Origin of the sequence: Sphingomonas aerolata, from assembly GCF_003046295.1 — a bacterium.
Lineage (GTDB): Bacteria > Pseudomonadota > Alphaproteobacteria > Sphingomonadales > Sphingomonadaceae > Sphingomonas > Sphingomonas aerolata.
In genome coordinates this window covers 460,283-688,589 of record NZ_PZZN01000003.1, presented here as the reverse complement: position 1 = coordinate 688,589, position 228,307 = coordinate 460,283, and the positions used below count along the sequence as shown (strand labels likewise).

At 63.4% G+C, this 228,307-nt stretch carries 223 protein-coding genes and 3 tRNA genes (2 of these 226 cut by a window edge); 126 read left to right on the top strand and 100 right to left on the bottom strand.

Going from position 1 to position 228,307, the window contains the following annotated elements:
• The 6 genes from C8J24_RS15670 to C8J24_RS15645 all read left to right on the top strand — a co-directional run.
• Positions 1 to 169, top strand: the final stretch of a protein-coding gene (locus tag C8J24_RS15670) for a biotin-independent malonate decarboxylase subunit gamma (RefSeq protein WP_107933809.1). The gene continues 548 nt to the left of window position 1, outside the view; 169 of the gene's 717 nt are visible here — the last part of the coding sequence; its start codon lies off the left edge, out of view; its stop codon occupies positions 167 to 169.
• A complete protein-coding gene (gene mdcG / locus C8J24_RS15665) occupies positions 169 to 798 on the top strand; it encodes a malonate decarboxylase holo-[acyl-carrier-protein] synthase (protein ID WP_107933806.1) in 630 nt (209 codons plus the stop codon). Before C8J24_RS15670 ends, mdcG begins: the two co-directional genes overlap by 1 nt.
• Positions 795 to 1,631, top strand: coding sequence for a triphosphoribosyl-dephospho-CoA synthase MdcB (gene mdcB, locus C8J24_RS15660; RefSeq protein WP_107933804.1), 837 nt, complete (start codon positions 795 to 797; stop codon positions 1,629 to 1,631). Before mdcG ends, mdcB begins: the two co-directional genes overlap by 4 nt.
• A complete protein-coding gene (locus tag C8J24_RS15655; RefSeq protein ID WP_107933801.1) occupies positions 1,628 to 2,539 on the top strand; it encodes an ACP S-malonyltransferase in 912 nt (303 codons plus the stop codon). The genes mdcB and C8J24_RS15655 overlap by 4 nt, the downstream gene beginning before the upstream one ends.
• Before the next feature lie 152 nt (positions 2,540 to 2,691).
• The gene (locus C8J24_RS15650; protein WP_208620973.1) at positions 2,692 to 3,261 is read left to right on the top strand and encodes a GAF domain-containing protein; all 570 of its coding nucleotides are present in this window, start codon (positions 2,692 to 2,694) and stop codon (positions 3,259 to 3,261) included.
• 46 nt (positions 3,262 to 3,307) lie between these two features.
• Positions 3,308 to 3,652, top strand: coding sequence for a hypothetical protein (locus tag C8J24_RS15645; protein WP_107933800.1), 345 nt, complete (start codon positions 3,308 to 3,310; stop codon positions 3,650 to 3,652).
• 128 nt (positions 3,653 to 3,780) lie between these two features.
• On the opposite strand, the gene C8J24_RS17910 is transcribed toward C8J24_RS15645, so the two are convergent.
• The 4 genes from C8J24_RS17910 to C8J24_RS15620 all read right to left on the bottom strand — a co-directional run bounded on the left by C8J24_RS17910 (position 3,781) and on the right by C8J24_RS15620 (position 10,342).
• Complete coding sequence (locus tag C8J24_RS17910; RefSeq protein ID WP_244180766.1) at positions 3,781 to 4,440, bottom strand: PEPxxWA-CTERM sorting domain-containing protein; 660 nt, start codon at positions 4,438 to 4,440, stop codon at positions 3,781 to 3,783.
• Between the two features lie 2,697 nt (positions 4,441 to 7,137).
• Entirely contained in the window at positions 7,138 to 7,398 is a 261-nt protein-coding gene (locus C8J24_RS17415; RefSeq protein ID WP_146163715.1) for a hypothetical protein, read from the bottom strand.
• Positions 7,399 to 8,395: 997 nt separating this feature from the next.
• Complete coding sequence (locus C8J24_RS15630) at positions 8,396 to 8,725, bottom strand: HIRAN domain-containing protein (RefSeq protein WP_107933796.1); 330 nt, start codon at positions 8,723 to 8,725, stop codon at positions 8,396 to 8,398.
• 1,065 nt (positions 8,726 to 9,790) lie between these two features.
• Entirely contained in the window at positions 9,791 to 10,342 is a 552-nt protein-coding gene (locus tag C8J24_RS15620; protein WP_107933794.1) for an FxDxF family PEP-CTERM protein, read from the bottom strand.
• A gap of 981 nt (positions 10,343 to 11,323) precedes the next feature.
• Between C8J24_RS15620 and C8J24_RS15615 the strand changes: the two genes are divergently transcribed.
• The 5 genes from C8J24_RS15615 to C8J24_RS18030 all read left to right on the top strand — a co-directional run bounded on the left by C8J24_RS15615 (position 11,324) and on the right by C8J24_RS18030 (position 16,230).
• Positions 11,324 to 12,019, top strand: a complete 696-nt coding sequence (locus C8J24_RS15615) for a hypothetical protein (RefSeq protein WP_167396786.1) — start codon at positions 11,324 to 11,326, stop codon at positions 12,017 to 12,019.
• A gap of 5 nt (positions 12,020 to 12,024) precedes the next feature.
• Positions 12,025 to 12,168: a hypothetical protein gene (locus C8J24_RS17645; RefSeq protein ID WP_167396785.1), complete on the top strand. Its 144-nt coding sequence runs from the start codon at positions 12,025 to 12,027 to the stop codon at positions 12,166 to 12,168.
• Between the two features lie 127 nt (positions 12,169 to 12,295).
• Entirely contained in the window at positions 12,296 to 13,513 is a 1,218-nt protein-coding gene (gene wcaK, locus C8J24_RS15610; RefSeq protein ID WP_107933790.1) for a colanic acid biosynthesis pyruvyl transferase WcaK, read from the top strand.
• Entirely contained in the window at positions 13,510 to 14,847 is a 1,338-nt protein-coding gene (locus tag C8J24_RS15605; RefSeq protein WP_107933788.1) for an oligosaccharide flippase family protein, read from the top strand. Before wcaK ends, C8J24_RS15605 begins: the two co-directional genes overlap by 4 nt.
• Positions 14,848 to 15,687: 840 nt before the next feature.
• Positions 15,688 to 16,230 carry an XF1762 family protein gene (locus C8J24_RS18030; protein ID WP_338110821.1) on the top strand — a complete coding sequence of 181 codons (543 nt, stop codon included), beginning with the start codon at positions 15,688 to 15,690 and terminating at the stop codon, positions 16,228 to 16,230.
• Positions 16,231 to 16,301: 71 nt separating this feature from the next.
• Here C8J24_RS18030 and C8J24_RS15590 read toward each other — a convergent pair.
• From C8J24_RS15590 to C8J24_RS15580, 3 genes are all read right to left on the bottom strand, one after another.
• Positions 16,302 to 16,377 (bottom strand) — tRNA-Ile (locus C8J24_RS15590).
• A 123-nt stretch (positions 16,378 to 16,500) separates the two neighbouring features.
• Positions 16,501 to 16,767 (bottom strand): hypothetical protein, encoded by a 267-nt coding sequence (locus C8J24_RS15585; RefSeq protein ID WP_031393308.1) that lies wholly within the window; start codon positions 16,765 to 16,767, stop codon positions 16,501 to 16,503.
• A 154-nt stretch (positions 16,768 to 16,921) separates the two neighbouring features.
• On the bottom strand, positions 16,922 to 18,322 hold the full coding sequence (locus C8J24_RS15580; RefSeq protein ID WP_107933786.1) for a M20/M25/M40 family metallo-hydrolase: 1,401 nt from the start codon (positions 18,320 to 18,322) through the stop codon (positions 16,922 to 16,924).
• 104 nt (positions 18,323 to 18,426) lie between these two features.
• Here C8J24_RS15580 and ettA point away from each other — a divergent pair, with 104 nt between their 5' ends.
• The 3 genes from ettA (at position 18,427) to C8J24_RS15565 (ending at position 22,330) form a co-directional block, all read left to right on the top strand.
• Positions 18,427 to 20,106, top strand: coding sequence for an energy-dependent translational throttle protein EttA (gene ettA, locus C8J24_RS15575; protein ID WP_031439507.1), 1,680 nt, complete (start codon positions 18,427 to 18,429; stop codon positions 20,104 to 20,106).
• A 250-nt stretch (positions 20,107 to 20,356) separates the two neighbouring features.
• Positions 20,357 to 21,550, top strand: a complete 1,194-nt coding sequence (locus C8J24_RS15570; RefSeq protein WP_244180764.1) for a sensor histidine kinase — start codon at positions 20,357 to 20,359, stop codon at positions 21,548 to 21,550.
• 66 nt (positions 21,551 to 21,616) lie between these two features.
• Complete coding sequence (locus C8J24_RS15565) at positions 21,617 to 22,330, top strand: DUF3108 domain-containing protein (protein WP_146163714.1); 714 nt, start codon at positions 21,617 to 21,619, stop codon at positions 22,328 to 22,330.
• A 17-nt stretch (positions 22,331 to 22,347) separates the two neighbouring features.
• Here C8J24_RS15565 and C8J24_RS15560 read toward each other — a convergent pair whose 3' ends face one another.
• The 4 genes from C8J24_RS15560 to C8J24_RS15545 all read right to left on the bottom strand — a co-directional run bounded on the left by C8J24_RS15560 (position 22,348) and on the right by C8J24_RS15545 (position 26,106).
• Positions 22,348 to 23,118 (bottom strand): NYN domain-containing protein, encoded by a 771-nt coding sequence (locus C8J24_RS15560; RefSeq protein WP_031439510.1) that lies wholly within the window; start codon positions 23,116 to 23,118, stop codon positions 22,348 to 22,350.
• 10 nt (positions 23,119 to 23,128) lie between these two features.
• Positions 23,129 to 23,509 (bottom strand): DoxX family protein, encoded by a 381-nt coding sequence (locus C8J24_RS15555; protein ID WP_031394250.1) that lies wholly within the window; start codon positions 23,507 to 23,509, stop codon positions 23,129 to 23,131.
• 97 nt (positions 23,510 to 23,606) lie between these two features.
• Complete coding sequence (locus tag C8J24_RS15550) at positions 23,607 to 24,083, bottom strand: GreA/GreB family elongation factor (RefSeq protein ID WP_107933782.1); 477 nt, start codon at positions 24,081 to 24,083, stop codon at positions 23,607 to 23,609.
• A 19-nt stretch (positions 24,084 to 24,102) separates the two neighbouring features.
• Positions 24,103 to 26,106, bottom strand: coding sequence for a lytic transglycosylase domain-containing protein (locus C8J24_RS15545; RefSeq protein WP_107933780.1), 2,004 nt, complete (start codon positions 26,104 to 26,106; stop codon positions 24,103 to 24,105).
• 79 nt (positions 26,107 to 26,185) lie between these two features.
• Here C8J24_RS15545 and dapA point away from each other — a divergent pair, with 79 nt between their 5' ends.
• The 11 genes from dapA to C8J24_RS15490 all read left to right on the top strand — a co-directional run bounded on the left by dapA (position 26,186) and on the right by C8J24_RS15490 (position 40,530).
• On the top strand, positions 26,186 to 27,085 hold the full coding sequence (dapA, locus tag C8J24_RS15540) for a 4-hydroxy-tetrahydrodipicolinate synthase (RefSeq protein WP_107933778.1): 900 nt from the start codon (positions 26,186 to 26,188) through the stop codon (positions 27,083 to 27,085).
• A 115-nt stretch (positions 27,086 to 27,200) separates the two neighbouring features.
• Entirely contained in the window at positions 27,201 to 27,683 is a 483-nt protein-coding gene (gene smpB / locus C8J24_RS15535) for an SsrA-binding protein SmpB (protein WP_031395420.1), read from the top strand.
• Between the two features lie 78 nt (positions 27,684 to 27,761).
• Positions 27,762 to 28,247, top strand: coding sequence for a DUF2062 domain-containing protein (locus C8J24_RS15530; RefSeq protein ID WP_051916534.1), 486 nt, complete (start codon positions 27,762 to 27,764; stop codon positions 28,245 to 28,247).
• 92 nt (positions 28,248 to 28,339) lie between these two features.
• On the top strand, positions 28,340 to 30,427 hold the full coding sequence (locus C8J24_RS15525; RefSeq protein ID WP_107933776.1) for a M13 family metallopeptidase: 2,088 nt from the start codon (positions 28,340 to 28,342) through the stop codon (positions 30,425 to 30,427).
• Between the two features lie 286 nt (positions 30,428 to 30,713).
• The gene (locus C8J24_RS15520) at positions 30,714 to 32,765 is read left to right on the top strand and encodes a M13 family metallopeptidase (RefSeq protein WP_107933774.1); all 2,052 of its coding nucleotides are present in this window, start codon (positions 30,714 to 30,716) and stop codon (positions 32,763 to 32,765) included.
• Between the two features lie 80 nt (positions 32,766 to 32,845).
• Entirely contained in the window at positions 32,846 to 35,230 is a 2,385-nt protein-coding gene (locus C8J24_RS15515; RefSeq protein ID WP_107933772.1) for a hybrid sensor histidine kinase/response regulator, read from the top strand.
• A gap of 48 nt (positions 35,231 to 35,278) precedes the next feature.
• Positions 35,279 to 35,629, top strand: coding sequence for a response regulator (locus C8J24_RS15510; RefSeq protein ID WP_031396103.1), 351 nt, complete (start codon positions 35,279 to 35,281; stop codon positions 35,627 to 35,629).
• Between the two features lie 117 nt (positions 35,630 to 35,746).
• Positions 35,747 to 37,468, top strand: coding sequence for a dihydroxy-acid dehydratase (ilvD, locus tag C8J24_RS15505; protein ID WP_031440068.1), 1,722 nt, complete (start codon positions 35,747 to 35,749; stop codon positions 37,466 to 37,468).
• A gap of 106 nt (positions 37,469 to 37,574) precedes the next feature.
• A complete protein-coding gene (locus C8J24_RS15500; protein ID WP_107933770.1) occupies positions 37,575 to 37,850 on the top strand; it encodes a hypothetical protein in 276 nt (91 codons plus the stop codon).
• Positions 37,847 to 39,337 (top strand): NAD(P)H-hydrate dehydratase, encoded by a 1,491-nt coding sequence (locus C8J24_RS15495; protein ID WP_107933768.1) that lies wholly within the window; start codon positions 37,847 to 37,849, stop codon positions 39,335 to 39,337. Before C8J24_RS15500 ends, C8J24_RS15495 begins: the two co-directional genes overlap by 4 nt.
• Positions 39,334 to 40,530 (top strand): class I SAM-dependent RNA methyltransferase, encoded by a 1,197-nt coding sequence (locus C8J24_RS15490; RefSeq protein ID WP_107933766.1) that lies wholly within the window; start codon positions 39,334 to 39,336, stop codon positions 40,528 to 40,530. The genes C8J24_RS15495 and C8J24_RS15490 overlap by 4 nt, the downstream gene beginning before the upstream one ends.
• Before the next feature lie 12 nt (positions 40,531 to 40,542).
• On the opposite strand, the gene truA is transcribed toward C8J24_RS15490, so the two are convergent.
• A complete protein-coding gene (gene truA / locus C8J24_RS15485; protein ID WP_107933764.1) occupies positions 40,543 to 41,283 on the bottom strand; it encodes a tRNA pseudouridine(38-40) synthase TruA in 741 nt (246 codons plus the stop codon).
• Positions 41,280 to 42,206: a methionyl-tRNA formyltransferase gene (gene fmt, locus C8J24_RS15480; RefSeq protein WP_107933762.1), complete on the bottom strand. Its 927-nt coding sequence runs from the start codon at positions 42,204 to 42,206 to the stop codon at positions 41,280 to 41,282. The genes truA and fmt overlap by 4 nt, the downstream gene beginning before the upstream one ends.
• 52 nt (positions 42,207 to 42,258) lie before the next feature.
• Here fmt and recR point away from each other — a divergent pair, with 52 nt between their 5' ends.
• The 3 genes from recR (at position 42,259) to C8J24_RS15465 (ending at position 45,372) form a co-directional block, all read left to right on the top strand.
• The gene (recR, locus tag C8J24_RS15475; protein ID WP_031393413.1) at positions 42,259 to 42,855 is read left to right on the top strand and encodes a recombination mediator RecR; all 597 of its coding nucleotides are present in this window, start codon (positions 42,259 to 42,261) and stop codon (positions 42,853 to 42,855) included.
• Between the two features lie 58 nt (positions 42,856 to 42,913).
• A complete protein-coding gene (gene def, locus C8J24_RS15470) occupies positions 42,914 to 43,438 on the top strand; it encodes a peptide deformylase (RefSeq protein WP_031438987.1) in 525 nt (174 codons plus the stop codon).
• Between the two features lie 470 nt (positions 43,439 to 43,908).
• Positions 43,909 to 45,372 carry a DNA recombination protein RmuC gene (locus C8J24_RS15465; RefSeq protein ID WP_107933760.1) on the top strand — a complete coding sequence of 488 codons (1,464 nt, stop codon included), beginning with the start codon at positions 43,909 to 43,911 and terminating at the stop codon, positions 45,370 to 45,372.
• Positions 45,373 to 45,381: 9 nt separating this feature from the next.
• On the opposite strand, the gene C8J24_RS15460 is transcribed toward C8J24_RS15465, so the two are convergent.
• The 7 genes from C8J24_RS15460 to C8J24_RS15430 all read right to left on the bottom strand — a co-directional run bounded on the left by C8J24_RS15460 (position 45,382) and on the right by C8J24_RS15430 (position 50,626).
• Positions 45,382 to 46,179 (bottom strand): TrmH family RNA methyltransferase, encoded by a 798-nt coding sequence (locus C8J24_RS15460; protein WP_107933758.1) that lies wholly within the window; start codon positions 46,177 to 46,179, stop codon positions 45,382 to 45,384.
• A 99-nt stretch (positions 46,180 to 46,278) separates the two neighbouring features.
• Entirely contained in the window at positions 46,279 to 46,554 is a 276-nt protein-coding gene (locus tag C8J24_RS15455; protein WP_031393409.1) for an HPr family phosphocarrier protein, read from the bottom strand.
• Positions 46,551 to 46,958, bottom strand: coding sequence for a PTS sugar transporter subunit IIA (locus C8J24_RS15450; protein WP_107933756.1), 408 nt, complete (start codon positions 46,956 to 46,958; stop codon positions 46,551 to 46,553). The genes C8J24_RS15455 and C8J24_RS15450 overlap by 4 nt, the downstream gene beginning before the upstream one ends.
• Positions 46,959 to 46,974: 16 nt before the next feature.
• The gene (gene rapZ, locus C8J24_RS15445) at positions 46,975 to 47,892 is read right to left on the bottom strand and encodes an RNase adapter RapZ (RefSeq protein WP_107933754.1); all 918 of its coding nucleotides are present in this window, start codon (positions 47,890 to 47,892) and stop codon (positions 46,975 to 46,977) included.
• Positions 47,889 to 48,320: an HPr kinase/phosphorylase gene (locus C8J24_RS15440; protein WP_107933752.1), complete on the bottom strand. Its 432-nt coding sequence runs from the start codon at positions 48,318 to 48,320 to the stop codon at positions 47,889 to 47,891. Before C8J24_RS15440 ends, rapZ begins: the two co-directional genes overlap by 4 nt.
• Before the next feature lie 13 nt (positions 48,321 to 48,333).
• Positions 48,334 to 49,917 (bottom strand): sensor histidine kinase, encoded by a 1,584-nt coding sequence (locus tag C8J24_RS15435; RefSeq protein WP_107933749.1) that lies wholly within the window; start codon positions 49,915 to 49,917, stop codon positions 48,334 to 48,336.
• A 1-nt stretch (position 49,918) separates the two neighbouring features.
• On the bottom strand, positions 49,919 to 50,626 hold the full coding sequence (locus C8J24_RS15430; RefSeq protein ID WP_031393404.1) for a response regulator transcription factor: 708 nt from the start codon (positions 50,624 to 50,626) through the stop codon (positions 49,919 to 49,921).
• A gap of 202 nt (positions 50,627 to 50,828) precedes the next feature.
• On the opposite strand from C8J24_RS15430, the gene C8J24_RS15425 reads away from it, so the two are divergent.
• Complete coding sequence (locus tag C8J24_RS15425; RefSeq protein ID WP_107933747.1) at positions 50,829 to 52,439, top strand: phosphoenolpyruvate carboxykinase; 1,611 nt, start codon at positions 50,829 to 50,831, stop codon at positions 52,437 to 52,439.
• A 112-nt stretch (positions 52,440 to 52,551) separates the two neighbouring features.
• Here C8J24_RS15425 and C8J24_RS15420 read toward each other — a convergent pair whose 3' ends face one another.
• Both C8J24_RS15420 and C8J24_RS15415 read right to left on the bottom strand, forming a co-directional pair.
• A complete protein-coding gene (locus C8J24_RS15420; protein WP_031438994.1) occupies positions 52,552 to 52,989 on the bottom strand; it encodes an NfeD family protein in 438 nt (145 codons plus the stop codon).
• Positions 52,989 to 53,981 carry an SPFH domain-containing protein gene (locus C8J24_RS15415; protein WP_031438995.1) on the bottom strand — a complete coding sequence of 331 codons (993 nt, stop codon included), beginning with the start codon at positions 53,979 to 53,981 and terminating at the stop codon, positions 52,989 to 52,991. Before C8J24_RS15415 ends, C8J24_RS15420 begins: the two co-directional genes overlap by 1 nt.
• A 120-nt stretch (positions 53,982 to 54,101) precedes the next feature.
• Between C8J24_RS15415 and guaB the strand changes: the two genes are divergently transcribed.
• The 3 genes from guaB to C8J24_RS15400 all read left to right on the top strand — a co-directional run bounded on the left by guaB (position 54,102) and on the right by C8J24_RS15400 (position 57,453).
• Complete coding sequence (gene guaB / locus C8J24_RS15410) at positions 54,102 to 55,559, top strand: IMP dehydrogenase (RefSeq protein WP_031393400.1); 1,458 nt, start codon at positions 54,102 to 54,104, stop codon at positions 55,557 to 55,559.
• A gap of 173 nt (positions 55,560 to 55,732) precedes the next feature.
• Positions 55,733 to 56,920, top strand: a complete 1,188-nt coding sequence (locus C8J24_RS15405; RefSeq protein WP_107933745.1) for an RsmB/NOP family class I SAM-dependent RNA methyltransferase — start codon at positions 55,733 to 55,735, stop codon at positions 56,918 to 56,920.
• 32 nt (positions 56,921 to 56,952) lie between these two features.
• On the top strand, positions 56,953 to 57,453 hold the full coding sequence (locus tag C8J24_RS15400) for a tetratricopeptide repeat protein (protein WP_107933743.1): 501 nt from the start codon (positions 56,953 to 56,955) through the stop codon (positions 57,451 to 57,453).
• 11 nt (positions 57,454 to 57,464) lie between these two features.
• Here the strand turns inward: C8J24_RS15400 and rsmA are convergent, their stop codons facing one another.
• The 4 genes from rsmA to C8J24_RS15380 all read right to left on the bottom strand — a co-directional run bounded on the left by rsmA (position 57,465) and on the right by C8J24_RS15380 (position 63,050).
• Entirely contained in the window at positions 57,465 to 58,316 is an 852-nt protein-coding gene (rsmA, locus tag C8J24_RS15395; protein ID WP_107933741.1) for a 16S rRNA (adenine(1518)-N(6)/adenine(1519)-N(6))-dimethyltransferase RsmA, read from the bottom strand.
• Complete coding sequence (gene pdxA, locus C8J24_RS15390) at positions 58,313 to 59,323, bottom strand: 4-hydroxythreonine-4-phosphate dehydrogenase PdxA (RefSeq protein WP_107933738.1); 1,011 nt, start codon at positions 59,321 to 59,323, stop codon at positions 58,313 to 58,315. Before pdxA ends, rsmA begins: the two co-directional genes overlap by 4 nt.
• Before the next feature lie 7 nt (positions 59,324 to 59,330).
• Positions 59,331 to 60,734, bottom strand: coding sequence for a peptidylprolyl isomerase (locus C8J24_RS15385; RefSeq protein WP_107933736.1), 1,404 nt, complete (start codon positions 60,732 to 60,734; stop codon positions 59,331 to 59,333).
• Positions 60,735 to 60,806: 72 nt separating this feature from the next.
• Positions 60,807 to 63,050, bottom strand: coding sequence for an LPS-assembly protein LptD (locus C8J24_RS15380; protein WP_208620993.1), 2,244 nt, complete (start codon positions 63,048 to 63,050; stop codon positions 60,807 to 60,809).
• A gap of 221 nt (positions 63,051 to 63,271) precedes the next feature.
• On the opposite strand from C8J24_RS15380, the gene C8J24_RS15375 reads away from it, so the two are divergent.
• The 4 genes from C8J24_RS15375 (at position 63,272) to C8J24_RS15360 (ending at position 66,302) form a co-directional block, all read left to right on the top strand.
• On the top strand, positions 63,272 to 64,750 hold the full coding sequence (locus tag C8J24_RS15375; protein ID WP_107934282.1) for a leucyl aminopeptidase: 1,479 nt from the start codon (positions 63,272 to 63,274) through the stop codon (positions 64,748 to 64,750).
• Between the two features lie 84 nt (positions 64,751 to 64,834).
• A complete protein-coding gene (locus C8J24_RS15370) occupies positions 64,835 to 65,272 on the top strand; it encodes a DNA polymerase III subunit chi (protein ID WP_031439002.1) in 438 nt (145 codons plus the stop codon).
• 89 nt (positions 65,273 to 65,361) lie between these two features.
• The gene (gene ndk, locus C8J24_RS15365) at positions 65,362 to 65,784 is read left to right on the top strand and encodes a nucleoside-diphosphate kinase (protein ID WP_031439003.1); all 423 of its coding nucleotides are present in this window, start codon (positions 65,362 to 65,364) and stop codon (positions 65,782 to 65,784) included.
• Complete coding sequence (locus tag C8J24_RS15360) at positions 65,784 to 66,302, top strand: GNAT family N-acetyltransferase (protein ID WP_037528474.1); 519 nt, start codon at positions 65,784 to 65,786, stop codon at positions 66,300 to 66,302. Before ndk ends, C8J24_RS15360 begins: the two co-directional genes overlap by 1 nt.
• Before the next feature lie 24 nt (positions 66,303 to 66,326).
• Here C8J24_RS15360 and C8J24_RS15355 read toward each other — a convergent pair whose 3' ends face one another.
• The 3 genes from C8J24_RS15355 to purM are packed head-to-tail and all read right to left on the bottom strand — an operon-like array spanning position 66,327 to position 68,623.
• Complete coding sequence (locus C8J24_RS15355) at positions 66,327 to 66,929, bottom strand: hypothetical protein (RefSeq protein ID WP_107933732.1); 603 nt, start codon at positions 66,927 to 66,929, stop codon at positions 66,327 to 66,329.
• A gap of 25 nt (positions 66,930 to 66,954) precedes the next feature.
• Positions 66,955 to 67,527, bottom strand: a complete 573-nt coding sequence (gene purN, locus C8J24_RS15350) for a phosphoribosylglycinamide formyltransferase (RefSeq protein WP_107933729.1) — start codon at positions 67,525 to 67,527, stop codon at positions 66,955 to 66,957.
• Positions 67,520 to 68,623, bottom strand: a complete 1,104-nt coding sequence (purM, locus tag C8J24_RS15345) for a phosphoribosylformylglycinamidine cyclo-ligase (RefSeq protein WP_037528499.1) — start codon at positions 68,621 to 68,623, stop codon at positions 67,520 to 67,522. The genes purN and purM overlap by 8 nt, the downstream gene beginning before the upstream one ends.
• Positions 68,624 to 68,687: 64 nt before the next feature.
• Here purM and C8J24_RS15340 point away from each other — a divergent pair, with 64 nt between their 5' ends.
• From C8J24_RS15340 to C8J24_RS15325, 4 genes are read left to right on the top strand one after another with little or no spacing between them, the layout of a single operon-like run.
• Positions 68,688 to 69,932 carry a heavy-metal-associated domain-containing protein gene (locus C8J24_RS15340; RefSeq protein WP_107933727.1) on the top strand — a complete coding sequence of 415 codons (1,245 nt, stop codon included), beginning with the start codon at positions 68,688 to 68,690 and terminating at the stop codon, positions 69,930 to 69,932.
• Positions 69,933 to 69,943: 11 nt separating this feature from the next.
• Complete coding sequence (locus tag C8J24_RS15335) at positions 69,944 to 70,588, top strand: P-loop NTPase family protein (RefSeq protein ID WP_031439007.1); 645 nt, start codon at positions 69,944 to 69,946, stop codon at positions 70,586 to 70,588.
• 15 nt (positions 70,589 to 70,603) lie between these two features.
• Complete coding sequence (locus tag C8J24_RS15330) at positions 70,604 to 72,769, top strand: RNA degradosome polyphosphate kinase (RefSeq protein ID WP_107933725.1); 2,166 nt, start codon at positions 70,604 to 70,606, stop codon at positions 72,767 to 72,769.
• Positions 72,766 to 74,277 (top strand): Ppx/GppA family phosphatase, encoded by a 1,512-nt coding sequence (locus C8J24_RS15325; RefSeq protein WP_107933723.1) that lies wholly within the window; start codon positions 72,766 to 72,768, stop codon positions 74,275 to 74,277. The genes C8J24_RS15330 and C8J24_RS15325 overlap by 4 nt, the downstream gene beginning before the upstream one ends.
• Positions 74,278 to 74,301: 24 nt before the next feature.
• Here C8J24_RS15325 and C8J24_RS15320 read toward each other — a convergent pair whose 3' ends face one another.
• Together C8J24_RS15320 and rnd are read right to left on the bottom strand one after the other, a co-directional pair.
• Positions 74,302 to 74,607 (bottom strand): I78 family peptidase inhibitor, encoded by a 306-nt coding sequence (locus tag C8J24_RS15320; protein WP_107933721.1) that lies wholly within the window; start codon positions 74,605 to 74,607, stop codon positions 74,302 to 74,304.
• Positions 74,604 to 75,779: a ribonuclease D gene (rnd, locus tag C8J24_RS15315; protein ID WP_107933718.1), complete on the bottom strand. Its 1,176-nt coding sequence runs from the start codon at positions 75,777 to 75,779 to the stop codon at positions 74,604 to 74,606. Before rnd ends, C8J24_RS15320 begins: the two co-directional genes overlap by 4 nt.
• Before the next feature lie 187 nt (positions 75,780 to 75,966).
• Between rnd and aspS the strand changes: the two genes are divergently transcribed.
• The 5 genes from aspS to C8J24_RS15290 all read left to right on the top strand — a co-directional run bounded on the left by aspS (position 75,967) and on the right by C8J24_RS15290 (position 81,077).
• The gene (gene aspS / locus C8J24_RS15310; protein WP_107933716.1) at positions 75,967 to 77,790 is read left to right on the top strand and encodes an aspartate--tRNA ligase; all 1,824 of its coding nucleotides are present in this window, start codon (positions 75,967 to 75,969) and stop codon (positions 77,788 to 77,790) included.
• 74 nt (positions 77,791 to 77,864) lie between these two features.
• A complete protein-coding gene (locus tag C8J24_RS15305) occupies positions 77,865 to 78,638 on the top strand; it encodes a polyphosphate kinase 2 family protein (protein WP_107933713.1) in 774 nt (257 codons plus the stop codon).
• A 181-nt stretch (positions 78,639 to 78,819) separates the two neighbouring features.
• Positions 78,820 to 79,524 carry a PAS domain-containing protein gene (locus C8J24_RS15300; RefSeq protein ID WP_107933711.1) on the top strand — a complete coding sequence of 235 codons (705 nt, stop codon included), beginning with the start codon at positions 78,820 to 78,822 and terminating at the stop codon, positions 79,522 to 79,524.
• Between the two features lie 153 nt (positions 79,525 to 79,677).
• Positions 79,678 to 80,601 carry a lipoyl synthase gene (gene lipA / locus C8J24_RS15295; protein WP_107933709.1) on the top strand — a complete coding sequence of 308 codons (924 nt, stop codon included), beginning with the start codon at positions 79,678 to 79,680 and terminating at the stop codon, positions 80,599 to 80,601.
• A complete protein-coding gene (locus tag C8J24_RS15290) occupies positions 80,601 to 81,077 on the top strand; it encodes a type II toxin-antitoxin system RatA family toxin (RefSeq protein ID WP_107933707.1) in 477 nt (158 codons plus the stop codon). Before lipA ends, C8J24_RS15290 begins: the two co-directional genes overlap by 1 nt.
• Here the strand turns inward: C8J24_RS15290 and C8J24_RS15285 are convergent.
• The 3 genes from C8J24_RS15285 to C8J24_RS15275 are packed head-to-tail and all read right to left on the bottom strand — an operon-like array spanning position 81,020 to position 83,249.
• On the bottom strand, positions 81,020 to 81,538 hold the full coding sequence (locus C8J24_RS15285; RefSeq protein ID WP_107933705.1) for a CinA family protein: 519 nt from the start codon (positions 81,536 to 81,538) through the stop codon (positions 81,020 to 81,022). The genes C8J24_RS15290 and C8J24_RS15285 overlap by 58 nt on opposite strands.
• Positions 81,538 to 82,065 carry a hypothetical protein gene (locus C8J24_RS15280; protein ID WP_107933703.1) on the bottom strand — a complete coding sequence of 176 codons (528 nt, stop codon included), beginning with the start codon at positions 82,063 to 82,065 and terminating at the stop codon, positions 81,538 to 81,540. Before C8J24_RS15280 ends, C8J24_RS15285 begins: the two co-directional genes overlap by 1 nt.
• Positions 82,062 to 83,249 carry a bifunctional 2-C-methyl-D-erythritol 4-phosphate cytidylyltransferase/2-C-methyl-D-erythritol 2,4-cyclodiphosphate synthase gene (locus C8J24_RS15275; protein WP_107933701.1) on the bottom strand — a complete coding sequence of 396 codons (1,188 nt, stop codon included), beginning with the start codon at positions 83,247 to 83,249 and terminating at the stop codon, positions 82,062 to 82,064. The genes C8J24_RS15280 and C8J24_RS15275 overlap by 4 nt, the downstream gene beginning before the upstream one ends.
• A 141-nt stretch (positions 83,250 to 83,390) precedes the next feature.
• Between C8J24_RS15275 and dusB the strand changes: the two genes are divergently transcribed.
• From dusB to hflX, 7 genes are read left to right on the top strand one after another with little or no spacing between them, the layout of a single operon-like run.
• Positions 83,391 to 84,389, top strand: coding sequence for a tRNA dihydrouridine synthase DusB (gene dusB, locus C8J24_RS15270; protein ID WP_107933699.1), 999 nt, complete (start codon positions 83,391 to 83,393; stop codon positions 84,387 to 84,389).
• On the top strand, positions 84,376 to 85,440 hold the full coding sequence (locus tag C8J24_RS15265; RefSeq protein ID WP_107933697.1) for a two-component system sensor histidine kinase NtrB: 1,065 nt from the start codon (positions 84,376 to 84,378) through the stop codon (positions 85,438 to 85,440). Before dusB ends, C8J24_RS15265 begins: the two co-directional genes overlap by 14 nt.
• Entirely contained in the window at positions 85,437 to 86,882 is a 1,446-nt protein-coding gene (gene ntrC, locus C8J24_RS15260; protein WP_107933696.1) for a nitrogen regulation protein NR(I), read from the top strand. Before C8J24_RS15265 ends, ntrC begins: the two co-directional genes overlap by 4 nt.
• A 52-nt stretch (positions 86,883 to 86,934) precedes the next feature.
• Positions 86,935 to 89,184 carry a sensor histidine kinase gene (locus C8J24_RS15255; protein ID WP_107933694.1) on the top strand — a complete coding sequence of 750 codons (2,250 nt, stop codon included), beginning with the start codon at positions 86,935 to 86,937 and terminating at the stop codon, positions 89,182 to 89,184.
• Positions 89,185 to 89,188: 4 nt separating this feature from the next.
• Entirely contained in the window at positions 89,189 to 90,565 is a 1,377-nt protein-coding gene (ntrX, locus tag C8J24_RS15250; RefSeq protein WP_031393368.1) for a nitrogen assimilation response regulator NtrX, read from the top strand.
• Positions 90,566 to 90,615: 50 nt separating this feature from the next.
• On the top strand, positions 90,616 to 91,215 hold the full coding sequence (gene hfq / locus C8J24_RS15245) for an RNA chaperone Hfq (protein WP_420894122.1): 600 nt from the start codon (positions 90,616 to 90,618) through the stop codon (positions 91,213 to 91,215).
• Positions 91,216 to 91,239: 24 nt separating this feature from the next.
• Positions 91,240 to 92,532 (top strand): GTPase HflX, encoded by a 1,293-nt coding sequence (gene hflX, locus C8J24_RS15240; RefSeq protein ID WP_031439024.1) that lies wholly within the window; start codon positions 91,240 to 91,242, stop codon positions 92,530 to 92,532.
• On the opposite strand, the gene mazG is transcribed toward hflX, so the two are convergent.
• The 7 genes from mazG to C8J24_RS15205 all read right to left on the bottom strand — a co-directional run bounded on the left by mazG (position 92,513) and on the right by C8J24_RS15205 (position 99,929).
• Positions 92,513 to 93,247: a nucleoside triphosphate pyrophosphohydrolase gene (gene mazG, locus C8J24_RS15235; protein WP_107933692.1), complete on the bottom strand. Its 735-nt coding sequence runs from the start codon at positions 93,245 to 93,247 to the stop codon at positions 92,513 to 92,515. The genes hflX and mazG overlap by 20 nt on opposite strands.
• 129 nt (positions 93,248 to 93,376) lie before the next feature.
• Complete coding sequence (locus C8J24_RS15230; protein WP_037528460.1) at positions 93,377 to 94,141, bottom strand: MBL fold metallo-hydrolase; 765 nt, start codon at positions 94,139 to 94,141, stop codon at positions 93,377 to 93,379.
• On the bottom strand, positions 94,138 to 94,944 hold the full coding sequence (locus tag C8J24_RS15225) for a TatD family hydrolase (RefSeq protein ID WP_107933690.1): 807 nt from the start codon (positions 94,942 to 94,944) through the stop codon (positions 94,138 to 94,140). The genes C8J24_RS15230 and C8J24_RS15225 overlap by 4 nt, the downstream gene beginning before the upstream one ends.
• The gene (gene metG / locus C8J24_RS15220) at positions 94,944 to 96,506 is read right to left on the bottom strand and encodes a methionine--tRNA ligase (protein WP_107933687.1); all 1,563 of its coding nucleotides are present in this window, start codon (positions 96,504 to 96,506) and stop codon (positions 94,944 to 94,946) included. The genes C8J24_RS15225 and metG overlap by 1 nt, the downstream gene beginning before the upstream one ends.
• Before the next feature lie 55 nt (positions 96,507 to 96,561).
• Complete coding sequence (locus tag C8J24_RS15215; RefSeq protein WP_107933685.1) at positions 96,562 to 97,539, bottom strand: AAA family ATPase; 978 nt, start codon at positions 97,537 to 97,539, stop codon at positions 96,562 to 96,564.
• A gap of 52 nt (positions 97,540 to 97,591) precedes the next feature.
• Positions 97,592 to 98,761: a D-alanyl-D-alanine carboxypeptidase family protein gene (locus tag C8J24_RS15210; RefSeq protein WP_031393360.1), complete on the bottom strand. Its 1,170-nt coding sequence runs from the start codon at positions 98,759 to 98,761 to the stop codon at positions 97,592 to 97,594.
• Positions 98,762 to 98,927: 166 nt separating this feature from the next.
• Positions 98,928 to 99,929 (bottom strand): lytic murein transglycosylase, encoded by a 1,002-nt coding sequence (locus C8J24_RS15205; protein WP_167396784.1) that lies wholly within the window; start codon positions 99,927 to 99,929, stop codon positions 98,928 to 98,930.
• Positions 99,930 to 100,187: 258 nt separating this feature from the next.
• On the opposite strand from C8J24_RS15205, the gene C8J24_RS15200 reads away from it, so the two are divergent.
• Both C8J24_RS15200 and C8J24_RS15195 read left to right on the top strand, forming a co-directional pair.
• Positions 100,188 to 100,264: transfer RNA gene (locus tag C8J24_RS15200), tRNA-Pro, on the top strand.
• Positions 100,265 to 100,501: 237 nt separating this feature from the next.
• The gene (locus tag C8J24_RS15195) at positions 100,502 to 100,795 is read left to right on the top strand and encodes a hypothetical protein (RefSeq protein ID WP_107933680.1); all 294 of its coding nucleotides are present in this window, start codon (positions 100,502 to 100,504) and stop codon (positions 100,793 to 100,795) included.
• 176 nt (positions 100,796 to 100,971) lie between these two features.
• On the opposite strand, the gene C8J24_RS15190 is transcribed toward C8J24_RS15195, so the two are convergent.
• A complete protein-coding gene (locus C8J24_RS15190; RefSeq protein WP_107934279.1) occupies positions 100,972 to 104,127 on the bottom strand; it encodes an HD domain-containing protein in 3,156 nt (1,051 codons plus the stop codon).
• A gap of 552 nt (positions 104,128 to 104,679) precedes the next feature.
• Between C8J24_RS15190 and C8J24_RS15185 the strand changes: the two genes are divergently transcribed.
• From C8J24_RS15185 to C8J24_RS17410, 4 genes are all read left to right on the top strand, one after another.
• The gene (locus tag C8J24_RS15185; protein ID WP_107933677.1) at positions 104,680 to 105,195 is read left to right on the top strand and encodes a hypothetical protein; all 516 of its coding nucleotides are present in this window, start codon (positions 104,680 to 104,682) and stop codon (positions 105,193 to 105,195) included.
• A gap of 9 nt (positions 105,196 to 105,204) precedes the next feature.
• A complete protein-coding gene (locus C8J24_RS15180; RefSeq protein ID WP_107933675.1) occupies positions 105,205 to 105,531 on the top strand; it encodes a hypothetical protein in 327 nt (108 codons plus the stop codon).
• A 142-nt stretch (positions 105,532 to 105,673) separates the two neighbouring features.
• Positions 105,674 to 106,252 (top strand): recombinase family protein, encoded by a 579-nt coding sequence (locus C8J24_RS15175; RefSeq protein ID WP_107933673.1) that lies wholly within the window; start codon positions 105,674 to 105,676, stop codon positions 106,250 to 106,252.
• A 303-nt stretch (positions 106,253 to 106,555) separates the two neighbouring features.
• Positions 106,556 to 108,370: an NACHT domain-containing protein gene (locus C8J24_RS17410; RefSeq protein ID WP_167396783.1), complete on the top strand. Its 1,815-nt coding sequence runs from the start codon at positions 106,556 to 106,558 to the stop codon at positions 108,368 to 108,370.
• A gap of 243 nt (positions 108,371 to 108,613) precedes the next feature.
• Here the strand turns inward: C8J24_RS17410 and C8J24_RS15170 are convergent, their stop codons facing one another.
• The 5 genes from C8J24_RS15170 to C8J24_RS15155 all read right to left on the bottom strand — a co-directional run bounded on the left by C8J24_RS15170 (position 108,614) and on the right by C8J24_RS15155 (position 115,400).
• Positions 108,614 to 108,880 carry a hypothetical protein gene (locus C8J24_RS15170; protein WP_107933671.1) on the bottom strand — a complete coding sequence of 89 codons (267 nt, stop codon included), beginning with the start codon at positions 108,878 to 108,880 and terminating at the stop codon, positions 108,614 to 108,616.
• A 1,278-nt stretch (positions 108,881 to 110,158) separates the two neighbouring features.
• Entirely contained in the window at positions 110,159 to 111,403 is a 1,245-nt protein-coding gene (locus C8J24_RS17405; protein WP_167396782.1) for a hypothetical protein, read from the bottom strand.
• Positions 111,404 to 111,969: 566 nt separating this feature from the next.
• On the bottom strand, positions 111,970 to 113,733 hold the full coding sequence (locus C8J24_RS15165; RefSeq protein ID WP_338110819.1) for a tyrosine-type recombinase/integrase: 1,764 nt from the start codon (positions 113,731 to 113,733) through the stop codon (positions 111,970 to 111,972).
• Between the two features lie 180 nt (positions 113,734 to 113,913).
• On the bottom strand, positions 113,914 to 114,618 hold the full coding sequence (locus C8J24_RS15160; RefSeq protein WP_107934277.1) for a DUF4893 domain-containing protein: 705 nt from the start codon (positions 114,616 to 114,618) through the stop codon (positions 113,914 to 113,916).
• Positions 114,615 to 115,400 carry a 3-hydroxybutyrate dehydrogenase gene (locus tag C8J24_RS15155; RefSeq protein WP_031393357.1) on the bottom strand — a complete coding sequence of 262 codons (786 nt, stop codon included), beginning with the start codon at positions 115,398 to 115,400 and terminating at the stop codon, positions 114,615 to 114,617. The genes C8J24_RS15160 and C8J24_RS15155 overlap by 4 nt, the downstream gene beginning before the upstream one ends.
• A 169-nt stretch (positions 115,401 to 115,569) precedes the next feature.
• Between C8J24_RS15155 and ypfJ the strand changes: the two genes are divergently transcribed.
• Complete coding sequence (gene ypfJ, locus C8J24_RS15150; protein ID WP_107933667.1) at positions 115,570 to 116,502, top strand: KPN_02809 family neutral zinc metallopeptidase; 933 nt, start codon at positions 115,570 to 115,572, stop codon at positions 116,500 to 116,502.
• A gap of 41 nt (positions 116,503 to 116,543) precedes the next feature.
• On the opposite strand, the gene C8J24_RS15145 is transcribed toward ypfJ, so the two are convergent.
• The gene (locus C8J24_RS15145) at positions 116,544 to 117,545 is read right to left on the bottom strand and encodes an NADP-dependent oxidoreductase (RefSeq protein ID WP_107933665.1); all 1,002 of its coding nucleotides are present in this window, start codon (positions 117,543 to 117,545) and stop codon (positions 116,544 to 116,546) included.
• Positions 117,546 to 117,826: 281 nt separating this feature from the next.
• Between C8J24_RS15145 and C8J24_RS15140 the strand changes: the two genes are divergently transcribed.
• A tRNA-Ala gene (locus C8J24_RS15140) sits at positions 117,827 to 117,902 on the top strand.
• Between the two features lie 121 nt (positions 117,903 to 118,023).
• Here C8J24_RS15140 and C8J24_RS15135 read toward each other — a convergent pair.
• Entirely contained in the window at positions 118,024 to 119,307 is a 1,284-nt protein-coding gene (locus C8J24_RS15135) for a DUF4153 domain-containing protein (protein WP_146163710.1), read from the bottom strand.
• Between the two features lie 401 nt (positions 119,308 to 119,708).
• On the opposite strand from C8J24_RS15135, the gene C8J24_RS15130 reads away from it, so the two are divergent.
• The 3 genes from C8J24_RS15130 (at position 119,709) to C8J24_RS15120 (ending at position 122,716) form a co-directional block, all read left to right on the top strand.
• Complete coding sequence (locus C8J24_RS15130; protein WP_031393350.1) at positions 119,709 to 120,326, top strand: OB-fold-containig protein; 618 nt, start codon at positions 119,709 to 119,711, stop codon at positions 120,324 to 120,326.
• A 26-nt stretch (positions 120,327 to 120,352) separates the two neighbouring features.
• The gene (locus tag C8J24_RS15125; protein WP_244180761.1) at positions 120,353 to 122,089 is read left to right on the top strand and encodes a flotillin family protein; all 1,737 of its coding nucleotides are present in this window, start codon (positions 120,353 to 120,355) and stop codon (positions 122,087 to 122,089) included.
• Positions 122,090 to 122,389: 300 nt separating this feature from the next.
• Positions 122,390 to 122,716: a hypothetical protein gene (locus C8J24_RS15120; protein ID WP_107933660.1), complete on the top strand. Its 327-nt coding sequence runs from the start codon at positions 122,390 to 122,392 to the stop codon at positions 122,714 to 122,716.
• A gap of 17 nt (positions 122,717 to 122,733) precedes the next feature.
• On the opposite strand, the gene C8J24_RS15115 is transcribed toward C8J24_RS15120, so the two are convergent.
• Positions 122,734 to 122,937, bottom strand: a complete 204-nt coding sequence (locus C8J24_RS15115) for a hypothetical protein (RefSeq protein ID WP_031439040.1) — start codon at positions 122,935 to 122,937, stop codon at positions 122,734 to 122,736.
• 244 nt (positions 122,938 to 123,181) lie between these two features.
• Between C8J24_RS15115 and C8J24_RS15110 the strand changes: the two genes are divergently transcribed.
• The 3 genes from C8J24_RS15110 (at position 123,182) to C8J24_RS15100 (ending at position 124,715) form a co-directional block, all read left to right on the top strand.
• Positions 123,182 to 123,475, top strand: coding sequence for a hypothetical protein (locus C8J24_RS15110; protein WP_056675632.1), 294 nt, complete (start codon positions 123,182 to 123,184; stop codon positions 123,473 to 123,475).
• Between the two features lie 48 nt (positions 123,476 to 123,523).
• A complete protein-coding gene (locus C8J24_RS15105; RefSeq protein ID WP_107933658.1) occupies positions 123,524 to 123,940 on the top strand; it encodes a secondary thiamine-phosphate synthase enzyme YjbQ in 417 nt (138 codons plus the stop codon).
• 154 nt (positions 123,941 to 124,094) lie between these two features.
• Positions 124,095 to 124,715, top strand: a complete 621-nt coding sequence (locus tag C8J24_RS15100) for a CC0125/CC1285 family lipoprotein (RefSeq protein WP_183937588.1) — start codon at positions 124,095 to 124,097, stop codon at positions 124,713 to 124,715.
• Positions 124,716 to 124,854: 139 nt separating this feature from the next.
• Here the strand turns inward: C8J24_RS15100 and secA are convergent, their stop codons facing one another.
• Positions 124,855 to 127,593: a preprotein translocase subunit SecA gene (secA, locus tag C8J24_RS15095; protein WP_107933656.1), complete on the bottom strand. Its 2,739-nt coding sequence runs from the start codon at positions 127,591 to 127,593 to the stop codon at positions 124,855 to 124,857.
• A 97-nt stretch (positions 127,594 to 127,690) separates the two neighbouring features.
• Positions 127,691 to 127,942 (bottom strand): hypothetical protein, encoded by a 252-nt coding sequence (locus tag C8J24_RS15090; protein ID WP_107933654.1) that lies wholly within the window; start codon positions 127,940 to 127,942, stop codon positions 127,691 to 127,693.
• Between the two features lie 258 nt (positions 127,943 to 128,200).
• Between C8J24_RS15090 and argJ the strand changes: the two genes are divergently transcribed.
• The gene (gene argJ / locus C8J24_RS15085) at positions 128,201 to 129,421 is read left to right on the top strand and encodes a bifunctional glutamate N-acetyltransferase/amino-acid acetyltransferase ArgJ (RefSeq protein WP_107933652.1); all 1,221 of its coding nucleotides are present in this window, start codon (positions 128,201 to 128,203) and stop codon (positions 129,419 to 129,421) included.
• Between the two features lie 58 nt (positions 129,422 to 129,479).
• Here argJ and trxA read toward each other — a convergent pair whose 3' ends face one another.
• The 7 genes from trxA to C8J24_RS15050 form a co-directional block, all read right to left on the bottom strand.
• Positions 129,480 to 129,803: a thioredoxin TrxA gene (gene trxA / locus C8J24_RS15080; RefSeq protein WP_031393340.1), complete on the bottom strand. Its 324-nt coding sequence runs from the start codon at positions 129,801 to 129,803 to the stop codon at positions 129,480 to 129,482.
• Positions 129,804 to 129,868: 65 nt separating this feature from the next.
• Positions 129,869 to 133,297 (bottom strand): double-strand break repair helicase AddA, encoded by a 3,429-nt coding sequence (addA, locus tag C8J24_RS15075; RefSeq protein ID WP_167396780.1) that lies wholly within the window; start codon positions 133,295 to 133,297, stop codon positions 129,869 to 129,871.
• On the bottom strand, positions 133,284 to 136,226 hold the full coding sequence (gene addB, locus C8J24_RS15070; RefSeq protein ID WP_107933650.1) for a double-strand break repair protein AddB: 2,943 nt from the start codon (positions 136,224 to 136,226) through the stop codon (positions 133,284 to 133,286). The genes addA and addB overlap by 14 nt, the downstream gene beginning before the upstream one ends.
• Entirely contained in the window at positions 136,219 to 136,974 is a 756-nt protein-coding gene (locus C8J24_RS15065; RefSeq protein ID WP_107933648.1) for a nucleotidyltransferase family protein, read from the bottom strand. The genes addB and C8J24_RS15065 overlap by 8 nt, the downstream gene beginning before the upstream one ends.
• On the bottom strand, positions 136,971 to 137,939 hold the full coding sequence (locus tag C8J24_RS15060) for an aminoglycoside phosphotransferase family protein (protein ID WP_208620991.1): 969 nt from the start codon (positions 137,937 to 137,939) through the stop codon (positions 136,971 to 136,973). The genes C8J24_RS15065 and C8J24_RS15060 overlap by 4 nt, the downstream gene beginning before the upstream one ends.
• Positions 137,936 to 138,385, bottom strand: coding sequence for a tRNA (adenosine(37)-N6)-threonylcarbamoyltransferase complex ATPase subunit type 1 TsaE (tsaE, locus tag C8J24_RS15055; protein ID WP_107933643.1), 450 nt, complete (start codon positions 138,383 to 138,385; stop codon positions 137,936 to 137,938). The genes C8J24_RS15060 and tsaE overlap by 4 nt, the downstream gene beginning before the upstream one ends.
• 43 nt (positions 138,386 to 138,428) lie before the next feature.
• Positions 138,429 to 140,789, bottom strand: a complete 2,361-nt coding sequence (locus C8J24_RS15050) for a PAS domain-containing sensor histidine kinase (RefSeq protein WP_107045841.1) — start codon at positions 140,787 to 140,789, stop codon at positions 138,429 to 138,431.
• A 337-nt stretch (positions 140,790 to 141,126) separates the two neighbouring features.
• On the opposite strand from C8J24_RS15050, the gene C8J24_RS15045 reads away from it, so the two are divergent.
• Entirely contained in the window at positions 141,127 to 144,180 is a 3,054-nt protein-coding gene (locus tag C8J24_RS15045) for a TonB-dependent receptor plug domain-containing protein (RefSeq protein ID WP_107933641.1), read from the top strand.
• Positions 144,181 to 144,317: 137 nt separating this feature from the next.
• On the opposite strand, the gene C8J24_RS15040 is transcribed toward C8J24_RS15045, so the two are convergent.
• From C8J24_RS15040 to hisI, 4 genes are read right to left on the bottom strand one after another with little or no spacing between them, the layout of a single operon-like run.
• Complete coding sequence (locus tag C8J24_RS15040; protein WP_107933639.1) at positions 144,318 to 146,120, bottom strand: acyl-CoA dehydrogenase C-terminal domain-containing protein; 1,803 nt, start codon at positions 146,118 to 146,120, stop codon at positions 144,318 to 144,320.
• Between the two features lie 3 nt (positions 146,121 to 146,123).
• On the bottom strand, positions 146,124 to 146,576 hold the full coding sequence (locus tag C8J24_RS15035) for a MerR family transcriptional regulator (RefSeq protein WP_031396539.1): 453 nt from the start codon (positions 146,574 to 146,576) through the stop codon (positions 146,124 to 146,126).
• A gap of 32 nt (positions 146,577 to 146,608) precedes the next feature.
• Positions 146,609 to 147,112, bottom strand: coding sequence for a hypothetical protein (locus C8J24_RS15030; protein ID WP_236559005.1), 504 nt, complete (start codon positions 147,110 to 147,112; stop codon positions 146,609 to 146,611).
• Positions 147,109 to 147,471: a phosphoribosyl-AMP cyclohydrolase gene (gene hisI, locus C8J24_RS15025; RefSeq protein WP_031396541.1), complete on the bottom strand. Its 363-nt coding sequence runs from the start codon at positions 147,469 to 147,471 to the stop codon at positions 147,109 to 147,111. Before hisI ends, C8J24_RS15030 begins: the two co-directional genes overlap by 4 nt.
• A 133-nt stretch (positions 147,472 to 147,604) precedes the next feature.
• On the opposite strand from hisI, the gene purF reads away from it, so the two are divergent.
• Together purF and C8J24_RS15015 are read left to right on the top strand one after the other, a co-directional pair.
• Positions 147,605 to 149,062 (top strand): amidophosphoribosyltransferase, encoded by a 1,458-nt coding sequence (purF, locus tag C8J24_RS15020; RefSeq protein WP_037527979.1) that lies wholly within the window; start codon positions 147,605 to 147,607, stop codon positions 149,060 to 149,062.
• Positions 149,063 to 149,079: 17 nt separating this feature from the next.
• Positions 149,080 to 149,790: an SDR family NAD(P)-dependent oxidoreductase gene (locus C8J24_RS15015; protein ID WP_056675647.1), complete on the top strand. Its 711-nt coding sequence runs from the start codon at positions 149,080 to 149,082 to the stop codon at positions 149,788 to 149,790.
• 24 nt (positions 149,791 to 149,814) lie between these two features.
• On the opposite strand, the gene C8J24_RS15010 is transcribed toward C8J24_RS15015, so the two are convergent.
• Genes C8J24_RS15010 through C8J24_RS15000 form a run of 3 tightly spaced genes read right to left on the bottom strand, consistent with a single transcriptional unit; the run spans position 149,815 to position 153,423 of the window.
• Positions 149,815 to 151,062 carry an SAM-dependent methyltransferase gene (locus tag C8J24_RS15010; RefSeq protein WP_107933637.1) on the bottom strand — a complete coding sequence of 416 codons (1,248 nt, stop codon included), beginning with the start codon at positions 151,060 to 151,062 and terminating at the stop codon, positions 149,815 to 149,817.
• A 57-nt stretch (positions 151,063 to 151,119) separates the two neighbouring features.
• Positions 151,120 to 152,484, bottom strand: a complete 1,365-nt coding sequence (locus C8J24_RS15005; RefSeq protein ID WP_107933635.1) for a cryptochrome/photolyase family protein — start codon at positions 152,482 to 152,484, stop codon at positions 151,120 to 151,122.
• 9 nt (positions 152,485 to 152,493) lie between these two features.
• Positions 152,494 to 153,423, bottom strand: a complete 930-nt coding sequence (locus C8J24_RS15000; protein ID WP_107934273.1) for a histone deacetylase family protein — start codon at positions 153,421 to 153,423, stop codon at positions 152,494 to 152,496.
• A 215-nt stretch (positions 153,424 to 153,638) separates the two neighbouring features.
• Between C8J24_RS15000 and C8J24_RS14995 the strand changes: the two genes are divergently transcribed.
• The 5 genes from C8J24_RS14995 (at position 153,639) to C8J24_RS14975 (ending at position 158,691) form a co-directional block, all read left to right on the top strand.
• On the top strand, positions 153,639 to 154,133 hold the full coding sequence (locus tag C8J24_RS14995; protein ID WP_031396547.1) for an RNA pyrophosphohydrolase: 495 nt from the start codon (positions 153,639 to 153,641) through the stop codon (positions 154,131 to 154,133).
• Positions 154,134 to 154,216: 83 nt separating this feature from the next.
• On the top strand, positions 154,217 to 155,131 hold the full coding sequence (locus C8J24_RS14990) for a DUF481 domain-containing protein (protein WP_107933633.1): 915 nt from the start codon (positions 154,217 to 154,219) through the stop codon (positions 155,129 to 155,131).
• A 38-nt stretch (positions 155,132 to 155,169) separates the two neighbouring features.
• On the top strand, positions 155,170 to 156,375 hold the full coding sequence (locus C8J24_RS14985; protein ID WP_107933631.1) for a hydrolase: 1,206 nt from the start codon (positions 155,170 to 155,172) through the stop codon (positions 156,373 to 156,375).
• A gap of 10 nt (positions 156,376 to 156,385) precedes the next feature.
• On the top strand, positions 156,386 to 157,429 hold the full coding sequence (locus C8J24_RS14980) for an arginine N-succinyltransferase (protein WP_107933629.1): 1,044 nt from the start codon (positions 156,386 to 156,388) through the stop codon (positions 157,427 to 157,429).
• The gene (locus C8J24_RS14975) at positions 157,429 to 158,691 is read left to right on the top strand and encodes an N-succinylarginine dihydrolase (protein ID WP_107933627.1); all 1,263 of its coding nucleotides are present in this window, start codon (positions 157,429 to 157,431) and stop codon (positions 158,689 to 158,691) included. The genes C8J24_RS14980 and C8J24_RS14975 overlap by 1 nt, the downstream gene beginning before the upstream one ends.
• Before the next feature lie 55 nt (positions 158,692 to 158,746).
• Here C8J24_RS14975 and C8J24_RS17640 read toward each other — a convergent pair whose 3' ends face one another.
• The 3 genes from C8J24_RS17640 to C8J24_RS14960 form a co-directional block, all read right to left on the bottom strand.
• Positions 158,747 to 158,992 (bottom strand): GIY-YIG nuclease family protein, encoded by a 246-nt coding sequence (locus tag C8J24_RS17640; protein WP_167396779.1) that lies wholly within the window; start codon positions 158,990 to 158,992, stop codon positions 158,747 to 158,749.
• A gap of 206 nt (positions 158,993 to 159,198) precedes the next feature.
• Complete coding sequence (locus C8J24_RS14965) at positions 159,199 to 160,206, bottom strand: site-specific integrase (protein WP_146163709.1); 1,008 nt, start codon at positions 160,204 to 160,206, stop codon at positions 159,199 to 159,201.
• A complete protein-coding gene (locus C8J24_RS14960) occupies positions 160,196 to 160,426 on the bottom strand; it encodes a hypothetical protein (RefSeq protein ID WP_146163708.1) in 231 nt (76 codons plus the stop codon). Before C8J24_RS14960 ends, C8J24_RS14965 begins: the two co-directional genes overlap by 11 nt.
• 274 nt (positions 160,427 to 160,700) lie before the next feature.
• On the opposite strand from C8J24_RS14960, the gene C8J24_RS14955 reads away from it, so the two are divergent.
• Positions 160,701 to 160,943, top strand: a complete 243-nt coding sequence (locus tag C8J24_RS14955) for a hypothetical protein (RefSeq protein WP_107933619.1) — start codon at positions 160,701 to 160,703, stop codon at positions 160,941 to 160,943.
• A 332-nt stretch (positions 160,944 to 161,275) separates the two neighbouring features.
• Entirely contained in the window at positions 161,276 to 161,497 is a 222-nt protein-coding gene (locus tag C8J24_RS14950) for a hypothetical protein (protein WP_146163707.1), read from the top strand.
• Between the two features lie 235 nt (positions 161,498 to 161,732).
• Here C8J24_RS14950 and C8J24_RS17400 read toward each other — a convergent pair whose 3' ends face one another.
• The 9 genes from C8J24_RS17400 to C8J24_RS14905 form a co-directional block, all read right to left on the bottom strand.
• Complete coding sequence (locus C8J24_RS17400) at positions 161,733 to 161,924, bottom strand: hypothetical protein (protein WP_146163706.1); 192 nt, start codon at positions 161,922 to 161,924, stop codon at positions 161,733 to 161,735.
• Positions 161,925 to 161,930: 6 nt separating this feature from the next.
• Complete coding sequence (locus tag C8J24_RS14940) at positions 161,931 to 162,125, bottom strand: hypothetical protein (protein WP_146163705.1); 195 nt, start codon at positions 162,123 to 162,125, stop codon at positions 161,931 to 161,933.
• 41 nt (positions 162,126 to 162,166) lie between these two features.
• Complete coding sequence (locus C8J24_RS14935; RefSeq protein WP_107933613.1) at positions 162,167 to 162,421, bottom strand: hypothetical protein; 255 nt, start codon at positions 162,419 to 162,421, stop codon at positions 162,167 to 162,169.
• Positions 162,418 to 162,552: a hypothetical protein gene (locus C8J24_RS17990; RefSeq protein WP_277352413.1), complete on the bottom strand. Its 135-nt coding sequence runs from the start codon at positions 162,550 to 162,552 to the stop codon at positions 162,418 to 162,420. The genes C8J24_RS14935 and C8J24_RS17990 overlap by 4 nt, the downstream gene beginning before the upstream one ends.
• A complete protein-coding gene (locus C8J24_RS14930) occupies positions 162,549 to 162,893 on the bottom strand; it encodes an HU family DNA-binding protein (protein WP_037527992.1) in 345 nt (114 codons plus the stop codon). Before C8J24_RS14930 ends, C8J24_RS17990 begins: the two co-directional genes overlap by 4 nt.
• Positions 162,883 to 163,173 (bottom strand): hypothetical protein, encoded by a 291-nt coding sequence (locus C8J24_RS14925; RefSeq protein ID WP_107933611.1) that lies wholly within the window; start codon positions 163,171 to 163,173, stop codon positions 162,883 to 162,885. The genes C8J24_RS14930 and C8J24_RS14925 overlap by 11 nt, the downstream gene beginning before the upstream one ends.
• On the bottom strand, positions 163,170 to 163,631 hold the full coding sequence (locus C8J24_RS14920) for a hypothetical protein (RefSeq protein WP_107933609.1): 462 nt from the start codon (positions 163,629 to 163,631) through the stop codon (positions 163,170 to 163,172). Before C8J24_RS14920 ends, C8J24_RS14925 begins: the two co-directional genes overlap by 4 nt.
• On the bottom strand, positions 163,628 to 163,996 hold the full coding sequence (locus C8J24_RS14915) for a DUF968 domain-containing protein (protein WP_244180759.1): 369 nt from the start codon (positions 163,994 to 163,996) through the stop codon (positions 163,628 to 163,630). The genes C8J24_RS14920 and C8J24_RS14915 overlap by 4 nt, the downstream gene beginning before the upstream one ends.
• A 301-nt stretch (positions 163,997 to 164,297) precedes the next feature.
• Positions 164,298 to 165,146: a S24 family peptidase gene (locus C8J24_RS14905; protein ID WP_167396778.1), complete on the bottom strand. Its 849-nt coding sequence runs from the start codon at positions 165,144 to 165,146 to the stop codon at positions 164,298 to 164,300.
• Positions 165,147 to 165,155: 9 nt separating this feature from the next.
• Between C8J24_RS14905 and C8J24_RS14900 the strand changes: the two genes are divergently transcribed.
• Positions 165,156 to 165,383, top strand: a complete 228-nt coding sequence (locus C8J24_RS14900; protein WP_107933604.1) for a carph-isopro domain-containing protein — start codon at positions 165,156 to 165,158, stop codon at positions 165,381 to 165,383.
• A gap of 57 nt (positions 165,384 to 165,440) precedes the next feature.
• Here C8J24_RS14900 and C8J24_RS14895 read toward each other — a convergent pair whose 3' ends face one another.
• On the bottom strand, positions 165,441 to 165,707 hold the full coding sequence (locus C8J24_RS14895; protein WP_107933602.1) for a hypothetical protein: 267 nt from the start codon (positions 165,705 to 165,707) through the stop codon (positions 165,441 to 165,443).
• A 311-nt stretch (positions 165,708 to 166,018) separates the two neighbouring features.
• Between C8J24_RS14895 and C8J24_RS17635 the strand changes: the two genes are divergently transcribed.
• The 11 genes from C8J24_RS17635 to C8J24_RS14850 all read left to right on the top strand — a co-directional run bounded on the left by C8J24_RS17635 (position 166,019) and on the right by C8J24_RS14850 (position 170,488).
• Positions 166,019 to 166,180 carry a hypothetical protein gene (locus C8J24_RS17635; protein ID WP_167396777.1) on the top strand — a complete coding sequence of 54 codons (162 nt, stop codon included), beginning with the start codon at positions 166,019 to 166,021 and terminating at the stop codon, positions 166,178 to 166,180.
• Entirely contained in the window at positions 166,177 to 166,371 is a 195-nt protein-coding gene (locus C8J24_RS14890; protein WP_107933600.1) for a hypothetical protein, read from the top strand. Before C8J24_RS17635 ends, C8J24_RS14890 begins: the two co-directional genes overlap by 4 nt.
• Positions 166,368 to 166,850, top strand: coding sequence for a hypothetical protein (locus C8J24_RS14885; RefSeq protein ID WP_107933598.1), 483 nt, complete (start codon positions 166,368 to 166,370; stop codon positions 166,848 to 166,850). Before C8J24_RS14890 ends, C8J24_RS14885 begins: the two co-directional genes overlap by 4 nt.
• 43 nt (positions 166,851 to 166,893) lie before the next feature.
• The gene (locus C8J24_RS14880; protein ID WP_146163702.1) at positions 166,894 to 167,559 is read left to right on the top strand and encodes a hypothetical protein; all 666 of its coding nucleotides are present in this window, start codon (positions 166,894 to 166,896) and stop codon (positions 167,557 to 167,559) included.
• Positions 167,556 to 167,993, top strand: a complete 438-nt coding sequence (locus tag C8J24_RS14875) for a hypothetical protein (RefSeq protein WP_107933594.1) — start codon at positions 167,556 to 167,558, stop codon at positions 167,991 to 167,993. Before C8J24_RS14880 ends, C8J24_RS14875 begins: the two co-directional genes overlap by 4 nt.
• A 194-nt stretch (positions 167,994 to 168,187) precedes the next feature.
• Positions 168,188 to 168,505, top strand: coding sequence for a hypothetical protein (locus tag C8J24_RS14870; RefSeq protein ID WP_107933592.1), 318 nt, complete (start codon positions 168,188 to 168,190; stop codon positions 168,503 to 168,505).
• A gap of 43 nt (positions 168,506 to 168,548) precedes the next feature.
• Entirely contained in the window at positions 168,549 to 168,791 is a 243-nt protein-coding gene (locus C8J24_RS14865) for a GapR family DNA-binding domain-containing protein (protein ID WP_208620990.1), read from the top strand.
• Between the two features lie 3 nt (positions 168,792 to 168,794).
• Positions 168,795 to 169,028: a hypothetical protein gene (locus tag C8J24_RS14860; protein ID WP_107933590.1), complete on the top strand. Its 234-nt coding sequence runs from the start codon at positions 168,795 to 168,797 to the stop codon at positions 169,026 to 169,028.
• Between the two features lie 2 nt (positions 169,029 to 169,030).
• On the top strand, positions 169,031 to 169,171 hold the full coding sequence (locus C8J24_RS17630; protein ID WP_167396776.1) for a hypothetical protein: 141 nt from the start codon (positions 169,031 to 169,033) through the stop codon (positions 169,169 to 169,171).
• Positions 169,168 to 169,884, top strand: a complete 717-nt coding sequence (locus tag C8J24_RS14855) for a hypothetical protein (protein ID WP_107933588.1) — start codon at positions 169,168 to 169,170, stop codon at positions 169,882 to 169,884. Before C8J24_RS17630 ends, C8J24_RS14855 begins: the two co-directional genes overlap by 4 nt.
• Positions 169,885 to 170,002: 118 nt before the next feature.
• Entirely contained in the window at positions 170,003 to 170,488 is a 486-nt protein-coding gene (locus tag C8J24_RS14850; RefSeq protein WP_146163701.1) for a hypothetical protein, read from the top strand.
• A gap of 36 nt (positions 170,489 to 170,524) precedes the next feature.
• Here C8J24_RS14850 and C8J24_RS18075 read toward each other — a convergent pair whose 3' ends face one another.
• Entirely contained in the window at positions 170,525 to 170,995 is a 471-nt protein-coding gene (locus C8J24_RS18075; RefSeq protein WP_420894118.1) for a PilZ domain-containing protein, read from the bottom strand.
• Between the two features lie 130 nt (positions 170,996 to 171,125).
• Here C8J24_RS18075 and C8J24_RS14845 point away from each other — a divergent pair, with 130 nt between their 5' ends.
• Positions 171,126 to 171,698: a hypothetical protein gene (locus C8J24_RS14845; RefSeq protein ID WP_107933584.1), complete on the top strand. Its 573-nt coding sequence runs from the start codon at positions 171,126 to 171,128 to the stop codon at positions 171,696 to 171,698.
• Between the two features lie 37 nt (positions 171,699 to 171,735).
• Here the strand turns inward: C8J24_RS14845 and C8J24_RS14840 are convergent, their stop codons facing one another.
• Positions 171,736 to 172,356, bottom strand: coding sequence for a PEPxxWA-CTERM sorting domain-containing protein (locus C8J24_RS14840; protein ID WP_107933582.1), 621 nt, complete (start codon positions 172,354 to 172,356; stop codon positions 171,736 to 171,738).
• Positions 172,357 to 172,552: 196 nt separating this feature from the next.
• Here C8J24_RS14840 and C8J24_RS17625 point away from each other — a divergent pair, with 196 nt between their 5' ends.
• The 25 genes from C8J24_RS17625 (at position 172,553) to C8J24_RS14720 (ending at position 197,144) form a co-directional block, all read left to right on the top strand.
• The gene (locus C8J24_RS17625) at positions 172,553 to 172,726 is read left to right on the top strand and encodes a hypothetical protein (RefSeq protein ID WP_167396775.1); all 174 of its coding nucleotides are present in this window, start codon (positions 172,553 to 172,555) and stop codon (positions 172,724 to 172,726) included.
• Between the two features lie 126 nt (positions 172,727 to 172,852).
• A complete protein-coding gene (locus tag C8J24_RS17395; protein WP_146163700.1) occupies positions 172,853 to 173,173 on the top strand; it encodes a hypothetical protein in 321 nt (106 codons plus the stop codon).
• A gap of 742 nt (positions 173,174 to 173,915) precedes the next feature.
• Complete coding sequence (locus tag C8J24_RS17620) at positions 173,916 to 174,092, top strand: hypothetical protein (protein WP_167396774.1); 177 nt, start codon at positions 173,916 to 173,918, stop codon at positions 174,090 to 174,092.
• Positions 174,092 to 174,415, top strand: coding sequence for an HNH endonuclease (locus tag C8J24_RS14835; RefSeq protein WP_107933579.1), 324 nt, complete (start codon positions 174,092 to 174,094; stop codon positions 174,413 to 174,415). Before C8J24_RS17620 ends, C8J24_RS14835 begins: the two co-directional genes overlap by 1 nt.
• 124 nt (positions 174,416 to 174,539) lie before the next feature.
• Positions 174,540 to 174,971 (top strand): P27 family phage terminase small subunit, encoded by a 432-nt coding sequence (locus C8J24_RS14830; RefSeq protein WP_107933577.1) that lies wholly within the window; start codon positions 174,540 to 174,542, stop codon positions 174,969 to 174,971.
• A complete protein-coding gene (locus C8J24_RS14825; RefSeq protein WP_107933575.1) occupies positions 174,964 to 176,790 on the top strand; it encodes a terminase large subunit in 1,827 nt (608 codons plus the stop codon). Before C8J24_RS14830 ends, C8J24_RS14825 begins: the two co-directional genes overlap by 8 nt.
• Positions 176,791 to 176,918: 128 nt before the next feature.
• Positions 176,919 to 178,106: a phage portal protein gene (locus tag C8J24_RS14820; RefSeq protein ID WP_167396773.1), complete on the top strand. Its 1,188-nt coding sequence runs from the start codon at positions 176,919 to 176,921 to the stop codon at positions 178,104 to 178,106.
• 8 nt (positions 178,107 to 178,114) lie between these two features.
• Entirely contained in the window at positions 178,115 to 179,101 is a 987-nt protein-coding gene (locus tag C8J24_RS14815; protein ID WP_208620972.1) for a head maturation protease, ClpP-related, read from the top strand.
• A gap of 19 nt (positions 179,102 to 179,120) precedes the next feature.
• Complete coding sequence (locus C8J24_RS14810) at positions 179,121 to 180,482, top strand: phage major capsid protein (RefSeq protein ID WP_107933570.1); 1,362 nt, start codon at positions 179,121 to 179,123, stop codon at positions 180,480 to 180,482.
• 86 nt (positions 180,483 to 180,568) lie between these two features.
• Complete coding sequence (locus C8J24_RS14805) at positions 180,569 to 180,802, top strand: hypothetical protein (RefSeq protein ID WP_107933568.1); 234 nt, start codon at positions 180,569 to 180,571, stop codon at positions 180,800 to 180,802.
• 61 nt (positions 180,803 to 180,863) lie between these two features.
• A complete protein-coding gene (locus C8J24_RS14800) occupies positions 180,864 to 181,397 on the top strand; it encodes a head-tail connector protein (RefSeq protein ID WP_107933566.1) in 534 nt (177 codons plus the stop codon).
• Positions 181,394 to 181,762, top strand: coding sequence for a phage head completion protein (locus C8J24_RS14795; RefSeq protein ID WP_107933563.1), 369 nt, complete (start codon positions 181,394 to 181,396; stop codon positions 181,760 to 181,762). Before C8J24_RS14800 ends, C8J24_RS14795 begins: the two co-directional genes overlap by 4 nt.
• On the top strand, positions 181,762 to 182,292 hold the full coding sequence (locus tag C8J24_RS14790) for a hypothetical protein (protein ID WP_107933561.1): 531 nt from the start codon (positions 181,762 to 181,764) through the stop codon (positions 182,290 to 182,292). Before C8J24_RS14795 ends, C8J24_RS14790 begins: the two co-directional genes overlap by 1 nt.
• Positions 182,289 to 182,690, top strand: coding sequence for a hypothetical protein (locus C8J24_RS14785; protein WP_107933559.1), 402 nt, complete (start codon positions 182,289 to 182,291; stop codon positions 182,688 to 182,690). The genes C8J24_RS14790 and C8J24_RS14785 overlap by 4 nt, the downstream gene beginning before the upstream one ends.
• A gap of 17 nt (positions 182,691 to 182,707) precedes the next feature.
• The gene (locus C8J24_RS14780; RefSeq protein ID WP_107933557.1) at positions 182,708 to 182,899 is read left to right on the top strand and encodes a hypothetical protein; all 192 of its coding nucleotides are present in this window, start codon (positions 182,708 to 182,710) and stop codon (positions 182,897 to 182,899) included.
• A 71-nt stretch (positions 182,900 to 182,970) separates the two neighbouring features.
• On the top strand, positions 182,971 to 183,426 hold the full coding sequence (locus tag C8J24_RS14775) for a hypothetical protein (protein ID WP_037528050.1): 456 nt from the start codon (positions 182,971 to 182,973) through the stop codon (positions 183,424 to 183,426).
• Positions 183,427 to 183,535: 109 nt separating this feature from the next.
• Positions 183,536 to 183,976, top strand: coding sequence for a hypothetical protein (locus C8J24_RS14770; RefSeq protein WP_107933555.1), 441 nt, complete (start codon positions 183,536 to 183,538; stop codon positions 183,974 to 183,976).
• 116 nt (positions 183,977 to 184,092) lie between these two features.
• Positions 184,093 to 184,413: a phage tail assembly chaperone gene (locus C8J24_RS14765; RefSeq protein ID WP_244180757.1), complete on the top strand. Its 321-nt coding sequence runs from the start codon at positions 184,093 to 184,095 to the stop codon at positions 184,411 to 184,413.
• A gap of 19 nt (positions 184,414 to 184,432) precedes the next feature.
• Positions 184,433 to 189,790 (top strand): hypothetical protein, encoded by a 5,358-nt coding sequence (locus tag C8J24_RS14760; RefSeq protein ID WP_107933551.1) that lies wholly within the window; start codon positions 184,433 to 184,435, stop codon positions 189,788 to 189,790.
• A complete protein-coding gene (locus C8J24_RS14755) occupies positions 189,790 to 194,103 on the top strand; it encodes an autotransporter outer membrane beta-barrel domain-containing protein (RefSeq protein WP_107933549.1) in 4,314 nt (1,437 codons plus the stop codon). The genes C8J24_RS14760 and C8J24_RS14755 overlap by 1 nt, the downstream gene beginning before the upstream one ends.
• A gap of 15 nt (positions 194,104 to 194,118) precedes the next feature.
• A complete protein-coding gene (locus C8J24_RS14750) occupies positions 194,119 to 194,640 on the top strand; it encodes a hypothetical protein (RefSeq protein ID WP_146163699.1) in 522 nt (173 codons plus the stop codon).
• A 107-nt stretch (positions 194,641 to 194,747) separates the two neighbouring features.
• Positions 194,748 to 195,032, top strand: coding sequence for a hypothetical protein (locus tag C8J24_RS14745; protein WP_107933545.1), 285 nt, complete (start codon positions 194,748 to 194,750; stop codon positions 195,030 to 195,032).
• Between the two features lie 319 nt (positions 195,033 to 195,351).
• Positions 195,352 to 195,840, top strand: coding sequence for a hypothetical protein (locus C8J24_RS14735; RefSeq protein WP_107933540.1), 489 nt, complete (start codon positions 195,352 to 195,354; stop codon positions 195,838 to 195,840).
• Positions 195,837 to 196,121, top strand: a complete 285-nt coding sequence (locus C8J24_RS14730; RefSeq protein WP_107933537.1) for a hypothetical protein — start codon at positions 195,837 to 195,839, stop codon at positions 196,119 to 196,121. Before C8J24_RS14735 ends, C8J24_RS14730 begins: the two co-directional genes overlap by 4 nt.
• A 510-nt stretch (positions 196,122 to 196,631) precedes the next feature.
• Positions 196,632 to 197,144, top strand: a complete 513-nt coding sequence (locus C8J24_RS14720; RefSeq protein ID WP_107933533.1) for a TIGR02594 family protein — start codon at positions 196,632 to 196,634, stop codon at positions 197,142 to 197,144.
• A gap of 41 nt (positions 197,145 to 197,185) precedes the next feature.
• Here C8J24_RS14720 and C8J24_RS14715 read toward each other — a convergent pair whose 3' ends face one another.
• Complete coding sequence (locus C8J24_RS14715) at positions 197,186 to 197,386, bottom strand: hypothetical protein (RefSeq protein ID WP_107933530.1); 201 nt, start codon at positions 197,384 to 197,386, stop codon at positions 197,186 to 197,188.
• A 43-nt stretch (positions 197,387 to 197,429) separates the two neighbouring features.
• Between C8J24_RS14715 and C8J24_RS14710 the strand changes: the two genes are divergently transcribed.
• The 3 genes from C8J24_RS14710 (at position 197,430) to C8J24_RS17615 (ending at position 201,284) form a co-directional block, all read left to right on the top strand.
• Complete coding sequence (locus C8J24_RS14710; RefSeq protein WP_107933528.1) at positions 197,430 to 197,693, top strand: putative periplasmic lipoprotein; 264 nt, start codon at positions 197,430 to 197,432, stop codon at positions 197,691 to 197,693.
• A 56-nt stretch (positions 197,694 to 197,749) separates the two neighbouring features.
• Positions 197,750 to 200,779: an SGNH/GDSL hydrolase family protein gene (locus C8J24_RS17390; protein ID WP_146163698.1), complete on the top strand. Its 3,030-nt coding sequence runs from the start codon at positions 197,750 to 197,752 to the stop codon at positions 200,777 to 200,779.
• Positions 200,780 to 201,131: 352 nt separating this feature from the next.
• Positions 201,132 to 201,284 (top strand): hypothetical protein, encoded by a 153-nt coding sequence (locus C8J24_RS17615; RefSeq protein ID WP_167396772.1) that lies wholly within the window; start codon positions 201,132 to 201,134, stop codon positions 201,282 to 201,284.
• Positions 201,285 to 201,382: 98 nt separating this feature from the next.
• On the opposite strand, the gene C8J24_RS14685 is transcribed toward C8J24_RS17615, so the two are convergent.
• From C8J24_RS14685 to C8J24_RS17610, 6 genes are all read right to left on the bottom strand, one after another.
• Positions 201,383 to 201,919, bottom strand: a complete 537-nt coding sequence (locus C8J24_RS14685) for a hypothetical protein (RefSeq protein WP_146163697.1) — start codon at positions 201,917 to 201,919, stop codon at positions 201,383 to 201,385.
• A complete protein-coding gene (locus tag C8J24_RS14680; RefSeq protein WP_107933515.1) occupies positions 201,886 to 202,332 on the bottom strand; it encodes a hypothetical protein in 447 nt (148 codons plus the stop codon). The genes C8J24_RS14685 and C8J24_RS14680 overlap by 34 nt, the downstream gene beginning before the upstream one ends.
• A 1,017-nt stretch (positions 202,333 to 203,349) precedes the next feature.
• A complete protein-coding gene (locus tag C8J24_RS14675) occupies positions 203,350 to 203,802 on the bottom strand; it encodes a hypothetical protein (protein WP_107933513.1) in 453 nt (150 codons plus the stop codon).
• Between the two features lie 1,870 nt (positions 203,803 to 205,672).
• Positions 205,673 to 206,302 carry a PEPxxWA-CTERM sorting domain-containing protein gene (locus C8J24_RS14670; protein ID WP_244180835.1) on the bottom strand — a complete coding sequence of 210 codons (630 nt, stop codon included), beginning with the start codon at positions 206,300 to 206,302 and terminating at the stop codon, positions 205,673 to 205,675.
• 776 nt (positions 206,303 to 207,078) lie between these two features.
• Positions 207,079 to 207,441, bottom strand: a complete 363-nt coding sequence (locus C8J24_RS17385; protein ID WP_146163696.1) for a hypothetical protein — start codon at positions 207,439 to 207,441, stop codon at positions 207,079 to 207,081.
• A gap of 154 nt (positions 207,442 to 207,595) precedes the next feature.
• Positions 207,596 to 207,742: a hypothetical protein gene (locus C8J24_RS17610; RefSeq protein WP_167396771.1), complete on the bottom strand. Its 147-nt coding sequence runs from the start codon at positions 207,740 to 207,742 to the stop codon at positions 207,596 to 207,598.
• Between the two features lie 513 nt (positions 207,743 to 208,255).
• Here C8J24_RS17610 and C8J24_RS14665 point away from each other — a divergent pair.
• The 3 genes from C8J24_RS14665 to C8J24_RS14645 all read left to right on the top strand — a co-directional run bounded on the left by C8J24_RS14665 (position 208,256) and on the right by C8J24_RS14645 (position 212,120).
• A complete protein-coding gene (locus C8J24_RS14665) occupies positions 208,256 to 209,011 on the top strand; it encodes a Crp/Fnr family transcriptional regulator (RefSeq protein WP_146163695.1) in 756 nt (251 codons plus the stop codon).
• Positions 209,008 to 209,970, top strand: a complete 963-nt coding sequence (locus tag C8J24_RS14660) for a GGDEF domain-containing protein (RefSeq protein WP_107933506.1) — start codon at positions 209,008 to 209,010, stop codon at positions 209,968 to 209,970. Before C8J24_RS14665 ends, C8J24_RS14660 begins: the two co-directional genes overlap by 4 nt.
• Positions 209,971 to 211,679: 1,709 nt before the next feature.
• Complete coding sequence (locus C8J24_RS14645) at positions 211,680 to 212,120, top strand: HIRAN domain-containing protein (protein WP_107933502.1); 441 nt, start codon at positions 211,680 to 211,682, stop codon at positions 212,118 to 212,120.
• 337 nt (positions 212,121 to 212,457) lie between these two features.
• Here the strand turns inward: C8J24_RS14645 and C8J24_RS14635 are convergent, their stop codons facing one another.
• From C8J24_RS14635 to C8J24_RS14620, 3 genes are all read right to left on the bottom strand, one after another.
• A complete protein-coding gene (locus tag C8J24_RS14635) occupies positions 212,458 to 212,877 on the bottom strand; it encodes a BLUF domain-containing protein (protein ID WP_167396770.1) in 420 nt (139 codons plus the stop codon).
• A gap of 663 nt (positions 212,878 to 213,540) precedes the next feature.
• The gene (locus C8J24_RS17605; RefSeq protein ID WP_167396769.1) at positions 213,541 to 213,696 is read right to left on the bottom strand and encodes a hypothetical protein; all 156 of its coding nucleotides are present in this window, start codon (positions 213,694 to 213,696) and stop codon (positions 213,541 to 213,543) included.
• A gap of 50 nt (positions 213,697 to 213,746) precedes the next feature.
• Entirely contained in the window at positions 213,747 to 213,959 is a 213-nt protein-coding gene (locus C8J24_RS14620; protein WP_107933492.1) for a hypothetical protein, read from the bottom strand.
• A gap of 113 nt (positions 213,960 to 214,072) precedes the next feature.
• Between C8J24_RS14620 and C8J24_RS14615 the strand changes: the two genes are divergently transcribed.
• Entirely contained in the window at positions 214,073 to 214,513 is a 441-nt protein-coding gene (locus C8J24_RS14615; protein WP_107933490.1) for an HIRAN domain-containing protein, read from the top strand.
• A gap of 379 nt (positions 214,514 to 214,892) precedes the next feature.
• Here the strand turns inward: C8J24_RS14615 and C8J24_RS14610 are convergent, their stop codons facing one another.
• From C8J24_RS14610 to C8J24_RS14585, 5 genes are all read right to left on the bottom strand, one after another.
• Complete coding sequence (locus C8J24_RS14610) at positions 214,893 to 215,183, bottom strand: hypothetical protein (protein ID WP_146163694.1); 291 nt, start codon at positions 215,181 to 215,183, stop codon at positions 214,893 to 214,895.
• Between the two features lie 280 nt (positions 215,184 to 215,463).
• A complete protein-coding gene (locus tag C8J24_RS14605; RefSeq protein WP_107933486.1) occupies positions 215,464 to 215,670 on the bottom strand; it encodes a hypothetical protein in 207 nt (68 codons plus the stop codon).
• A gap of 903 nt (positions 215,671 to 216,573) precedes the next feature.
• Positions 216,574 to 217,287, bottom strand: a complete 714-nt coding sequence (locus C8J24_RS14595) for a hypothetical protein (protein WP_107933481.1) — start codon at positions 217,285 to 217,287, stop codon at positions 216,574 to 216,576.
• Between the two features lie 319 nt (positions 217,288 to 217,606).
• Positions 217,607 to 218,539, bottom strand: coding sequence for a phage Gp37/Gp68 family protein (locus C8J24_RS14590; protein WP_107933479.1), 933 nt, complete (start codon positions 218,537 to 218,539; stop codon positions 217,607 to 217,609).
• A 30-nt stretch (positions 218,540 to 218,569) separates the two neighbouring features.
• Positions 218,570 to 220,531 (bottom strand): DNA cytosine methyltransferase, encoded by a 1,962-nt coding sequence (locus C8J24_RS14585; RefSeq protein WP_244180754.1) that lies wholly within the window; start codon positions 220,529 to 220,531, stop codon positions 218,570 to 218,572.
• A gap of 208 nt (positions 220,532 to 220,739) precedes the next feature.
• Between C8J24_RS14585 and C8J24_RS14580 the strand changes: the two genes are divergently transcribed.
• From C8J24_RS14580 to C8J24_RS14565, 4 genes are read left to right on the top strand one after another with little or no spacing between them, the layout of a single operon-like run.
• Entirely contained in the window at positions 220,740 to 220,955 is a 216-nt protein-coding gene (locus tag C8J24_RS14580; RefSeq protein WP_031441137.1) for a hypothetical protein, read from the top strand.
• Between the two features lie 22 nt (positions 220,956 to 220,977).
• Complete coding sequence (gene cysD, locus C8J24_RS14575; protein WP_208620989.1) at positions 220,978 to 221,922, top strand: sulfate adenylyltransferase subunit CysD; 945 nt, start codon at positions 220,978 to 220,980, stop codon at positions 221,920 to 221,922.
• Positions 221,922 to 223,835, top strand: a complete 1,914-nt coding sequence (gene cysN / locus C8J24_RS14570) for a sulfate adenylyltransferase subunit CysN (RefSeq protein ID WP_107933474.1) — start codon at positions 221,922 to 221,924, stop codon at positions 223,833 to 223,835. Before cysD ends, cysN begins: the two co-directional genes overlap by 1 nt.
• Positions 223,832 to 224,581 (top strand): 3'(2'),5'-bisphosphate nucleotidase CysQ, encoded by a 750-nt coding sequence (locus C8J24_RS14565; RefSeq protein WP_244180752.1) that lies wholly within the window; start codon positions 223,832 to 223,834, stop codon positions 224,579 to 224,581. The genes cysN and C8J24_RS14565 overlap by 4 nt, the downstream gene beginning before the upstream one ends.
• Here the strand turns inward: C8J24_RS14565 and C8J24_RS14560 are convergent.
• The 4 genes from C8J24_RS14560 to C8J24_RS14545 form a co-directional block, all read right to left on the bottom strand.
• Positions 224,578 to 225,285 (bottom strand): Crp/Fnr family transcriptional regulator, encoded by a 708-nt coding sequence (locus C8J24_RS14560; RefSeq protein ID WP_107933472.1) that lies wholly within the window; start codon positions 225,283 to 225,285, stop codon positions 224,578 to 224,580. The genes C8J24_RS14565 and C8J24_RS14560 overlap by 4 nt on opposite strands.
• Before the next feature lie 204 nt (positions 225,286 to 225,489).
• Positions 225,490 to 225,876 (bottom strand): ribonuclease HI family protein, encoded by a 387-nt coding sequence (locus tag C8J24_RS14555; RefSeq protein ID WP_107934261.1) that lies wholly within the window; start codon positions 225,874 to 225,876, stop codon positions 225,490 to 225,492.
• Positions 225,857 to 227,062: a YihY/virulence factor BrkB family protein gene (locus tag C8J24_RS14550; protein WP_244180750.1), complete on the bottom strand. Its 1,206-nt coding sequence runs from the start codon at positions 227,060 to 227,062 to the stop codon at positions 225,857 to 225,859. Before C8J24_RS14550 ends, C8J24_RS14555 begins: the two co-directional genes overlap by 20 nt.
• Before the next feature lie 85 nt (positions 227,063 to 227,147).
• Positions 227,148 to 228,307, bottom strand: the final stretch of a protein-coding gene (locus C8J24_RS14545; RefSeq protein ID WP_107933470.1) for an ABC transporter permease. 1,339 nt of this gene lie beyond the right edge of the window; the window shows 1,160 of its 2,499 coding nt (coding positions 1,340-2,499); its start codon lies off the right edge, out of view — the gene reads right to left on this strand; its stop codon occupies positions 227,148 to 227,150.

The following is a 228,307-nucleotide window of genomic DNA, read 5'->3' as shown; positions in this document are numbered from 1 at the left end:
CGGGGTCGCCGAAGTCTGGGATCCGCAGCGCAGCCTGGCCGATCAGCTCGCGACGCTGCTCGCCGCGCCGCGCGATCACGATGCGCGTGCGACGCTCGGGGCCGAGCGTCAGGGCCGGCCCAAGGCGGCGGCGATTGCGGGCGAGGTGGCCGCGGCGGCGCGACGCTGATGCGCTTCGACCGACACCGGCTGGTCTGGATCGACCCGCAGCGCTGGCCCGCCATCCTCGCCGCGCACGGGCTCGCCAACGCCCCGGCGCTGCTTGCCGATTGGGCCAGGGACGACCGCCCGCTGATCGCGCGGCGGCCGGTCGTCGGCGAACTGCCGTGCCTGGTCCCGCTGGGGCTGCCCCTGCCGCCCTCGATCGGCAAGCAGCGGCTCGCCTTCGCCGTGCCCCCCGACGCGATCCGCGCCGACGCCCCGCCGCCACTGCTGCGCGATGCGGCGGCGGCGGCACCCCCCGCCTGGCAGGACAGCATCGCCGCGCTCGTCACGCTCGACCCGGACACGCGCTGTTTCGGCAGCCTCGCCTGGGCGCATCTGACAGGACTGGCCTATCTGTCGCCGGGTTCGGATCTCGACCTGCTCTGGACGGTGGCGGATCAGCGCACCGCGACCGCACGTGCTCGCGCGCTTCTGACCATCGGAGCGACCGTACCGATGCGGATCGACGGCGAATTGCTCACCCCACAAGGACATGCGGTGCAGTGGCGCGAATGGGCGTCGGACGCACCCGATCTGCTCGTCAAGGCGGCGCACGCGAACGGCGTGACCCCGCGCGCGGCGGTGTTCGCATGACCGCGCTCGTCGCGGCGACACCCGCGGTCGACACCGACGCGATCGGCCACGCCGCCGCTTCGTGCCTCAGGCGGGAGATCGCGACCTATCCCAAGCCCGGCCTCGTCAGCCCGGTGGATGCGGGTGCGCATGACGACATGGATGCGGCGATGATGAACCGCAGCGCCGACGCACTCGCCCCCTATCTTGCCGCTCTGGCCCAGGCGGGCGCCGCGGGCGCGGGGATGGACCGGCTGCGCGCGATCGGGATCGCGGCGGAGGCGGCGATGATGGTCGCGACGGGCGGCGTGAACACGCACCGCGGTGCGATCTTTGGCATGGGCCTGCTCTGCGCCGCTACGGGGTTCCGCGCGCGTTATGGCATCGCCGCACCGCTCGGGACGATCGTCGCGCAGCACTGGGGCGCGGAGATCCTGCGCGGGCCCGTCGCGCTGCACAGCCATGGCACCACCGTCGCGCGCCGCCATGCCGCGGGCGGCGCACGGGCCGAGGCCGCCGCCGGCTTCCCCGCGCTCTACGCCACCGCCTTGCCCGCGCTCGCTACCGCACGGCGCCTGCGGCCCGACAACCGGAACGCGCAGGCGGTGCAGGTCCTGATGGCGCTGATCGTCGGCGTCGCGGACACCAATCTCCTCTATCGCGGCGGCCCCGCCGGCCTGGCCTTCGCGCAAGACGAGGCCAGCGCCTTCCTCGCGACGGGAGGCATCGCCGCGGCGGACTGGCGCGCGCGCGCGATCGCGGTCCATCACCGCTTCGTCGCCCGGCGGCTCAGTCCGGGGGGCTGTGCGGACCTGCTCGCGATGACCTTCTTCGTCGCGGCGCACGACGCGTGACGCTCGTGCTGCTCTGTTCGGGGCAGGGGCGGCAGGATCGCGCGATGTTCGACCTGTTCGTCGACCAGCCCGCCGCCGCACCGATCCTCGCCGAGGCCACCGCTATCCTCGGACAGGACGTCCATCAGCTCGTCCGCACCGCCGCGGACGACCGGCTCCACGCCAATGCGACGAGCCAGATCCTGTGCGTCGCGCGCGGGCTGGCGGCGGCGGCGTGTCTCGAACCGATCGGTCCGGCGCTGGTCGCGGGCTATAGCGTTGGCGAGATGACCGCCTGGGGCATTGCCGGCCTGTGGTCGCCCGCCGCCACGCTACGGCTCACCGCGGCGCGAGCGGCGGCGATGGACGCGGCCGGCGGCGCGGAGGATGGCCTCGGCTTCGTCCGCGGCCTGCCGCGCGACGCGGTCGAGGCGCTGGTCGCGCGGTTCGACTGCAGCATCGCGATCGTCAATCCCGGCCTTCTGTTCGTGATCGGCGGCACCCGCGCGCAGGTCGCCGCCTGTTGCGACGCGGCACTGTCGCAGGGCGCAGCGACCGCTCGCCCGATCGCGGTCCGCGTCGCGTCGCACACCCGTCGCCTGTCCGCTGCGGTCGCCCCGTTCCAAGCCGCGCTGCTCGAAGCCCAGCCCGCACGGCCGGTCCGGGGTCGTACGCTGATCGGCGCAACCGATGCCGCGATCGTTCGCGGCGCCGCCGGCATCGCAGGGCTCGCGGCCCAGCTCGACACGACGATCGACTGGGCCGCCACGCTCGAGGCCCTCGTCGAACGCGGCGTTGACCGTCTGCTCGAACTCGGCCCCGGCACCGCGCTCGCCGACATGGTCCGCGCCGCCTATCCCACGCTCGACGTCCGCGCGGTCGACGACTTCCGCAGCCTTGCCGGAGTCACCGCCTGGATCGCCCGCTGAACGTCGGGGGAGACAAGGGGAGGGTGCCGTTCGATAGGGCGGGCGGTGATCCCAACCCTTTGTTAGCTATTGCTTTATATCGTCATAGGCCGGGCAAACGGACGCTTAGGCTACCTATCTGCTCGATTGGGCACATAGGGCTAGGATATGATATGTCGATCTCGTTCTACATCATGGCGGATAAGCCGGAAAATGAACGCGAGCGCGAAAGGGCCATTGCGACAAGCAATCTCATCGCCAGTCCGCATGTCGGCAGATTCCGGCCGATCTTGGATGCTGTCCGCGATACCCTGAAAGCAAAGTCCGCCGCCATCACCATCGTCTATCAGGACTCGACTTACGTATTGTCCGCAGCGGGTTTCGAGGCCGGCATCTATAAGAGGTCTACGTCCTTCTGTGCGCATGCCATTCTATCCCCCGACGAACTGACGATCGTTCCGGACGCCGGCGCAGACGAGCGTTTCGCCGGCAACCCCTTCGTCGACACGATCGAAGGCATTCAATTCTATATCGGTGCGCCGCTACGCGACGAAGACGGCACCGTACTCGGAGCCTTGTGCGTCTTCGATGAAAAACCCCGTGACTTCGTCACGGACGACGACCGGGCGCGGATCATCGCGTTGAAGAAAGAAGCAGAGGCGATTGTCCACGCCATAAGCAAGCAGGCCGACGTCGATGGCGGTAAGGCAGTCCAGTCTTCGATGCAAAGCCAGCGACCGTGATGGCCACGTGTGTGCAAGGACGCAAACTGCCGAAGCTAGCCTTCAGATGAATATGTATCGCAAAATCGCGAGCGATATCTCGCCGGCGCTGATCGAACGTCGTTGCGCATCCCGGCATCTCGTCAACCTGGGGGCGCTTCTGATCACCCCGCTGGGCGAAATGATACCCGCGACTGTGACGGGCGTCTCTACGCGTGGTTTTAGGGTGAAAGCGGATTATGGCGTGACGATCGGCCGATCCGTCGGCCTCGCCATTCCGGGCCTGCCGAGATATGTCGGGTGGGTCGCCTGGTCCTATCTTGGCGAATTCGGGCTGGAGGGTGCCCAGGAAATTACCGAGGACGCCGTCGAGCATATTGTCGCACTAGGAACCCCTTCGGCGATTATATAGTTCAGCAAGCTGCAGGATCCTCGACGCCCTCATTCTGGGGTCAGAAATCAGACGCAGATGACGCTGGACTGAAAAGCCGCCGACCATTGAAGGGCGGCGGCTCTATCTGGGATGAACTGCCATCGAGATCAGGCGTAAACAGTACCTGTGACGACTTTACCGATGCGCCGGCGGAGGCTGAAGCCAACTCCCCCGAAGCCGACGAGCATCATGAGCCACGTTGCCGGCTCTGGAACCGCGCCGATCGAAACGGTCGCATTTTCAGGTGCGAAATCTGTAATCTGGTTGACGTTACCCACACCGTTTCGGGGCCAGAGATTAAACCCATATTGCGTTGGCCCAAAGCCCGTGCTTGGCAGCAAGGCGAGCGGAACCCGCGCTGTCAGCATGTTCCCCGCGATGGAAATACCAGCTGGGTCCAAGGCGTTTGGACCGACCGATCCGGTGCCGTTCTTCTGTATCACGATGGCCTGATTGAAGATCACATCGGGTTGACCGATCGAGGCAAAAGGCCTGGCGATGCCTGTACCGGTGTTGACGCCGAAAATGTACAGACCCGCCGTCTGCGGATCGATATCCCCGGCGAAAGTGGCGCCTAGCGTGAAGAATTGCGACATACTGTCGTAATTGACCGAGAAGCCTGTGACGTCGAGATCTGCAAAACGCGGACCCGCAGTATATGACGGAATGAAGTCGTCGGTCGGATCCATGATTGATACAGCTGCAGCGGGTGTTGCACAAATTGTCGTCAATCCAAGCATTCCGACTATGATTGCCTTGTTTATCATGGGACTATCCTCGAAAGTCGGCAACCAGCGTCGCCATTCTTTCCTTATCATACTCCGAAATTCTCGACTATAATCCTAATGGCTTAAGACGCACTACTCCAATCGGATTATAGGAGACCTCCGCATATCCTTGGATTCGCCGGTTATATGATGCGAATTTCCCTGAGCAAGCGGCGGGAGTGGTCTAGGTTCCCCTACCGATCGGGAAAGGTGCAGCTGCTCCACTTCCCGACGGAAGTTTTCCGGCCCGATCGTGACGGATGCGGTGTCGCAACAGGCGGTCGCCGCGCCTCATGATCTTACCGATGGGAAGCGCCATCGGACACGCATGATCGTGATCGATGACCAGAAATGGCATCGCGTTTGGCCATGCAGTCGAAGGTGCAGTCTGAAGCTCTGAACGTCTCGGCGAAGGAGGCGAGGGTGCCGATCGACGGACCCGGCTGAGCCGTCACGCGCGACATAGAGGCGGCGTCCGTCCCTACCGATCAACTGCTCGGTAGGCGCAAGTCGGCCCGTCGTCAGTCGCTCGACGCTCTCGGTCGCCTCCCCGGTCGAGCCCGTCCTCGTCCGGATAGAACGCGTGTGGATCTTAGCCCGGTCCCTGTTTCATACGTGCTTGAGCTTGTGAGCGGCGTACCCGAGACCGAGAAACGCTGCGACGGAAGAGCCGGCCCAGCCCACCAGGATCATTACCATTGAAACATCCTCTGCTCCGCGGCGCGTTTCGCACCGTCATAGCGCGCAATAAGTCCTGTTTTTGTATGGTTAACAAGACATCAAGAGTGACCCAACAGTCATTTATTTGATGACGGGCTAGGCTGGCCACCGGGTGACGTCGAGGCTCCCCGAGCTGCTTGATTGTCCTTATCTTTCTGCACTCGCAGCTGGCGGGTAGTTGCAAACTGATTGAGAACAAAAACGGCACGATGGAGTTCAGGTGCGATCCTGATTCGCTGCCCGGATGCGTTCAATAAGAATGTAATCCCCACAAGATCGACTGCCCGAGCACGCGAAAGAGCAGGCAGGAGCCTCGCTAGCCTCCCTACGATGATAGGGCGAAACGCCGCCTAGCTGAACCAGCACGTCACTCGCGGTTCGCCGCGACGCCTGCCAGCGGAGGAACGCCGCCACCGCGCGATTGTCCTCAACGCCGACGAGCGGGCACTGGGCGCGCGCGATCGTTGGTCACCGGGAGAGCCTCCGGATCCTGTCAGATCGCGCGAGACAAGGCGTTGCCGCGCATCAGGTGCGGCAACGGCCGGAAGGTTTGGGAATCGCCAGCAGCATGTTCGGATGGCCTTGCGGGGATATTGGGCGAGGGTAATTCGAAATACCCCCTGAGCCGCCCCCGGAACGCCTAATCTGCGACGGTTATGCGCGGCCGACGTGTCGGGAATCCGCCGCTTCGTGCCAGCATGACTAAAGCGGCGTTGTGCGCGCGCAATGAGCAGCTTCTCTCGGCGCTCAATCAGATTGCGGCATCCGATTCCACTGTCAGGCGGCGGCATTGCAGGAAATCGCCGCTGCGGCCCTCGCGGCGCATGCGAGCGGCGCATGATCATCGACACCCTCAATCCTAAATGCAGGAGTGCTGGAGCTCGTGTACCTATCCTCGGATCTTGGGGGCGCGGGGAAGTGCTATGCGGGTTTTAATACTAGTCGCGATGTCGCTGGCGCTGATCGGATGTAAGGAACAGTAGATCGCGCACGATGCAACGATGGCGATCGCAGAAGACGTATCAGAAGACGCCATCTCCCCGCTCTAGGACAAAGTTACGAACCTTGAGGAGCGGCTGGCTGCCCTTGAGGTCGACCTTCGGGCGGAAGAAACCTATTCGAAAGCGGTGCATGTCGCGCTCGACGAAGAACGCGAAAACCGCGCCAAGGACGTGAACCGCTCCGGGACCACTACAACAACCACCTCAGCCGATTCCACGGTGCGCCGTGAGCGGCCGGAGCGCTGGACCCACCTCGACCAGATGGTCGGAGAGGGCGTTTCACACTGGACGAGTCTACACGCCATGACCAGGAGCCGCCTTTGGACGCGATGCATCAGAGGCATCCCGTGACCTACCCGCGAACGCTTGGATATGGGCGAGAAGGTCGGTCAGGCGTCGATATTCATCGACCAGCCCGCTCAAGGTCCAAACCCTTTCGTCATTAAGTTTTGAACGTCGCAGCTGCATCTCGCGCGGTCCTAGCCGCCGATGCCCGACTCCCAAGCCGGTTATTTCGTCAATCTCAATGGCAATGCCCCCGCCGAAGGTGACAGAACGGGCGTGAGCATATTCCGCACGTCTGTCGGCCCCCTGCCTGAGGGCGGCGACCAGAACTTTCCAGTCGGCAGCTAGCTTAGGCGTCGGGCCAGCTTCAATCGCTTTCGTAATGACTTTGCAGCGAGTGACCAAATTTCTGTTCCCGAGGGCGCTGTAGACTGCACGCATTTGTGGACGAATTGGCCCATCCCACATTGAGAGAAAAACAAATTCGATAAAGTCATCGCATTCTTGATATCGGGAAACACATCGGCCTAGGTGGCCCACGTTCGCGCCGCGTGGTGCGGGAATTGGGCATCCGCCGCTGTTATTTCCGCGTTGGTGAGCTTGGGCTTATCCCTCACCTTATCGTGTCTTAATCTACGGTACTGAGCAACCTCCAGGCTAAGCCCCGAACTCCGGCCCTTCCTCATCCAATTCAGTGCGGCACGCCGGTCGTAGGCATTCGATAGACATCCCGGGTCTGCTGCGCGCCGTCGGCAGTAATCCCATCAAATTTGCGCCACGCTGCAGCTGAATTGCAGACGCGCGTGGCCATGAAGGAGCCCGTCGGAGTCATTGACCGGCAGATCTTCTTCGCTTTGGCTGGCGCCTCTACGGCCTTGGCAGGGGCTTCTGACGTTTGCGCCTTTACGCCAATGGGAGTGAGGATCAGCGCAACTGCAACGCGATATTTCATCGTTCGACTCCTGCAATTCGACCGAAAGTATACGATCGACCTTCGTATGCAAGAGCGTCACTGGGACTGACGTTTTCTGACCTAGCTAGCGCGCTGCTCCGCTCCAAACTCAGGGCCTCCCTCAACAGGAGGCAAGCGATCTCGGTCACTGAGTATCGTCCTGCCGTGGATCAATACCCGGAACGATCTGCCGCCACTGGTCGCTGATTGGTCTACGGGAGAATTGGCATGCTGCGTTCCTTGCGTCCGGAAATTCTGAACGTCTCAGCAAACGAGGGGAGGGTGCTGATCGATGGGCCGGGCGTTGCTGTCACGCTCGACATCGAAGCGGCGTCAGTCCTATCCGATCAGCTGCTCGCTGGGTGCACCTCGGCACGCCGGCAACAGCGTGACGCGATCGGTCAGGTGCCCCATTCAGATCCTTGCTCACCAGTATAGCTGGCAGCGCGTTCAGTCAGGCTGACTTGGGTCCTTACGGAAAATAACCTAGGTTAATCTTAACCTTGTATGCCGAACGCGAGCTTGGCTCCCAAGAATTCGCTTTGTAACAAGCCGCCCCATGAACACGCCCTTTGGACACGACGCAGAAATCTTGCGTTCCGCGATCGCTTGGGCGCTTCACGTCGCCGACGTATCTAACAATCCGCTTGTGGCCTCTTTCTTAGCCGATGCACTTCACCATGCCGAGAATGACGCCTACCGCTCTTGCGCGGCCGCTGGCACTATCTTGCCAGGGTGGAACGTGTTTGCAGTGTCTGCGGACAGTTCAGCTGGATCGGAAGTTCGGTAACCAGAGTGCGATTCAGGCACCATCTCGAGCAGTGCGGCACGCATTGCTTTGAGGGCGTCCCGTTTCCCAAATCTATCTTCGCGGGCCTTAGCGATCGTGTCGCGTTCGTCAGCCCCAGCCTTTGCCCTAGGAGTCGATCATAGTACGGGACGAAATTGCTGGGCTTCATATTGAAAACATAGGTCAAACCGGGCCGCAACCCCGATGTTAAACGCCGAATTCGGGGCCTTCCTTGTCAGGGTAAAAGGCGTGGGGATCGTAGACCGGTCGCTGCGCCGGCCGAGCCTGGCGGGGAGGTGGGCGCTTTAAAGCATCGGGGACCGGGTCGGGCAGGGTAGGCACCCCGCTTCCGTGCATCGTCTGAAAGACGGCGATCGCCTCGCCTTCCTTTATCCGCTTGCCGATCAGCGGCGCGCGCTCTGCGCTGACATAGCCCAGTTGGGTGCCGCGCTCGCTAAATATGGCAACGGCGTTTCCGTCGTATGGGTTGCTCGGCTCGAAGCGCAGCTCGACCGCTACGCCAGGCGCGCATAGCATGCACTCCCTGCGGCGGTTGCTCTTGCTCGTGTCCTCGTTCGGAAAGTCGATGCGATCAACGAAGGGCCGTCGCAGTAGTTCGGCGTAACGAACGCCTTTAACTGGCTATCTGGTAGGCGGGCGGTTTAAGACTGCGCACACAGCCATGCAAAAGGCAGTGAAACCTCTTGGCCTTGCTTTTTCGCAAATGCACCGATGAGAGTCCGGCAAAGGATATGACGCGGTCGTGAACACAAAAAATGCCCGGCTCGGAAAGCCGGGCATTTTAAGCTTCAGCCGTTGTAAGGGTCACCATTGGCCTAGTAACGCATTGCTTTGCACCCTGAAGGATACGTCAATGACGCCAATAGTGATCCCCAAGCTGATGGCAAAGTTAACCCCGAATGGGCTTGCCGATTGGCCAGTAGCGCATTTGAACCCCCAGATTTGAAAGTGCTTGTCTTTCGACAAGGGGATTTATGCATTGAATCTGTTTAGTAATTGCAACTCCACGCGGTTAAAGTGGATTAACTGAAAATTCTTGATGCCAATGCTAGCCCGCGTATTGCCGACTACGGTATATGTGCCGGACCGACGCAGCTGCCGCACAGTGCCGTTGAATGAGGCCGTCACACTCTGGCACCGACCAATTTCGCTATCCTGCTGCGCGGCTTTCCAAAAGAACACGAGGGGCCGGCGCTCGGGGCAGTGATGTCAGAGACAGCGCAGGGTTAGGCGGACCGCTGGTGTGTCTACGCGACCGTTGACGGTCTCAATGAGCGCGGCTCTTATTGGATTTTCTGCATTGTCACTCCGTTGACGTTTGACCACTTAGACCCGACCCATGTGGTCCCTCGGTATCCGGACCATAGATCTGCTCCGTGGCTGTGGACGGCATAAGGAAGTCGACTTCGACCAGTTCGCGCCTGACCGTACGCTTAGGTGTCGGTCAACGGCGGTCGTCGCGCCACATCAATCCCTCCGCAGCCGCAATCGCGCTGGATTCAAATGAAAACAGCCGCCAACCTCGAAAGGTTGGCGGCTGCCTTCACACGGCCGGACACTGGGACCGGCTGTGAAATCTGCTTAGGCGAATGCGATCTTCGCCTGGCGACGACGAACGCGCATCGATGAGCCGATACCGCCGATACCGAACAGCATGATTGCCCAGGTACCGGCCTCGGGAACTGCTGCCGTCGGCTCAAAGGTTGCGGTGCCGGCATAGGAACCGTTACCACGCGAGAGGCCGTTCACGACGATCTGGTTCGTCGCACCTTTTGCGATCGCCACGTTGTTGATCTCGAAAAACTCGGCCTTGCCGACAACAGTCTTCGACGCTGCGAAGCCATTGATGAACACCGACAGGATATCAAGATCTGTCGGGCTGAAGAACCGCGTCGTGCTCGTGCTGAGCGTACCGCTAGCCAGACCGGCCTGATCGATGATGAAATTGAAAGTATCCGTGAATGCACCACGCTTGATGCCCGCCCGGCCGAAATCTGCGGAAACGGTACCATTCTTTATATCGCCGCTGACGGTGAACTCCGGGTCGTTCGGAGTGAAGTTAACTGCGTGAGCCGCTGGGGCTATCGCGAATGCAGATACGAATGCCATTGTCGAAAGAAGTAAACGCTTCATGATGATCTCCTCTACCTTATGTCGAGCAAACAAGTATCGGGGGCCATATGGTTATGCAAACGGGTATGTTGTTTCAAAACGGCCGCTACCCAGCCTTTGTGCGATTTCGGGACAGCCGCGTCTTTTCGGTAGAAGAAGGCTTGCGGCCAGCGATGATCTTTGCAGATGCTGCAAAAGGCTGACGCTATGCAATGGTTAACACAGCCTATTGGTATTGGTTAGCTCACCATCAAGTGAATGCGCGTGAAGCGAACAACTAGAACTCTAGGACGGTACGGTCAGATACCTGCGTTTACGGTGACAACTTATGTTGTTTGGAGCAGAGGTTGTATGGTCTTAAGGTTTTTTCGCCACAGGCATGCCGCCCTCCAAGCGAATAAGATCGCTGTGTCTGTGGCTAGATTGTCATATGCATGAGCAACTATGATCACCTCGCCCATGACTTGTTATTAGTAGAAACGTCCGGCTCTTTTGAGTCGAGTGCTTTCATCGCTTGTAAAGCTTATCGAAAATCCAATAACGTATTTTCGGTCCCCTTGATTGCTGGTGAACATGCATCCATCGGCACCAGCAGCGTTATAATACCGACCATAGATCTGACCTGTGACTGTAGATGATATAAGGAGGTCAACGTCGAAGCCTGCCCGGGGACCGAGGCTGTGTCGTCGATGACCCGGTTCTTCCGGTGCGGGGAGTGCGGCAAGCGCGCGACGGCGGCGCGGCCTGGGCGGCTGCATCGGGGCGCGGCAGGCTCGACGACGATCAATATTTTATCGGTAAGAAGGCGCGAAAGATGGCCGAGCGCTGAATTATGTAGCGCAGCTCGCGCGGACCAAATTCGACGCCAGATCGCTGCTAACCCGGCGCACACGTTCGGCCGCTAGCACATAAATACGTCACATTTCAGGACAGCAAACCTGCAACCTTGTCTTGCCCCCCTATAGCGAAAGGCTACAGATTTGTGACAATCTAGGGGGTAGGATGAATAGTAAGGCGGATAGGTCAGTATCGCGTACCTTAATGTGGCTGGGCTTAATATTGACGGTCGACTTGCTCTTGCTAATCGTCTTTCTAAGATGGGCCTACGTCGAGCATTATAATATCACTACAAGTTTCTTTCACGACGATTTAAAGTTTTCGTCCCTAGACGGATCGTTGATTGAGCGTTGGGGGTATGCAAAGGAAGCTTATATAGTCGGACTCGCTGCTTACGCTTTCTCAAAGTCGAAAGAGTTTTTTTATGCTGCTTATGCCGTGCTCTTCTTGGCAGTGTTAACAGACGACTCCCTTCAGCTTCACGAGCATATCGGTGCGTGGCTTTCTGATCCGGCGCTGCTCGGAGAGTGGGGTAGCCTTCCTTCGGCTGCTCTGGTCAGCGGCGCACCACTCGCACTGGCTCTGCACGGATTTCGGAAACTTCCAAGCAGACGTAAGTCGCCCGCCCTCATGCTGCTTGCGGGGTTCGGTATTATGGCGTTCTTTGGAGTAGTCTTCGATAGTATTCACACTCTACTTATTGACGCTGAGCACTTTCAAACAATTAGCTCATTCATTGAAGACGGTGGTGAGCTTATGAGTTTAACGTTAATCATCACCGTTTGGCGGCGTTATATGCCGTCAATCGTCCTTGCCTATCAGCCAATAAACCGCCAGCCGCACCTGGTTGTAGAACAGTAGGACTCGTGCCTGAGGTGCGGCAGGCGCCCGAAGGCCGCGCGTCCTGGGCGGCTGCATCGGGGAACGTCCGGGTCGACGCAAGTCGATCGCGCAACCTCACCGACGAGCGCTACATCCCCGGGGGCGAGGCGCTGCTGGACTGTTATTGACAACTCTTAAATGTCACTACAAGGGCTGCCGGTACACCGTCCTCACACCGCGGTTGCTGTACATTTCCATCGCTGGTAGCTGCCGCCGATGTCATCCGACGCGGGATGGGGAAGCTTGGGGAATGACATGCGGTTGTTATTGGTCGGAAATCACACGTGCGGCAATCGTGGGGATGCCGCTATCGCGCGCGGTTTGATTAAGGCACTCGAGAACGAGTTGCCTGGCGCCGAAATCGTGATGACCAGCCGGTATCCCGTTAGTTCAAGTTACCTGCTCAGTCGTCCAATCGAAAACGATCTTTTTCATGACTTACGGTTCCAGCCAGGTCGTGCAGGAGACCTTGCTCGGCGGGCGCTTCCCTACCTTCTACTCGCCGCAGTCGAAGAAGTCCCAGGCGCCTTTGCATTGCTTCCGGCAGTTGTTCGTGACCGTATCAAATACATTAAAAAGTTTGATGCAGTTATCCAGGTTGGAGGGTCTTTTTTCGTGGACCTATATGGGCCCCGCCAGTTTGAAACATGCTTTGCGGCTATTTTAGCAGAGACACCCCTTTTGGTGCTTGGGCACAGCATGGGACCTCTTGGGGGGAAGCGGTACCAACGATTTGTTCGGGCCTTATTAACGAACTCGCGACGTGTCACGATTCGTGAGCCTATCAGCATGGGGTTGCTCACTGATGCTGGTATGCCGCTTGAAAACGTCAGAGCCGGAAGTGACACCGCTTGGCTCGTGCATCCGCCGAAGGATGAGCCAACTGCAGACCGAACAGCGCGATCGCGTATCGGTATCACCGTTCGGCATTTGGCGCCGTTCGACAAGCGCCTCAATACTACGCAGGAAGCATATGAAATAGCAGTAGCGGCTATGTGCGATCGGCTAATCGAAGAGGGGTACGACATCGTCGCTGGTTCGACGTGTACCGGCATTGATAGTTATAACCGTGACGATAGGATGATCGCTCTGAGCATTGCCGGTCGCGTCCAAGACCCGAGCCATTTCAGAGTCGTCATGGATGAACTCAATGACCTTGAACTAGGCGCGCTTTTTTCAACCTGCGATCTTGTTGTCGGAACAAGGCTCCACAGTGCAATCATAGCCCTTGGGGCTGGCACACCCGCGATAGCACTTAATTACGAGCACAAGTCCGAGGGGATAATGGCTCAGCTTGGTCTTCCGATACTAGCCCGCCCGATATCAGCGCTCCTTGACGGTAGCCTTACGGAGCACGTTCTAAGCTTACTGCGAGATATCTATGCTGTGAAGAAGAGTTCGGCACAGGCAGTTGCGGCCGAATATCGGCGTGCTTCTGCCATGATAAGCGAAGCTGTTAGCGCAATTCGATGAAAAACAGAGACGGGGTGTGGACCGTTGCCGCAACTGGCATTGGCGCTGTATTTCAGATAGCGCAAATGGCAATTGCAGCGCGATATTTGTCCGCCATCGAATTTGGTATTTTGGCAATAGTCGCAGTCAGCGCAAATATTGTTCTGGCGTTTCAAGATATGGGACTATCCAGCTTTTGCGTTCACTTGGGAGACGCGGACAGAAGGAGTCATTCCACTCTATTCTGGACGAGTGCCGCTTTTGGATTGGTCTCGGCAATTGGGATGTTTTTACTCTCAGGGCTACTGAGTTCGCTGTATAAAATGCCGTCAGCACAGCCTCTTTTTATGCTGGTGGCTCTCAATCTTTTTCTGGTTGGAGTAAGCGGACAATATCAGGCCAACCTGATCCGCACCTTCAAGGCGAGACGGCTGGCACAGTATGAGATCGTCGGAAGAATTGTGGCCTTCGGTGCCACCACGGGTCTTCTGGCTTTACACGTGCTCGGCCCGGGCGCGATAATTGCTGGAATGGTCGTCTTCACGACATCAAAGCTAGCCCTGATGAGCGTTACCGCGCCTCGAGAGACAAGGCCGCACTACGAATTTGACCGCAGCCTCGCACCGCGCGCATTAGCTTTTGGAGCAAATCAGGCAGGATCGCAGGTTATAAGTCAAATTCGTGCGCAGGCGGATCAGCTTATAGTTTCAGGAATATTCGGTCCTCGCGCCGCGGGAACCTACTATCTCGCGAAAGAGCTGGTGTCGTATCCTATGCGGTTCATGCAGCCGCTTATAGCCCGTCTGACGCTACCGTCTTTTGCTTTGCTGCAAGGGGACCGTGGAGAGCTTCAGGCTGCATTCTTATTGTCAGTGCGTCGAACCTCAACATTAAGTGGTCTGACATTCGCAGGGGTGGCTGTTCTATCACCGTGGCTGGTCGAGATCATGTATGGCCTCCGTTTCATTCAAGCCGTCCCCATAGTTATAGCCTTGGCGACGTTTGGCGCGGTGAGGCCAATTGGATTGAGTATCGGAATGCTTGCTCAGGCCACTGGGCGAGCTGGTCATGAGTTAAGGTGGACCCTTATTTCGTCTTCGATATCTATATTACCTCTACTCGGGCTGATGCTACTCAAACCTGCGCCATTGGCATTTGCCGTTGCGGCGAGCGCGGTTCAGGTGCTCGTGACAATTGCAGCCCACCCCTTCTTTGTGCGGCCGCTCGAGCCAGTACCATTTCGCGCTTATATCCAAAGCGCTGCCCCCAGCTTAATCTTGGCTGTGGTTGGCGTCTTAGCCGCGAGCGTAATCAACCTTCCGTCACTCCACTCGATCTGGCTCAGCGTTCACTAAATATCCGGAATGGAGGCCAATCTCGGATGATTTAGGTCGCTGGTCAGACGGAAGCACGGAAATGCGTAAAGTGCTCGTGTAACCAGCTGAAGTTCGTTTTTGACTGAACACCACACATCAACCAAAGCAATGCCCCGTTCGGAAAGAGGCGGCGCTTCTACGACGGACTATTGGACGACTAATGAGGTTCGCCGAGTAAAACGCCCGGCTCTTCCGAACCGGGCGCCATAGTCACATCGCGTCGTAGTAGCCCGCGTGCAGCTTCGCCAAGTGGCGTTGAACGTGCCGCCATTGGCATCTGCATCCTTCGCACGATCGCGGCCGTACTCGGTCTTGCCCTTGGCAGAGAGCTTCTTAGACCGTGCGTTTTCGATATTGCTTATGGTTCTTCTTCCCACTTCGGTTGTCCAAATCGACAATGGTATAGAGGCCTGCGAGGCACTCGGCTCCGAGGATCCCTATAAGCCTCCCGCTGACTTGATTATCGGGGATGCGTGAAACGAGAGGGTTGGCTTGCCGCTGCGGCGCCATAGCTTCCGGAATTTCGACAAATCGCAGCGCTGCTCTCCGGCACCGGGCTGACTGATCCCCCACAGACCTTGCCGATCACCTACGGCTGGATGATGGGCTATCTACCCGGCTGGCTGGCCACCGCGTTGATATCGGCCATGGCAAACGGCAGTCTGCTGCCAGCCTCATCGTCGAGGCGTTCGGCGACGCCGTCATTCCGCAAATCCCCGAAGCCATTAGCCGAGCCATTTTGAGAACCGAGCGGGCGCTGGCGGAGATCTACGGGCGGGAAGCCGCATGATCACGCTTCGCCCGGTTTAGCGCATTGAGGTGCGGCAGTTTGTCTTGGATCATCACCGCCACCACGGATGGGTGTTGGGCTTCCTATGGCTGCATGGCTTGGCGGGGGAGGGCGGCGCGCTGGTCGGCATCGCTGTAGTCGGCCGCCCGGGCGCACGCGTCCTGCAGGACGGGCTGACCAGAGAGGTCACCCGCCTATGCACCGACGGGAAGCCGAATGGCTGCTCAATGCTCTACGGCGCGGCGCGGCGTGCCGCGATCACCAAAGGATACAGGCGCGGGCTCACCTATATCCTTACGAGCGAGACCGGCGCTTCGCTGCGTGCCGCGGGCTGGCGGTTCCTCTGGCGCGTACCTGGTCGCAGCTGGGAGACGCCCTCTCGGCCGAGCACTGACAAGTACTCAACCGAGGACAAGTCAGCCTACGGATGGGGCGATTGGCCGGCATGCGAATCGACGGAATGCCGCCGTTTACGCACCGATCTGGGGATACAGAAATTGCCATCTGGAATTATACCCCCAGATATCCCCACGAATGCGCCGCACTCTCACCCCGCCGTATGGAACGTATGAGACGAAAAGCCCCACAAACGACGCAATTCTGCGCATCCCTGACGAGGTAAGGTAGTAATAACTTTAGAAATTGGTGGGCCCGGCAGGAATCGAACCCGCAACCTAGCCGTTATGAGCGGCCAGCTCTAACCGTTGAGCTACAGGCCCCACCGCCGCCTGCGTTAGCGCAAGCGTTTCCAAAGAAAAAGGGTACCAAAGAAAAAGGGCGCTCCCGAAGGAACGCCCTTTCCGACTCCAAAACGCTGTCGAGCGCAAGCGCCCGACAAGGTCTTAGTTCATGTTGTCGGTCTTCTCGTCGGCAGCGTCGCGGACGTTGTCTGCTGCTGCGTTCATGTTGTCGGCTGCGTTCTCGAGCACGTCGGTTGCGACAGCGTTCGAGGTGTTGTCTGCCATGGCGTCCATGTTGTCAGCCTGCATTTCCATGTTGTCAGCCAGCATGTCCGCGTTGTTCTCTACTGCGGCGGCTTCTGGCGACTTGCTGCAGGCTGCGACGGACATCAGGCCGGCGGCAGCAGCGATCAGAACGATCTTCTTCATTCGAATGCTCCCAAGCATAGTTTCACTCGCGGCCGACCCGATTGCCGTCGCGAAGCCCCGTCAAATAGCGGCCCCCGACCGGCGGTCAATCCGCTAAATTCATCGACCAGCAAGCTTTGCGACAGTCCGATGACGGGCGGGTTGCCGCAACTGGTCACTTTCTTGGCACGACCGAGCCGATTTCCTCGGGCGCATTGGCCACGATCGCGAGCATCGTCGTCCAGGCCGCGACGTTCTGGCGAAGCTGCTCGGGATCGACCCGGTCGAGCGTATCGTCGGGCGTGTGATGCGTGTCGAAATAGCGCGTACCCGACTGGTTGAGGTCGATCGCCGCGACGCCCAGCGCCATGATCGGGCCGACATCGGTGCCGTCACCGCCGACCCCTGCGCCGCGCGCGATGCCGAGCGGGGCGAGCGCGGAGGCGAGGCGATCGCCGACCGGCTTCGCGCTGTCGGGCAGGTTGGTCTCGAACCGCCAGACGCGGTCCGCGCCGAAATCGGATTCGCCCGCGGTCGCGTGACGCTCGGTCTTGTGCGCCTCGGCATAGGCCTTGCCGCCAAAGCCGCCGACCTCTTCGGCGCCGAACCAGACGACGCGGATCGTGCGCCGCGGGCGCGGGCCGTCGAGGATGCGCTTGGCCGCCGCCGCGGTGATCGCCACGCCGCTCGCATCGTCGATCGCGCCCGTGCCGAGATCCCAGCTGTCGAGATGCCCGCCGACCAGCACGATTCCCGCCTTGGGATCGGTCCCCGGCACTTCGGCGATCACGTTCCCCGATTCGTGCGTGCCCGTCATCCGCGGGGTCAGGACGAGCGTCATCGTGATCGGCTTGCCGCGCGTCGCGATCCGTTCGATCAGCTCGGCATCGGGTACCGACAGCGCCGCCGACGGGATCGGCGTGACGCCCTCGGGGAAGTTGGTCGTGCCGGTATGCGGATTGCGGTGATGATCGGTACCGATCGAGCGGATCACGATCGCGGCGGCACCCTTGCTCGCCGCCATCGCCGGCCCCACGAACCGTGCAGGGCCGAACGCGCCATAGCTCGACCCGTCCTGCGTCGGCTCCATCGCATTGCCGACATAGGCGATCTTGCCGGCGAGGCTCCCCGCGGGTGCCGCCGCCAGGTCGCCATAGGTCTTGAACACCACCACCTGCGCAGTGAGGCCGCCCACGGGCGTCGCGCCCGAATTGCCGAGCGCGGTCAGCTTCAGCGCCTGCGGGAAGGGCGACAGGATCGAGCCCGTCTCGACGCCGCGCACCCAGACGGGCATCTGGTACGGCTCGATCCGCACGTTCTTGAACCCCAGCGCCTTCAGCTTCGTCACCGACCAGGCGCGCGCACGCGCCTCCGCCTCGGTCCCCGCCAGCCTGGGGCCGATCTCGGTCGTCATCCCCTCGACGATGTCATAGGCGACGTCGTCCTTGAGCGCGGCATCGCGGAGCGCTGCGACCTTCGCATCGACCGGGGCAGGGGCGGGTGGTGCGGTCCGCTGTGCCATGAGAGGAACGGACAGGGTGGAGGCGGCCAATACCGCGAGCGTGTGCTTCATCATCCGCGACAGCCTATGTCGCTGCTCCCCGTTTGCCAACGGCCCGCCGCATCGCTATCTGCGCACGTCAAATCCCGCCTCATTCAAGCATGGAGCTCGGCACCCACATGGCCGTCCAGTATACCTACGTCATGAAGGGTCTGACCAAGACCTTCCCCGGTGCCGCAAAGCCCGTCCTCAACAACATCCACCTCCAGTTCATTCCGTCCGCCAAGATCGCGATCATCGGCCCCAACGGGTCGGGCAAGTCGACGCTGATGAAGATCATGGCGGGCATGGATCCCGATTTCACCGGCGAGGCCTGGGCGGCCGAAGGCGTCAATGTCGGCTATCTCGCGCAGGAGCCGCAGCTCGATCCGACCAAGGACGTGATGGGCAACGTCAAGGACGGCGTCCGCCCCGTCGCCGACCTCGTCGACCGGTTCAACGCGATCTCGGCCGAGATGGGCGATCCGAAGGACGACACCGATTTCGACGCGCTGATGGAGGAAATGGGCGATCTCCAGGCCAAGATCGATGCGGTCGACGGCTGGGCGCTCGACAGCCAGCTTGAACAGGCGATGGAGGCCTTGCGCTGCCCGCCGGGCGATGCGTCGGTTGAAAATCTCTCGGGCGGCGAGAAGCGCCGCGTCGCGCTCTGCAAGCTGCTGCTGGAGAAGCCGCAGATCCTGCTGCTCGACGAGCCGACCAACCATCTCGACGCCGAGAGCGTGTCGTGGCTCGAGAACTACCTCAAGGAATATACCGGCAACGTCATCCTCGTGACGCATGACCGCTACTTCCTCGACAATGTCGTCAACTGGGTGCTCGAGCTCGATCGCGGCCGCTACTACACCTACGAGAGCAACTATTCGGGCTATCTGGAGAAGAAGGCCCAGCGCCTCAGCCAGGAAGAGCGCGAAGAGGCCGGCAAGCAGAAGGCGATCGCCGACGAGCTGGCGTGGATGCGCCAGACCCCCAAGGCGCGCCAGACCAAGTCGAAGGCGCGTATCCGCGCGTTCGACGAGCTGATGGAGAAGCAGGAGAATCGCGTCGCCGGCAAGGCCGCGATCCTGATCCAGCTGCCGTCGCGTCTCGGCGGCAAGGTGATCGAGGCGAAGGGCCTGACCAAGTCGTACGGCGACAAGCTGCTGTTCGACGGTCTTGACTTCACGCTGCCGCCGGGCGGCATCGTCGGCGTGATCGGCCCGAACGGCGCGGGCAAGTCGACGTTGTTCAAGCTCATCACCGGTCAGGAAACCCCGGACACGGGCACGATCGAGGTCGGCTCGACCGTCAAGCTCGGCTATGTCGACCAGAGCCGCGACGATCTCGATCCGAACAAGAACGTCTGGCAGGAAATCTCCGACGAGCTCGAGATCTTCCGCTTCGGCAAGCAGGAGATGGGCACGCGCGCCTATGTCGGTGCGTTCAACTTCCGCGGCCAGGATCAGCAGAAGAAGGTCGGCCAGCTGTCGGGCGGCGAGCGCAACCGCGTCCACATGGCCAAGATGCTCAAGGAGGGTGGCAACGTCCTCCTGCTCGACGAGCCGACCAACGATCTCGACGTCGAGACGCTGCGTGCGCTCGAGGAGGCGCTCGAGACGTTCGCAGGCTGCGCGGTGGTCATCAGCCATGACCGTTTCTTCCTCGATCGCCTCGCGACGCACATCCTCGCTTTCGAGGGCGACAGCCATGTCGAGTGGTTCGAGGGCAATTACGCGTCGTACGAGGAGGACAAGCGCCGCCGCCTCGGCGACGCCGCCGACCGCCCGACGCGTCTGGCGTACAAGAAGCTCACGCGCTGAGCGACGGCGCTCCGCCGTGGCCCGGAGCACCGGGCTGCGGCGGACGTCCACCTACCATCTAAACTCCGTCATCCTGACGAAAGTCAGGATCCAGGGTCACACGCGGCCCGCTTGATTGCTCTGGATCCTGACGTTCGTCAGGATGACGAGGGTGGTGTAGGACCGAGCTGGTGCCTGCCACGCAAGCGCCATGTTGATCCCCTAACCGGGGTCGGTACGGGAAATCTTGGTCCCCACGAACGGAGCAGGCGTGACAGTCATCGAACACTCCCCCGGTGGAGATGCCCCCCCGGGTGCCGGGGAGCTGCAATACCGGCTTCGCCAGCAATCGATACTGGCCGATTTCGGGATCGAGGCGCTGCGCGCGCGCGATCTCGAACCGATGCTCCAGCGTGCCACCGAATTGTGCGGCGAGGGGATGCGCTCGAAATACTGCAAGTTCCTCGAATATCGCCCCGAACAGGACAGCCTGTTCGTGCGCGCGGGGATCGGCTGGGCGCCGGGCGTGGTCGGATCGGCCGAGATGCGCACCGATCTCGCCTCGCCCGCGGGCTTCGCGCTCGAGACCGGCCAGCCGGTGATCTCCAACCATCTCGAGAATGAGGAGCGGTTCCGTACGCCCGCCTTCATGGCCGAGCATCATATCCGCCGCGCGATCAACGTGCTGGTCGAGACGTCGGGCAAGCGCTTCGGCGTGCTCGAGGTCGACAGCCCCGACGAGGGCAAGTTCGAACCCGCCGACCTCGCCTTCATGCAGGGGTTCGCCAACCTGATCGGCGTCGCGATCGAGCGGCAACAGGCCGAACAGCGCTTGAGCGACGCGATGGAACATCAGGAGCTGCTCACGCGCGAGGCGAGCCACCGCGTCAAGAACAGCCTCGCGCTCGTCTCGGCGATGCTCAACCTCCAGATGCAGGAGGATGACGACCCGCGCATCACGCGGCTGCTCGGCGACGCGCAGGCGCGCATCACCGCGATCGCACAGACACATGATCAGCTCTGGCGTGGCGAACAGGTCGGGATCGTCGCGCTCGACGATCTCGTCTGCGGAATCGCGACGGGGCTGGCCGAACAGGCGCCGCTGCACCGGATCGACTGCGACATCGACGCGATCCGGATCAGCGCGGATACCGCGATCCCGCTCGGCCTGCTCGTCACCGAGCTTGTCACCAACGCGATCAAATATGCGTATGGCGAGGGTGGCGGCGTCATCGCGGTGACGATTCGCAACGCCGACGGCCGGATCCTGCTGACCGTGTCCGACGACGGCGTCGGGCTGCCCGCCGATTTCGACCTCAAGGCCGCCTCGCGCAAAAGCCTCGGCATGCGGATGATCGGCAGCCTTGCCCGGCAGTTGCGCGGCACGATCGCGATCGAGAATGCCGAGCGCGGCACCTGCGCGGTCCTCGACATTCCCGATCCGAGGATCGTGCTTCCGGACTGATCGCTTGACGCGTGTATGATGTCCGTAGCACACCTCTCCCACAGTGACGGGGTGGGGATGATGGACATGCTGATGATGCTAGCGGCCGCGGCGGCTGCGGTGACCGCGCCGCAGGGCGACAGGGTCAAGCCGGTCGACCAGTGTTTCGCGATCTACCGCCCCGGCTCCCCCGCAGGCACGCAGGCCGCCGGAACATCATCCGACCAGACCGTCATCGGCGCGACTCGGCAGGTGATCCGCGCCACCCGCATTAACGGCCGGCCCGCCTGGGATATCGTCATCCATCAGCGCGTACCGATGGCGAATTTCGCGATGCGCGATCACTTCGTCCTGAACCGCGACGATCTGACGCCGATCACCTTCGACAACAGCCGGAGCGGGGTCGAGCATGTCGCGCTGCGCTACACCCCCGGCCGCATCGTCGGAACGAAGACCGACAAGGCCGTCGTCACGCCGATCGACGTCGCGGTGGCGGGACCGATCTGGGAGGGCAATCTCTGGGGCGTGACGTTCGGCGCGTTGCCGCTCGCGATGGGCAAGAGCTTCTCGCTGCCCTTCTACCAGTATGACGGCGGGATCGGCCGCTTCACGCTCACCGTCACCGGCAGCCAGAGCGTCGCGACACCGACCGGGCCCGTCGATTCCTGGACCGTCGCGGTTCTCAAGGACGGCAAGCCGAGTGCCACCACGCTGATCGCGAAACGCGACGCGCGCGAACTGGGCAGCTTCGCCGCGCGGGGCGGGACGAAGCTTGGCGGCGACTGCACCGGGCTCGACTGAGTGACCGGTGCCCCCGCTCAGCGCACCCGCTTGACGTAGATCCGACCGCCGTCACGGCGTTCGGTCTGGAAATTGGGCACCGCCTCGATCAGCTCGGACAGATGGTTGAAGCCATAGTTGCGCGCATCGAAGCTCGACCGGTTGCCCGCACGCTGTCCGAGCTCGGTCAGGCTCTGATAGCCCTTCTCGTCGCGTTTGCCCGCGTTGTACGCGTCGATCAGCAGCTTGATCAGGTCCGACCCGATCGGCTCGCCGCCGCGCGACCGGCGTGCCGCGGGCGCGGCGGGGGCAGGGGCCTTCTCGCCACCGATCGCGGGCGGCAGTGACAGCGGCATCGGCTCGGACTCGTCGTCGAGCGCGCTGACGTCGATGAAGCGCGTGCAGGCCTGGCGAAACCCCTCGGGCGTGCGGCTCGTGCCAAAGCCATAGACGGGCACGCCGTCCTGGCGGATCCGCATCGCCAGCGGCATGAAGTCGCTGTCCGACGACATGATCCCGAACCCGTCGATCCGGCCGCGGAACAGCAGGTCCATCGCGTCGATCGTCATCTTCATGTCGGTCGCGTTCTTGCCCTTGGTCAGGTCGAACTGCTGCTGCGGCTCGATGCCGTGCTTGATCGACATGTCGCGCCACCCCTTGAGCGCGGGCTTGGACCAGTTGCCATAGACGCGCCGGACGTTGACCGTCCCGAGCTCGGCAAGAACGGTCAGCACCGGGTCGAGCGTCGCCGAGGAGGCGTTGTCTGCGTCGATCAGCAGCGCGACGTTGCGGGTGGTTGTATCAGCCATGCTGCCGGGATTAGCCCCGCCCGCGCCCCGCGTCCACGCTCCACGCGCCGCCACCCGCTGCGGCGAGGTAGAGGAACACGAAACAATAGAGTACCGCCGCCTCGCCGCCATTGGCGATCGGGAAGGGCCCCTGCGGTGCGTGCGCAAGAAAATAGGCCGCCGCCGACATGCCCGACAGCAGGAACGCCACCGGCCGCGTGAACAGCCCGACGATCAGCAACGCGCCCCCCACGACCTCGATTATGCCCGCGACGTAGAGCAACGGAGTCATCGCCATCGGGAAGGGCGGCAGTCCGAAGAACTTGGAAATGCCGTGGCTGAAGAATACCAGCGCCACGACGATGCGCATCACGCTGAGCAGGCGGGGGGACCAGGTGGCGGGTATCGGCATGGGATCATCCTGAACGTCGTTGCGGTCCCGCTACGTCCTATGCGCGCGTGCCTGCGTCAACGCGCCGGATGGAAACGGACCGTTCAGCGATGGGAGATCAGGGATAGGCGATCGCGATCACCTCATATTCGCGCTCGCCCGCGGGCAGGTCGACGCGGCGGATATCACCGATCGCGGCACCCCTCAGTGCGCGGGCGAACGGCGAATTCCAGCCGATCCGCCCATTGCCCGCATCGGTCTCGTCGTCGCCGACCAGCGTGAGCACGCGTTCGACATCCTCCTCGTCCGCCACCGTCACGCACGCGCCGAACCAGACGCGGCTGCGGTCCTCTTGCACGGCGGGATCGACGACCTTGGCCGCCTTCATCCGCCGCGACAGCCAGCCGAGCCGCCGGTCGATCTCGCGCAGCCGCTTGCGCCCATAGATATAGTCGCCGTTCTCCGACCGGTCGCCATTGCCCGCCGCCCAGGAAATCACCTCGACCAGCTTGGGCCGCTCGCTGCCGAGCAACAGCTCATATTCCTCGCGCAGCACCGTATAGCCTGCCGGGGTGATGTAGTTGGGCCGATCCATGCGCGCCGTCTCGTCCGGTTCAGCCCGGCCGGGTCTTGCCGAGATACCAGGACGTCCGTGCGACGCTGCGGCTCTTGGCGCGAGCGGGGTTCATCAGGTCGTAGACGACCGCATTCTCGATCACGCGCTGCACATAGTTGCGCGTCTCCTGATACGGGATCGCCTCGATCCAGTCGATGATGTCGACCGCCCCGGTCCGCGGGTCGCCATTCGCGCGCAGCCACTTGTTCACATTGCCACCGCCAGCATTATACGCAGCAATCGCAAGCGGATAGCTGCCATAGTTCGCATAGATCCGCTGGAAGTAGCTCGACCCCAGCATGATCGACAGATTGGGATCGGTCGTCAGCGACGCCTGGTTGTAGGCGAGCCCGATCTTGCCCGACTGCTCGCGCGCGGTCGCGGGCATCAGCTGCATCAGCCCGCGCGCACCGGCATGGCTGATCGCGGCGCGATCGAACTGGCTCTCCTGCCGCGAGATCGCGTGGATGATCGTCCAGTTGTCCTCATAGCCCGCCGGCACGCTGACGGTCGGGAAGCCCGCCGCCGAATAGTCGCTGAGCCCGTTCGCCAGCGCGCTGCGCCCGACCATCACGCCCAGATCGGGGCGGTTGATGCGCGTCGACAGTTCGGCGGCGAGCGCATGGTCGGTGTCGGTCGTCGCATCCGCGGCGATCTGGCGGACGAACGCGGTCTGGTCCTGCCAGTCGGCGATCTGGCCGAGGAACTTGACCGCGCGCACCGTCTCGCGCTGCTCGAACGCGGCGCGCACCGCAGGCGCGATCGCAAGGCTGGCCATCGGCGGTGGCGGGGTCAGCGCGCGGCCCATCCGCTCGGTCGCGAGCTGTCCGTAATATTGATCGCGGTAGCCGGCCGCCTGCGTGTAGAAGGCGGTGGCATCGGTTTGCCGGCCCGCCGCCTCGGCCGCGCGACCCGCCCAGTAATAACCCCGCGCGCGCACCACCGGCGAATTCGACCCGCGCGCATAGCGGTCGAACAGCGTCATCGCGTCCGCCGGCCGGCCGAGCTGCTTCATCGCCGCCTGCCCGCCGAGCCAGGCGAGATTGGTATATTCGTCGCGCTCGGCATAGGATTTGGCCGAGATGTTCGCCCCCGCCGGATAGGCATCGTCGATCTGCCGCGCGATGTCATAGGCGACCTGCCACTGGCCGTCATTCGCCGCGCCGCGCGCATTGGTCACCAGGATCTCGTACCATTCGCCCGCATTGCCCGGCCGGGTGGTCAGCGCCCGCGGCCGCGCGAGCCAGGCGCGCGCGCTCGGGCTCGCGCCGCTGTTGCGCAACCACACCGCGCGGTCGGCGACATAGCCGGCGTCGCCGCGATACGTCTCCATCGTCGCCGCGGACAGATCGGACGCGTTCGGTGCATTGGTCCGGAAGGCGAGCCGCGCCTCGAACAGCGCGCGCTTGGCGGGACTGACCAGCAGGATCTGGCGCTGCGCTGCGCTCGTCTGCCCCGACCAGAGCAGCGCGTCCATCCGCGCATCCTGATCGTCGGGCGACAGCGCGCCGGGGAAGCCTGTTGTCACCGCGACCTGATCGATCGACGACAGACCGCCCGACCGCCAGGCGGTGCGCACCGCGGCATAGGCCCGGTCGCGCTGCCCGGTCGCCTGCAATGCGCGCGCATAGGCAAGATTGCCCGTCGCGGACTGCGGCGGATAGCGCGTGAAGAACGCGACGACGCTGCCCGCCGCACCGCTGCCGATCGCCGCCTGCCGCTCCGCCGCGCGGCGATTGGCGGTCTCGTTCGGCCAGCCGGGATGCGCCATCAGGAACCCGGCATAGCTGTCGAACGGCAGCGCATCGGTCTGTTGCAGCGCGCGCCACTGCGCGATCGTCGAGGCGATCGCGCCGTCGCTGGCCATCGGCTGCGCCTGCGGGCCGATATTCGAAAGCTGCGTTCGGTACCGGTCGAGCGTTTCCTGTCCGACCCCTGAAGATACCGCCGTGCCGGCCAAAGCCGCCAGGACGATGCTCGATTTGAACGCCAATGCTACCATGTGGACAGGATAGCAGTTCAACCCGTATCTGTCCTGAACGAAACGCCCGAATTCAGCGCGGCAGGAGCGCAATATACCGATGTTTGCAGGTTTTTCCTTTGCCGGGTCGATCCCGGCGCTCGTCACGCCGTTCGCCGCGGACGGTGCTTTCGACGAGCAGGCCTATCGCGATTTCGTCGAGTGGCAGATCGCCGAGGGCTCGTCCGCGCTGGTCGCGTGCGGCACCACGGGCGAGGCAGCGACCCTGTCCTATGACGAGCATTTCCACGTCGTCCGCGTCTGCGTCGATCAGGCGAAGGGCCGCGTGCCGGTGATCGCCGGGGCGGGGTCGAACGACACACGCGTCGCCTCGGCCAATCTGCGTGCGGCGCATGAGGCTGGCGCCGATGCCGCGCTGATGGTCCCGCCCTATTACAACCGCCCGAGCCAGGAGGGGATCTTCCGGCATTTCGAGGCGCTCGCCGCCGATGCGCCGCTGCCGATCATCCTCTACAACGTGCCCGGCCGCACCGTCACCGACATCCAGCCCGCGACGCTGGCGCGGGTCGTCACCGCCTTTCCGCAGGTGTTCGTCGGCGTGAAGGACGCCAGCGGCGTGCTCGCCCGCGTGTCGCAGCATCGCGAAGCCTGCGGGCCAGACTTCTGCCAGCTGTCGGGCAATGACGACCTCGCGCTCGCGTTCAACGTGATGGGCGGTACCGGCTGCATCTCGGTCACCGCCAACGTCGCGCCGAAGCTGTGCGCCGAGTTTCAGGCGGCGTGCCAGGCGGGCGATTTCGTCAAGGCGCTCGCCTACCAGGACCGTCTCTATCCCCTGCACGACGCGCTGTTCACCGACGCGTCGCCGGGCCCGGTCAAATACGCGATGGCGCGGGTACGGGCCGGCTTCCCCGAGACGCTGCGCCTGCCGATGACCCCCGCGGGCGATGCCTCGCGCGCCGCGGTCGACGCGGCGCTGGCGCACGCCGGCCTGGTCTGATCCCCGTCCGTCATCCTGACGCACGTCAGGATGACGGGGGGACCGACAATTAACGTCCAACGCGATACGACGCCCGCTTCCCCTTCGCCCTCCGACCTCCTACATCGCGCATCCCATGGCACGCCCCAAACCCCCGACCTTCGAAAAGACCAAGATCGTCGCCGAGAACCGGCGCGCGCGGTACGACTATTATATCGAGCAGGTGTTCGAGGCGGGGATCGCGCTGACCGGCACCGAGGTGAAGGCACTGCGCGGCGGCGAAGGCTCGATCGCGGAGGCCTATGCCGAGGTGAAGGGCAGCACGGTCCAGCTCGTCAATTCGAACATCCCCGAATTCAGCCACGGCAACCGCTTCAACCATGAGCCCAAGCGGCCGCGCAAGCTGCTGCTGCACGAGCGCGAGATCAACAAGATGTTCGGCGCGGTCGCGCGCCAGGGCATGACGCTCGTGCCGCTGATGATCTATTTCAATTCCAAGGGCCGCGCGAAGGTCGAGCTCGCGCTCGCCAAGGGCAAGCAGAACCACGACAAGCGCGATTCGGTGAAGGAACAGGACTGGAAGCGCGAGCAGGGCCGGATCATGCGGGATCGTGGATAGGCCGTGACCAGGGCGCCGGTCGGTCTTTTCGGGCGCCTCGCGGCGTGGTCGCATCGCAATCTGCCGACCCGCGATTCGATGGAGCGCAACCGCCTGTTGCGCCCCGTCGCGCACCGCGTGCTCGCGCCCGAACTGTGGCGCTTCACCCGGCGCTCGGTGCCGCGCGGCGTCGCGCTCGGCATGGTCGCGGGGATCCTCGTGCCCGTCGCGCAGACCCCCGTCGCCGCGCTGTTCGCGCTGCCGTTCCGCGCCAATGTGCCGACCGCCGCGCTGACCACCTTCATCACCAATCCGCTGACGACCCCGCCGCTCTGGATCGCCGCCTATTGGATCGGGTCGTGGATGCTGCGGATCGACGCGCATGTCCCCGGCCAGCCGGTCGCCGAAGCCGCCGCGCAGGCCGACTGGATCCCCTGGCTGATGCAGGCGGGGCCCGCCACCGCGCTGGGCCTCCTTGCCATCACCATCGTCGCCTCGATCGGCGGCTATGCACTCAGCGCGCTCGGCTGGCGGCTGTGGATTGCCCGCAAGTGGCGGCACCGCCATGATAATCGCGGATCGTAACAATCGTCACTATCTGTCGCCCGACGAATTGACGGAGCGTCTTATCGGCGTAGAACACACGGCATCCTGAAGTTCTTCCCCGAGGGTCTCTGATGCGTACGTCGATTGTCACCGCCATTCTGCTCGCCTCCGCCGCAACGGTCTCGGCCCAGACCAGTCAGACCCCGGCCCGACCGGCCGCGCCGTCGCCCGCGCTCGCAGGCGCGGCAAGCGGTCCCGTCGCGCCGAAGGATGCGAACAAGCCGCAGATCGGCGATTTCGGCTTCGACATGGCCGGGCGCGATACCACGGTGAAGCCCGGCACCGACTTTTTCGACTATGCCAATGGCGGCTGGGAGAAGGCGACGCCGATCCCCGCCGATCGCTCTTCCTACGGCATGTTCCACGTCCTCCAGGACCTGTCGCTCGAGCGCACCCGGACGATCCTCGACGCCGCGACCGCAAAGCCCGGCGACAAGGTCGGTGAATTCTACGCCAGCTTCATGGACGAGGCAGCGGTCAACGCGAAGGGTGCGGGGCCGGTGAAGCCGATGCTCGCCGCGCTCAAGACGACCACCGACAAGACCGCGCTCGTCACCCAGATTGCGAAGCTGCAGCGCCAGGGGGTCGGCGGGCTCGTCGGCGTCGGCGTCCAGCAGGACGACAAGGATCCGACCACCTATGTCGTCGGTTTCGGCCAGAGCGGCCTCGGGCTGCCCGATCGCGATTATTATCTGAAGGACGATGCCAAGCTCGCCGCGGTCCGTACCGCCTATCAGGCGTATCTCGCGCAGATGCTGACGCTCGCGGGCGAGCCCAACGCCGCCGCGCGCGCCGCGGCGGTCTTCGCGATGGAGAAGGGGCTCGCCACCGCGCACTGGACGCGGATCGAAAGCCGCGACGCGGACAAGACCTACAACAAATGGACCGCCGCCGATTTCGCGGCCAAGGCGCCCGGCTTCCCCTGGGCGCAGTACATGACCGCGATGGGCGTCACCGGCCGTCCCTTCTACCTCGTCGCGCAGCCGAGCGCGCTGACCGGCGAGGCGAAGGTCTTTGCCGACACCCCGGTGAACGTCCTTCAGGACTATGCGATGCTCAAGGTGCTGCGCGCCTATGCACCCTATCTCTCGAGCGATTTCGACAAGGCCAATTTCGGCTTCTACGGCACCACCCTGTCGGGCACACCCGAGCAGCAGGTCCGCTGGAAGCGCGGCGTCTCGACCGTGTCGGGCGCGATGGGCGAGGCGATCGGCGAGCAATATGTCGCGAAATATTTTCCGCCAGAATCGAAGGCGGCCGCCGATCAGCTCGTCAAGAACGTCATCGCGGCGATGGGCGACCGGTTGCGCAACCTCGCCTGGATGGCGCCCGAGACCAAGACCAAGGCACTCGCCAAGCTCGCCGCCTTCACCCCCAAGATCGGCTATCCTGATAAATGGCGCGACTATTCCGCGCTCCAGGTCCAGCGCGGCGACCTCGTCGGTAACGTCGCGCGCGCCAACGCGTTCGACTATGATCGCGACCTCAAGAAGCTCGGCCAGCCGATCGATCGCGGCGAATGGTTCATGACGCCGATGACGATCAACGCCTATGCCAATCCGACGATGAACGAGGTCGTCTTCCCCGCCGCGATCCTCCAGCCGCCCTTCTTCGATCCAAAGGCGGATCCGGCGATCAACTATGGCGGCATCGGCGCGGTGATCGGTCACGAGATCAGCCATCATTTCGACGATCAGGGCCGCAAATACGACGCCAGCGGCAAGCTCACCGACTGGTGGACGCCGCAGGACGTCGCGCGCTTCAAGGTCTTCACCGACGCGCTGGTCAAGCAGTACGACGCCTATGAGCCCTTGCCCGGGCTGCACGTCCAGGGCGGCCTGACGCTCGGCGAGAACATCGCCGATCTCGCCGGCCTGACCGTCGCCTATGACGCCTATCACCGCTCGCTCGGCGGCAAGCCCGCGCCGGTGATCGACGGCACTACCGGCGACCAGCGCTTCTATTATGGCTGGGCCGGCGTCTGGCGCAGCAAGTTCCGCGAACCCGCACTGCGCCAGACCTTGCTGTCCGATCCGCACTCGCCGGGTCACCAGCGCGTCCTCACCGTCCGTAACCTCGACCCCTGGTACGCGGCGTTCGGCGTGAAGCCCGGCGAGGCCAGCTACCTCGCCCCCGCAACCCGCGTCCGCATCTGGTAATCCGCTCCCGCCGACCGCCCCAGATACACCCCACCCCGGCGAAGGCCGGGGCCCAGTTGGGGAACAGACGTAAAGGCGGATTATCCCTCGTTACCAAACCCCTCCCATCCGTATCTCGCAACCTGTCTCAGCCGACCGCCCGAATTATCCACCACCCCGGCGAAGGCCGGGGCCCATTTGGGCGACAGACGTAATGGCCGACTGTCCATCGTTACCAAGACCTTCCCAACTGGGCCCCGGCCTCCGCCGGGGAGGTGTACCGCCAACGAAATTCCAGGAGTCCCCCATGAAGACCTACATCGCCGCCGGCCTGCTCGCCGCCACCGCGATCGCCGGCGTCACCGCCGCCATCTCGCAGACCGCCGAACCAACCGCCGCGCCCGCCGCGCCGGCCTCGACCGGCGCGCAATATGGCAGCTTCGGCTTCGACGAGAAGGGCATGGACAAGAGCGTCCAGCCCGGTGACGATTTCTACGCCTTCGCCAATGGCAACTGGGCGAAGACCACCCCGATCCCCGCGGACAAGTCCAATTACGGCGCGTTCAACTTCCTCTCCGACCTGTCCGAGACGCGCACCCGCGGCATTCTAGACACCGCGGCCAAGGACCCGAAGTCGAAGATCGGCCGCGCCTATGCGACCTTCCTCGACACCGGCACGATTGAGGCCAAGGGGCTGGCGCCGATCCGGCCGTGGCTCGCGAAGATCGCCGCACTGAAGGACCGGGCGGGCTATCCCGCGCTTCTCGCCGAGGCGGATCGCGCCGGCATCGGCGGCCCGTTCGGCAGCGGCGTCGGCCAAGACGACAAGATCCCCGAGCAATACGCCCTCTCGCTCGGCCAGTCGGGGCTCGGCCTGCCCGACCGCGACTATTATCTCAGCACCGACGCCAAGCTGGTCGAGGCGCGCACCGCCTACCGCGCGCACATCGCCAAGATGCTGACGCTCGCCGGCGAACCCGATGCCGAGGCGCGCGCCGCCGCCTTGCTCGCGTTCGAGACCGAGATCGCCCGGGTCAGCTGGACCCGCGTCGACAGCCGCGACGCGACCAAGACCTATAACAAGATGACCGTCGCCGATCTCGCCAGGCGTGCGCCCGGCTTCGACTTCGCGGGCTATTTCAAGGCGACCGGCACGCCCGTTCCGACCGTCATCGTCGCACAGCCCTCGGCGATCACCGGCATTGCAAAACTCGTCGCGACCGCGCCGCTCGGCGTGCTCAAGGACCAGCTGATGCTCCGCTTGCTCGACGGCTATGCGGACGTGCTGCCAAAGGCGTTCGACGCCGAACAGTTCGCCTTCTACGGCACCGTGCTCGGCGGCACCCCCGAGCAGGAGGCCCGCTGGAAGCGCGGCGTCCAGTTCACCAGCGACGCACTCGGCGACGAGGTCAGCAAGCTCTACGTCGCACAGTATTTCCCGCCCGAAACCAAGGCGGCAGCCGATGTGCTGGTGAAGAACGTGCTCGCCGCGATGGGCCGCCGGATCGACAAGCTCGACTGGATGGCGCCCGAGACCAAGCAGAAGGCGCACGCCAAGCTCGCCGCCTTCACCCCCAAGATCGGCTATCCCAGCCAGTGGAAGGACCTGTCCGCGCTGACGATCACGTCCGGCGACGCGTTCGGCAACGAATGGCGCGCCAATGAATGGCAGCATCAGGACAATATCGCCAAGCTCGGCAAGCCCCTGCAGCGCTGGGAATGGGGCATGACGCCGATGACGGTCAACGCCTATGCCAATTTCGGGATGGTCGAGATCGTCTTCCCCGCCGCGATTCTCCAGCCGCCCTTCTTCGATCCCAAGGCCGATGACGCGGTCAATTATGGCGGCATCGGCGCGGTGATCGGGCACGAGCTCAGCCATCATTTCGACGACCAGGGTTCGAAATACGACGCCAAGGGGCAGCTCACCGACTGGTGGACGCCCAAGGACATCGCCGGCTTCAACGCGCTGACCGGCAAGCTCGGCGCGCAGTACGACGCCTATGAGCCGCTGCCCGGCATGCACGTGAAGGGCCAGCTGACGATGGGCGAGAACATCGCCGATCTCGCCGGGCTCACGGTCGCCTATGACGCCTATCACACCGCGCTCGGCGGCAAGGCGGCCCCCGTGCTCGACGGCTTCACCGGCGACCAGCGCTTCTATCTCGGCTGGGCGCAGGTCTGGCGCCGCAACTACCGCGAGGCGAACCTGCGGCAGCGGCTGCTGACCGATCCGCATTCGCCGTCGCAGCAGCGCGCCTCGGTCGTCCGCAATCTCGACCCCTGGTACGCCGCCTATCAGCCCAAGCCGACGCAGCGTCTGTATCTCGCCCCCGAACAGCGCGTGCGCATCTGGTGACCGGCCGCGTCCCTGCCCGGGAAACCGGGCGGGGACATGATGCTTGACCCCAAACCCCCGAACAGCGGAAGAGGCATCGCATGGTTTCGCTTCCGCCCCAGACCGGCCTCGGGCCGAACCGCCGCGCCGCCCTCGTCGCGGCGGTGACGGGGATCGCCGCGTCGGGGCTGGTGCTCGGCATGATCGGCGACATCGTCGTCGCGGCGGCCTTTCTCGCCGCGGCGATCATCGTCATCGGCGCGGTGATCGTCTGGCGGTTGCTCGCGCGCGCCGGCAGCGCCGATCTGCGCACGATCGACTGGGACTTTACGCGGGCCGTCGCGCAGGCGAGCGGCGATGCGATCGCGGTGACCGATCGTGCGGGCCGGCTGGTCTGCGCGAACGATGCCTATGACGCGGTGTTCAGCGGCTTTCCGACCCCGCCGGGGCTGCCGCTCGACGCGAGTGGGGTCGTATTGCTCGCCGAGGCCGGACGCACCGCGTGGCGCGACGGTCATGCGCAGGCGGAGCGGCTGGTCGCCAACGGGCTGCGCATCTCGGCATCGATTACCCGCGCCGGCGACGAGGCGGACATGCTCGTCTGGCGGTTCGTCACCGCGCCCGACTATGACCTCGCGCAGACCGCCGAACGGCTGATCGACGGGCCGACCGGCGACCGGCTCGGCGGCAGCGGGATCATGGCGGCGTTGCTCAGCGCCGACGGCCGCGTCCGCGCGACCAACCGCGTGCTCCGCGTCCGCGCGATCGGCGACGAGCATGAGGCGATCGAGGGACGCGACTTCGCGCGCTTCCTGATCACCGACAATCGCGGCCTCGTCCGCTTCGCGCGCGAGGGTGGCGCGGGGACGCCGCTGCGCGTAGTGCAGGTGCCCTTTGTCGAGGGCGACGACGCCCCCGTCCTCGTCATCCTGCTCGACGACGAGGAGGATGCGCCCGCGATCGGCGCGTCCGCGTCCGCGCATGTCCGCAGCCTCGTCAGCCTGATGCCGTTCAGCATGGCGCTGGTCGATCGCGAGGGCCGCTTCATCCAGATGAACGATTCGTTCCTGCGCGCCGCCGGGGTCGTCGGTGCCGCGCCGCCGCTCTACCCCGGCGACCTCGTCGTGCGCGAGGACAAGACCGCGGTCGCCGACGCGATCCGCCGGTTCGCGGGTGGGCAGACGCATTCGACCGACATGGCGGTCCGGCTGAAGGATCATCCCGACGAGCCGGTCGCGCTGACCATCGCCGGCGCGCGCGGGCTCGGCGACGCCGCCGTGCTGCTCAGCCTCAAGGACAATAGCGAGGAATCGCGACTGAAGCGCGAGGTGGCGCAGGCAACCAAGATGCAGGCGGTCGGCCAGCTCGCCGGCGGCGTCGCGCATGATTTCAACAACATCCTGACCGCGATCATCGGGCACTGCGACCTGATGCTGATGCGCCATTCGCCCGGCGACAGCGATTATGACGACATCCAGCAGATCCGCACCAACTCGAACCGCGCCGCCGGACTGACTCGCCAGCTGCTCGCCTTCAGCCGCCAGCAGACGCTGCGCCCGCAGATCCTGCAGTTGCCCGACGTCGTGTCCGAGGTCTCGAACCTGCTCAAGCGGCTGATGGGCGAGACCGTCCGGCTCGACATGATGCACGGCCGCAACCTGGGGCCGGTCCGCGCCGATCCGGGGCAGCTCGAACAGGTCGTCGTCAATCTCGCGGTCAACGCCCGCGATGCGATCCTGTCCGCCAACCCGCGCGGCGGCGGCACGCTGACCATCACCACGCGCTCGGTCTCGGCGACCGAGGTGCGGCAGATGGCCTCCGACATCCTGCCGGTTGCGGACTATACCGCGCTGATCGTCCAGGATACCGGCACCGGGATCCCGCCCGAGGTCCTGCCGAAAATCTTTGAGCCGTTCTTCACGACCAAGGAATTCGGCAAGGGCACCGGGCTCGGCCTGTCGACCGTCTACGGCATCGTTAAGCAGTCGGGCGGCTATATCTTCGCCGAATCGCAGCCGGGGCAGGGGGCGACCTTCACCATCTTCCTCCCCGTCCACGCCGCCCCCGCCGCGCCCCGGCTCACCGCGCCCAAGCCCGCGGCCAAGCCCGCCGACCTGTGGGGCACGGGGACCATCCTGCTTGTCGAGGACGAGGACATGGTCCGCGCAGTCGCCGAACGCGCGCTCACCCGCCAGGGCTATAGCGTGCTGACCGCGGAGAATGGCGAGGTCGCGCTCGAGATCATGGCGAAGAACGGCCGCCCGGACCTGCTGATCACCGACGTGGTGATGCCGACCATGGACGGCCCGACGATGGTCCGCCACGCCCGCGAGAAATATCCCGACCTGCCGATCGTCTTCATGTCGGGCTATGCCGAGGAACAGCTGCGCAAGTCGATCGATCTCGACAATGTCGAGTTTCTTCCCAAGCCCTTCTCGGTTCAGCAGCTTGCCGAAGCCGCGCGCGACGTTCTTGCGGCACGTTAAGCAACAAGATGTTGGCGCTCGGCGAAATTGCCGCCTAAGGTACAAAATATGAACGTGCCACAGCAGATCCTCATCGTAGAGGATGAACCGTTGATCGCCATGATGCTCGAGGATTTCCTCGAGGTGCTGGACAAGGGCGTCGCAGGGTCCGTCGACACCGTCGCCGATGCCCTGCACCGCATCTCGGCCGGGGGTGTCGACGCCGCGATCCTCGACGTCAACCTGCGTGGCGGTGAGAAGAGTACTCCGATCGCCGAACGGCTTGCCGAAGGCGGAATTCCCTTCGTGTTCGCGACCGGCGGTGGCGATGACGGCCTCGATCCCCGTTTCCGCGACCGGCCCCGCCTGCAGAAGCCGTTCACGATGGACGGCGTCGCCAAGGCGCTCGAAAGCCTCTGACGGTCCGCCGCGCGGGCTCTGCGGTCCTCGTCTGGCCGCGGCCGCGGCGGATAAAACTGCAAATCCATACGCAACTGTCTTGCGTAAAGGCCCCGTCTCGCGACATAGGCGGTCGCCATGACCCGTATATTCGATAAATCGCGCCTGCCGAGCCGGCATGTCTCCGTCGGTCCAGAGCGTGCGCCGCACCGCAGCTATTACTACGCGATGGGTATCCCCGAAGAGGATATCGCGCGTCCGTTCGTTGCGCTTGCGTCCGCCGGCAACAACTCGGCCCCCTGCAACACCACGCTCGACGCGCAGGCCGATGCCGCGCAGGCGGGCGTCATCCAGGGCGGCGGGATGCCGCGCCGCTTCAACACGATCACCGTCACCGACGGCATCGCGATGGGGCATCAGGGGATGAAGGCGAGCCTCGTCAGCCGTGAAGTCATCGCCGACTCGGTCGAACTCTCGGTCCGCGGCCATTGCTACGACGCGTTGGTCGGCTTTGCCGGCTGCGACAAGTCGCTGCCCGGCATGATGATGGCGATGCTCCGCCTGAACATCCCGTCGGTGTTCGTCTATGGCGGTTCGATCCTGCCCGGCCGCTATCAGGAACGCGACGTCACCGTCGTCGACGTGTTCGAGATCGTCGGCAAATATGCCGCTGGCGCCTGCCCGCTGTCGGAGGTGCATGCGCTCGAGAAGGTCGCCTGCCCGGGCCACGGCGCATGCGGTGGGCAATATACCGCCAACACCATGGCCTGCGTTGCGGAAGCGATCGGATTGTCCATTCCGAACAGCAACATGGTGCCAGCGCCTTACACGACGCGTGAACAGATCGCGGTCGCCGCCGGCGCGCAGGTCATGGAGTGCCTGGCCGACAATATCCGTCCACGCGACATCTGTACGCGCGAGGCCTTCATCAATGCGGCGCGAGTCGTCGCCGCGACCGGCGGGTCGACCAATGCCGCGCTGCATCTGCCCGCCATGGCGTCGGAAGCGGGGATCGAGTTCGACCTGTTCGACGTCGCGGAGATCTTCAAGACAACGCCGTATATCGCCGACCTCAAACCCGGTGGTAAGTATGTCGCCAAGGACATGTACGAGGCGGGCGGCGTCTACATGCTGATGAAGACGATGCTCAGCGGCGGATTCCTCGACGGCAGCTGCATGACCGTCACCGGCAAGACGCTGGCCGAGAATATCGACCAGGTGACGTGGAACCCCGACCAGAAGGTCATCTACGATATCAGCACCCCGCTGACCCCGACGGGTGGCGTCGTCGGCCTGCGCGGCAGTCTCGCCCCCGATGGCGCGATCGTGAAGGTCGCGGGCATGCACCGGCTTCAGTTCAGCGGCCCGGCGCGCGTGTTCGACTGCGAGGAGGACACCTTCGCCGCGGTCGAGGCGCGCGCAATCAACGAGGGCGAGGTCATCGTCATCCGCTACGAAGGTCCCAAGGGTGGCCCGGGCATGCGCGAGATGCTCTCGACCACCGCCGCGCTCTATGGCCTCGGCATGGGCGAGAGCGTCGCGCTGATCACCGACGGCCGTTTCTCGGGCGGCACGCGCGGCTTCTGCATCGGCCATGTCGGCCCCGAAGCCGCCGATGGCGGCCCGATCGCGCTCGTCGAGGATGGCGACATCATCCATATCGATGCCGAGGCGGGGACGATCGATCTTGATGTTCCCGAGGACGTGATGGCGGCACGCCGCGCGGTCTGGGTCCCGCGCAAGACCGATTACGGCTCGGGCGCGCTGTGGCGCTATGCGAAGACCGTCGGTCCGGCGTACAAGGGCGCGGTCACGCACCCGGGAGCCGCAGCCGAAACGCATGTCTACGCGGATATCTAAACGATCGCAGTATCTTGTCGGGCTTGTCTCACTCCCGCTGGCAGCCTGCGGGAGCGGCAAGCCCGACGCCGGTGACACGGCGTCGCGCCGCGACGACCCACCCGTCATGCATGTCCCCTGCGCCAAGGGGGCCGCCGCCCTGGCCCCCGACTGCACGATCGAGCAGGCGCGCGGTGCAGATGGCGTGATCCTGACCCTCCGCCACGCCGATGGCGGCTTCCGAAAGTTGCGCGTCGCCCCCGACGGCCGCAGCGTCATCGCCGCCGACGGGGCCGAGCGGGCGCGCGTCACGGCATCCACGCCCGGCAGCATCGACGTCGCGCTGGGCACCGACCGCTACCGCCTCCCGGCGACAATCCAACCGGACGCGAACGGCTCATGATCCGGATCGAGGGCCAGCCCGTCCTGACCGCCGCCGAGATGCGTGCGGCCGAGGATGCGGTGATCGCAACCGGTGTCACGGTCGATACGCTGATGGACCGCGCGGGCACCGCGATCGCGCACGCGGTCCGCCGTCTGGCGGGATCGAACGCTATCCTGATCCTGTGCGGTCCCGGCAACAATGGCGGCGACGGCTATGTCGCCGCGCGCGTGCTCGCCGAACTGGGCGCAACCGTCCGCGTCGCCGCACTGTCCGAACCCCGCACCGACGCTGCCAGCGCGGCAAGGGCAGGGTGGCCCGGTCCCATCGAAGCGCTCGCCGAAGCGAAGCCCGCGCCCGTCCTGGTAGACGCCCTCTTCGGCACCGGCCTCACCCGACCCTTGAATGGTACCTCTCCCCAAACCCCAAACACCCCCCCGGCGAAGGCCGGGGCCCAGTTGGGCACCGCTATCGACGACGTGCCCGGTTCGCCCAACTGGACCCCGGCCTCCGCCGGGGAGGTATCTGTGGTGGAGCGCCTCCACACCCTAACCACCGCCGCCACCCTCGCCATAGCCATAGACCTCCCCAGCGGCCTAGCCACCGACTCCGGCCACGCGCTCACCACACCCCCGGTCTTCCACCTCACGCTCGCCCTCGGCGCACTCAAACCCGTGCACCTGCTCCAGCCCGCCGCCCGCTATTGCGGCGAGATCCGCCTCCTCGACATCGGCGTCCCCGTCACCAGCCAGATCGAAGTACTCAAAAGCCCGCACCTCGCACCCCCCGGACCCGATGCGCACAAATACACCCGCGGCATGGTCGGGGTCATCGCCGGCACGATGGCGGGCGCCGCCGACCTCGCCGCGCTCGCCGCGATGCGCGCGGGCGCGGGCTATGTGACGCTGCTCGGTGACAGCGCGGGCCCGCCGCACGCACTCGTCCGTGCGGCATTCTCCGACCACGCGCTCGCCAACGACCGGATCGGCGCGCTCGTCATCGGCCCAGGCCTCGGCCGCGACGATACCGCCCGCGTCCGACTCGACGCCGCGCTGGCGGCCAGCCACCCGCTCGTCCTCGACGGCGACGCGCTCCGCCTGCTCGATCCCGACCGGATCCGCGCGCTCACCGTCCCCGTCATCCTCACCCCGCATGCCGGCGAGTTCGACGCGCTGTTCGGGCGATCGGCCGACGACAAGATTACCCGCGCCCGCGACGCCGCCGCGCGCACCGGGGCGATCGTCGTCTTCAAGGGCGCGGACACCGTCATCGCCGCACCCGACGGCCGCGTCCGGCTCGCCCCCGGCGCGAGCGACTGGCTGTCCACCGCCGGCACCGGCGACGTCCTCGCCGGCGCGATCGGCGCGATGCTCGCCGCAGGGCTCGATCCGCTCGCCGCCGCCGCCGCGGGCGTGTGGCTTCACGGCGAGGCTGCGCGTCGCTCCGGGCCGGCATTTATCGCCGATGACTTGGCGGATGCGCTCCGGTCGGCCAGAGCGTCCTTATGACCAGTGACCCAACGACCGACACCATCGTCCGCGTCGCCGCGCGCGGCGACGGCATCACCGCCGACGGCCGCCACGCCGCCTTCACCGCGCCCGGCGACACGCTCGCGGCCGACGGCAGCGTGACCCACGGCCCGCACCACCAGACGCCGCCCTGCGTCCATTTCCCGACCTGTGGCGGCTGCCAGCTCCAGCATCTCGACGACGAGAGCTACAGCGCCTTCGTCACCGACCGGATCGCCTCCGCGCTCGACGGGCAGGGCCTGTCCGCGCCGATCCGCACCCCGCACATCTCGCCGGTCCGCAGCCGCCGCCGCGCGACGCTGCATGCCGAGGCGAAGGGCGGCAGGATCACGCTCGGCTTCACCGCCGAGAAGGCGCATCTGATCGTCGACATCAAGGAATGCTGGATCCTCGATCCGCGTCTGTTCGCGCTCGTCTCTCCCTTGCGCACCCTGCTAAAGCGCCTTAATTTCCGCCGCCGTGCGGACATCCACCTGACGCTCGCGGACCAGGGCGCCGACATCCTCATCACCGGCTTCGCGCCCGAAGGCCTCCCCGCCGCCGAAGCGCTCACCCGGTTCTGCGAGGAGCACGGCATCGCCCGCGTCGCGTTCGACGATGGTCTGGGGCCGGAGACGCGCTGGGAGCCCGATGCGGTGACGATCACGCTGGGCGGCGTCCCCGTGCCGCTGCCACCCGCCTCGTTCCTCCAGGCGACCCCCGACGGCGAGGCCGCGCTCACCGAAGCAGTGCTCGAGGCGATCGGTACGCCCGCCACCGTCGCCGACCTGTTCGCCGGGCTCGGCACCTTCACGCTCGCGATCCCGGCGAAGGTCTATGCCGCGGAGGGCGCGCGCGACGCGCTGACCGCGCTCAAGGCCGCCGCGCACCGCCTGCAGCGCCCGGTCTTCCCCGAACACCGCGACCTCTACCGCCGCCCGCTGACGGTGGCCGAGCTCGACCGGTTCGACGCGGTGGTGATCGATCCGCCCCGCTCGGGCGCGCGCGAACAGGCCGGCGCGCTCGCCGCGTCGAAGACGCCGGTGATCGTCTACGTCTCGTGCAACCCGGCGAGCTTCGCGCGCGATGCCAAGGAGCTCTGCGACGCCGGCTGGCGGATCGACTGGATCCAGCCGGTCGGCCAGTTCCTCTGGTCCACCCATGTCGAACTCGCTGCGAAGTTCGTCCGCTAAGATATTAATTTCTCAGGGATAAACCGCGGTTACGAAGAACAACCCATCGGGCGGTGCATTGAGCCCCAGCATCGCCCGATCCTTCGCCGCCAGCGCGTCCGCGACATCGCCGACCGCCCAGCGCCCCATCCCGACCAGCGCCAGGCACCCGACCATCGACCGCACCTGGTGATGCAGGAACGACCGCGCCGCCGCGTAGACGAACAGCCGCTCGCCCTCGCGCACCACGTCGAGCCGGTCCAAAGTCCGCACCGGACTGTCCGCTTGGCAATGCGCCGACCGAAACGTCGTGAAGTCGTGCCGCCCGACCAGCGCGCGCGCCGCTTCGGCCATCGCGTCCGCATCGAGCGGCTGCGGCACCTGCCACGCCAGCCCCGCCTCGAAGCTCAGCGGCGCACGCCGGTTGACGATCCGATACTCGTACGACCGCCCGATACACGAGAACCGCGCATGCCAGTCGTCGGGCACCACCTCGCACGCCAGCACCGACACCGGCGCCGGTTTGACCAGCGCGTTCAGCCCCTCCATCAAGCGGAACGCCGCGACCGGCTTCTCGATATCGACATGCGCGCGCATCGCGATCCCGTGCACCCCCGCATCGGTCCGCCCCGCCGCCTGCACCGACACGGCCTCGCCGGTCATCTTCAGCACCGCCGCCTCGAGCGCGGCCTGCACGCTCGGCCCATGCTTCTGCCGCTGCCAGCCCATGAACGGCCGGCCGTCAAACTCCACCGTCAGCGCGAACCGCGTCAAAGCTGGGTCCCCGAGGGAATCGCAAACCCGCGCAGCAGCTCCTCGGCCGATGTCACGCCGCGCCCGGCCCGCTGCACCAGGGTCGGCCGGATCGCACCGTCGCCGCACCCGATCGTCAGCTCGTCATTCACGGTCAGCCCCTCGCACCCGAGAAAGCTGAACGGCAACACGTCCGCCGCCAGCACCTTCACCCGCTCGCCGGCGACCTCGAACCACGCGCCGGGCGCCGGGTTCATCGCGCGCACCAGCCGCTCGACCTCGATCGCCGACCGCTCGAAATCGATCCGCGCCTCCGCCTTGTCGATCTTCGCCGCATAGGTGACGCCCTCTTCGGGTTGCGGCCGGGCAGGGTAGGCGTCAAGATCGCCCAGCACCTCGACCATCAACCGCGCGCCCATCACCGACAGTTCGGTGGTCAGATCGCCCGCGGTCTTGCCCGCGACCGGCGTCCGCCCCTCGAGCCGAACCGCCCCGGTATCCAGCCCGGCCTCCATCTGCATGATCCCGACCCCGGTCTCGGCATCGCCCGCGAGGATCGCGCGCTGCACCGGTGCCGCCCCGCGCCACCGCGGCAACAACGAGCCATGGACGTTGAGGCACCCGAGCCGCGGCGCCTCGAGCACCGCGCGCGGCAGGATCAGGCCATAGGCGGCCACGACCGCGACATCCGCCTCCAGCGCCGCAAACGCTTCCCGCGCGGCGAGCCCCTCGGGCAGCGACGCCTTGAACGACACCGGCGTCCGAACCGCGATGCCCAGCGCCTCCGCCCGGACCTGGACCGGCGACGGCACCAGCTCGCGCCCGCGACGCCCGCCCGGGCGTGCCGGCTGGCAATAGGCCGCCACCAAGTCATGCCCCGCCGTGACCAGGGCCTCCAGCACCGGCACCGCGAAGTCCGGCGTTCCCATGAAGATGATCCGCATGCCCCTCTCGAACACGCTGGCGGGGAGCGACGCAACCCCCTATCTGGTCGTGATGGCATCCCCCGAGATCGAGGCGCTGACGCAGGCGCTGGCCCGGCTCCCCGGCCTCGGCCCCCGGTCCGCACGCCGCGCCGTGCTGCATCTGCTCAAGAAGCGCGACGCCGCGCTGGGGCCGCTGCGCGAGGCGCTGACCGCGGTCGACGAGCGGCTGGAGAATTGCAGCGTCTGCGGCAATGTCGACACGACCAACCCGTGCGCGATCTGCGCCGACCCGCGCCGCGACCAGCGCTCGCTCTGCGTCGTCGAGGAGGTCGCCGATCTCTGGGCGCTCGATCGCTCGCGGCTGTTCCCCGGTCGCTTCCACGTGCTCGGCGGTCGCCTGTCCGCGCTCGAAGGGATCCGTCCCGAGGATCTCAGCATCGACAATCTCGTCCGCCGGATCGAGGCGGGGGGGATCGACGAGGTCGTTCTCGCGATGAACGCGACGCTCGAAGGCCAGACCACCGCGCATTACATCGCCGAACGGATCGAACGATTCCCCGTCCGCGTCACGCAGCTCGCGCACGGCCTGCCGGTGGGTGGCGAGCTCGACTATCTCGACGAGGGCACGCTCGCCCAGGCGCTGCGCGCGCGTCGCCCGATGGCCTGATCGTCGCGGGCTAACCCAAATGCTTGACGGCTCATCGCGCGGAACCTAGCTGCGCAGCATGACCGTCATGACCGTTCTCGAAGTCCCCGATCCCCGCCTGCGCCTCGTCGCGGAGCCGGTGGCGTCGGTGGACGATTCCACCCGTACGCTCGTCGCCGACATGATCGAGACGATGTACGACTTCAACGGCATCGGCCTCGCCGCGACTCAGGTCGGCGTGCAGCAGCGCGTCCTCGTCATCGACCTTCAGGAAGAGAAGGACGAAGAGGACAAGCCGATCAGGAATCCCAAGGCCTATATCAACGCCGAGATCCTATCGGTCAGCGAAGAGATGTCGACCTATAACGAGGGTTGCCTCTCGATCCCCGAGCAATATGCCGAGGTCGTCCGCCCCGCCCGCTGCCGCGTGAAGTGGCTCGACGAGACCGGCGCCGCGCATGAGGAAGAGCTCGACGGCCTGCTCTCGACCTGCATGCAGCACGAGATCGACCATCTCGACGGCGTATTGTTCATCGACCACATCAGCCGCCTCAAGCGCGACATGGTCCTCAAGAAACTCGCCAAGGCCCGCAAGCTCGGCTGATCCGGCGCCGGTGGTTAAGCCGACCGGCCAACCCAGACCAGTTCCCCGGCGAAGGCCGGGGCCCAGGCAGGGATGCCCCCCGCAATCGCGGACGGCACACGCCAAGAACACCCCGCAGCGAACACCGAAGCCCACCCGGGACCGCTCCGCAACGAGGGGCGGCGCACCCCCCACAAACACCACCCCGGCGAAGGCCGGGGCCCAGTTGGCACGTCCCCGGCGATAACTCACTACCGCCGGCAAAGCCTAACTCTGCTACAGTATCGACCAAGGCCAACGCCCGAAGGTAGGAAAATCCCTCTGTCCCACCCACGTCGTTCGTGCTATGTTCCAATGATGACCTTCCAGACCGTGCCCCCCCAGCCGCCCGCGCCCAAACCCTGCATGGCCGGTCCCGCAGCCGGAAATTGTACGAATCTCGGCGCAAAACCCGCTTATCGTCTCAACATTCACAACATTGGGACGCTAGCATGACCGAACTCGTGATCGTAGCGCTGCTCGCGGCCGCCGCCGGACTGCTGCTCGGCTGGCTGCTCGCCTCGCGTCGTGCCGGCGCACTCGCAAGCGATCTCGCGGTCGCCAGAACGCGGGCCGCCGACTATGATCTGGTCCGCACCGCGCGCGATGCGGTCGAGCAGGAGCGCAATGCCGCGCTCCAGGATCTCGCCACGCTGCGCGCGCAGAATGCCGAGCGGGCCGGGGAGGCGGACCGCCTGCGCACCGATCTCGCGACGATCCGCGCCGACCGCGACGCCGCGCGCACCGAACTTGCCACCGAGCATGCCCGCAGCGAGGCGTTCGAAGCGCGACTGGTCGAACTCCGCGACGCCAAGGACGTGATGGCCGCGCAGTTTGGCGACGTCGCCAACAAGCTGCTGAGTGACGCGCAGAAGACCTTCCTCGACCGCGCCGACGCCCGCTTCCGCCAGTCGGAGGAATCCGCCGGGCAGAACCTCAAGTCGATGCTCCAGCCCGTCAGCGACCGGCTGCAACGTTATGAAGAGGGTGTCGCCAAGGTCGAGGCGGAGCGCCGCGACGCGTTCGGCGATCTCAAGGGGCAGATCGAGCAGATGCGGCTCGGCCAGGAAAAGGTCTCGACCGAAGCCGCCAAGCTCGTCAACTCGCTCCGCAACGCCCCCAAGTCACGCGGTCGCTGGGGCGAGCAGCAGTTGAAGAACGTGCTCGAAACCTGCGGCCTGAGCGAACATACCGATTTCCAGACCGAGGTCAGCGTCGCGGTCGGCGATGCCGATGAGCGCGCCGGCGCCCGACTTCGCCCCGATGCGATCATCCGCGTCCCCGGCGGCCGCGCGCTCGTCATCGATGCCAAGGTCTCGCTCAACGCTTATCAGGATGCGTTCGGTGCGGTCGACGAGGCCGAGCGGCTGGTTGGTCTGGCGGCACACGCCGCGTCGATGCGCGCGCATGTCAACGGGCTCGGCAACAAGGCCTATTGGAGCCAGTTCGCCGACACGCCCGATTATGTGATCATGTTCGTCCCCGGCGAGCATTTCCTCTCCGCTGCGCTCGAGCATGATCCGACGCTCTGGGATTTCGCCTTTGAAAAGAGGGTGTTACTCGCCACTCCTACCAATCTGATTGCGATCGCCCGGACCGTCGCCGCGGTCTGGCGGCAGGAAAAGCTCGCCAACGAGGCGCGCAAGATCGGCGAACTCGGCAAGGAAATGCACGACCGGCTCGCCAAGGTCGCCGACGATCTGCGCAAGGTCGGGGTCGGTCTGAACAGCGCGGTGAAGAACTTCAACGGCTTCACCAACTCGTTCAACGGCCGCCTGATGGTCACCGGCCGCAAGTTCCGCGACCTCAATATCGAGACCGGCGCGCGCGATCTCGAGGACGTGTCGTCGATCGACGCGCTGGCGCTGGGCGAGGGGCCGGCACTGATCGAAAAGCCGGAGACCGCGGACGTTTAGCCCGTATGTTCAACGCTGTTGGGCAAGAACCTCATAGGCCATCACCGCGGTGGCCACCGCCGCGTTAAGGCTGTCGGCCTTGCCCAGCATCGGAATCTTGACCAGCGTGTCGCAGCCTTCGGCCATCTCCGCCGGCATGCCCTGCGCCTCGTTGCCGGTCAGCAGGAAGGTCGGGGCGCCGTACGTCGCCGCCCGGTAATCGGTCTCGGTGTCGAGGCTCAGCCCGACCAGCTGCCCGGGGCCGCTGCGCAGCCAGGCCTCGAACGGCGCCCATTCGGTCTTGACGACCGGAATGGTGAACAGCGCCCCCATGCTCGCCCGCACCGCCTCGACCGAGAACGGATCGACCGACTCGCCGATCAGGATCAGCCCGCCCGCCCCGACGGCATCGCCGGTCCGCAGGATCGTGCCGAGATTGCCCGGATCCCGCAGGCGCTCGGCGACCAGCCAGATCCCCGCACTGGTCCGGTCCAGATCCTCGAGTGCCGCGTCGAACTCATCGAACACGCCGACCACCGCCTGCGGATTGTCCTTGCCCGACAGCTTCGACAGGATGTCCGGCGTCGTCTGGATCGATTCGCCGCCCGCCTCCTCGACATCCATCGACAGCGCATGGACCAGCGGGTGGTTGGCGCTCGCCGCGGCGTAGAAAAGCGTGCGGGGCAGCCGGCCCGTTTCCCGCGCCTCGGTCAGGATCCGCAACCCCTCGGCAAGGAACTGCCGTGCAGCCTTGCGATGTCGTTTGTCGCGAAGATCACGGACATATTTGATCAACGGGTTCGAGAAGGCGGTAATTTCGCGAGGCATTTATCGGCCCTTCGGCGCGCGGAAACAGGGGAGGTTGGTCAGCACGCGCTGCTCATGCCCGCAGCAACCCGGCGCGGCAAGCGCTGCGGGGAAGGGCGCTCAATCCTCGCCGAACTTGGCTTCGACAAGCTCGACCAACCGGGCGACGGTTTCGTCCGCGCCATCGCCGGTCGCCGATATGACGATCGAGTCACCCATCGCGGCCCCGAGCATCATCAGCCCCATGATCGACGTTCCCGTCACGCTGCCCGCGCCGTCCTTCTCGACCAGCACGTCGCAAGGCTGAGAGGAGGCGAGTGTGACAAACTTTGCGCTGGCCCGGGCATGCAATCCCCGGCGGTTGGTGATCAGGACAGTGCGAGCAACCGCGGTCACGCCGCCGCCTCGCCGAGGACCTCGGATGCGACAGATATATATTTCCGGCCGGCTTCGCGGGCGGCAGCGACCGCCGCCACGACCGTCATAGCCTTACGCGCCGACCCCAGCCGGATCAGCATCGGCAGGTTCATCCCGGCAATCACCTCGACCCGGCCCCGCTCCATCAGGGAGATGGCAAGGTTGGACGGGGTACCGCCGAACAGATCGGTCAGGACGATTACGCCGCGTCCCGCATCGACTTCGGCGATCGCCGTCGCGATATCCGCGCGGCGTTCCTCCATATCGTCATCGGGGCCAATCGCGATTGCCGCGATGCGTTCCTGCGGGCCGACGACATGGACCATTGCGGTCACGAACTCGTCGGCGAGCCGCCCGTGGGTCACCAAAACTAGGCCGATCATATCAGACGCTTCATACTCATAAGCCGACCGGTGGTCCCTCAAGCGAGTCCTGCGGCGCGGCCCCCAGGTCGCGATGGTTTACCGTGGGCGAAAAACCCTCTGCGCGCAACCGTCCGGCGATCCGTTCGGCAACATGAACCGATCGATGTCTCCCTCCGGTACACCCGATCGCAACGCTGACATAGGACTTGCCCTCCGCCTTGTAGCGCGGCAGCAACAAGAGCAGCAGATCCTCGATGCGGCTGACAGCGGCCTCATAGGCCGGATCGGCCATGACATATTGCGCAACCTCGGCGTCCAGTCCGGTCCCAGGACGCAGCCGCGGATCCCAATGCGGATTTCGCAGAAACCGCATGTCGAAGACGAGGTCGGCGTTGCGGGGTAGCCCGCGAGCGAAGCCGAACGACTGGATCGACAGCGTTGGAGCACCCTGATCGTCCTGCGCGAAGCTATGGCGGATCTGTTGCGCCAGTTCGTTGGCCGCCAATGTGGTCGTGTCGATCAACCGGTTCGCCCAGTCGCGTAGCGGCCGCAGCATTTCACGCTCGCGCGCGATCCCGTCGCCCGCGGGGCGATCGGGGGCTAGCGGATGCCGCCGCCGCGTCTCGGAATAGCGTCGCTCGAGTTCTACCCCCGAACAGTCGAGGAACAGCGTCCCGATTTCCAGACCGTGCCGATCGCGCAGATCGCGGATACGCCCGATGATGCGATCGGCATCAAAATCGCGCGTTTGTGAGCCAATACCAATCGCCAAGGGGGTGGAATCATCCATTTGTCCCTGTGCGCGCGGCGTATCCAGCAGCCGATCGAGCAGCATCAGCGGCAGGTTGTCGACGATCTCCCAGCCCAGATCCTCAAGCGTCTTGAGAACGGTCGATTTGCCCGCGCCCGACATGCCGGTGATCAGCAGGATCGGCTTTGATTGGCGCGTCATGCGGCGAGAATTCCGTGTGTCAGAGCCAGTTCAACCTTCAGTGGAGCGGACGCCTGGCGTGGTTCGAGCAGGAGGACCGGGATATCGACACCAGCGATCCGCTGCGCCTCAAGTTCGGGCATCCGCGGAACCTGTCCTCCTAGCCGTACGAGCAGGGCGATGGGTATGTCGACAACATAGGGCATGGCGATAATGCCCAGACCCCGAACCTCGATCTGGCCAGCGATGGAAGCGGGCGCGTGCGCCAGCAGCCGGGTCCCCGACCGCACGACGATGGTCTGGTCGTCACTGACCAGCATTGCGCCGCGGTCGATAAGGCGAAGGGCGAGGTCGGACTTGCCGATGCCGGAAGGTCCTTCCAGCAGGACGCCCTGGCCGCCGATCGAGACGGTCGTCGCATGCAGGCGATCGGACGAGAGGACAGGCAGAACTAGAGCTCCCTCATCGTGCGTACAGCGGCAGATGGATTACAAACCGGGCACCGCCCAGCCGATCCTCGCGCGATTCTACGGTGATCGTGCCCTGATGCCCCTCGACGATGGTACGCGCAATGGCGAGTCCCAATCCGGAGTGACGCCCGAAGGCCTCGCCGTCAGGTCTGACCGAGTGAAAGCGGCGAAAGATCGCATCGCGTGCGTCTGGAGGGACGCCCGGGCCCTCATCCTCGACACGAAGGACGACCTCGTGCGCGCCGCGCATGGCGGACAGCGTGATCAGGCCACGGTCGGGCGAGAAGGACACCGCGTTATCAATCAGGTTCTCGATCACACGCTCGAGCCGGGCGCCTTCGCCGAGCACAACGAACGGGCCATCGTCGCTGCGGTCAAAGCGAAAGCGGATTTCACGTTCGACGTCGCGAGCGAGGCGCTGCGACAGCAAGCCGTCGATCAGGCTGACCATGTCGATCGGTTCGAACTTTGCCCGGCTGAGCTGTGCGTCGAGTCGCGACGCGTCGGAGATGTCGGAGATCAGCCGATCTAGTCGATGGACATCATCTCGCACGATCGCCATCAGCTGCTCCTGGAGGGCGGGATCCTGCACGCGTGACAACCCTTCCACCGCAGACCGTAGCGACGCCAGCGGGTTCTTCATTTCATGCGTAACGTCGGCGGCGAACGCTTCGGTCGCGTCGATGCGGGCCCTGAGCGCCAGGCTCATGTCCGACAGCGCCCTGGCAAGCATGCCCAGTTCATCCCGGCGCGACGGCAGTCGAGGGACCACGACTTCGCGCGCGCGCCCGAGCCGCACCCGCACCGCCGCCCGAGCGAGACGGCGCAGGGGCCGGACGATGGTGCGTGCAAGGAACAGCGACAGCAGCACGGACACGATTGAGACCAGCAACAGCACCATGCTCAGGCGGAAGCGTTCGATACGCACGGTGCGCGTGATGTCACGCGCGTTCACCGTCGTCATCACCACGCCGCCGCCCGGCACGCGGGCCGCAGCCGTTATCACTGGGGTGCGGTCGGGCGCGCGCCAGACCGTCGTGGAGATGCCATGCCGCAACCGTACGTCCTCGACGTCGGGCCAGCGTTGCCGCGGGCCGCGTTCGCGGTAAAGCGGTGCGCGGGGCGCCATCACGACCACGTCGATGACCGCGTCGAGAAAGCGCGCGGCATCCTGCCCCCAGTCTTCCTTGTCCGGGTCGTGCAGCACGAAACTGCGTAGCCCCAGTGCGCGACTGTCCTTGATGATCTGCCCGTCGCGGTCGAAGACCCGGATCTGCGAGCCCGTATCCTGCGCCAGCCGAACGATGAGCGGCTCACGCAGCGCCGGATCGACTGCGGCGATTGCCTCACCGATCAGCCGCGCCTCGCGTGCGGCCTGCGCGACGCGGCTGTCGACGATACGGCTGCGATAGGAATCGAGGTAGAAAAAGCCGCCTGCGAGCAGCAAGAGCGCGAAGATATTGACGGCGAGGATGCGCCGCGTGAGCGAGATCTGACCCGACCAGCGTAATGTCAGGTCGCGACCGTCATCCTCGTTACGATCGCCCACGTCGTCGCCCGAATCGCTCCGTCCCATGCTAATCTTCGGAGAACCGATAGCCTGCCCCATACAGCGTTTCGATCGCGTCGAAATCTGGATCGACCTGTCGGAACTTGCGACGAAGCCGCTTTATGTGGCTGTCGATCGTCCGGTCGTCGACATAGATGTCGTCCTGATAGGCTGCGTCCATCAACTGGTTGCGCGTCTTGACGATACCCGGCCGCTGCGCGAGCGTTTCGAGGATCATGAACTCCGTCACCGTCAGCGTCACGGGTTCGCCAGCCCACAGGGTCCGGTGGCGCGCCGGGTCCATGCTGAGCCGTCCCCGGTCAAGCGGCCCGGCCGCCTCGGCCTCCGTCTCCGTGCCAGGCGACCGGGTCAACTCCGCGCGCCGCAGGATCGCCCGGACCCGCGCAATCAGCAATCGCTGCGAGAACGGCTTCGCGATATAATCGTCCGCCCCCATCGCAAGGCCAAGCGCCTCGTCGAGTTCGTCATCCTTGCTGGTCAGGAAGATGACAGGTATCTGGCTCTTTTCGCGCAGCCGCCGCAACAGTTCCAGACCATCCATACGGGGCATCTTGATGTCGAAGATCGCCAGATCGGGGGGATTGTCCGTCAAGGCCTTCAGCGCGGTCTCGCCATCCGAATAGACCCGCGTGACAAACCCTTCGGTCTGAAGGGCGATCGACACGGACGTCAGGATGTTTCGGTCGTCATCGACGAGCGCGATCGTTGCCGTCATGGTCTGGCTGTCATCTTCTTGGCGCCCGCCGGGATAAATCTCGGGCTGCGTAGGGCAAAGTGCTAGCGTACTCAACCGGGGTACACCAGACCGCGGCGTGAGTTGCACGCCCTCCGGTCGAATTGACCCGGATCACAGGCCCGCCTAGATCGAGCCTCAACGACATACATACGTATGCGCAAGTGTCTTATGGAGAGATGCCGTGTCCGATTTGCGAACCCCTGCCTCAGGGCTCGATGCGCAGGGAATTGAAACACATGCGGAGGTGCACTGGAATCTGGTGACCGCGCAGCTGGTCGAAGCCGCGCTCGACCGGGGTGAGGGGCGTCTGTCCGCCGACGGGCCCCTGGTCGTCGAAACGGGCGCCCATACCGGACGTTCGGCTCAGGACAAGTTCATCGTCCGCGACGCGGAAACCGGCGCGACCGTCTGGTGGGGCAAGAGCAACAAGCCGATGGCTGCGGCGCACTTTGCCGCACTGAAGGCAGATTTCTACGCCGCGCTGGCGCAGAAGAATACGCTGTTCGTTCAGGACCTATATGGCGGATCGCAACCCGATCACCGGGTGAATGTTCGCGTCGTCACGGAACTCGCCTGGCACAATCTCTTCATCCGGACGATGCTTGTCCGTCCGGAAGCGTCGGCGCTGAAAGGCTTTCAAGCCGACTATACGATCATCGATCTGCCCAGCTTCCAGGCCGATCCCGCGCGGCATGGTTGCCGCAGCGAAACCGTCATCGCGGTCAATTTCACCGATCGGCTCATCCTTATCGGGGGTACGAAATATGCCGGGGAGATGAAAAAGTCGGTCTTCGGCCTGCTCAACTACCTCCTGCCGCCGACCGGAGTGATGCCGATGCATTGTTCGGCAAACATGGGCGCAAACGGCGATACCGCGGTGTTCTTCGGGCTTTCTGGCACCGGCAAGACGACCTTGAGTGCCGATGCCAGCCGAACGCTGATCGGCGACGATGAGCATGGCTGGTCCGATACCGCCGTCTTCAACTTCGAAGGTGGCTGCTACGCCAAGATGATCCGTTTGTCGGCCGATGCCGAGCCCGAGATCTTCGCGACGACGAAGCGGTTCGGAACGGTTCTCGAGAATGTCGTGATGGATCCCACCACGCGCCTGCTTGATCTTGACGATCACACGCTCGCGGAAAATAGCCGGGGCGCCTATCCGATCGACTTCATTCCCAACAGCTCGGCGGACAATATGGGTCCGGTTCCGCGGAACATCGTGATGTTGACCGCCGATGCCTATGGTGTGCTTCCGCCGATTGCCAAACTGACGCCGGATCAGGCGATGTACCACTTTCTGTCAGGCTATACGGCCCGCGTCGCCGGCACTGAAATCGGCGTGACCGAGCCCGATGCGACGTTCTCGACCTGTTTCGGCGCTCCGTTCATGCCGCGGCATCCCTCGGTTTATGGTAATCTCCTGAAAGCGCGGATCGCCCGCGGCGGGGTCGACTGCTGGCTGGTGAATACGGGTTGGACCGGGGGCAAATATGGTGTCGGCAGCCGGATGCCGATCAAGGCTACGCGTGCGCTTCTGAACGCTGCGCTGGACGGCAGTCTGAAGACTGCCGAATTTCGTACGGACCCTAACTTTGGGTTTCAGGTTCCGGTGAGCGTACAGGGCGTCGACGACGCCATCCTCGATCCGCGGACGACATGGGCAGATACCGATGCCTATGACGCGACAGCGGCAAAGCTGGTCGATCTGTTCGTCGAGAATTTCGCGCAGTTCTCGGAGCATGTCGATGCCAGCGTAATGCAGGCGGCGCCGAAGGTGACCGAAGCTGCGTGACAAACCGAGCGGCCCGGTAGGTTCGCGGGTGCCGGACCGGGATGGGGCGTCGAGCCCTTCTCGGTCCCGCCATCGACATTAAACGGGCCGTCCGAGACGTTGCGACGCCCGTCTACTGAGGTTCCACAGCCACCGCGCCGTCCATCACCGCGACGATCCTGACCCGCGTGCCGACCGCCGCGTCGGGCCCGCGTGCGGGCCAGCTGCCGTCACCGACGAGAACACGGCCTTGGCCACCAACGAGCGCCGTCTCGACGATCACGATCTGGCCGATCAATCGCGCCGCGCGGTCGTTCAGCAGCGGATCCCCGCCCTCGACCGGATAGTCACGATACCATCGTTTGCCGATCGTGACCGCGACCACACTCCAGACCGCGAAGGCTACAAGCTGTACGGCGACCGGCAGGTCCGGAAACGCGAGCGCCATCACCCCGGTGAACGCTGCGGCGATCGCCAGAAAGACCAGGAAAACGCCCGGAACAGCCAGTTCCGCGATTCCCAACACCAGCGCAGCGATCAGCCATGCAACGGCCGGTCCGACTCCATACATTAGCTTTTCGGCACTTCGTTGGCGTTCGACAGTTCAAATGGTCCCCTGGGTGACGGCTTCGCTGCCGAGGTGGCTGACGGCACCGTGTCGCGCAGGGCATCCTTCGCAATCTCGCCAATGCCACCCAGCGTTCCCATCAACTGGGTCGCCTCGACGGGAAACAGGATCGTCTTCGCATTGGGCGACGTGGCGAATTTGCCGATTGCCTCGACATATTTCTGCGCGATGAAATAGTTGATCGCCTGCGCGCCGCCCTCCTCGATCGCCTGCGACACGGCCCGGGTCGCTGACGCTTCGGCAACGGCCGCACGCTCGCGGGCCTCGGCATCGCGAAAGGCCGATTCCTTGCGGCCCTCCGACTCCAGGATCCGTGCCTGCTTCTGGCCCTCTGCCCGGAGGATTTCCGAGGCGCGTGAGCCTTCCGCGTCCAGAATGTTTGCGCGCTTCTCGCGCTCGGCCTTCATCTGGCGGCCCATGGCGTTGACGATGTCTGCTGGCGGACGGATGTCCTTGATCTCCACCCGGGTGATCTTGACGCCCCACGGCGTCGTTGCGTGGTCGACGACGCTCAGCAATCGCGCATTGATCTCGTCGCGCTTGCTCAATGTCTCGTCGAGATCCATCGAGCCCATGACGGTGCGAAGGTTCGTCGTCGTGAGCTGCAGCAGCGCCTGATACAGGTCGGACACCTCATAGGCGGCCTTGGCCGAATCCAGCACCTGGAAGAACACGACCCCGTCGGTCGATATCATCGCATTGTCCTTGGTGATGATCTCCTGCCCGGGAATATCGATCACCTGCTCCATCATGTTCACCTTCCGCCCGACGCGGTAGAAAAACGCCGGATAGAAATTGAAGCCGGGCCTTGCGACCGTGGTGAACCTTCCGAAATGTTCGATCGTGTACTGATAGCCCTGACGTACGATCTTGATACTGGTCATCAAATAGAACAGCACCAGCGCCACTGCGAGCCCGGCGACAATCAACCCCATCGGAATATCCCCCATGCGTGTAGTGCCCGGCTATAGCACGCCGTTCGCAGAGGGGCCTAGCCGTACGCGCCCGCTTTGGTTACATGGCGCGCCACCCCACACCCAGGATCGGCAGCTTTCATGGATATCCGCCTCGGCCTCACTTTCGACGACGTCCTACTGTATCCGGGGGAATCGGACGTGCTGCCAAGCCAGGCGGACACGCGGACCCAGGTAACGCGGGGGATAGCCCTCAACATTCCGATCCTGTCCTCCGCGATGGACACTGTGACCGAAGCGGACATGGCGATCGTCATGGCGCAGCTCGGCGGCATCGGCGTGCTACACCGTAACCTGACAATCGAGGAACAGGTTGTCGCGGTCCGTCAGGTCAAGCGGTTCGAATCGGGGATGGTGGTCAACCCGATCACGATCAAGCCGACCGCCACTCTGGGCGAAGCGCAGGCGTTGATGGCCGGCCATCGGATCAGCGGCATTCCGGTCGTCGAGTCGGATGGCAAGCTGGTCGGGATTCTGACAAATCGCGATGTTCGCTTCGCCGGGAACCCGCAACAGCCGGTCAGCGAACTCATGACGCACGAGAATCTTGCAACCGTGTCGACCGAGGTCGGCAAGGAGGAAGCGCGCCGGCTGCTGCACCAGCGTCGCATCGAAAAGCTACTGGTCGTCGATGCCGAGTATCGTTGCGTCGGCCTCATCACGGTCAAGGATATCGAAAAGGCCGTCATGTTCCCCGATGCGACCAAGGACGAAGCGGGCCGCCTGCGTGTCGCAGCGGCGACGACCGTCGGCGACAAGGGCTTCGATCGCACGGAACAGCTGGTCGACGCCGGATGCGACCTGATCGTGATCGACACGGCACATGGGCATAATCGCGACGTCGGGCGTGCGGTCGAGCGGGTGAAGAAACTGTCCAACTCGGTCCAGGTCGTTGCCGGGAACGTCGCGACGGGCGACGCCACCCGTGCGTTGATCGACGCGGGCGCGGACGGCATCAAGGTCGGCATCGGTCCGGGGTCGATCTGCACCACGCGGGTGGTCGCTGGTGTGGGCGTACCGCAGTTGACGGCCGTGATGGATTGCGCCGAGGCCGGTCACAAGGCCGGCGTACCGGTGATCGCGGATGGCGGTATCCGCACGTCCGGCGACATGGCCAAGGCGCTGGCTGCAGGCGCATCTACCGTGATGATCGGATCGCTGCTCGCCGGGACGGACGAGGCGCCGGGCGAAACCTTCCTTTACCAGGGGCGCGCGTATAAATCCTATCGTGGCATGGGTTCGGTCGGCGCGATGGGTCGCGGGTCTGCGGATCGCTACTTCCAAGGCGATATCAAGGACCAGCTGAAGCTGGTTCCCGAGGGGATCGAGGGGCAGGTTGCGTATAAGGGCCCGGCACGTGACGTCGTCCACCAGCTCGTCGGCGGGATCAAGGCAGCGATGGGCTATACCGGGTCGGCGACGATTCCGGATCTGCAGGCACGCGCGGAATTCGTGCAGATCACCGGTGCCGGCCTGATGGAGAGCCATGTCCACGACGTCACGATCACCCGCGAGGCCCCGAACTACCCGACACGCTAGCATCGACGCCTCCCGATGCCGCAACGGGATCGGGAGGGCCCGCCGGCCGGGAATGTGGCGAGCCGATACCTGAAATCATTCCCTTCTGCGTCCGGGAGGGGGTAGGGGCAGGGGATGATGATGATCCCCTACCAAATCACTGCCCAATATTGCGCAATCCCGGGAGGCCGGCCTTGACCCCGTCGGCACGGACGCAGGCCGCGATCGAACTGCTCGACCAGATCATTGCCGCTGCCCGGGAGAGTGGCGCGGCAGCCGACACGCTCATCGCCCGCTACTTCGCCACGCGTCGTTACGCTGGGTCGAAGGACCGTCGCGCCGTGCGTGAGCTCGTCTATGCGGCGATCCGCAAGGCAGGGGATCGCCCCGAGAACGGTCGTGCCGCGATGCTGCTGGTGGCCGATGCCGACCCCGCGCTCGCCGCGACCTTCGACGGCTCGACTCATGCACCAGCGCCGATCGGCAAGGATGAACCGCGCGCACGCGCCGGCGTCGCGCCGCAATGGCTGACCAAGGCGTTGCGGGCATCGGGTCTCGACGGTGCAGCACTCACTGATCTTGCAGGACGTGCGACGCTCGATCTGCGGGTCAACACGCTCATCGCGGATCGTCCCGCCGTGCTCGCCGCATTGCCCGAGGCTGAGGCGACACCGCACGCTCCCGACGGGATCCGGCTACCGACTGGCACCAACGTCGAGGCATTGCCGCTGTTCAACGAGGGAGCGCTGGAAGTCCAGGACGAGGGCAGCCAAATCGTCGGGCTCGCGATGCAGGCCAAGCCCGGCCAAAGGATCGTTGACCTCTGCGCAGGCGCTGGCGGCAAGACGCTCGCGCTCGCCGCGATGATGGCGAACACGGGTACCGTCCTGGCCTGCGATACCGATCGTAACCGGCTGTCACGGCTGGCGCCGCGCGCGACCCGCGCGGGCGCCGCGATCATCGAGACGCAGTTGCTCAACCCGACCCGCGAGATCGAGGCGTTGAGTGAATGGGCAGGCCGCGCGGACGGCGTGCTCGTCGATGCGCCTTGTTCGGGAACAGGCACGTGGCGACGCAATCCCGAGGCGCGCTGGCGCCTGACGCCCGACCGCGTGTCCAGATTGCAGTCGACTCAACAGCAGGTGCTGTCGGTCGCGGCAACGCTGGTCAAGCCGGGCGGTGCGCTGGTCTATATCGTCTGTTCGCTGCTCGATGCAGAAGGCACGGACCAAGTGACGTGGTTCCTGGGCGCGCATCCCGGCTGGACGATCGCGCCGCTGTCGTTGCCAGCAGGCGCGGTCCATGGCCACGGGGTTCGGCTTGAACCGGGCCGCGACGGAACCGACGGATTTTTTGTCGCGCGCCTTATCAGCCCATGCTAGCCAAACCCGCTGTGCCCCGCCTGGAGACCATCATGCGCTTTTCGACCGTTGCCGTTGCCGCCGCGCTGACGGTCGTGTCCGTATCGACGTCACTGAGCGGCCAGCGGCCCGACACGCAGATTGATGCGCGGTCGTTGCAGTTGCTAGCGCAGGGGCGAAGCCTCAAGGCGGCCGGCAATCTCGACGGCGCGACCGACATGCTCGAAACCGCGGTCGCGGTGGATCCGCGCAATCGTGCGGCGTTCGTCGAACTGGGCAGGGTCGCAGAGGCACGCGAACTGCCGGGCAAGGCGATCCGCCTTTACCGCGAGGCGCTGCTGCTCGAGCCCAACGACGTCACCGCGTTGCAGGGGCAGGGCAGTGCGTTGGTGATGAAGGGCGCGGTCCTCCGGGCCCGCGACAACCTCGCCAAGATCCGCACCATCTGCAAGGGTCAGTGTCCCGAAGCCGTGCAGCTTGCCGCGATCATCGCCAAGGGTCCGCCCATCACGACTGCGCAGGTCGTAAAGCCCGCGACCCCCGCCAAGGACTGAGCGGAACGACTTCAGCCGCTGACGGTGAGCGGCCGCGTCTTCGCAGCGCGCGCCAGTGCCACGAAATCCAGCACCGACAAGGTCTCCGCGCGTCGCGTCCCATCGATCCCGATCCGCTCCAGCGCATCGAGAGCACCAGGCACCGACTTCAGGCTCTGGCGGAGCATCTTGCGACGCTGGCCAAATGCGGCGCCGGTCAGCCGTTCGAGCAGGGCGAAGTCGACACACTCGGGCGCAGCCTGTGGCGTAATGTGGACGACCGCGGACATGACCTTGGGTGGCGGCGTGAAGGCCGATCTATGGACCGGCATCGCGATCCGAGACGTGCTTCGCCATTGTGCGAGCACCGCCAGACGTCCGTAATGGTCGCTATTGGTGGTCGCGACGATCCGTTCGGCGACCTCTTTCTGGAACATCAGCGTCAGCGATTGCCACCATGGTGCCCAATCCGCCGACAGCCAGCCGACCAGCAAGGCAGTACCGACATTATAGGGCAGGTTGGAAACGATGTGAGGCTTTGTCGTGAACAGCGACGGCGCGTCGATCGCCAGCGCATCGCCTTCGATGACCGTTAGCTGCCCCGGGAATGCTTCCCCTAGTTCGGCTAGCGCGGGAATGCAGCGATGATCCCGCTCGATCGCCGTCACACGCGCGCCAGCCGCGAGCAGGGCGCGGGTCAGCCCACCGGGACCGGGGCCGACCTCGAGGACTTCAGCGTCGTGCAGATCGCCCGGCACGGCGGCGATGCGTGCTAGCAATTGCCCGTCGAACAGGAAATTCTGCCCCAGCGCCTTGCTGGCATTGAGGCCGTGCCGCGCGATCACCTCGCGCAGCGGGGGGAGGGCCGTTGCCGGGGCGATCATCGACTTTCGGCGCTTTGCGCGGCACGCCGATCAGATGCCTGGCCGGCCATCGCGATCGCCGCGATCATGGCACCCGGTTCGGCAAGGTCCTTACCGGCGATCGCGAATGCCGTGCCGTGGTCAGGCGAGGTGCGCACGATAGGCAGCCCGAGCGTGATGTTGACGCCTTCGTCGAAGTGGATGGTCTTGAGCGGCACGAGCGCCTGGTCGTGATAGCAGCAGAGTGCCGCGTCATAGGTCGCGCGCGCGCGCGGGTGGAACAAGGTATCCGCCGCAAAAGGCCCGGTCGCATCGATGCCCTCCGCGCGCAGCAGCTCGATCGCCGGGGCGATGATATCAATCTCTTCACGGCCGAGCGCGCCCTGTTCGCCCGCATGCGGATTGAACCCGGCAAAGGCGAGCCTCGGGGCCGCGATCCCGAAATTCCGCGTCAACCCGCGAGCCGTTGCCCGCCCCTTTGCGACGATCAGATCGACCGACAGCAGGGACGCGACGTCGCCGAGCGGTACATGCGTCGTGATCGGCACGACACGGAGCGACGGGCCGGCGAGCATCATCACGGCATTCTCGCCCGCGACGCCGAACCGTTCAGCGACGAACTCCGTCTGCCCGGGATGGGTGAAGCCAATCGCATAAAGCTTTGCCTTCGATACCGGCCCCGTGACCAGTGCGCGTGCTGCTCCGGTCTTGGCCAGTCCCACCGCAAGCTCGAGCGCGTGCAAGGCGCAACGGGCGCCCTCGACATCCGGATTCCCGGGCATGATCTCGCCCGCGTCTTCGACGCTCAGCACCGGCAGCGCACCGGCGAATACCGTGGCCGTTTCGGCAGGATCCGCGATCCCGACCACGGGCCCGGACCAGACCCGCTCGATCGCCCGGATGTCGCCGATCGCAACGAAGGGGGGCAGATCGTGCGCAACACGCGCGGCCCAAGCCTTGGCGATGATTTCAGGTCCGATCCCCGCAGGGTCGCCCATCGAGATGGCGAGGGGGCGCGACTGCGGCATGTCAGGATCAGCGATATTCGACGACGGCGTCACGACGCAGATCGCGCAGCTTCTGCTGGGCGCGCAAATTGACGCGCTGCTGCTCGAGCTGTCCCTGGATCTGTTCCGAACTTGGCAGATTGCCTGACTGCGGATCGTCGCGTCCGCACAGGACGAGGGCACGTACGCCCTGTTCGGCTGACCCGAATGGCGGGCTCGATTCGCCGACCTGCAACTTGAGCATCACTTCCTGAAGCTGCGGCGGAAGATCGCGGATTCGGACAGTATCATTGTCGACAACGTCGGCTCCGATGCCCGCGGCGACCTTTTCGACGGTGCCACACCCACGCAGATCCTTTGTAGCCCTCGCGAACGCCTCGGCACGGGCTGCTGCCTGCGCCTGCGAGGTGTTGGGCGGGAAGCGCAACGTCAGCTGCTTCAGGCTGAGCCGCGCGTCGCGTGGGTCGGCGGTCAGCACCTGGCGCTTGTCCGTCAGGTACAGGATGGAATAGCCGCCCGACACCTCAATCGGACCGGCCACCTGGCCGACCTGCATCGACTGCGTCGCCTGGGCGAGCTCGGGCGGCAGCGTCGATGCGCGAACCCAGCCGAGATCGCCGCCGACCGCGCGGGTCGACGCCTCGGAGAATTGCCGCGCATAGGACTCGAACGGCTGCGTGCCCTTCTGGATTTCCTGGATCAGCTGGCGGGCATTGGCATAGACCTGTTGCCCGTTCGTCGCATTCCCGGCGAGGTAGATTTCCTTCAGGTTGAACTCGTCCGTACCCTTGGCCGCCTCGAGACGGTCGATGATGCCTTTGACCTCCTCGTCGCCGACGTTGACGAAGGGCTCGACGCGCCGCCGCAGATAGCGCTGCCAGGCCAGTTCGCCTTCGATCTGACGCTTGAGCGAGCGATCCGACGAGCCGGTCTGCCGCAGATAGGCCGCCATGGTGGCAGGGGTCCGGTTGAACCGCTTCGACACCGCGTCATAGCTCTGCGTGAGTTCGGCAGGCGTGATCGTGATGTCGGCGGTCTTCGCCTCCTGGATCTGCAACGTCTCGTCGATCAGCTGCCGCAGGACCTGAAGCTTCAATCGGTCGCGGTCTTCGGGTGAGAGCTTGGCGCCCTCGTTGGCCATCGCGATCAAGGCGACGCGCTGATCGACGTCGGTGCCGGTGATCACGGAGTCGTTGACGATCGCCGTCGGCTTGCGGACGTTCGGATCAACCTTGCCGAAGATCTGAAGATTCGTCGGCAGATTAAGCCCGGTATTGTCGGGCACGCTCTGATCGGACACGGTCTGGCCGGATCCTCCAGCGGGCGCAGGCGTTGGCGCGGTCTGGGCAATGGCGCTTGCGGTCAGTGCGGCAAGGACCACAGCGCCGATTACGCGGCCACCACGCGCCGTCAGTCGAACATCATGCTTCAAGGTGTCGGTATCCCATCATCGCGTATCATCGCACGTGCCGCGCGGCCTACCCTGGCTTAGCTGAATGCGGGCTTAGCGGCCAAGATTGGTGAAGGCCAGCGTCAGCAGGAAACTGTTCCCCTTCCGCGCATCACCGGTATCGTTGTACGTCCGCCGCCACGTCGCGCCAAGCCGCAGGCAATCGTCTTCATACTGCACGCCGACACGGTGGCGGATCGGGCTGAAACCGTCGCTGACCGACAGCGGATCTTCCGACTTGTTCGTCAAATCGACGACCCCCGATCCGAAGGCCGACCAGAACCGGGCAAACTGGACACGGCCGGCGACGCGGATCTCCTCGCGGTCGCGCAAATCCTCGATCGCGGCGTCGATATTGCGGTTCAGCTTGAGATAGCCGACGAGCACATAGCTCGCGCGCGATCCGATCGTGGCGTCGATCTCGTTGCGGCGGATTGCCAGGCTGTCTTTGTCGAGCCGGTAGCGGTGCACCACCGAAACAAAGTCGCGGAACCGTAACTCACTGCGACCGACAATATCGGAGAACCGGTCGCTGAGCCCCGTACCGTCGGGCAGGATCGTCGGCCGCGTACCCAGGCGATAGCTCTGTCCGATATTCGTCGTGAAGGCGATCCCCGGAAGGTCGAGTGCCCACTCGCCGCCATAGGTGGCGCGCGAGGAATCCTCGAACCGGTCATACCCAGCAAAGCGGTTCAGTGCGAACAGGTTGGTATCGTCGAGGTCGACGGCCCGCGAATCCTCGTTGGGGATGCGCGTGTTGGCAATGCTCGGTGCGGCTACGAGCTGGACACGCGGCGTGAACCGCTGCGTGCCGCCGAGGAACGTGCCGATGAAAGGCCATTTCACGTCGACGGCCGCTGCGCCGATCGCCCGCTTGTGAAATCCTTCGAGTCCGCGATAACTGACGATCGAGGTCGCGTCGGTGTTGTTCGTGTTATAGGCGTCGGCGCGGGCGAATGCCGTGAAGGTAACTTCCTGACCCCAGTTCGTCAGGCGCCGAAGATCCCATTGCGCGCTGGCGAACGCGCGCTGCGTGTCCTGTCCGTCGGTGCGTGTCAGCGCGAGCGTGTTGAGCTGGAGCTGGACGCGGCCCCCGACCAGTCCATCGTCGAAGCGCTTGCGATAGTCGATCTCGGGAAGCGCGATCGGCTGCTGACCCTGGCTGTCATTGACGCGCAGCGTCTGGACGTACCAGCCGGTCAGCGCGAAATAGCTGCTGTCGTCGATCCGCTCGAGGCTGGCCGTGCTGCGCAACCGGTCGTCGCGCGAAATGTCGTAGCGCCGCAGGAACGTCCGGTCGGTCGTCAGGCGGAGCGAGCCGCTGACACTCCAGTTGGGCGTCAGCTGATAGCGCGCCATGCCGTCGAGATAGCCGCGGAACGCCATGCTGGTGTCCGCCGAATTTGCCGTGGTCAGATCGTCGCTTCGGCGGCTTTCAGTCGCATAGGCGCGCAGGCTGAACGCGCCCCTGGTGCTCAGCGCGGAATAGTCAGCCTGGAGCATCGGCAGGACGCTGGTGTAGAGGTGCGGCGTGACGACTAGGCCCTGGTTGGGCGCGAGCTTCACATAATAGGGAATGCTGACTTCGAAACCGTTGACCCGGCTATAGCCGCCATTGGGCGATAGCAGCCCGCTGTCGCTGCCCCCGCCGACGGGATTCGAGAATTTGGGTAGCGGCAGGCTGGGAAGTCCGAACAGGTGCAGGCGCGCGCCGGCATAATAGATCCGCTTGCGGTCGGGCCGATAGGTGACGCTGACTGCGGTGATCTTCCAGGTCGGCTCCTTGGGGCACCCGGCCGTGTTCACGACGGCGCAGGGCGTATATGCGGCACTGCGCAGTTCGACCGTGCCATCAGCCTCGCGCGTCCCCTGCTTGGCGGCCAGCCTGCCGCCCTGTTCGAGCACGACCAGCATGTTGTCGACCACGCCGTCTTTCAGCGAGTCGGTCAATTCGATCGAGTCGCCATAGGCAATGTCGCCCTGGGGGTTGGTGACCGCGATATTGCCCGTCGCAAGAACCTTGCCCGTCTTGCGGTTCCACACCACCTTGTCGGCGCGCAGCCGATCGCCCTGGCGGAACATGCGGACTTCGCCAGTTGCCGTGACGATGTCGGCGTCGGTGTCATATTCGAGACCACTGGCGCTGAATTGCACCTGATCCGGATCCGTTGGGGTCGACGATGTCGGCGTTTCCGGAAGGGGCGGCGCTGCCGGACGCGCCTGGAGATCCTGCGCACGCGCGGACGCCGGAAGCAGTCCCGATGCGAGCAAGGCGAGCGACAGGGCGCAACCCGCCATAAGGTCGATACGCAACACGATCCGAACCAACCCCTTTTGGAACTGCGGCCGGTCGCCGCCATACCGCGCCGCCTATCGCATCGTCCGCGCGTTGCTGCAATCGCCGTGCGTCGGATCACCGCTATCCACAGGCTTGATCAGCCGCGACCTTGCTTTGCCGCTTCCGCAGCATCAGCTTAGGGGCATCTAGCCCAGTCTATTCAATGTTTTTCGAGGTCCCCATGCAGATCGATTTCACTCCCGTCGCCAAGCCCGATGCGGCCATTCTCGCCGTGCCTGTTGCCAAGGACGCATTGTCCACGACGCGATGGACCGCGATCGGGAATGGCGTCGAGGCGGTAGCGACGCAGGCCGCGGCCGCTGCCCGCTTCACCGGCGAAGCGGGGGCGATCATCGAGGTCTTCGTTCCGGTCGCGGACACGGTAGGCCAGCTCCTGTTCGTTGGCGTCGGTGCGGGCAGCGATGCGGATTGGGGGAAAGCGGGCGGTGCGGTCACCGCGCGCCTGCTGACGTCGGGCGCCACCTCGGTGACGATCGACCTGGGTGCCGCCGGGACGCCCCCGAGTGCTGCGGCCGCCGCCCGGTTCGCCGCAGCGGGCCTGCAGCGGGCATGGCGTTACGATGCGTATCGCACGAAGCTTGCCGAGACGTCGAAGCCGAGCTTGACGACATTCACGATCGCCGGTGCACCCGAAGGCACCGACGCGGCATGGACCGACCAGTCCGCGGTAAGTGGCGGCATGGACCTGACGCGGTGGCTCGTCACGTCGCCGCCGAACATTCTCTACCCCGAGAGCTTCGTCGAGAAGGTGACGAAGGACGTCGAAGGGCTGGGGCTCGAAATCACCGTCCTAGACGAAGCGCAGATGGCGGAACTCGGCATGGGTTCGCTGCTCAGCGTCAGCCAGGGCTCGCGACGCGAGGCCCGCCTGCTGGCGCTGAAGTGGAACGGAGCCGCTTCCGACGTCCCGACGCTTGCCTTTGTCGGCAAGGGTGTGACGTTCGACTCGGGTGGTATCTCCATCAAGCCGGGCGCTGGCATGGAAGACATGAAGTGGGACATGGGCGGGGCAGGGGCGGTCGCTGGCGCGATGAAGGCGCTGGCGGCGCGCAAGGCCAAGGCCAATGTGGTCGGCGTGATGGGGCTGGTCGAGAACATGCCCGATGGCGCGGCGCTGCGGCCTAGTGACGTCATCACGTCGATGTCGGGCCAGACGATCGAAGTCCTGAACACCGATGCCGAAGGACGGCTGGTGCTTTGCGACTGCGTAACCTGGGTGCAGAAGACGCATCAGCCGACGACGATCGTCGATCTCGCGACGCTGACGGGTGCGATGATCGTCGCGCTTGGCACCGAGAATGGCGGCATCTTCGCCAATGACGACGCGCTGGCGGACCAGTTGCTTGCGGCTGGTACGGCCAGCGGCGACACGCTGTGGCGTTTCCCGCTGTCGCCGGCCTACGACAAGCTGATCGACTCGCCGATCGCGGACATGAAGAATGTCGGCCCGCGCGGCGCAGGGTCGATCACTGCGGCGCAGTTCATCAAACGCTTCGTCGACGAAGGCGTGAAATGGGCGCACCTCGACATCGCGGGCATGGTCTGGTCGGACAAGCCGGGAACCCACCACGATAAGGGCGCGACCGGTTATGGCGTGCGCCTGCTCGACCGTTTCGTTGCCGACAATTTCGAAGGCTGAACGTCACCTATCCCGTCATCCCGGCAGCGGTCGGGATGACGGGGGGGCACTTGGGCGGCAGTCTGAACTCGGGGGATGAGCATAATGCAGGTCGATTTCTACCACCTGACCACCCCGCTCGACCGCGTCCTTCCGCGAATCGCCGAGCGCGTTGTGCAGACCGGCGGCCGCCTGCTTATTGTCGCCGAACCCGAGGCGCAGCGTGTCGCGCTCGATCGGCTCCTCTGGTCCTATGCGCCGGAGAGCTTCCTGCCGCATGCACATATCGGCGCAGGTAACGACGCGGCACAGCCCGTTCTGATTGCCAGCGACGTGACGACGGCCAACGCCGCGCGCAACGTTGCGATCGTCGATGGTCGCTGGCGGGACGCGGCGCTCGATTTCGAGCGGGTATTCCATGTGTTCGATGAAGAGGCGATTCGCGAGGCGCGGCTGGCATGGAAGACGCTGGGCGATCGAGACGGTGTCGAGCGTCGGTACTGGAGACAGAACGATGCCGGCCGCTGGGAGCAGGCTGCCTGAAATTGGACGGCATAGGCGTTGCTTTGGGGCCGATCCGCGCCTAAGCGCCGCGCATCCTATTTCCGTCAACACAGGAGCCCGTGACCATCATGGCCGCGAACCGTACCTTTTCGATCATCAAGCCCGATGCCACCCGCCGCAACCTGACCGGTGCGGTCACCAAGATGCTCGAGGAAGCCGGCCTGCGCGTCGTCGCGTCGAAGCGCATCCAGATGACCCGCGAGCAGGCCGAAGGCTTCTACGCGGTGCACAAGGAGCGCCCCTTCTTCGGTGAGCTCGTCTCGTTCATGATCTCGGGCCCCGTCGTCGTCCAGGTTCTCGAAGGCGACAACGCGATGCAGCGCAACCGCGACATCATGGGCGCGACCAACCCGGCGAACGCCGAACCCGGCACGATCCGCAAGGAGCTTGCCGAGTCGATCGAAGCCAATAGCGTTCACGGTTCGGATTCGGACGAGAATGCCGAGATCGAGATCGCCTATTTCTTCAAGCCCGAAGAAATCGTCGGCTGATGCTCTGGCGGCTGCGACGCGCGACGGTGGGCGATGCGCCCGCCCTCTCGCTCGTCGGAGCCGCCTCGTTTCTTGACGCCTACGCAACAGCATTTGCGGGCGTCGACATCGTCGATCATTGTACGCGGAACAACAGCGTCGCGGTCTTCGAGGCATGGCTCGATGATCCGGCAACGATCGTGACGCTCGCCGAATATGAGCCGGGCCATGCCCCGATCGGCTATTCCGTACTTACGAAGCCTGCATTTCCTATCGACACCGGCCCTCGCGATATCGAACTGCGCCGCATCTACCTCATGAAGCAGGCGCAGGGATCAGGTCTCGGTGCCGCGTTGATGGACCGGGCGCTCGCTGACGCGGCCGAGCGCGATTACGCCCGTGTGTTGTTGGGTGTGTGGGGCTTGAACGCCCGCGCCCGCGCCTTTTACGAACGCCAGCAATTCTCCGTGATCGGCACCCGGCCCTTCAGGATCGGGACGACGCCGTATACCGATCCGGTCTACGCCCGTGAAATCTGACGGTCGCAGGGGTAAGGTGCCTCGTTAGCGTTGTTGGCGTGTCCATAACGCGTCTAGCCTAGCCTGATCGCCGCCACGTTGCCTGAGCTTCAAGCCCTCCAGTTTCAGCGATCGGCCGAACGGAAACACACCGGCTTTCGTGCGCCAGATCACGTCGTAGATGCCGCTTGCCGAACCCGAGACATCGCCGTCGGTATAGGTGACGGCAATGAGGACCGGCAGCCGCCCGGCCTGATCGTCCGCGCCGCCGTCGGTGGCTTTCAGCAAGGCCTTTTCGAACCAGTCGCGTTGGATCTGATCCGTCAGGGCATCCTTGCGCTCGACGCTCAGCGCCGAGGGGAACGCGATCGTCGCCGTCTGGATATCGTGCTTGTCGTCCCGCAGCAACATCAGCGAATCGCCATTCTCCGCCGCGACGGCTCGGATTTCGAAGCGTCGGCTTTCGCGCTGTTCGCTGGCACGCGCGCTCGCCTTCTCGGCCTTGTCCGCGTTGCGCTCGGACCAGTTGCTCCAGAGCGTGAGTGCCGCGATGAGCACGCCAGCGACCGCGAGGACCTCTGCCAGCGTCACCCAGCGGCGACGCGTTTCGGCGGCTTCACGCCGTTCGGTCGGTGTTTCGCGGCTCATCAGACGTCTGCTTTCGACAGGGCGTTCATCGTGTCACGAACTCGGCGAGCGTTCTGGGGTATAGCGCATGTTCCGCGGCCAGCACGCGATTCGCCAGCGCGTCCGCGTCGTCGGCTGGCAGAATCGGGACTTCGGCCTGGCCCAGCACGACGCCGCCATCGAGTTCCTCGGTAACCAGATGGACCGAGCATCCTCCGGTGGCATCGCCCGCCGCGATCGCCCTCGCATGCGTCTCGAGCCCCTTATATTTGGGGAGCAACGAGGGATGGATATTGACGATCCGATCGCGCCATGCGGCGACGAATCCGTCGGAGAGCAGCCGCATATAGCCGGCCAGCGCGATGACATCGACCGCGGCGTCCCGGAGCGCCCGATCGATCGCCGCCTCAAAGGCCGGTTTACCCAACCCGCGGGGAGACAGCGCAAATGTCGCTATCCCCTCGGCCTTTGCCCATGCGATGCCGGCCGCCTCCGGCTTGTCGGACGCGACGAGCACCACCTCATAAGGGCAGTTCGCAGCGCGCGACGCCTCAACCAGCGCGATCATGTTCGATCCGCGCCCCGATAGGAGCACGCCGACGCGCGTTCTGTCAGCCATGAGTCGCGGTCCAGTCGGCGCGCGCGCTCCATGTGCCCGCCGAACCGCGCACGGTGCAGCCATGTGTCCCCGCCTCGATCCGCCCGATCGGGAATACCGTCTCGCCCGCGGCTTCCAGCGCAGCGGTGATCATCGTCACATCGTTCGCGTCGACGATCGCAACCATGCCGACGCCGCAATTGAAGGTTCGTGCCATCTCCTCCGGTTCGATAGCACCCTGCGCCTGAAGGAACGCCATGAGCCGGGACTGCTCCCAGGCATCCGCATCGACGGTTGCGTGAACGCCTTGTGGCAGAACCCGTGGAATGTTTTCGAGCAACCCACCGCCCGTGATATGCGCGAGGCCCTTGATGCGGCGTTCGCGCAGGAGCGGCAGCAGGCCGGCGACGTATATCCGAGTCGGTGCCATCAGATGGTCGATCAGCAGCTTGTCCTGATCGAACAGCGCCGGCCGGTCGAGTTTCCACCCGCGGTCGCTGGCGAGACGGCGGACCAGCGAGAAGCCGTTCGAATGCACGCCCGACGACGCCAGTCCGAGCATCACATCGCCCGCCGCGATATCGCGGCCGGTCAGCATGTTGGTCCGCTCGACCGCGCCGACGCAGAAGCCGGCGAGATCATAGTCGCCGTCCGCGTACATGCCCGGCATCTCCGCGGTTTCGCCGCCGATCAGCGCACAACCGGCCGTCTTGCAACCCTCTGCGATCGACGCGACCACGCGCTCCGCCACCGCGGCGTCGAGCTTGCCGCTTGCATAATAATCGAGGAAAAACAGCGGCTCTGCGCCCTGAACGATTAGGTCGTTCACGCACATCGCAACGAGATCGATGCCAACGCCGTCATGTCGGTTCCATTCGATCGCGAGCTTCAGCTTGGTGCCCACGCCATCGTTCGCCGCGACCAGCAAAGGGTCGACGAAGCCCGCCGCCTTCAGGTCGAACAGGCCACCAAAGCCGCCGAGATCGGCATCGGCGCCGGGTCGTCGCGTCGAGCGGGCAAGCGGTGCAATCGCGCGCACCAGCGCGTTGCCGGCGGCGATCGAAACCCCCGCTTGAGCATAGGTATAGGGCGTGGCGGTGTCTGGCGTATCGGTCATGATCGGTGCTGCTAGCCACATCGCGCTTGGATTTCCACGTCTGCTTCGCCAAAAGGCCCGCGTGATGCGTATCCGTGCCCTTCCCATCGCGCTTGCCGGCGCCGCGCTCCTGCTTGGCGGCGGGGCCGTGCTCGCACAGATCGAGGGCGGCAGCCGCGGCGCAGCGCCCGTCGATAGCGGGAGTGCGTACGAGGTCAGCGGCGTCATCGTCGACGTCGCGGGCCCGTCCGCCGACGCTGCCCGCTATGGCGGCTGGCGACTGGCGCAGCGCAAGGCCTGGGTGCAGTTGTCGAATCGGCTGGGCGGGGGCGGCGCGCTGGTGTCCGACGGCACGCTCGATTCGCTGGTTTCGGGTATCGTCGTCGAGAACGAACAGATCGGGCCGCAGCGTTACGTCGCCAAGCTCGGCGTTCTGTTCGATCGGACTCGGGCGGGATCGCTCCTGGGCATCTCGACTTATTCGGATCGGTCGCAACCGATGCTCGTCATACCGGTCCAATGGTCGGGCGGTGTCGGGCAGGTCTTCGAACAGCGGACGGAATGGCAGCAGGCCTGGGCACGCTACCGGACGGGCAACAGCAGTATCGACTATGTCCGCCCGTCGGGGTCGGGTCCCGACGCGCTATTGTTGAACGTCGGCCAGACGCAGCGGCCCGGCCGCGGATGGTGGCGGACGATCATCGATCAATATGGCGCCAGCGACATTCTCGTTCCGGTCGTCACACTCTATCGCCAATGGCCGGGTGGCCCGGTCATCGGGGTGTTCGAAGCACGTCATGGCCCCGACAACGCGCTGATCGGCCGTTTCACGCTGCGTGTCGGCACTCCGGACGGGCTGCCGCAGCTCATGGACACCGGCGTCAAGCGGATCGACGACCTGTACCAGCAGGCGCGGCGGAACGGCACGCTGCGAGTCGACTACAGCCTTTCGCCGCCACCTGCGCCCGATCCGATTGCGACCGAAACCGTCCCGGTCGACGAAACGGCCGACGCCAATACGGCCGTCCTGACGGGGGGCACCGGCCTGTCGATCACCGTTCAGTTCGATACGCCCGCAGCGGCGGCCGTTACCTCGACGGAGGTGGCGCTGCGGGCGATTCCCGGCGTCCGGTCGGCCGCGACGACCAGCCTCGCACTCGGCGGCGTGTCGCTGATGCGTGTCGCCTATGATGGTGATCCGGCAGCGCTCAAGGCGGCGCTCGAAGCGCGCGGCTATCAGGTATTCGGCTCGGGCCAGACCATCCGGATCCGCCGGACCGCACAGCTTCTTCCGCCGGACCTGCCCGCGGACAATGCGACGACAGGGTGAGCGCAGACCGAATGACTCAAATTGCGCTGCCGCTCGGTTGGCCGGCGGATCCCCGTGACGACGCCTTCCTCGTAACCCCTTCAAATGTCCGTGCGGCGCAGACGCTGGAGCATTGGGCGACCTGGCCGGTGATGACCGCCATCCTGACCGGTCCGCGAAAGTCGGGCCGCAGCCTGCTCGCGCGGATCTTCGCGGCCAAGAGTGGCGGGACGATCATCGACGACGCCGAACGCGTACCCGAGGCACAGCTTTTCCACGCCTGGAACCAGGCCCAGGAAGAGCAGAAACCGTTGCTCATTGTCGCTGACGCGGCACCGCCCGAATGGAAGGTCAAGCTTCCCGACCTGCGATCGCGCCTCGCCGCAAGCCCGATCGCGGCGATCGGTGCACCCGACGACGAGCTCATGCGCCTGTTGCTTGCGCATCTGTTCGAGCGCCGCAACGTCGATGCACGGCCTGATCTCATCGACTGGCTCGCGTCGCGAATCGAGCGTAGTCATATTACCGTCACGCGAACCGTCGATGCGCTGGATCAGGAAACCATGGAACGCCGCAAGCGCTTGTCCATTAATCTTGCACGCACCACCCTGACCGAGGCTGGCCTGATCCTACGACCGCAACTTGCCCTTGATCTGCCGCTTTTCACGTCACCTTAAGCCCCTAGAGGACCGATGAACCGTCCAGCGCATATCGTCCGCCAAGCGGAAGACGACGACGATCCCATCGGCGCCCAGCCGAACGACCGATTTTTCAACCGTGAGCTTTCCTGGCTCGCGTTCAATCGGCGCGTTATCGAGGAGGCGTGCAATCCGGCGCACCCGTTGCTCGAACGGCTTAGATTTCTCTCTATCTCGGGATCCAATCTCGACGAGTTCTTCATGGTGCGTGTCGCCGGACTGAAGGGTCAGCAGACGCAGGACGTCGATCGTCGCTCGACCGACGGCCTGACCGCCGGGCAGCAGCTGACCGCGATCATCCGCGAAGCGGACGCGCTGATGGAGAGCCAGCAGGCGGTCTGGGGCGATCTTCGTGTGCTGCTCGACGAAGCGGGGCTGTTTGTCCTGCGCCGCGATGCCGTCGAGGGCGAAGCCGATGATTGGCTCGAAACGCATTTTCGCGAGCAGATCTTCCCGATCCTGACCCCGCAGGCACTCGACCCTGCGCACCCGTTCCCGTTCATCCCGAACCGCGGCCTGTCGGTGATCTTCGACCTCGTCCGCCGGTCGGACAATGAACCAGTCCGCGAACTGGTCATGTTGCCGCACACCATGACGCGCTTCGTGCGGTTGCCTGGCGAACCCGCGCGCTACGTCGCGATCGAGACGCTGCTCAAGCGGTTCGCACCCGTACTGTTCCCGGGCTATGAGGTTCTTGCCGCCGCGAGTTTCCGGGTTCTGCGCGACAGTGACATGGAGATCGAGGAGGAGGCGGAGGACCTTGTCCGCTACTTCGCCAACGCGATCAAGCGTCGGCGCCGGGGCCGGGTGATCCGGCTCGAGCTGGAGACCGGGATACCGGACGTGCTGGCAGCGGTACTCAAGGATGAACTCGGCGGGGCCGAGGCGATCATCACCGAAAGCGGCAATCTGCTGGGCATCGTCGATCTTGACGGCCTGGTCGAGGAGGATCGCCCAGATCTCAAGTTCCCGCCGTTCACGCCACGCTTTCCAGAACGTATCCGTGAATTTGGTGGCGACTGTTTCGCGGCGATCAAGGCCAAGGACATCGTCGTTCACCACCCCTATGAGACATTCGAGGTGGTGCTCGCTTTCCTGAAGCAGGCGGCGAACGATCCCGACGTGGTGGCCATCAAGCAGACGCTCTACCGCGCCGGCAAGCAGCCGGCCGTCATCAACGCGCTGATCACGGCCGCCGAGGCCGGAAAGTCTGTCACCGCGGTGGTCGAACTCAAGGCACGGTTCGACGAGGAGCAGAACATGGTCTGGGCCTCCGCGCTGGAACGCGCAGGGGTGCAGGTCGTCTACGGGTTCATCGACTGGAAGACCCATGCAAAGGTTTCCCTGGTCGTCCGCCGAGAGGGGCAGGCGTTCCGGACCTACTGCCATTTCGGGACGGGCAATTATCACCCCGTCACGGCCAAGATCTACACTGACCTCAGCTTCTTCACCGCCGACGCGGCGGTCGGGCGCGATGCCGCGCAGATGTTCAACTACATCACCGGCTATGTCGAACCGACGGACATGGCCCGTGTCAGCCTGAGCCCGCGGGACCTCCGGAAGAATCTGATGACCCTGATCGACGTCGAGATCGCCAATGCGCGCGCGGGGCGACCGGCAGGGGTCTGGGCGAAGATGAACTCGCTGGTCGACCCTGCGGTGATCGAGAAGCTGTACGAGGCGAGCGGGGCAGGGGTCGAAATCGACCTCATCATCCGCGGCATCTGCTGTCTCCGACCGGGTGTGCCCGGCCTGTCCGAAACGATCCGCGTCAAATCGGTGATCGGCCGGTTCCTCGAACACAGCCGTATCTGGGCTTTCGGAAACGGGAAGGCCTTGCCGAACGACGGTGCGAAGCTGTTCATCTCGTCCGCCGACTGGATGCCGCGTAATTTCGATCGGCGCGTCGAATATATGCTGCCGATCCTCAACCCGACGGTGCACGACCAGATCCTCGACCAGGTGATGGTCGCCAATCTCATCGACAACGAGCAAAGCTGGGAGCTAGGACCCGACGGCGATTATTCTCGCGTCGATCCCGGCGATCGTCCGTTCAACCTGCATCGGTATTTCATGACCAATCCGTCTCTTTCCGGCCGTGGTGCATCGCTTGCCACGAGCGCAACCGTGCCGACGCTTTCGCTCCGTCGACAGCGATGAGCGTTACCAACCTTCTGTTCGGCACCGCGACGCCAAAGGTTGAGGTCGACGACCATCCGCGCACCGGGATCATCGACATCGGATCGAACTCGATCCGGCTCGTCGTCTATCAGGGACCGCCCAGACTGCCGGCGATCCGGTTCAACGAGAAGGTGCTGGCGGGCCTCGGCCGCGGATTGGCGGCGACGGGCACGATCGAAAAGTCAGCACTCAAGACCGCTAAGGTGGCGCTTGCGCGGTTTGCCGCGGTTGCGCGTGAGATGGAGTGTTCGACGCTGCGGACGGTTGCCACGGCAGCAGTTCGCGATGCCCGGAACGGGGGTGACCTCATCGCCGCGGCAGAGGAGTTGGGGCTCAAGGTCGAGACGTTGTCGGGCGGACAGGAGGCGAGCGCTGCGGGCTATGGCGTGCTGTCTGCGATTCCTGAGGCGGATGGCATCGTCGGCGATCTCGGCGGCGGCAGCCTCGAGCTCGTACGCGTCCGCCGTGGCAAGATCGAGGACAGCGTCTCGTTCCCCCTCGGCGTGCTGCGTATCGGACCGATGCGGGCGAAACGCGGCAAGGTGCTCGAGCGTTATGTCGCGCGGCTCGTGCGCGCCGCCGGCTGGGCCGCACGCGGGCAGGGACTGCCCCTCTATCTCGTCGGCGGGTCATGGCGGGCACTGGCGCGGCTCGATATGGAGTTATCGGACTATCCGCTGCCGATCATCCATCAATATCCTATGACCGCGGCGACCGTCACGCGCCTCAGTCGCACCATCCCGCAATTGTCCAAGCCACGCCTGAAAGCCATTCCGGGCCTGTCGTCCGGGCGGATCGCGACGCTCGGCGACGCCGCCGCGTTGCTCGGCATTCTCATGCGCCAGCTCGGCAGCAAGACGACGATCGTTTCTGCGTACGGCCTTCGCGAAGGGCTGCTCTACGGCGACCTCAAACCGGCGGCGCGGGCCCTCGACCCCCTGATCGAAGCCGCACGCGAGGAGGGGCGACTGCTCGGCCGCTTTCCTGAACATGGCGACCTGCTCGATCGCTGGATCGCGCCGTTGTTTGTTACCGAGCCCCCGGCGGTGGCGCGCTTGCGCCACACTGCCTGCCTCCTGGCAGATGTGGGTTGGCGCGCCAATCCGGAGTTTCGCGCCGAGCGCGGGGTCGAAGTCGCGTTGCACGGCAATTGGGTCGCGATCGACGCACCGGGTCGGGGTATGCTCGCCCAGGCACTGTATACCAGCCTCGGCGGTGACCTGGCCGCCGCGGATCCCGTGGAGCGCCTGGCGACACCCGCAGAGATCCAGAGCGCGACGGCCTGGGGACTTGCGATGCGTCTCGGGCAGCGGATGAGCGGGGGGCTTGCCGGACCGCTCAAACGCTCGCGCCTCACCGATGATGGCGTATCGCTGACGCTTACGCTGCTACCCGCAGATCGGGGACTTTACGGGGAAGCCGTTGAGCGGCGACACGCGGCGCTTGCCGCGGCCATCGGCCGGAAACCTGTGCTCGCGATCGCCTGACCGGAGACGAACGCGCAATCAGGGTCAGGCGCAGGTGAAACGCTCGATCCTGCTCGCGCCGTCGACATAGACATTCAGGCGATCGGTCCGAAAGTCCATCGTCACCGCGTCGTTCGGCGCAATCCACCGCAGCGTCCGCGCGCCCGATCGGGCCAGCATCACATCCGCGCGTGCATCGCTTGCGCGCTTGCCGACCAGATCGCCCAGGGCTTCAATCTTGCACGTGGCACCGGGCGGGGTTGGCGTCGCGGCACCGGGCGTGCGGTCGCGCATCTCGACCGGCATGCACCCGGCGGAAGCAAGCACGACCGCAAGCAGCGCCCGCTTCATGCCGCGTCCTCCGTACGGGTCATTTTCAACTTTCCGTTGATCACCGCGAAGGCCAGTCGGCCCTCGACCAGGTCCAGCGCGTCGCGGCCGAACTGGTCGAACCGCCACCCCTCCAGCATCGGCAAGCCCGTCCGCACGCCCGCGGCCAGCGCCTCAAGTTCGTCGGTCCTCGCAAGAAGTTTCGACGCTACATCAATATCTCGCGAGCGGATTTTGAGAAGGAGCTTCAGCAGATCCGCGACCAGCGAGCCCTCCTTGCCAAGGCCCGGCTTGCGATCGTCGCGGGGCGGCAGCTCATCGTCGCCGAGCGGCTGTGCCTGCTCGATCGCGACCATCAGTCGCGCCCCGATATCGTTGCCAGCCCACGTGGCGGAAAGCCCCCGAACTCGGGCAAGGTCGGACTGTTTCCGCGGCGGATGCCCTGCCATGTCACCAAGCGTCTCGTCCTTGACGATCCGCCCGCGCGGCAGATCCTTCGCCTGCGCTTCGAGCTCACGCCACCGCGCCAGTGCCTTCAACCGGCCGAGGACGTCGGGCTTGCGCCCCGAGATCCGGACTCGCTTCCATGCCAGGTCGGGATCGTTCGCATAATTGGCGATATCGCCGAGCCGCTCCATCTCCTGATCGAGCCACACGCCGCGCCCGGTCTTGCGTAGACGCTCGAGCATCTTGGGGAAGATCTTCGACAGATGCGTCACGTCGCCGATCGCATATTCGATCTGGCGTGCATCAAGCGGCCGGCGTGCCCAGTCCGTGAACCGCGCGCCCTTGTCGACCGCGATGCCGAGCCAGCTGTCGACGAGATTCGAATAGCCGATCTGTTCGCCCTGGCCGAGCGCCATCGCTGCGACCTGCGTGTCGAACAGCGGGAAGGGCGTCTTGCCCGTGAGGTTATAGACGATCTCGATATCCTGCCCGCCGGCATGGACGACCTTCAGCACGTCGTGATTCTCGACGAGCAGATCGAGTAGCGGCTTCAGGTCGATCCCCGGCGCCATCGGGTCGATCGCCGCGGCTTCCTTGTCGTCGGCGATCTGGATCAGGCAAAGCTCCGGGTAATAGGTGCTCTCGCGCATGAATTCGGTGTCGACGCACACATAGTCGGCGTCGGCCATGCGCGCGCACAGATTGGCGAGCGTGGCACTGTCGGAGATAAGCGGGTGGATATGCATCGCCCGTCCATAGCGAGGCTCCCCCATGTTGACAAAGGGGCGCCTTGACAAAGGCCGGTAGGGAAGGGAAGCGCGGGCCATCCAATTCCCGTCATCCCAGCAAACGCTGGGATCTCCCGTCGCAGGGCGCACCCTTGCCGCACGAGATCCCAGCAAACGCAGGGACGACGTATGAGAGACGAGACACATGCACGCCTATCGCACCCATAACTGCGCCGCCCTCCGCCCCGAACAGGTCGGCGAGGAGGTCCGCGTCTCGGGCTGGGTCCACAAAAAGCGCGATCATGGTGACCTGGTCTTCATCGATCTGCGCGATCATTACGGCATCACGCAGATCGTCACCGACGTGTCCGGCCCCGTCTTCAGGGTCATCGAGGGCCTGAAGAGCGAGAGCGTCGTCACAATCACCGGCAAGGTGACCGCACGCGCGCCCGAAGCGGTGAACCCGAACCTGCCGACCGGCGGGATCGAGGTCCGCGCGACCGCCGCGACCGTCCAGTCGATGGCAGGCGAGCTGCCGATGCCGGTCGCTGGCGAGGCCGAGTATCCCGAGGATATCCGCCTGCGCTATCGCTATCTCGACCTGCGGCGCGAGCGGCTTCACGCGAACATCATGCTGCGTTCGAAGGTCATCACCTCGCTGCGCAACCGCATGAACGATCAGGGCTTCACCGAATTCCAGACGCCGATCCTGACCGCGTCGTCGCCAGAGGGCGCGCGCGACTATCTGGTGCCGAGCCGCGTGCATCCGGGCAAGTTCTACGCGCTGCCGCAGGCACCGCAGATGTTCAAGCAGCTGCTGATGGTCGCGGGCTTCGACCGCTATTTCCAGATCGCCCCCTGCTTCCGCGACGAGGACGCCCGCGCCGATCGTTCGCCGGGCGAATTCTACCAGCTCGATTTCGAGATGAGCTTCGTCACGCAGGACGACGTGTTCAACGCAATCGAGCCCGTCTTGCACGGCGTGTTCGAGGAGTTCGCCGATTGGCAGGGCAAGGGACGCCAGGTCTCCGCCCTGCCGTTCAAGCGCATTCCCTACCGCGAATCGATGCTGAAATACGGCAGCGACAAGCCCGATCTGCGCAACCCGATCCTGATCCACGACGTCGGCCACCACTTCGTTGACTCGGGCTTCGGCCTGTTCGCGGGCATCGTCGCCGGGGGTGACGTGGTTCGCGCAATCCCTGCGCCGAACACCGCCGAGAAGAGCCGCAAGTTTTTCACCGACATGAACGACTGGGCGCGCGCCGAAGGGCATGCGGGGCTCGGCTACATCACGCAGAAGAACGGCGAACTTGGCGGCCCGATCGCCAAGAATCACGGCGAGGAAGCGACGCGCAAGCTGATCGCGGAGATGGGCCTCGGGCCGAACGACGGCATCTTCTTCGCCGCCGGCAAGGAACTCCCCGCCGCCAAGCTCGCCGGCGCAGCCCGCGCGCGCATAGGTGCGGATCTCGGCCTGATCGACGAGAACCGGTTCGAGTTCTGCTGGATCGTCGACTTCCCGATGTTCGAATATGACGAGGACGCCAAGAAAATCGACTTCAGCCACAACCCGTTCTCGATGCCGCAGGGCGAGATGGACGCGCTGGAGAACAAGGATCCGCTCGATATCCTGGCGTATCAGTACGACATCGTCTGCAACGGCGTGGAGCTGTCGTCGGGCGCGATCCGGAACCACCGGCCTGAGATCATGTACAAGGCGTTCGAGATCGCCGGCTACACCCAGGCCGATGTCGACACGAACTTTGCCGGCATGATCAACGCGTTCAAGGTCGGCGCACCACCGCATGGCGGCTCGGCACCCGGGATCGACCGGATGGTCATGCTGCTCGCGGGCGAGCCCAACATCCGCGAGGTCGTGCTGTTCCCGATGAACCAGAAGGCCGAGGACCTGATGATGGGCGCACCGAGCCCGGTCAGCCCGCGCCAGCTGAAGGAGCTCAACATCAAGCTCACCGTCGATGGGCCGAAGGACCCGGCCAAGACGGTGACGCCCGCCGCGGGCTGACGCCGAGGCGGCTCGGCCGTCTCGGTCCTTTCCGTCCCGCCCCTGGTGGCCGCCTGATCTTCTGGAGTTTGCTTATGCCCATCGATCTTGCCCATTATGAAGCCGGCGACGCCTATGACGGCAAATACAAGCGCGACTTGGCAAAGCTTCAGAAGAGGCTTGAGCACATCCAGGTCGCGCATATCGTCAACAAGCGCCCCGCTGTGGTGATGTTCGAAGGGTGGGATGCGGCGGGGAAGGGCGGTATCATCCAGCGGTTGTCGGCCGAGTGGGATCCCCGTACCTACCGCGTCTGGCCGATCGCCGCCCCGAGCGCCGACGAGAAGGCACATCACTTTCTCTGGCGCTTCTGGAAGCGCTTGCCGGCCGATGGGAATATCGCCGTCTTCGATCGGAGCTGGTATGGCAGGGTACTGGTCGAGCGGGTCGAGGAATTCGCCACGCGCCGCGAATGGGAGCGCGGTTATGACGCGATCAATGCCTTCGAAGCGGGACTGATCGGTAACGACACGACGCTGATCAAGATCTTCGTCCATATCACCCAAGCGGAACAGGACCGGCGGTTAGAGGCGCGGCTGCGCGACCCTTGGAAGCATTGGAAGACCGGTCTCGACGATTATCACAACCGGTCGCGACGCGAGGACTATCTTGCCGCGATGCATGAGATGTTCGCACGCACGGACACCGCGGCCGCGCCGTGGATCGTCATCGACGGGAACGACAAGAAGGCGGCACGGATCGCTGCGCTGACCGTCGTCGCAGATCGCCTGGAGGGCGGAGTCGCGATGGTGCCCCCGCCGCTTGATCCCGCCGTCCTCAAGGTCGCGAAAAAGGCCCTCAAGCTCTAATCTTCGCAATGCGCAACCCCGCTTTTGGTCGCAGTCTTCTGCAGCTATATCCATTTTGGTCGAAATTCTAACGCCTTCCGAACAACTTATGTTAGCGTGAACAGCTTCCGATGATGGTTAGGCTTGCCCTAAGATAATGGGCGTGTCCGAGTAGCGGACGGCCATTCAGTGGGCGTAGGTCATGACGGAACGCGGTCGAATAGGTGTCGACACCTCAGGGGCGATTGTCGAGGTGGACGCGACGTTCTGCCACACGCTCAATGCGACAGCCGCCATTTTGCTTGGCAGCAACATGCTCGATTTCACCGCGCCTGCCGACCGCGAGCGCTGCCGGCGACTGATGCGTCGCGTGGTGCATACCGGATCCCCGATCAGCACGACCAAAAGGCTGGTCAGAACCGACTCGTCGCATCTCTGGGTGCAGGGCCATTTATCGATCGCGCCGCCAGGGACCGAGGTCTGCGTGACGATGATCTTCGAGGAAACCATGCTTGGGTCCGGCGAGGTCAAACCCGAAGCCTTGTTGAAGACGGCACAGCTGACGCTGGATGCCCGGCGCGCGCGCGGGGCAATATTCTGCCCGTCGTTATTTGCCGACAGCGCCTGGGACATCCTGCTTGCGGCCTATGTCAGCGAGGCCGAGGGCGTTCTCCTGACGCCGACCGACCTCGAACCGATGCTCGGGGTCGGACACGCCACGCTGACCCGCTGGATTCGCGCACTCGAGGTTCAGGGGCTGATCGAGTTCGAGGCGGCCGGCGACGGGCGAGCGGGGGGCGCGGCGTTCCAGCTTACGTGCGATGCGCATCAACGGTTCGAACGGTATCTGTCCGAGCGATATGCCGTCGCGGTATCGGCTGCAACGGATCTGGAACGGTTCCGCTGACCTGGTCGGTGCGGTACGATGTAGCAGGCACGCCCGGGCTGCCATCTGCCCCATCGCGGGGGCGTTGTTACCGGCTTGGCAGGATACCGGTGATATCGGGCGAAGAACCGCATGTGTGTTGTTTCGCATAGCCGGGATCGCTATCTGCCTGCCATGAACGAGATGACCCCGCTCGCCGCGCCGCGCGCTCGAAAGCCCGACTGGATCCGCGTCAAGGCCCCGACATCCGCCGGCTTCGCCAAGACCCGCGAACTGATGCGCTCGAAAAGCCTGACGACGGTCTGTGAAGAGGCCGCATGCCCGAATATCGGCGAATGCTGGTCCAAGAAGCATGCAACGGTCATGATCCTCGGCGATACCTGCACTCGCGCCTGCGCCTTCTGCAACGTGAAGACCGGTATGCCCCGCGCGGTCGACCGGATGGAGCCGCAGAATGTCGCCGATGCCGCGGCGCAGATGGGGCTGAACCACATCGTCATCACCTCGGTCGATCGCGACGACCTTCCCGATGGCGGCGCTTCGCAATTCGTGAAGGTCATCCAGGCAATCCGCGCGTCGAATCCTACTACGACGATCGAAATCCTGACGCCCGATTTCCGCAACAAGGCGCAGGCCGCGATCGAGTCGATCGTCGAGGCGCGCCCCGACGTCTACAACCACAACCTCGAGACAGTCCCTCGCCTGTACCCGACGATCCGGCCTGGCGCGCGCTATTATGCCTCGTTGCGCCTGCTCGAGAGCGTGAAACGCCACGACCCGTCAATTTTCACCAAGTCGGGCGTTATGCTCGGCCTGGGCGAAGAGCGCCTCGAGATTCACCAGGTCATGGACGACATGCGTTGTGCCGACATCGACTTCCTGACGATGGGCCAGTATCTTCAGCCCACGCCACGCCATGCCAAGGTGGCCGAGTTCGTCACGCCCAAGGCCTTCGATGCCTATGCGTCGATCGCCCGGGCTAAGGGCTTCATGCTCGTCGCATCGTCGCCACTGACGCGGTCGAGCTACCATGCGGGGGACGACTTCGCGCAGCTTCGGGCGGTGCGTGATGCCAAGCTCGGGGTCGCACGGATCTGATGCCCAAGCATTCCGAAACACGCCATCTTCCCTATACCCCCGAACAGATGTTCGATCTGGTCGCCGATGTCGGCCGCTACGCCGAGTTTCTGCCGTGGGTCAGCGCGATGCGCGTCCGTTCGAACAGTGAGACGGAGACTCTCGCGGACATGATCGTCGGCTTCAAGGGCTTGCGCGAGACGTTCACGTCCCGTGTGCAGAAGGCTCGACCGACCGAGATCCTTGTCGACTATGTCGATGGTCCGCTCAAATATCTTCGCAACGAATGGCGTTTCCGCCCCGAGGAGCAGGGGTGCGCGGTCGACTTCACCGTCGACTTTGCCTTCAAGAACCGGATGTTCGAGCTGATCGCGGGTCAGGTTTTCGGTGCCGCACTGCGCAAGATGATCGGCGCGTTCGAGACGCGCGCGGCCGAGCTTTACGGTGCGACATCCCCGACCGGCAGCAAGAGTTCGAGCGCGCACAGCGCAGCCTGAAGGCGGATACCGCCGCGGCCGAGATCGCCGAAATCCTTGCGATCCGCGTCGACATCGCTGCGATCGCCGCCCTTCTCGGCCCGGGCGAAGACCACCGTGCCGACCGGCTTCTTCGCCGATCCACCGCCGGGCCCGGCAATACCGGTGATGGCGACGGCAACATCCGCGCCCGACTGCTCCAGTGCGCCCTGCGCCATGCTCCACGCGACGGCGATCGACACCGCACCGAAGGTCTCAAGCACGTCTGAGCTGATCTTGAGCAGTTTCAGCTTGGCCTCGTTCGAATAGGTCACGAACCCGATTTCGAACACGTCGGAACTGCCTGGAATTTCCGTCAGCGCCGCAGCGACAAGGCCACCGGTGCAGCTTTCGGCAACCGCGACGCGTCGTCCAAGCGCGCGATTTGCCTCGATGACCTTACGTGCCGCGTCGATCAGCTCGGGAGGGAGAAGGGTATCCATCAGCGGCTCTCCGTCGCGGTGCAGAGCGGAAGGTCGGGCGTCGATCGATCCCCGCGGCGTGCCTTGTCAGCCTTCAAATAGCGCAGCGTCTCGACGACGATGCCAGCGGTGTTCCGCGGCGGCAGCGGCTGGAGCAGCGTCACGAGCCGATCGATCGTCCCACAGTCGCGCGCCGCGATGCGTCCGACGATCTGCGGGACGAGCAGGCTCGTAAGCAACGGCCGGGCATAGTCCGACTGGAGAAGCGCATCGACCGCGGGGTCGCTAAGCTTGACGATCGCGGCCCGGGCGGACGGCCAGGCGCGGTCCGCTTCGATCTGATAGCGCGCGATCAGCGTACTGGACTGGTTGCGCACGAGGCTGGTCGCGGGAAGCCTTGCCGCGCAGACCCGGCCCGTTTCACGGATGATGTCGGGCAGCGCGACGAGCGTCATCGCCTCCGCCTCGGGGCCGGTGATGCAGGGGGACTGTGCCGATACCGGCGTTGCGATGAGGGCGGCGAGCGTCAGTGCGGCAGCGAACTTCATGCGCCGACACGGCCGCGATTCGAGGGGAGGCTGATCGTCGCGACTGCCTGCGCGGCAATGCCTTCGCCCCGTCCCGTGAAGCCAAGCCGCTCGGTCGTCGTCGCCTTGACGCTGACCCGGTCCGTGGTGAGGTCGAGCAGATCGGCGATCCGGTTCGTCATCGCCGCGCGGTGCGGTCCGATCTTGGGCATCTCGCACAGGATGGTCAGGTCGACGAAATCGATCCGACCGCCCTTTGCGGCGATCAGTTGCGCGGCATGCTGCAGGAACTGCGCGGAGTCGGCACCTTTCCACTGAGGATCGCTCGGGGGGAAATGCGTGCCGATATCCCCCGCGGCGATCGTGCCGAGCAGCGCATCGGTCAGCGCATGCAGCGCGACATCGGCATCGCTATGGCCGGAAAGCCCCTTGTCGTGCGGGATCCGGATGCCGCCGAGCCATAATTCCTCGCCCGTTTCCAGCCGATGGACGTCGAAGCCCATCGCGGTTCGGCTTTCATAGGGCGCGCGCGCTTCAGCGGCGGCAAAATCGTCGGGGTGAGTCACTTTGTCGAGCATCGGATCGCCCTGCACCAACGCGACGCTGCCGCCAACCCGTCGCACCATCTGGGCATCGTCGCTGGCATCTTCATCGGCCGGCCAGGCAGCGTGCGCGGCGCGCAGCTTAGCGATCCGGAAGCCCTGCGGCGTCTGGACCCGGTACACGGCCTCACGCGGAACGACTTCGCCGAGCATGCGACCGGTCAGCGTCGTCGCGCCGCGCGCCAGCGTATCCGCTACCGGCAGCACAGGCACCGCGGCGTCGCTGTTCGTCAGCGCTGCCACGACCGCGCTGATGACCCCGGCAGGAAGGAACGGCCGGGCGGCATCGTGAACGAGAACATGATCCAAATCGGACAGGGCAGCGATTCCCCTCAGTACCGAATCCCGGCGGGTACTGCCCCCGACGATGACCGTCGCGTCGGTGACTCCTCCTGCTGCCAATACTGCCTTTGCATGGTCCAGCTGACCTTCGGCAACGACGACCGTCACGGCGTCGATCGCCGGGTGCGCGGACATTGCGGTAACCGCGTGCATGAGCATCGGCCTTCCCGCGACGGTCGCGAATTGCTTGGGGAGGGTGCCGCCAGCGCGGGTGCCGGACCCGGCTGCGACGATCAGGGCGACGGTGCGGCGCTTTGTCATGGGCGCCGATTAGCGTCTTGAGCGCGGCATCGCCAGTGCAGGCAGTCGTTCGCCATGACGTCGCGCACGGCGGGTACAGCTGGACCAGCCTTGCCAGTTCCAGCATCGCGGCCTATGTTCTGCCTCTTTTTTGGGCAGCTTATGCGTAATCTCTCACCTATCCAGATCGGCCCCGTGCAGATTGAAAGTCCGGTCGTCCTCGCACCCATGACGGGTGTGACGGATATGCCGTTCCGCACGCTCGTGCGGCGATATGGATCAGGGCTCAACGTTACCGAGATGGTCGCGAGCCAGGCTGCGATCCGCGAAACCCGCCAGTCGATCCAGAAGGCTGCGTGGGATCGGCTCGAAGAGCCGGTGTCGATGCAACTGGTCGGGTGCACGCCCTATGAAATGGGCGAGGCCGCGCGGCTCAGCCAGGATCGCGGTGCAGCGATCGTCGACATCAACATGGGGTGTCCGGTCCGCAAGATCGTCAATGGCGACGCCGGGTCCGCACTGATGCGCGACGTCAAGCTGGCGACGGCGATCATATCCGCGACGGTGAAGGCGGTCGATGTCCCGGTCACGTTGAAGATGCGCATGGGTTGGTGCCACGACAGTCTCAACGCACCCGAATTGTCCAGGATCGCAGAAGATCTCGGGGTGAAGCTGATCACCGTGCATGGCCGGACGCGGAACCAGATGTACAAGGGAAGCGCCGATTGGGGCTTCGTGCGCCGGGTGAAGGACGCGGTGTCGATCCCCGTGATCGTCAATGGCGACATTTGCTCGATCGAGGATGCCGAGGCGGCGCTCGACCAGTCAGGTGCGGACGGCGTGATGATCGGACGCGGCGCCTATGGGCGGCCTTGGCTGCTCAATCAGGTCATGACCTGGTTTGCGACCGGCCGCCGCGTCGCCGATCCGTCGATTAACGAACAATATGAAGCGATTGCCGGGCATTACGAAGCGATGCTCGAGCATTATGGGATCGAGACGGGTGTCAACATGGCCCGCAAGCATATCGGCTGGTACACCAAGGGCCTGCACGGGTCGGCGGAGTTCCGGAACCGGGTGAACCAGGTGGCGGACCCCAACCAGGTCAAGGCGATGCTGGCGGAGTTCTACGCGCCTTGGCGTCACCTTGAAGCCGCCTGAGCCGGATCGGCGCGACCGTCCGGGGTTCAACGACGTTTTCGCGGCGCTGCCGGTGGCGGTTGTGGTGGTCGATCCCGACGACCGGATAGCCCATGCAAATGCACTGGCTGAACAATTGCTCAACCTCTCGGAGCGCCTCATGGTCGGGCAGCCGATCGCGGAGATACTCCCGCCCCCCGACGAATCCCGCAAGCACGACAATCGCGGCCTTGCCGTCTTCGATACCGAGATCGCGACCGCCCGCGGCGTGAAGATCCGCGTCGACTTTGCCGAGACGATAATGCCCGATCATCCCGGCTGGCGCGCGATCACACTGCACGTTCCCGCCATCTCGCGACGGCTGGGCTATTCGGCGGACCGTACTGCGGGCGCGCGCGCGGCCGTCGGCGCGGCGGCGATGCTCGCGCACGAGATCAAGAATCCCTTGTCCGGCATCCGCGGGGCCGCGCAGCTGCTCGATGCCGGCGAACTGACCACGCTGATCACGACCGAGGTGGACCGAATCGCGGCGCTGATCGATCGCATGCAGGACTTCAGCGATACGCGTCCGCTTCCGCTCGCCAGCGAGAATATCTACCCGCTGCTGACCCACGCGCGTCGCCTTGCGCTCGCCGGTTTTGCGCGCGGGATCGCGATCGAGGAGCGGTTCGATCCGTCGCTACCGCCCGCGCATATCAATCGGGACGCGCTCCTTCAGATCGTGATCAACCTTCTGAAAAACGCACGTGAAGCCGTTGCAGATCAACCGAACCCCCTGATCATCGTGACCACGGCCTATCGCCACGGGATCACCGTCAGCAGCGCGCCGGGCAAACCGCGTCTGCCATTGCCGATCGAGATCTGTGTATTCGACAATGGCCCCGGCGCGCCCCCTGACATTGCCGACCACCTGTTCGACCCGTTCGTATCGGGGCGTCGTGAAGGGCAGGGGCTGGGCCTTGCCCTGGTAGACAAGCTAACGCGCGATATGGGCGGGATCGTGCAATATGCGCGTGAGGGGATTCCTGAAATGACCGTTCTCCGCCTGCTGCTGCCAAGAGCCACATCATGAGCACTGTGCTGGTCGTCGACGACGACGCCGCGATTCGCACCGTCGTCGCGCAGGCGTTGCGGCGCAGCGGCCACGACGTAACCGTCGCCGACAGCCTCGGCCAGCTCGAACGTGCCTTGGCGGTCGCTATCCCCGACGTGCTGATCACGGACGTGGTGCTGCCCGACGGCGACGGCATCGACCATGTCCGCAATGTCGCCGAACGCCACCCGACGCTGCCGATCATCGTCCTGTCTGCGCAGAACACGCTGACCACCGCCGTACGCGCGGCGGAGGTCGGTGCGTATGAATATCTGCCCAAGCCCTTCGATCTCGACGTCTTGTCGCGCGCGGTGACGGGGGCGCTGGCGCGGGGCGGGGTGCTGTCCGATGACCGAATCGGCGACGAGGATCGTGCACTGCCGCTGATCGGCCGGTCCGCGGCGATGCAGGACGTCTACCGGGTCATCGCACGCGTCATCTCGAACGACCTGACCGTGCTGATTTCCGGCGAATCGGGGACGGGCAAGGAACTGGTCGCCCGGGCGATCCACGATCTCGGCCGGCGGAGCACTGCGCCGTTCATCGCGATCAACATGGCCGCGATTCCCCGTGAACTTATCGAGGCCGAGTTGTTTGGCCATGAGCGCGGCGCCTTTACCGGTGCCGCGACGCGAAATGCCGGCCGGTTCGAGCAGGCGACGGGCGGCACGCTGTTCCTCGACGAAATCGGCGACATGCCGATGGAGGCGCAGACCCGGCTTCTCCGCGTGCTGCAGTCGGGCGAGTTCACGAGCGTCGGCGGTGCGCGCACGATCCGGGTCGATGTTCGCATCCTCGCCGCGACCAACCGCGATCTGGCGGCGCAGGTGGCCGCCGGACATTTCCGGGAAGACCTGTTCTACCGTCTCAACGTCGTGCCGGTCACCTTGCCACCGCTCCGCGAGCGACGGCAGGATGTCGCCCTGCTCGCACGACATTTTCTCGATCATGCGGCGATCCAGGGTCTGCCGCGACGTCAGTTGGCGGGGGATGCGATCACCGCGCTCGGCGCGTATGACTGGCCGGGCAATGTTCGCGAACTCGAAAACCTGATGCGCAGACTCGCGGTGCTCGCGCGCGACGAAATCATCGGCGCGGACGCGATTCACGCGATGCTGGGTGCGCGAATGCCGACCAGCACTGCAACCGACCTCGACCTAGCCGGCGCGGTGAAGGCGCTGATCGGGCGGATCGAGCGCGAAAACCCGGCAGCGCTCGACGATGGCAGTCTGTACGACCGCGTCATCGGCGAGGTCGAGCGTCCGTTGATCGAACTGATGCTTGCCCGGCATGGGCAGAACCAGCTTCGCGCCGCGCGTGCGATGGGAATCAATCGCAACACGCTGCGCAAGCGTCTCGACACGCTCGGGATCGACATCAGCGGCGACATGACCGAGCTGGACGCGGCAGGGTCACGCTGACCCGGCCATTATGTGGTTTCCCGGCAACAATTGTCGTTGTATCACGGCAACGATGATCGCCCCCGCGACGCTTGCCATCGAAGACGACGTGCCACCGCACCGGTTCGCAGTGACGCCTGCGCTTGAGGCGCTGGTCGTCACGCTGGCGATTACCGTCGCGGTCGCTAGCTATGTGCTCATCAGCGGCGCCAATTCACCCCAGCGCCTGATTGCACCGCCGCTGATCGCGCTGCTGCTGATCGCCAATCTCGTCCCGGGCATCGCATTGCTGATGCTGCTCGGCCGGCGGGTCGCGATGCGCCGGGCCGCCCGGTCTCCGGTTGGCGGTGGCGGCCGCCTGCACGTCCGGCTCGTCGCCTTGTTCTCGATCGTCGCCGCGGTGCCGATGCTGCTGGTGACGATCTTCGCGTCGCTGCTGTTCCAATATGGCGTGCAATTCTGGTATTCCGACCAAGCGCGGGGCATGCTCGAAAACGCCACCGAACTCGCCCAGTCGTCCTACGCGCGCCAGCTCAGCCGCTGGGAAGAGGCGAGCGTCACGATGGCAGCGGACATGTCCAATTACCTGCGTGAGCGATCGCTGCAGAGCCCGGATTTCTCCGGGTATTTCTATCAACAGGTCTATTATCGCAGCCTGTCCGAAGCCGCGCTGTTCAAGGTCACGCCACAGAACGAGATCCAGACATTCGCGGTCGTGAACCCCTATGAAATCGACTTTACACGACAGGTGACGCCCGAGGCGATCCGCGAACTCCGGAGCGGCAAGCCCGCCGCAGTATCGGTGACGGGGGATCGTATCCGCACGATCACGATGCTGCCCGGCGCCGACGAACTCTTCCTTTATGCTGGGCGCGTCGAGGATACCAAGCTCCTGTCGGAGCAGACGACGCGCGCCAACGCCGTGCTGGCAAGCTATCGGCAGCTGCTTGCCCGGTCGCGCAGCCTCCAGCTCCTGTTCAACGCGGCATTGCTGGGCATTTCCCTGCTCATCGTCGGGGTTGCGGTCTGGATCGCGCTGGCCGTCGCAGATCGTCTGGTACGCCCCGTCGGCGAGCTGGTCGATGCGGCACGTCGGGTGGCCGAGGGGGATCTGACCGCGCGCGTGCCAGATCCGCGCAGCCGCGACGAGGTCGGGACGCTGGCGCGTGCGTTCAACCAGATGACGGGTCGCCTGCAGGAGCAAAATAGCGATCTGATGACCGCGAATGACCAGCTTGAGACCCGCCGCGCGCTGATCGAGGCGGTTATGGCGGATGTCTCGGCAGGTGTCGTCGCGACCGCGAAGGACCGCGTAATCCGGATTGCAAATCGCTCTGCGATCCAGCTGCTCGGCGCGGACGGCCTGGTTGGCAAGCCGTTGCACGAGGTTGCGCCTGAACTCGATGCGCTCGTGCAGGAGGGAGGACGCGAAGCGATCGTCCAGGTCGGCCAGGCTGGCGATGCGCGGACACTCGCCGTCCGGATCGCGCATGCGCCGACCGGTCCGATCCTCACCTTCGACGATATCACGCAGCAACTGCTCGACCAGCGCCGCGCCGCTTGGTCCGACGTCGCCCGCCGGATCGCGCACGAAATCAAGAATCCGCTGACGCCGATCCAGCTAGCCGCGGAGCGACTGCAGCGACGCTATGGGGGCAAGATCCCCGCGGAGGACGGAACATTCGCCCGGCTTACCGACACAATCATCCGCCAGGTCGCGGACCTGCGCCGGATGGTGGACGAATTCTCCTCGTTCGCACGGATGCCCAAGCCCGTCTTCCGTGAGGAATCGCTACTCGATGCCGCCCGCCAGGCGATGTTCTTGCACGAGGTAGCGCATCCGGGGATCCGGTTCCTGCTCGTCCACGACGACCCGGGCCCGATGCTCGTCTGCGATCGCCGTCAGATCGGGCAGGCTCTGACGAACATCGTCAAGAACGCGGTCGAGGCGATCGAGACCCGCGGCGATGACGAGGGCGGGGCGGTTACCATGACCCTGACGGAGACGCGCCACGATGGAACGGGGCACTGCGTCGCGATCGAAGTCGCCGACACCGGGATCGGTCTGCCGGTCGAACGCGACCGGATCATCGAACCCTATATGACGACGCGGGCCCGCGGAACCGGGCTCGGGCTTGCCATCGTCAAGAAGATCATCGAGGAACATTGCGGGACGATCGCATTTTCGGATCGCCCCGGTGGGGGCACCATCGTCACCATGAACTTCGACGCCAGAGCGCTGGTCGCGCTTGATCAGGGGGCATCCGCACCCGAGCCGGCAGGGGATGGCCAGCTCGTCGCAATGACTCGCAATCGGACATGAATTGATGGCGCTCGATATTCTCGTCGTGGACGACGAACGTGACATTCGCGAACTGGTGGCCGGCGTCCTGGAGGACGAGGGCTATCAGACCCGCGATGCGGGCGACAGCGACGCTGCGCTCGAAGCGATCGCGGCGCGGCGTCCGTCGCTCGTGCTGCTCGACGTCTGGCTGCAGGGGTCGCGCCTCGACGGGCTCGAACTGCTCGACGAGATTAAACGGCGGGATCCATCGATCCCGGTGCTCGTCATATCGGGTCACGGCAATCTCGACACCGCGGTCGCGGCGATCCGGCGTGGCGCATCGGACTTCATCGAGAAACCGTTCGAAGCCGAGCGACTGCTGCTCATGGTGGCGCGCGCGACCGAAACCGAACGGCTGCGCCGCGAGGTCGCCTCGCTGCGGGCCACGGTCGGCCGCGAGACCGATCTCACCGGCAATTCGGGGGCGATCAACGGCGTCCGGGCAACGCTCAAGCGCGTCGCCGCGACCGGCAGCCGCGTGCTGATCATGGGTGGGGCAGGGGTCGGCAAGGAGGTCGCTGCACGCCTTCTGCACGGCTGGAGCCTGCGCACCGATGCGCCGTTCGTAATCGTCAGCGCCGCGATGATGACCCCTGAACGTGTCGACGAAGAGTTGTTCGGCGCGGAGGAGGGCGGGGACAAGATCCGTCCCGGGCTGCTCGAGCAGGCACATGGCGGAACGCTGTTCCTCGACGAGATCGCCGACATGCCGATCACGACGCAAGCGCGGATCTTGCGGGTCCTGACCGACCAGAGCTTTACGCGGATCGGCGGTACCAGGGTCGTGAAGGTCGATGTGCGTGTGGTGTCCGCGACGGCGCGCGACCTCGTCCACGAGATCGCCGAGGGTCGGTTTCGCGAGGACCTCTATTACCGGTTGAACGTCGTGCCGGTGGCTATCCCGCCGCTCGCGGATCGCCGCGAGGACATTCCCGCGCTGGTCCAGCATTTCATCGCGCATTATGCGGCAGAACGCCGGGTCCGGACACCGGAAATCGCGCCTGATGCGATGGTTGCGCTGCAATCCTACGACTGGCCGGGAAATGTTCGTCAGCTTCGCAACGTGGTTGAACGGACGATCATCCTCGCGCCGGGCGACCGACTGGGGCGGATCGATCTCGACCTGCTGCCGGCCGAAGTCCTGGGCGATCAGGGCGACATGGGGAGCGCCGGGGGCACCGCGATCATGGGCTCGCCGCTACGCGAGGCGCGTGAAACCTTCGAACGGGAGTATCTGCGCGTGCAGATCCGTCGGTTCTCCGGCAACATCTCGCGCACCGCGAGCTTTATCGGGATGGAGCGATCGGCGCTGCACCGGAAGCTGAAGCTGCTCGGGATCACCGAGACGCGCGACGATTGATCGCATATCTGTCGCCCGCCCCTATGGACGAAGCGGTACCGGGAACATAGATTAGACGCTCGCCCGGCAATCGGGTGATCTCCGACGTCGGGAAACGGCGCCACGCGGGCAAAGTCCCGCCAAAAACAAGGGTTATCCCATTGGCCGAAAAAATTGGCTCGCTCCAGGACCTGTTCCTCAACGCGCTGCGCCGCACCAAGACCCCCGTCACGATGTTTCTCGTCAAGGGTGTCAAGCTCCAGGGCATCGTCACCTGGTTCGATAATTTCTCGGTGCTGCTACGTCGCGACGGTCAGTCCCAGCTCATCTACAAGCACGCGATTTCGACGATCATGCCCGCGGGACCGATGGACGTCGCCGCGATCGTGAACGCCGTCGCAGAAACGCAGAAGAAGCAGCCGCTTCTGCAGGAAATTTTCTTGAACGCGGTCCGCAAGTCGGAAGACAGCGTGACCATGTTCCTGATCAACGGCGTCATGCTCCAGGGCCAGATTGCCGGCTTCGACCTGTTCTGCATGCTGCTCCAGCGCGAAGGCATGGCGCAGCTCGTCTACAAGCATGCGGTGTCGACGATCCAGCCTGCGCGGCCCCTGAACCTTGCCGAGGATCCCGACGACAGCGACGAGACGGATGCAGTGGACGACGCATGATCATGACGGCCTGGGGCAATGCGCATGAGTAGTGGTTTTGACCGTGACCGCGACGAGTTCGCCCGCGGCACGAAAGCGATCGTCGTCTTGCCCGACCAAGGCGATGCGACCCGCGATGTCGACGCACGGCTCGAAGAGACGGCGGGCCTTGCCGCCGCCATTGGCGTGGAGGTGGTCGAGCGGATCGCCTATCGCGTCCGCCAGGCCAAGCCCGCAACGTTGATCGGCAGCGGGCAGGTCGAGCTCCTCGCGACGCAGGTGCGAATGGAGGAAGCGGGGCTCGTCGTGTTCGATGCGAGCCTGAGCCCGATCCAGCAGCGCAATCTCGAAAAGGCGCTGGAAACGAAGGTCATCGACCGCACCGGGCTGATCCTCGAAATCTTCGGGGAGCGCGCGGCGACGGCCGAAGGGCGGCTGCAGGTTGAACTTGCGCATCTCGACTATCAGGCTGGCCGGCTCGTCCGGAGCTGGACCCATCTCGAGCGTCAGCGCGGCGGGTTCGGCTTTCTCGGCGGGCCTGGTGAAACCCAGATCGAGGCGGATCGCCGGCTCATCCGGGACCGGATGGCGCGGCTCCGGCGCGAACTCGAGCAGGTCAGCCGCACCCGCGGCCTGCACCGGGAGCGACGCCAGCGAGCCCCTTGGCCCGTCATCGCGCTAGTCGGCTATACCAATGCCGGAAAGTCGACGCTGTTCAATCGGTTGACCGGTGCCGACGTCATGGCCGAAGACCTGCTGTTCGCGACGCTGGATCCGACGCTTCGGCAAATCCGATTGCCCGGTATCGACAAGGCGATCCTGTCCGACACGGTCGGGTTCGTCTCGGACCTGCCAACCCAGCTCGTCGCGGCATTCAAGGCGACGCTCGAAGAAGTGGTGTCCGCCGATCTGCTGATCCACGTCCGCGATATCGCGCATCCCGATACGGAGGCGCAACGTGCCGATGTCGAGGCGGTGCTGGCGGACATCGGCGTCGACGATATGACCCCGCGGTTCGAAGTCTGGAACAAGCTGGATCTGCTCGATCCTGCCGACCATGACGAGATTGTCGGGGAGGCTGAGCATCGCGAGGATGTCGTGGCGATCTCGGCGCTGAGTGGGGAGGGGGTGGACCATCTCGTCGAGCAGGTCGCTGCCAAACTGACGGATGCGCATCGCCGCTATCACATTACGCTCGATGCGACGGACGGCGCAGGCGCGGCATGGTTGCACGCGCATGGCGAGGTGCTCAGCAGTTTCGCGGACGGGCTGGCCACCACCTATGACGTACGGCTGTCCGACACCGATTACGACCGGTTCAGCCGCCGCGACGTTTGACCGTCTGCCAAAGCGCTTCCTTCTCCTCAAGCGACAAAGCTTCGAAGCCCGCACCGGCGATGTGTTCCATCGCCCGGAACCGGGCTTCGAACTTTGCGTTGCCCGCGCGTAACGCCACTTCGGGATCAATACCGAGGTGGCGGGCATAATTGGCCACAGCAAACAGAAGATCGCCGACCTCTTCGGCCAGTGTGTCGGCGGTTGCTGTCGCAATCTCGTCGAGTTCTTCGTGCACCTTGGCCAAGGAACCGGTTGGATCGGGCCAGTCGAACCCGACCCGCGCAGCACGCTTTTGCAGCTTGTCGGCTCGCGCCAGCGAAGGCAGCGCGGTGGCGACGCCGGCGACCGCACTCTGGTCAGGCTTGTTCGCACGCTCGGTCGCCTTGATCGTTTCCCAGCCGGGCGATGTCTCCGCCGGACCGAAGATGTGCGGGTGTCGGCGCTCCATCTTGTCGCTGATCGCGTCGATGACGTCGGGCAGGGCAAATGCACCCGCTTCCTCTGCAATGCGGGCATGGAATACCACCTGCAACAACAGGTCGCCGAGTTCGTCCTTCAGATCGGCAAGATCGCCGCGTTCGATCGCGTCGACGACCTCATAGGCCTCTTCGATCGTGTAGCGAGCAACCGTCCTCGATGTTTGAACACGGTCCCATTCGCATCCCGTATCCGGATCGCGCAGTCGCGCCATGATGGTCGTGAGGCGGTCAATCATGGCGGCGCTCCGCATAAAGTGAGAATGACGTGGAGATCGCCGTTGCTACGACAAAATCAAAAGCTTCATAACGAATCACTCTCGATCCGATAATATACATTATGTAAAATGCTCTGGGGTTGGTATGTGTCAGGCCTCGAGGATCTGCCCATCAAAGCCCGGCTCCACTGTGTCAGGCAGTTCGGCCCTCAACGCTACATAGTCCATGCTGTTGTCCATATGGATAAGCGCGGTCCGCCCCGGCCTGAACGCATCGACCCAGCCCAAGACGGCTGAAAGTTGCGGATGCGTCGGATGTGGACGACGGCGCAGTGCATCGACCACCCATACGTCCAGCCCCGTATACAGCGCGGCCATATCGTCGGTCATGATGTTGAAATCGGTCGCATAACCGATTGCCTTGCCATCGGCCTCGAAGCGCAGCCCAGCGGCGTGGATCGATCCGTGCGGCTGATCGGTAACACGAATGTCGATCGCGCCGATCGTCAGCCGGTCCGGAAGGACCGCCCCGGTGATCGTCGACGGATAACCGCTGCGGCCCCGGAACGCATAGGTGAAGCGATCCTCGAGCGCGGCGAGCGTCGCGGGCCGGGCAAAGCCGATCACGGGCGTGCCCATTGCGTGATAGAGCTGTCTGAGGTCATCAATGCCGTGGCAGTGATCAGCGTGATCATGCGTCCAGATGACCGCATCAACCTCGGAGACGTTCGCCGCAAGCAACTGCTCGCGCATGTCCGGCCCTGTATCGATCAGGATCCGCGTTCCGGCATGCTCAACAAGCGCGGAGACGCGCGTACGTCGGTTGCGCGGTTCGGCGGGATCGCAGGCACCCCAGTCATTGCCGATCCGGGGAACGCCGGACGACGTCCCCGAGCCGAGGATCGTGATCTTCACGCGCGATGCGCCACGACCGGCGTATCGCCGGGCCGCGTCTTGGCGAACAAAGTATGGAAGTTTTCGGCGGTCCGCTGAGACAACTCGCCGACGGAGACGCCGCGCAGGTCGGCCACGAACTGCGCGGTGTCGGCGACAAAGCCGGGCTCCCCCGTCTTGCCCCGATTGGGCACGGGCGCAAGAAAGGGCGCGTCGGTTTCGATCAGCAGCCGTTCGATCGGCAAGCGCGCAGCGATCGCCTGAAGGTCGCGTGCGTTCTTGAACGTGACGATCCCCGACAGAGATATATAGAGGCCAAGTTCCAGTGCCTTGTCGGCAAATGCTGAGCTTGCCGTGAAGCAGTGGATCACGCCGCCATAGGCCCCCTTCCCCATCTCGTCCGACAGGATCGCCGCGGTATCCTCTTCGGCATCGCGGGTATGCACGACAATCGGCAGGCCGGTTTCACGCGCCGCGGCGATATGCGCGCGGAAGCTCAGCGCCTGGCGCGCGCGGTCGGAGGTCTCGCGGTAATAATCGAGCCCGGTCTCGCCCAAGCCCACGACCCGCGGGTGACGTGCGCGCTCGACCAGACGCGTCGCGTCGATCGCAGGATGGGCATCGGCTTCATTGGGGTGGATGCCGACCGTCGCCCAGACATCGGTTTCACGGTCCGCGGTGGCGATCACCGCATCCCATTCACTCTCCCGCGTCGAGATGTTGAGCATCGCCGTCACACCGCGCGCCCGCGCGCGATCGAGAACCGCCTGCTGATCCTCGATCAAGCCGGGGTAATTCAGGTGGCAATGACTGTCTGCAAGCATCAGGCGTCGGTCTCCGCAGGCATCTCAAGCCGTGGAAACGCGCCGGTCGGCGCGACGATCCGGAACTCGCTCGCGGACTGCCGGTCATACCAGCCGTCATCGTCAAGCGCGGCATGATCCCGGCCCTCTGCACCGATCTGGTCGAGGACCTTGCCCGCTGCGCTCGGCACGACCGGAAGAATCGTGATGGCGAGCATCCGGATTGCGCGCACCAACGTCGCCAGCACCGTGTTCATCCGTGCCGGGTCGGTCTTGCGCAACGCCCAGGGCGCCTGCACGTCGATATACTGGTTGCAGGCAAAGACGCCCCGCATCCACGCCTCGATGGCGTGCGACAGTGCGAGCTCCGCAAAGCCGGACCTGAACGCGGCGCAGGCCGCGGTGACGTCTTCGAGCAGCGCCGCGTCGGCCGGTTCGATCGCAGTCGCCATGGGCAATGCACCGTCCAGGTTCTTGGCAATGAACGACAATGTCCGCTGGGCCAGATTGCCGAAGCTGTTCGCGAGCTCGGCGTTGACCCGCGTCACGATCGCCTCGGCCGAATAGCTCCCATCCTGACCGAAGCTGACGTCCCGAAGGAAGAAATAGCGCAGGGCGTCGACGCCGAACGCATCCGCCAGCACCATCGGATCGACGACATTACCAACCGACTTCGACATCTTCTCGCCGCGGGTCAGGAGAAAGCCGTGGCCAAAGACGCTCTTGGGCAGCGGGATGTTCGCGGACATCAGGAAAGCGGGCCAGAACACGGCATGGAAGCGAACGATGTCCTTGCCGATCAGGTGAAGGTCCGCCGGCCAGAAACGCGCGAGATTTGCGTCATCCGACCCCGTGTTCGGATAGCCCGTCCCCGTAAGATAATTTGTAAGCGCGTCGACCCAGACATACATGACGTGGCCCGGGCTTCCCGGCACGGGCACGCCCCAGTCGAAACTCGTCCGCGACACCGAGAGGTCGGACAGGCCGCCTTCGACAAAGCGCATGACCTCATTGCGGCGGCTCTCGGGACGGATGAAGTCGGGGTTCGCGGCGTAGAGGTCGAGCAAGGGCTGCTGATATTTCGACAAGCGGAAGAACCAGGTTTCCTCGGCGGTCCATTCGACCGGCGTGCCTTGCGGAGACCGGCGATCGGCGCCCTCCCCCGTCAGTTCGGACTCGTCGTAAAAGGCTTCGTCGCGAACCGAATACCAGCCCTCATAACGATCGAGATAAAGGTCCCCGGCATCCGCCATCGCTTCCCAGATCGCCTGGCTCGCCGCGTAATGATCGCTATCGACGGTCCGGATGAACCGATCATAGGATATATCAAGACGGTCCGCCATCCCGCTGAAATAGGACGACATTTCATCCGCGAACTCGCGAACGGGGACGCCGCGGTCGCGGGCGGCCTGGACCATCTTCAGGCCGTGTTCGTCGGTCCCGGTCTGGAACAGCACGTCGCGTCCGGCCTGGCGCTGAAAGCGGGCGATCGCGTCGGCTGCAACCATTTCATAGGCATGGCCGATATGCGGTCGGCCATTGGGATAATGGATTGCGGTGGTGATGTAGTAAGGGTCGGCCATGTCGGCGCTCCTAGAGCATCCCCCGAAGGAGGTGAAGCCCATGTCGCCGCCTTCGTCAGGTGCGCAGTGTCGCAAGGATTCCCGACAGCTCGAAGACGGTCGCCTGCGCATCGAGCGACAGGCCAATGGCGGCGGCCGACAGGTCACGCGCTGCAGCATGCGCGTCGAGGGCGATCTTGAGCCGCGCGCCCGAACGGTCCCGCGCCGCGTGGGCGATGAACGCCGGCACGCGATCGAGAAACGCCTCATAGCGGGGTTGCGACGCCTTCCCAGCAAGGGACTTCGCCAGCCGGAGACGATGGCCGTTATCGCGATCGCCTTCGTCGGCGATCCGCGCAATCGCTTCGTCGAGGCTCGCAATATCGAGACCCGCGTAGCGCAGCGCCCTGCCCGGCGCTCCCTCACTCGCACGTACGAGGGCAGATATCTCGTCGTGGTCGAGGTCCGGCTGCGCCAGTCGCAACGTCACCGCGACCTCGTCGGGCGTCAGTGCCTCGAACCGCAAGACCCGGCACCGCGACCGGATCGTTGGCAACAACCGTCCCGGCGCGTGGCTGACCAGGAGGAATATCGTCCCGGCGGGTGGTTCCTCAAGGTTCTTGAGCAACGCATTGCTGCCGCCGCGCTCCAGATCGTCGATCGCGTCGATCATGACGACCCGGCGCGGGCTCATCGATGGCGTCGTCGCAAAGAGCGGCTGGAGCGTACGGACCTGCGCGATCGTGATACTGCGCGCGAGATCCTGGTCGGGCTTTTCAGGATCCTTGGGCAGACGCGTCAGCAGGCGGAAATCGGGGTGCGAACCCGCCTCGATCAGCGCGCGCGTGGGGTCGCCGGCCGGCACGGCAAACCCGCGCGGCTCGGTCGACCCGCCGCGCGCATCGGCCAGCATGCGCATCGCCGCCAGCCGTGCGAAGCTTGCCTTGCCAACGCCCTGCGGGCCGGTGAACAGCCACGCATGGTGAAGCGCGCCGCTGTGCATCGCCGCGGCGAAAGCGGACTGCGCCGCGGCATTGCCGATTATCTCGGTCATGCCGGCGACGGACTCACCCGAACAGTGCGCACGCGCGCCGGCACGCCAAGCCTCAACCGAACAGCCCGGTCAGCCCAGACCAGGCGCGCCCGAAGAACCCGGCTTCGGCAACGTCCTTTTCCGCGACCAGCGGCATACGCTGCTCGACCCCGTCAGGCATCGACACGACGAGATCCGCGATATGCTGGCCTGCCTTGATCGGCGCCTTGACCGGCCCCTGATAGACGACCTTGGCGTTCAGGTTCGGCGATGTACCCGCCGGTACGGTGACGGTCAGCGCCTTGGGCGCGATAAGGCCGACGCTCGATGAGCCGCCCATCTGCACGCTGGCCTCCTCGACCTTCCGACCCTTCGCTACGATCGGCTTGGACTGCCACGCGCGGAAGCCCCAGTCCATGAACCGTACCGACTCGTTCGCGCGCTCTGTCGAGCTTTTCAGGCCTGCGACGACCAATACCAGACGGCGACCATTCTGCTCGGCCGACCCGGTGAATCCGTATCCGGCTTCTTCGGTATGTCCGGTCTTCAACCCATCGGCACCCGCGACGCGGCCGAGCAGCGGATCACGATTGGCCTGGGTGATCGCGGTGCCGCCCATGGTCTTGCCCCAGGTGAAATCGCGCTTTGCATAGAATTGCTTGTAGAGCTGGGGATGGTTGGTGATCGTCGCCGATGCCAGCTTGGCCAGGTCATGCGCAGTGACATAGGTCACGCCGTTATCGGGCCACCCGTTCGAGGTGCCGAAATGACTGTCCTTGAGGCCGAGCTGTGCCGCGACGCGGTTCATGCGCTCGGTAAAGGCGGGCTCCGAACCCGAGATCGATTCCGCAAGAACGACGCAGGCGTCGTTGCCCGACAATGTCACGATGCCATACAGCAGATTGGCCACGCTGACGCTCTCGTTCGCCGACAGGAACATCGTCGAACCCGCTGACGGACCGTGCCATTTTGCCCAGGTCTCCGGCCGAACGGTGACCATGTGATCGAGCTTGAGCTCGCCTTTTTTGAGCATGTCGAACGCGACATAGACCGTCATCATCTTCGCCATCGACGCCGGCGGCATACGGCGATCGGCATCGCGTGCGAACAGGACCGCGCCCGACGACAGATCTTCCATATAGGCGATCGGTGCACTGGTCTGGAACTGTGGCGCGGCTGCGATCGACGGCGTCGCAAGCGCGATCATTGCCAGCGGTGCGACGGCGATGCGGCGCCGGACCATTTGAGTAAAGGGCAGCGTGTTCATGGGCAGCTTCGTCATGATATCCGTTACGTCAAAGAGGAACGCGATGGGAGGTAGGCTCGCGGCGCCGCCGGGACCTTATCGAAGTCATAGCCGGGCTTGGCAACCGCGTCACGCCTGGCTTTGTGTCCATCGGGCACGCCGGTCAGCGCTCGACTGCATCCGCCAGCAGCCCCACCGACAGCGCATAAAAATTCGAGCAATTATAGTCGAGGATTACGCGGTAATTGCTCGTGAGCAGATACGCCGTGGCGCCGGGACCGTCGGGTTCGAGCAGCGTCGCCATGACATGGTCGGCCGGCCACGAGGCGCCTTGCGTCATCACCCCCAGACCGCGCCACTCCGCGATCGTTCGCCAGCCGCTATGCCGTTCGAACACGCGCGGGCACCGCGGCGACACGAGCCGATTGCGTACCTGCGACCGATCGAATCCCTGCGGCACGGAGACCGCGACGCCCCAGGGTTGGCCACTGCGCCAGCCGGCATTGGTGAAATAATTGCCGATCGACGCCAGCGTATCGGCCGGACTGTTCCAAATATCCGCGCGGCCGTCGCCATCCCCGTCACGGGCCAGTCGAAGATAGATGGACGGCAGAAATTGGGGATTGCCCATCGCGCCTGCCCAACTGCCCTTGAGTTGTTCGCGCGAGATGCCCCGGTCGACGATCTTCAAGCCGGCAATGAACTCGCCCGCAAACAGCGATCGCCGACGCCCCTCATAAGCGAGGCTCGCGAGCGACCGCAGAATGTCGAAATTTCCGGTATAGCTACCGTAATTGGTCTCATGCCCCCAGATCGCGACCATGATCGATTCGGGCACACCTGTTTCGCGCTCGATACGCTGCAGCCTGCCCCGCTGCGCCCGATAGGTTTCCCGACCGCGTCCGATCCGCGCCGCGTCGACATGCTGCGCCTTGTACGGCGCGAAGGCCGGAATGGTGCTGCTCGTGCCGCCGCCCGGCTGTGCACGATCAAGCGCGATGACACGCTCGTTCAGCGTCAACGTAGGAAAGACGGAGTCCACCGTACGCGCCGTGACTCCGGCCGCCAGCGCTTGCGTGCGAAGCTGGGCGAGATAGGCCTGAAACCCCGCCTCGTCCTGCGCACATGCGGGGGTGGTGACCGCGGTCATCGCCGCGATGGTCAAAGCGCCACGTCGCAACGCACTCGATAGGATAGATTTTGCCCACATGCCGACCGCTCTGCCATAGGGGCGTCCGCATCGGAACCTCGCCCTGACGCAAGCACGGCTCGCACCGACGCGTGGACCGCCCGCCGCGATGCTTGCCTCCCCCGCCAGGCTATCGTTCGAGTGCCCGCCCCGTCCTACAGTGACGACTTTCCCAGCCCGCCGACACGAAGCTGCTTGCCTTTCGTCAACCGCACCCGCTAAGGGCTGCGGCGTCGGGGAGTGGCGCAGGCTGGTAGCGCACCTGGTTTGGGACCAGGGGGTCGCAGGTTCGAATCCTGTCTCCCCGACCATCTTCCATTAATAGCTGTTTTACAGCGGGTTAGCCGGTCGGCTGGCGTGGTTAACGTAGCATAAAAACGTAGCAGCCTACGAGACGAAAATCATTTCGAATTGAAAGCTCGCCACCTACCTTGCGGCGATCAATGCCGATCTGGTGACCAATCAATTTTGAATCATGGCGAAGCGCCCTGCCCTGTGGCGCTCCCGTGGCGGCTTGCACGGTAGACGGCCCAGCCTAATGCAGCTTCATGGATAAAACACTGCGCAATCCAGCTTGGTTTACAGACGAGCTAACCCTAGGACTCGATCTAAACGTAAAGACGGGCGGGAACCCAGCAGCAAAGGACGATCCCGACTTTGAGGCGCTGTCTGCTATCCCCAACAAGATACACCGGCTTAACGGCGGCGGCGGAAGGGATACACTTCGCAACCGGAACGGCGTGTACATGAAGGTGATGCACTTCCAGGCATCTGACTCGGCGTACCTAAACCAAGGTCAGGTCGGTATGCAGCGCGGAAACCGCCTCGAAGGCGTGCTGTAGGGGGGATAGGACGGTCGCCTAGCTGATCTCGCACCGAGCGCTCTTGCGGCCTGAGGCGAGAAAACAAGTGTCACGATCGCCCCCCCCCTAAAAGGCTACCCCTTCGCGCTAAGCGGGAAGGGGCAGTCTTTGAAAAAGCTCTCTTCGTCTAGTAAACGCCGCGTTGTGGCTGGGGCTCAGCCTGCCGCTTTATCAATCGTCCGCAAGTCAACATCTCGAAGAGACCATTCAACACCGACAGGTGTCGTTGGCCGCCGATCTATAGAAAAGCTTTGGCCGAAGGCAATTTCGCCAATATCTAATACACCGTCATTTTCGTACATTTCTCTCGCTGTCAAAATCGACAATTGTCCCTTGCCAGTCACTCCAACCAGGCTCAATATATTTCGGAATATATCCTGATACTTTTCCCGTAGTGCAACCCAGAATGTCGGCGGGCGGCGAATGTTCGCTGTAATGAAACTAAGTGCCAAGTCCCGGGACCCAGAGCAAAATGCCAGCAGTTCATCCACAGGCAAATCTGGCAATGTGTTATATATGAAAGATCGGTTATTTAGTAATCCGAATACAAAGTGATTGCGATTAAAGATCGCGCGACCTGGATTATGGGCAACAAATATATCGGACCATTCTTTTGGGAATCTCGAACCAGACGATTCAACACTTCCGTCATAGGGGATAAAGTCAGAGCACTCATCCCAGCATATACCTACTGACCCACCACTGGACTTGTTCGTATCATGGTGAATAAGGCGCCCCCCACCATAATAATTATGAAGAAATATCTTACTGCTCGATCCATTTGTTACATGAGCAGCTTCGGCAATGTACGAATCTCCAAGTTTAAATCTGAAAAAGTCGGACTCGTAAAAAGATATCCGTCCCAATGAAACCGTTCCGCTTGGCGCCTCCATCCAAACACCACCCTTATCTTTTCCCGCAATAATCCAATGCGGGATAGCTCTAAACCGCGCCGCGCGCTCTTTAATTGAAATAGGAGCAAATCCTACATTAAGTTCGTTGAATATAGACCCTTCCTGATTTCTCAAAAACTTGATCCACATGGACTCGAACAAGGACTTAAGTTCATCGGCCGTACCTGACGGATTATCAATAAATCGAAACCTATCGACAGATATCTCTCTATTATCTGTGAAATTAATCTCGACAGCCGTGCGACCTGCATAATGCAGGTCACCACCCACTCGAATACCATTCCAAGATTGGATACGAGGCGGTGGTTTAATGAAGGCTTTGACCGGAAAACACTTCGAGACCGATAGGTCGTCATTAATATCAATAAATGATACACATGCATTACCAACTAATCGCCACGATGGTATTGCTGCTTTCACAATCGCATTTGGATTTGTAAAATGAGCATCAGATTCAGAGGTAAACCATTCTATAGAGCTTAGGGCCTTTGCCTTCCTCTTATCGAGAAGGCGTTGAGCTCGAGCGGCGCTCTTTTCTTCGGATACTGTGTACAGCGTCGAACTCTTGGATCGTTGAGCAAATAGAGAGTCCACAAATGCACTACTGAGTTGATCGAAGTTATGTGCCCACGCAGGACCAATAGTATCAAATGAATTATGGGACGTTTCATCGCGAAACTCTATGGCGCATGGAAGGTGCCTGACCTGCGATTTTATGTATTTAACAGACTCACTGAACCATTCGTCAGGACTATCACCAAGAATATCCTCCTTTATTCTTAACGCAATCTCAGTACCACGGGTAGTCCGACCAAGTCTTTTCAGCTCACCAAAAGAACTCAACGTTTCAATTTCAAACTGCCAACCCGAACCGTCTTTATCGTCAGCTTCCTGACTTCTACGAGTTGTGAGTAGAAAACGATCGGCGAGCATGAAGTAACTGAGGACACCGATCCCAAACTTTCCAGTCCGCCCAATTGAAAAGCCCTTTTCTTTTGAAAGTCTTTCAAGCCTCCTGAGATCGCCACGTATTCCAGATCCGCTTATGAGAAGGCTTTTCTCAATCAAATGACGGGTCATTCCGGTGCCGTCGTCGGTGCATCGAAGCCAATATCGCCCGTCTTCTTTTGAAAATACGATGCGAATTTTATGGAGTTTTGCAAAAATACGCACGCGCTCCGGATCGAGAGCATCGTCATATTGAAGCCGTTCATAGGCTATTTGCTCTTGTACGGCGTCAAGTGCGTTTTGTAGCAATTCTCTTAGCGCTACGATCGGCTGACTATAAAGAGCCGTTCCCGATAGTAAGGATAAGACTCTCATACTATCGGGGCGAAAAGCACCTTCAATATAAACAAAAGAATTATCGACCTCTGCAATGTCGGTATGAAGCTTTCCAGCCCATGGCCATTTATAATTCGATCTCTGATCAACAGTTAAATTTCCTGTTGTGAAAGCACCCTCTTGATTCAATGCACTGCATGTTGCCAACTCCTGATCAACCCAATCAGCAGTTTGTAATACCGCGTTGTGTATCGGGGCACTTGATGTACGAGCAGAAAAGTTTGAATATCCGGTATTTTTGTCTAAGTTAAAACTAATACTATGGTCTTTGTGCCAGTAAATCCGACTACTTGGACTGATTGACCTTTGCTTCAATATTACTTCCGGAGTGCGTTCGGGAGCGAACTCAAGAACGTCTGCTACTCTAAGTATCGCTGCCAGGTAGCGGAGATTCAGTGGTCGTGACGGATTGCCGACCTGCTTCGCTGTGAATCGATTACTCCGAAGCTGAGTTATTCCCTCATGGTGACTACGACATAGCGTAACTAGATCCTCCGTCCATCGATGGTACAAAGCACCGTTGGAATCGGCAAGATTTTCTCGAATCCACTCTTCGCTCCAATCATTGTGCCGGCTTCGACTATAATATGCGACTATTTCCTCTACCTCTAAGAGCCCTTTCTCAGTTAACTTTCCACTAATTAGCGGTGGCGTTATACCATCACGATTTGTGTCAAGCCACTCTTGTAGGTTCTCCCGATCAGTACTTGGCAGCGTTGATTGGTCTGCCGTTAGCAAGTACGTTGAATGGCTACGCACCTTATCTCGCTGCGGTGACATACCGATGTCGTGACAATACGCCGACAGGATAAGCAGCGCGACTTCAACGTCTGATAATGATTTAGTGTCATCTTGAAGCAGATTGAACATTCTTTGCGCTACACGGAAAGAATGCTCATTATCGTGCAGGGTAAAATCCGGGGAAGCGGGCAGTCCCGCCCGCAGCGTTTCTTGTATACGTGGCATGAATATCTCAAGACAAAGCTTGACATCGTTGACCCCGTCTCGCTTTTCGAGGCCCTTCCAAAGCTCGGTCTCTTTCCACTCTCTCATTATCAGCTCATCCTGTTTTTTGTTATCGTGACAACCGAATGGACGATTTACAAGCGAGGCATCAAAATCTTTCGGACGATTCGCTTGGTCTCATAGAGGCATGCACTATCGAGGCGTTTCGGCCGTGCCCGCGTGATCCGGTGTCATGTAACTCGGTTGACTGGCACGGTGGCTGTTAGGCGATGCCTAGGCCCTAACGGAACTGATCGGTCAGGGAGGGGGCTCGCAAACGGTCGATTTCGTGTGGCGCTGCCAACCGTATCGCAACCTAGGGTTTGCCATTGGATCGTCAGCAATTATTTTGTGCGACCATTCCGATGCACCGCCATTGCCCTGCTGCCGTAGGCAGGGCACATAGGCCCTGCGGATCGTGAAAGACGGTCCGTGAGGCGTCGTAACCTCTCTGTCGCAAGGTCCGGTCAAATTTCTTGGCCGGGTGGCATGCGCGCATGTCCAGCCGGTTCGCCGGTAAAGGCGCATGCGCCTTGCCCTTGTGCTTGGTTACGAACGCCCGGCTTCTCGCCGGGTCATGCCTCCAACGAAAGGGGGTTCATGCTCGAACGCAGCATTCCGACAATCCTGTTTGCTATCGCCCTTTCGGGGTGCGGCGGAACAGGTCAATCTAGCGACACAGAGGTTAGGGACGCGGCCCTAAACGAGGCGCTGTACACAAATCTCGATATGCCCGGCGAAGAGGTTGAAGCGCCTATCGTTGCCAAAGCACCACTGCCCTCACCTGTGCTGGTGTCGGTCTGCAAAGCGGCTATCGCCTCATCGTTCGGGCGCAGCGCCTCCATCATGAAGGTTGTCAGCAAAACCGGTGACATTGTGCGGGTTCGATATAACCGCCCCGATGATGGTAAGCAGTGGACGAATGATTGCCGGGTAGAGGGCAATCGTATCCTCTGGCGTACCGTCGATGCCTTCCCCGGTGATGGCCCTGGAGTCTGGCGAATGCGGCCTGACGACGACGTTCTAACCTTTGAAATTACGGGCAATAAGGTGGCTATTTCGACAACCTATGCGGGCGTCGGCGGCACGACCGTCGAAACGTTCCCGGCGCTCTAGGGGCAACCAATGAGATTTATGGGAATAACGATCGTCGCCGCCGGTGTGTTGGCGCTGGCATGCGGTGGACCTGCATCGGCGGGAGCTAAGAAGACGAGTTCCTATGCCGTGAAGGTTGATGGCAAGGGCTTTCAAGTGAACCTGTACGCAGACGGTAGCGTGAAGGTGATCGTCGGCGGAATGGTTGGCCCTGCCCCCAGCTTTGGCCTTCGCGATCGGATGCGGCGTGCAGTTGCCGAGGCAACCAAATGCGAGATCACCGACGATTTCTGGTTGGACGGTAAGCTGGTCGGTAAGCTGACTTGCCCGCCGGGAGTCGTGCCAGCGGGGCGTTAATCCTCAATCAGCTATCGCTCACAAGTTGTAACTCATGAGCCATCCGCATGGCGGACTGCATCCTAAGCTCATAAGATATGACTCCACATATATGCGCCTAGCGCGTAAATATAGGATATCTTTTGAGCGACTCGGAGCCTCTATGTCCCGCATTGCATACTTTCGTTGTTCGACTTCGGATCAGAGCATCGGATCACAGCGTCAGGCTTTAGGCGGCAGCTTTGATAAAGAGTTTGCGGACGAAGGCGTATCGGGTGCTGTATTAGCGGCTGACCGCCCGGGCTTTGCAGCCTTAATAGGGTATGTCCGTGAAGGTGATACCGTCTGCATCTACGCTATTGATCGTCTTGGCCGCGATGCACTCGATATTCAGACGACCATCCGTCGCTTGATCGACAAAGGCGTGACGGTGGACGTTCGCGGTCTCGGCCCGATTGCCAAAGGTGTAGGTGAACTGATCGTCGCGGTTTTGGCGCAGGTCGCGGAAATGGAACGGCAGCGGATCAGGGAACGGTGCGATGCTGGACGTGCTGCTGCGAAGGCGGCGCTGGCGCTAACGGGCAAGACCCACCGGGGCAAGATCAGCCTTGGTCGTCCAGTCGTTTGTGATCGCGAGCAGGTCATAGCATGGCGAAAAGGTAATGCAGCAAGCATCGCGCGAACGGCAACCGAATTTGGCATCTCAACTGCCACCGTCAAACGCTACTGCTCACCGAAGTGACTAAGGATGCTGGCGGATGGCACCACGTCAGGGCAAGAATGCCGTACGTTGATCCATTTGGATGCATGCCGTCGTTTACCCCACCTGACCATTTTGAGGTTGAAGGTGTTTGAGTGCCGCACCATAGCATCGCCCTACTCAATGCGGATAGGAAATGGCGGCTGTTAACGAATGCCGCTAAGGGGGCGGTGTTCCATGATTAGCTTACTGCTAGGAATCAAAGTTGGAGGGGCAGCATTGAGCGCCACTGGGGCTGGGTATGGGCTTGCGGCCAAGCGAAGGTCCTTCAACACGAAAAAGAGATTGGACAAGCTTCTTGAAGAAGCTGCTGCTGGCAAGTTCGTTAGCCAGTTTACCCGCGCGGAGCTAGCAAACACGATAAACGGCTACATTCAACCTAGCTGTTCTCCGACTGACCCGACAAATTCTGATGACGAAGCATATCTGTCTGATATTCGAGAGCCTGTGTTTAATTACATGGATCGTGCAGTTTTAGACTCCAGCTCGCGCAATTACATAATCTTGCTTGCGGACTCGGGCATGGGGAAGACAAGTTTCTGCATCTCTTATCGCAGTCATTTATTAAAGGCGCACCCTTCTCAAGACGTTGCACTGATAAGTTTGACTCATCCCGAATGTGATCGTCATATTTCGCGCATAAAAAGTAAAAGCACATGCATATTGCTTTTAGATGCTTTAGATGAGGATGCGATAGCAATACAAAACGGTCGTGGCCGGCTAGACTCGATATTGGAACTAGCGGTCGATTTCCAGTCTGTTGTCATCACGTGCCGATCGCAATTCTTTGCGGATGATCACAGCATCCCCGTTGAAACTCCTATTCGCAGAATATCGCCGAGAGGGATAGGTCAAAATCAGAACGCTAATCTAAAGCGTTTCTACCTTTCTCCTTTCGATAACAAGCAAGTTAAAAGATATATTAATCGCCACTTTCCAGCTTGGGCAGTTCATAGGTTTGGTCAGCGGAGTCGGGCATTCAAGTTGATTGCTGACATTCCTGAATTGGCATCAAGACCGATGCTATTAGAGCGACTACCTGAAATTGCCCGTGGCAAAGATGATCTTCGAGAACTATATCAGCTATACGAATTCATGGTATCGGGCTGGGCCCACCGCGAACGCAATTGGATTCCAGAAGAAAAGCTTCTTGCGGTGTCACGAGAAATAGCAGTGCAATCCTTTGCAAGAAGCGGGCATCGTGCGCAGAGGATCACCAAGGGCGAATTGCAGAGCATTGCTAACCAGTTAATTAACAACGATCCTGACTGGAATCACCTACAGACGCGTTCCTTGCTAAATAGAGACAGTAATGGTCTGTTTAAATTTGCACATTTGTCTATCTTGGAGTTTTTAGTTGTTCAGTCTGCGGTAGAAGGCGACGAGCGCGCGCTTTCACACCCATGGACAGGATTTATGAAGCAACTATTTATTAGCTGGGGGTATTATCGTCACGGCGAAGAGGATTTGGCTAAAGCTCGGTCGTTGCTTACTTCGTCGAAAGCACGAACTTCCATACTGCCGTTGTCCGACTATTGGGCGATGCCGCCCCGGCAGGGGTTGCCGAACTTCAAACTGTCTGCGACCCGCCGACTTAATGAATCTGGCTCTTCGAGGTTGGCGATTCCGCAATGGCGGACATCCAACATTTCGCTGGATAAGAGCGGTGATAGCATCACTGTTAACGATCACGAATTTTTTCTTAAGTGGCATACGCAATCCGTAGTGCAAGCTGGCAGCGGTGGCATGATGATGACGTTGACAAGTGCACAGCAGATAAATGCTCGTTCTGATGCTTATCGATTTCCGTCGTATGACGAATTTATTAGTTTGGTAGAAGGTCTGAACGCAATCGGTAAAAGCGACCTGCTAAATGATGGAGTGTTCTTTCCAATATCTGATACGCCCGGAGAAAAGAGGCATCTTCTAGTAAGCTTAGGCAAGGCGCGTGAAACCGGAGGTATTACTAAGATCGTTGATAAGGAGCGACTTGTGTCGGCAACCCGTCGAACAATAACCTGCTATGAAACTGGACAGGCCCAAAGCCACAAATACGGTTCGCAAACGTCGGTCCAGGTTTGGTGGATCGACAAGCATTAGCTTCTGGTTCGATGCTCGCCACAGTTCGGAGGCTTAGCATTATCGTGGCTAACGACCACTGTTAGATGCCTGTCACTGCTCCTACCCTGTTGGGCTCGCCATTAGGTACTACGCCGGCGAAAAAAAACTTTGCGGTGGGAACCGCATCGGCAGGGTTCGTCATCGCTGTAGCCGTGTGTTCAATAACAGCAGCAGCATTGGTCAAAGCGCGACGGCGCTAAGCAAGCCGACGCCGCAAACTCGTTACCGCCGAAACGGGATGACGACAGCCAGATTTAGAAAGGTGGTGATCCCATCGTCAGCTACGGCTTGCAGAAAGGTCGCGTTTGCAGCGTCGTTAAACGCGAACGGATCATTCCATACCGTTGACGTCCCTTTGTCGTTGACCACTTCCAACGTCCGATCTGCGCCACCCTCTAATTTGTAGATCACGAGGTCCACCGTGATGCCATCTTGCGTAAAGAGGCGGGACAATCTGGACGTGACGAGGTTTGGGTCGCGGTCGGTCATGCTGCCTCTTACGGATCGCTGCTGCCAGTTCGACCCGTCCAAGGACGATAAAGTGAAGCCGTCCCGCCCAACCCCATAGAGGGGGCTAGGACGCCTGTAGGGCGCGCTGCGAAGCCTAACGTCAATATGTAGTGGAACGACGCAAGGACGCCTGTACAGCGCTCCGTAGATCGCTCTAGAGCCTGTTCCACACCGAAAGGGACGCGGACGGTGGCATAGGAGGCGGGTAAGGAGCTTCACCTGCTGGTGAAGGGCATCCGCCGCTTGCCAAAAGAGGGCGGAGCAAATGCTGGCGGCGCTCACTGACTCCGAAGTCCTAGGAATACGATGACCCTGCCACACCGGTCCAATCACATTTTTGCCCACATTTTTCCGGCATCCTCACACCTGCGGTTTAGTTTTTAAACGGATCAGTCAGCACTATTTCGCCAATGCCATTTTAAGCCCCGTACAGCGCTTGTTGCTCGTCAGCCTACCAATATAGCTCTCATACGTCTTCTGGCGTCGGCTGGTGTGTTTTTGGGGCTCTAATGAGGGTGCTGCCGATTGTTTGGCTCTGTCCGTCCATCGACACGCCCTGTCCGTCGGCATATGGTCTCGTCCTGAAAACGGGCCACTGGTGGTGTGTGCATATGAGCGACACGGATGATCTGATCGCCCCTATTTACGGCGAGGGCTTAAAGACGGGAGCCGACCCCGATGGGACGCGTCTTGACTGTCCCTTCTTTGATGATCGCTTAGAGCTTTGCAGGGCATGGCTTGCCGGTTTTAGTACGGGGCGAATGACACGAAACGCGGGCGGCTGACGCGCTTACGTTAAGGGGAGTGCAACCGGGCAGGCCGGAAGAGCGCAGGTAATCCGAATGATCGCAATAGGATGCCTATCACTCGTCATTCTACCCCTTATCGAGCTTGCTGTGGACGGCTACATCGGCGGTCTAGATGCCGCGATCTGGTCTGCCGGTGGCGGGCTAATGTTCGCGGTGCTGATCTGTGGGGTGGCGGCGATGGCTCTGGTGAAGACTGGGCGTCGTTGAAAGGCCGATAGGTCTTCTTTAAGGGGCGTTACAGCGCGCCTTTAATCTATGGAGGCATCCGAGAAGCCCTTCTGCGCACATTGTCTTCTAATGGCGCTCGTAGGGGCATTTAACGCCTAATCATCGTTGGCTGCCCTACGCGTCCGCAGCGATCGTGTCTCATAATTGCTTACAACGCACGCTCTCACCCTCAACCCCCTAACCCCTACTCGTATGGAAGAGGTTGGGGGGTGGGTGTGTTTTATTTTGATTTCAAATAGGGATATATCCCTACATGCTCGTGGAAGATGCTAGAGAATAAATCTTTAGCTATGTCTCCAAACTGTATTGGAACTCTTATAGAATCATGATTAGGAAGGGCGCATATACCTTTCTGTGACAGTAGGTAAGTTGCCTCTGTTGCTATCTCCCCCTCTTTCCACTGGTATGTATACCATTTAAGATCGCTATCCATGATCGTCTTAACCGACGGTATGGACGCTACGATTTCATCGGTGACCATCGAGAGGGGATATTGCCGTCTTAGTCGTGTAGTATCTCCGGCATCAAATCGCTTGCAATGCTCCCCTGTCCATTGCTTCGGCGTCTTTCCCCCACCAAGCGTTGAATTAACAAACAGCTTTACGACTTCCCGGTCTATGGACCCGGCCTGATATAGCTCTTCCCGTGCGGGCAGTGGCAATCCTAGCAGACCGTGTGCAATCGTCAGGTGGCACGCTGAAACGTCGATCTCGACGGTAGGCTCGTCGTTGATGAGGATGAATGGTCGGTATTGCTTCTTCAATGATTGATAGCCGCCGCCCACCACCGACAATCGCCCGCCCATGTTCCAGTCAAAAGCAGGGTCGTCGCCGCAATTGAAGCACCGGAAGAAACGGACGTCGTCGGGCAGTACTGGCTGTACGCCGTCGTAGCCCGGTGTTAGTTCCCATCCATCGGCCAGCGATAGCCTTTGTGCGGCCATAAAGGTGTTGATAGCGAGGATCGGTTCGGCAAGGGCGGCCACCTTAGGATCATCGATATCTACCGGTATCGGCCGTCCCTTTATCTTCTTCCAAGTAAGGGTGCGTCGGTTTCCGGCCCTTTTCTGTATCAGCGCAACGCTGGCGGCATTCTCCGCATAGGAGAAGTGAAACAGTCGATCACCCGGAGCAATCCCGGCTTTGGTGAAACGCTCGATAAAGAGTGCGGTTGGTACGATCCGGGTCACATAACCCGGTGCGTTCGCAAAGGCAGCGGTGCCAGAATAGATGGTAATCATTCCGTGACGAGCTAAATCGGTGAGTACGCGACGGCACGGTTCGTAGCCCACCGGCCCCTTGGTGAACGAGGCGGCGGCAAGGCGGCGATAGCATGGGCGCGGCGGGCTGTAACGGCTGGCATTTAGAAGGTCCGCGACAACGGCCCCGGCAGCAACGAGGTAATGCGAAGAGGGGCCAAGTCTGTTGCCCTTAAGCACGATGATATCTGCCGCGAGCAGTTCCACTGCATCCTTGGCTAGGTCCGTTTTCGGGCTACCGGTAAGGCTCATCGTTACGGAGGGCAGTGTTGCTAGCTTGGCATCTTGAACGGTCAAGGCCAGGCGGGAAGCATGTGCGTCCCGGTCGGGCGAACTACGACTAGCGGGGGCTACAAGAGAGGGCGGCGCAAGAGCTTCGGTAGTGGCGGTTTGCATATTGACTCCAAAGGGCGGCGGAATGCCGCCGGAGCCAAGCCAGATGACAGGAAATTTGCGGTAAGCAACAGCTAGTAATAAATCTTAGTTACAAGCTTACGCTTTCATAACTTTAGATAACTATATGTTATGTTTAGCTAATTAGTTGATTATCGGGTTAATATGCAGCTATAATCAACCGGACTTAACAAAATCATTTGGAATGATTATGCTTGCCTCTTGTCAGCAGTCTTTCATCTGTTAGTTAGGTCGGCTTCTTAGTCACGGATGCGGGATAAGAACGATAATCTTCACAGAATATCTTTGAGACGGGTCTTGTGACCAAATCCCACCTCCCCATTCTATGACCTTACGCCAAGTCCGCGTCGCCGATACTTTCAGCTATCTCCTTCGAAGACGCGCGCATTCGCAATGAGGCCACTGAAATCGACGCCTTGAAACTTAGCACTTTCAATCATTTGGTTGAGCTTCATAGCCGAGCCTTGTCTGGTTCGGCCGTAGCCGCTTGTTACAGACGTTTGTTTATGACCGATCGCAACCGCAACCTCGTTATCAAAGCACCCCGATTGCCGAAGTTGATCGGCCAAGCCGTGCCGGAACGAATGACTCCCAAATCCATCAGGACCATTCTTAATCCCAATCCGTTTTAAGTAGTCTCGCCAGAACCGCGACGGCAATCCTGCTTGCCCCCGATCATTACGGACCAAATCGGGAAATAGAGGATTGTCCTTTTGCGGATTGGCACCGCGCTTCTGGCGATCGACAAATTCTAAGAACCCAATACTCCGTAGCAACGAATGCATCGGGGCTATCCGGGATTGCTTGTTCTTAGTCGAAAGTCCTGCTTCATCGTCATTGGCGATCAGGAAGTACCATTCGCCATCTTCAAATCTTACGTCCGACAATCGGATTTGGGCGACCTCTCCAATCCGTGCGCCAGTGAAAAGGCAGATAAGAGGCAACCAATAACGCCAATCGTCTGCTCTGCATTGTCCAACTTTATGTTCTTCCTTGGGACCAACGAAGCCGACGAACAACGGCGATCGTAGGATCGTATTAAGCTGGTCAGCGCTGAACGGCGGACGAGAATTTTTCCTCTTGTCGGCATCGTAGAACAACCCGGTACAGGGGTTCTCGTTAACGTACCCCTCGCGCAACGCCCAAATGTAGAGGGCAGAGACGGCAGACAGGTACTTATTAACTGTGATGAGGCTAATTCCACGTTCGTTCGTCTGGTGCGCTTTCTCGACCGCCTGTTGGATAGATAGACCTTCATAAGCGGCGCGCTTCTTATAGGCCGATGGGAGCGCGGCTACTGCGTTCCGCCACTCTCTCAATTCCGACTTCTTTAGCGAATCAATCGAGCGATTTTCTCCAACATAGTCGGACAGAAGCTCGATCACCTTACGATCTTGGTTAAGAGTGTCCGCCTTTTTCCGTCCCTCTGACAGGCGTTGCGTCCGATACTTGTCAAACATTTCGAGCAACCCCTCCCCTTTCGGTAGCCGTTCCCCACGACGCTCGATAGCATTGCGCACGTATGCGGACGGACGAAAGTCGTCCGCCCTGCCTTCTACTTTGGCTTGTGCGCTAGCGAAAAGCTCGATGCCGCATTTGGCTAGGCTTTCGACAAAGCTACGGAATTCAAGGCTGTCATCCGGCAGACACCAACCACGGCTGCTAGCCGCTCGCCGGGCGACGGCTTCCCAATAAGTGTGGTCTTCCGCGTGGAAGCACCGAAGGGCATTTGTATGCCTCCGTTGGAACTCTGGCGCTAAGGCCCGATACGCATCTTCGCTGACGCGGGCTTTGGACCGAATTAGGTCGCTTACCCTACGCCCTGCTTCCTCATAGCCCACGGTTACGGCGACCTCTTCTAGCTCTCGCGATGAGGGTACGTAGGAGGTCGAAGATTCCGGTAGCGTTGCCGCAACCGAAGGCGTCGATGCGGCAGCGATGGTAGCCTTCCATTGGCCAAGGATTGGGTACGCAAGCGCTTCCGCCTGTTTCTTGTCGGTTACCCCTAACGACCGCGTGAACTCCCTACGCCCGATTGCTGGGCGCAGCGCTTTCGGAACCATCATTCGAAGCTGCCAGTGCTGCGAGTTATCGCGTTTGCAGAGATAGCAGGAGAGGCTCATTCGAAGCCCCGGTGGATAGGGTTGCGTAGCATATGCGCGTGGCATGGCACACCATCGATCGGCGGAAAACCGTTAGTCCTGATGCTACTTAGGGGAAATGACGGACTGCTACGTTAGCTCTTCCGATCCTGTCTCCCCGACCATGTTGCGCAGTGTCGCAGCGATACGGAGATGCCGGGTCTACTCCATCGGTACGATCTCGACGATGTCGAGTAGAGATTCGAAGCGTGGATGCGGCAGTATCAGCCGCCAGCGCCGGTCACCGATGCGCTCCATCACACCCGCCAGGTCGCGATTTGGGTCGGTGCCGTAGCGCATCGGACGCTGTTCGTCGCCCAACGCCATGCTGCCGAGGAAGATCGCACGCGGTCGCGGAGCCGCATCTGCCCGCGATTCGCGGTATAGCGTCCCGGACGGACGTTGCGATCCCCCCAGCCGCTTGAACGTCAGTTCCCCGTCTCCCCCCGTGCGTGCAGGCTGTTCGATGCGGCACGAGAACCAGCCATAGGCAATGAAGCGTGACGCGCCCGCTCCCGGCGCCCCGAGCTTGATCGTGCGACACCGATAGGTGCCGATCGGTGGCAACGGATCGGGGAGTGCCCGGTCCGGATCGAACAATTGAGGATCCGCGGCAATTTCACGCTGCGGGATCTGCGCAAGCGCATCCATCCACGCATCGCGCCAGTCGCGCAGCCTTGCGCGGTCGGCAACCGTTGCTGCCGTGCGCCATCCCGCCCCTCGTCCGGTGGGATCGGTTCGCTCGACTTCGGGGGGCGGCGCGCTGGCGATCCGTTTTCCGCCCCCGCAGGCGACGAGCAAGACGCATGTCGCCAACGCCCCGATCGCGCGTCGCGCGTCGACACGGGCACCGCCGACACCTGTCATGCTGCCGTCCAACCGCCGTCCATCGACAGATTTGCGCCGGTCATCGCGCTAGCCTCGTCGCGGCACAGGAAGAGTGCGAGCGCTGCGACCTGCTCCGGCGTGACGAAGGCCTTGGTCGGTTGCGCGGCGAGCAGAATGTCGTTCACGACCTGCTCGCGTGTCATCCCCCGCGCCGCCATCGTATCCGGAATCTGATCCTCGACCAGCGGCGTCCAGACATAGCCGGGCGAGATGCAGTTGACCGTGATGTTGTCGGTCGCGGTTTCGAGTGCGATCGTCTTGGTCAGTCCGGCGATGGCATGCTTTGCCATGACATAGGCCGACTTGTTCGGGCTAGCGACCAGCGAATGCGCCGACGCGGTCGAGATGATCCGGCCCCAGCCTCGGCGCCGCATATGCGGAATCGCCGCCCGCATCATGTGCCAGGCCGACGCCATGTTGATCGCGATGATCCTATCGAAGGTCGCGACGGGAAAATCCGCAATTCCCGCGACATGCTGGATGCCCGCATTGTTGACGACGATATCGCAATTCCCCGTTTCCGCGACCGCGCGCTCGACCAGTGCGGCAATCTCGTCGGGGCGGGTCATGTCAGCGGCATCGTAAAGCGCGGTCGCGCCGCTGATCGTGCTCAGCGCCACACGCTCCGCCTCGATCGTCGCGGCGTCGCCAAAGCCGTTGAGAACGACGCAGGCCCCCTCCCCCGCAAAGGCTCGCGCATAGGCAAGACCGATCCCCGATGTGGATCCGGTGATGACCGCCGTCCTGCCCGCCAGAAACATTGTCTCGTCCCCCATCTTGACGCGGCCGGAACGCCCCGCTCGCCGTACAACGCTTTGTCATGCCTTCCAAAGGTCGGCAGAATACGATTAGACCCGGCAAGCCAATCGGATGCAACTCCGCATCGTCCCATGCATTTCGTTACCACTCCAGAATGAAAGTCTTAAGACCATGCGGCTCGATGATTTCGACCCTAACATCAACGTCGAGGATCAGGGCCGCGGCGGCGGTTCGGGCGGCGGAGGCGGCGGCCTTCTGTTCGGCCTTCTGCCGCTGATCGGCAGCCGTTTCGGGTGCGGCGGCATCGTCGTCGTGTTGATCGTGATGGCGCTGTTCGGCGGCCTCGGCAATATCGGTGGCATGCTGGGTGGCGGCTCGTCGCCCAGCGCACCCTCCGGGCAGATAACGCAAGGTGGGGCCGGTCGCGGCGGCGAACAGGGTTCCGGCACCGACGCGCAGTCGATCTGCACGCTGAACCCCGAGCGACGCGCCGCGTGCAACGCCTTCAGCTCGGCGCAGAAGACCTGGGCCGCGATCTTCGCGAAGAACGGCGAGCAATTCCAGGCGCCCAAGCTCAGCTTCTTCGACGAGAATGGCCGTTCAGGCTGCGGCGCGGCACAAGCGGCGATGGGGCCCTTCTACTGCCCGACCGACAACGGAATCTTTCTCGACACCAGCTTCTTCGATGAGTTGGCCAACCGGTTCGGCGCACGCGGTGACTTTGCGCAGGATTACGTCATCGCGCATGAATTCGGTCACCACATCCAGAATCTGGTCGGCACGTCGAGCCAGGTTTCACGCGCGCAGCAGCGCGCTGGTTCGAGCGAGGGTAATGCGCTGTCGGTTCGTCTGGAGCTCCAGGCGGACTGTTTCGCCGGTGTCTGGGCGGCCGCCAATCGCGATCGTCTCGAACCCGGTGACATCGAGGAGGGCATGACCGCTGCGCAGGCGATCGGCGACGACACGCTTCAGAAGCAGGCTCAGGGCCGGGTCGTGCCGGACAGCTTCACGCACGGCACCTCGGCGCAGCGTCAGACCTGGCTTCGCCGTGGTCTAGACAGCGGGGACCCGAAGGTGTGCGACACCTTCTCCGGCGCGATCTGAATGAATGCCCCCTCCCGCACTACCGGGAGGGGGCTAAATGCTCAGAGCTTGACGAGCATCTTGCCGGTATTTCCACCCGAAAACAGTCCGAGAAACGCGTCGGGCATTGCGTCGAGGCCATCATGCACGGTTTCCTGCCGCTGCAACGTGCCCGCCTTCAGCAGGGCGCCCATGTCCGTATAGAACTCCGCAGCCCGATCCATGAAATCGCTGACGATGAAGCCGCGGATCTGGATACGGTTACCGATCAGCCTTGCGAGATAGCGCAGTTCAGTCGCCGCGCCGCTGTTGTAGACGTCGATCATGCCACAGATCGCGAACCGGGCGTGCAGCTTGGCGTGCGCCAATGCCGCATCGAGATGTTCGCCGCCGACATTATCAAAATACACGTCAATGCCGCCCGACCCGAGCGCGGCCACAGCTTCGCCTAGAGCTTTCACGACCGGCGTACCGGACTTGTAGTCGATCACGGCATCAGCGCCGAGCGACTTGACGCAGGCGCATTTGTCCGCGCCGCCTGCCGAGCCGATCACCGTCATGCCCTTGGCCTTGGCGACCTGAACGACGGTCGAGCCCACCGCGCCCGCCGCGGCCGAAACGAAGACGGTATCGCCGGACTTGGCAGCGGCAACCTCGAGCAAACCGAAATAGGCGGTCATGCCCGGCATGCCGAGCTGCCCCAGAAATGCCTGTGGATCGACCGCCAGATCCGGCAGCTTCTGGACCTGGTTTGCCGGCAGCGTCGCTTCGTCGCGCCACCCCGCCATATGCTGGACGAGATCACCCGCCTTGAGACCCTCGGCCCGGCTTTCCACGACTTCGCCGATCGCACCGCCCTGCATCGGCTTGCCCAGCTCGAACGGCGGGGTGTAGCTTTTCACGTCGTTCATGCGACCGCGCATATAGGGATCGACCGAGAGCCAGCGGTTGGCGATGCGCACTTCGCCGTCGGCCAGTTCGGACTGTGAAACGTCGATCATCTCAAAGTCGGTATGCTTTGGCATGCCTTGTGGACGCGTCTTCAGGCTCCATGCACGGGACATTCTTGACTCCTGTCGTTGAGGTTTCATGACTCGGGTATGGCGCAGAACGGATCCCCCGCCAAGCGGCAGAGCACACATGACGTGCCCGTCTACAGCGAGCCTACCCGTCAATCGCCCGCGCCCTGATCGAAGTTCCGCCGGCCGTTGCCGGGTGCGCCCGTGCGAGCGGCGTTCGCGATGAATGTCCCGTGTCCAAAACATGAGGGGGAGAGCGCGGCGGTGGATTGCAAGCCGGCGGCGCCATCGCTAATATCGCAAGATCCGGCGTCGCCGGACCGCGCGGGGCCGTAGCTCAGATGGGAGAGCGCTGCAATCGCACTGCAGAGGTCAGGGGTTCGATTCCCCTCGGCTCCACCAGCGCGACCTATTCAATACTGTTACCGTCTTCGACAAAGCGGCAAGTGAGGGCGTGTTCGGCGTCGGAGCGGACGGCGGCGCTGATAGAATCTCTATCCTGGGCGGCGGCAGGATCAGCCCGTCACAGCGGGGTCCACAGACGCCAATCGGCCTCCGCATCTGCCGTTTCGGTCTGACGTTCCCACCGCAGATACGTCAGACGATCGCGCAGCTGCGGCTCGCGTGCATGCTGCTCCAGCTTCGCCAGCGAGGCGAGCGACGATGGCCCCAGCAGCCCCATATAGCAAAGGTCGCGCGGCGGCCCCGCCTTACCCATTTTGAGCGCTGTGCGGACATTCCAAGTCGCCGCGACCGCGCCAAGATCCACGACGCTCGCCGTCACCAACACAGTCACAGCCGCCAGCGCATTGGCGTTGATCAGCCACGCTGCCGACCTATTGAAAAGCAATTGCCAGCCGATCAGCGCCAGGCCCGTGGCCACAAGCCCCATCCATGCGAGTGCCGACAGTCGAAGCACCGTCATCCCGTAGGCGTCGACATAATCGAGCGTTCGCAATGCACTCGACGCGACCAGCAGCAGGTTCTGGACGAGCCAGACCGTCACCAGCCGCCGCACCAGCGGACGCGACGCGGCTGTACTGCCCGGACGTAATGCCAACAGCACGAATACGCCGGCGAGCGCTGCCGTTACGCTCAACGAATACGTGCCACGGTGCGCATAGTCCGCCATCGTCACGCCCGAGGGCATTCCCGCGCCGCTCGACAGGAACAAAATGTCGAGCCCATTCTCAACCGCGATGACCATATTGAACGTCACGAGTAAGAGGGTCAGCTGCGCCACCGCCGGATCGAACACCGTACCAATCGAGTGATCGCCAAAACGCGATGGCCCCGTCGTGTGAGGACTTGGCCTCAGGCTTGCCCAGACGGTCATCAACACGCACAGGCCGAACAGCGTGCGCCACGTTGTCGCCCACGGATCCGGCAGCACGATTTGCGAAAACGCCCGACCGATTGGCGGGTTGGCGCTCGCGAACAGCCCAAGGAACGTCGCGCCGCCTACTAGAGGCGACGCGGCGACGGCCCCGATAGCGCGGAAGCCGCTGGAGGGCAGTCCTCGACGCTGGTGGACCATCGACAGCTGCGCCGCATCCTTGAACGGCGCAATAGCGGCGGACATCGCGTACCATCCGAGCCTGCGCGCCCAGGCGAGCGCATCGTCGAACCGCTGCCGCGGCAGGAGTGCGGCAAGCGAGACAGCCGTCCAGAACAGAACCCAGCCGAGGAAGCTTGGATCGTCGACGAGTACCACCGCCAATCCGGCGCCGGAAACCAACGCCAGTCGCGCCGATCCGTCTTTCCAGATCCCCCGTCGCGTCAGGAACAGGGCGGTAATCCAGGCCAAAGCGAACCCACCAACCACCGCGCCATTGCCGTCGTCGATCAGTATCTCCGCCAGGAAAGGCAGCGCCGATCTTGGCCATCAGTCTTCCATGACGACTCATCTTCGCGCTCCCCGATTGTCGAGGTTGTGCTTTGCAGCGGTCCCGTGAGCGTCAGATCGCGAGGTCCGCGTACGATCCGTTCGCTTGTCGTGCAGATCCCGTGCAGATGATGAATCCAAACCCGGGCGGTGTACTCAGCGCGCGTTGCGAATGTCTTGGCGCAGGGCTAGCCTCCCTTCGGGGAGCATCGACACATGGAGTTCAAAATCCGGATCGGCCGGCGTTTCGTAACGAAGCGTTGTCGTCTGTCCGTTACCAGTTCGCCGATGCACAAGCAGAGCCCCCAACATTGCCACGGCTTATGTTCGCGATCTTCCTGACGCCCGCGTACGCGCCGTTCGCGATCGCGTTCGTCATAATGGTCGGGATCGGGCTGATCGAGGCGATCGGCCTCGGGCTCGGCCATCTCGATCTCGACGCGGACGTTTATGCCGAAACCGATAGCGGCGTGCTTGATTGGCTCGGCCTCGGTCACGAACTGCCGATCCTGATCTGGCTGACCTCGTTGCTCGGCTGCTTCACGCTCACCGGGATAGCCATTCAGCAGGGCGCGACCGCGTTGACCGGCGGCCCACTGCACTGGGGTCTCGCCTCGGGTGGTGCGCTGGCCGCTGGCAGCCTGCTCAACACTCTGGCCGCCAACGGGCTTGCCCGGATCATGCCCGGCTTCGAAACCAGTGTAATCTCCACTGACGACTTCCTCCGCCGCCGCGGCACCATCCTCGAAGGCACCGCCCGCCGGGGATCGCCGGCCCGTGCAAAGATCGTCGATCAGCATGGTCAGGCGCACTTCATCATGGTCGAGCCGCACGACGACGCCGACGTGATCGCCACCGGCGAGACCGCCCTGATCGTCCGCCGCGACGGCAAACTCTTCTACGCGCTGCCCGACGCCAACGCGCTCCTGCAGTCGATCTGACCACAATCATAACCGGGGAGGGTTTCATGCCCGCACAGCTTCTGAACGTCCTGATCTACGCCGGCATCGTGCTGTTCGCGCTGGTGGTGATCGGCATCATCCTGACCCGGCTCTATCGCCGCGCAACCAAGGACGTTGCGCTGATCCGCACGGGTTTCGGCGGCGAGAAGGTCGTGCTCAACGGCGGCATCATGGTAATCCCGGTGCTCCATGAGCTGATGCAGGTCCGGCTGACGACGGTGAAGCTGGAGGTCTCGCGCCTCAACAAGGATGCGCTGATCACGCTCGACAAGCTGCGCGTCGATGTCGTCGGGCTGTTCCACATCAAGGTGAAGCCCGACGCGGAGTCGATCGCTGCGGCCGCGCAGACGCTCGGTGATTCGGTCAACAGCCCTGATGCGGTGAAGTCGCTGCTCGACGGCAAGCTCGTGTCCGCGCTGCGTTCGGTCGCGGCGACGATGACGATGGAGCACCTCCACGCCAACCGCGCCGACTTCATCCAGAAGGTGCAGGAGGCGCTGATGACCGATCTGGACATGAACGGCTTTCAGCTCGAATCGGTCAGCATCACGCATTTCGACCAGACCGCGTTCGAGCATTTCAACGAGAACAACGCGTTCGATGCCGAAGGGCTGACCGTGCTCACGCGGACGATCGAGGAGCGCAAGAAGATCCGCAACGACATCGTCGCGACCAATCGCGTCGAGATCGAGCAGCGCAACCTCGACGCCAACAACCAGTCGCTCGAGATCGCGCAGGCCGCCGAACAGGCGCGCCTGACACAGGAGCAGACGCTGTCCGCGCGCCGTGCGGAACAGGCCACCGCGATTGCCACCGCCGAGGCCGAGCAGACCCGCCTCGCCGAGATCGCCCGCATCACCGCGGGCCAGGCGCAGACCGTCGCGCAGACCGAAGCCGACAAGGTGATCCAGACCGCCACGATTGCGCGTGACGGCGCGATCCAGACCGCGACGATCGAGCGCGACAGGACGATCGAGATCGCACGCATCACAACAGCGGTGCAGACCGCCCAGAAGTCGGAAGAGGAATCGACCGCCACCGCGGCAGCCAACGAAGCGCGCGCGCTGGCCGTCCGAGCCGAGGAAAGCGTCGCTACTGCCAAGGCGACCGAGATCGCCAACCGAAACAAGAATGTCGCCGTGATTGCCGCCACCCAGCGCGCGCAGGAAGAGGCCGTCGGCATCACCGTCGCTGCGACCGCCGAAAAGGAAGCCGCGGAAGCTCGTGCGAGCGCCCTGCGTACTGAAGCAACCGCCGAAGCAGATGCAGAGAAGGCGCGCGCGGAAGGCCGCGAGGCGGCCTTCAAGGTCGACGCGGCAGGTCAGGCGTCGCTGAACGAGGCGACCAACTTGCTGAGTGACTCGCAAACCGCACTGCTGATCCGCCGCGCGATGCTAGAAGCGTTGCCCGCGATTATCGCTGCGGCGAGCAAGCCGATGGAGAACATCGACAAGATCAGCATCCTGGACGCCCGGGGCCTGCACGGTGACAGTGGCAGCGATGGCGCCTCCGGGGGCGGCCAAGGCAACCTTGCCGACGCTGCGGTCGCAGCCGCTATGCGCTACCGCGTCGGCGGCCCGCTCATCGATGGCCTGATGGCGGAACTCGGCATGACCGGCAGTTCGTTGAACGGCATGCTCGCCGGGAGCAGCGCGGATGCGGCGCCTGCCCGAGCCTCCTCCAACGATGCCCACAAACATTCCGCTTCACTTAATGGTGGGACGGGCAACCCGCCGGCCTGATCGGAGGCACTCGAAGGCCCAGCCCTTGAAAATCGATCTGCGCTTCGAAGAAGACGGAGCGCAGATCTTCGCTAGAGACGCCCTGAGTGTAAGGACCGGGTCCGCCCCTGCCCTGCGCCCCATGCGCGCGATCGACGGCCCATTGGCAACATTGCCGCATCGGCCTCGGGCTCTACCGCGGGTGCCGTTCAAGACGTGCTGTTCGACCCCAGTTCGCAACGACAACGCCAAACCCAACCGTATCGGACGGATCGTGCGATTCGTCGCGTGAGATGCTGCGATCGGCGCAGGCATGCGGCGATGGTCTGGACCATTGGCGCAACCTGCGGCATCGCGGTCGTGCCAGGGGGCTGGAGCGTAAACGTGTTCAAGACAATGTGGAAAATGCCGGCAAAACTGCTCCGACGCGCGGCTGCCGAAAGCCCTGTCAACGGCGAGGATGCGGTGCCGGTCGCGGATGAGCAGCTCGCTACAGGCTCGCTGGAAGACATGATAAAAGCCGCGGACGAACTGTCCGCCGAAGATGCCGACTCATTGATCATCGAATGCGTCGGTCGTGACCGGCCCATCACTTGGGCGGAAATTCAGGGACTGCGCCATGCGACGACCTTCCCGGTCGACGCGTAGCTATCAGTCGACCCCTCTTAGCGGCGAAACTTGCCGAGCAGTCGTTCGAGCAGGCTTGGCTGCATCGCGATCAACTGCTGCTGGCGAAACCGGTCACGATCGGCTGCGGCACGCCGGTAAAGGGCGTCAAGCCTGTCCGCACCATAGCGGTCCGACAGGCGTGGCGGAGACTGATCGACGCGGTGAAACGAGGGCTGGTCGCGCTCGGGTCGGTGGGACATAACAGGCATTGATCGGGTTCCGGTGACAGGATGGCAGCCAAAATACACACGCTTTTTACCACCTTTTCAACACGCTTGGTCGTGAGCGGTTCCCGAAAGCGTGCTGAATCGAGGCGTTTTGGCGAAAACCGGCGGAACTTTCCAGCCTTCCACAAGACCCGTTTCCCGGGTCGAGATTCCGGCATTCGGGACCATCGGCAACGTCTGCTGTACAATCACGACGCAGGTCGGGTAGGCGCCGACCATGGGTGAAATCGACAGACTCGTTCCTTCCGGCGTCATCGAACAATGGGTATTCCATCTGCGGCGGCAGCGGGCCCGTGCGGCGGATACCATCTGGTTGATCGATCAAGGTTTCACGCTTCACGATGGCAAGTGCGGCACGCCGACGCACGACGCGACGGCACGCTGGCGCGCCGAGCAGGAAACCGTCATCGCGGAGGTCAGCGATCTTCTCAAACTCTATGACGAGATCAATTTGGGTCGCGACGTCCCGGCGGATGCCGACGGCGACCAAGGCCGTGACGACAGGCGTTGAGCATCGTCACGGACCTGACCGGCTAGGCAGTCACATAGGAGCGCAGCGATGCGGCAGTCCACGACCCAGATCACGATCGATACCCGCCGGCAGGGGCTGGTCGACATTACCGCCCCGATCCGGCGCTGGGTCGATGCGCAGGCGATGCAGTCCGGGTTATTGACGGTGTTATGTCGCCATACCTCCGCATCGCTGCTCATCCAGGAAAACGCTGCGCCCGAGGTCCGAACGGATATCGAGGCTTATTTCGAGCGCATAGCGCCGGAATCGAGTTCGTATCTGCACGATGACGAAGGGCCCGACGACATGCCGGCGCATCTGCGCGCCGCTCTCACGCAGGTACAATTGTCGATCCCAGTGATCGACGCCACGCTCGCGCTCGGCACGTGGCAGGGAATCTACTTGTTCGAGCATCGCCGTCGTCCCCATGGTCGCTCGCTGGCGCTTCATCTGATCGGAGACTGATCCTGCGTCGCGGACGACGGCCTATGACGGCGCCGAGGTGGTTTATTCAATCACCGTCATGGACCCGTGGACCAATCCCGTTCATCAACCGTTCCACCACTGAAGGCTAATGTAAGGCGTTTCGCCGCATTCGCCGCGAACGGAGACGACAATCATGTTCATCATGCCTGGTCGCAAGGTCCTGCTGGCAGCTCTCGCCACGAGCACGTTGCTGGTCGCGGGTTGTGCGACCGAAACCACCTACCGCCCGGCCACTGGCCAGGGGTTCAACCGCACCGGCTATAGCGATCGCCGGATCGAAGATAACCGCTTCCTCGTCAGCTTCGCGGGCAACAGCGTCACGTCGCGCGACACCGTCGAACGCTACCTCTTCTTCCGCGCGGCGGAACTCACGCTCCAGCAGGGATATGATTATTTCCTGATGGCGGACCGCGATACCAATCTTCAGTCGCGCACCTATTCGACCCCGGGGATCGGCGGCGGGTTCGGTTATGGCGGCTTTGGTGGCTATTGGGGTCCGTCGTGGCGCTATCGCGGCCGCGGCTTCGGCTGGCGGAGCTGGGATCCCTATATCGGTGGCGGCTTCGGTGGCTTTGGCGGCGGCGGGTTCGGTGGCCCATGGGGCAACGACTTCGACGTCCGCACGATCGACCGCTACGAAGCGACGGCCGAGATCGTGATGCGCAAGGGGCCGATCCCGCGCGACAACATCCGTGCGTTCAATGCAAAGCAAGTCGTCGACAATATCGGGCCGAGCGTCATCCTGCCAAAGTAAGCAGCGTCGCGGCCGCACCGCCGCAACCAAGCGTACAAGCAAAAGCCGGACCGTCCATGTGGGACGGCCCGGCTTTTTATTGCCTGCCATGCTGCCACCCTGGCGCAGCCGCTAAACGGCCGGCCCGTCAAAGCAGCGTTCAGACCGCGCCGTGACACTGTTTGTATTTGCGCCCCGACCCGCATGGGCATGGCGCGTTACGGCTGACCACGCCTTCCCAATTCGCCGGATCCTCGCCGATATCCGCGGCCTGGGGCTGCGGGATCTGCATCGGCGGGAGCTGCGACGTGATGTGCCCCGACATGCCACGTGCCTGGTCGAGGCTATCGTTCTCGCCGGTGAACGGGTCAAAATGCGTCGTGATGAAATCGGGCAGCTCGGGCAGGCCGACCGGCGCCTGGATCTGGAACTGCGCGTGCGCGATCGTCTTGGTCACGTCCTCGCGGATCGTCTCGAGCATCCGCTGGAATAGCGAGAACGCTTCCTGCTTATACTCGTTGATCGGCGTCTTCTGCGCATAGGCGCGCAGATGGACGACCTGGCGCAGCGCGTCGAGCGTCGCCAGATGCTCCTTCCAGTGATGGTCGAGATTCTGCAGCAGAATCGACTTCTCGACCGACGTCCACGTCTCGGTGTCGAGGTCTGCGGATTTCGTCGCGATCGCCTCGTCCGCCATTGCACGGATGCGTTCCTCGACGATCTCGGGATCGATCGCCTCTTCGAGCAGCCACGCCTCGATCTGCGGCTCGAGGTTGAGCACCTCGGCAAGCCGCGTCTTCATCCCCGCAATGTCCCACTGTTCCGGATAGGAATTGGGCGGGCAGGCTTCGCCAACGATGACGTTGACCGTCTCCGCACGCATGTCCGTCACCACGTCGCCGACGGTATCGGCATCCATGATGTCCGCACGCTGTTCGTAGATGACCTTGCGCTGCTCGTTCATCACGTCGTCATATTCGACGACCTGCTTGCGGATGTCGTAGTTACGAGCCTCGACCTTCTTCTGCGCGGTCTCGATCGCCTTCGACAGCCACTTGCTCCCGATCGCCTCGCCGTCCTCGATATTGTTGCGCATCATCTTGGCGAACAGCGTGTCCGGCCCGAAGATCCGCAGCAGATCGTCGTCGAGGCTCAGATAGAAGCGCGACAAGCCGGGATCGCCCTGACGACCCGAGCGCCCGCGCAGCTGGTTGTCGATGCGCCGGCTCTCGTGGCGCTCGGTACCGAGCACGAACAGGCCGCCCGCAGCGAGCACTGCCTGCTTCTCGGCCTCGATCTCGGTCTCGATCCGCGCCGCCTCGGCGGCATATTCGGGCGTGCCCTCGACCAGATCGGGATGCTCGTCGAGCATGCGGAATTCGAGATTGCCGCCGAGTTTGATGTCGGTACCGCGGCCCGCCATGTTGGTCGCGATCGTCACCGCGGACTTGCGCCCGGCCTGCGCGACGATGTGCGCCTCCATCTCGTGGAAGCGCGCGTTCAGCACCTTGTGCTCGACCGCCTCGCCGACGAGGAACTCGCTGAGCAGCTCGGACTTCTCGATCGATACCGTGCCGACGAGCACCGGCTGACCGAGATCGGCGTGATGCTTGATCTTCTTGGCGATGGCCGCGAACTTGTCCTTGGTGTCCTTGTAGAACTCGTCTTCCTCGTCGACGCGCTTGACCGTGACGTTGGTAGGGATGCTGACGACGTTGATCTTGTAGATGTCGTAGAACTCGGCCGCCTCGGTCGCAGCCGTACCGGTCATGCCGCCGATCTTCGGGTACATGCGGAAATAGTTCTGGAACGTGATCGAGGCCATCGTCTGGTTCTCGGGCTCGATCTGGACGCCTTCCTTGGCCTCGACCGCCTGGTGCAAGCCGTCCGACCAGCGCCGGCCGTCCATCATGCGACCGGTGAACTCGTCGATGATGATGACCTTGCCGTCCTTGACGATGTAGTCGATGTCCGACTTGAACATCACGATCGCGCGCAGCGCTTGGTTGAGGTGGTGGACGACCTGCGTGTTCTCGAAATCGTACAGGTTGGCGCCTTCGAGCAGCCCCGCGGCCTCAAGCATCCGCTCGACCTTCTCGGTGCCGTCCTCGGTGAGGATGATCGTCTTCTGCTTCTCGTCCTTGTCATAGTCACCGGGGACGAGCTGCTTCACGACCGCATCGACCTGGATATACAGCTCGGACTTGTCGTCGGTCGGCCCCGAGATGATCAGCGGCGTACGCGCTTCGTCGATCAGGACCGAATCGACCTCGTCGACCACCGCGAAGTTGAAGCGGCGCTGCACCATCGAACTGCGCTCGTACTTCATGTTGTCGCGCAGATAGTCGAAGCCGAACTCGTTGTTCGTGCCGTAGGTGATGTCGGCGGCATAGGCGGCGCGACGCTCCTCGTCCGACAGGTTCGGCACGATCACGCCGATCGTCATGCCGAGGAAGGTATAGACCTGCCCCATCCACTCAGCATCGCGCGCGGCGAGATAGTCGTTGACCGTGACGACGTGGACGCCGTCGCCCGGCAGCGCGTTCAGATAGGTCGCGAGCGTCGCGACGAGCGTCTTGCCCTCGCCGGTACGCATCTCGGCGATCTCGCCGCGGTGAAGGACGATGCCGCCCACCATCTGCACGTCGTAATGCCGCTGGCCAAGCACGCGCTTGGCCGCCTCGCGCACCGTGGCAAATGCCTCTGGAAGCAAGTCGTCGAGCTTCTCGCCGTTAGCGAGTCGGGCACGGAACTTCGCGGTCTGCCCGGACAATTCCTCGTCCGACATCGCAACGAGCGAAGGCTCGAACGAGGCGATCTTCGCTAGGATCGGATTGAGCGACTTGACGTAGCGGTCGTTGGACGACCCGAACAGCGATTTGGCAAAGCCACCGAACATGGGCTGATTTCCTGATTATAGGGCGCGACGGCACGCGGAGGCACGCACGCGCAAAGAGGAGGAGTGGCCCGCAGGCCGGGAGATCAGGCGCGCGGCGCTATTCGCGCCGACGGTCCATCCAGATAGGGGCCGTGATGATCGCGACGACGGGCAGCGTCGCCGAGGTGGCAACGTCGTCGAGCGAGGCGAGCGCGGCGACCGGTCGTACCGCGACCTTCACCACCGCCACCGCAGCGGACTGCGCGCAAACGCTGCCCTGCGCCACCGCCTGCGCGGACTGCCCACGCACACCGGGCACCGCGCCGGTCAGCGCGGACAGGAGGGCAGAAAGGAGAAGCAGCAGGTTCATGCGGGACCGGCTGTATGCGAGCTTGCGTGGAAAATCTACCATTCGTCGGACGGAAGCACCCGGCGAACGCGCGGACGCTCGATCCGTAAGGGGACGGCGTGGTGCGTAGGAACGACGATCCTGACGGACGCTCGTCGACCGTCGACGCGCGCAGATGTCATGCGATAGCCCCCAACCGCACGGGACACCGGTCGACGGGCGTCTGTCAGACGCGACCCGCGATCTTGCGGGCCGGACCGCAGCGACTATGAAGGCCGGATGCAGATCTCGCCGCTCGCCTTGCCCTTCCCCGCCGCCCCTTTGATCGACGGGGTCGTGCCGCATGTCGCGCGTGCCGGCTACAAGGCCTGGGACCGGTGCGACCTGACGTTCGTGACGCTCGATCCGGGGACGGTCGTTGCGGGCGTCCTTACGCAGAGCAAATGTCCGTCGCCCGAGGTCGAGTGGTGCCGCGCGGCGCTGACGCTCGGGCAGGCGCGCGCGCTGGTCGTCAACGCGGGCAATTCGAACGCCTTTACCGGTGCGCGTGGCCGTGCAGCGGTGGAGGCGATCGCCGCACGCACGGCAGCGCATCTTGGCTGTCAGCCTTCGGACGTGTTCGTCGCCTCGACTGGCGTGATCGGCGTACCGTTGCCGATCGACAAGGCCGAAGCCGGGCTCGACGCCGCGTTCGCGGCCGCACCGTGCGGCTGGGAGGACGCCGCCGCGACGATCATGACCACCGATACCTTTACCAAGGGTGCGGTGACGACCGCGGTGATCGGCGATCGGACCGTCACTTTGGTCGGCATCATCAAGGGCTCGGGGATGATCGCACCGGACATGGCGACGATGCTCGGCTTCATCTTTACCGATGCCGCGGTCGAGCCGGCGTTTCTCCAGGCCGCACTGTCCAAGGCCAATGCTCCGAGCTTCTCGTGCATCACCGTCGACAGCGACACCTCGACCAGCGACACGGTGCTCGCATTCGCAACGGGGAAGGCGGGTAACGCTCCACTTAGCGACGACGACAGCATCGGGGCGGATGCGTTCCGCGCGGCGCTGGTCGATCTATGCCATCAGCTTGCCCTGCTGGTCGTCCGCGACGGCGAAGGCGCGCAGAAGCTGATCGAGATCCGGGTGACCGGCGCGGACAGCGACCGTAGCGCACACCGGATTGCAATGAGCATCGCCAACTCGCCTCTGGTCAAGACGGCGGTCGCCGGCGAGGACGCCAATTGGGGTCGTGTCGTGATGGCCGTCGGCAAGGCGGGAGAGCCAGCCGACCGCGACACATTGTCGATCCGCTTCGGCAATACGCAAGTGGCTGAGGGCGGGCTCGCGCTCAGCGGCTATGACGAGGCGCCCGTTGCGGACCATCTGAAGGGGCAGGACATCGAGATCGGCGTCGATCTCGCGCTGGGCGACGGTGCGGCCACGGTGTGGACCTGCGACCTGACGCACGGATATATCTCGATCAACGCCGACTATCGAAGCTGAGCTCACCTCTAACCGCCACCTCAAAAAGTCTGAGGTGGCGGTAGTGGTACGTACCGTCTTAGGCGAGCTCGCCTTCAAGCCACGCCTTGAGCTGGCCCTTGGGTGCCGCACCAACCTTGGTTGCTGCCGGGGCGCCGCCCTTGAACAGGATCATCGTCGGGATCCCGCGCACGCCATACTGGCCCGGCGCATCGGGGTTCTCGTCGATGTTGAGCTTGGCGATCGTCACCTTCTCGCCCAGTTCCTCGGACAGCTCCTCGAGGCTCGGCCCGATCATCTTGCACGGCCCGCACCATTCGGCCCAGAAATCGACGAGCACGGGGCCGTCGGCGTTCAACACGTCGGCATTGAAGCTCGCATCGGTGATCTGCTTGGTTGCCACTGAAATATCTCCTTCGTTATACCGTAATCTAGGGTCCGGCTGCACGCGTCTCAACCGTCGACAGCCTAGCTTTGCTCCGTCATCGCATAGCGCGGCTTGTGCCTGTCGAGCATATCGGCCGATATCTCGATCAATCGGGGTGCCGCGGTGTACAGCAACGCCGCCTCGATCGTCCGCCCCGGAAAGATCACCCGCAACGCCGCCGCATAGGCCGCCATCTGCTTGAGATGATAGTCCGGCACCTCGTCGAGCCCGCGCGGCGCACGCCGCCCGGTCTTGAAATCGATCACCCGGATGGTCTCCGCACCGATCAGCAGCCGGTCGACGGTGCCCGATACCACGATGCCGTCCGCCAGCGTGGCCGCGATCGGCGCTTCGGCAAGCGAGTCGATACCGAACAGGTCTGCGAAGCGCGGATGCTCGATCACGCCGATCGCGCTCGCTGCAATTTCCGCACGCGCGGCGGGATCGGAAACACCGCCGGCCTGGCCGAGCCAGCGATCCGCCGCCGCCGCCCGCGAACCGCCGTCGACCGCGGGAAGGCGCTCGAGCAGCTTGTGGATCAACGCGCCGCGTTCGGCCGCAAGCCGCATCTCCGGGGTCGGCGGCGGGTCGGACACCGCATCCTCGCCGAGCGCAGATGGCGACAACGGTCGCGACGGTCGCGACTCCTTCGGTGCCGCGTGCCGGGCCCAGTCGGGTATCGTCTGGGAAGGCACGGCCACGTCGTTCGCCGCGGGCTTGACCGGTACCGGAAATTCCGTCCCGTCGCCGACGAAGACCCGCTCGCCCTCCGCGTCCGCCACGCCCAACGCCGTCAGCGCGCGATCCGCGGCGCCATACCAGCTCGTCACCGGCGCAATGCCCTGCGCCCGCGTACCGAGCGCGCCCGCGATGACCAGACGCTCCTCGGCGCGGGTCGCCGCGACATAAAACAGCCGCCAATGCTCCTCCAGTTCGCGCCGCTCGGCTGCAGTCACCACGGCATCGAGGGGGCCACCCCGCTCGCTGCTGCGCGGGCGGAACACCGGCAACGGGGCGACCATGTCCTCGGGAGTCCATTTCAGGATCGACCGCGGTGCGGCGGCGGGATCGGCGGTCGCATCGGCAAGGATCACCAAGGGTGCCTGCAGGCCCTTGGCGCCGTGCGCGGTCATCACGCGCACTGCATCGAGCGGCGCCGACGGATCGCGGACGATGTCGACATCGCCGCGATCGAACCAGTCGAGGAAGCGCTGCAGCGACGGTGTCGTGTTGCTCTCGAACGTCAGTGCTGCGTTGAGCAGTTCCTCGATCGGATCGCGCGCTTCGGTCCCCAGCCGCAGGATCAGCTTGCGCCGTCCGTCGAGCGGCCCGGACAGGAGCTCCTCCAGAAACTGATATGGCGTTGCGATGTCCGCACGAGCGAGCATCGCGAGCAGCGGCGCAAGGCGCTCGGCGGACTGCGTCCGCTGAAGATGTCGCCACAACGGGCCGGCCTCACGTGGCGCCGCCGCCATCAGCTCGTCCTGCGTCCAGCCGATCAGCGGCGAGACGAGCAGCGATGCCAGGCTCAGATCGTCTTCCGGCTGCAACACGAAGCGGATCGTCGCGAGAAGATCCTGGACGGCGAGCGGTGCGTTCAAGCGCAGCCGGTCGACACCCGCGACGGGCACGCCCTCGGCATAAAGCCGCGCGACGATCAGCGACGCGAGATCGCCGCGCCGCTTCACGAGGATCATCACATCCTCGGGACGGAGCCGTCGCCCCTTGCTCTCGAGCATCAGCCCATCGGGCGCGAGCCAGCGTCGGACCGCCTTGGCGATATCGCCCGCGAGCTTGCGGACCGCATCGTCGACCCAGCCCTCCTCGTCGTCCTCGCTCCCCCCTGCGATGACCGTTGGCCACAGCGTCACGCTGCCCGGGCCCTTGACCTCGCTCGCATGGACCTCGAGCTCGCCGATCGCGCCAAGCCCCGGCTCGCCCGCCGCGGCGACCGCGGCATCGACGAACGTGAGGATCGGCCGGGTCGATCGGAAGGAGTGGGTCAGCGACAGCCGCTCGAGCGGCAGGCCCCGCTCCGCCTCCGGCCATTCGTCGTCGCCCGCAACCTCGAGCGCACGCCGCCCGAAATGCAGCTCTGCGGCGGCGAAGTTGAACGGGTCGGTCCCCTGAAAGCCGAAGATCGCCTGCTTCCAGTCGCCGACCGTGAACAGCGTGCGCGTCGACGGGGCATAGATACCGCGCCCGACGAAGAATTCGTCGGCCAGCGCCCGCACGATCCGCCACTGGTCGGCATTGGTGTCCTGCGCCTCGTCGATCAGGACATGCTCGGTTGCCTGATCGAGCTTGTAGCGAACCCATTCGCCAATGCCGGGCTGGTCGAGCAACGCCACGGTCGTCGCGATCAGATCGTCGAAATCGACCCCGCCGACGCGTCGTTTCGCGAGTGCATAGGCACGCGCATAATCGCGCCCGACCTCCAGCCCATCCGCGAGAAGATCGGCATAGGCCACGCGCTGGATCATCGATGCAATATCTGCACAGGCCGCGCCGACATCCTGTGCCAGGATCTCATAGTCAGGTTCGAGGTCGATCAGCTTCTTCTGCGCCTTGCGCGGCTCCCCCTTGGCCGTCAGCACGACGCCTGCGAGGTCGGGAAGCATAGCCGCACGGTCCGGCGACGCGAGCCACGCCTCAACCGTGGCCGCCTGCTTCAGGCCGGTCGCGGTTCCCCACGCCCGGTTGGCCGCGCCGATCCGCGTGATGGCATCGATATCCAGCGCCTCGCACCAGTCCGCGACCGCCTCGTCGATATTGCCGGCGGGCAGTTCGAGCGTCCGGCGCAACCAAGGCCGGATACCCGACGGCAACGCCTCGAGCGCGGGCAGCGCGCGGGCGCAGGCCATCAGGAACCCCTCGGCACCGCCCTCCCCCATTCGCAGGGACAAACGGCCCACGATCTCGACGGGACGCTCCCGCCCCTCACGCTCGGCGTCCGCTAGCATCCCCGCCAGCGCCTCGCGTGCAAGCCCGGCTTCCTCGCGCGCCTCCAGGGGGCGAAAACCGGGGGTTAGCCCGGCTTCGACCGGAAACGCCGCCAGCAGCCCCTGACAGAAGCCGTGGATCGTCTGGATCCGCAACCCGCCCCCCGGCGCGTCGAGCACCTTGGCAAACAGCGTCCGCGCACGATCCTGCAACGCCTGGTCGGGCACCTCCCCCAAGGCGATCAGATCGGCACCCAGCGCGGGACCGGGCATCCGCACCCACGCGGCAAGACGCCCGTTGATCCGCTGTGCCATTTCGGCGGCACCCGCCTTGGTGAAAGTCAGGCACAGGATCGCGCCCGGATCGACGCCGCGCAGCAACAGGCGGAAGACGCGCGCCGCGAGGACCTGGGTCTTGCCGGTTCCCGCCGATGCGGACAGCCAGACATGAGCGCTGGGGTCACTAGCTGCGGCCTGCGCGCCCTTGAGCCGGGGTAAGGTGCGGAGCTCGCCACTATTCACGGCCATACCATTCATCCCGGCGCATCAGCTGGTCATATTCGGCATAAGGCGCATATTCCGGCACGAGCTTGGCGGTGAAGGCGGCGCTGCCGGTGAGCCAGTTTCCCGCGACCTCGGTAAAGTTGTGTGCCGCCGTCGCGGTGAAATCCGCGGTCGGGATCTTGTCACGTTTGCCTTCGGGATCGACCGGACTCTCGACATAGCCAAACGCATCGCGCTTCTTGCCAAGCGACCAATATTCGAACGCACCCGCCTTGCCCGCGACATCGGCAAAGCCGCCGCGCTCGGCGATCAGGCCGAGCAGCCCCAGCTGGAGGCTATAGCCCGCGCGCACCGCGGTCGCCGAGGGTGGCTTGCCGGTCTTGTAGTCGATGATCGCCAGCTCGCCGCCCGGCAGTCGGTCGACACGGTCGTACCGTCCCCGCAGCGTCACCCCCGCAATAGCGATCTCGCCCTTGCCTTCCGCGCTGGCGACGACCCGGCCATCGATGGCCTGCGCCGCGATCGTGCCCGCGATCCAGTCGATCGCCTCGAGCAACCGCGGCTGCCAGAGCGCACGCATCATCGGGTGCGTCCGCTCGTCGCGCAGCATCGCCTCGGCACGCGGCCGCAATGCATCGATCGCGCAGGCGTCGTGCTTCCACCATTGTTCGAGAATGTCGTGGACCGCGGTGCCGCGCCACGCGGCGCTCGGATCCGCATCGACGGGGTCGAGCGGCATCAGTCCGAGCACCCGGCGCGCGTAGAAGGCATAGGGGTCGGCCTTCAACCGGTCGACCTCGGTCACCGAAATCAGCCTTGGCCGCAGCGCGGCGATAGGCGACGGTGCCGGACGGTCGGAGGGCCGGTGCGCCCGCGGATCGTCGAGATCGCGTGTCCACGCCTCCAGCGCCTCGGCGCGCTCGAACCTGTCCCCCGCAAGGGCCTGCAACCGCAGCCACAGTCGCGACGCCAACGCCGGCGACTTGGCGTCGCGGCGCGCACGTGTGACGATCGCCCGCGGCGCGCCGAGCGCCTGGGCGAAATCATGCGCCGACGTCCCTACCTGCCGTTCGAGACCCGGCAGCCCGAGTTCAGCGCGGATCCGCGGCGCGAGCCACGGGTCCGGCGCGGGACGGCCTGGCCACATGCCTTCGTTCAGCCCGCCCAGAACCATCAGGTCTGCGGTCTGCAGTCGGGCCTCGAGCAGGCCGTAGATCGCCAGACGCGGATGCGCGCCCTGCAATGGCCGCACCGCAACCTCGTCGAGCAAGGTCCGCAAAAGCTGCGCAAGTTCGCCGGGATCGACAAGCGGCGGGCCGGCATCGGCTTCGATCTCAAGATCGGCAAGGCATTGCGCCGCGGCACGCCCTGCGGGGCCGGCCCAGAGTTCATCGCCGCACAGCGCCGCGGCCGTCTCGCGAACGATCGCCAGCAACGGGCCGAGCGGCTGGGCGCCGCGTTCGAAAACCGTGGCGATCGGCGTGAGCAGCGCTTGCGCCTCCGGCCACCAGCGCTTCGCCGTTCCGGCACGCAGATGCGCATCGACAGCATCGAGCCCTGCTGCGGGCCGCGGTCCGCGCAACGCGCGATCGAGCGCGCGAACGCCGTCGAGCCACGCCAGCCGGGTATCGCCACTGCGGACCAGCGGGTGCTTCAGCAGCGCCAGCAACGCAAGCGGTGCGAAACGCTGTGCCGCAGCCTCGACCAGCGCGAGGATCAGGGTCCCGGGCGGGAGGATCGACAAGGGCCGGCCCGCGCTGTCGTCGATCAGGATCTGCCAGCGTCCAAGATGCGCCGCGACACGCCGCGCTAGTGCGCGATCGGGCGTGACGAGCGCCGCTGTCCGTCCCGGCTCCTCCAGTACGCCGCGCAGGGCCAGTGCGATCGCCTGCGCCTCCTCGGCGGGGGTTGCCAGTTCGGCGACCGTCACCCCCTTCAGGCGGCGGTCCTCCGCGCCCAGCCGGGTCCACTTTCCCGTGAAGTCGGCGGGGGCCAGTGCATTGGCGATAGCGCGGCTTCGGGTCGTGTCGGCGTCATGGCCACCGCCCTCGCGCCAGGTCGCAACCTCGGCGCGCCCGACGCCCATGCGTTCGAGCAGGAGCTTTAGATGAAATTGCGGATGCGTTTCGATCGACCGCCGCGTCAGCCCGGTATCCGGGTTTCGCGGGTGGGGTCCCAGCGCATCCCACTCCTCGTCGGGCAGGTGCAGATCGAGATCCGCGAACACCACCATGCCGCCTGGCAGGTCTGCGACGCAACGCAGGGCGCGCGCGACCGACGGCGCGGAGTCGGTGACGCCCGCAGCGCAGACCAGCCCGGCCGGCGGCGTCGCACGCCACCGCACCACCAATCTGTCGAGCAGCGCGGCGCGCCGAGTCGCCGCGTCGATCCGCCCCAGGCGGGCCAGCTCGCCCGGCCATCGCTGCAACACGACGTCGAACGTCGACAATGCGCGCTGCCAGTGTTCGGTCAGTTCGGGACCGAGTTCGATCTCGTGCAGGCGCGTCGGCGCGACCTCCTCGACGAGCAGCTGGTCGAGCGTCTTGGCGAGTTCGCCGGCAAGTCGGACCGCCTCGGCCGCATCGATCGGATGCCCCCCGCGCCGGCGTTCTTCCGACACCAGCCGCGCAAGGATCATCCGCCGCTGATAGGGCGGCACCGCGGGCAGCGGCGGATCGGCGTCGTCCGCCGGATCGAGCGCCGCGCCGACCGCTTCGCCCAGCCCCGTGTCGCCCAGCGCGATCATCCGCGGCAGAACCAGCCCCCCGCCGCTCGCCCGCACGAACGCATCGGTCACCGCCCGGATCGCGCGGTTGTTGGGCAACAGGATCAGCGCGCGGGCGAGCGCCAGCGGGTCCTGCCCTGCCCGCCGGAGCAACCCCGCGACCAGTGCATCGGCAAAGGCGCGATGGGCGGGGATGGTGTAGAGGGTCGGCCCCGTCCGTTCAGCCACCGGCCAGGATTGCCTCGGTCCTTGGAATCGCCGCGGGGGTGCCCACGTCGAACCACAGGCCCTGATGGACCTGGCCAAATGCCCGGCCCGCAGCGATCGCACGGTCCCAGAACAGGTTCGTCGAAAACGGTCCCTCGGGCCAATCCGCGATGACGCGCGGGTGGAGAATCTGAATGCCCGTGAAGGCGAAGGGTGCGACCCGCCCCGGCTTGCGTCGTCCGGTGATCCGCCCGTCCGCTGCGAGATGGAAGTCGCCCGGACCGCCGTGATTGTGCGCGCGGGCGAGCGGCACCATCAGCAGCAGCGCATCCATCGTCGCATCGTCCCAGCGCGACGCAAGCAGGCGGATCGCGTCGACCGGTCCGTCAATCCAGAGATTGTCGCTGTTGACCACCAGAACCGGCGCATCGCCGAGCAGGGTACGTGCCTGAACCAGCCCGCCGCCCGTCTCCATCAACCGGCGACGCTCGTCCGAAATCACGACCTCGATATCGGGGTAGCGATCGGTGACATGCGCCTGCAACGTATCGGCAAGATAGTGAACATTGACCACCGCGCGCGCGATCCCGGCACGCTGCAGCCGATCGAAGACATGGTCGATCAGCGCCTTGCCGGCCACTTCGACCAGCGGCTTGGGGCGCGTCGCGGTCAACGGGCGCATCCGCTTGCCGAGCCCGGCCGCCATCACCATCGCCGTCTCGGGCACCGTCCCGCGCGGGATCGGACGGATCATGCGCTGGCCGCTCATGCCGCCAACGCCAGCGGGTCGCCGCGCCGAGCGGCCGGCACATTGGCATCGAACCAGGCCGCGACCGGCGCCATCACCGGCTGGGCCAGGTCACGCTCGAGATACGTCCAGACCCGGGGACACAAGGTCGGGTACCGCGGCTTGCCGTCGCGCTTCCACAGCCGCGTGAAAATGCCGAGGATCTTGGCGTTCCGCTGCGCGCCAAGCACGTGATAGGCGTCGAGGAAATCGTCACCGACGCCCGTCGCTTCGCGGTAGCGCGCGAGCATCGCCACCTCGACCATAGGGTCGACGTCGCGCCGTGCGTCTTGCAACAGCGACACGAGGTCATAGGCCGGGTGCCCGGCAAGCGCGTCCTGGAAATCGAGCAGGCCGAGCGCTCCGTCCGGTGCGAGCAGCATCAGATTCTCCGCATGATAATCGCGCAGTACGGTGACGGGGTCGGTCGCGATCCCGTGATCGAACACGGCGTCCCATGCCGCATCCCAGCCCGCCCGGTCCGGGACGATCCCGATGGCCGGGCAATACCAGTCGACGAACAGCGCGGCCTCGCGCGCCAGGACGGCACGGTCATAGGGTGCGAATGGTCCGGCCGGGTGCGCGTGAAGACGTCCGAGCAGGTCGATCGCGGGCGCGTAGAGCGCCATGCCCTCGTCGGACGATGCGTCGATCGCCTCGCGCAACCGATCATCGCCAAAATCCTCGATCAGCACGAGTCCCTGCGTCAGGTCGCTCGCGAGGATCGCGGGTGCCCGGAACGTCCGCTCGACCAGCCACTGTGCGACCGCGATGAACGGGCGCGGGTCTTCATGTGGCGGCGGCGCGTCCATCAGCATCGCGTGGCGTGTCCCGGCGACGACGCGGAAATAGCGACGGAACGACGCGTCGCCCGCTACAGGCAGGAGCGTCGCCCCCGCCCAGCCCTGCGCGTCGAGAAATGCGGCGGCGCCCGCCGGGGGTGTCATATCGGCCATCGCCGCGTCCAACCCTCCGGCACTCCGGCTGTCAAGCCGCGCGTGCCATCCGGTTCGATCGTGAGGTCGAGCCGAAGCGCGTCCGGCCAATAGTCCGGCCCCGCCCGCTCTGGCCATTCGACGATCAGCACGGAATCATAGCGCGCGTCGTCAAGCGCGAGCTCGACGATCTCGTCCGGATCGTCGATCCGGTACAGATCGACGTGGAGCACCGGCAGACGCACCTCGGGTGGTGCATAGGGCTGGACGATCGCGAAACTCGGCGATGGCGCCTCGCCGACCAGACCGAGCGCGGCCAGCAGCCCGCGTGCCAGGCTCGTCTTCCCCGCGCCGAGCGTCCCCGTCAGCGCAATCACGTCACCCACCTTGACGTGCGCTGCCAGTTTCGCGCCGAACGCCTCGGTCGCGGCGGGATCCTCTAACCGCAGCGCCGTCATGCGACCGAACCCGGGCAGCGTGCGTGTCTCTTCAAAGCGATGATCATCTCCGCGGCAGTTCGACCGTGATCAGCGTGCCGTTTCCGGGTTCGGATACGAGATCGATCGTGCCGTTATGCGCCTCGACGAACTGCTTGGCGAGCGGCAGGCCGAGCCCCAGCGCACGATCGCCGATCGTCTTGGATTCGGCGAACCGGTCGAACGCATGCGCGACGCCTTCCGCGCTCATCCCCGCGCCGTCATCCGACACGACGATCCGCGCATGCGTTGCATTGCCGTCGGCGTGCAGGAGGATCCGCCCCCCCTCGGGCGTACCGGCGACCGCGTGACGCAGCAGATGCTCGACGATCTCGCGCAATCGCTTGGGATCGCCGCAGATACGCCCGGTCGAGCGCCCGATCTCGATCGCGAAGTCGAGCTTGCGGCGCCGCGCAGTGGCCTGGATCGAGCCTGCCGCGGCGCGGGCGACCACCGCCAGCTCGACATCGGTGCGCACCATCTCGGTGCTCTCGCTCTCGGTCCGGGTCAGGTCGAGCACGTCGTCGACCAGCAGCCCTAGCCGCTCGACCGATTCGAGAATGGCCTCGAGATACCCCCCGGCCTGTTCGCTCATCGGCCCGGCATAGCCACCGTGCAGCATCTCGGCGAAACCACTGATCGACGTCAGCGGCGTCTTGAGCTCATAGCTCATGTTCGCGACGAACGCCGTCTTCACCTTGTCCGCCGCCTCGAGCGCGTTCGCGCGTTCGCGCAAGGCCTGCTCCGCACGCCGGCTGTCGGTGATGTCGAGCATCGTGAACAGCGCGTTGCCGTCGGGCAGCGGGACACCCGCGAATTCGAAATGCCGGCCGTCGGCAAAGGCAACGCGGCCCCCACGCTGCTGCCGTCCGGCAGTCGCCGATCGCACGAGATCGGGGATCAGCGCCGACCGGTTCGGCGTCATCAACTTGCCCGCAGCGGCATCGGCAAAGACGTCGACACGCGGATGGCCGGCAAGGAATTCCTCCTCGAGGCCCCACAGCACCCTGAACCGGTTGTTCCACAATTGCAGCCGCCCATCGGCCGCGAACACGCCAAGCGCCTCGAACAGATTGTCGAAGGTGGCGGTACGGACGCGAAGCAGCGTGTCGCGCGCGCTGGCGAGCTGGACATGCTCGGTGCGGTCCTCGAAGATCAGCAACAGCCCGCCATCGGGCAAGGGCTGGGCGACGACGCGCAAATGCGTCCCGCCGCGCAAATGCCAGATCTCCTCGCTCGCGCCGCCGTTCGGCATGGTCCCGGTCTGCATGAACCATGCGCGACGCTCGGCCTTCCATGCCGGAAAGTCGCGGACCTCGGGGAGCCGGTCCGCTTCGCGCATCCGTTCGAGCACGCGGTCGAATTCGGGACGGTCGGCGAGCCACTCCGCCCGCATCGCGAACATGCGCCGGAACGGCTGGTTGCAGAAGACCAGGCCGCGGTCGCCACCGAACTGCGCGACCCCCGCCGACAATCGGTCGAGCATCGCCCGCTGCGCCTCGGCGAAACGCTTGGCACCCGAGCGCGCCTGCTCGAGATCCTCGATGTCGATCGCAAAGCCCGCTACGCCACCGGTCGGGAGCGGGACGTCATAGATCTGGAGCGACCGACGGGCCCCGTCGATCGTCGCGGGCAGGACCTGCTGGTGCGGCCGCCCCTGCTCGCGCGCGGCGGCGGCACCCGCCAGCGGCCCGCCGCGCCCCGATCCCTCGACGAGTTCGAGGCCGCGCGCGACCACGTCCTGCGCATCCTGGCCCTCGACGGCCGCAACATAGGCGGAATTGACCATTGACAGCCTGAGATCGCGCGCCCGGTACCACATCGGCAGCGGCGCTGCTTCGATCAGCCCGGTCAGCGCCTCATAGGCGGCACCAAGCCGCGCCGTCTCGGTGCCGAGGCGCTTGATCTCGGATTCGCTGTCCGTTGCATCGAACGCCCAGATCAGGATGCTGCCGGTTGCCCCCATCGCACCAGGCGCGCGCGCGCCGCGCAGCGTAATGGCCCGCGTCGAACCGACGGGGCGGACGGCACGGACAAAGGGCCGGCCCGAACGCTGTGCAGCGGTCACATCAGCAGTGAGCGCGGCAGCATCCTCGGGTGAGAGCCCAGATTCCTCACCCGCCAGATCCATCAGATAGCGTGGCGCCGGAATACCCAGCCAGTCCGCCATCCGCTGCGGCATCTCCACTCGTCCATCCGAGCGGACGACCGTCGCAACGGCCGGCGACCCATCGAGCAACGCACGCATCGTCGCATTCTCGGCGAGGGTCGTCGCGACACCGGCGCGCGCGCGCAATCCCAGGAACAGCAGCAGCCCGCCAAGCCCGAGCAGCAGCAGCGTCGCAACGCCGGCCAGAACGGTCGCCCATGTTCCGGGGACCGTCATGTCCCGGAGACACTCTTCGCAACGGGATCGGGAAACACGGTAACCGCCATGGCTCCGTCTACGCCAACAGCGCCCCCCGGGGGAAGACGGCGATCGGGAAATCGCATGCGGCTGATCGGGTGACTCACCTGCACGCTTGGCGGCTCCGGCGCGTCAGCCCGAGGCGCTGGAAACCCAATCCCTCCAGACTGTTGCAAGGATGAAACACATTGTAAAAAAACGATCCTATTCGTCTCAATCGAGTGGATCGGGCCGCGCCGCGCGGCCTAACGGCGGCGCATCGACGAAGGTCAGCGGCCTTGCCCCTTCGTCGGAATGTTTCAGTCGAGAGTATTAAATGACCCCAGTCTATCGTCGCAGTCTGCTCGCCACGAGCCTCCTCGTTGCGGTTTCCACGCTCCCCGCTGCCGCGCAAACCGCGCCGGCGACGCCTGCGGCCACGCCCGAGGCAGCCGCTCAGGCAGAGGCCTTGGAGCCGGCAACCCCGACCCAGACCGCGACGGATCAGAACCCGCAGGGTGCTGCAGAAGCGCCGGCAGGCGAGATCGTCGTGACCGGCTCACGAATCGCATCGCCGTCGGCCACTGCCGCCTCGCCGCTCCAGAGCGTCGGCATCGCGCAGATCCAGCAGGCCGGCGCGATCAACGTCCAGGACGTCCTGCTTCAGAATCCGGCATTCGGCACCCCGGGCGTCAGCCGCACCAATTCGAGCTTCGCGACGCAGGGCGCGGGCGTGGCGACGGTCAATCTGCGCAACCTTGGCGAGGACCGCACGCTGGTCCTCGTCAACGGCCGCCGCTTCGTCTCGGGCCTTCCGGGCAGCAGCGCGGTCGATCTCAACGTGATTCCGACGCAGTTCCTCGAGAACGTCGACATCCTGACCGGCGGCGCATCGGCCGTCTATGGGTCCGACGCGGTCGCGGGCGTCGTCAACATGATCTACAAGACGAAGTTCGACGGCATCCAGCTCGACGGCCAAGTCGGCATGTCGCAATATGGCGACGGCTTCGACCGTCAGGTCAATGCCCTCGTCGGGAAGAACTTCGCTGACGATCGCGGCAACATCATGCTGTTCGGTGGCTATTCGAAGCAGGGTACAGTGCTGAAGCGCGACCGTTTCACCGAGGCGGGTTCAAGCGCCGTCGATTCGACAAGCCGCGGCTATCTAACAGGCAACGATGCCGAGCTGTTTACGCCGCAGCGGCCGTATCTTTCGGGGTTTGCGCCGCAGGGTCGCTATTATGCCGGCGACAGCACCTTCACCTATGGTCAGGATGGCGCGCTGCGCGATTGCGCGTCCGCCAACGGCACGGGGGGCTGCGTCAATGCCGATGGTACGGCCGCGGGCCCGGACGGCTTCAACCGGTCCGACTTCCGTTATCTCGCCGTTCCCGTCGAGCGCTACGTTGCCGCCGGCCGCGCAAATTACGAGGTGTCGCCTGCACTCAACCTGTTCGTCGAGGGCAATTATGCCAAGACCAAGGTCAGCACCGTGATCGAGGCGTTCCCCCTCGATTCGACCTTCAGCAACCCACGCAATTCGGGCCAGATCCCGATCCAGACGGTCGTCGGCGGCGTAACCTATCGCAACCCCTATGTGCCAGACGCGATCTTCAATGCTGCGACGGACACCGACAATGATGGACTGCGGGACATCTATTTTGATCGCCGTCTCGCCGATTTCGGACCCCGGACGATCCGGTCCAGCCGTGACCTGTTCCGCATCGCGGGCGGCGCAAACGGCAAGTTCTTCGAAGACCGCTTTAACTATGAAGTTTATGGGATCTATGGCCAGACCAAAGAAGACCAGGTCGGAACCGGCCAATTTAATACCGCTAACTTCTTCCAGGCGCTAAATTCTTATCGCGATCCAGCAACGGGGCAGATCGTGTGCGCCGATCCGACCGCGCGCGCAGCAGGCTGCGTTCCCGCCAACATCTACGGCGCGGGCGCGCTCGCACCGGCGGCCGGCTATCTCGCCGTGCCGACCACGCTCAGCACGAAGGTCACGCAGACCGTTGCCGGCGGCAACGTATCGGGCAAGCTCTTCTCGCTGTTCGGCGCCGACCCGATCGGCTTCAGCGTCGGTACCGAATACCGCCGCGAGAGCAGCCGCAACGACTTCGATCTGCTCACCCAGCAGGGCCTGAACGGCAACAACGCGCTGCCATCGACCGCGGGACGTTTCCATCTCTGGGAAGGGTTCGGCGAGGTCGTCGCACCGATCATCCAGGACAAGCCGTTCTTCCAGTCGCTGAGCGTCCGCGGCGCGATCCGCGTGTCCGATTATTCGACCGTCGGCACCACCTACAGCTACAATTTCGGCGGCGAATGGGCACCGGTCGAGGATATCCGCTTCCGCGTGATGCAGGCGCGGTCGGTGCGTGCGCCGAACATCAACGAGCTGTTCCAGGCTCCGCAGCAGAATTTCCCAAGCGTCAACGATCCCTGCATCGGCGTGACCGCGGCGACGGCCGGAACGCTCGGCACGACCTGCCGTGCCGCGTCCGGCGTGCTCGCCAACATCGCGGCGAACGGCGGCGCGTTCGCCGCGAACCAGGCCGATATCCAGGGCGTCACCAGCTTCGAGGCGGGCAATCGCAACCTCCAAGAAGAGAAGGGCGATTCCTTCACCGCGGGCGTGGTGATCAACCCGCGTTCGGTCCGAGCGCTGCGCAACCTCGTCGTCACGGTCGATTACTTCAACATCCGGATCAAGGATGCGATCGTCCAGACGCCGCTGCAATACATCGTCAACCAGTGCTACCAGCAGGGCAATTCGGATTATTGCAGCCAGATCACGCGCCGTGCGGCCGCGCTCGGGCCGAACAGCGCCGGGTCGCTCGACCAGCTGACGACCAGCTTCCTCAACAGCGGTGGCGTCAAGACCCAGGGCATCGATACGGTCATCACCTATCGCCAGGATCTCGCCGATATCGGTCTCGCCGGCACACTTGGTCTGCGAGGCTCATACACGCATCTGATCTCGGGCTACACGGTGCCCCTGCCCGATGCGGATCGTGACTATTTCGCGGGTGAGATCGGTGCGTCTCGCGACCGGTTTACGACGAACCTGTCCTATGACATCGATGGTGTCGGCTTTACGACGACGGGCACCTGGATGAGCCAGGCAAGCCTCGACGACCAGTTGACCGGCGCCCGCCCGGGTACCAATCCGCTGTACCGCGTCCGTCCGCAATTCTACCTGGACTCGCAGATCCGCTTCCAGACGAACGACGGCTTCGAATTCTACGTCGGCGGGTCGAACCTGCTCAATAACAAGCCGCCCTATCTCGCCGATATCGGCGCGTCGGCCGGCCAGGATACCGATGCGGGCACTTATGATCCGCTCGGCCGCCGCTATTATGCAGGTGTCCGGATCAACTTCTGATCCCCGGACACATCGTACCTCAGGAGGGGAGCCGGCAACGGCTCCCCTTTTTTGTCCGAGCGACATGGACAAAAAAAGGGCGCGGGCCGCGGGAGGATATCCCGATGCCCGCGCCCTTCACGTCTGGAGGATGGCGATCACGCCGCCATGAACATCTCCGGCGGCAACGCCATCAGCGACTCCGCGCCACCCTCGATCTTGCGACGCAGCGCGCCCGCGTCGGGCAGGATCCGCTCGGCATAGAAACGCGCGGTGATCAGCTTGGCGTCGAGGAACGCCGCCTCGCCCTCACCGGCCGCCTTCAGCTTGGTGGCGGCAACCGCCATCCGCAGCCACATCGCGCCGACCGCGACGATCCCCATCAGATGCATGTAGCTGACCGCACCGGCGCCGACATTCTCAGGGTTCTTCATGCCGTTCGCCATGAACCACATTGTCGCCGCCTGAAGCTGGCCGTTCGCCTTTTCCAGCGCCTCGGCAAATGCCGCCGTCGCCGGATCGCTCTTAGCCGCCGCAACCTCGTCCGCGACCAGCTTGAAGAACGCCTGGATCCCGCGACCGCCGTTCTGCGCCAGCTTGCGACCGACCAGATCCATCGCCTGCACGCCGTTGGTGCCTTCGTAGATCATCGCGATCCGCGCATCGCGCACATATTGCTCCATGCCCCATTCTGCGATGTAGCCATGACCGCCATAGACCTGCTGCGCGTTGGTGGCGATCTCATAGCCCTTGTCGGTGCCATAGCCCTTGATGACCGGGGTCAGCAGGCTGATCATGTCGCCCGCCAGCTGACGCTCTTCCTCGGTCGCGGCGTTATGCTCGAGATCGCCCTGCAGCGCGGTCCACAGGATCAGCGCGCGCAACCCCTCGGTCATCGCCTTGCCCTCCATCAGCATGCGGCGCACGTCGGGATGGACGAACAGCGAATCCGCCTTTTCCTGCGGCTCCTTCGGCCCGGTCAGCGCGCGTCCTTGGCGACGGTCCTGCGCATATTGCACCGCATTCTGATACGCGACCTCGGCCACGCCCAGCCCCTGAAGGCCGACGCCCAAACGCGCCGCGTTCATCATGATGAACATCGCGGCGAGGCCCTTCATCTCCTCGCCGACGAGCCAGCCGGTCGCCGAGTCATAGTTCATCACGCAGGTCGAGTTGGCGTGGATCCCCATCTTGTGCTCGATCGACCCGCAGGTGACGCCGTTGCGATCGCCGAGCGAACCGTCTTCGTTGACGAGGAACTTCGGCACGACAAACAGCGAGATACCCTTCGAACTGTCGGGCGCGCCCGGCGTCTTGGCGAGGACGAGGTGGATAATGTTCTCCGTCAGGTCATGCTCGCCGCTCGAGATGAAGATCTTCGTGCCGGTGATAGCATAGGAGCCGTCCGCCTGCGGCTCGGCCTTGGTGCGGATCAGGCCCAGATCGGTGCCGCACTGCGGCTCGGTCAGGTTCATCGTCCCGCCCCATTCGCCCGACACCATCTTCGGCACGTACATCGCCTTCTGCGCGTCCGATCCCTTGGCGACCAGCGCGGCGATCGCGCCATGCGTCAGGCCGGGGTACATCGCGAACGCCATGTTCGACGAGATCATGTATTCCTGGAACGCGGTCGAGACGACGTGCGGCATCCCCTGCCCGCCATATTCGGGCTGGTTGCCAAGCGTCGCCCAGCCGCTCTCGACATACTGCTTGTACGCCTCCTTGAAGCCGTCGGGCGTCGTGACCGATCCGTCCTCGTGGCGGGTGCAGCCCTGCTGATCACCCGACAGGTTGAGCGGGAACAGGACTTCGGCGACGAATTTTCCGCCCTCTTCCAGCACCGCGTCGACGACGTCGGGGGAAGCCGCGTCGAAGCCCGGCAGGTTGCTGTAGCGGTCGAGGCCGACGACCTGTTCGAGGACGAAGCGCGTGTCGCGGACGGGGGGCGTATATTGGGGCATGGTCTATCCTTGCTGGTCGTTGGCGCGGCCGACTTCGAGAAGGGCCACGAAATTGGTAAGTTCGTCGATGGCGGCGTCGATATCCCGCTTCTGCGCGGTCAGCAGCGCGATCCGCGACTGGCTGCGCTCGATCACGACCTGACGCTGCGCACGACGCCCGTCGCCGACGTCGTAAAGGTCGATCATCTCGCGGATCTCGCCGAGGCTGAAGCCGACACGCTTGCCGCGCAGGATCCATGCGAGCCGTGCGCGGTCGCGGTGCGAGTAGATACGCTGCGTGCCCCGTCGCTCGGGCGCGATCAGCCCTTCGTCTTCGTAGAAGCGAAGCGCGCGTGCGGTCACGTCGAACTCGCTCGACAGATCCGATATCGTGAAATGGTCGCGATCATGCCGCGGTTCGATCACCGCATAGGATTCGGGAGATGCCCGTTCTGCCGGGGATGCTCTGGTCGCCATGCCGGAACATTTAGCTCTCGTTTACGTCAACGTCAATCTCGGCATAGAAATTTGCCCGCCTTCGAGCGCAGCGTGGCCGCCTCGGACCGCGACTCGCTCAACCGATCGACCGTCACCGCGGCAAGCGAGGCTCGTCCCGCACACAGCGCTTCGCACGCTTCGGGCATGTCGGCGGGGAATGTGATGCGATCCCCGTCGAACCGCGCATCGAATGCGCATTTGCCGAACGTCATCTGCAGCCGCTCGCCGGAGCGCTCGACGGTCCCCGATGCCGCGCAGCTCTGAGCTTCGCCATAATCGACGCTGACGCCGATCCGGCTGACCCGCTCGGTCCCAATGATGCAGATCCGGTCGGTATCGCGCGCCCAGGAGCCCTGAAGCGCGGCACCGGGATCACCAACGATACCCGCGCTCCGCGCCGCCGACTCGAGCCGCGAACCGGGCGTGCTCTCGGTATTGGTGATGCTGGTCGACGCACCGTCGCATCCGGCCAGCAGCGACAGCAGGAGCATGAGCCCGCCACGCCAGTGGCTCATTCGGCGGTCACCAGGCCATCACCCTCTATACGCCGGAAAAAACAGGTACGTTCGCCGGTGTGACAGGCCGGGCCCGCGGCATCGGCGATCACCCATATCGCGTCCTGGTCGCAGTCGATCCGGAGTTCGGCGACGCGCAGCACATTGCCCGACGTCTCCCCCTTGCGCCACAAGGCTTGCCGGCTCCGCGACCAGAAATGCGCCTCTCCGGTCGCCTGGGTCTGCGCCAGCGCGTCGGCATTCATGTGCGCCACCATCAAGACATCGCCCGACACGCGATCGGTGACGACCGCCGTCAGCAGGCCGGAGGAGTCGAACTTCGGATCGAGCGTCAGGCCCGTGTCGCGGCTGTGTGTCATGCCCGGGGACATACCAGAAAGCGGGCGCGAAGCGACGCGAGAGATCAAACCCATTGCGCAATGTTATTACAAGGAGGCGACAAACGTGTGAACCGCGACTATAGGGCATGCTCCGCACGACGTGAGACCCGGCATGCTGACCACAAACCCTTATGATGACGACAAACTCCGTGAAGAATGCGGGGTGTTTGGCGTCTCGGCCACCGACGGCGCGGCGGCGCTTGTCGCCCTGGGCCTCCATGCGCTGCAGCATCGCGGCCAGGAAGCCGCCGGCATAACGACGTTCGACGGCGCCCATTTCCATACGCACCGCGCAATGGGCCATGTCGCCGGGAACTTCGATCGCGACGACGTGATTCGCGCACTGCCGGGCACGGTCGCCTGCGGGCATGTCCGCTATTCGACGACGGGCGAGACCGCGCTCCGCAACGTCCAGCCGCTGTACGCCGAGTTGTCGACGGGCGGTTTCGCGATCGCGCACAACGGCAATATCTCGAACGCGATGCGGCTGCGTCGGGAGCTCGTCCGTCGCGGCTCGATCTTCCAGTCGACCAGCGATACCGAGACGATCATCCATCTCGTCGCGACGTCGAACTATCGCACGCTGCTCGATCGCTTCATCGACGCGTTGAAGCAGGTCGAGGGTGCCTATTCGCTCATCGTGATGACGCCCGAGGGCATGATCGCCTGCCGCGATCCGCTGGGCATCCGGCCGCTGGTCATGGGCAAGCTTGGCGACGCGGTGATCTTTGCGTCTGAAACGGTTGCACTCGACGTCGTTGGCGCAACCTTCGTCCGCGCGGTCGAGCCGGGCGAGCTCGTGATCGTCCAGGGGTCCGAGATCCGCTCGATCCGCCCGTTCGCGCCGATGGCGGCGCGGCCGTGCATCTTCGAATGGGTCTATTTCTCGCGCCCCGATTCGATCGTCGACGACCATTCGGTCTATTCGGTGCGCAAAGCGATCGGGGCACAGCTCGCGATCGAATCGCCGGTCGATGCCGATCTCGTCATCCCCGTCCCCGATTCGGGCACCCCCGCGGCGATCGGCTATGCGCAGCAATCGGGCATTCCGTTCGAGCTTGGGATCATCCGCTCGCATTATGTCGGTCGCACCTTCATCTCCCCGGGTGACAAGGTCCGCCATCTCGGCGTGAAGCTGAAGCACAACGCCAACCGTGCGCTCATCAAGGGCAAGCGCGTCATCCTCGTCGATGATTCGATCGTCCGCGGGACGACCTCGCTCAAGATCGTGCAGATGATGCGCGAGGCGGGCGCGGCCGAAGTCCATATGCGCATCGCCAGCCCGCCGACCCGCCACTCCTGCTTCTACGGAGTCGACACGCCGGAACGCGCCAAGCTGCTCGCAGCCAAGCTCGATCTGGGCGGCATGACGGGCTTCATCCACGCCGACAGCCTCAACTTCATCTCGATCGACGGGCTGTACAAGGCGCTCGGCGAGGCCAAGCGCGCGGATATTCGTCCGAAATATTGCGATGCCTGCTTTACCGGCGATTACCCGACCACGCTGACTGATCACGACGAAGGTGCCGAGGTCGATCAGTTCGCGATGCTCGCCGAACGCGTTATCTGACAAGTCCTGGAGCTAGAATGACCGACAAGCCTCTCGAAGGCCGGCTTGCGCTGGTCACCGGTGCAAGCCGCGGCATCGGCGCCGCCACCGCGATCGCGCTCGCTGCAAAGGGGGCGCACGTGGTCCTTACCGCGCGCACGCCGGGCGGCCTCGAAGAGGTCGAGACGGCGATCCATGACGCCGGCGGCTCCGCGACGATCGCACCGCTCGACCTCGCCGAGAGCGAGGCGATCGGCCGGCTCGCCAGCGCGATCGGGGATCGCTGGGATGCGCTCGACATCCTCGTGCTGAATGCGGGCATGCTGGGATCGCTGTCGTCGGTCCCGGCGATCGATCCGAAGGAAATGGCGCAGGTCCTCACGCTCAACGTCAGCGCGCAGGCGGCGATGATCGCCGCGTTCGATCCGATGCTGAAAAAGGCGAAGTCGGCGCGCGTGATCGGTGTCACGTCGAGCGTCGGCCGCAAGCCGCGAGCCTATTGGGGGCTCTACGGTGCCTCGAAGGCGGCGTTCGAGACGCTGCTCGGCGCTTACGGGGACGAGATGGCCGAGATCAGCGGCATCCGCACCGCGATCGTCGATCCCGGCGCGACCCGCACCAAGATGCGCGCGCGTGCCTATCCGGGCGAGGATCCGAACTCGGTCAAGGATCCGCAGGTCGTCGCTGACCGTATCGTCGCGCTGGCTGTCGACGGGTTCGAACCCGGCCATTTCGAACGCGTCGCCTAAATCCTTCCCTTGCGGGGCGGACGATCAGCGTCGCTTCACCAGCGTCACCTGTGCGACGTCGATGCCGCCACCGCGGAACCCGCCCTCGCAATACATCAGGTAATAGCGCCACAACGCGACGAACTTCGCGTCGAGCCGTGCCGGCAAGCGCCCCTGCGCGACGGCGGCGTCGAACGCGATCCGCCAACGCCGGCATGTCTCGGCATAGTGCAGCCCGAAACTGCTTTGATCCTCCCACGTCAAACCGCGTGCCTCCGCCAAAGCGCGGAACCGCGGCTCGGACAGCAGCATGCCGCCGGGAAACACGTAGCGCTGGATGAAGTCGACGCTCGTCGAATAGGCATCGAAGATCGCATCGTCGATCGTGATATATTGAAGCGCGGCACGGCCGCCGGGTTTCAGCGCCCGCGCGACCGCGTCGAGATAGGCCGGCCAATAGGCCTCACCCACCGCCTCGACCATTTCGATACTGGCCACCGCGTCATAGGTTCCGACGACGTCGCGGTAATCGGTCAGCGAGACGGTCACCCCCGTCAGCCCCGCCTCGGCCATCCGCGCGTCGACCTGTCGCTTCTGCTCGGTCGACAGGGTGAGGCCGTGCACGTCGACACCGGACTGCGCGGCGAGGGCTGCGAAGGACCCCCAGCCGCAGCCGATCTCGAGGATGCGATCGCCGGGCTGCGTACCCGTCCTGTCCAGAATCGCCTGGAGCTTCGTCGTCTGGGCATGCTCGAGCGGTTCGGCCTCGCTGATCGGCTCGGCGAACAACGCGCTCGAATAGGTCAGGCTGGGATCGAGCCACGTCTCGTAAAAGTCGTTGCCGAGATCATAATGTGCGGCGATGTTGCGCCGTGATCCCGTGCGGTGATTGCGTCGCATCCAGTGCCACGCGCGAGCCGAGAGTCGCGCAACCCCGCCCGATCGCGCCGTCCGGCCCAGGGAGATACGGTTGCGCATGAACAGGTCGAATAGCGGAACCGGATCGGGGCTCGACCAGTCCCCCGCAGTCCAGCCTTCATACCACCCGACCGATCCGGCCGTCGCCAGCCTTAGCAATGCCCGCCAGCGATGGACGGTAACGATCGGCATCGGCCCGGGTGCACGCCCTCCCAGCAAACGGCGGGTGCCGTCGGGCAAGCTTGCCTCGATACCGCCGCTCTCAAGTCCTGCATCGATCCGGTCGAGCAGGCGGTGGAATATCGGCGCGGTCAGGCGTGCTGCACTGGTTGCGCGCCCCGTAGCGGCGTCGTCAAAGGCGTGGGCGGCGGTCATCGCGGCGCTCCATGCAACAGCGCCGTCACCTAGGAAAGAGGCGCGTGCCAAAAGGCGTCAGCGCGCGTGGCGCCCCGCCTCGAGCGCGCGCTCGCGTGCCTCGCGGTGACCGATGATCTTGGCGGGATAGTCGCGCGGCCGGCACCCGGACTCGTCCGGGTCGTGGATCGCGTCGCCCGCAACCCCGGCGAGCTCCGGCACCCATTGGCGGATATAGTCGCCCGCATCGAATTTTTCCGATTGCGACAGCGGCGCCATGATCCGGCCGAACATGTTCGAATCGACCCCCGTGCCCGCGACCCATTGCCAGTTGACTGAATTATTGCCGTAGTCCGCGTCGACCAGGCAATCCCAGAACCAGCGTTCGCCCTCGCGCCAGTCGAGCAGCAGATGTTTGACGAGGAAGCTCGCGGTGATCATCCGAACGCGATTGTGCATCCAGCCCGTCGCCCAGAGCTGCCGCATCCCTGCATCGACGATCGGATAGCCTGTCCGACCGGTCTGCCAGGCCTTCAGATCGGACGCCGCCGCCTTGCCGGTGCGCCATGGCAACGCATCGAACGCCGGCCTTCCGTTGCGGCGGCCATAATCGGGGAGCGCCAGCACCACGCCCTGCGTGAAATCACGCCACGCCACTTCCTTGCGGAACGTCGTGACGCCGTCGCCGTGCCCCGAGACGGCATGCCAGACCTGGCGAGGACTGATCTCGCCAAAATGAAGATGCGGGGACAACCGGGACGTCCCCTCGGTCGAGGGTATGTTGCGGTCGTGGTCGTAATCGTCGGCGACGTCCGCGAACCGCGCCACCGCCTTCCGCGCGGCATCCTCGCCGGGGCGCCAGTCGGAAAAGCCACCCGACCAGTCCGGTTTGGTCGGCAACAACTTCCAGCTCTCCAGTGCGTCCGATTCGGGCCACGTCTCCGGCGCGTCGATCTTGCGCGGCATCGCCACCGGTTCCGGCGGCGGCATCATCTGCGACAGTGCTTTCCAGAACGACGAATAGACGCGGAACTGCCCGCCTGCTCCGGTCGTCACGCTCTCGACCCGGGCCAGCTGGTTGCCATCGTGGAGACAGATTGCATCGCCGAGCGCATCCTCGGCCTTGCGCCACCACGGCTCGTACTGGCGCGTCGCGAACACCCGCTCCGCGCCCGTCTCCGTCATCAGCGACCGGAGTGTCGAGACCGCATCGCCCCGCCGCAGAACGAGGCGGGAGCCCTTCTTGTCGAGCGACTTTGCGAACGCCTCGAGGCTGTGATGGAGCCACCAGCGCTGGGCACCGCCGATCGCCCAGTCGCCGGGCGCGTCGTCATCGAGGATATAGACGGGGATCACCGGCCCTTCCTGCGTAGCGGCGACGAGCGCCGGGTGATCATGCAGGCGAAGGTCCTGGCGAAGCCAGAGAAGTACGGGTGTTGTCATCGCCTGCTGCTACACTTTGGAGGCCGTTGCGGTTCCCTTGGCATCCTCGAATGCCGCACCAAGTGTCATGATCGCAGTGACATGGCGCTCGGCAATGGCGAGCGCATCGTCGCCATAGCCGCCGCCGACGGTGCTCGCGAGCGGGATGCCGCGCTCGATCGCCAGCCGCGCGATCAGGCGTTCGCGTCGTACCAGTCCGTCGAGCGTCAGCGACAGCCGGCCGAGCCGGTCTCCTGCAAAGGGATCCACTCCCGCCTGATACAGGATCAGGTCGGCGCCGAAGGAGTCGAGCAGCGGGACCAGCGTCTCTTCCAGCGTCGCCAGATACCGGTCATCGTCGACGCCGTCAGGCAGCGGTACGTCGAGCGTCGACTGCGCTTTTCGAACCGGAAAATTCTTGTCCGCATGGATAGAATAGGTGGCGATTCCCGGACGGCCCGCGAGCAGCGCGGCTGTGCCATCGCCCTGATGGACGTCGCAATCGACCACCAAGACCCGCTCGACACTGCCCTCCTCGATCAAGCGGACCGCAGCAACGGCGAGATCGTTGAACACGCAATAGCCCGCACCCGTATCGGCAAGCGCATGGTGACTGCCGCCCGCGGTGTTGGCGGCAAAGCCGTGGCGCAGCGCAAGCACCGCAGCGACCCAGGTGCCGTCGGGAACGATCGCGGCGCGGCGGGCAACGGCGGCGCTGACCGGAAAGCCGATCCTGCGTTCCTTCAAGGGCGGCACGCGGGCTTCGAGAACCTCGGCGACATAGTCCGGCTCATGGACCGCCTCGAGCCATTCGCGCGGCGTCGCGCGCGGCTCGTGCCAGGCAACCGCGCTGCCATGCGCGCGCAGCAGATCGCGGATGAGCCCATTCTTGTTCCAGCGATAGGTCGACCGGGCGGGCGCCGGGGTCACATAATCGGGATGGTGGACGACATGGATCATCGCGACCGACCGGACGATTGATCCGCGCCGATCGCCGACGGCGCGGACAAACCCCGCCACTTCACCAAGGTCCGCCTCATCCCCCTGCTCCTATCATACGCCACCACCATGTCCTTCGCTCAACGCGGAGTCCTTTCGGAGGATGCATGATCGCGTGGCGCGGCTCGACCGTCTTCGGGCTTGCAGACGGTCAGGAAACACCCGAATGGGTAGGGATGTCCGATCCGACCACCCTGCCCTATCGTCCCTGCGCGGGCATCATGCTGATCAACGGAGCGGGCCGGGTGTTCGTCGGCCGCCGCAGCGACTCGACGCTCGACGCGTGGCAGATGCCGCAGGGCGGGATCGACCCCGGCGAGGACCCGGAGACCGCGGCCCTTCGCGAACTGGGCGAAGAAACCGGCGTCTCACCCGACAAGGTCACGCTGATCGCGCAGGCCCCGGGCGAGTTCGTCTACGATCTTCCCCCCGAACTTCTCGGCAAGGTCTGGAAGGGTCGTTGGCGGGGCCAGCGGCAGCGCTGGTTCCTCTACCGCTTCCACGGCGATGACGGGGATATCGCGATCGACACCGAGCATGCGGAATTCGATGCCTGGCGCTGGATCGACCCCGCCGAACTCCCGGCAGTGATCGTCCCGTTCAAGAAGCGCCTCTACGAGGAGGTACTTGCCGCCTTCGCGCCACATCTCGGCGCAAGCGGACCGCGCTGAACCGTTCCCAACGCGGCATGGTGACGCTACGGAACCCTGTGTGCCGATCCAGCCCCTCCTCCTGTCGCGATTTTGACCCGATTATGCGCTGTTTCCGTCTCCCGCTTCTCGCCGGCCTCCTGGTGACGGCATTGTCCCCCGCGGCCGCCATCGCCCAGACCGTGATGATTCCCGAGAATATCCGGGCGATGCTCGATGCCGCACTCGATGCGGGTAACGAGAGCGATGTCTCGACGATCGTCAAATATGCGCGCGCGGCCGACCCGCTCAGCGGCGACGCGGTCCTGGCAATCGCGGAAAAATGGAAGGCCGATCGCGCCGCCCAACGCACGCAGGTCATCCGTCAGGCCAGCTTCCTCGACCTCTGGAGCGGCCGCGCCGAAGTCGGCGGCTATCTCACGACCGGCAATTCGGACACGGCCGGCGGTACTGTGGTCGTCGACCTGACCCGCGAAGGCCTGCGCTGGCGTCAGAAATTCCACGCCCAGGCGGATTACCAGGAAAACCAGAATGTCGCCGTTCGAGAGCATTACCTCGCGTCCTACGAGCCCAATTACAAGATCGACGACCGCGCCTATATCTATGGCGCTGCGCAGTATGAAGGGGATCGGTTCCTCGGCTATAACAACCGCTATTCGGTCTCGGTCGGCGGCGGGTACAGCGTGTTGAAATCGGCGAGGACCAAGCTCGATCTCGAATTGGGGCCGGCATATCGGAACACCGACTTCACGGACAACACGAACCAGAGCGCGATCGCCGGGCGCGGGACGCTGAATTTCAGCTGGCGGATCACCAACGGCCTGTCGGTTACCCAGGTTGCGTCCGCCTATGTCCAGCGGTTCAACAGCACGCTTGGCGGGACCACCTCACTGACCGCGAAACTGATCGGTCCGCTATCGGCTTCGCTGTCCTATGCCGTTCAATATGAAAGCGAACCGCCGGCGGGATCGATGACGACCGACACGACCAGCCGCGCCGCGCTGGTTTACAGCTTCTGACGGTTCCCCCCCGCGCCGCGCGAGGCTAGAGTCGGGGAATGAGAGGACTTTCGCACGACGAAACAGGCGCGGTCGCCAGGCTTGATGCGGCCGCGATGCTGCAGCAGGTGGAGCGCTGGGCCGCGGTCAACAGCGGCACGCGCAACCTTGAGGGGCTGGCGACGATGGCGGGGCTGCTCGCCGACGCGTTTTCGTGTCTTCCCGGCGATATCACACTCGTCGAGCCCGAACCGGCCGATAGCGTCGCGATCGATGGCACCGTAAACCCGCTGGACCACGGCCGGCATCTCCATCTTCGCGTTCGCCCGGATGCCGCGATGCGGATGCTGTTCACCGGTCACATGGACACGGTCTATCCGCGCGACCACATGTTCCAGACATTGCGGAATCTGCCGGATGGCACGATCAACGGACCCGGCGTCGCCGACATGAAGGGCGGGCTTGCGGTGATGCTGGCCGCGCTCAAGACGATCGAGGCCAGCCCGCTGGGTCGACGGATCGGCTATGACGTGGTGATCAACTCGGACGAGGAGACCGGCTCCTTCTCGTCTGCCGCCCTGCTCGCTCGCGCGGCGCAAGGGAAGATTGCAGCGCTGACCTACGAGCCGGCGCTTGCCGACGGCACGCTGGCCGGCGCACGCGGTGGCACGGGCAATTTCTCGATCACCGTCCGCGGCCGGAGCGCACACGCCGGCCGCAATCCCGAGGAGGGCCGCAACGCGCTGGTTGCGGCCGCCGATATCGCGGTCCGGCTGTCAAAGGTCCGCAGGCCCGGGCTGTCCGTCAATCCCGCAAGGATCGATGGCGGTGGTCCCAACAACGTCGTTCCCGACGTCGCCGTGCTGCGCATCAACTTCCGCCCGGCGACGCGCGAGGACATCACCCAGGCCCGCGCGCATATCGACGCCGTCGTCGCGGCGGTGGCGGCCAAGCATGACGTCCAGATTGCAGTCCATGGCGGGTTTAATCGTCCGCCCAAGCCGATCGATACGGGGGCCGCGGACTTGTTCGCGCTGGTCAAGGCGATCGGCGCGGACCTGGGCTTGGACATCGCCTGGAAAGCGACCGGGGGCGTGTGCGACGGCAACAACATCGCGGCGGCCGGCGTCCCGGTCGTCGACACCATGGGGGTCCGCGGCGGCGCGATCCATTCGCCGGACGAATTCATGATCCCCGAGAGTCTGACCGAGCGGGCGGCGCTGTCCGCGGTCACCATCCTGCGAATCTGCGAGAACGGCTTATGAGGACGCATCTGTGAGTTTCCGGATCCGCGCGGCGGTCGATAGCGACCTCCAGCCCTTGTACGAGATGGCCAAGCTGACCGGCGGGGGCTTTACCAACCTGCCCCCCGATCGCCGCGCGCTGCGCGCCAAGCTCGAACGCAGCCATGCCGCCTTTTCACGGACCGCGCCCGGCGAGGACGGCGTGGTCAGCGACGAACTGTTCGTCCTGGTCCTCGAGAATTGCGCGACGGGGGAGGTCCGGGGGACGTGCCAGCTGTTCACGCATGTCGGTCAGAGCTGGCCCTTCTACAGCTACCGGATCGGCACGCTGACGCAGCACAGCCGCGAGCTTTCGCGAACCTTCCGCGCCGACATGCTGAGCCTTGCCACCGATCTTGAGGGTTCGAGCGAGGTCGGCGGCCTGTTCCTGCATCCGGGCGAGCGGGCCGGCGGGCTGGGCCTGTTGCTGGCGCGCAGCCGCTATCTCTTCATCAAGGCGCATCGCGCCCGGTTCGCCGACCGGATCCTGGCCGAACTTCGCGGGATCATCGACGAGGCGGGTGGTTCGCCGTTCTGGGATGGTCTGGCGGGCCGGTTCTTCGGGATGAATTTCCAGGACGCCGATCAGTTCAATGCGATCAACGGGCATCAGTTCATCGCCGATCTGATGCCCAAGCACCCGATCTACACCGCGATGCTGTCCGAGAGCGCACGCGCGGCGATCGGCTTGCCGCACCCCTCCGGCCGGGCGGCGATGCGGATGCTCGAGAATGAGGGGTTCGCGTTCGAAAATTATGTCGACATCTTCGACGGCGGACCGACGATGACCGCACGCACCGACAAGGTCCGATCGATTGCGGATGCGCGCACGGCCCAGGTCGTGACGATCGCCGACACTCCGCCCGCCAGCGACACCACGACCGAAGCGCTGGTCGCGACGGGCACGCTGGCCGACTTCCGGTGCGCGTTCGGCGATATCCGCCCGGTGGCCGATGGCATCGCCCTCTCGCGAGGCTGCGCAGCGGCGCTGGACGTCAGCGAAGGCGCATCCGTCCTCCACGTGGCGCGCCTCTGATGCGCAGCGCCAACCTGGTCGAGATCAACTTCGACGGCCTGATCGGTCCCAGTCACAATTACGCAGGGCTGAGCCCCGGCAATCTGGCCGCGACCCGTAATGCGGGCGCTGTCGCACGGCCCCGCGCCGCCGCGCTGCAGGGAATCGCGAAGATGCGCGCGAACCTCGACCTCGGGTTGGTGCAGGGGATCCTCCTCCCCCACCCCCGCCCCGATCATCGCTGGCTCGATTCGCTCGAGACCCGGTATGCGGACGCACCAAGGCATCTGCAGGCGCAGGCGATGTCGGCCTCGGCGATGTGGGCGGCCAATGCCGCGACCGTATCGCCCGCCCCTGATACCGCGGACGGGCGCTGCCACCTGAGCGTCGCGAACCTCGGCACGATGCCGCACCGCAGCCACGAATGGCCAGCAACGCTCGCGCAGCTGCGTATCGCCTTCGCCGACCCGGCCTTTGCGGTGCACCCGCCCGTCCCGCTGCCGTTCGGCGACGAGGGCGCGGCAAACCACATGCGATTGTGCGAAGCCCACGGCGCACCGGGCGTCGAGATCTTCGTCTATGGCGAAGCCGGCGGCCCGTTCCCCGCGCGTCAGCACCGCGAGGCCAGCGAGGCGATCGCGCGCCGGCACGGGCTCGACCCCGCGCGGACCCTGTTCGTCCGCCAGTCGGATGCGGCGATCGCGGCAGGCGCGTTCCACAACGACGTGGTCGCCGTTGCGAACGAAACCGTTTTGTTCACGCACGAGCAGGCCTTTGCCGACGCCGACCGCTTCTATGAAGATTTGCGACGGCTGATGCCCTCGGTCGAGATCGTCGAGGTGCCCAGCGCCCGCGTCAGCCTCGAAGATGCAGTCAGCTCCTATCTGTTCAACGCGCAGCTCGTCTCGCGCGCCGCGGGCATGACACTGATCCTGCCCGAGGAAGCGCGCAGCAACGCACCGGTCTGGCGCTGGCTGGGCGAGCATGTCGCGGGCAACGGACCGATCCGCGCGCTCGAGATCGTCGACGTCCGCGAATCGATGGCCAATGGCGGCGGCCCCGCCTGCCTGCGCCTGCGGGTCGTCGCCGATCCCCGGACGGTTGATCCCCGCTTCCTCGTCGATCACGCCAGCCTCGACGGTATCGCCGGCCTCGTCACCGAGCACTGGCCCGAGACGATCGACGCGAATGCGATTGGCGACGCGGCGCTCGTCGCTCGGATCGAGGCAGCGCATCGTGCCTTGCTCGAGGCCCTCGACCTTGTCGGGTTAATTGACAGATAACCCGAGATGGCGGAATTGCGTGAGTCGCGAGCAGAGTTTTCCACTGTTTGTAAGGTCACGTTTCGTTCAGCCGACGGATCTCGGCCAATAGCTCGGCCGATCGCTCGAACCATTCGCCCCTGATGCGCTGCTTGCGGAAGCGGTCATGATAGGCCTTCTCCTCGTCGACGCCGCCTGGCGTGGTCGCCAAGATCATGAGCGGTATCGGCGAGCCTGACTGGAGTTGGCGCAGGCGCACCTTCGGCCTGATGGCGCGTCCGATTTTGATCGCGCCGATGTCGCTACCGATGAAATATATCATCGAGGCGCCCACCGACCATTCCGGGGTCTTTCGAACTCTGGGGTGAAGCGCGTTCAGGCGGGCCAGTTCTGGCGAGAACTCGGGGCTATCGATGTCTGGTAGCGGTATGTAGATCGGCCGCCCTGAGGCGCTCCGGTTGGGCGGGCAAAAGTAATAATAGACGCGGCCCTTTGCGGTCTTTCGCGAGACATAAGCTGGCGCTCGTCTCATTTCCCAGCGACCTCCCACCGCGCAAGGGCGGCATCGGCAAGCGTCGACTGGTTGCGCTGTCGAGCGTAATGCTCGACCATCTGCAGCGATTGGCCGCTGACCGATGCGGTCTCGGCGGTTGAGCATCCGGCCTCGAGCAGCGCGATCACGGCGTTTTTGCGCAGGCCGTGCGGTACGCTGGGAGCGCCGGCAGCGGCCGAGAAAGCCTTAAGCATCTTGCGAGCGTTGTCGTCCCGCAGCGGCGCGCCGCGCGGCGTCCGGCATATCGCGCCCTCCACCCGCTCGTGCTTCGCAAGCTCCGCGCTCAGCGCGCTATGGACCGGGATGCTTAGCCGCTTCTTCGTCTTGTCTTGGCGGACCTCGACGCGATCGGTAGCAACATCCGACCAGGTCATTCTAAGCACGTCGCCGAGGCGCTGCGCGGTGTAGTAGAGCAGATGCGCGAGCAGGCGCACCGTGGGGTCTTCAGCGGCGAGAACCGCGCGCAGCACATGCTGCGGCCAAGGCTCGTGCTCGCCCCCCTCCATCATCATGATTCCATCGCACGGGTTCTTTGCTATGTGTTCGCGATCGACAGCCCAGGCGAACAGCGCGCCGCTCGTCCTCAGAAATGCGTTTGCGGCGCCCGGCGTTGCGGCCATCTTGTCCAGCACCGTCCGCATGTCGCCGCGGGTTATCCCGTTGACCGGGGCGGTCGGCAGCGCGCGTTCGAGGCGGCGAAGGTAGATGTCGTACAGCTTGCGCGACGACGGTGCCAACGCGCCGTAGGCGGCCCCGCGCTGGTACATGTCGACGAGAACCGGGACCGTGACGAGGATCGCCTTCGTCTTCCGGTTGCGGTGGCCCATCAGCGCCGCGTAGCTGCCCCCGAACTCCATTGACCGCAGCGGCGGCAGGCGCGTCATCAGCCGCTTGCCATCGACCACTTTGCCGGTGTCGAAATACAGGTACTCTCGGCCCTTCGACCGAACCCGCTTCACATATTTAGGCAGGTCATGCGGCAAGGCCCGGCTGATCCTTCCGCCAGTCGTTGACCCCACCCGACATCTCGTCGAGGCTCGCGTCGAGTGCGGCGCGATCCCAACGCGGCCCGCCCGACATCGCAACCGACCCCGGCAGCCGGCCGGCGAACACCTCCGCGTCGAACTGCTGCGGCGTAAGCTCGCAGTATTTCGCGGCGTTCGCCCGCTTGAGCATGCGCGGCCAATACGGAGCTGCGCTCATCGGTTCTGTCCTTCCTGATCTGTGAATTGAGCTTTCACGGCGAGACCAGCGGTTGCGGGACCCAGCGGCGAGGGTTTTTGGGTGGCAGGAAAGAGGCCCGCCCTCCGGGGCGATAAGCGCACCATGTCAACTGCACGCGCTGAGGCGCAGCGTGCTACGGTGCTGAGTGTTCATGGGCGCAATATGCCGTCTTCGATCCTTCATAAGATCAATGGCATAGTGGCGCCGGAGTGGTATGATGACCGGGCGCGGGACGTTTTTAGGAATGCAATAAATGGACTTCCCGTGGACCGAGGCCGCAACATTGGTGCGGATGCCAGCAGCGCAAAAAGACGACGAAGGAAACGAGCTTTTGTTCGAGGGGTCGTTGCTATTAATGGCCCAAAAGGTTCGGGCTATGAAACCGATTGACCGGCGCCATCTAAAAATCTCCCTTCCTGATAGAATTGTGCGACCGCACACCTTCAAAGACGGATCGCTCGCCGCTCTGATTGACGACATTCCCGTGGTGGGGTGACAATGTGCGCTCTCGATTGGCGCAACGTCGATTTGATTAAACGCATTTGAAGTGCCTCGCGAGCCGTCACATGAGCCTAGCCTGTCCGGCCATCCAGCAAGACTAGTCTCGAGGTCGCCATGTTTTCTTTGATTGCACTGTAGCTGGAATATCGCAGGACGGAGGCGCGAGGTGTTACAGCTCGTGTCGTATCCGTGACTAAAGCAGTTATCGCTGCCAATGATCGCGGTGCGTCGCAAACGGCTGCGGACGCAGCGTAACGCTCGACGCACGCTGACGCGGCTGTTCCGCTGCGCTAGAGCCGCTCCTTGGACGACCAGAGAGGCACTACCATGGCAGCGACGATCATAACTCCCAGCGGCACTGGTGCGATGGAGGCCGGGCTCGTACTTGACGAGGAAGGCAGCCGGTTCGTCGTCCTGACGTTCAAAGAGCCACAGGGCGAACCGACGCTCGTCACGTTTACAGTTCCGGTTTTTCAGAACTACGTCGAGCATCTGGTTCGAACGGCCAAGGCCGCTAACGAGGATGCCAACTGGGGCATTCCGGGCTGAGTATCTCCGCCACAGTATCGTGCCGCGATCTTTTCGAAACAGTGTGACGGTACGGCGGCCTGCAACGGCCTTCGCAGTACGTTTATTATTCTCCGGGCCCACGCTGCCAGTATTTGCTGCTCGATCGCCGCATTCTCGGCTCTCACCGGCGACGCTACTCGGGATCAGCGCGCGCGCGGTGCGGATGCTGCCCTCGAGCACGGCCTGGGCCACGTCGTTCGTTCTTTCGGCAACATCAGCCACAGGAAACTCTCCGATCAATGCTGCGCAGCTGGGCGCGGATGGTGGTCAGGGCGGCGCTGCGCTCGGCGGATGGCGGTTGCTGCATGATGCGGTCGCGGCGGCCGAAAACTTCGGCTTGGTCGAGCACGCGCTGGCTCTCGCGGGGCCCGGCTGAGTTGCGGCCGATCTGGCTGTGCATCTTCACGCCCGATCACATCGTCTTGATGAGTTCGAGCGCCTGCGCTTCCGCGAAGCCCTCAGCGACATAGGCAAGGAACATCGTGCGGCGGGCGTGCGCGATATGTGAGGCCGCAGCCGCAACGCCCTGCCAGATCTGGACCTGTGCTTTGACCGCCTCGGGCCAGTCGGTACGCGGGACGTCAGAGCGCATGGGTTCGGCAGCCATGGAGGGACCTTTCGCAGAGGTTAAGCGGCGAGCGAGGGGCTTCATGCGGCGCTTACGGAATGGGTTGGCTGCGGCCCGGCCTCAACGGACGGCAGCTTGGGAACGGACGTCCTGAGGGGCAGGACCGAGGCAGTCGGGGAGAGGGGCACGAAGCCGGGCCGATCGTTGCCGCGCAGGGCGGTCATGATCTGGGGCCAGCGGTGATAGAGAGATTCGACGAAGATGACGGCCGCGATGATCGCGATCGCGCCGAGGCATGCCAAGCCGGCGCCGTACATGAGGAGGTTGCAGGTCACGGGCGATCTCCAAGGGTGAGGATGGCGATCATCAGGTCGATCAGGATCTCCGCAGAGACGACGTCCATCAGATCGGGGATTGGGGGAAAAGGTGCGTGCGTGGCCGCGCCAGCGGGATCGAGGTAGCTCACTGCCCCTGCCCTTCGGCCGCGGCGCGGATCGCCTGCCCCCATGCGTGGCTGGAAACCTGCGGATCGATCGGCTTAGCGACGTCGTAAGGCGCGCCCTTCTCGATGATCGCGGGATGCACGATGCCGACCTTGCGCTGCTCGACGGCCTGGCGCTTCAAGGTGCCGGGTACCCATGCGGGCTTACGGGGCGCCCTTAGCCGGCACACGCCGGGGATCTGGACCGTCCGACCAGCTGCCAGTGACGACAGGACGGCACCAAACACGCGTTCGGCCATGTCCTGCGCATCATCGGCAGCAATCCCCGATTCTGCGATGGCGGCGATGATGTGCTTATCGACCACGAACGATGTCCATCCACTGGATTGCCCCTGCGGGCGTGATCACTTGGGCGCGCTTTCCGTCGTGCTTGAGCCTGAGCCGCGGCAGGACGAGCTCGACGGCCTTGGGCGGCATGGTCCAATCGTCAGGGTTTTCCCGCGGGCGACGAAGAACAGTGGCGGTCGGCACCGAGACCGGATCCCGCCCCTCCTTCATGAGTGCGCCAATCTGCTGGACCGTCCAGCGCGAGGTCGGATGCGGGGTGCCCTGCCACAGCGACGAGGGGGTGATGGCCTGCGTCATGCGGCGCTCAAATCGATATGACGAGTGATCGCCTGCGCAGCCGAGACGCGGACAGCGAGGGTCCGCATGCGAAATTCCGTCTCGACCTTGTCGGCCTCTGCCTCGACGCGGTCGCGCTTGGCGAGTTCGCCCATGTCGCGCACCATCGCCTTGATCATCGCAGGGGTCGGCTTGCGACGGTTGCGGGCATGGAGGATCCACGCGACTTCCGTGACCAGCAGCAGTGCGCGCGCGCCGAGGTGGTGGTCCTCGGGCACAAGCTGCAGCTTCTCAGCCTTGCCCCGCAGGTTCGCCCACAGCTCGGCGCGCTCGTGCTTGATCGCGGCGAAGTGCTTGTACCGATCGACTGCGGCCGTCAGCATCTGCTGGTCGAGCGTGCGCAAGCGCTGCGCGACATAGCGGAACTCGGTGATTGCGGAATCAAGGTCCGGATCGTGCGTCATGCCCGGGCCCGTCATGCTGCGATGCCCAGTGCGCGCTCAGCCTGCACCGTCAGGATCTCTGACTTGACCGGGCTGGCCTGAGTGAACTCGGCGATAAGGCGTTCGTAATCGATGCCAGCCCAGAACGATCGCTCACCCATGGAGTGCTGCGCGTCGGCGCGCGGCCCCCTGTGACAAGCCGCGCAGAGGCTTACAGTGCGCCAGTCATCCGGCTTCTGCCCCATGCCCGCATTGGACCCGATGCGAACGTGCGCGGCCTCAACCGACTTCATCGAACCGCATTTGCAGCAAGCAAAGCCGGCTACGAACGTCCGGTGGCGCTTCGACATCCAGCGGCTTGCGCGCTTGGCCTTCTTCGGGATTCGAGCGGGCAAGGTCATTACGCGACCACCCGGCAAGCTACGATGTCAGACTTGGCCCCCTGATGGATCCAGCAGTCGCTGTAGACATGCGCCGGAACGCCGATGGCGGGGTTCGCCAGCTCCGCTGTTTCGCGGTCACGATCGAACCGAAACTGCACATGGACACGTGCAAGATCCGAGACAGGGCACCCTGCCCCATCGCACTCGATCCAATCTGTGGAAGCCTGCTCGGCCACGATCGTCTCCCAACAAGCCGGGATGGCCTGTTGGGCTACATATGTGCGACTAGTTCGTACACGTCAACGATTTTTTCGCACACTTAGATGTTTCGATAGCGCCTCGTTCCGAAGCCTGGCGGCGCTAAATCTTGTTTCGCGGAGGCGACGACCCCCACCACGCGTATCTCGTCGTCGGTGAACATGCCTTCGTCCGGCTTTCCGATTGGGATCATGTCCTGAAACTCGGCCTCCGTGCTCTCACAGCGCAAAACCCACTTATCATCGACCATGTCGAGCCGCTTGCAGGTCAATTCTACAAGGTCGTGGGCGTTTCGCGCGACTATCACAAGCGTGCCAGGAACGGCCCTGATGCCGCCCTTCCCGATCCGGTAGCACTCAAGGTCCGATCCCGGGAGGATCGTCTTATTCATAGAGAGCCCTTCCATCCGAAGACCGAAGCGATCGGCGCCGGGCCGCACGGACGGGCCAAACTTAACGTCGTACCGTTCAGCGGCACTCCAGTCTGACTGCTCTCGCCATATACCGGCCTGCACAGACCCGGTGACGGATACCCACTCTTCATCGTCAACTGTTGGCGGCGACGCTGGCGCAGCTGTTCGGAATTGTTCCGTCAGCTCGCCGGTGACGCCAGCCAGTTTCAGTGTCTCAGCTTCACTGACGCCGCGGGCGGCGAATATCGGGGCAAGCTGTTTTGCGATCTGAAGCGACAGGAACGGCTTCTTGTTCTTCGACGGGTCTTCCATTGAGGCATAGGTCGACTGCGGTATTCCAAGCTCATCGGCTACCGCGCGAGATGCGATCTTGGGGACGGTCCGGTTACGGAGCGCCTTCAGGTTCAATGCTGAGTTGGGCATCCCGTCACAAAGCGAAAAATTCGCATCGTGTATGCGCGAAAAAGTCGTTGCTTTGCGTGCGATTATTTCGTACATCATGCTTCTATGACCAGCGATACAGACCTTTTCGCCCGGCTCGGCGGCACTCGCGCAGTAGCTGACATGATCGGCGAGCCGCCATCAACGGTCCAGAGTTGGAAGACGGCGCGTCGGATCCCATCGACCAAGCAGCCGATGGTGATCGAGAAGGTCCGCGCCGCTGGGCATCTCATAACCGCCCATGACGTGGTTTTCCCTTTTGGTGCCCAGGCTGGCCAGCAGGAGGCGGCGTAGATGGTCCGGTCCGACACGGTAGAGTTCCGCCCATTAAAGGGCGGACCTCCCCGTCGCTTACCCGGTGAAGTAGGTCCCGTCCGGGTTGAGCGCCAAACTCCTGTAGCCTTGCTCGTACAGACTGGCGAAAATAGCTTCCTGGAGATCGCGAGCCCGTTCGCCATTGCCCTCGAACGATATACCGCAGTCGAAGAAAAGAGCGCCGTCAAGCTTAAGCTCGCCCCCGGCGTAGATGAGTTCGCACCGTCGGAAGACGGCGTTGCTGTGATCCGCGTTATCGAGAATAACTCTCTCGTCTGCGAAGTACGGGTACGTGCCTGCCATGATTTAAGGTCTCCGGTGGTTGTTCGCACCAACACCGTAGCCGAGACCGGGGAGGCCGCAAGCTTCCCCGGAGGGCTTGAATAGATGCTTCTCACCCTCCCCTCTATGGAGCTGTCCCGCGTCGCTGGCGCGGCGACCGCGATCATCGCGATCGGCGCGCAGCGGTTCGGTTTCCATGCTGCATCGGATCCTTCGTACATCGAGGCACCGGTCCTCGACGTCACGCACTGCAGCGCCTGCGGTAGCCGAGCCGCAATTGCGGTTCGGGAATGCCAGCAGTCGGTTTCTCCCTCCCGTAATCGGAAAGCTGCATGAACATCATCATGATCTGCATCGCGTGTGCTGCGTGCTTCCTGCTGGGCCATGCCCATGCGGTCTGGCAGCGTCACCGTTTCATCCAGTCGCTGTTTTCCGGCAGGGATGCGGCGGCATACGGCGCGGTAGTCTGCGACGCCGAAGGGAACGTCCTGTGACGGACCACTGGTCCATCGTCGCGATGGTGATCATCATCACGGCTGGCTCGGCCGTGCTGCTCTGGGGCATCGACCTCTGCTGCCGCCACGAGGTTGCGATGCTCGAGCAGCGCGCGCGCCACGGCAAGGCGAACGGCCTTCGGGGCGGTGATCAGAGTCTCAGTTTCCATGCGCAGGAGAATGGTCGATGACCGGCCCAACTGTCGTTGCAAATGCGGAACGACTCACGAAAGCCCAGTTGCATGCCAAGATCATGCGCGGCGTCTCGCGCGGCATAGACAACGCGGGTGGCAAGGGCCGGTTCGCCGATGCGGTCGACCTTTCCACCCAGGCCCTCGACAAGCAGCTTCAAGGCTCCATGCCCTCGATCGAGGTGCTCGACCGGGTCATGGATATTGAGCCGACGGTGCTTGACGATTGGCTGCGGGCAAAGGGCAAGCGCCTCGTCGACGAGGATGCGGTTTGCGACGCGGACGACTGCGGCCTGCTTATAGCGCGCGTGCTGGTCATGCTGAACGAGTCCGAGCACCCGAACGGCCCCGGCGGGCGCACGATCGTCCCCCAGGAATACCTCGCCGGCGAGAAGCTGATGCGCGACCTTCACGGCGCGTCCGCTCGCTGGCTCCAACGATGCACCGAGCTCCGTCAACCGCTCTCTGCGGTCGCCTGAAGACAACGAATAACACGCGGAAAACCCCGCAACGGAGATGACTATGGACGCGCTGAATAGCGCAGTGCCGGTTGAGCCCGGTTCTGCGAGCGAGTTTGCACGTGTGCCTGACACCTCGCCTTCGGTGGCGGGTGGCAAGGCATTCTCGCGTGCGCAGACCGATGATCCGGTCAACCGCGAGACACATGACTTCTATCCGACGTGGCCCGCGGCGACGCGCGCGTTGCTCGAGGTCGAGAAATTCGACGGGGCGATCTGGGAGCCTGCATGCGGCGAGGGCGCAATCTCCGATGCGCTGGCGGCCGCCGGCTATACCGTCGTCAGCACCGACCTGATCGATCGCGGCTATGGCGAGGGCGAGCTCGACTTCCTCATGCAATGGCAGCCTCGCGCAGCGAACATCTTCACGAACCCGCCGTTCCGCGACGCCCTGCAGTTCATCGACCGCGCGCTGATGCTGACCACGGGCAAGGTCGTTATGTTCCTTCGCCTTGCGTTTCTGGAAGGCGTCGAGCGGGGCAAGTGGTTCCCCAGTACGCCGCTAGCGCGCGTCTACATCATGTCGCGGCGTGTGCCGATGGGCCGCGGCAAGCTTGCCGGCGAAGGTGAAGGCCATGGAGTCATCGCCTTCGCGTGGTTCGTCTGGGAGCACGGTCATCAAGGTCCGCCCGCGCTGTTCTTCCTTGATTGGAAGACCTCGGCACAATGACGAAGCCCCGCCGCACCGCTGCACAGTCCCGCGACGTCGTCTACGATGCACTGCTGCGCGCGGCGCGCGCCGGTGCCCGCTGTCCAACGAACCTCGCCTTGGCGGCGCTGCTCGGGGTGCGGTCCTCCTCGATCCCTCAGAAGGCTTTGGTCGACCTCATCGCGGCGGATAAGATCGTGGTGACCACCACGCCGTTCTCGCGCGAGATCTTCATCCCTGAGCTGGGTACGACGATCCGCGCCAGCAAAGCTCCGGACGGCTCCCTGAGGGAAGCCGAGCGCGCTCACGCAATCGCGCGGGCCGAGCGCCGTGAACCCCTGCCCCCAGTGCTCGATCGTACCCCCTGTTTCCGCTGCGGGAACCGCGCCGACATCGGCTGCGATCATCAGGCCGCATCGGCCCCCTACATCATCGACCTGGAGTTCGCGGCATGACGCGCACCTGTTCAGATTGCTCGACGCCCATCAGCCGAGACTCCAAGGGTCGGTGTCGGCCGTGCGCTATGCGAGAGGTTTCTTTGCGGCCCGAGGTCGCCAGAACGCGGCGCGACGGCCTCAATGCAAAACGCCAGGATCCTAATTTTGTCGAGCGGCATCGGGAATCGTGCCGGGTAGCAGCTGCGCGCATAATGGCTGATCCCGTCAAGGCCGCCGCGAAGCGCGAAGTTGGGCAGCGGACCGGGCGGCACAACTTCTGGCGTGAGGCTGATGAGGCATCGAAGGTGGCGGCGCGCGATGCAATTCGCCGCGCACGCCTGTCGTGGTGCCCAGAGCAGTACTGGGACTTGAACGCCAAGATGAAGGTCGGCGGCATGCCGCTCGCCGAGCGCAAGGCCGTCATCCTCGCCGAGATCGCGGGCACCGCTGAGAATGCCCGGCGCGCCGTCCTCAACCACCAAGACGCCCAGCGCATCCGCCACGAGCGCGATGTCGCCCAGTCCTATTGATCAACCAAGGAGCATGGCAATGACCGAAGAGCGTAACGAAGGCATGGGAGGCGGCCAGGTGGCTGCTGACGAACTGCGGCTGCTGATCGAGCGCGCCGAGCGCCTTGAGGAAGAGAAGAAGGGCATTACCGACGACATCAAGGATGTCATGGCCGAGGCCAAGGGCCGCGGATACGAGCCCAAGGCCATCCGGAAGATCCTATCGATCCGGAAAAAGAAGAAGGAAGAGTACCAAGAAGAGGAGGCGATCCTCGAGGTGTATCTGTCCGCGCTAGGGATGATCTGAGCCATGTGGGGCCTGATCAAACGCGCCGTCGTCGGTCGGGCCCCTGTGGCCCAGCCGCGCCCATCGGTCGAGGATCGCCTTGCGCGCCTCGACGCCGACATTGATCGCGGGATCGCCGATGCCCGCGCCCGCCGCCTAGCCCGCCCGGCGCGCGCCGAGCACGAGCGCTTCAATCGCGCCCGCCCCAAGGTCGCCGAGCTCAAGCACGCGATCGCCATGCAGCACGTGGAGCTCTGACGGTGGATAATAGCGACAAGCTCTTCATGATTTTCATCGCGCTGTACGTAGTCTGGCAGCTCTGCCAAGTTGCGCGCGCTGTAGAGTCGATCAGCACCGAACTGCTGGCCCTCCGCACGATCGGCGAGCAGAACCGCCGGTGACGCTCCTGACGGGTTTCGACCTGTGCCGCGCCGCTATGAGCGTCGTCGGAATCAGTGCGCCCGAGCAGAGCGTGCTGAACGTGCTCGCCATCATGGCGAACGATGCTGCGCAGTGCTGGCCGGGGATCAACGGCCCCGCTGGACTGGTTGGCAAAACGAAGCTGTCCGAGCGCGCCGTGCAGAACGCTGTGAAGTCTTTGGCGGGGGCGGGCCACCTCACCCGCGCAGAGCGCCCCGGCAAGGGCGTGATCTATACTGTTCACCCCCGCACCTCCTGCACCCCCGCACAAGATGCGCCGGTGCAGGAGGTGCGCCCCGCAGGAGGTGCGCCAACCCCCGCACCACCTGCACCCAAACCACCAAGAACCACCATACCCCCGAAGGTGGCGGGCAAGCCCGATGCTGCGGGCACACTTGTTCCTCTCGACTTCACCCCGATCGTCAAACCGGACTCGATCACCGGCAAGGCCATGGCAGCTTGGCCGCCTGGTCTCGAAGCCGAACAGGTCGAGCACTTCATCGACCGGCACACCACGCAAGGCACGAAGAGCCTCGATTGGCAGGCTTCGTGGAGAACCTGGGTCAAAAACTGGAAGAGCTTTAATGGCAAACGAACTCTCGACCGCCGACCAGCGTACCGCGGTAACGACCTCACCCCGATGGCAAGAGCCCTCGTTGAACGGGAGACTGGCCGATCTGGTGCTTGGGACTGACCCCCTGCCGACCCGTCTGCCCGTGCTGACCGATGTTGAACTCGCGGACGCTGAGCAGGCTCTGGCCGTATACCGCGCCGCGCCTCGGACGAGCTCGCCGCGCGCTGTTGATCGCGTCATGGCAAAGCTGGTGGTCGCCTATCCCGCTGCGCGGGTGTCCGTAGAAGAGGCTAGCGCCCGTCTCGACGTCTATGCTGAGCAGCTGAGCGATATTCCCGCGGACGTGCTGATGGCTGGCGAGATGGCCGCGGCGCGGACGATAAAGTTCTTCCCCTCGATTTCGGAGATCCGCGCTGCTGCGATGAGCCAGCCCGCCCCTCCGCGTATCCAGCGGCAGTGGCGCCTCTCGCAGCTGATCGAGGCGCGCACGCGTCGCGGGGGTGATGATCCCGCTGCCGAGCGCTGCCGCCCGGAAGAAGCAGCTGAGATCGTCGCCGCTCTTGGCGGTCGCTTCGCATCGGCTGCCGATCCAAGCCGACCAAAGCCGCAGGGCAGAAACCCCGACCGCGGCGCGCGAATGCCAAGCCGCGAGGATTACGTGCGCATGTTCGGCGTCAATCCTGGTGACGATGCAGCGATCGATCCCAAGCCGATGGCAGCATGATTATGATCAGGACATTAATCGACGCCCGTAGCTCGGTTACAAGCTTGGCCAGACTGCAGCGGCCAAACCACCCCAAAGGGCACCGGTGGCGCCCGCAATGATTAGAACCTTAATAAGCGGACTTAACCTTTCGTCTCGAAATGATGGAGCGTCGAGAATTGGATCAGGTGTCCAAGGTAGCGAAACGACCGTGGATTTTGGCCTCTCAACGACAACACTGTTAAGTTCCGCGTCCGTCAGCGGAACGTCGAATACGCAGCCGTACCATCCTTGGCCATCTTTCCGAACTACTTGTGCCGACCGTCCACCGAGGCCAGTCAGCCCGAGGCCGATGCGCGACGGTATTTTAAGATTTGCTGAACCTGGAATAATGAATCCCGTAAGTGATAGGTCCGAAACAACAACCTCGTATGGACGATTGTTATCGTCTCGCAAGGTGCCATCGAGGCCGACGGAATGCCGGGGCGCTGTGCGCTGGTCATATAACTTGGCAACAGTCGCAGTCACATCAGTTTCCTCTGAGAAGAGCAAACTTCTAGCTGACTACGCTTGCCAACGACTGAATCAAATCAGTTAGCGAAACGTTACCGGCGATTGATGGCGGTTCAGTATTATTTCAAGAGCGAGGGTTGAGACGATGGGACGGGCAGCAAAGGCAAGCAAGAAGATCAAGCGGCAGTCGAAGACGCCTGCGCAGCGCATGGCCGAAGCAGTGATGGCTAAGGGCGAGGCCATCGGCGCACCCGCGATCCAGGTCGGTCGCGGCATGCACGAGATCGTCGATGTGCCGTTGCGCGATGCTGGGCGCGTCGTGACCGAGCATACCCTGATCAACCGGGGCGGCACGCCGGTCGCGCGCTGGAAGGCGGCCAAGCTGCTGTCCGATAGCCAAGTCGCGGCGATCGATCATTGCGAGACGCTATGGTCGCGTCTCGCAGGCAAGGCCCTAGTCATGGACTTGGCCCGCATCCCCGGCGCTGGTCAGGGCAACGGATGGGCAGAGCAGGAGGCCCTCGACGATCTGAAGCGGATCAAGGGCTACTTCCCGGCGAAGTGGTGGTGTGTGTTCGAGAACGTCTGTCGGTTTGATGAGACCGCAGGGTTTGCGGGGTCGGCGCTCACGAAGTGCCGTAACGATCAGGTGACTGCCGCGCGCATCACCGTCCAGTTCGTGGCGGATGTCATTGCCATGAAAGAACGGTTGTTTTAGTCGGCGCCGACACCTGGGCTACATTGCGTTTGGTAGCTTATGCCAGCAGAAGCGAGCGCGCGTCCACCCTGCGGCGCCGGCGCATTGTGCCACCGACCATTCCGAAACCAGCGATAAGCATCGCCCATGTGGCTGGTTCGGGAACAGCCGATGCCATTGCGAAGGTGACCGGCAAGGCTAATGAATCGAACGGGCCGGTATAAGAGAAGCGAGCTGATCCGGCGTTCAGGGCCGTGGGCAGCGAGGCCGACGACAGCGCGTTTGCATCGGGGAAATCCAGGTCAAACGTGAACATGGCATTCTCAGACCCGAACAGTTGCTTGAAGCCGAAAACGTTCAGAGTATCGACCTGCCCATCGGTGCCGGGAAGAAAATCGTTGATGAAAATTGTATAATTGTCATCGGCAGTCGTGACACCGTTCGTAATGCTCGAGGTGAAGCTGAAATTATACAGGCTTCGGCTGGGGGTATACGATGCGTATGTTCGTGTTTCGTCGGCTTCGGTTTCCAGCGCGGTCGAACTCGGATCGTAGTCGAATGATCCGCTCACCCAACCCGCCCCGTTCGATCCCGAAAAGACTATCTTCGCTGCCTGCGCCGAGCCAGACGCGACCGTCGCGATCGCCACGGCGATCAAGAATCCGAGAACCGTTCGCATCTACTACCCTTTAGTTAACTTTGTCTCGCAACAGATATAATATCGGCTGGCGGGTCAATTGGCTTGGTAAGTTGCGCCATCTAGCAACGCCTGTAGAAAACTCGTTGACGCCATCACCCCCGCAACGTATACACATGACCAGTTGTTAGAGCCGCGCCCGCGAGGGTTGCGGCTCTTGTCGTATGTGGAGGTGTAGATGGCTGCACCGCATATGCGGCTCACCACTGCCGACCATGTCGAGGCCATCGGCATGCGCGTGCTGCGAGGCGCCAGAAATGTGCGCAGTTCATCGCGCCATCATGGTCACAGCGATCCGCTTATTGAGGATGTCGAGCAACTGGCGCAGAATCTTCGAGAGCGCGTTGGCTAGCCACCCTCGTCCTCTCACTCTGAAGCTATGCTCCGAGCGATTGTCCTACGGTATGGTCAGACGCGACGTTACTTTGTGCGTTGATGTGGCCTATGCTTGTATGCCCACTACGCTCAGGAACTTTGTATGAACAACGTCGTCAGTCTGGTTCTAGCATCCATCTTAGTTGCTGCTCCGGCGCACGCGCAAACGGTGAACGACGATGTCCGGTGCCTGGTTGTAACCAGTGCCGTCGGCGAGCAGGCCACGAACGAGCCAACGCGGAAGGTCGCGAATTTGACGGCGGCGTTCTACATGGGCCGGCTGGATGGACGAGTTTCCGCAACTGTTGCTGCAGCCCTCAAGTCTCAGCCGGCTGTCGCTGGAACCGCCGCGCTGGGAATTTTCAAAGCCTGCGCCGCGAGGGCTCAGGGCGCACAGGCGCGCTTGCGCGCAGAATCTCGGTGATTTGACGGCGCCAAGTAATTGATCGTGAGATGAGGTGCGGAATGGGAGGAGCAGCGCGAGACGCCTTTAACTTCACCACCGCTGAACATGCAGGGGATATCGGCATGCGCAAACTGCGGATCGCCGAGGAGATGTCGAGCGGGTCGCGCCATCAGGGCGCAGCGATCGGCTTATCGAGGATGTAGAGCAACTGGCGCAGAATCTTCGAAAGCGCGTCGGCTAGCCACCTTCATCCCCTCACGCAGAAGCCATGCTCCGAGCGATTGTCCTGCGGCATGGCGGCAGTCGCATGTTCTCATCGCGGATATTGATACTCAGGGGACTGGCCTTCCAACCCCCTGAGTGGCGGGCTTATCAAGACCCTGTATTGGTACCGTGGTCTGAATAGGCGGCTGTCTTATCACTGACGATGTTGAACAAACCGTGGTCATTATCGGCGACATGATCGTCAGGCCACGGCGATTGATCCGAGCCGTGATCGCTGTTACATTCGCTTCGGCCACGCTCAGATGGTCTATCCTTTTTAAACTCATTGACGCCTGGCATCTCAACTCTCCAAGGTTCGACCTCGATTCGGGTCGCTCTTCGATTGAGAGCCTTCCCTAAAGCGTCGTCAAGTCCTCTGCAGCAACACCTTATAAATTAACTAAGGCGCTTCATCTTGCGGCGGAGCCGAAAGCCTCGCCTTGTGTTGAGATTAATCTGAACAAAGTTGCTGAAGGTCTCGGCAACGGGAGATGGCATGGCGACAACGTTCCGACCCGCTACCGCCGACCGTGTCGAGGCTATCGGCATGCGCGTGCTGCGCATCGCTGAAGATATGGCGAGTGGATCACGCCACCAGGGCCGCAGCGAGCGCTTGATTGAGCAGGCTGAGCAAGCGGCGATCGATCTCCGTGCCGCCGTTCGAGGACGCTGATGAGCTGGTCTAAAGTCAGCCGCCATCAGCGCGGCTATGGCACTGCGCACGACAAGATGCGCGCTCACCTGCTCGCCACTGTCATCAGCTGCGAGGGTAAGTGCAAAGCAAAGGGCATCGAGACGCTGGGCAAGATCGCCGACCATATCGTCCCGCTGTCGCGTGGCGGCAGCGGCGAACGCAGCAATTATCAGCTGCTCTGCAGGCCATGCTCTGACGCCAAGACGCTTGCTGACAAGGGCGCCGCGGCGCGGCCTATCGGTGGCGTGGATCGTTCGGGACGGCCGACTAGCGCGTCGCACCCGTGGAACCGCGCCGGCTGAGGCGCCCACCCCCGGGGTCAAAAGTCTGAGGGCCGGCGCCGCCCGTACCGACCACGTGGGGCGTGCGCACTGTGAGTAATTTTTGAGGGGGGAGGGTTTCGACCGGTCCGCCGCGGGAGGCCATATGGCCGAGGTCATCGAAATTGCTGGGGGCGACGGCGTTCCGCCGGAGCCGAACTGGCGCAGCATCTTCGGCCGGGCCGCGGACCGCGAGGCCGCATCGTCCTACTGGAAAAGCATCATCAGCGAGATGCGCGGCGCCGAGAAACTGGCCGTTGCCAACTCGCATGCGGTTATCCGACTGGTCGTCGCATACGTCACGTTCGATCAATCCGCGAAGGAGGTGGTCAAATCAGGCCCGGTCATCAAGGCCAAGAAGACCGGCGTCCCGACCTACAATCCATGGTGGACGACGATGTCGAACGCCGCGAGCCAGGCGCAGGCGCTCGAGAAGGAACTCTGCATCTCACCGCGCGAACGCGGCTCTGGGGCCAAGGTCGTCAAGAAACAGACCCGCACTACGGGTGCGGCGCGGTTCCTAAAACAGCGTGGCTAATCGTTTCCTCGCTGATCCTGATCCGACAACGGCATGGGCGAAAGCTGCGGTCGACGGGAAGCTGTTCACGGCTGGGGAACTCGTCCGCTATGCGGCCGAGCGGCACCTGCGCGACATACGTGACGGTGAGCGGCGCGGCATTTACTGGCGACCGGATGCTGCGGGCCATGCCCTCGACTTCCTGCCGTCGGTTTTCCAGGTCACCGACGGGCCATCTGCTGGCCAGCCGTTCTACCCGCTCGAGTGGCACACGTTCGTCATGGGTTCGCTGTTCGGCTGGCGCACTGCAACCGACCGCTGGCGGTTTCGGTCAGGCTGGCTGGAAACCGGCAAAGGCCAAGCCAAGTCGCCACTGATGGGTGCAATCGGCGTCTACATCATGGGCTGGTGCGATATTCAGCGCGCCCAGTGCTATGCCATCGGCGAGGACAAGAAGACCGCCAATGTCCTGTTCCGCGACGCCGCGGCCATGTGCCGCGCGACGATACCGGAGCATGACGAAGGCGAAAGCCTGGAAGGCCTCGGCGAGGTCGTCATCCGCGGCGAATTGGAGAACGCCTGGAAGATCGAGCATCCCGACAGCGGGTCGTTCTTTCAGCCGATCGCCAGCGGCGAAAGCCTTTCCGGTCCGCGACCGAACTATGTCGCGGGCGACGAGATCCATGAGCTTACCGACGAAAACGTGTTGCAGACGTGGAAGCGCGGCATCGACAAGGTCGCCGGTCACGCACTGATGCTCATGGGCACGAACACGCCCGCCACGTCGCAGCATGTCGGCACGTCCTACTCGGACATGTACCAGCAGATTGCCAAGGGCGAGGCGCGCGACGACACAGCGTTCGCGTTCGTCGCGCGGATCGACAAGGCTGACCGGGAGACGGTGTTCGAGAACGAGAAGGTCTGGCAGAAGTCGCTGCCGGCGCTGGGGGAGACCTTCCCGATCGAGAATATTCGCGAGACGGTTGCCTCCGCGCTGCTGCGGCCGTCGACCAAGTCGAGCGTCCTGCGACTATATTTCGGCGTCGATACCGCATCGGCGGACTTCTGGATCGACGAGGAAAAGTGGGCCGCGGTCCAGGGTCCGGTCGATGAGACGATGATGCGCAACCGGTTCTGCCGGCTGGCGCTCGATCTCTCGCAGAAGAACGATCTGACCGCGGTCAGCGCGGCTTGGGAGCCGATCGGCGACGAGCCCCTGGCGGTGAAAAGCTGGTATTGGACAGCGGCAGGCACCACCGCTGGCCACCTTAAGGAGAAGGGTGAGCGCGATCACGCCCCGTACGTCGAGTGGGTCGAGGACGGGTTCCTGGTCGCCACGCCGGGTGCGACGATCGATTACACTTTCGTCGCGATGCAGGTGTCCAAGCTCTACGCCGAGCACAAGGTGCTCGAAATGGTTGCCGATCCGGCCTTCATTTCGAGCTTCATGGATGCATGTGCAGAGGTCGGGCTTGAAGTCTGGTTGTACGGCGGCCCGGATAAACCGACGGGACGCGGGCTTAAGATCGTGGCGCATGCCCAGGGCACGCGCGTCATGTTCGAAGACCGGCAGCTTTGCATGCCGCACTCGATCACAAAGACCGAAGACGCGATTCTCGCGCAGCGGGTCATCATCGATAACTCGCCGGTCACATACAGTTGCGCGGCAAACGCCGCGATCGACCCCGACGGTCAAGGCAACCGCATGTTCAACAAGAAGAAATCACGCGGGCGTATCGACGGCATGGTCACGACCACGATGGCGATCGGCGCTGCCGTCTCCAGCCTGAAGACGAAGAAGAAGTCGGTGTACGCCTCGCGCGGCATCATCCGCGTCTAACAGGAGGGTGTACGTCTATGTCGCCTGATGATTATCGACGCCAGGCTGGCGGGCGAAGGTCCTTATCGCCTTCGCGCGCGATTGCCGCAGCCAAGGCGGCAACTGGGCAGAGCCATGGCGGGCCGATCATGGCCTACCAAGCCTACGATTTTGCAGACCCGACCCTTCATGAGATGATGCGCGGCGACGGCGGTCGAACCGGGGTTGCAGGGATCGCGGTCAATGAACGTGCCGCGCTGCGCAACAGCACCTTCTTTCGGGCCATGTCGCTAATCTCCGGCTCGATAGGCATGCTGCCGCTTCACCTCATGCGCAGAGCTGCGGACGGGAAGATTGAAAAGGCGCGGGACCACCCCTTGTTCAGGGTATTGCATCGCAAGCCAAACGACTTTCAATCCGCCACTCAGTTCAAGAGCTACATGCAGCTTTGCGCCTTGCTCGACGGCAATGCATTCGCGCTGATCGTCCGATCGAGGGGCGCGGTACGTCAAATTGTCCCCCTCCCCCGGCGATCAGTAAAGCCGCAGCTTTCAGCGACCTTTGAGCTGAGCTTTCGGTACCAGCCCAAATCGGGTGGCGCCGTGACGCTTGCCAAGGAAGACGTCTTTCACTTCCGCGGCCCTATTTCTCTGGACGGCCTGACTGGCGTTTCCCTGCTGGACGTCGCTGCCGACACGCTAGGCCTGTCGCATCGCGCGCTTCAGGCTGCTGGTCGATTGCTTGACAAGGGCACGATGGCGCGCGGCGCGCTTGAGACCGATCAGACGCTTGGAGCCGAAGCGATCGACAATCTGCGCGACAGCCTTCGAGAGAACTTCTCGGGAGCAGACGCCGAAGATGATTGGTTGATACTCGAGGAGGGCCTGAAGGCAAAAGTGCTGTCCGGCACGGCGAAGGACAACGAGCTCGTTGCGCTGCGCCAGCAGGAGGCGGAAGAGATATCGCGGTTTACCGGCACTCCGCGCCCGCTGCTGATGTTCGATGAGACCAGCTGGGGCAGCGGTATCGAACAGCTGGGGCTGTTTTTCGTCACGTACTGCCTCCTCCAATGGTTCGTCATTTGGGAGGAGGCCGTGTGGTTCTGCCTGCTCACGCCGGCCGAACAGGACACGATGTACGCCAAGTACAATGACGGGGCGCTTCTACGCGGCTCCCTCAAAGACCAGGCTGAGTTTTTCAAGGCGGCGCTCGGTCCGAATGCGGCTTTCCTTACCCCGAATGAGGCTCGCGACAACTTCGACCGCAACCCGATCGCGGGGGGCGACGAGCTGCCCCGCAACGGCACTACTGCCGCAGCAACTTTAGCAGACGCTTAGGAGCAACCATGACCGACGAGCATAAAGCGCCGGGCAAGCCGCGTGCGGTACTGACCCTCAATGGCCGCCCTCTGCCGGGCAAGCCGGTGATCGCCACCCCAGGCACACCGATGCCGCGTGCCATATCGAGCGTGAACGGCAAGGACCGCCCTAGCGCCCTCCCCATGCCTGCCGATCGATCGGTATCAGCATTGGCGCGACCAAATATTTTGGAAAAGTGGTCTGCCGATGCAGCAGGCATTCGCGCGGTCGAGAGCGGTGACAACGTCATCACTATGTTCGGCGCTATCGGCGAAGATTATTGGTCTGGCGGGGGCATCACCGCCAAGACGGTGACGGCTCAGTTGCGCGCAATCGGTGACCGCCCCGTTGAGATTCAGATCAATTCGCCAGGCGGTGACATGTTCGAGGGGATCGCGATCTACAACGTCCTGCGCGAACATGACCAGCCGGTGACGATCAAGATTATGGGCATGGCCGCGTCGGCTGCGTCGGTCATCGCAATGGCAGGCGACACGGTCGAAATCGGTGCGGCGTCGTTCCTCATGATCCACAATTGCTGGGTAGTAGCTGTCGGCAATCGCCATGACATGGCCGAGACCGCGACGTATCTTGCGCCATTCGATCAAGCGATGGCCGACGTTTACGCGCAGCGTAGCGGGCGGACCGCGGACGAATGCGCGAAGTGGATGGACGATGAGACCTACATGTCTGGGTCCGTCGCGATCGAGCGGGGCTTCGCGGATACGCTTCTAACGGCCGACAAGACGACGCGAGACGAGCAGGCGAAGGCCTCCGACCGCGAGCGTACCGCGATCACCGCGCTTGAACTGAAGCTCGTCGCCGGCGGCGATACGAGATCTCAAGCGCGCGATCACATCACCAAGATCAAGGGCACGCCAGGCGCTGCCCCTGTAGCCGACACGCCAGGCGCTGGCGGCGAGACCGAGTTGACCGGCCTGCTGGCGGGTCTGCTCACCACCATCAAGAGCTAGGAGCTCCACCATGAAGAGAATGAACATGGCCGCCCTCGTGGCGGTGGCGACGGTGCTCGCCCACCCGTTCCGCACCCTCGCGGCGGCAGCAAGCACCAAGCCGGAACCGAAGCTGCGGCTTACGGCTCCTACCCTGCCCGCTATGCCGCGCGCGATCGCGGGCACGGTTCGCGCTGACGGGTCCGATCCCGCCACGCTCATCCGTGCGCTGAATGGCGCATTCGACGAGTTCAAGACGACGCATGCTCGCGAGATCGAAGAGATCAAGGCCGGCAAGACGGACGTCCTGACCAAGGACAAGCTCGACGCCATCAACGCCACCCTCACGGAGCTGCAGACTGCTGTCGATGATCAGGCAAGGATCAACGCGGCCGCGAAGCTGGGTGACGGCGCGATCATCGGCGATATCAAGGCCGACCCGGACTATACCAAGGCGTTCAAGGCGCACATGCGCCGTGGCGATAACGCCTCGGCCGAGGTGCGGGCGGCAATGCAGAAGGGCACCGACACCGACGGCGGCTATCTGGCGCCGATCGAATGGGATCGCACGATCGGCGAGAAGCTGAAGAAGATCAGCCCGATGCGTGCGGAAAGCCGTGTCATCACGATCAGCGTCGCCGGGTTCAAGAAGTACTTCTCGGACCGCAATGTCGGATCGGGTTGGGTCGGTGAAACGGCGAGCCGCCCTGCGACCACGACTCCGCAGATCGGTGTACTCGACTTCGTGCCGGGCGAACTCTACGCCAATCCGGCAATCTCCCAGCAACTGCTGGACGATGCCGCGATCGACCTCGAGGAGTGGCTGGGTCAGGAAGTCGATACCGAATTCTCCCGCCAGGAGGGCATCGGGTTCCTGTCCGGCGACGGGGCGAACAAGCCCTACGGCATCCTCACCTATGTCACGGGTGCCGCTAATGCGGCTCGCCACCCGTACGGTGCGATCAAGGCCGTCAACAGCGGCGACGCAGCAAAGCTGACCGGCGATGGCTTTGTCGATCTGATGTACGACCTCCCCAGCGAGTTCGCCGGGAACGCCAAGCTGTACATCAACCGCCAGAGCCTCGGCGCTGCGCGCAAGCTGAAGGACGGCCAGGGCAACTTCCTGTGGCAGCCGTCTTATGCTCTCGGCCAGCCGCAGACGCTGAACGGTGCGCCGATCGTCGAAATGCCAGACATGCCGACCGCGGGCGCCGGCAACGTTGCCGCACTCTACGGCGACATGGAAGCCACCTACCTGGTCGTCGATCGGATCGGCATCCGCGTGTTGCGGGATCCGTATTCGAACAAGCCGTTCGTGCACTTCTACACGACCAAGCGCGTGGGCGGCGGGGTGCACAACCCTGAGCCGATGCGGGCGCTCAAGATCGCTGTGAACGCATAACTACCCGCCGGGCCGGCCAAGCGCTGGCCCGGTTCTTCGAAGCCGCGCGGCAAGACCCACGGTTTCGGCGAACCAGGAGAAGACCTATGGACACGAAGACCGCCAAGAACGCCAGCAACGGCATTGCCCCGGCAACCGATATCGACACCGCTGGCGCACCGCAGCAGATCGTACCCGACGTCGATATGGACCATCCGGCCGTCGACAACGATCCCCGTGCCGGCACCACGGTCGAGCAGAACCGCATCGACTTCAACGACCCAACGCTCGAAGGTCACGAGGCCGTCGAGGGCAATCTTCAGGTCGCTGCAAAGGCCTGACTAAGAGTGGCGCCGGACTCCTTTGTCCGGTGCCACGCTTTCCAGTGAATCGAGGTGCCTCATGGCTATTCCCGTGACCTTGCAGGACGCCCGCCGCCAGATCCAACTGGATGAGAACGACGAATCCCACGACGCTGACCTCGTCCAGTTCATCGACGACGCCGCAGCGTGGGTTGAGGAATATACCGGTCACATTCTCGTGGCGCGTGACGTAACCGAGCCGTTCCGCGGCTTCGGGGCGGTTAGGCTTCGAGCGTGGCCGATCAACGCGTCCGCTGTTCCCGGCGTTGCTTACGTCGACGCTGCTGGAGCACCCGTTGCGATCGTAGGCGCGCGGCTCGATCTCAGTTCCCGACCTGCCCGCGTATTACCACCGGCTGGACCGTTCTATTCATTCTGCGACGCTCAGCAGGCTTTCACTGTAACAGTCCGTGCGGGGTATGAGGCGGGTGACGCCGCTCCGGGCAACTTCCGTCGCGCCATGCTAATCCTGATCAGCGCGTACGACTCCGATCGCGAAGGCGGCGAGGTGTTTCAAAAAGCCGAAGCGTCTGCACGGCGGCTGTGCGGCAGACTTCGGGCGCGCAGCCTGTGACGGTCGGTAAGGGCAAGGCCAGCCGATACAATCGCCGGATCCAGATCGAACGCCCGGTCACGGATAGCTCTCTGATCGGCGCCGGGTCTGGCAGCTGGGAAGCTGTTGGCTCGCCAATCGCCGCCAGCGTGGTCGATGCCCTTCCGAGCCGTGCAGAACGTCTGGCGGACGGCATCAACGTGGCAACGCGTCCGGCCAAAGTTCGCATGCGGTTCCGTACCGATGTCACGCCGAGCATGCGCTTCGTCATGACCAAGCCATTCCCGCGCGTGATGCAGATCATCGCCGGGCCAGCTGAAGTCGGCGTTCGGGATGAAGTCGAGTTCATGGTCGAGGATTACACCTCAGCGGGCAATTCGGCCTGATGCCGACCGTGAAAGGCCAGGCAGAGGTGCAACGCTTCCTTGCGACCCTTCCGACGCAGATTGAGGCCAAGCTGCTTCGCGGTGCGGCGCGGGCCGGCGGCAAGGTGTTGCTCGATGAGACGAAGAGCCGTTCACCAGCCGAGGAAATAACCGAGGCTTTGGCGCTGACCACGAGGAGCGAACCCGGCCGGATTGTGGTCAAGGTCAGCGTCAAAGGCCAGTGGCCGCGGTCACTAGCAACCTGGGCAGAGTACGGCACGGACCCGCATTTCATCACGGTCGACGACAGCCAACGAGAGGGCAAAAGTGTCCGCCGCATCAATGAGACCGGCGGCGGGTCGTTGCGAATTGGCGGCAAGTTCGTCGGCAAGACCGTTCACCACCCTGGCGCCAAAGCCAACCCGTTCATGCGTCCCTCGCTCGATCTCAGCGCCGCAGCCGCCCGTGCCGCGATGCAGACTTACGTCAATGCCCGCGTCACCCGCGGCGGCATCATCGGCAGCGACGAACCGGAAGGGACCGACGAATGAGCGGTGTCGAGATCGTCGGTGACCTGCTGCGTGCATACGAGCCGCTGAGCGAGCTGATGGATCCAGCAAGCATCAAGGCCGGCAAGCTTCCTGATAACGTGGCGCTACCCGCCATTCTGATCCGCAGCGTGACCCTGGTCGATCGCCAACGCCTGAGGCGGGAGCCGCTCGTCCGTTCCGTCGAGCGCGTGTCCGTGGCGGTGCGGGCGGCGAACTATCGAGATCAGAAGGCCGCAATCAAGCTCATCCGGCGATGCTGCCGGGACGTGATCGGCGATCTTTCGGGCTGTTTTCGTGTCTCGATCCTCACCGCTGGCACCGGCCCAGATGTCGGCGGTCCGGCGAACAGCTTCGAGCAGACCCAAGACTTCCGCGTCAGCTTCGACGCGGCAGCGTGAGAGAAAAGGAACCTACCATGTCCGACACCAAGCCCAAGATGATCCGCGGCAAGGCGACCCGCGATTTCACCGACGCCGGCACCGAGCGGCGCTTCGACGCTGGCAAGGCGCACGATTTCACCGAGGGCGAGTTCGTCAACTTCGCAGCTGCCGGGCTGGTCGAGGCCGTCGACACTGCCGCTGACCCGAAGGCCAAGACTGCCGCCTGACCCGCACGCCCGCCGCCCGGCGGGCGACACCCCGCCGGCCCTGCCGGTATTAAGTCACAAGGATCACCACCATGGGTTCACAGACCGCCGCAGGCTCGTCGCTTGCGATCTCCGTTACGTCGCCGGCGACTGCCGACGCCACTGGCTACGCCGCCCTGACCTTCACCGATGTCGGTCAGGTCGAAAAGCTCGGCTCGATCGGCGCCAGCTTCGCCAAGGTCGAATTCCAGCCGCTCAAGGGTGCAAAGCAGAAGTTCAAAGGCTCGGCCGACTATGGCGCCCTGCAGCCATCGATGGCGCTCGACAGCTCCGATGCAGGCCAGGCAATCATGCAGACGTCGGCCGATGACGAAAGCCAGAAGCTCTATTCGTTCCGCGTGACCTATCCGGACGGTGCCAAGCGCTACTTCGGTGGCCGCAACTTCGGCATGCCGGAAACCGCAGACGGTGCCGACAGCATGCTGACCGGCGCTCCCACGATCGAGATCTGCACCAAGATCGTCAAGGTCGCTGCGCCGACCACCTGACCCCTTCCCTACCCGGCGCCCGCGACGCCGGTCCTTATGCGCCAGCTCGGCCCGTCGTCGCGGGTCGCGAGCCGGGCTGGCGCACCATCCTCCCGCGAAGGACTATCCCATGACCAAGCTGCTCAACATCGCCTCGCTCGCCGTCGCCGCCACCGCCGCCCTGCACGTCAAGGGCCCCACCGGCGAGCCGCTCTACGCCGACGAAGCGGGCAAGCTCCCCGTCCGCATCCATCTTCACGGCCCCGGCAGCCGCGCTTATGGCGCCGTCGAATCGCGCCAGTCCGCCCGCGCGCTGAAGCGCATGCAGGACAACGATGGCAAGATCACCGCGGCGACCCAGGAAGAGCGCATCGCCGAGACGGCCGAAGACCTCGCCGCGATCACCGTGTCGTTCGAGAACTTTGACTATCAGCCCGAAGGGGCCAGTCTCACCGGGCAGGACATGTTCCGCGCCGCATACGCCGATCAGGGTATCGGTTACATCACCCGCCAGGTGACGAAGTTTGTCGCCGACTGGGGAAACTTCAAGGCCGCCTCGAAAGCGGCCTGACCCTCTATATTCGGCATATGGCGTGGCTTCAGGCCACGCCAAAGCCCGACCCTCGATCGCGGCGAGCCAAGTTCGTAGAAGAATCACCTGCTCCCCGGCTCAGCCGGATTGAGAAGATGAAGCGCGACAAGATCGTGCCGCCTATGCCGCCTAATCCGGCGCCGCATATCACCGACCGGCTGATCGAGATGGGTCTGACCCAAGCTGCCGGAATGGGCGCCGTCCCGCTGTCATGGCTCGAAATCAACGCATGGTGCGAACGTACTGCCGTTGAGCTCGATCCATGGGAGGCTCGGCTGATCCGCCGCCTCTCTGCTGCCTACCTCGCCGAAAGCCACAAGGCCGACGTCGAAACCTGCCCGCCCCCGTGGCGCGCAGAGGTGACCGCGCGCGAGCGCGAGATCGAAGAAGCCAAGCTCCGCGCCGTGCTGGGCTGACCCTCGAAAGGAGGCCGCGATGATTGATGACGACGGCGCGGCCGCCCTAGAGGTTGGCTTCATCCTCAATACCGAAGGTGCGTTCGCCGAGCTGCTGCGCTTCGGCCAGATGTTCAGCTCCGAGACGCAAGACTTCATCCGCAACTCCGCGCGCATCGAGGCGGCTGCGGGTGGGATCAAGCTTGCCGGCGCCACCAGCGCAGTCGCCAATTTCGGCGCCGCGGCAACCCGCGAGGGTGCCAACGCAGCGCGCGAGTTCGCGCGCGTCGAGAAGGCCGGTGAGGCAATGGCGCGCCAGCTCGAGCGTCAAAACAGCGTGTTTGGCAAAACTCGCGAGGAGGTCCGTAGTGCTACGGCCGAATTCAGAGCGTTCGAAGCGCAACAGCTTGGCCTGACCGAGCTTGCCGGGCGGATCCGCAGCGAAGAGCTGGCCTTGGTCACGGCGACCAGCCAAGCTGCTGCAGCGGCAGATGCTCAGGCGGAGGCCCTGCGGCAAGCTGCCTATGCTCACCAGATGTTCGAGGCCCGCGTGAAAGCTGGCGTCGTGGCGCTGCGCGAGGAGGAGACAGCGAGCCTTGCCGCTGCTGCTGCGCTTGATGCGCAGGCCCGCCGTCAGGCTGCGCTCGCCAGCGCGATGTTCGAAGCCCGCGCGAAGCAAGGCATGCGCGACTATAACGAGCAGCAGGCAGCGGCAGAGATCACACAGCGTGAAGCCAATGCGGCCGCCATGCGCCTCGAGGGGCTGGCAGCTGAGCAGTTGGCGCGCGAGCATGGTCAGCTGGCGTCGGCCGTGCGCGCGTCGCATGATGCCCAGGTTGCCGATGCAGCCGCGGCCGAGCAGCTACGCATGTCGACCGACCCCCTTTACGCGGCGACCAAGAAGCTCAATGCCGAGATCGCGGAATCGACGCGGCTCTATCACGCCGGGGCAACCGCGCCGGCTGAATATGCGCGCCAGCAGGAAGTGCTGACTGGTCGCCTGCGCCAAAGCGCGCAGGCGCAAGACGAAATGGACCGCGTCGCTCGCAAGGGCAAGGGCACCCTGACGCAGCTGTCGTTCCAGCTGAACGACGTCGCCACTATGGCAGCGATGGGCGCGGCGCCGTTCCAGATCTTCGCCAGCCAAGCGGGCCAGATCTTTCAGGTCGCGCAGATGGCCGAGGGCGGCGTGAAGGGCTTCGCAGCCGAGATGGGCGGACTCGCCGTCGCGTTCCTCCCCGCGATTGCGGTCGCGTCCGTCGCCGGCGTCGCGCTCTACCGGTGGAAGGAGCAGATCAACGAAGACGCGGGCATGAAGAAGTTCGCTGACGGCCTCGGGCTGACGTCCAAGGAGATGAAGAAGCTCGGCGATCAGTCGATCACGACCGGCGACATGGTTGCCGGCGTCTGGAAGACCATCACCGACGGGCTCGACCTGGGCGGGTCGGGCAAATCGCTTATGGACTATCTGTTCTCGCCGAACGACGCGCAGCAGGTGCAGGGCTTCCTGGCATCGATCTACGGCACGTTCACCGGCACCTATGCGGCGATCGTCGAGCTATGGAGCAGCATCTCGACGTCGGTGACGGCGTATGTGTCGGCAGCGGCCGCGGCCGTCGCGCAGTTCTTCGCCCCCGTCGTCGCTGCGGCCCAGTGGGCAGGCAACGGCATCTCGCAGATCTTCAACGCCATCTACAACCGCGTCGCCGGCTGGCTAAAGTCGATCGGCGGGGCAATCAGCGACTTCGCCGGCCCCATCCTGAAGGCCATGGGCCAGAGCGATGCCGCAACTGCGGTAACCAGCGCAGGCAGCAGCCTCGGCAAGGCGTTCGGCAAGGGTTACGCGCGGGGCGCAGGGCAGGTCGTCAACGGGACGAACACGTTCTTCGCCACGGCTGCCGAGAACATCGTCAGCAAGTCGCAGGAGCGACTGCTCAAGAAGGCCAACGAGATCAAGGCAAACCGGACGCCGAAAGCACCACCAACGCCGAAGGTAGACCGCCATGCGGAAGGGCTAGTCCGCGACGCCGAGGCGATCGAGGCGCAGATCCGCAACCTCTACGACCTGGCGAAAGCCTACGGCGTGTCGGGCGCAGCGGCGCTGATCGCCGAGGCGCGTGTGAAGGCCGAGAGCAAGGCGATCAAGCAGCAGGCCGATATCACCGCAGCGGTATCGCGCCAGGTGCAGCTGGCAATTGCGCAACGTGTTTCCGATGCAGCCAAGTCGACGGCGGGTATGCGCGACCAGATCACCGCGCAGCAGCAGGTCAACGCGGCCGTGGCGGCTGGTCTCGTGCCGGCCGAACGCGCCAATGACCTCATCGCCGCCCAAATCGCCGACTTGCCGCTGCTCGCCGCGGTTCAGGCCGCGCAGCAGCTTGGGCTTGCCGATGCAGCCGCACGCGCAACGAAGGCGCTCGAGGATCAGCAGGCCGCACGAAAGGCGCTTAAGGACACGGAAGAGGTCGGCCGGTTCAACACCGACATGACCGATGGCCGGAAGCAGCTTGCCACGCTGGCCGAAGAGCTTCGGCTGGTCGGTGCGACCAATAACGAGCGCGAAATCGGCCTGGCGACGCTCAAGGCGACGCAGGAAGCCGAGGCCCGGTTTACCGACCCCGCTCGCCGCGCCGCATACATCGCCCAGCAGGTCGAGATCGCAAAGGGGCATCAGGCCGTCACTAACGCCAGTGACGCGCTTAACGCGTCGCTCAGCGCCACTGCCGACCTGTTCGACACGATCGACCAGACCGCTCAGCGCGCGGCGCAGGGCATGGCCGATGCGTTCGGCAGCGTCGGTGCGGCGATCGGCGATGCCGCGACGATCATGACCTCCTACTATGCGGACCAGACGAGTCTGCAGCAGGCGCACGATGCTGCCATCAAGGAAGCGGGCACCGATCAAAACCGCATCGCCCGCGAGAACCAGCTATTCGCGATGCGTACCGCCTCGGCGCAGACCGCCGCTTATGGTGACATGGCAGCCGCGGCGAAGGGCTTTTTCAAGGAAGGTACCGCTGGCTACAAGGCCATGGCTACTGCCGAGAAGGTCTTCCGCGCGATAGAATTCGCGATGGCGGTAAAGAACGCCGCGGTGCAGCTTGGCCTGATCGGCGGCGTCACGACGGCGCGCACCGTCGCTGCCGCAACCGGCGTCGCGACCGACACCGCGTTCACCGCGACCAGCGTCGTGAATGCCGGGATGCGCGCCGCAGCGGACGGTACCGCTGCGATGGCGAAGACTGCGTCATCCTCGCCATTCCCGTTCAATCTCGCCGGCATGGCTGTGATGGCCGCTGCGCTTGCGTCGCTCGGCATCTTCACCGGCTTTTTCGGTGGCGGCGGCGGCAAGAACACGCTCGCCAAGGCGAACGACGGCACCGGTACCGTGCTCGGGGATACCAGCGCGCAGTCGGAAAGCCTCAAGCGATCGATGGATGCGTTGAAGGAGGTCGATACCTTGACCAACACCTACGCGCGCCAGATGGCGGCATCCCTCAAGTCGATCGACAGCCAGATCGGCAACGTCGCGGCGCTGGTCGTTCGTGCTGGCGACGTCAACGCTTCGGCTGGCGTGAAGGAAGGCTTCGCCTCCGACAGCACTGGCAAGCTGTTGTCCGGCATCGTGACCGGCGGTGGGCTGTTCAGCAAGATCCCGGTGGTCGGCAGCATCATCGGCGCCGTCGGCAGCCTGATCGGTTCGCTGTTCGGGTCGAAGACGACGGTCGTGGGCAGCGGCCTCTACGGCAAGGATCAGCAGCTCGGCAGCGTCCTCGGCGGCGGCTTCGATGCGTCCTACTATTCGGACGTCGAGAAGAAGAAGAAGTTCCTCGGGATTAGCACCGGCACGTCATACTCGACAAAATACACCGGCGCTGACGCTGGCCTCGAAAACCAGTTCACGCTGATCCTCAAGCAGTTCAACGACGCGATCGCCGCGTCTGCGGGGCCGCTTGGCGTCGCCACCGGTGACGTGCAGGCCCGCCTCAACAGCTTCGTCGTCAGCATCGGCAAGATTGACCTCAAGGACCTGACCGGCGAGCAGATCCAGGAGAAGCTGTCTGCGGTGTTCGGCGCTGCCGCTGATAAGATGGCTGCGACTGCGATCCCCGGCCTCGAACGCTTCCAGAAGGTTGGGGAAGGCGCTTTCGAGACGCTGGTCCGTGTCGCGTCGACGGTCGAAGCGGTTGGCACTGCGCTGGATCTGCTTGGCACTGCCACTCGCGGTTTTAGCATCGACGCCAAGCTTGCACTGGCCGACCAGTTCGACAGCGTCAGTGACCTGACCAGCGCTGCGAACGCTTATTTCGAGGCGTTCTACAGCAAGGAAGAGCAGGCGGCCGCCAAGACGGCTCAGTTCGCCAAGGTGTTCGACAGCCTCGGCATGGCGATGCCGGCGAGCCTTGCCGGTTTCCGCGAGCTCGTCGAGGCACAGGATCTCAACACCGCCGCGGGGCAGTCGGCTTACGGCACGCTGCTCAAGCTCGCGCCGGCGTTCGCCGACCTGCAGTCCGCGATGGAGGGCGCCCGGAGTACGGCCGATATCGCAGCCGAACGTCAGGACCTCGAGCGTAAGCTGCTCGAATTGAAGGGCGACACCGCAACGCTCCGCGCCATCGACCTTGCCAAGCTCGACGTCAGCAATCGCGCCTTGCAGCAGCAGATCTGGGCGATCCAGGATGCCCAAGAAGCGGCCAAGGCTGCCGAGGCGCTGCGCGACGCTTGGACGTCGGTCGGTGACGGTCTCATGGACGAGGTGAAGCGCATTCGCGGGTTGACCGGCGCAGGCAACGACAACGGCTTTGCCGCTCTGCAGGGGCAGTTCAACGCGGCCAACACCGCCGCCCGTGGCGGTGATCAGGATGCGGCGAAGACCCTGCCGGCGCTCAGTCAGGCGCTGCTGACGGCCGCAGCCGAGCAGGCGACCAGCCGGCAGGAACTGGAACGCGTGCGCGCCATGACCGCTGCCAGCCTTGAGGCAACCTATGGCGTGATCAGCGCGCTCGGCAACGGCACCACCGCGCCGACCGCCGAGCAGATGACCAGCCGGCAGGAACTCGACCGGGTGCAGGCCATGAACAACGCCAACCGCCAGGCCGCCTATGGCGTTGTCAGCGCGCTGGCTGGCGGGACCGCCGCGTCGGGCGCGACCGCCACGCCGATCGATACGATGATCACGGCAGCCGGCGCCGCAACCGGCAAGGCGCCCGCCCCGGCCAACGATGATCAGATCGTCAGCGCCATCGAGGCGTTGCAGGAAGAGGTCGCCGGCCTGCGCCGTGAAAATGGTTCTGCGCAGTCCGAGATCGCTCGCAACACCAAGGGAATCGATCGCAAGCTCGACGATGTCACAGCGGATCATAACGGCATGGCGTTCAGCATTGGGAATGCCGCCTGATGAAGGTCGTCACCGCCTCGGGCGCGATCGAGCTCGGCACCGTCGGGACGGCGCCAACAATCGGCGTCATAGACTACAGCCGGCGGGTCACCGACGAATTCGGGGTGACCACGGTTGTGCAGCGCGGTTTCGCGCGTCGCATGACCGTGCGTCTCGCCGTGCCGTTCGATGACGTCGACACGATCCAGCGCCAGCTCGCCGAGCTTCGTGCCACCTCGGCGACGTGGATCGCCGATGATCGCTTCGGCAGCCTATCCGTCCGCGGGTTCTACAAGGAATTCGAGGTCGACCATGCGACCGCGCCGCTCAGCTATTGCACGCTGACGGTTGAGGGGATGACCGGCGAGGAAGCGTTTACGGACGACGGCTCTGATCCGGCCCCGGTTGGTCAGGCGTCCAGCCTTCAGCTGCTCCAGCCGATCGCGATCACAGACGCCGTCCTGACATCGAGCAGCGTCGCCGAAGATGACGCCATCGAGTGGACCGCGGCTGGCGGCTACGCCTTGGGGCAGCGCGTCATGCGGCGTTCGACGCACCGCGTCTGGGAAAGCCTGCTCGAGCGGAACGTCGGCCATGACCCGGCGACAACGACAGGCGCATGGCTCGACGTCGGACCGACAAACCGCTGGGCGATGTTCGACCAGGCGCTAGGATCCGTCACCACCGACGAGGCGCCGATCGTGGTCACGCTGCGCCCCGACCCCGCGGCGTCCGGCCTTGCGATCCTCGATTGCAACGCTGCGACCGTCCGCGTTCAGGCGCCCGGATATGACCGCACTGTCGCGCCGTCGGGCGGCTCCGGCGCTGCGCTGTTCCTTGATCTATCGCTGGCGGCCGGCGCCAGCATCACGGTAACGCTGACGCCGTTCGGCAAGGCTGCGACGCGTGTCGTCTGGGACGATGGTTTCGCATGGGACGACTCGGTCTCGTGGCAGGACACGGTCGCTGGGACCGCCACGGTGGAACCGCCAACCTGGTCAGATGGCGAAGGCGTGAGCGACACCACAGAGTGGCAAGACAGCCGCGGTGGCGATGGTACCGTATTCGTCGGTACCCTGCTGCTCGGCATATTGCGGCCACTCGGCATCACCGAGGGTTCAGCGACGTCGGGCATCACCGACTACAGTCGGCGCGAGACCGACGAGTTCGGCGAGACGATGATCGTCCCCCGCGCCTGGGCGAAGCGGATGGCAGGCAAGGCACTGATCCGGACTGACGCGGTCGACCAGGTCGTCGGGCGGATCGCAGCCGTCCGCGCAGTCCCGTCGCTGTGGCTTGGCGACGCCGGCGTCGACAGCCTTATCGTCTACGGCTTTTTCAAAGACTTCAGCGTCGAGGTCGGTGAGACGCTGAGCAAGCTGACGTTGTCGATCGAGGGCTTCAGCGAAGCAAAGACCCCGGCGCCACTGACGATCCCTTGGGAGAATGTCAGCGGCACGAAGCCGACCGAGAACGCCGACAACACCGGTGAGAACACGTCGAAGGACACCGGCGCCGTTGCTGGGGTGCCGGCGACGCAGGTCATTGCTGATGCGGCCTCGGTAAAGCATCGAAACGACATCCTCGAGAATATTACGATCCCCGCGATCAACAGCGCGGTGGCGGCGGCCAACGCCCTGATCAAAACGGCCGGGGCGAAGGCAGATGCGGCACTCGCCGACCTGAATGCCAAGCTGCTCTCCGCCGGGATCGCTCTTGATGGGTCATTGGCGAGCGCCGATAGCAAACTGGGAGCGGCTCGCGTCGCGGCCGATCTGGCTGTCAGCCGTGCAAATACCCGCATCGATGCGGCAATGACCGACCTCAACGCCGAAGCGAACCGGGCGCAGGGCAAGGACGAGCTGCTCGAACGCCGCATCGACAGCCTGACGGTCGTCACCAACAAGAACGACGGTGAGGTCCGCGCGCTGATCGAGACGGAGCGGCTGGTCCGCACCGATGACGTCCGCGCGATCGCGCAGCGTATCGACAGCGTCGTCACCGATTACACGAGCCGGGACAGCGTCACCAACACGCGGATCACGACGCAGGTCACCGCTTTGTCCGCGGCCGACCGGGCATTGGGTGAGCGGATCGACACCGTCACCACCGAGTTCAAGGCGGCAGACTCGGCGACCAGCACGCGGATCATGGACTCGGTTGCCGCTTTGTCCGCTGCTGACGAGGCGATCGGCAAGCGCGTCGATTCCATCGTGACGGACGTCACCACCAAGGACACCGCCACCCGGGCCGAGATCAGCCGGGTCGAGCTGGCCTCGTCGACCCGCGATACCGCCCTTGGGCAGCGCATCGACACCGTCGTGACGGACTATACGGGCCGCGACAGCGCAACCAACACGCGCATCACGACCCAGGTCACGGCCCTGTCGGCTGCGGACACGGCGCTAGGGGAGCGCATCGACACCGTCACGACCGACTTCAAGGCGGCCGACACCGCAACGAGCACCCGGATCACGCAATCTGTCACGGCCTTGTCCAATGCTGACACCGCGCTCGGGCAGCGGATCGACACGATCACCACCGATTATAAGGCGGCTGACTCCGCCACCAGCACGAGGATCACCACTGCGGTTGCGGCGCTTAGCGATGCCGACAGCGCGATCGGGCAGCGGATCGACACAATCACGACCGACTATGTCGGCCGCGACACCAGAACGAACGCTCGCGTCGATCAAACGGCAAGCGCAATGACTGAGGCGGATCGCGCCCTTGGCGCTCGCATCGAGACAGTCCAAGCGTCTTTCACGTCGGGCGGCGGCAACCTGCTAGTGGGCACTGATTTCATCACGCTCGATGGCTGGACCTATAACCAGTATAACCCGTCCGGCACCTTATCCGCACCAAACCGCGGGATTGATGTGGAGGGTTCAAGCTATCATCCGCTCGGTGAGCACACATTAGGCATGTATCAGCCCGGGCGGGTTGGCGACTCGACGTATCTGGAGTGGCTTAGCGACCCCTTCGCGGTGACGCCCGGCGAATACCTTCAATTTTCCGCATTTTGTCTTGCACACCGCGCTAGCGTCAAGATCGCCCTCGTCTGGTTGAATGCTGCCGGCGCTGCGATGTTCGCCGTCGACGCTGGCGACGTGTCCACGCCTGAAGCTCTCGGCAACAATCCCGAGAATTACACACAGCACGGAATGAAAAGCGTCCAGGTGCCGAGCAATGCTGTCGGTGCTTATCTTATCATGCGCAAGAACGACACCAAGGCCGGCGCCAATCCTAACGACAGCTATGCATGGTTTTGGCGTCCTTCGGTCAGTATTGCCCGCGCAGGTCAGCTGGCGTGGGCCCCATACAGCCCCGGCAGCGGGCGGGCTGCGCAGGTCGCCAGCACGGCGCGGGTAAAGGAGGCAACCGACGCGCTGGCGCAGGCGAGTTTGGCTTTAGGTAGCAGGTCGACAAGCCTCGAAGCGCAAATGTCCCGGCAGGCTCCGAGCGCACTGAACACGTTTACAGACGATGTAAACAACCGCCTGACGCGGATTGATCAGTTTGTGAATGCGCGCATTAACACCACTGAGGACGTGCTCGCGGACCTCCCAAACCAATATGCTACTGCGCAACGCGTAAGCATCCTAGAAGCGCAGGTGTCGGGCTCCGGCGGCGATCTGACGGCAAAGATCGACGAGCGGCTCACCGTTGTCGTCGATCCGAAGATCGGGGCAGTTGCTCAAAGCGTTAGCGATCTTCGCAGCGCGTATAACGGTACCGCAGCGACAGTTTCACAGCAGGCCGGCACCCTCGCGGACGTCAAGGGACGCACGGCCGCCTACTGGCGCACCACGGCGGTAGCTGGAGACAACCGCGCGCAGATCACGATCAGCGCCGATGCAAATGCTGGCGCTGGCGTCGACATCATCGGCGACGTGTCGATCAACGGCAATCTGCTGGTGTCCGGGTCGGTGGTAACCGATCGCATCGCTTTGAATGGCGTGACCAACACAGTCGCGATCGCCGGCATGAGCGGCGGCGTAAGCCCCGAAGACACGGGTGAAACCGGGCGGGTTTATATCACCAGCACCGGCGGCACGATGAAGGTCGACGTACAGGCCGACGGCACTCGGACCGCTGGCTCCGGCAACATGCGAGCGCAGCTATTCGCGGCATACAACGGAACTGAGCTGGCCCTCTCGCGCGAGGTGGCTTTCACGCCATCAAATACAGCGGTTCCTGTCGGCTTCTTCCAAATCATCCAATTCCCGGCGGGGACCGCAGTGCAGTTTTTCCTCCGCTTTTTCGTCACCACCACAAACACGACGTGGACCTATACCAGTGCCGCAATCGCGGTGACTGAGTTCAAGCGCTAGTCCCGGAGCTTCATCATGGAACATTGGATCATCTACGACCTAGCGTCCGGTGAGGAGCTCTGGCGTGGCGGCGGGTCAGTTGGATCTGCCGCGCAGCAGCAATTCTCTGAAGGCATGGGCATGGTCATGGTGCCGGCGCAGGTCGTGCGTGCGCCTACCCTCGATCTCGACGCCCTGCGCGCAGCAAGCGCCGTAAAGATCGATGACGAAGCCGAACTCATCCGCCAGCGCATTCTAACGCCCGGCGCCGGGCAGGCCATGACGTATCAGCGTAAGGAAGCGGAAGCGCGCGCATGGTCCGTGGACAACGACACCACCACGCCGTTCCTCACTGCAGAGGCTGGCGCGCGCGGAATGACGATCGCAGACCTTGCGGCCGAGATCATCGAGCTTGCCGACGCTTGGGTGGCGATCGGCGCCGCGATCGAGGGGCTGCGCATGGGAGCCAAGGCCGCGGTCGGGCGCGCGGGAAACCTCGGCGCGATCGTCGCGGCCGGCAAAGTCGATTGGAGTATCCTCAATGGCACGCAAAGCTGAACCAAGGTCTCCCCTCCTCGTGAAGACGAAGGACGGCTTCAGGATCATCGGATCCTTCACTGTCCCGGGTAACCTGATCATTCCAAGTCCGGCAGCGAGCTTGGGCAATGCATGAGCGCTTCTGGCTCGGGTTGCGACAGCTGCTCGTCGCGGTTGACCAGCTCGCCTACATCCTGATCGCCGTGCCGATCTACGTGGCTGTTGGCGGGCCAACCCCTTCGGCTGATGAGACGATCTCCAGCCGCGTCGGCCGCGCTGCGATCAAGGGTCACCGCTGGGGCCTCGTGCTCGAGGTGGTGATCGATCGACTGTTCGTGCTGCTCGGCTCTGAACCGGACCACTGCCGGCGCAACGTTGAGAGCGCCTTCCTCGGCTGCGCGCCGAAACCCTGAGGACAGATCCATGAGCAAGACAAGCTTCGCAACCCAAGCGGTCGCGGAAAGGAAAGACGCATGACCGGACTACGGGTAGTCAACATCCTCATCTGGGGCGTTTTGCTTATCTATGCCGTGCCCGGTGCATGGGGCGCTGTGTCAGGCAACGGGACGCGCCGCGGTGACCCGATGCGCCTCGCGTGCGTCGCGACGGCCTTCGTCATGATAGGGTTCTGCGCCCGCTGGCTGCTGGCGCCCGAGAACGTGATGCTCTGGCAGGCTTTGTATGTCCTGAGCGGAGCGACGGGCATGTACATTATCCGCGTAGCATGGGCGTATGGCCGTGGTCCTCGGGTTTAGTCTCGCAGCTGCAGCGGCCAAGGCCGTTCCAGTCAGCACTGGCTTCACCTGGACGACTGCTGCGGTCGGGTTGCTCAACCTGCTCGTCGGCGGCGTCCTTGTGGCAATCATCAAAAGCCGCCCAGCTCTGAAGAAGATCGCGAACGAGCGAGAGGCGAATCTTTTGAACGAGCGCGCGGAAGAGATGGAAGCGATGCGCCAGCGGATCGCCAAGCTCGAAAAAAAGGGTGAGTTTAAGGAGGCGCTGCATCAGGCAGAGCGCGCGGTCGATCGGCACCGCATCAACAATCTCGATCAGTGCCTGACCGCTTTCCTGATGATGGTAAAAAAGAACCCGGACGATGCAGCGACGGCTGCAGCGATGATCGAAGAGATGCGAGCTCAGCAGATAGCCCGTGAGAAACAAGAGGCTGGAGCAATCCATGCTGCTGCGATCGCCGCCACTAAGCCAGGAGCACCCGAATGAGCGACGTTGACCGCCACTGGCGCTATGTCATCGCCCTTACCCTGATCGTCGGATACATCGGGCTCGCGACGATATCGTTCTTCCATCAGGTTCCGGCGAACAACACTCGCTTTGTTGATGGCTTCTTCACCGGCCTGGGCCCGATTGTCGGCGCGGCCGTCGCGGCGGTGCTGAACGTTGGCAAAGGCGCGAGTGCCCAACAAGACGCCAACCTGGCGACGGCGCTCGACAAGTTGCCACCACAGACCATCGGCACCGGCCCGGCAACGCCGGCAGAATAACGGCCCGCCCCCAGGGTCAGCCAAGGGCGAGCCGGCCAAGACACTCTTGGGGATATGCCCGGCGACCTGAGAACGCCGCGAGCTGGTCGTCGGTTGCAAGGTAACGGCCCGCCCAACCGGGAGAGGTCATGGCGGGCCGACCGGGCAAGGTTAAGAAACCCGGCCCGTCGATAACAGCCAACCTCGCCAATAGCTTCACATCGAAGGAAATAATCATGACGACGGCATCAGAGCCGGCGTGAGAGGCTTCCAGTGTCAGGCAGTCAAACCGTCGCTCCGTACTCCCTGCTCGTCGTAGCTGGGGCGGCATCGTGACGAGCAGGGAACCCTTCACGGGGAGGCAGAGCCTCGTCTGCAAAATGCCTAATTGTAGTTAATATTTTGTTAACGGCCCGCATCAGCGACAAGGGGAAAAGCGCGAGGCGGGCCGGCCGGAGCTTTGAAAAACCCTCTGGCGCAATCTGAACAGCGCCAAAGTCGAAAACGCCTCACCATTGTAAGGAATTAAGCATGACGACGGCATTAGAGCCGGCGTGGCTTTGCCATGCCCGGTCGCTTCTTGGCACCCACGAAATAGTCGGTCGCACGCACAACAATGCCCTGATCGCGTTTCTCAACACGGCGCGCAAATGGAACGGCGTGATCTGGAAAGATGACGAGATGCCGTGGTGCGGTGGCTTTGTCGCGGCATGCCTCGTCGCGGTCGGCGTCGAGCCCGTCAGGATCGCGGCGCGTGCGAAAAGCTGGGCGTCCTGGGGTAGCAAACTGCGGCCCGAGCGGCTTGCTCCCGGTGCGGTCCTCGTCTTCGATCGCCCAGGCGGCGGGCATGTCGGCTTCTATGTCGGCGAAGATGAGTCCGCATATCATGTGCTCGGCGGAAACCAGGGCAACGCTGTCACGGTCACGCGCATCGCAAAATCGCGTCTGACCGCCTCGCGCTGGCCCGCTGGCGTGCCCGTCATCGGTGGCGCCGTGAAAATGAAGACGATCGCGGGCGTGCCCTTTTCGTCGAACGAAGCATGACCTGGGCGGCGGGCTTCGCCCTGCTGCGGCGCTTGTGGTGGTCAGTGCCTATGGCTGGCCTGCTCATCGGCCTGCTGCTGACGCGAGCACGTGCCGATGACCTTGAGACAACGCTGAAGGCCGAGCGAACGGCGTGGAGCGCCGAGATCGCGAAGGCCGAGCAGCTGCGCGCCGCGGCGGAAACGCGGTTCGCCGTCCAGCAAACCACGGCGTTCACGACCTTCGCCGACCGCCTCGCGCATCGCGAACCCATCATCCTTCGATCCACTGACACCGTGAGGACTTATGCGCAAACTGCTGCTGGCCGTGCTGCCTGCCTTCCTGCTGACCGCGTGCGCGGCATCGACGCGCTCGACGCTGAGCTATTCGCCGGCGATCCCCCCAGTGCCAGCCGAGGCGAAGAAGCCCTGCACGGCAACGCCGATGCGCCGGCAGCCGGACGGTAGCGCCAACAGCGCGGACGCCGAGGGCTCGCTGCGCGACGCGCGCGCCGACCTGGCGCTCTGTGACGTGCGCCGCGGCCTCGCCGTCGACGCCTGGCCGCGCTGACGCGTCGCCACGCTGATGAATGCCCAACCCGCTTTCCTGAATAGGAGTGTCCACGCATGGCCGTGCTGACGAATATCCCGAACAACACGTCTACGCGCGACTGGCGCGATACGGTGAACGCGCTGATTAAGCGTATTGCGGCGCTTGAGGCAGCCGGAGTTCCCGTAACGACGCCTGCGCCTGCCTTCACGACGCAGCCAAGCGTTAGCCCGACCAGCGGCACCGCAGGCTCAACACTGTACGCCGCGACGCCGGGCACCGTCAGCAACGGCTCTGTCGTGTCCCGTGTTTGGCTGCTGAACGGCACCGCCATCAGCAGCGGAATAACGGCCCTGCCCGCTTCGTCCGGTACGCTCGCCTATCAAGAGACGGCGTCAGGCCCAGGCGGCACGACGACGTCCACGGTTCAGGTGGCAGCGGTGACTGCGGCCACCGTCACCCCTACCCCGGCACCGTCTTTCATCTCGCAGCCGAGCATCAGCCCAAATACCGGAACTGCCGGGGCGACGACATTCACCGCAACCGCGGGCAACGTCAGCAATGGCTCGATCACGGCGCGATCGTGGACGATCAACGGGACGGTGATCAGCACCGGCATCGCGGCGTCTCCGGCATCGTCCGGCACCCTGACCTACCAAGAGACAGCGACCGGACCAGGCGGCACCACGCAGTCGACGGTACAACAGGTGACCGTTGCAACCGCAGCAGCGGCAGCGCCAGCCTTTACCTCGCAGCCGACGGTCAGCCCTTCGTCTGGCACGGCGGGGACGACAACCTATACCGCAACGCCAGGCGCTGTAAGCAATGGCTCGATCACGTCCCGTGCCTGGGCGCTCAACGGTTCGACCATCAGCACGGGGCTAACCGCAGCTCCCGCTTCCGCTGGTACGTTGACGTACCAAGAGTTTGCTACAGGCTCGGGCGGCAGCGCCTCGTCGTCGGTTTTGACGCGCACTGTATCGGCCGCGACGCTAACTCTCACTCTGTCGCCAGCCTCTATCTCGATCGCATCGAACGCAGCCGCAGGCACCACGATATCCAATATCTCAAACGTTCCCGCTGGCGTCACGCCATCGGTGACGCCAAACGACGGCCGCCTGGTGATTGCTGGCGATGCGTCAGCGGGCTGGAAGGTTGTGCGTGGCATGTCCGCTATATCGGCGGGCACGATCAATTTTTCCGTGTCTGCAACCGGCGCGACCGGGGCTAGCGGTGTACTGACGGTAGTGGGATCTCAAACTACTACGCCCCCGGCTGCATCCGAGAGGCAAGCAGCCTACGCCACTGCAGTCCCCCGTGACCAGTACGACGCGAAGACAAGTCAGCAGCGCGGACGCACCACCCTCAAGCGTGTCCTTATCACCGATGAGTGTACTCAGTTCTACCTAACCACGGACAACAAGTGGGTGGGTGCTTCTGGGGAAATCGCCAATGTCTCGGCAGTCACCATCAAGCAGATCGGCGTTATCCTCGACGATGGCACGGGCGCGTCCAAGGTGGGCACCTACGGAGGTGGGGCTTCCACCACGCGGGTGATGGCTCCAGGCGAGACCGTGGTGAAGACCGACCTGTTCAAGGCCTCGGACTTCGGCCCCTTCACGAAGTTCCTGGCCGGTCAGGCCATCTGGGTGCAGCTCCAGGTGGAAGTGGACAACCTCCAGCCCACCTCCTACCTCTACTACAACACCAATCTCATCGGCAGCGACTACTCGGTCCGCTACCCGGCTGAGACTGCGGTTGTCTCGCCCCTCAGCGCCAGCGCCCCGGCCGCTCAGACAGGGCAGTTTTCTGAGACGGTGCTCGGCGTGGGCTTCACGTGCTCGGCCCTCATCGCAGTTCACGCGGGGGAGGCTCGCGGGGAGGCTGGGGATAGCATTGCCGATGGCACAGGGGACCAGTCTGGCCAGCACATGCTTACCGGGTTCACCCACTCCAGTGTCAACTCTCTGGGGCAAAAGCCGGTCGCCACGATCCGCTTGGCCCGCCACGGAACGACCATGGTCGAGTTCATCGCGGCGGGGACTGGGGACATGCGGAAGGCCTACCTGCCCTACGTCACTCACTTCCGGGAAAACTGGGCGAAGAACGACATCTCGGACGGGGCCAGTGTTATCGGCTCTGGGAAAAACGTCAGCGTCTACGCCAATAAGGAGTCCGTCTGGAACATCGCCAAGGGCCTGATGCCTGTGGGATCGCGCATCTCCAGTATCCTCCCGTTGCCCTGTGTGGACACTTCCACGAATACGCCCAAAGGCGGCTGGGAGCGTGGGGGTGAGGCAGACCTACTCCGCCAGAAGGTCATCGCAGCGGTGGCGTCCGGGAAGATCAACCGCGCCGTGGACATCACTGCGGTACGCGGCTCCAGCGATCCCTCCACGGATGCCTACTTTCAAGCCAAGAATGTGGCGCTGTTCCTCTCGGATGGAGTCCACTTAAGTCCTGCGGGATACGAGGTGGCGATGCCTGTACTGCGCGCCGATGCAATCAACAATGCGGCGAATGACGAGACGGTGTTTGCTGCGGGGGTAACCTCCAGCGATCCCTTCAACGATGCCACCTCTGTGCTAGTCTCTTCCCGCGCATCCGCTACTGGACACACGTGGGCACCGCCTACAGGCAGCAGCGGGGCCTTGACGACCACCGGAGCAGGGCGCGCCTTCCAGAGCACACAGGGCTTCATCCTCAGCAGCGCGCCGCTGTCCGCCCGCCAGATGGCAGTAGCGGACGTGGTGGTCGCCGCAGCAGCCACCCCCGAGCAGGGGGTGGCCCTGAGAGCCCGCACCGATCAGGTGACGTGCTACTTCTTCGCCTACACGCCCGCCACCGGCCTAGGCCGAATCATTCGCTACATCGACAACTCGGCCACGGTGCTCGCTTCGGTGGCAGTGGCTGACCCCGGTGCTGCCTACACGGTCCAGGGCGAGGCTGACGGCCCCTACCTCCGGCTACTGATAGGAGGTGTAGAGGTCGCTACGGCAATCGACGGGGTGCTCTACTTCGGGCGGGCTGGGGTGCGTTCGAGCGCGGCCGGGACGATCTCCAATGGCCGTCAGTACGACGCCTTCCGCGCGGGCAACTTGGCTTGAGCTAGCTCAACATGAAAGGAGGTGCTGCCCATGACCGGGTACACCGAGTTTCGCCAGTCCGGCTCCTGCCTGATAGCATGGCAGGGGCCGACGCCCGTCGCGCAGATCGCGTGGGATGCCGCTGAGAGCGGCTGGTACATCAACTTCTTATCTGTCGAGCAACCCCAGCTGCTCGCGCCGCTTCTGTCGAAATTCCGGAAGCTATGGCGCCGCAGCGGTAAGCCGACCCTCTCGTTTCACGCATCCCCCGATAACCAGGTCATCGGGAGGCTTATAGGGATCCTCGGAGCTCAGTGCTCTGCGGACCTCTATACTATTGTCGACCTGGACCATCAGAGTAGGAAGAAGAACCATGAGCAAGACCGAGAACGCACGCTATAAGAAGCTCTCCGCCAAGGGTAAGACCGAGTACGGCCGAGATCGTGCGAAGGACGCTGATGCCAATGGCGGTACGTTCGACGCCACCCTGGCGAAGCTGCACGCGGGCTTTTACGACACGATGTGAGTCAGGCGCCCGGTTCGAAAGAGCCGGGCGTTTCCGTGATTGCCTGTAGCTTGCGAAATGACGCCAGCTAGAACTTCTATGCTGGTGACTCCGGATCGCTACGCGGCAATCCGCTGCTCTACCGAGCGCTTAAAAACCTTGAATGCCTTGAACGGGTTTGCCGGGTGGGTACTCTCGCGGCCAACAACATAGCGCCATCCGTGGCGAAAGCTTAAATCGCCAATCCTGCTCTCGGCCATCGAGTGGTCTGCAGTTTGCTCTACTTCCTCACCACTTGATGTTATTCCAACCAGCGTAGGCATGCCCCTGCCCGAAAGGGTAGCACTGATGTCGCGGATGATCGGATGGTTCGGGCTTTCTAAGCGGAGAATAAATGGATTTATCAATCGCGGCGTGGCTGACGCGTCATACGCACGGAAAAGCAGGTCCATAATTCCATAGCCGCCGACCGCGTCGTAGAGTCGCGTGCAGATCATGAGTGCCCAACCATCGATGGCAGCGTCATGTACCCAGAGCGTAAGCTCTGGGATGAGGCCCAGCTTCATGAGCGCCAAGTGATAATCGCGACCAGCTTCGACATAGCCGTCAGGTAGATCGTCGACTAAAGGGCCAACTGGAAATTCAGTTCGATCCACTTTGCAACTCCTTTCTGGCCAAAGCTAGCCTCGTACATACCATCCGCGATGGCAAAAGTCGTTTCAAAAGGGTGGTACCCGGCACTGCGACGCCACTGAAATACCGTCGCCCAAGCAGCGCGAAACTCGGCCGCAGCGATAAGGGTGCCCGTGGTTATCCCACACCCCTCAGCGAGCCCTTTCAATTCATGATGGCGGTAGCCGTCCAGAGTCGCGTCCCAGCTAATCTTTTGGTGCACCTGCAAAATCAACGCTTTCAAAAGGGCTTCGACAGCGAAGCCGCATTCGACGTAGCACGCCGTACGTTGCCCTTTCGTATGAAGCAGCAGTTTGACCAGAGCGAGCTTCTGCCTGGCGAGAGATAGGAACTCGGCCTGGCTTTTTGCAGGTGGAAGTTGTGGCGGGGTTACCACCTACTGATTCGAAGGGCCGTGCATCCGACCGAAATTGCCGGTGGTTAGTCTTCGAGTCAAACACGATGCAAACTCGCCTTACTCAGTTAGGCATTGGCGACGGGGCACCGCAGAACCCCGTCGCCGTTGCAGTGTAGGTTAGACAAATCATCGCATTGAGATTGCAAGATTATTGAAGGCCCTCCGGGCGCGCCATCTCCTTCTCGAAAACTGCCGTTTCAAAAAGGCGCACACGGTCGGAACCGCATGCTTATCGGATAGAGACCACCTTTGTCGCCAGCACCACCGATTATCGACACTGGCCCAGAGGCAGTGTCGACGACCGCAGTCATTCTGGTCGGCTAATCTCGGCGCCTCGGGCTTCGGCTGCTGCAACTGGATCCACATTGCGGCACGAAGGGATAGCTCGATAAATTACTTCCGCGGCATTTGCTCCACCACTCGCTTTGCACATTGAGGCGGCCGTGGCAGCTATCTCATTCGCCTCGTCGATAGTTAGAAGGCCCTTTTGGATCAGGTGAGCCGAAAGAGCGTTCGCGTGATTAAATGCAGCCAAAGCAATATCCTCAGCGGTAACGTTTAGCTTCTGTGTCATAGTTAACTCTCTGTATAGGGCTGTCGCATATAGTAACTGGCTAAACTAATGCCACCGCGTCACCGTCCGCTGGAAGAGTGGCATGCCCTCACATGGCACTGTCGTCTCGGCGCAGTGCGCTAGACAGCCGTTTCACGCGAACGCCCCGGCCTTTTTTTTAAGTTCTGCCGTGTTCGGGTCTGTTGTTCACGGCCCGGCCGGATCGGCATTCCGCATGGTTACGCGCGCAAACACGCCCCCCCCCTTATTTGGGTAATGTTCAAGCTGCCTTAGCAACTGGTCGGCGCGCCTCCGTCGATGCCCCCTGCCTCATAACTTATGATGTCCATGACGCCGGTTTTGGATCTTATTCGGCAACGAGCACTAAAAACGCATAGAATTACAGCTCCACGGCTAAAGGGAGGCTTGGCATTCAAGACACCCTATTGCGCCTTATTTCCTTTGATGTCCTTCAAGTGAATCTTGGAGATAGATCCGTCGCCGCTTGCGTGAAGCCCGTCATCGAACCCAGATGCGCCCTCTATGAACACGTCGGAGATCGTTCCCGACGATCCGCTATCAAGGTGGAGCAGCGTTGAACGCGATTCCGGTAAGGTCACGGCCCCCATTTTTCCCACAAACTTTTTGATATTAGGCACAGCTTCTCCCTCTTCGACCACATCAATTTGATCGTGACCACGGGGTACCGGCCAGAATAAAGCCCACACCAGCAAGCAAATACCGAGCACGGCCGCGTATGGCCCCGGCGTACTCGCTATATGCTTCCAAGCGTCACCAACGTCACCAGGAAAGTTAACTAGATCTATCACGGCCTTAAATAGGCCGCCAGCGCTGAAGATGCCGCCGACGCTGCTAATCCGAAGTCTTTTGACCATCGAAACCAACTACCACCAATATCAGATGACGAAAAGAGCAAGCTAAGCCGATCTTTTGTGCGCGGGGCAGGTAACATCAAAAAGTTATCCTATAGTGTCTAAGGCCAATCGCCGGTACGGACCTGCTAGCTATCGCGCTTTAATGGTTTGACGTATGCCTCTAACCTCGACGCGACCAAGCTTAGCTAAGCTAAGCTCATCCGCAACACACACTAGAGCTTCTAGGTACGGTGTTGCAGTTGCTGCGGCATTAATGGGCTCGTGAAAATTGTAATCTTCCCCCCAATGTCTTGTCGGTACTTCGAATCTGTCTCCATGTAGTTCATCGGTTACGGCTACGAGTGTCGCAAACTTCGTTTGAATTATTGGCGTTGTAATGATAGTTTGTGTTCCGTCTGGATTGATTACGCCAGACCGAAAGCTTGATAGGTCACCATCACCCGAGTCAGTCGTCATTGCTCCTGCGTAAGTGCCGTCAGGCATCAAACGCAAAACCCTTAGCCCCTTGTCTCCGGTTACCTCTTCAAGCCCGTGATAATCAGAGTTGCGCGCGTGATGAAGGTATCGAAGTAACTCGTCTTGCTTTCTTTCTTTTATGACTCGGCCGTACCATCCGGCACTACTGCCATATTTTCCAGAGCCTACCTTCAATATTTCATAAATAGCGGCGACCGCATTAAGGAAGTCACTCCAAGCGGATCTAGTCTCTTCGATCGTCTTTGCTATACTTAACGCCTGTCGCGCTCTGCCTGCGCGGGACAGATGCCGTTTAGCCTGGTCTACCGCAGTGCCGTCCAAAGTTTGTCCCCGCCGAGAAACCAAGCTTTGCTCAAATTGATACGGGCCAGCAATCTTGGCTATATGTTACCGACGTCAATCATCACAATTGATTACTGCGGTTCAAGGCGAAATTGAGATTACGTCCGCGCTATCAGCATCGCATGTTTTTGACTTGACCGCTTCACCCCCTCCCTCGTTCACATAATCCATCGGGGATAATCGATTGGGAGAACGTGGCCGCATCAAAGATGGGCTGTGCATGGTTAGCCAACACGCGCGTGACACGGTAGAATGCGGTATTCTAATTAGATGCGGTTAGCAAACCAAGCCGTTGATTTTGCTTAATTGTTCAAGGCCCGGTCGGGCCTCCAATCTCATATCCTATCGTTGCCACATGACGCGACGCACTGCGGCGATCGCGCTCGGTGGCATGATGCGCGCGGATCTCGACGGCGCTTTGCCAGGCATGAGAGCAGTCTAGGGACAGGTCCCCGCGATGACGCGGCCCTAGACCCCGGTCCCTGATCGACGCTAGGCATCCCGACATTCGATGATAGGGAGGCGGATCCGAAGCGCGACCGTCCAGTAGCGCCTCGTCCCCTGGCAGGTAGCGCTCCTCGGTAAGGTTCATTGATCGGATCGTCGTCGTTCACCCCGCCGCGCCGCGGTGCAGACGCCCAGGGCGCGCGGTCTTCGGTCGCTTGCCGCACTCCCCACACCGAACGTTGTCGGCACCTGCGGGGCGCAAACGCATGAAGAGTTATACTGTAGATCGCGCACCCTGCCGCATAAGGACACCGGATCGTCGTACGGACGTCAATACACTGCTAGCAATTAGTATTAATGAAATATTAACCTTTTAACGTTTGCTACGCCGAGATGGTCGGCGTTTTCTATCAGCTTAGAAGGGGACCGAAAATGCGTTATTGGATCGTCGACAAGCCGATTAAGTGATTAGGGCGCCCGGTTCGAAAGAGCCGGGCGTTTCAGCGAAGCAGCAGCCCCTCGTCCCCGGGCAGGTAGGGCTTTTGGGCAGGGTCGGCGATCACCTTGGTGCGGACCCTGCCTGCTTTATTGTAGCCTTGCAACGCTAGGCGATCGATGGCGCAAACAAGATGGAGCGCCGCCGCATTGCGTACCCGACCATCCCAAATCCAGCGACCATAAAAAGCCACGTTGCTGGTTCAGGTACCGGGCTCGTGGCACCCTCAACGCTTATAAGAGCGTCGCCCGAAACCACTCCCCCAAGCGGGAAGTAATCAGCGTAGAAAAAGCTAGCTGTTTTTCCATTCAGTTCGTTAGCGGTCGGATAGCTTCCGAAGAATGAGCTTAGATTGAGGCTGACGGAGGTGCCACCCCCTTGGCTCGCGCCACCAGCAAGAAATTCAACCCCGCCATCAACCGAACGTCCAGTTTGACGCGGGATAAAGCGGTCTGAAAAGTCCATATCGCCGATAATAATATTAAACGTCTGCAGGTCTAAAGATGCAAAATCGCCGTACTGTTCGACCGGCTTATCGGTATCGTACGAAAAGCTTCCCGAGAAGGCCTGCCCTATCTTAAAAAAGTCGGACGACGGAAATGAGGGATCGTCATACGTGTTATTCTGGGCAGCTGATAGCTTTCCAGAAAAGCTTGCAACGATGACAGCCGCTTCGCTAGGTACCGATACGCCCGTCGCTAAAGTCGCGCACAAAGCGCACACGAATGATTTCACCATCTTCACGCCGATTCTCCTCACCCTTTGGCTGCAAGCTAACCAAGGCTTTTCACGGAAACAAGAAGGTTAATGGAACATTAGGAAGTTGTCCGTCAGGGCAAGTTTTAGCTTTTTAAGCGCGCAGATCCTAACGGACAAAACCGCCCACGCGGCTAAAGGTACCCCGGGGCGAGCCTAGCCTTTAAACGCCTATGCGGTGATGGCGCAGCATCGGTCGCCAGGTAAGGGTCGACGTTGAGCTCCTTATGCCGTCCACCGCCAAAGATCGAATATCTGGTCCGGTCAACGATAAACCGCGTACGATCGATGTCCATTGAGCCAGAATCTTTTCGGGCAATGCAGCCGATAAGCAACGGCATTCGCCTGGCTATTAACACCTCCGTCTTCAGGCATCGTAGCCCTCCTTGGCCAGGTTGGGCGGTTTAATTACTAAGTCTCCTGCTGCACGTGTTGCGGATGTGCAGGTTCTAGATGCCCCCGCACCGGCCCTCGAAATGCTACAACGTCGTAAGCACTGATCAGGATCGAGACACATTCGCTCTAAGGGTAAAACTGAGACTAGTCGCGGGCAGTAATTCTGCCATCCTTTGTGCATGATGATTCTGTACGGCGTACTCGCCATCGTTTGGGGCCTCCCAATCGCCATTATCCTGGTAACTTCCGTCGGCTATGGCGTCTCTCCACGCTTCGCCCGGTTTATGCGGATACACCTCGGGCTCTGACGCCACCGATCAGCGGCGGTCGCATCCATCCCTGCGGCGACGCCCGTTCAATTTTCAGGAAAAGCTTGGGGCTGGACCTTCGCCTGCCTGTACGGCCATCGCGATGATGTGTTTAATAACTGGCTCCGGAATAGCGTTGGCCACGTCAAGCCCGAATTGATCGCGATAAGACCACGCTACCCAGCCCGAGTACGTAGCGAGCCCCGGTATATCGATTGAGAGAAACCGTCCGACAGTGACCCCGTATTTTGGGCGGATCTTGAAGCCCAGGGTAGACACGTTTTGAATGATTGCCGAATGCTTATCTCCAAGAGACGTTATAAGTACGGCCGGATGACTCATGCCCGTTCGGTTTGAGCACCGCCGATCGAGCGGATTGTTGCCGGCATTAGCCATCGAGCGGCGATAGGTGTTCATGGGGCTATCGTCCGTCAGGGTCGCTAAGATCTGGTTATGTCCGGGTTTAAGCTCGTCTCGTGGCGCATTGCAAAGGCCCACCGCCCCTTGCAGGTTCTCGTTATGACACAGTTGCTACGGCAGCGCTTTATGAACGATCGTTCCACGGGTCGGGTTAATGCATCCGCCCGTTGTTAATCGTGTCGACAGCGGCAGCAACACGCGCCCAATCGCCGATCTCGGCTTCGGGGCCCACGATCTGCAGCAAGGTATCGACCATCGGCTCTGATACAAATAATCTACGTGCCTCGACGATCGTCATCGCCTTAAGCCAAACTTCTCGAGTGCTCATCATAGCCCGGGCTTACGCCGCCTAATCTCGATCGTCAGCGTGTCCGTTATCGTATCGCCGTCATTCCTATCGATTTGCTCGTATGCCTTTAGCGAACTACGGTCATCGAGGAACTTGATGACATCTGGATGCACTGACGGTGTAGTCATATCCTAGGACTATGCGCGGTTGCCCACTCCAGGCAAGGCATCACGCCCCGCGAGCCAAGACACGTTCTGCATAGCGTCCAGCGCAGCAGTGGAGCGCCCAGTCGTCGTGACGAAGTATTTCGTAAGCTTTAAGCAGCGTCTCCATGACAGGGCCTCAGAATGACGCTTCGAGCCCTGCGTCGCGGCCTGAAATTACTCATAGGATATGGTGTCGTTTTGAGGCACATTTACTTCGTTCATAGACCGTTAGTACGTGCTAGGTACAACGAGACGCGAAATTGAGACGTCGAATTTAGGTGCGCGTGGTCTTGCACGCATTCTGTTAGGACAGTTTTTGCAGACCTTTGGTGCCCCGCTTTCGCCGATGCTCGAGAAGTTTGCTTTAAACACAGCCTTGGCAGAGGATGATTGTGCGGCGATAGTCGCGCTTCCCCTTTCGTTACATTTCTACAATCCTGGCAAACATATAGTAAAGAACGACGCGACGTCTACGGAATTTCAGGTTCTTGTTTCAGGTTTTGCTATTGCATATAAAGTTACGAGTGATGGATTTCGCCAGATTGTCGGCTTTCGACTACCGGGTGACATAATTAACATTCAGCATATGCAATTTGCGTATAATGATTGCAGCGTGCAGGCGACAGCGCACTGTATGGTAGCCGCGGTAGACGAGACGTTAATCCGCAACTTGACCTGCAAGCGCCCGATCATTTCAAATGCGATAATGGCAAGCGCTCTGATCGAGGCCTCAATTTCTCGCGAGTGGATTGTGAATATCGGACGCCGTAATGCCCGAGCGCGGATAGCGCATCTGTTCTGCGAGCTTGCGAGTAGGCTTGATCCATGCCGGCTAGCAGAAGATCAGCCATTTAGGTTGCCTTTGACGCAGCAACAGATTGGCGATGCTGTCGGATTGACAGCGGTTCACGTCAACAGAACGATCAAGGGTCTGATAAAGGACGGCCTTCTCGAGCAAGACCGCCACCTAATTTCGTCTCCTGCCTGGGACCAGCTCAAAAGCGTAGCAGGCTTTAACCGTCGCTACCTCCAACTTGATCAGAAGGCCGCTGCACTCGGACATTCCCAATGACGGATCGGGCGACCGGCGCTGAACGGAAAATACCCGCTGACATGGGCGCGCGCACAGCTCGACGGAAAGCAGCTAGATTTGATAGTTTTCCATTAAAGGCTCGCCGCAGCGCTGAAACAACGCTGCTGGAAAGCGTAATGCGAAAGTCTGCACGCTTAAGCCCTATGTCCGCTCTCGCATGGATCGCGCCGATTTGGGCGAGTCTTTTTGTACTCGATGCTGTGACGGGCCCGCTCTACTCGTTGAACTCAGCTTACCTTGTTCCACTATGTTTAACGACTTGGTGCTTCGGACGGATCGCTGGCCTCATAGCCGGCACCTCGGCAATCGTCACAACGCTTCATTTAAGTGGCTTCGCCGATCAACTGTCAGCTAGGGCAACCTCTATTACTGCCGCAGCGGCTGTTTGGAATGCCTCGATGCTTGTCCTCGGAGTGATCTTTATAATCCTCCTCGTGAGTGCCTTCCGTCGAGCGTTCGACCACGAGAGCAGGAACGCGTTGATGGACCCACTCACGGGGCTGGGCAACCGAAGGTCCTTTCAACGTGAGGGCAAGCGACAGGAGTCTTCGGCTGCTCGAGATCGCAGGATCCTATTGTGTGGCGTGATAGACTTGGATGGATTTAAGGCGGTAAACGACCAGTATGGACATGCCGCAGGCGATGAGGTGCTGCGTATCGTCGCCCATGCACTCAGCGCGTCCGTTCGGCCTTACGATATTACTGCTCGCCTTGGCGGTGATGAATTTGCGTTTTGCTTAACAGTTAGAGACGAGGCCGCGGGTGAGCGAAAGTCTAGCAGCATCCATCAGGCGCTGATAGCTGCGCTGGAAACCTCACAGTGGCGTGCGACGTGTAGCTTAGGCGCTGCCACAGGAAGCGACTTTGAGCAGGCCATCCGAATTGCCGATAAGATTATGTACGAAGCAAAGTCGATCAAGAAGTCTACGGCAACCTAGTGACAATCAACACGAATATGATGAACTAATAATAAGTGCCTTCGTCAAAGCGAAATGGAAAGCGGGGCTTTACACAAGCCTGCTTCAGAGGCGCGACACCTGTTGTGGTTGACCCGTTCTAGCATTTTGCAACGCACACCTTCGCACCATATACAGCCAGTGCAACAGCTGCAGCGCGAGACCCAACGATCAGTTCATACGGTGAACTTTCAAGTGTAATCACATTCAGTCAGGCTTAAGTCGCAGCCCAGCTTCCTTCATTGCCACCTGCCCTAGGGCCACGGCGCTCGCGTCTATAAGCGAATCCGCGAGTTTGATGGCCGCTGCGGGGGAAAGGGTCAGCGTGACTCCTGCTCCTTCGAGCCGAACGCAGCTTTTCCAAGGCGTCGCGGTAAAGCACTCAGTATCCAGTACGACGACCATCCATCTCCTATCGTCAAGCCGCAGGTGCCTGAATGGTCTAACGTATCATATTATAGATCGATTATGCGATTTATCTTAAGGGCATAGCGACGTTGTCTGGATCTCAGCAGTATCCGATGCACAGGCCTGGTGGTCCAAGCCTCCGAGCCACGCTCGGTGAGACAGCTAACGGTCGCGTAGACACACCAGCGGTCCGCTCCGCCCTGCGCTGTCTCGGGCATCACTGCCCCAAGCGCTGGTCCGTCGTGATGTTTGGAAGGGCGCGCAGCAGGATAACGAAATCGGTCGGAGGGAGAGTGTGACGGCCTCATTCAACGGCATTGTGCGGCAGCTGCGTCGAGCGGGCGCATATACCGAAGTCAGCAACGCGCGGGCAGCATCGGCAGCAAAATTTTGCAGTTAATCGACTTTAACCGCATGAAGTCGCAATTACTCAACAGTTCTAATGCATAAATCCCCTTGTCGAAAGACGAGCACTTTTAACTTTGGGGGTTCAAATGCGCTACTGGCCAATCGGCAAGCCCATCCGCGGGTAACATTGTCATCAGCCTCGTAATAACTATTGTCATCATTGACACATCCCGCAGGGTGTAAACAAGTCCGTGACTAAGACAATGGTGAACCTTACAACGGCTGGAGTTAAAAATGCCCGGCTTTCCGAGCCGGGCATTTTTTGCGTTCGCGATCGCGTCATATCTCTACCGGCATCTCATCAGTGCAAGCCGATGAGCAAGGCCAAGGGTTTCACTGCCTTTTACATAGCGTTGTACGCAGTCTTAGACAGACCGCCTACCATATGACCAATCAAAGGCGTTCGTTACGCCACACTACTGCAACGGCCCTTCGTTGATCGCGTCGACAGCTTTAGCGACGCGCGCCCAATCGTAGTTGTCTGGATCATCACCCATTATATCAAGCAGCATAGCAACGACGGGCGCGGATTCTCGCGGGCCATGTGTCTCGATGACCGCCCACGCCTTCAGCCACACTTCTCGATCACTCATCATCGAGCATGGCTATGCGTCAGCGGCCGAGCCGGGCAAACTATCTGCACAGCGCAATAAGCGGCTTTAAGGGTCCAGCCTTCCGACGAGTGCTCCAACAGCAATCACGGCCGCAATGAGCGCCCAACCCTCCCACGTTCGCGGCGTCCATCCTATGCCAACAACCTTTGGCTGAAACCATGTCCTAGGATCGTTCATTTTAACTCCGTTACCGTCGAGTCGTCGGTAGGCCTGGATAGGATAGACCTTACGACACGCCGGGCAAAACGTAACATCACCGCCATGAACGACCTGACCACCTCGATTGTCGGCATCGACTTTCCGAACGAGGACAAGAGCAAGAGCAACCGGCGTATGGAGTGCATGCTCTGCGCGCCTGGCGACGCGGTCGAGCTGCGCCTCGAGCCGACCAACCCCTATGACGAGAACGCCGTCGCCATCTTCAGCGATCGCGGCACCCAGCTGGGCTATGTAAGCGCCGAGCGCGCGCCGCTTATAGGCAAGCGGATGAAGGAAGGCGAGGCTATCGCCGTCTTCCAGGCGATGCACGGGAGCGGTGCTTACATCCGGATACGGTTCGGAGGAGGCGCTCCTACCCTGCCCGACTCGGTCCCCGACGTTTCGAAGCGCCCGCCTCCGCGGCAGGCGCGCCCTGCCCAGCGGCCCATCTACGACCCCCACGCGTTCTACCTAAACAAAGAGGGGCCCGAATTCAGCGCGTAGACGCTGCCGGCTCCCTGAGGCTAGCGCCGGCCCCCAGTTTGATAGGGCGGCTGGCCGAGAGGAGCTAGTAGTCCAGCAGCGCCTCGTCCCCGGGCAGGTAGCGCTCTTCGGTCAGGTTCATTGGTCGGATCGTCGTCGTGGAGCCTACCGGGCCCCGATGCAGCCGCCCAGGCCGCGCCGTCTTCGGGCGCTTGCCGCACTCCCCGCACCGGAAGAACCGGGTCATCGACGGCACAGCCTCGGTCCCCGGGTAGGCGTCGACGTCGACCTCCTTATGCCGTCCACAGCCACAGATCAGATCTATGGTCCGGATACCGAGGGACCGCATGGTTCGATTTTAAGTTGTTAAACGTCGACGGAGCGACAGGGCGGCAAATCCAATAAAAGCCGCCTTTATCGAGTCACATTTAACGTCGGCAACGTGTTTCATCACGCGATCGAGGAACCCCCCTCCGTCACAAAGGTCGTTTTCGTCTCGATATTCCGTTGACCACCAATTAAATTGGCGATGATCCGTCTCGATCGGTTTGAAGTAGCTGATATTGTCATGACGTGAATCGTTGGCAATCCGGTCCATTACGAGCTGCACAGCGGCAGCGTCTCCCTCCAACGCCTGTACAAAGCGGGTGCCGTCAAATAGTAGAAGACCGGTGATATTTAGAGAACGGTTTCTGGCGGCAGCAACGTCACGAAGGTCGGCCAAGTCTCGCGCCGTGAATCTGTGTTTGGCTCTGCTAATGTAAATAACAATCCGCATTAGGTCCCTCGAACCGAATTGCAGGAGAAACATGTCGATCGACGGGACTCCGGCCGAGAGCAAATTTTCACATTGTTTTGGTTAAAAAGTATTTAACGGCCCCTGATTGAGCTTCGGCAGGGATGACTTACGTCGGTCAGATTGCGTGATCGAGCTCCGATCGTTCCGGTAGCGTGAGTGCCTGTCGGGCAGCGACAGCCATCTCACGAAACGCCGTTTGCCAGGTAGCGCCAGCCTGTTCCCACGGTGTCCGGTCCTCGACCCGCTCCATGCGGCTCTCCCACATGTACGCCGCGACGTGCTCTATAACCGCATCTTCATCGTTGCTTGTGCAGAGCCGGCACCGTGCAGACATATCAAATCCTTGCAACTTTGTTCCCGTTGCGTTCCATAGAGTGATGCATCGGCAAACGCGAATCACAGTTGACCTGGCGGTCCAGGTTTTGCGGGGCACGCTCACCGAAACCGCGAATGGTCGTGTCGACACACCTGCGGTTCGATTAGCCCTGCGTTGCCTATGGCACCACTGTCTCGAGCGCTGGCCTCTCGTGATGTTTTGGGAAGGTGCGCAGCAGGATAACCAAATCGGCCGAAGTCAGAGCGTGACAGCGTCTTTCAACGGGATCGTTCGCCAGCTGCGCCGATCGGGTGCGTATTCCGAGATCAGCAATTCGCAGTAGGTTTGAACGTACCTTTGATAACATCGACTACAGCGGCGATACGGTGCCAATCCTTTACTGCGACAGGGTTGCCGATGGCAGCCACCATCTGATCGGCAATATAATCTGGGGCATGGTCGCCGTGTTCGGCAAGAATCACGCCGGCCTGTATCCAAATCTCTCGATCTCCCATCGGCCTAGCGTGCGCCATCAGCCAATTATAACCACGCTCAATCGCTCTGTCGTGCCGTCCTTGAAGTGGATCACCACGCGGTCGGAAAGCACGTCGGCCCGCATCTTCAATACGCGGCCACGCTCGCTACGGACTTGGACGATTACGTCAGGTCCGAGGTCATGCTCGAACACGGCGACGTCCTTCGTCTTATCTGCGGCGATCGTATGGACAATCTTGCGAACTGTCACTTGTCCTGCATAGCCAGAAGCCGCTGCGACGCGGCTATGAAGGGTGAAGCGTTAGGGGGCTTGGACACATATCAAGCCTAGGCGCGGCCAGGCGATTCGGGCAAACTATCTTCATGGACGAACTGACCACCTCCATTGTCGGGATCGACTTCCCGAACGAGGACAAGAGCAAGAGCAACCGGCGTATGGAGTGCATGCTTTGCGCACCGGGCGACGCGGTCGAGCTGCGGCTCGAGCCGACCAACCCATACGACGACAACGCGGTTGCCATCTTCAGCGAGCGCGGCACGCAGCTGGGCTACGTCAGCGCCGAGCGCGCGCCGCTGATCGGCAAGCGGATGAAGGAAGGCGAGGCGATCGCCGTCTTCCAGGCGATGCACGGAAGCGGTGCTTACATCCGGATACGGTTCGGAGGCGGTGTCCCTACCCTGCCCGACCCGGTCCCCGATATCCCGAAACGCCCGCCTCCCCGCCAGGCGCGGCCGGCGCAGCGACCGGTTTACGATCCCCACGCGTTCTGTCCTGATGAAGAAGGTCCTGAGTTTGGGGCTTAGTTCACTCGGTAGAAAGGAACTTCGTTCGCTTGCCAGAAAGGGGTTGGGTTCTACCTCCTTTGCCATGCAGGGCATTGACCGAATTATGGAGCAAAGTTTTGAGGCTGGTCGCGTCGCGGGCCAGACTATCGACGGCAAGCTATCTGACTGCCCGTACGAAGAACGGCTTGCGCCGAACCTAAGAAGTGTTTGGATTTCCGGCTTTCTGTGCAGCAAGACTGGCCGAGCGTACCGTAAGCGACTGCGCCTGAACTAAAGGCCTCGCAGTGGTGGCGCTTCGGAACGAGCACCCGCAGTTCAAAGGCCGGGACTCAACCGGGTCAGGTTGTAGTAGGCCCCAATCGTTCTATCCGGATGAGGAAGGGCCGGAGTTCGGAGCTTAGGGTTTACCGGCACGCACTCCAAGACGGGTGTGCACGTCCCCGTTACCCACTAGGACACCCCAGCCCGACCCATCAAGGCGCTCGACTTCAGACCATCCGCCAGGCGAAAGCGCGTCAGCACGGGAAAGGCCGAGGCCCGACGCAGCGATTGTGCTGACTTGGACACCGTCGTGATTGCGATGGAACAGCGCGAAGTCAGCAGGCGCGCCGAGGGTCATCTGCATATCCGCAAACTGGTCCTGCAGAACGCGCCACTCGGCCGGCTTCATTTCTTTTGTAACGAACATTGAGGTCTCCGAGGCCGAATGAGACACGACTTGAGCGTGTTCCCCTGCCGGAGTCACGTCATTTACGTTGACGGCGTAAATTGAGCCCACCCCGACCATCTGGTCGAGCTGGATCCAGCGCCTATGCGGCGTTGTTTAAACAAAATTGGTTTGCCAAATTGGGACAGTCGCCCTACCCCATTCCTTGCCTGCTGACGGAATTCTGTCGGCATCGGCATCACCCCTTACCTTGGGCGGCTTAGGCTGCCCTTTTTTTATGCGCTAGCTATGTGAGCGCGTTCTAGCCCAACGAGGATGGCTCGTAGGGTGCCTGACCGATCGCTGCCCGCTGTTGCTGACGGGCTAAGGTGCATCCGGCGAGCAGCTGATCGGACAGCGCTGACGCCGCTTCGATGTCTAGTGTAACGGCGAGGCCAGGGCCGTCGATCAGCACCATCCCCTCATTTGCCGAGACGCTTAGAACTTCAGGTCGCAAGGTGATCAGCATGCCGATTCTCCCACCGGCAATCAGCGACCAGTGGCGGCAGATCGTTCCAGGCATTGATCCACGGCAGCACGATACCGTGTGATTCTGAGGATTTCTCCTTTGATGAGGACGGGCCGGGGCTCGGGTCCGAATCCACATCGGTGCATTCATTGAAAGACTCATTCAGCAGTGCTGCATGACAGTCTGATTCACTGTTAGAGTACACTTATTCAGTTTCAGCGATTTTGGCGTGTTAAAGCCTTCGCGCACACGTCCTACCGGTCCAGCATCTTTGGATCTGTTGCGGTTCAAAGCCCAGCAAGGTTACGTTACGAACGCTAGACTATGGAAAAGCGTAGAGACATATTGCGTTTATTATTCGCCGGACGTAGAAACGAAAAAGGCCGAGCCCTTTCAGACTCGGCCCAACCCGAAGAAGCCGCTGGGGCTTCGTCTTTGCTCTAACACCGGCGGTCTATCAGGCTGCTGTGCGACGTCAAGGTATCCAGCGGCTTCCTTTTAAAAAGAGGCAGACCAATGAATCAGTTTTACGTTCGCATACAGCTCAACTCCGTCAACGGGCCTTCTCCATCTGGGCAGACGTACGCCGATCTCCATGAGGCAATGTCTTCGCTAGGGGCGTCGCGTCAGATAGCTGGGCAGACCGGCGTAATGTTCGATCTTCCGAACGCCGAGTATCTGTTCTCGTCGAACTACAACGCTGTCCAAGTACGAGATATGGTTGTGCGGACAGTAGCGCGCTTTTGGCGCGATGCCGAAGTGCTTGTCCTGGATTGGGTTACAGTAGCCTTCAAACTGAAGCGAGCTGACTAATCAATCGGTGTCAGGCGGCGTAGCAACCCGCCTGACGCTTATCTGAGCATGCTGCAGCACTCCTGCATTTAGGATTGAGGGTGTCGATGATCATGCGGCGGCCTTCGCGGCCCGCTTCCTCGCGAGCCCCTCTGCCATTCGAAGGTATTGAGGCGACTGGCATCCGCCGGCTGCGATATCGGCCAGCGCTGCAGCAAGCGTCATACCCCTGCGTTTTACCCGGGCATGCAATTGGTGATAGCTGATCCCAAGATCCGCCGCGGCCTCTCCAAGGCTGACCGTCTTCCCGTCGTGGTCTACCCACACAGTCCGCCTAGTGTTTCGCGACTGTTGCAGCATCGTGGTCCAGTGGCAGTTGGCGGGGCAGTAATCCCCGTCGTTGTCTCGCCGATCGATCGTGAGATCGTCAGCGTAGCCGTTCGCCATCGCCCAGCGCTGAAACGCCTCGTACTCGCGCCACTCCTCCGCCACCTGAATACCCCGGCCACCGTAGCCGCCCCGGGTAATGTCCCGGCAGCGATTGACCATGTTGCGCCATATGCCGTGGAGCCTGGTCTTACGTATGCCTTCGGGGTCCTTGATCCTTAGGCACCCACATGCCTGCGTCTGGCCCGACCTAAGCGGCGCCCCGGGCATCGCTTTCCGGTTTCCGCACTCGCACTGGCACATCCACCGAAGGTCCCGTTTAGGCCCGCGCGTCGGCCACAGCACTGTCAGCATGCCGGAAGTGAGGCCGGTCAGGTCAGTAACGCCCTCCGGCGCATCAATGCGCGTGTAGGTGAATTCGAGCTCTGCAACGGCCACGATATGGCTCCAATTTCTATTATGACATTTAAATCGCTACAGGGAGGTAGCAGCGGAGAACAAACCCGGTAGAAGTCAGAACAGGCTTTGATTTTGTTGGGTTTCTGCTCGACTGTTAATCGAGTGGCCGTAGGTTCGAATCCTACTCAGGGAGCCATTTTTAAGCCGCATAAACCCTCGCTTTTTGCTTGGTTTGGCCGGTGGCAACGCCCCGCCGTTATTACACCTATTATGACACGCGTTATGACATTCGCGGTTCGTTCTCGCGAGATCGGCGGACCGTTTCGCGACACGCGAATCGGGGTAAAGTCGAGTGGCGTCACTCGACATTGAAGGCCGTGAGCGGGAAGCCATCGTGTTGGCGTCCGTCGAGCAGCCGACCAGCATGTTTCTTGCCAGCGCGATACGCGGTTAGGGTGTCAGGATCGCCCTCGACCCGCTCAACCCAGGCGTTCTCGCCCCACTGCTTGAACAGCATCGGCACGCCCGCCGTTGCGCACTGATCGCGCAGCCCGCGCGCCCAGTCGGGATGCATCGGCCGCGCGCCGGGGCCGCTCTCGCCCCCCACGATCACCCAGTCTATTTTTCGCGCAAGCTGCCCGTTCCCGCCGTTCCGCCGGCAGCTCGCGTCATACCCATACAGACTGCCGCACGCGCAATCGCCCCAGCACTCAGGGTCGAGCGCCGTTCCGTCATCCGAAACGTAGGTGAGGTCCACAGGTCCGAGCAAAGGCTCCATCGATAGGAACCGCACAGCGGCGGGGGCGGCGAGCAGCTTCGGAATATCGCGGTCGGCCTCGGCTTGGTTGACGACGGTCGCACCAAGCCAGACGTTTGGGGGCATGCCGCCCGCGGCTTCCGACATTGCCGCGGCATTCCCGATGCGCTTGGTCAGCAGCAGCCAGTCGAGGTCGGGCGTCGCGCGGACCAGTTCGAACAGGTCCGCGCGCCAGGCCGCGTCGACCGCATTGTCGAACACGTCCGCGAGGCTGGCACAGAACACGCGCTGCCGGCGGCCGTGCGCGGCGAGGAACCGCGGCGCGTCCCTTTGCCACGCGATCGGCTTGCGCCAGTTGCTGACGCTGGTCCGACGGCGCGGTGCGCCCGGGCCCCAATTGACCGCAGTGCCGCCCCCGAAGCGCGCGTTTCGCGTCTCGGCATAGCAATGGTCGCAGCCGGGCCCGACCTTCTGGCAGCCCTCCCACGGGTTGAAGGTGTGGTCTGTCCACTCGATCGTGCTGTTCTCAGCCACGGGCGATCTCCGGATTGAGGGTGTCGGCCGTCACGCGGCGATCGCGGCGGCGGCCGGCTGCTCATAGTTCGCACGCACGAGCGCGGCGGCGAGTGGCGGGCATACGGAGTTGCCGCACATGCGAATCTGCGCGGTCTTCGTCAGCGGCTTCCCGCTCGGGCCGATCGGATCGATCACATAGTCCGCGGGGAAACCCTGCGCCGCGAAGAGCTCGCGCGGCGTCAGCATCCGCATGCCGATGTCGACGATCTGATACGGCTCGCCCTGGACCATGACGAGGCCGAAGCGGTCACGCGTGGTCACGCTGCCGAGCGGCGCGTCGATGTCATGGCCCTCGTCGCTGCTCTCCCCACCATAGTATTTCAGGAGGAAGGCGCGAACCTCGCCGACATGCAGCCCGCCGGCAGTGATCGCGGGGACCGGCTCGTCGACCGGTCCGTCTCGACGATCCGATCCCTTAAGGCTGATCAAGTGGGCCGCGACCACGCCCTGATGCGATCCGGTCGTAGTGACGGTCGACATTGGCTCTTCCGCGCTGTGCCCCGCGTGGATGCCGCCATTCGGCATGGTGTTGTGCTGGGCGAGGAAGGCCGAAACGACGGCGTGCTTCCCTCCGCCCGCCACGACGGTACCGAGCGGAGCCTCGATGTCTAGCGCGCGCGCTGCTTGCCCCTCCCGCTCCCCGTAACCGGTCTGCACCATCGTCGCAGCCACGATCCCGAGCGGCACGTTTCCGCCTGGCCGCTTTATGTAGCTGTTCGAGGTGATCGTGTGCAGCGGCTCATCGGCAGCATGCCCGACCGAACCCTCGTGAAACTTGGTGATATGCGCGGCGATGACGTTCAGGTGGGCGCCGTGCGCCGTGATTGTGTGAACCGGCTCATCGGCACCGTTAAAGGGCTTCCCCGAGTTGCGCATCGTCATGATGTGCGCGGCGACCACCGTGTTCTGATCTTTGGTCGATGCGCAGATCGTGTGCATCGGATCCTCAACGCTGCGGTTGCTGCCGCCCTGCTGCGCATAGGACACGATCGGCACGACGAGCGCCTTCTCGCCCCGGTGCGCGCCGGTGATTGTCTTGAAGGGCTCCTCGACGCTTTCGACCCGCTCGCTGCCGTGATGCGTCAAATTGACGATGAACGGCTGCGCCGCGTCGATGACGTAGCGCTGGATGCCCTTCGCGATGCGCGCCATCGTCGCATCAGCGAGCGGCCGCTTCACGCCGATCGCGCGGCCCTCTTCCTTCGTCAGGAAGATCGACGGGCATGGGATCGACCAGTCGATGCATTCAGCTGCTGTTCGATACGGAGCTGGCGTGCCGGGCCCGTTCGTCTCTTGGGGCCATACGATCGGCAGGCCGTCGCACCGGGCGATCAGGCACAGCCGCTTGCGGATCGTCGGCGTGCCATAGCGCGAAGCCTTCAGCACCTTCCACTCGACCTTGTACCCATGGCGGCGTAGCGCGGCGATCCACTTCGAAAATTCCTCGCCGTTCCGGCCGGGGATGCGCTTGCCCTCGTCGTCGAGCGGGCCCCAGGTCAAGAACTCCTCGACGTTCTCGACTTTGATCACGGCCGGCTTCAGCTTTGGTCCGAGGCGCTCGACCCATGACACCACGACCCATGCCAGGTCACGGATGCCCTTCTCGCGCGGCTTACCACCGCGGGCGTTCGAATGGTGGGTGCAGTCAGGCGAGAACCACGCCAGGCGGACCGGCTGCGGCGTCCCGTCGATCGTCACCGCGTCGAGCGGGTCGATGCTCCAGATGCTCTGGCAATGGTGCCGGGTCCGTGGGTGGTTCGCGGTGTGCATCGCGATCGCTTCCTCGTCGTGGTTGATCGCCACATCGATGTCCCGCCCGGTCGCCGCCTCAATCCCGGTCGACGCGCCGCCCCCGCCAGCGAAGTTGTCGACGATGATGCCGACTGAATAATCCCGGTGGAACGGGAGTGCAGCGGCAATGACGCCATCGAGCATGTCCGGCGTCTTCATGCCGGGCCTCGCAAATTAACTCGAATGACGCTCAGACGGTTTTCCATTTCACACCCCTTCTCTCGGTGGAAACAGTGGGGGTTTTCTGGTATCTTCGCGTCAGAAGCGCAGAATTCTGCCGTGTCGGGTTAATTGACAGTTAACCAACCCTGACCTTGCGCAAACGGCGCAATTCCGCGCTTGGCACGAGCGTTGCTAGGTTGCTGGAATGTGGAAACGCTTCTGCCGCCTCTTCGTGATCAAGACCAAGTTCGAGGCGTATCTCGTCATCTACGGGCTCGGTCTCGGGGCGGTCGAACGTGGCAGCCATTATCTGGAGCAGTATCCCGGCTATGGCGGCTGGCTGCTCGCGGCGGCCTGTTCGACCGCGGTATTCATGGCGGGCGGGCGGCTGATCGACTCGGTCGACCAGTCGCGCGACTGATCGCGCTTTTGCGGCCAACAGTATAAGTTCGTCGCACACCGCGTCGGCGGGCCTATCTGGGAACGCAATGACCGGGCTCACACATCTGCAACGCCTCGAAGCCGAGAGCATTCACATCCTGCGCGAAGTCGTCGCCGAGGCCGAGCGCCCGGTGATGCTCTATTCGGTCGGCAAGGATTCCGCCGTGATGCTGCATCTGGCGAAGAAGGCGTTCTTCCCCGCGCGCCCACCCTTCCCGCTGCTGCATGTCGACACGACGTGGAAATTCCGCGCGATGTACGATCTGCGCGACCGTGCGGCGGCGGAGGCCGGGATGGAGCTGATCGTCCACACCAATCCCGAGGCGAGAGCGCTCGGCATCAATCCGTTCGACCATGGCAGCCGCCACACCGACATGTGGAAGACCGACGGTCTGAAGCAGGCGCTGACCGCGGGCGGCTATGACGCGGCGTTCGGCGGCGCGCGGCGCGACGAGGAGAAGAGCCGCGCCAAGGAGCGCATCTTCAGCTTCCGTTCGGCGAGTCACGGCTGGGATCCGAAAGCGCAGCGCCCCGAGCTCTGGCGGCTGTATAATACGCGGATCGCGAAGGGCGAGAGCATCCGCGTCTTCCCGTTGTCCAACTGGACCGAACTCGACATCTGGCAATATATCCTGGCCGAAGGGATCGAGATCGTCCCGCTCTACTTCGCCGCACCGCGGCCGACCGTCGAGCGCGACGGGATGCTGCTGATGGTCGATGACGAGCGGTTCCGCTTCCGCGAAGGCGAAGTCGCGGTCGATCGTTCGATCCGCTTCCGGACACTCGGCTGCTACCCGCTGACCGGCGCGGTCGAAAGCGAGGCGGCGACGCTGCCCGACGTCATCCAGGAAATGCTGCTGACGACGACCAGCGAGCGTCAGGGCCGCGCGATCGATCATGATCAGGCGGCGAGCATGGAGAAGAAGAAGCGCGAGGGGTATTTCTGATGTCCGCCTATACGCCCGAGGCGCTGATCGCGTCGGATATCGACGCCTATCTCGATACGCATGCGAACAAGTCGATGCTGCGCTTCATCACCTGCGGCTCGGTCGACGACGGCAAGTCGACGCTGATCGGCCGGTTGCTGTATGATTCGAAGACGATCTTCGAGGATCAACTCGCAGCACTTGAGGCGGACAGCCGCCGGGTCGGCACGCAGGGCCAGAATATCGACTTCGCGCTGCTGGTCGACGGTCTTGCCGCAGAGCGGGAACAGGGCATCACGATCGACGTCGCCTATCGCTTCTTCTCGACCGAAAAACGCAAGTTCATCGTCGCGGACACGCCCGGGCACGAACAATATACGCGCAACATGGTCACCGGCGCGTCGACTGCAGACCTTGCCGTCATCCTGATCGATGCGCGCAAGGGCGTGCTGACCCAGACCCGCCGTCACAGCTATCTGGCGCACCTCGTCGGCATCCGCGAGATCGTGCTCGCGGTGAACAAGATGGATCTGGTCGGCCATGACGAGGCGCGGTTCGACGCGATCGTCGCGGACTATCGCGCCTTTGCCGCGTCGATCGGTATCGACCGCTTCACCGCGATCCCGCTGTCGGGACTGACCGGCGAAAACGTCGCAACCCAGGCGACAACGATGCCCTGGTATACCGGGCTGCCGCTGCTCGCGCATCTCGAGACCGTGCCGATCGACGTCGACGCGCGCCAGGCGCAGCCTTTCCGGCTGCCCGTGCAATGGGTGAATCGCCCCGATCTCGATTTCCGCGGCTTTGCCGGCATGATCGCCAGCGGCACCGTGCGCCCCGGCGACAGCGTCCGCGTCGTCCCGTCGGGAAAGACGACGACCGTCGCGCGGATCGTCGCGCTCGGCGGTGACCTGACCGAGGCGGTCGCCGGCCAGTCGGTGACGATCGTGCTCGCCGACGAAGTCGATTGCTCGCGCGGCGACGTGATCGCCGCCGCCGATGCGCCGCCCGAGGCCGCCGATCAGTTCCTCGCGACCATCGTCTGGATGTCCGACACGCCGCTGGTACCGGGCCGCGGCTATCAGTTGAAGCTCGGCACCCAGGTCGTCGGGGCGACGGTCCAGCCGCCGCGTCATATCGTCGACGTGAACACTCAGGCCGAATTGTCCGCCTCGACGCTCGCGCTCAACGATATCGGGGTCGCGGAGGTCTATGCCGATCGCGCGATCGTGTTCGAGCCTTATGCCGACGGTGCCGATCTCGGCGGCTTCATCCTGATCGACCGCGCGACCAACGCGACCGTCGCGGCGGGAATGATCGGATCGGCGCTGCGCCGTGCGCAGAACGTCCACTGGCAATCGATCGACGTCACGCGCGAGGCGCATGCCGCGCAAAAGGGTCAGTCGCCCAGAATCCTCTGGTTCACCGGGCTGTCGGGCTCGGGCAAGTCGACGATCGCGAACCTGGTCGAGAAGAAGCTGTTCGCGCTCGGCCGGCACAGCTTCCTGCTCGACGGCGACAATATCCGTCACGGGCTCAACCGCGACCTCGATTTCACCGAAGCCGGGCGGATCGAGAATATCCGCCGGATCGGCGAGGTCGCACGGCTGATGGCGGATGCCGGGCTGATCGTGCTGACCGCGTTCATCTCGCCGTTCCGCGCGGAGCGGGACATGGTGCGTTCGATGGTCGCGCCGGGCGAGTTCGTCGAAATCTTCGTCGACACTCCGCTCGCCTCGGCCGAGGCACGCGACGTCAAGGGGCTCTACGCCAAGGCACGCGCGGGCGAGATCGCCGACTTCACCGGTATATCGAGCCCGTACGAGGCGCCGCAGTCTCCCGACATCCGCATCGATACGACCCGCGAGAGCCCGGAGGCCGCAGCCGAGCGCATCGTCGAACATGTCATCGGCGTCTGGAGCTACGACCTGTGACTACCGACCTGACCGATGCCGGACTCGCGCGCTCGGTGGCGCTAGAGGCAGGCGCGCTCCTGCAGGAAATCCGGGCGCGAGGGACGATCGCGGGGGCGGCGATGGGGGCGGCGGGCGACCGCGAGGCCAATATGCTGATCATCGACCGGCTGCGCGCCGAACGACCGGACGATTTCATCCTGTCCGAAGAATCGCTCGACGATCGCAGCCGCTGTGCAGCGCAGCGTGTCTGGATCGTCGACCCGCTCGACGGCACACGCGAATATGCCGAGGGCCTCGACGACTGGGCGGTGCATATCGGCCTCGCGATCGATGGCGTCCCGCGCGTCGGTGCGGTTGCGGTGCCTGCGCGCGACGCGGTCTTCGCGACCGACGATCCGGCACGGCCCTGGGCGCCCCCAGGCGAACCGCTGCGGATCGTCGTCAGCCGCTCGCGTGCGCCGGACATCGCCCGTCGCGTCGGTGTCGCGATGGGGGCGACGATGGTCCCGATGGGATCGGCGGGTGCCAAGGCGATGGCCGTCGTCGATGGCCGTGCCGACGCCTATCTTCATGACGGCGGCCAGTATGAATGGGATAATTGCGCCCCGGCTGCGGTTGCGATCGCCGCGGGACTGCATGCGTCGCGGATCGACGGCAGCCCGCTGGTCTACAACTGCGTCGATCCGCTGCTCCCCGATCTGCTGATCTGCCGTCCCGAACTCGCGGCGTCGATTCTTGAGGCCTTGGCTGCCGCGCGCGACTAGCCGGCCTTCGTTCGCAGGTGGAGATAGCGGCTCGAAAAGTCCGCGACCTCGCGCAACGCGGTCCAGCTTGGTATGTCGATCCGTCGCTTTGTGCGGACGATCAGTCCCTCGCTTTCGAGTAGCTTCATCGTCCGGTTGACATGGACCGCGGTCAGCCCAAGCGCGTCGCCGATCTGTTCCTGCGACATCGGCAATTCATAGCCCCTGCCCCCGTCGAGACCCTGCGCCTCGAGCCGTGCGGCGAACTCGCACAGGAAATGCGCCAGCCGGGTCCGGGCGTCGCGCCGCCCGACGTTCAGCGCCCATTCGCGGAAGATCGATCCCTCGACCAGCATGTTGACGAACAGCGCATGCCCGATTGCCGGATGCGACAGGGCCAGGCTCTGCAGCGCCGCGCGCGGGATGATCGCCACCTCGGCGCGCGTCAGCGTCTGGACGTTGTGGTCCGCGAGATCGAGAAACAGATGCTGGAGATCGAGCGGCTCGCCGGGAATGTGCAGCGACACGATCTGCCGCAACCCGTCGCCGGTGACCTTCTGGCGAAACGCATAGCCCGAAACCAGCACCGAGCAATGCTGGAGACTGTCGCCCTCGCGGACGAGATAGGCGGATGCATCGAACGTGCGGACATGGTGCGGCAGGGCCCGGATCGCCTCGCGATCACGTCGGTCGAGCGTCGCATGGGTTTCGAGCTTCCGGATCATCAGCGCGAGGGGCGATGTTGCAGTCTTTGCGGGGGTCGGGGACGATGGAGCGATGGCCAACGCAGTTCTCCAGTCGGTGTGACGGGAGCGCGCGCATCTCTCTGTCGTCGGCGGTCAGGAACGGACCAACGATGGTAGCGCTATAGCAGGCTGGCGCGCTACGACCAGCACCGTGAATTGGGGGCCGGTTGGAGGGCCTAGCGCTCAGCGCGGATGCAGGCGGGCCAGCGCAATCCCGGCAAGGTTGTGGGACCGGCCGACATGGCGGATCTTCACCGTCTCGAACGTCGCGGCGAGCGCTTGAAAGGCGTCGCGGTGCGCGCGAAGCTCCGCCGATCGACAGCGCGCGTTGCCGCGCACCTGCCCCACCACCAGCGCGGAGTCGCCGCGCAGATCGACCGAGACCGCGCCAAGTTCGCGGGCGATCCGCAGCGCATGGATCGCCGCCAGCCATTCCGCATCGCTATTGGTGCCGTGGCCGCAGTCGTCCAGGATATGGGTCACGCCGCGAACGACGACGCCGATTTCGATGCGCCCCGGATTCGGACGACAGCCGCCGTCGAAGAACAGCTTAAGCGGAACGCTGGGCATCGTCGTCACCCTCCGGAGACGTCCGGCCCGCCCAGGCGAGCGCGCCGCCGACGACCAGCAGGATCATGCCTGCCCTGCCGGACCCTCGGCGCAGCGCACCCAGCCCGCCGACCGCGAGGAGAACCGACGGCATCGGCGCGCGCGCGGCCCGCGATGCGGCTGCGGTTTGCGCGGTTCGCACGCCACGCCGCGGCGCTGCCATCTCGGGTGTGTCTGATGGAGGGGGCGCCGTCACCGTAGCATCGGCAACGGCGGCACCGCGCGCACCGGCCGGGCGTTCGGGCCCGGTGGTCGTGTCGCGGGTGGTGCGATGCTCGAGTTCGGCGTTGAGCTCGGCGCCGAGCAGGAAGACATAGGCGGACAGCCACAGCCAGGTCAGCAGCACGACCACCGCGCTGAGCGAGCCATAGGTCGCGCCGTAATTCCCGAAATTGGCGACGTAGAAACCGAAGCCGATAGTCGCGGCGAGCCAGATCAGTGTCGCTGCAAGCGACCCCGGGGTCAGCCACGCCCATTTGGCATGCGCGCGGTTCGGCCCGTACCGGTACAGGCACGCCGCTGCTGTGACGGCGAGCATTGCCAGCACTGCATAGCTGGTAAGCCGCAGCAGCGTCAGGACGAAATCGGGAGCCCCCGGTATCATGCTGTCGAGCAATGCGAAGGCCGCGGTCGACAGTGCGGCGGTCAGCGCCAGAACCACCGCGCCCGCGGTGATGGAGAATGCGAGGATGTACAGCGCGAAGAACCCGCGGGTCTCGCGTTCCTCATAGGCGATGTTGAGCGCCGTGACGATCGACGATGCCCCCTTCGACGCACCATAGAGCGCAAGCGCGAGTGCTAAGATCAGCCCGAACCCCTTCTTGCCCTCGGACGTCCCGACCACGGTGGCGAGCTGGTCGCCGATGACCTTGGCGGCGTCCGCCGGCAGCACCTGGAACAGGCCGCGGATATTGGCGACGACCGTCGCCGTGTCCGCGACCAGGCCGTAGATCAGCACGATCGAGGCGAGCAGCGGCACGATCGCCGCGAAGGCGTAAAATGCGGTGCCGGCGGCGATCAGCCCGATATTGTCGTCGCTGGCTTCCGCCCAGCTGCGTTTCAGCACCGACCACCAGGTGGCCATCGACATCGACCACGGGCTCGTCACGTCGACGGGCGCGTCGCCGTTTGCCACTGCATTGCTCACTCAAAGATCCCCTTGGCCGCCCATCGCGCCGTCCCGACCCCATGCAAACGCCGCGGCCGCCATTTCGTGCCGCGACCGGAACAGGTCAGAGGTCGCGCAACGCCCGGGCCGGCCTCGCGCTGAGGATCGGCCAGGCCCCGATCAGCCCAATCGCCATCGTCAGCCCCGCGCCCACCACCAGCGTCGCGACCACCGCCGGATAGCTCGGCAGCCATGTGAACGCGAAGACCTGCGTAACGACATACCACGCCCCCCCCAGCCCCAGCAGCAGCGCCACCACGGACAGGATCACCGTCAGAAATGCATATTCGAGTGCCTGGACGCCGAGCACCTGGAGACGGGTCGCGCCGAGCGTGCGCAGGATCACCCCGTCATAGGTCCGCGCTTCGCGTGCCGCGGCGATTGCGCCGATCAGCACAGCGATACCGGCGAGGATCGCGACCGACGCCGCCGCGGTGATCGCGGTCGCCATCTGCCCCACGATCGTCCGCAATTGCCCCAGAACGTCGCGGACCTCGATCACCGAAACAGACGGAAACCGCGGCAGCAGCGCGCGCATCACCGCCCCCTCCTCGCCACGGTCGAGATCGATCGTCGCCGCCAGATTATGCGGCGCGTCGGCGATCGCGTTGGGGGAAAAGACCATGACGAAGTTGAAGCCGAGCGTATCCCAGCTGATCCGCCGGAACGACGCGATCCGCGCGCTCCGCTCAACACCCAGCAGGCTGTACTGGATCGGATCGCCGATCTTCAGAGCGAGCGCCTTGGCCAGGCGCTCGTCGATCGACACCAGCGGCGGTCCGGCATAGCTGCGCGGCCACCAGCGTCCGGCGGTGATCTGGCTGCCGTCCGGCAGCGTCTCGGCATAGGTCAGGCCGCGTTCGCCACGCAGCGCCCAAGCGCCTTCGGGCAAGGTCTTGAGATCGGCAACGCGCGTCGTCGCATAGCCCGTGATCGTGCCACGCATTGCGGGCACGGTGGTCACGACCGGCTTGCGCGCGGCCTCAGCGACCGTGCGGCGGAATTCGGCCTCGCGCTGCGGCGGGACGTCGAGCGCGAACAGCGCAGGCGCGCGCTGCGGAACGGTCCGCGCGATATTCGCGTCGATGCTCGTCCGGATTGCCGCCAGCAGGACGAACAGCGTCAGCCCCAGGCCGAGGGCGACCACCAGCGTGCCGGTACGAGCGCCGGGACGGTGCAGTGCTGCAACCGCAAGCCTGAGCAAAGGCTGGCGCGCTCGCGGCA

Coding starts and splice junctions, on each gene's coding strand:
- C8J24_RS15510 (WP_031396103.1), top strand. CDS start 35,279: ATGAACGTGCCACAGCAGATCCTCATCGTAGAGGATGAACCGTTGATC.
- C8J24_RS15325 (WP_107933723.1), top strand. CDS start 72,766: ATGAGCGTTACCAACCTTCTGTTCGGCACCGCGACGCCAAAGGTTGAG.
- C8J24_RS15050 (WP_107045841.1), bottom strand. CDS start 140,789: ATGACGGTCCCCGGAACATGGGCGACCGTTCTGGCCGGCGTTGCGACG.
- C8J24_RS17620 (WP_167396774.1), top strand. CDS start 173,916: ATGGCGACAACGTTCCGACCCGCTACCGCCGACCGTGTCGAGGCTATC.
- C8J24_RS17385 (WP_146163696.1), bottom strand. CDS start 207,441: ATGAACACCTATCGCCGCTCGATGGCTAATGCCGGCAACAATCCGCTC.
- C8J24_RS15435 (WP_107933749.1), bottom strand. CDS start 49,917: ATGGGACGGAGCGATTCGGGCGACGACGTGGGCGATCGTAACGAGGAT.
- C8J24_RS15280 (WP_107933703.1), bottom strand. CDS start 82,065: ATGAAGTTCGCTGCCGCACTGACGCTCGCCGCCCTCATCGCAACGCCG.
- C8J24_RS14610 (WP_146163694.1), bottom strand. CDS start 215,183: ATGTTCGTTACAAAAGAAATGAAGCCGGCCGAGTGGCGCGTTCTGCAG.
- C8J24_RS15300 (WP_107933711.1), top strand. CDS start 78,820: ATGACGGAACGCGGTCGAATAGGTGTCGACACCTCAGGGGCGATTGTC.
- C8J24_RS14955 (WP_107933619.1), top strand. CDS start 160,701: ATGGACTTCCCGTGGACCGAGGCCGCAACATTGGTGCGGATGCCAGCA.
- C8J24_RS15120 (WP_107933660.1), top strand. CDS start 122,390: ATGGTCTGGACCATTGGCGCAACCTGCGGCATCGCGGTCGTGCCAGGG.
- purF (WP_037527979.1), top strand. CDS start 147,605: ATGCTGACCACAAACCCTTATGATGACGACAAACTCCGTGAAGAATGC.
- C8J24_RS14735 (WP_107933540.1), top strand. CDS start 195,352: ATGGCCGTGGTCCTCGGGTTTAGTCTCGCAGCTGCAGCGGCCAAGGCC.
- C8J24_RS14775 (WP_037528050.1), top strand. CDS start 182,971: ATGGGTTCACAGACCGCCGCAGGCTCGTCGCTTGCGATCTCCGTTACG.
- mdcB (WP_107933804.1), top strand. CDS start 795: ATGACCGCGCTCGTCGCGGCGACACCCGCGGTCGACACCGACGCGATC.
- C8J24_RS14995 (WP_031396547.1), top strand. CDS start 153,639: ATGTCCGATCCGACCACCCTGCCCTATCGTCCCTGCGCGGGCATCATG.
- ntrC (WP_107933696.1), top strand. CDS start 85,437: ATGAGCACTGTGCTGGTCGTCGACGACGACGCCGCGATTCGCACCGTC.
- C8J24_RS15275 (WP_107933701.1), bottom strand. CDS start 83,249: ATGACAAAGCGCCGCACCGTCGCCCTGATCGTCGCAGCCGGGTCCGGC.
- C8J24_RS15170 (WP_107933671.1), bottom strand. CDS start 108,880: ATGACCGACCGCGACCCAAACCTCGTCACGTCCAGATTGTCCCGCCTC.
- rnd (WP_107933718.1), bottom strand. CDS start 75,779: ATGCATATCCACCCGCTTATCTCCGACAGTGCCACGCTCGCCAATCTG.
- C8J24_RS14560 (WP_107933472.1), bottom strand. CDS start 225,285: ATGATCCGGAAGCTCGAAACCCATGCGACGCTCGACCGACGTGATCGC.
- lipA (WP_107933709.1), top strand. CDS start 79,678: ATGAACGAGATGACCCCGCTCGCCGCGCCGCGCGCTCGAAAGCCCGAC.
- C8J24_RS14555 (WP_107934261.1), bottom strand. CDS start 225,876: ATGCCCAGCGTTCCGCTTAAGCTGTTCTTCGACGGCGGCTGTCGTCCG.
- dusB (WP_107933699.1), top strand. CDS start 83,391: ATGCGTAATCTCTCACCTATCCAGATCGGCCCCGTGCAGATTGAAAGT.
- C8J24_RS15045 (WP_107933641.1), top strand. CDS start 141,127: ATGACCCCAGTCTATCGTCGCAGTCTGCTCGCCACGAGCCTCCTCGTT.
- C8J24_RS15305 (WP_107933713.1), top strand. CDS start 77,865: ATGCCCATCGATCTTGCCCATTATGAAGCCGGCGACGCCTATGACGGC.
- C8J24_RS15005 (WP_107933635.1), bottom strand. CDS start 152,484: ATGACAACACCCGTACTTCTCTGGCTTCGCCAGGACCTTCGCCTGCAT.
- C8J24_RS15090 (WP_107933654.1), bottom strand. CDS start 127,942: ATGAACCTGCTGCTTCTCCTTTCTGCCCTCCTGTCCGCGCTGACCGGC.
- C8J24_RS14985 (WP_107933631.1), top strand. CDS start 155,170: ATGAGAGGACTTTCGCACGACGAAACAGGCGCGGTCGCCAGGCTTGAT.
- aspS (WP_107933716.1), top strand. CDS start 75,967: ATGCACGCCTATCGCACCCATAACTGCGCCGCCCTCCGCCCCGAACAG.
- C8J24_RS15420 (WP_031438994.1), bottom strand. CDS start 52,989: ATGTATGGAGTCGGACCGGCCGTTGCATGGCTGATCGCTGCGCTGGTG.
- C8J24_RS14830 (WP_107933577.1), top strand. CDS start 174,540: ATGGCCGAGGTCATCGAAATTGCTGGGGGCGACGGCGTTCCGCCGGAG.
- C8J24_RS14870 (WP_107933592.1), top strand. CDS start 168,188: ATGGCTGATCCCGTCAAGGCCGCCGCGAAGCGCGAAGTTGGGCAGCGG.
- C8J24_RS14950 (WP_146163707.1), top strand. CDS start 161,276: ATGGCAGCGACGATCATAACTCCCAGCGGCACTGGTGCGATGGAGGCC.
- guaB (WP_031393400.1), top strand. CDS start 54,102: ATGGATATCCGCCTCGGCCTCACTTTCGACGACGTCCTACTGTATCCG.
- C8J24_RS15605 (WP_107933788.1), top strand. CDS start 13,510: ATGAAAAACAGAGACGGGGTGTGGACCGTTGCCGCAACTGGCATTGGC.
- C8J24_RS15465 (WP_107933760.1), top strand. CDS start 43,909: ATGACCGAACTCGTGATCGTAGCGCTGCTCGCGGCCGCCGCCGGACTG.
- C8J24_RS15555 (WP_031394250.1), bottom strand. CDS start 23,509: ATGCCGATACCCGCCACCTGGTCCCCCCGCCTGCTCAGCGTGATGCGC.
- C8J24_RS14885 (WP_107933598.1), top strand. CDS start 166,368: ATGACCGGCCCAACTGTCGTTGCAAATGCGGAACGACTCACGAAAGCC.
- C8J24_RS15290 (WP_107933707.1), top strand. CDS start 80,601: ATGCCCAAGCATTCCGAAACACGCCATCTTCCCTATACCCCCGAACAG.
- C8J24_RS14615 (WP_107933490.1), top strand. CDS start 214,073: ATGGACGAACTGACCACCTCCATTGTCGGGATCGACTTCCCGAACGAG.
- C8J24_RS15495 (WP_107933768.1), top strand. CDS start 37,847: ATGATCCGGATCGAGGGCCAGCCCGTCCTGACCGCCGCCGAGATGCGT.
- pdxA (WP_107933738.1), bottom strand. CDS start 59,323: ATGCCGCAGTCGCGCCCCCTCGCCATCTCGATGGGCGACCCTGCGGGG.
- C8J24_RS14750 (WP_146163699.1), top strand. CDS start 194,119: ATGGAACATTGGATCATCTACGACCTAGCGTCCGGTGAGGAGCTCTGG.
- C8J24_RS14745 (WP_107933545.1), top strand. CDS start 194,748: ATGCATGAGCGCTTCTGGCTCGGGTTGCGACAGCTGCTCGTCGCGGTT.
- C8J24_RS15105 (WP_107933658.1), top strand. CDS start 123,524: ATGCGGCAGTCCACGACCCAGATCACGATCGATACCCGCCGGCAGGGG.
- C8J24_RS15000 (WP_107934273.1), bottom strand. CDS start 153,423: ATGATCCATGTCGTCCACCATCCCGATTATGTGACCCCGGCGCCCGCC.
- C8J24_RS15515 (WP_107933772.1), top strand. CDS start 32,846: ATGGTTTCGCTTCCGCCCCAGACCGGCCTCGGGCCGAACCGCCGCGCC.
- C8J24_RS15165 (WP_338110819.1), bottom strand. CDS start 113,733: ATGAGCCTCTCCTGCTATCTCTGCAAACGCGATAACTCGCAGCACTGG.
- C8J24_RS14580 (WP_031441137.1), top strand. CDS start 220,740: ATGTGGAAACGCTTCTGCCGCCTCTTCGTGATCAAGACCAAGTTCGAG.
- C8J24_RS14840 (WP_107933582.1), bottom strand. CDS start 172,356: ATGCGAACGGTTCTCGGATTCTTGATCGCCGTGGCGATCGCGACGGTC.
- cysN (WP_107933474.1), top strand. CDS start 221,922: ATGTCCGCCTATACGCCCGAGGCGCTGATCGCGTCGGATATCGACGCC.
- C8J24_RS14765 (WP_244180757.1), top strand. CDS start 184,093: ATGAAGCGCGACAAGATCGTGCCGCCTATGCCGCCTAATCCGGCGCCG.
- C8J24_RS17615 (WP_167396772.1), top strand. CDS start 201,132: ATGAGCAAGACCGAGAACGCACGCTATAAGAAGCTCTCCGCCAAGGGT.
- C8J24_RS17635 (WP_167396777.1), top strand. CDS start 166,019: ATGAACATCATCATGATCTGCATCGCGTGTGCTGCGTGCTTCCTGCTG.
- C8J24_RS15585 (WP_031393308.1), bottom strand. CDS start 16,767: ATGAAGAAGATCGTTCTGATCGCTGCTGCCGCCGGCCTGATGTCCGTC.
- C8J24_RS14900 (WP_107933604.1), top strand. CDS start 165,156: ATGACCAGCGATACAGACCTTTTCGCCCGGCTCGGCGGCACTCGCGCA.
- C8J24_RS15115 (WP_031439040.1), bottom strand. CDS start 122,937: ATGTCCCACCGACCCGAGCGCGACCAGCCCTCGTTTCACCGCGTCGAT.
- C8J24_RS15630 (WP_107933796.1), bottom strand. CDS start 8,725: ATGCTATGCGCGCCTGGCGTAGCGGTCGAGCTGCGCTTCGAGCCGAGC.
- C8J24_RS15320 (WP_107933721.1), bottom strand. CDS start 74,607: ATGAAGCGGGCGCTGCTTGCGGTCGTGCTTGCTTCCGCCGGGTGCATG.
- C8J24_RS14585 (WP_244180754.1), bottom strand. CDS start 220,531: ATGAAGACGCCGGACATGCTCGATGGCGTCATTGCCGCTGCACTCCCG.
- C8J24_RS17640 (WP_167396779.1), bottom strand. CDS start 158,992: ATGATATATTTCATCGGTAGCGACATCGGCGCGATCAAAATCGGACGC.
- C8J24_RS15525 (WP_107933776.1), top strand. CDS start 28,340: ATGCGTACGTCGATTGTCACCGCCATTCTGCTCGCCTCCGCCGCAACG.
- C8J24_RS15285 (WP_107933705.1), bottom strand. CDS start 81,538: ATGGATACCCTTCTCCCTCCCGAGCTGATCGACGCGGCACGTAAGGTC.
- C8J24_RS15100 (WP_183937588.1), top strand. CDS start 124,095: ATGTTCATCATGCCTGGTCGCAAGGTCCTGCTGGCAGCTCTCGCCACG.
- C8J24_RS14920 (WP_107933609.1), bottom strand. CDS start 163,631: ATGACGGGCCCGGGCATGACGCACGATCCGGACCTTGATTCCGCAATC.
- addA (WP_167396780.1), bottom strand. CDS start 133,297: ATGGCCGTGAATAGTGGCGAGCTCCGCACCTTACCCCGGCTCAAGGGC.
- C8J24_RS14800 (WP_107933566.1), top strand. CDS start 180,864: ATGGCTATTCCCGTGACCTTGCAGGACGCCCGCCGCCAGATCCAACTG.
- C8J24_RS15185 (WP_107933677.1), top strand. CDS start 104,680: ATGCTCGAACGCAGCATTCCGACAATCCTGTTTGCTATCGCCCTTTCG.
- C8J24_RS15145 (WP_107933665.1), bottom strand. CDS start 117,545: ATGTCCCGTGCATGGAGCCTGAAGACGCGTCCACAAGGCATGCCAAAG.
- C8J24_RS14865 (WP_208620990.1), top strand. CDS start 168,549: ATGGGAGGCGGCCAGGTGGCTGCTGACGAACTGCGGCTGCTGATCGAG.
- C8J24_RS14860 (WP_107933590.1), top strand. CDS start 168,795: ATGTGGGGCCTGATCAAACGCGCCGTCGTCGGTCGGGCCCCTGTGGCC.
- C8J24_RS15620 (WP_107933794.1), bottom strand. CDS start 10,342: ATGAAGCGTTTACTTCTTTCGACAATGGCATTCGTATCTGCATTCGCG.
- C8J24_RS15580 (WP_107933786.1), bottom strand. CDS start 18,322: ATGATGAAGCACACGCTCGCGGTATTGGCCGCCTCCACCCTGTCCGTT.
- C8J24_RS17395 (WP_146163700.1), top strand. CDS start 172,853: ATGAACAACGTCGTCAGTCTGGTTCTAGCATCCATCTTAGTTGCTGCT.
- dapA (WP_107933778.1), top strand. CDS start 26,186: ATGTTTGCAGGTTTTTCCTTTGCCGGGTCGATCCCGGCGCTCGTCACG.
- def (WP_031438987.1), top strand. CDS start 42,914: ATGACCGTCATGACCGTTCTCGAAGTCCCCGATCCCCGCCTGCGCCTC.
- C8J24_RS15160 (WP_107934277.1), bottom strand. CDS start 114,618: ATGACAGGTGTCGGCGGTGCCCGTGTCGACGCGCGACGCGCGATCGGG.
- C8J24_RS14880 (WP_146163702.1), top strand. CDS start 166,894: ATGGACGCGCTGAATAGCGCAGTGCCGGTTGAGCCCGGTTCTGCGAGC.
- C8J24_RS17910 (WP_244180766.1), bottom strand. CDS start 4,440: ATGATAAACAAGGCAATCATAGTCGGAATGCTTGGATTGACGACAATT.
- C8J24_RS14790 (WP_107933561.1), top strand. CDS start 181,762: ATGCCGACCGTGAAAGGCCAGGCAGAGGTGCAACGCTTCCTTGCGACC.
- C8J24_RS17390 (WP_146163698.1), top strand. CDS start 197,750: ATGGCCGTGCTGACGAATATCCCGAACAACACGTCTACGCGCGACTGG.
- C8J24_RS14905 (WP_167396778.1), bottom strand. CDS start 165,146: ATGTACGAAATAATCGCACGCAAAGCAACGACTTTTTCGCGCATACAC.
- C8J24_RS14845 (WP_107933584.1), top strand. CDS start 171,126: ATGGGACGGGCAGCAAAGGCAAGCAAGAAGATCAAGCGGCAGTCGAAG.
- C8J24_RS15375 (WP_107934282.1), top strand. CDS start 63,272: ATGCAGATCGATTTCACTCCCGTCGCCAAGCCCGATGCGGCCATTCTC.
- C8J24_RS15400 (WP_107933743.1), top strand. CDS start 56,953: ATGCGCTTTTCGACCGTTGCCGTTGCCGCCGCGCTGACGGTCGTGTCC.
- rsmA (WP_107933741.1), bottom strand. CDS start 58,316: ATGATCGCCCCGGCAACGGCCCTCCCCCCGCTGCGCGAGGTGATCGCG.
- purM (WP_037528499.1), bottom strand. CDS start 68,623: ATGACCGATACGCCAGACACCGCCACGCCCTATACCTATGCTCAAGCG.
- C8J24_RS15520 (WP_107933774.1), top strand. CDS start 30,714: ATGAAGACCTACATCGCCGCCGGCCTGCTCGCCGCCACCGCGATCGCC.
- C8J24_RS15175 (WP_107933673.1), top strand. CDS start 105,674: ATGTCCCGCATTGCATACTTTCGTTGTTCGACTTCGGATCAGAGCATC.
- recR (WP_031393413.1), top strand. CDS start 42,259: ATGGCATCCCCCGAGATCGAGGCGCTGACGCAGGCGCTGGCCCGGCTC.
- hisI (WP_031396541.1), bottom strand. CDS start 147,471: ATGACACACAGCCGCGACACGGGCCTGACGCTCGATCCGAAGTTCGAC.
- C8J24_RS14770 (WP_107933555.1), top strand. CDS start 183,536: ATGACCAAGCTGCTCAACATCGCCTCGCTCGCCGTCGCCGCCACCGCC.
- C8J24_RS14895 (WP_107933602.1), bottom strand. CDS start 165,707: ATGGCAGGCACGTACCCGTACTTCGCAGACGAGAGAGTTATTCTCGAT.
- hflX (WP_031439024.1), top strand. CDS start 91,240: ATGAGTAGTGGTTTTGACCGTGACCGCGACGAGTTCGCCCGCGGCACG.
- wcaK (WP_107933790.1), top strand. CDS start 12,296: ATGCGGTTGTTATTGGTCGGAAATCACACGTGCGGCAATCGTGGGGAT.
- C8J24_RS15380 (WP_208620993.1), bottom strand. CDS start 63,050: ATGGCGGGTTGCGCCCTGTCGCTCGCCTTGCTCGCATCGGGACTGCTT.
- purN (WP_107933729.1), bottom strand. CDS start 67,527: ATGGCTGACAGAACGCGCGTCGGCGTGCTCCTATCGGGGCGCGGATCG.
- C8J24_RS14675 (WP_107933513.1), bottom strand. CDS start 203,802: ATGGTCAAAAGACTTCGGATTAGCAGCGTCGGCGGCATCTTCAGCGCT.
- C8J24_RS15530 (WP_051916534.1), top strand. CDS start 27,762: ATGGAGCGCAACCGCCTGTTGCGCCCCGTCGCGCACCGCGTGCTCGCG.
- C8J24_RS15330 (WP_107933725.1), top strand. CDS start 70,604: ATGAACCGTCCAGCGCATATCGTCCGCCAAGCGGAAGACGACGACGAT.
- C8J24_RS14915 (WP_244180759.1), bottom strand. CDS start 163,996: ATGACCTTGCCCGCTCGAATCCCGAAGAAGGCCAAGCGCGCAAGCCGC.
- C8J24_RS15015 (WP_056675647.1), top strand. CDS start 149,080: ATGACCGACAAGCCTCTCGAAGGCCGGCTTGCGCTGGTCACCGGTGCA.
- C8J24_RS14645 (WP_107933502.1), top strand. CDS start 211,680: ATGAACGACCTGACCACCTCGATTGTCGGCATCGACTTTCCGAACGAG.
- C8J24_RS15545 (WP_107933780.1), bottom strand. CDS start 26,106: ATGGTAGCATTGGCGTTCAAATCGAGCATCGTCCTGGCGGCTTTGGCC.
- C8J24_RS15565 (WP_146163714.1), top strand. CDS start 21,617: ATGCTGATGATGCTAGCGGCCGCGGCGGCTGCGGTGACCGCGCCGCAG.
- C8J24_RS14760 (WP_107933551.1), top strand. CDS start 184,433: ATGATTGATGACGACGGCGCGGCCGCCCTAGAGGTTGGCTTCATCCTC.
- C8J24_RS15155 (WP_031393357.1), bottom strand. CDS start 115,400: ATGTTTCTGGCGGGCAGGACGGCGGTCATCACCGGATCCACATCGGGG.
- C8J24_RS15065 (WP_107933648.1), bottom strand. CDS start 136,974: ATGAGCGGCCAGCGCATGATCCGTCCGATCCCGCGCGGGACGGTGCCC.
- C8J24_RS15650 (WP_208620973.1), top strand. CDS start 2,692: ATGTCGATCTCGTTCTACATCATGGCGGATAAGCCGGAAAATGAACGC.
- C8J24_RS14670 (WP_244180835.1), bottom strand. CDS start 206,302: ATGGTGAAATCATTCGTGTGCGCTTTGTGCGCGACTTTAGCGACGGGC.
- ndk (WP_031439003.1), top strand. CDS start 65,362: ATGGCCGCGAACCGTACCTTTTCGATCATCAAGCCCGATGCCACCCGC.
- C8J24_RS15195 (WP_107933680.1), top strand. CDS start 100,502: ATGGATAAAACACTGCGCAATCCAGCTTGGTTTACAGACGAGCTAACC.
- C8J24_RS15360 (WP_037528474.1), top strand. CDS start 65,784: ATGCTCTGGCGGCTGCGACGCGCGACGGTGGGCGATGCGCCCGCCCTC.
- C8J24_RS14960 (WP_146163708.1), bottom strand. CDS start 160,426: ATGAGCGCAGCTCCGTATTGGCCGCGCATGCTCAAGCGGGCGAACGCC.
- ntrX (WP_031393368.1), top strand. CDS start 89,189: ATGGCGCTCGATATTCTCGTCGTGGACGACGAACGTGACATTCGCGAA.
- metG (WP_107933687.1), bottom strand. CDS start 96,506: ATGGCCGACCCTTACTACATCACCACCGCAATCCATTATCCCAATGGC.
- C8J24_RS15560 (WP_031439510.1), bottom strand. CDS start 23,118: ATGGCTGATACAACCACCCGCAACGTCGCGCTGCTGATCGACGCAGAC.
- C8J24_RS15180 (WP_107933675.1), top strand. CDS start 105,205: ATGAGATTTATGGGAATAACGATCGTCGCCGCCGGTGTGTTGGCGCTG.
- C8J24_RS14875 (WP_107933594.1), top strand. CDS start 167,556: ATGACGAAGCCCCGCCGCACCGCTGCACAGTCCCGCGACGTCGTCTAC.
- C8J24_RS15430 (WP_031393404.1), bottom strand. CDS start 50,626: ATGACGGCAACGATCGCGCTCGTCGATGACGACCGAAACATCCTGACG.
- smpB (WP_031395420.1), top strand. CDS start 27,201: ATGGCACGCCCCAAACCCCCGACCTTCGAAAAGACCAAGATCGTCGCC.
- C8J24_RS15130 (WP_031393350.1), top strand. CDS start 119,709: ATGTTCGCGATCTTCCTGACGCCCGCGTACGCGCCGTTCGCGATCGCG.
- C8J24_RS15415 (WP_031438995.1), bottom strand. CDS start 53,981: ATGGGGTTGATTGTCGCCGGGCTCGCAGTGGCGCTGGTGCTGTTCTAT.
- C8J24_RS17415 (WP_146163715.1), bottom strand. CDS start 7,398: ATGAAATATCGCGTTGCAGTTGCGCTGATCCTCACTCCCATTGGCGTA.
- C8J24_RS14975 (WP_107933627.1), top strand. CDS start 157,429: ATGCGCAGCGCCAACCTGGTCGAGATCAACTTCGACGGCCTGATCGGT.
- mazG (WP_107933692.1), bottom strand. CDS start 93,247: ATGATTGACCGCCTCACGACCATCATGGCGCGACTGCGCGATCCGGAT.
- C8J24_RS17625 (WP_167396775.1), top strand. CDS start 172,553: ATGGCTGCACCGCATATGCGGCTCACCACTGCCGACCATGTCGAGGCC.
- C8J24_RS14710 (WP_107933528.1), top strand. CDS start 197,430: ATGCGCAAACTGCTGCTGGCCGTGCTGCCTGCCTTCCTGCTGACCGCG.
- C8J24_RS14730 (WP_107933537.1), top strand. CDS start 195,837: ATGAGCGACGTTGACCGCCACTGGCGCTATGTCATCGCCCTTACCCTG.
- C8J24_RS14635 (WP_167396770.1), bottom strand. CDS start 212,877: ATGCGGATTGTTATTTACATTAGCAGAGCCAAACACAGATTCACGGCG.
- C8J24_RS17610 (WP_167396771.1), bottom strand. CDS start 207,742: ATGACGATCGTCGAGGCACGTAGATTATTTGTATCAGAGCCGATGGTC.
- C8J24_RS14940 (WP_146163705.1), bottom strand. CDS start 162,125: ATGGCTGCCGAACCCATGCGCTCTGACGTCCCGCGTACCGACTGGCCC.
- C8J24_RS15210 (WP_031393360.1), bottom strand. CDS start 98,761: ATGGTCCGGCGCCGCATCGCCGTCGCACCGCTGGCAATGATCGCGCTT.
- argJ (WP_107933652.1), top strand. CDS start 128,201: ATGCAGATCTCGCCGCTCGCCTTGCCCTTCCCCGCCGCCCCTTTGATC.
- C8J24_RS15215 (WP_107933685.1), bottom strand. CDS start 97,539: ATGACCGAGATAATCGGCAATGCCGCGGCGCAGTCCGCTTTCGCCGCG.
- tsaE (WP_107933643.1), bottom strand. CDS start 138,385: ATGACGGCGCTGCGGTTAGAGGATCCCGCCGCGACCGAGGCGTTCGGC.
- ettA (WP_031439507.1), top strand. CDS start 18,427: ATGGCCGTCCAGTATACCTACGTCATGAAGGGTCTGACCAAGACCTTC.
- mdcG (WP_107933806.1), top strand. CDS start 169: ATGCGCTTCGACCGACACCGGCTGGTCTGGATCGACCCGCAGCGCTGG.
- C8J24_RS14815 (WP_208620972.1), top strand. CDS start 178,115: ATGACCGACGAGCATAAAGCGCCGGGCAAGCCGCGTGCGGTACTGACC.
- C8J24_RS15340 (WP_107933727.1), top strand. CDS start 68,688: ATGCGTATCCGTGCCCTTCCCATCGCGCTTGCCGGCGCCGCGCTCCTG.
- C8J24_RS14990 (WP_107933633.1), top strand. CDS start 154,217: ATGCGCTGTTTCCGTCTCCCGCTTCTCGCCGGCCTCCTGGTGACGGCA.
- C8J24_RS15615 (WP_167396786.1), top strand. CDS start 11,324: ATGAATAGTAAGGCGGATAGGTCAGTATCGCGTACCTTAATGTGGCTG.
- C8J24_RS15370 (WP_031439002.1), top strand. CDS start 64,835: ATGCAGGTCGATTTCTACCACCTGACCACCCCGCTCGACCGCGTCCTT.
- C8J24_RS14660 (WP_107933506.1), top strand. CDS start 209,008: ATGACGGATCGGGCGACCGGCGCTGAACGGAAAATACCCGCTGACATG.
- C8J24_RS15255 (WP_107933694.1), top strand. CDS start 86,935: ATGATCGCCCCCGCGACGCTTGCCATCGAAGACGACGTGCCACCGCAC.
- C8J24_RS15190 (WP_107934279.1), bottom strand. CDS start 104,127: ATGAGAGAGTGGAAAGAGACCGAGCTTTGGAAGGGCCTCGAAAAGCGA.
- ypfJ (WP_107933667.1), top strand. CDS start 115,570: ATGCGGCTCGATGATTTCGACCCTAACATCAACGTCGAGGATCAGGGC.
- C8J24_RS15010 (WP_107933637.1), bottom strand. CDS start 151,062: ATGACCGCCGCCCACGCCTTTGACGACGCCGCTACGGGGCGCGCAACC.
- secA (WP_107933656.1), bottom strand. CDS start 127,593: ATGTTCGGTGGCTTTGCCAAATCGCTGTTCGGGTCGTCCAACGACCGC.
- C8J24_RS15645 (WP_107933800.1), top strand. CDS start 3,308: ATGAATATGTATCGCAAAATCGCGAGCGATATCTCGCCGGCGCTGATC.
- C8J24_RS15490 (WP_107933766.1), top strand. CDS start 39,334: ATGACCAGTGACCCAACGACCGACACCATCGTCCGCGTCGCCGCGCGC.
- C8J24_RS14720 (WP_107933533.1), top strand. CDS start 196,632: ATGACGACGGCATTAGAGCCGGCGTGGCTTTGCCATGCCCGGTCGCTT.
- C8J24_RS14820 (WP_167396773.1), top strand. CDS start 176,919: ATGGCCTACCAAGCCTACGATTTTGCAGACCCGACCCTTCATGAGATG.
- C8J24_RS15110 (WP_056675632.1), top strand. CDS start 123,182: ATGGGTGAAATCGACAGACTCGTTCCTTCCGGCGTCATCGAACAATGG.
- C8J24_RS14805 (WP_107933568.1), top strand. CDS start 180,569: ATGGACACGAAGACCGCCAAGAACGCCAGCAACGGCATTGCCCCGGCA.
- C8J24_RS15450 (WP_107933756.1), bottom strand. CDS start 46,958: ATGATCGGCCTAGTTTTGGTGACCCACGGGCGGCTCGCCGACGAGTTC.
- fmt (WP_107933762.1), bottom strand. CDS start 42,206: ATGCGGATCATCTTCATGGGAACGCCGGACTTCGCGGTGCCGGTGCTG.
- C8J24_RS14835 (WP_107933579.1), top strand. CDS start 174,092: ATGAGCTGGTCTAAAGTCAGCCGCCATCAGCGCGGCTATGGCACTGCG.
- C8J24_RS15035 (WP_031396539.1), bottom strand. CDS start 146,576: ATGGCGACCAGAGCATCCCCGGCAGAACGGGCATCTCCCGAATCCTAT.
- C8J24_RS15335 (WP_031439007.1), top strand. CDS start 69,944: ATGACTCAAATTGCGCTGCCGCTCGGTTGGCCGGCGGATCCCCGTGAC.
- ilvD (WP_031440068.1), top strand. CDS start 35,747: ATGACCCGTATATTCGATAAATCGCGCCTGCCGAGCCGGCATGTCTCC.
- C8J24_RS15460 (WP_107933758.1), bottom strand. CDS start 46,179: ATGCCTCGCGAAATTACCGCCTTCTCGAACCCGTTGATCAAATATGTC.
- C8J24_RS14715 (WP_107933530.1), bottom strand. CDS start 197,386: ATGCGCGAGGCGGTCGGCGAAGGTCGTGAACGCCGTGGTTTGCTGGAC.
- C8J24_RS14755 (WP_107933549.1), top strand. CDS start 189,790: ATGAAGGTCGTCACCGCCTCGGGCGCGATCGAGCTCGGCACCGTCGGG.
- C8J24_RS14605 (WP_107933486.1), bottom strand. CDS start 215,670: ATGCTGATCACCTTGCGACCTGAAGTTCTAAGCGTCTCGGCAAATGAG.
- C8J24_RS15060 (WP_208620991.1), bottom strand. CDS start 137,939: ATGACACCCCCGGCGGGCGCCGCCGCATTTCTCGACGCGCAGGGCTGG.
- C8J24_RS15225 (WP_107933690.1), bottom strand. CDS start 94,944: ATGCTTGCAGACAGTCATTGCCACCTGAATTACCCCGGCTTGATCGAG.
- C8J24_RS15040 (WP_107933639.1), bottom strand. CDS start 146,120: ATGCCCCAATATACGCCCCCCGTCCGCGACACGCGCTTCGTCCTCGAA.
- C8J24_RS14810 (WP_107933570.1), top strand. CDS start 179,121: ATGAACATGGCCGCCCTCGTGGCGGTGGCGACGGTGCTCGCCCACCCG.
- C8J24_RS15550 (WP_107933782.1), bottom strand. CDS start 24,083: ATGGATCGGCCCAACTACATCACCCCGGCAGGCTATACGGTGCTGCGC.
- C8J24_RS15500 (WP_107933770.1), top strand. CDS start 37,575: ATGCATGTCCCCTGCGCCAAGGGGGCCGCCGCCCTGGCCCCCGACTGC.
- rapZ (WP_107933754.1), bottom strand. CDS start 47,892: ATGACGCGCCAATCAAAGCCGATCCTGCTGATCACCGGCATGTCGGGC.
- C8J24_RS14785 (WP_107933559.1), top strand. CDS start 182,289: ATGAGCGGTGTCGAGATCGTCGGTGACCTGCTGCGTGCATACGAGCCG.
- C8J24_RS14780 (WP_107933557.1), top strand. CDS start 182,708: ATGTCCGACACCAAGCCCAAGATGATCCGCGGCAAGGCGACCCGCGAT.
- C8J24_RS14925 (WP_107933611.1), bottom strand. CDS start 163,173: ATGACGCAGGCCATCACCCCCTCGTCGCTGTGGCAGGGCACCCCGCAT.
- C8J24_RS15125 (WP_244180761.1), top strand. CDS start 120,353: ATGCCCGCACAGCTTCTGAACGTCCTGATCTACGCCGGCATCGTGCTG.
- C8J24_RS15355 (WP_107933732.1), bottom strand. CDS start 66,929: ATGAGCCGCGAAACACCGACCGAACGGCGTGAAGCCGCCGAAACGCGT.
- C8J24_RS14850 (WP_146163701.1), top strand. CDS start 170,003: ATGGCAAAGCTGGTGGTCGCCTATCCCGCTGCGCGGGTGTCCGTAGAA.
- C8J24_RS15030 (WP_236559005.1), bottom strand. CDS start 147,112: ATGAGCCACTGGCGTGGCGGGCTCATGCTCCTGCTGTCGCTGCTGGCC.